General features: G+C 32.5%; 185 protein-coding genes, 4 tRNA genes and 1 pseudogene (2 of these 190 cut by a window edge). 91 read left to right on the top strand and 99 right to left on the bottom strand.

From position 1 onward, the window contains the following. The 5 genes from RSE15_RS10115 to RSE15_RS10095 form a co-directional block, all read right to left on the bottom strand. Window positions 1-64, bottom strand: the 5' end (the start) of a protein-coding gene (locus tag RSE15_RS10115) for a glycoside hydrolase family 20 protein (RefSeq protein ID WP_324068202.1). 2,201 nt of this gene lie to the left of the window's left edge; the window shows 64 of its 2,265 coding nt (coding positions 1-64); the start codon lies at window positions 62-64; its stop codon lies beyond the left edge, outside the window. 79 nt (window positions 65-143) lie between these two features. Beyond that, on the bottom strand, window positions 144-2,726 hold the full coding sequence (locus RSE15_RS10110) for a sodium-translocating pyrophosphatase (protein ID WP_324068200.1): 2,583 nt from the start codon (window positions 2,724-2,726) through the stop codon (window positions 144-146). Between the two features lie 110 nt (window positions 2,727-2,836). After that, complete coding sequence (locus RSE15_RS10105) at window positions 2,837-3,367, bottom strand: inorganic diphosphatase (protein WP_324068198.1); 531 nt, start codon at window positions 3,365-3,367, stop codon at window positions 2,837-2,839. A gap of 82 nt (window positions 3,368-3,449) precedes the next feature. Continuing rightward, window positions 3,450-5,933 carry a DUF5686 and carboxypeptidase-like regulatory domain-containing protein gene (locus tag RSE15_RS10100; protein WP_324068196.1) on the bottom strand — a complete coding sequence of 828 codons (2,484 nt, stop codon included), beginning with the start codon at window positions 5,931-5,933 and terminating at the stop codon, window positions 3,450-3,452. 60 nt (window positions 5,934-5,993) lie between these two features. Beyond that, window positions 5,994-6,980, bottom strand: coding sequence for a pyruvate dehydrogenase complex E1 component subunit beta (locus tag RSE15_RS10095; protein ID WP_324070451.1), 987 nt, complete (start codon window positions 6,978-6,980; stop codon window positions 5,994-5,996). Window positions 6,981-7,243: 263 nt separating this feature from the next. Here RSE15_RS10095 and RSE15_RS10090 point away from each other — a divergent pair, with 263 nt between their 5' ends. The 9 genes from RSE15_RS10090 to RSE15_RS10050 all read left to right on the top strand — a co-directional run bounded on the left by RSE15_RS10090 (window position 7,244) and on the right by RSE15_RS10050 (window position 15,083). Then, window positions 7,244-7,990, top strand: a complete 747-nt coding sequence (locus RSE15_RS10090; protein WP_324068194.1) for an electron transfer flavoprotein subunit beta/FixA family protein — start codon at window positions 7,244-7,246, stop codon at window positions 7,988-7,990. A gap of 25 nt (window positions 7,991-8,015) precedes the next feature. Further along, window positions 8,016-8,984 carry an electron transfer flavoprotein subunit alpha/FixB family protein gene (locus RSE15_RS10085; RefSeq protein WP_324068192.1) on the top strand — a complete coding sequence of 323 codons (969 nt, stop codon included), beginning with the start codon at window positions 8,016-8,018 and terminating at the stop codon, window positions 8,982-8,984. A 173-nt stretch (window positions 8,985-9,157) separates the two neighbouring features. Next, on the top strand, window positions 9,158-9,787 hold the full coding sequence (locus RSE15_RS10080; RefSeq protein WP_324068190.1) for a bifunctional nuclease family protein: 630 nt from the start codon (window positions 9,158-9,160) through the stop codon (window positions 9,785-9,787). An 18-nt stretch (window positions 9,788-9,805) separates the two neighbouring features. Continuing rightward, window positions 9,806-11,065 (top strand): nucleoside permease, encoded by a 1,260-nt coding sequence (locus RSE15_RS10075; RefSeq protein WP_324068188.1) that lies wholly within the window; start codon window positions 9,806-9,808, stop codon window positions 11,063-11,065. Between the two features lie 33 nt (window positions 11,066-11,098). After that, window positions 11,099-11,923, top strand: a complete 825-nt coding sequence (locus tag RSE15_RS10070; protein ID WP_324068186.1) for a thymidylate synthase — start codon at window positions 11,099-11,101, stop codon at window positions 11,921-11,923. A gap of 79 nt (window positions 11,924-12,002) precedes the next feature. After that, window positions 12,003-12,791 carry a T9SS type A sorting domain-containing protein gene (locus tag RSE15_RS10065; RefSeq protein ID WP_324068183.1) on the top strand — a complete coding sequence of 263 codons (789 nt, stop codon included), beginning with the start codon at window positions 12,003-12,005 and terminating at the stop codon, window positions 12,789-12,791. 144 nt (window positions 12,792-12,935) lie between these two features. Next, entirely contained in the window at window positions 12,936-13,421 is a 486-nt protein-coding gene (locus RSE15_RS10060; RefSeq protein ID WP_324068181.1) for a dihydrofolate reductase, read from the top strand. 236 nt (window positions 13,422-13,657) lie between these two features. Then, window positions 13,658-14,389 carry a bifunctional demethylmenaquinone methyltransferase/2-methoxy-6-polyprenyl-1,4-benzoquinol methylase UbiE gene (gene ubiE, locus RSE15_RS10055; RefSeq protein ID WP_324068179.1) on the top strand — a complete coding sequence of 244 codons (732 nt, stop codon included), beginning with the start codon at window positions 13,658-13,660 and terminating at the stop codon, window positions 14,387-14,389. Between the two features lies 1 nt (window position 14,390). Continuing rightward, window positions 14,391-15,083 carry a type IX secretion/gliding motility protein PorT/SprT gene (locus RSE15_RS10050; RefSeq protein ID WP_324068177.1) on the top strand — a complete coding sequence of 231 codons (693 nt, stop codon included), beginning with the start codon at window positions 14,391-14,393 and terminating at the stop codon, window positions 15,081-15,083. 5 nt (window positions 15,084-15,088) lie between these two features. Here RSE15_RS10050 and RSE15_RS10045 read toward each other — a convergent pair whose 3' ends face one another. Beyond that, window positions 15,089-15,814 (bottom strand): TrmH family RNA methyltransferase, encoded by a 726-nt coding sequence (locus tag RSE15_RS10045; protein WP_324068175.1) that lies wholly within the window; start codon window positions 15,812-15,814, stop codon window positions 15,089-15,091. Between the two features lie 36 nt (window positions 15,815-15,850). Here RSE15_RS10045 and RSE15_RS10040 point away from each other — a divergent pair, with 36 nt between their 5' ends. From RSE15_RS10040 to accD, 3 genes are all read left to right on the top strand, one after another. Further along, on the top strand, window positions 15,851-18,400 hold the full coding sequence (locus RSE15_RS10040; RefSeq protein WP_324068173.1) for a translocation and assembly module lipoprotein TamL: 2,550 nt from the start codon (window positions 15,851-15,853) through the stop codon (window positions 18,398-18,400). A 47-nt stretch (window positions 18,401-18,447) separates the two neighbouring features. Next, window positions 18,448-19,515: a class II fructose-bisphosphate aldolase gene (fbaA, locus tag RSE15_RS10035; RefSeq protein WP_324068171.1), complete on the top strand. Its 1,068-nt coding sequence runs from the start codon at window positions 18,448-18,450 to the stop codon at window positions 19,513-19,515. Window positions 19,516-19,624: 109 nt separating this feature from the next. Continuing rightward, complete coding sequence (gene accD, locus RSE15_RS10030; protein ID WP_324068170.1) at window positions 19,625-20,479, top strand: acetyl-CoA carboxylase, carboxyltransferase subunit beta; 855 nt, start codon at window positions 19,625-19,627, stop codon at window positions 20,477-20,479. A gap of 39 nt (window positions 20,480-20,518) precedes the next feature. On the opposite strand, the gene RSE15_RS10025 is transcribed toward accD, so the two are convergent. The 3 genes from RSE15_RS10025 to RSE15_RS10015 form a co-directional block, all read right to left on the bottom strand. After that, window positions 20,519-22,717: a TonB-dependent receptor plug domain-containing protein gene (locus tag RSE15_RS10025; protein ID WP_324068168.1), complete on the bottom strand. Its 2,199-nt coding sequence runs from the start codon at window positions 22,715-22,717 to the stop codon at window positions 20,519-20,521. A 73-nt stretch (window positions 22,718-22,790) separates the two neighbouring features. Continuing rightward, window positions 22,791-23,327: a hypothetical protein gene (locus tag RSE15_RS10020; protein WP_324068167.1), complete on the bottom strand. Its 537-nt coding sequence runs from the start codon at window positions 23,325-23,327 to the stop codon at window positions 22,791-22,793. A gap of 33 nt (window positions 23,328-23,360) precedes the next feature. After that, window positions 23,361-24,611, bottom strand: a complete 1,251-nt coding sequence (locus RSE15_RS10015) for an ABC transporter permease (protein ID WP_324068165.1) — start codon at window positions 24,609-24,611, stop codon at window positions 23,361-23,363. Between the two features lie 174 nt (window positions 24,612-24,785). Here RSE15_RS10015 and RSE15_RS10010 point away from each other — a divergent pair, with 174 nt between their 5' ends. From RSE15_RS10010 to rodA, 7 genes are all read left to right on the top strand, one after another. After that, the gene (locus RSE15_RS10010; protein WP_324068162.1) at window positions 24,786-25,802 is read left to right on the top strand and encodes a type I restriction enzyme HsdR N-terminal domain-containing protein; all 1,017 of its coding nucleotides are present in this window, start codon (window positions 24,786-24,788) and stop codon (window positions 25,800-25,802) included. Between the two features lie 145 nt (window positions 25,803-25,947). Continuing rightward, window positions 25,948-27,480: a bifunctional phosphoribosylaminoimidazolecarboxamide formyltransferase/IMP cyclohydrolase gene (gene purH / locus RSE15_RS10005; RefSeq protein ID WP_324068160.1), complete on the top strand. Its 1,533-nt coding sequence runs from the start codon at window positions 25,948-25,950 to the stop codon at window positions 27,478-27,480. Between the two features lie 143 nt (window positions 27,481-27,623). After that, window positions 27,624-28,652, top strand: coding sequence for a rod shape-determining protein (locus RSE15_RS10000; RefSeq protein ID WP_324068158.1), 1,029 nt, complete (start codon window positions 27,624-27,626; stop codon window positions 28,650-28,652). Between the two features lie 9 nt (window positions 28,653-28,661). Continuing rightward, complete coding sequence (gene mreC / locus RSE15_RS09995; RefSeq protein ID WP_324068157.1) at window positions 28,662-29,492, top strand: rod shape-determining protein MreC; 831 nt, start codon at window positions 28,662-28,664, stop codon at window positions 29,490-29,492. Window positions 29,493-29,650: 158 nt separating this feature from the next. Continuing rightward, the gene (locus tag RSE15_RS09990; protein WP_324068155.1) at window positions 29,651-29,998 is read left to right on the top strand and encodes a rod shape-determining protein MreD; all 348 of its coding nucleotides are present in this window, start codon (window positions 29,651-29,653) and stop codon (window positions 29,996-29,998) included. Next, a complete protein-coding gene (gene mrdA / locus RSE15_RS09985; protein ID WP_324068153.1) occupies window positions 29,995-31,923 on the top strand; it encodes a penicillin-binding protein 2 in 1,929 nt (642 codons plus the stop codon). The genes RSE15_RS09990 and mrdA overlap by 4 nt, the downstream gene beginning before the upstream one ends. Further along, the gene (gene rodA / locus RSE15_RS09980) at window positions 31,924-33,180 is read left to right on the top strand and encodes a rod shape-determining protein RodA (protein WP_324068151.1); all 1,257 of its coding nucleotides are present in this window, start codon (window positions 31,924-31,926) and stop codon (window positions 33,178-33,180) included. A gap of 254 nt (window positions 33,181-33,434) precedes the next feature. Here the strand turns inward: rodA and RSE15_RS09975 are convergent. Next, window positions 33,435-33,934 (bottom strand): annotated as a pseudogene (locus RSE15_RS09975) (DNA/RNA non-specific endonuclease). A gap of 83 nt (window positions 33,935-34,017) precedes the next feature. Continuing rightward, window positions 34,018-36,171 carry a carboxy terminal-processing peptidase gene (locus tag RSE15_RS09970; RefSeq protein ID WP_324068149.1) on the bottom strand — a complete coding sequence of 718 codons (2,154 nt, stop codon included), beginning with the start codon at window positions 36,169-36,171 and terminating at the stop codon, window positions 34,018-34,020. A 140-nt stretch (window positions 36,172-36,311) separates the two neighbouring features. Between RSE15_RS09970 and surE the strand changes: the two genes are divergently transcribed. From surE to RSE15_RS09955, 3 genes are read left to right on the top strand one after another with little or no spacing between them, the layout of a single operon-like run. Then, window positions 36,312-37,079, top strand: a complete 768-nt coding sequence (surE, locus tag RSE15_RS09965) for a 5'/3'-nucleotidase SurE (RefSeq protein WP_324068148.1) — start codon at window positions 36,312-36,314, stop codon at window positions 37,077-37,079. A gap of 9 nt (window positions 37,080-37,088) precedes the next feature. Beyond that, complete coding sequence (gene lpxB, locus RSE15_RS09960; protein WP_324068146.1) at window positions 37,089-38,204, top strand: lipid-A-disaccharide synthase; 1,116 nt, start codon at window positions 37,089-37,091, stop codon at window positions 38,202-38,204. A gap of 12 nt (window positions 38,205-38,216) precedes the next feature. Then, on the top strand, window positions 38,217-40,229 hold the full coding sequence (locus RSE15_RS09955) for a ComEC/Rec2 family competence protein (RefSeq protein ID WP_324068144.1): 2,013 nt from the start codon (window positions 38,217-38,219) through the stop codon (window positions 40,227-40,229). A gap of 5 nt (window positions 40,230-40,234) precedes the next feature. Here RSE15_RS09955 and RSE15_RS09950 read toward each other — a convergent pair whose 3' ends face one another. From RSE15_RS09950 to RSE15_RS09925, 6 genes are all read right to left on the bottom strand, one after another. Further along, window positions 40,235-40,702 carry a thioredoxin family protein gene (locus RSE15_RS09950; protein ID WP_324068142.1) on the bottom strand — a complete coding sequence of 156 codons (468 nt, stop codon included), beginning with the start codon at window positions 40,700-40,702 and terminating at the stop codon, window positions 40,235-40,237. Window positions 40,703-40,755: 53 nt separating this feature from the next. Further along, on the bottom strand, window positions 40,756-42,228 hold the full coding sequence (locus RSE15_RS09945) for a peptide MFS transporter (protein ID WP_324068140.1): 1,473 nt from the start codon (window positions 42,226-42,228) through the stop codon (window positions 40,756-40,758). Further along, on the bottom strand, window positions 42,228-43,211 hold the full coding sequence (locus RSE15_RS09940) for a PDDEXK nuclease domain-containing protein (RefSeq protein WP_324068138.1): 984 nt from the start codon (window positions 43,209-43,211) through the stop codon (window positions 42,228-42,230). The genes RSE15_RS09945 and RSE15_RS09940 overlap by 1 nt, the downstream gene beginning before the upstream one ends. After that, entirely contained in the window at window positions 43,212-44,870 is a 1,659-nt protein-coding gene (locus RSE15_RS09935; protein ID WP_324068135.1) for a peptide MFS transporter, read from the bottom strand. A 78-nt stretch (window positions 44,871-44,948) separates the two neighbouring features. Continuing rightward, window positions 44,949-46,667 (bottom strand): peptide MFS transporter, encoded by a 1,719-nt coding sequence (locus tag RSE15_RS09930; RefSeq protein WP_324068133.1) that lies wholly within the window; start codon window positions 46,665-46,667, stop codon window positions 44,949-44,951. A 26-nt stretch (window positions 46,668-46,693) separates the two neighbouring features. After that, window positions 46,694-48,865 (bottom strand): S9 family peptidase, encoded by a 2,172-nt coding sequence (locus RSE15_RS09925; protein WP_324068131.1) that lies wholly within the window; start codon window positions 48,863-48,865, stop codon window positions 46,694-46,696. Between the two features lie 123 nt (window positions 48,866-48,988). Here RSE15_RS09925 and RSE15_RS09920 point away from each other — a divergent pair, with 123 nt between their 5' ends. Both RSE15_RS09920 and RSE15_RS09915 read left to right on the top strand, forming a co-directional pair. Continuing rightward, a complete protein-coding gene (locus tag RSE15_RS09920) occupies window positions 48,989-50,305 on the top strand; it encodes a hydroxymethylglutaryl-CoA reductase, degradative (RefSeq protein WP_324068129.1) in 1,317 nt (438 codons plus the stop codon). Next, complete coding sequence (locus tag RSE15_RS09915; RefSeq protein ID WP_324068128.1) at window positions 50,305-51,219, top strand: GYDIA family GHMP kinase; 915 nt, start codon at window positions 50,305-50,307, stop codon at window positions 51,217-51,219. The genes RSE15_RS09920 and RSE15_RS09915 overlap by 1 nt, the downstream gene beginning before the upstream one ends. A 54-nt stretch (window positions 51,220-51,273) precedes the next feature. Here RSE15_RS09915 and RSE15_RS09910 read toward each other — a convergent pair. Continuing rightward, a tRNA-Phe gene (locus RSE15_RS09910) sits at window positions 51,274-51,346 on the bottom strand. A gap of 122 nt (window positions 51,347-51,468) precedes the next feature. Between RSE15_RS09910 and RSE15_RS09905 the strand changes: the two genes are divergently transcribed. From RSE15_RS09905 to RSE15_RS09875, 7 genes are all read left to right on the top strand, one after another. Then, window positions 51,469-52,200 carry a type III pantothenate kinase gene (locus RSE15_RS09905; protein ID WP_324068126.1) on the top strand — a complete coding sequence of 244 codons (732 nt, stop codon included), beginning with the start codon at window positions 51,469-51,471 and terminating at the stop codon, window positions 52,198-52,200. Next, window positions 52,197-53,453, top strand: a complete 1,257-nt coding sequence (locus RSE15_RS09900; protein WP_324068123.1) for a BamG family beta-barrel-assembly machinery protein — start codon at window positions 52,197-52,199, stop codon at window positions 53,451-53,453. The genes RSE15_RS09905 and RSE15_RS09900 overlap by 4 nt, the downstream gene beginning before the upstream one ends. Before the next feature lie 21 nt (window positions 53,454-53,474). Further along, window positions 53,475-54,836 carry a tetratricopeptide repeat protein gene (locus RSE15_RS09895; RefSeq protein WP_324068122.1) on the top strand — a complete coding sequence of 454 codons (1,362 nt, stop codon included), beginning with the start codon at window positions 53,475-53,477 and terminating at the stop codon, window positions 54,834-54,836. A 34-nt stretch (window positions 54,837-54,870) separates the two neighbouring features. Continuing rightward, window positions 54,871-55,398: an LPS export ABC transporter periplasmic protein LptC gene (gene lptC / locus RSE15_RS09890; RefSeq protein ID WP_324068120.1), complete on the top strand. Its 528-nt coding sequence runs from the start codon at window positions 54,871-54,873 to the stop codon at window positions 55,396-55,398. Window positions 55,399-55,445: 47 nt separating this feature from the next. Further along, window positions 55,446-55,634: a hypothetical protein gene (locus RSE15_RS09885; RefSeq protein ID WP_324068118.1), complete on the top strand. Its 189-nt coding sequence runs from the start codon at window positions 55,446-55,448 to the stop codon at window positions 55,632-55,634. A gap of 7 nt (window positions 55,635-55,641) precedes the next feature. Further along, on the top strand, window positions 55,642-56,907 hold the full coding sequence (locus tag RSE15_RS09880) for a hemolysin family protein (RefSeq protein WP_324068116.1): 1,266 nt from the start codon (window positions 55,642-55,644) through the stop codon (window positions 56,905-56,907). Window positions 56,908-56,996: 89 nt separating this feature from the next. Then, window positions 56,997-59,054: a peptidylprolyl isomerase gene (locus tag RSE15_RS09875; RefSeq protein ID WP_324068113.1), complete on the top strand. Its 2,058-nt coding sequence runs from the start codon at window positions 56,997-56,999 to the stop codon at window positions 59,052-59,054. Between the two features lie 55 nt (window positions 59,055-59,109). Here RSE15_RS09875 and RSE15_RS09870 read toward each other — a convergent pair whose 3' ends face one another. The 4 genes from RSE15_RS09870 to lepA form a co-directional block, all read right to left on the bottom strand. Further along, window positions 59,110-59,547: a LexA family protein gene (locus tag RSE15_RS09870; RefSeq protein WP_324068111.1), complete on the bottom strand. Its 438-nt coding sequence runs from the start codon at window positions 59,545-59,547 to the stop codon at window positions 59,110-59,112. After that, window positions 59,538-60,803 (bottom strand): Y-family DNA polymerase, encoded by a 1,266-nt coding sequence (locus RSE15_RS09865; RefSeq protein WP_324068109.1) that lies wholly within the window; start codon window positions 60,801-60,803, stop codon window positions 59,538-59,540. The genes RSE15_RS09870 and RSE15_RS09865 overlap by 10 nt, the downstream gene beginning before the upstream one ends. A 60-nt stretch (window positions 60,804-60,863) precedes the next feature. After that, on the bottom strand, window positions 60,864-65,078 hold the full coding sequence (locus tag RSE15_RS09860) for a T9SS type B sorting domain-containing protein (RefSeq protein ID WP_324068106.1): 4,215 nt from the start codon (window positions 65,076-65,078) through the stop codon (window positions 60,864-60,866). A 171-nt stretch (window positions 65,079-65,249) separates the two neighbouring features. Continuing rightward, the gene (gene lepA / locus RSE15_RS09855) at window positions 65,250-67,046 is read right to left on the bottom strand and encodes a translation elongation factor 4 (protein WP_324068104.1); all 1,797 of its coding nucleotides are present in this window, start codon (window positions 67,044-67,046) and stop codon (window positions 65,250-65,252) included. Between the two features lie 145 nt (window positions 67,047-67,191). Here lepA and dusB point away from each other — a divergent pair, with 145 nt between their 5' ends. Both dusB and RSE15_RS09845 read left to right on the top strand, forming a co-directional pair. Continuing rightward, window positions 67,192-68,187 carry a tRNA dihydrouridine synthase DusB gene (gene dusB / locus RSE15_RS09850; RefSeq protein ID WP_324068102.1) on the top strand — a complete coding sequence of 332 codons (996 nt, stop codon included), beginning with the start codon at window positions 67,192-67,194 and terminating at the stop codon, window positions 68,185-68,187. A 21-nt stretch (window positions 68,188-68,208) separates the two neighbouring features. Beyond that, window positions 68,209-68,523, top strand: coding sequence for a hypothetical protein (locus RSE15_RS09845; protein WP_324068100.1), 315 nt, complete (start codon window positions 68,209-68,211; stop codon window positions 68,521-68,523). 45 nt (window positions 68,524-68,568) lie between these two features. On the opposite strand, the gene RSE15_RS09840 is transcribed toward RSE15_RS09845, so the two are convergent. The 5 genes from RSE15_RS09840 to RSE15_RS09820 form a co-directional block, all read right to left on the bottom strand. Continuing rightward, entirely contained in the window at window positions 68,569-68,928 is a 360-nt protein-coding gene (locus tag RSE15_RS09840) for a nuclear transport factor 2 family protein (protein ID WP_026725323.1), read from the bottom strand. Between the two features lie 115 nt (window positions 68,929-69,043). Further along, window positions 69,044-69,937, bottom strand: coding sequence for a pseudouridine synthase (locus tag RSE15_RS09835; protein ID WP_416380759.1), 894 nt, complete (start codon window positions 69,935-69,937; stop codon window positions 69,044-69,046). A 100-nt stretch (window positions 69,938-70,037) separates the two neighbouring features. Further along, window positions 70,038-70,958 (bottom strand): geranylgeranylglycerol-phosphate geranylgeranyltransferase, encoded by a 921-nt coding sequence (locus RSE15_RS09830; protein ID WP_324068097.1) that lies wholly within the window; start codon window positions 70,956-70,958, stop codon window positions 70,038-70,040. 50 nt (window positions 70,959-71,008) lie between these two features. Continuing rightward, window positions 71,009-71,947, bottom strand: a complete 939-nt coding sequence (locus tag RSE15_RS09825; RefSeq protein WP_324068095.1) for a mevalonate kinase family protein — start codon at window positions 71,945-71,947, stop codon at window positions 71,009-71,011. Between the two features lie 46 nt (window positions 71,948-71,993). Continuing rightward, complete coding sequence (locus tag RSE15_RS09820; protein WP_324068093.1) at window positions 71,994-73,070, bottom strand: diphosphomevalonate decarboxylase; 1,077 nt, start codon at window positions 73,068-73,070, stop codon at window positions 71,994-71,996. Between the two features lie 82 nt (window positions 73,071-73,152). Here RSE15_RS09820 and RSE15_RS09815 point away from each other — a divergent pair, with 82 nt between their 5' ends. Continuing rightward, window positions 73,153-73,629, top strand: coding sequence for a TspO/MBR family protein (locus tag RSE15_RS09815; RefSeq protein ID WP_324068092.1), 477 nt, complete (start codon window positions 73,153-73,155; stop codon window positions 73,627-73,629). A gap of 49 nt (window positions 73,630-73,678) precedes the next feature. Here RSE15_RS09815 and RSE15_RS09810 read toward each other — a convergent pair whose 3' ends face one another. Beyond that, entirely contained in the window at window positions 73,679-74,263 is a 585-nt protein-coding gene (locus RSE15_RS09810) for a hypothetical protein (protein WP_324068090.1), read from the bottom strand. Between the two features lie 256 nt (window positions 74,264-74,519). Here RSE15_RS09810 and RSE15_RS09805 point away from each other — a divergent pair, with 256 nt between their 5' ends. Together RSE15_RS09805 and RSE15_RS09800 are read left to right on the top strand one after the other, a co-directional pair. Beyond that, window positions 74,520-76,055: a hypothetical protein gene (locus RSE15_RS09805; protein WP_324068089.1), complete on the top strand. Its 1,536-nt coding sequence runs from the start codon at window positions 74,520-74,522 to the stop codon at window positions 76,053-76,055. After that, window positions 76,055-77,413, top strand: a complete 1,359-nt coding sequence (locus tag RSE15_RS09800) for an LPP20 family lipoprotein (protein WP_324068087.1) — start codon at window positions 76,055-76,057, stop codon at window positions 77,411-77,413. The genes RSE15_RS09805 and RSE15_RS09800 overlap by 1 nt, the downstream gene beginning before the upstream one ends. On the opposite strand, the gene RSE15_RS09795 is transcribed toward RSE15_RS09800, so the two are convergent. The 9 genes from RSE15_RS09795 to RSE15_RS09755 form a co-directional block, all read right to left on the bottom strand. Then, window positions 77,391-78,614, bottom strand: coding sequence for a BaiN/RdsA family NAD(P)/FAD-dependent oxidoreductase (locus RSE15_RS09795; protein WP_324068085.1), 1,224 nt, complete (start codon window positions 78,612-78,614; stop codon window positions 77,391-77,393). The genes RSE15_RS09800 and RSE15_RS09795 overlap by 23 nt on opposite strands. A 96-nt stretch (window positions 78,615-78,710) precedes the next feature. Then, complete coding sequence (locus RSE15_RS09790) at window positions 78,711-80,144, bottom strand: alpha-amylase family glycosyl hydrolase (RefSeq protein ID WP_324068084.1); 1,434 nt, start codon at window positions 80,142-80,144, stop codon at window positions 78,711-78,713. A 3-nt stretch (window positions 80,145-80,147) separates the two neighbouring features. After that, entirely contained in the window at window positions 80,148-81,095 is a 948-nt protein-coding gene (locus tag RSE15_RS09785; protein WP_324068082.1) for an alpha/beta hydrolase, read from the bottom strand. Next, window positions 81,096-82,931 (bottom strand): glycoside hydrolase family 13 protein, encoded by a 1,836-nt coding sequence (locus RSE15_RS09780; protein WP_324068080.1) that lies wholly within the window; start codon window positions 82,929-82,931, stop codon window positions 81,096-81,098. It abuts the gene before it with no gap. 8 nt (window positions 82,932-82,939) lie between these two features. After that, entirely contained in the window at window positions 82,940-85,054 is a 2,115-nt protein-coding gene (locus tag RSE15_RS09775; protein WP_324068078.1) for a glycoside hydrolase family 97 protein, read from the bottom strand. 98 nt (window positions 85,055-85,152) lie between these two features. Next, window positions 85,153-87,438: a maltose phosphorylase MdxK gene (locus RSE15_RS09770; protein WP_324068076.1), complete on the bottom strand. Its 2,286-nt coding sequence runs from the start codon at window positions 87,436-87,438 to the stop codon at window positions 85,153-85,155. Between the two features lie 44 nt (window positions 87,439-87,482). Next, the gene (gene pgmB / locus RSE15_RS09765) at window positions 87,483-88,136 is read right to left on the bottom strand and encodes a beta-phosphoglucomutase (protein ID WP_324070447.1); all 654 of its coding nucleotides are present in this window, start codon (window positions 88,134-88,136) and stop codon (window positions 87,483-87,485) included. After that, a complete protein-coding gene (locus RSE15_RS09760; protein ID WP_324068073.1) occupies window positions 88,133-89,485 on the bottom strand; it encodes an MFS transporter in 1,353 nt (450 codons plus the stop codon). Before RSE15_RS09760 ends, pgmB begins: the two co-directional genes overlap by 4 nt. Before the next feature lie 198 nt (window positions 89,486-89,683). Then, entirely contained in the window at window positions 89,684-90,706 is a 1,023-nt protein-coding gene (locus RSE15_RS09755) for a LacI family DNA-binding transcriptional regulator (RefSeq protein ID WP_324068071.1), read from the bottom strand. Between the two features lie 224 nt (window positions 90,707-90,930). Here RSE15_RS09755 and RSE15_RS09750 point away from each other — a divergent pair, with 224 nt between their 5' ends. The 4 genes from RSE15_RS09750 to RSE15_RS09735 all read left to right on the top strand — a co-directional run bounded on the left by RSE15_RS09750 (window position 90,931) and on the right by RSE15_RS09735 (window position 99,493). Beyond that, window positions 90,931-93,855 (top strand): SusC/RagA family TonB-linked outer membrane protein, encoded by a 2,925-nt coding sequence (locus tag RSE15_RS09750; protein WP_324068069.1) that lies wholly within the window; start codon window positions 90,931-90,933, stop codon window positions 93,853-93,855. Window positions 93,856-93,866: 11 nt separating this feature from the next. Beyond that, window positions 93,867-95,459, top strand: coding sequence for a RagB/SusD family nutrient uptake outer membrane protein (locus RSE15_RS09745; protein WP_324068067.1), 1,593 nt, complete (start codon window positions 93,867-93,869; stop codon window positions 95,457-95,459). Between the two features lie 14 nt (window positions 95,460-95,473). After that, window positions 95,474-96,538, top strand: a complete 1,065-nt coding sequence (locus tag RSE15_RS09740) for a SusE domain-containing protein (RefSeq protein WP_324068064.1) — start codon at window positions 95,474-95,476, stop codon at window positions 96,536-96,538. Window positions 96,539-96,601: 63 nt separating this feature from the next. Further along, the gene (locus RSE15_RS09735) at window positions 96,602-99,493 is read left to right on the top strand and encodes an alpha-amylase family glycosyl hydrolase (protein ID WP_324068062.1); all 2,892 of its coding nucleotides are present in this window, start codon (window positions 96,602-96,604) and stop codon (window positions 99,491-99,493) included. A gap of 241 nt (window positions 99,494-99,734) precedes the next feature. Here RSE15_RS09735 and RSE15_RS09730 read toward each other — a convergent pair. The 3 genes from RSE15_RS09730 to RSE15_RS09720 form a co-directional block, all read right to left on the bottom strand. Then, a tRNA-Leu gene (locus tag RSE15_RS09730) sits at window positions 99,735-99,816 on the bottom strand. A gap of 64 nt (window positions 99,817-99,880) precedes the next feature. Beyond that, complete coding sequence (locus tag RSE15_RS09725; protein WP_324068060.1) at window positions 99,881-100,825, bottom strand: DUF3078 domain-containing protein; 945 nt, start codon at window positions 100,823-100,825, stop codon at window positions 99,881-99,883. 1 nt (window position 100,826) lies between these two features. After that, window positions 100,827-102,593 carry a 1-deoxy-D-xylulose-5-phosphate synthase gene (locus tag RSE15_RS09720; RefSeq protein WP_324068058.1) on the bottom strand — a complete coding sequence of 589 codons (1,767 nt, stop codon included), beginning with the start codon at window positions 102,591-102,593 and terminating at the stop codon, window positions 100,827-100,829. 42 nt (window positions 102,594-102,635) lie between these two features. Here RSE15_RS09720 and RSE15_RS09715 point away from each other — a divergent pair, with 42 nt between their 5' ends. From RSE15_RS09715 to RSE15_RS09705, 3 genes are all read left to right on the top strand, one after another. Next, entirely contained in the window at window positions 102,636-103,076 is a 441-nt protein-coding gene (locus RSE15_RS09715; protein WP_324068057.1) for a nucleoside deaminase, read from the top strand. A gap of 81 nt (window positions 103,077-103,157) precedes the next feature. Then, window positions 103,158-103,919 carry an SIMPL domain-containing protein gene (locus tag RSE15_RS09710; protein WP_324068055.1) on the top strand — a complete coding sequence of 254 codons (762 nt, stop codon included), beginning with the start codon at window positions 103,158-103,160 and terminating at the stop codon, window positions 103,917-103,919. A 22-nt stretch (window positions 103,920-103,941) separates the two neighbouring features. Then, entirely contained in the window at window positions 103,942-104,772 is an 831-nt protein-coding gene (locus tag RSE15_RS09705; RefSeq protein ID WP_324068053.1) for a hypothetical protein, read from the top strand. Window positions 104,773-104,830: 58 nt separating this feature from the next. Here the strand turns inward: RSE15_RS09705 and RSE15_RS09700 are convergent, their stop codons facing one another. Together RSE15_RS09700 and RSE15_RS09695 are read right to left on the bottom strand one after the other, a co-directional pair. Further along, window positions 104,831-106,381, bottom strand: coding sequence for an Rne/Rng family ribonuclease (locus tag RSE15_RS09700; RefSeq protein ID WP_324068051.1), 1,551 nt, complete (start codon window positions 106,379-106,381; stop codon window positions 104,831-104,833). Between the two features lie 325 nt (window positions 106,382-106,706). After that, window positions 106,707-107,000, bottom strand: coding sequence for an HU family DNA-binding protein (locus RSE15_RS09695; RefSeq protein WP_008254909.1), 294 nt, complete (start codon window positions 106,998-107,000; stop codon window positions 106,707-106,709). Between the two features lie 131 nt (window positions 107,001-107,131). On the opposite strand from RSE15_RS09695, the gene mutY reads away from it, so the two are divergent. From mutY to gldD, 4 genes are read left to right on the top strand one after another with little or no spacing between them, the layout of a single operon-like run. Then, a complete protein-coding gene (gene mutY / locus RSE15_RS09690; protein ID WP_324068046.1) occupies window positions 107,132-108,181 on the top strand; it encodes an A/G-specific adenine glycosylase in 1,050 nt (349 codons plus the stop codon). Between the two features lie 37 nt (window positions 108,182-108,218). After that, window positions 108,219-108,620 carry a single-stranded DNA-binding protein gene (locus tag RSE15_RS09685; protein ID WP_026725353.1) on the top strand — a complete coding sequence of 134 codons (402 nt, stop codon included), beginning with the start codon at window positions 108,219-108,221 and terminating at the stop codon, window positions 108,618-108,620. Between the two features lie 15 nt (window positions 108,621-108,635). Beyond that, complete coding sequence (locus tag RSE15_RS09680; protein ID WP_324068044.1) at window positions 108,636-109,925, top strand: gliding motility-associated protein GldE; 1,290 nt, start codon at window positions 108,636-108,638, stop codon at window positions 109,923-109,925. Window positions 109,926-109,929: 4 nt separating this feature from the next. After that, entirely contained in the window at window positions 109,930-110,487 is a 558-nt protein-coding gene (gene gldD / locus RSE15_RS09675; protein ID WP_324068042.1) for a gliding motility lipoprotein GldD, read from the top strand. 32 nt (window positions 110,488-110,519) lie between these two features. On the opposite strand, the gene RSE15_RS09670 is transcribed toward gldD, so the two are convergent. Next, window positions 110,520-110,888 (bottom strand): heavy-metal-associated domain-containing protein, encoded by a 369-nt coding sequence (locus RSE15_RS09670; protein WP_324068040.1) that lies wholly within the window; start codon window positions 110,886-110,888, stop codon window positions 110,520-110,522. Window positions 110,889-110,998: 110 nt separating this feature from the next. On the opposite strand from RSE15_RS09670, the gene RSE15_RS09665 reads away from it, so the two are divergent. Next, window positions 110,999-111,868 carry a DMT family transporter gene (locus RSE15_RS09665; RefSeq protein WP_324068038.1) on the top strand — a complete coding sequence of 290 codons (870 nt, stop codon included), beginning with the start codon at window positions 110,999-111,001 and terminating at the stop codon, window positions 111,866-111,868. A gap of 49 nt (window positions 111,869-111,917) precedes the next feature. On the opposite strand, the gene RSE15_RS09660 is transcribed toward RSE15_RS09665, so the two are convergent. Together RSE15_RS09660 and RSE15_RS09655 are read right to left on the bottom strand one after the other, a co-directional pair. Further along, complete coding sequence (locus RSE15_RS09660; protein WP_324068036.1) at window positions 111,918-113,969, bottom strand: M16 family metallopeptidase; 2,052 nt, start codon at window positions 113,967-113,969, stop codon at window positions 111,918-111,920. A 12-nt stretch (window positions 113,970-113,981) separates the two neighbouring features. After that, on the bottom strand, window positions 113,982-115,307 hold the full coding sequence (locus tag RSE15_RS09655; RefSeq protein WP_324068034.1) for a M16 family metallopeptidase: 1,326 nt from the start codon (window positions 115,305-115,307) through the stop codon (window positions 113,982-113,984). A gap of 187 nt (window positions 115,308-115,494) precedes the next feature. Here RSE15_RS09655 and rplU point away from each other — a divergent pair, with 187 nt between their 5' ends. From rplU to RSE15_RS09640, 3 genes are all read left to right on the top strand, one after another. Further along, complete coding sequence (gene rplU / locus RSE15_RS09650; RefSeq protein WP_324068032.1) at window positions 115,495-115,917, top strand: 50S ribosomal protein L21; 423 nt, start codon at window positions 115,495-115,497, stop codon at window positions 115,915-115,917. Window positions 115,918-115,935: 18 nt separating this feature from the next. Beyond that, window positions 115,936-116,196, top strand: coding sequence for a 50S ribosomal protein L27 (gene rpmA, locus RSE15_RS09645; protein WP_133610147.1), 261 nt, complete (start codon window positions 115,936-115,938; stop codon window positions 116,194-116,196). A gap of 650 nt (window positions 116,197-116,846) precedes the next feature. Beyond that, complete coding sequence (locus tag RSE15_RS09640; RefSeq protein ID WP_324068029.1) at window positions 116,847-117,878, top strand: serine hydrolase; 1,032 nt, start codon at window positions 116,847-116,849, stop codon at window positions 117,876-117,878. 303 nt (window positions 117,879-118,181) lie between these two features. Here the strand turns inward: RSE15_RS09640 and RSE15_RS09635 are convergent, their stop codons facing one another. The 6 genes from RSE15_RS09635 to RSE15_RS09610 all read right to left on the bottom strand — a co-directional run bounded on the left by RSE15_RS09635 (window position 118,182) and on the right by RSE15_RS09610 (window position 127,648). After that, a complete protein-coding gene (locus RSE15_RS09635; RefSeq protein ID WP_324068027.1) occupies window positions 118,182-121,475 on the bottom strand; it encodes a WD40/YVTN/BNR-like repeat-containing protein in 3,294 nt (1,097 codons plus the stop codon). An 84-nt stretch (window positions 121,476-121,559) separates the two neighbouring features. After that, window positions 121,560-122,903 carry a deoxyguanosinetriphosphate triphosphohydrolase gene (locus tag RSE15_RS09630; protein WP_324070446.1) on the bottom strand — a complete coding sequence of 448 codons (1,344 nt, stop codon included), beginning with the start codon at window positions 122,901-122,903 and terminating at the stop codon, window positions 121,560-121,562. Window positions 122,904-122,947: 44 nt separating this feature from the next. Further along, a complete protein-coding gene (locus RSE15_RS09625; RefSeq protein WP_262319130.1) occupies window positions 122,948-123,172 on the bottom strand; it encodes a hypothetical protein in 225 nt (74 codons plus the stop codon). Between the two features lie 113 nt (window positions 123,173-123,285). Then, window positions 123,286-125,721: a ribonucleoside-diphosphate reductase subunit alpha gene (locus tag RSE15_RS09620; protein ID WP_288983926.1), complete on the bottom strand. Its 2,436-nt coding sequence runs from the start codon at window positions 125,719-125,721 to the stop codon at window positions 123,286-123,288. 115 nt (window positions 125,722-125,836) lie between these two features. Further along, window positions 125,837-126,814, bottom strand: coding sequence for a ribonucleotide-diphosphate reductase subunit beta (locus RSE15_RS09615; RefSeq protein ID WP_324068023.1), 978 nt, complete (start codon window positions 126,812-126,814; stop codon window positions 125,837-125,839). 267 nt (window positions 126,815-127,081) lie between these two features. Beyond that, the gene (locus RSE15_RS09610) at window positions 127,082-127,648 is read right to left on the bottom strand and encodes a DUF3109 family protein (protein WP_324068021.1); all 567 of its coding nucleotides are present in this window, start codon (window positions 127,646-127,648) and stop codon (window positions 127,082-127,084) included. A gap of 308 nt (window positions 127,649-127,956) precedes the next feature. Here RSE15_RS09610 and RSE15_RS09605 point away from each other — a divergent pair, with 308 nt between their 5' ends. From RSE15_RS09605 to RSE15_RS09595, 3 genes are read left to right on the top strand one after another with little or no spacing between them, the layout of a single operon-like run. Further along, window positions 127,957-128,538, top strand: coding sequence for a MarC family protein (locus RSE15_RS09605; RefSeq protein WP_324068020.1), 582 nt, complete (start codon window positions 127,957-127,959; stop codon window positions 128,536-128,538). A gap of 12 nt (window positions 128,539-128,550) precedes the next feature. Beyond that, window positions 128,551-128,748, top strand: coding sequence for a hypothetical protein (locus tag RSE15_RS09600; protein ID WP_324068018.1), 198 nt, complete (start codon window positions 128,551-128,553; stop codon window positions 128,746-128,748). 2 nt (window positions 128,749-128,750) lie between these two features. Then, entirely contained in the window at window positions 128,751-129,359 is a 609-nt protein-coding gene (locus tag RSE15_RS09595) for an FAD-dependent oxidoreductase (RefSeq protein WP_324068015.1), read from the top strand. On the opposite strand, the gene RSE15_RS09590 is transcribed toward RSE15_RS09595, so the two are convergent. From RSE15_RS09590 to RSE15_RS09575, 4 genes are read right to left on the bottom strand one after another with little or no spacing between them, the layout of a single operon-like run. Further along, complete coding sequence (locus RSE15_RS09590; RefSeq protein WP_324068013.1) at window positions 129,360-130,013, bottom strand: hypothetical protein; 654 nt, start codon at window positions 130,011-130,013, stop codon at window positions 129,360-129,362. 3 nt (window positions 130,014-130,016) lie between these two features. Further along, window positions 130,017-131,585 (bottom strand): S41 family peptidase, encoded by a 1,569-nt coding sequence (locus RSE15_RS09585; protein WP_324068011.1) that lies wholly within the window; start codon window positions 131,583-131,585, stop codon window positions 130,017-130,019. Window positions 131,586-131,589: 4 nt separating this feature from the next. Continuing rightward, a complete protein-coding gene (locus tag RSE15_RS09580; RefSeq protein WP_324068009.1) occupies window positions 131,590-132,018 on the bottom strand; it encodes a deoxycytidylate deaminase in 429 nt (142 codons plus the stop codon). Continuing rightward, window positions 132,018-132,611, bottom strand: a complete 594-nt coding sequence (locus RSE15_RS09575; RefSeq protein ID WP_324068007.1) for a HupE/UreJ family protein — start codon at window positions 132,609-132,611, stop codon at window positions 132,018-132,020. Before RSE15_RS09575 ends, RSE15_RS09580 begins: the two co-directional genes overlap by 1 nt. Before the next feature lie 138 nt (window positions 132,612-132,749). Here RSE15_RS09575 and RSE15_RS09570 point away from each other — a divergent pair, with 138 nt between their 5' ends. Continuing rightward, window positions 132,750-133,181: a tellurite resistance TerB family protein gene (locus RSE15_RS09570; protein WP_324068005.1), complete on the top strand. Its 432-nt coding sequence runs from the start codon at window positions 132,750-132,752 to the stop codon at window positions 133,179-133,181. A gap of 76 nt (window positions 133,182-133,257) precedes the next feature. On the opposite strand, the gene fbp is transcribed toward RSE15_RS09570, so the two are convergent. Continuing rightward, window positions 133,258-134,265 (bottom strand): class 1 fructose-bisphosphatase, encoded by a 1,008-nt coding sequence (gene fbp / locus RSE15_RS09565; RefSeq protein WP_324068003.1) that lies wholly within the window; start codon window positions 134,263-134,265, stop codon window positions 133,258-133,260. 115 nt (window positions 134,266-134,380) lie between these two features. Between fbp and RSE15_RS09560 the strand changes: the two genes are divergently transcribed. Together RSE15_RS09560 and RSE15_RS09555 are read left to right on the top strand one after the other, a co-directional pair. Continuing rightward, a complete protein-coding gene (locus tag RSE15_RS09560; protein WP_324068001.1) occupies window positions 134,381-134,857 on the top strand; it encodes a GNAT family N-acetyltransferase in 477 nt (158 codons plus the stop codon). A gap of 25 nt (window positions 134,858-134,882) precedes the next feature. After that, window positions 134,883-136,136, top strand: coding sequence for an aspartate kinase (locus tag RSE15_RS09555; RefSeq protein WP_324067999.1), 1,254 nt, complete (start codon window positions 134,883-134,885; stop codon window positions 136,134-136,136). Window positions 136,137-136,418: 282 nt separating this feature from the next. Here the strand turns inward: RSE15_RS09555 and RSE15_RS09550 are convergent, their stop codons facing one another. Then, window positions 136,419-137,156 carry a hypothetical protein gene (locus tag RSE15_RS09550; RefSeq protein WP_324067997.1) on the bottom strand — a complete coding sequence of 246 codons (738 nt, stop codon included), beginning with the start codon at window positions 137,154-137,156 and terminating at the stop codon, window positions 136,419-136,421. 459 nt (window positions 137,157-137,615) lie between these two features. On the opposite strand from RSE15_RS09550, the gene RSE15_RS09545 reads away from it, so the two are divergent. The 5 genes from RSE15_RS09545 to RSE15_RS09525 are packed head-to-tail and all read left to right on the top strand — an operon-like array spanning window position 137,616 to window position 145,910. After that, window positions 137,616-141,020: a DUF8818 domain-containing protein gene (locus RSE15_RS09545; protein WP_324067995.1), complete on the top strand. Its 3,405-nt coding sequence runs from the start codon at window positions 137,616-137,618 to the stop codon at window positions 141,018-141,020. 58 nt (window positions 141,021-141,078) lie between these two features. Next, window positions 141,079-144,522: an FIDD domain-containing protein gene (locus RSE15_RS09540; RefSeq protein ID WP_324067993.1), complete on the top strand. Its 3,444-nt coding sequence runs from the start codon at window positions 141,079-141,081 to the stop codon at window positions 144,520-144,522. 6 nt (window positions 144,523-144,528) lie between these two features. After that, window positions 144,529-145,278 carry an enoyl-CoA hydratase/isomerase family protein gene (locus RSE15_RS09535; RefSeq protein ID WP_324067991.1) on the top strand — a complete coding sequence of 250 codons (750 nt, stop codon included), beginning with the start codon at window positions 144,529-144,531 and terminating at the stop codon, window positions 145,276-145,278. Further along, window positions 145,275-145,454: a hypothetical protein gene (locus RSE15_RS09530; protein WP_324067989.1), complete on the top strand. Its 180-nt coding sequence runs from the start codon at window positions 145,275-145,277 to the stop codon at window positions 145,452-145,454. The genes RSE15_RS09535 and RSE15_RS09530 overlap by 4 nt, the downstream gene beginning before the upstream one ends. 6 nt (window positions 145,455-145,460) lie before the next feature. Next, a complete protein-coding gene (locus RSE15_RS09525; RefSeq protein ID WP_324067987.1) occupies window positions 145,461-145,910 on the top strand; it encodes a 6-pyruvoyl trahydropterin synthase family protein in 450 nt (149 codons plus the stop codon). A 51-nt stretch (window positions 145,911-145,961) separates the two neighbouring features. On the opposite strand, the gene RSE15_RS09520 is transcribed toward RSE15_RS09525, so the two are convergent. From RSE15_RS09520 to RSE15_RS09510, 3 genes are read right to left on the bottom strand one after another with little or no spacing between them, the layout of a single operon-like run. After that, window positions 145,962-147,827, bottom strand: a complete 1,866-nt coding sequence (locus tag RSE15_RS09520; RefSeq protein ID WP_324067985.1) for an OmpA family protein — start codon at window positions 147,825-147,827, stop codon at window positions 145,962-145,964. Window positions 147,828-147,847: 20 nt separating this feature from the next. Continuing rightward, window positions 147,848-148,780, bottom strand: coding sequence for a PorP/SprF family type IX secretion system membrane protein (locus RSE15_RS09515; protein ID WP_324067983.1), 933 nt, complete (start codon window positions 148,778-148,780; stop codon window positions 147,848-147,850). A gap of 45 nt (window positions 148,781-148,825) precedes the next feature. Then, a complete protein-coding gene (locus RSE15_RS09510) occupies window positions 148,826-155,116 on the bottom strand; it encodes a T9SS type B sorting domain-containing protein (RefSeq protein WP_324067981.1) in 6,291 nt (2,096 codons plus the stop codon). 215 nt (window positions 155,117-155,331) lie between these two features. Between RSE15_RS09510 and RSE15_RS09505 the strand changes: the two genes are divergently transcribed. Then, window positions 155,332-156,021, top strand: coding sequence for a UDP-2,3-diacylglucosamine diphosphatase (locus RSE15_RS09505; RefSeq protein WP_324070445.1), 690 nt, complete (start codon window positions 155,332-155,334; stop codon window positions 156,019-156,021). On the opposite strand, the gene RSE15_RS09500 is transcribed toward RSE15_RS09505, so the two are convergent. From RSE15_RS09500 to RSE15_RS09475, 6 genes are all read right to left on the bottom strand, one after another. Beyond that, entirely contained in the window at window positions 156,018-157,214 is a 1,197-nt protein-coding gene (locus RSE15_RS09500) for an MFS transporter (protein ID WP_416380771.1), read from the bottom strand. The genes RSE15_RS09505 and RSE15_RS09500 overlap by 4 nt on opposite strands. Before the next feature lie 134 nt (window positions 157,215-157,348). Continuing rightward, entirely contained in the window at window positions 157,349-159,037 is a 1,689-nt protein-coding gene (gene recJ, locus RSE15_RS09495; protein WP_324067976.1) for a single-stranded-DNA-specific exonuclease RecJ, read from the bottom strand. A gap of 170 nt (window positions 159,038-159,207) precedes the next feature. Then, the gene (locus RSE15_RS09490) at window positions 159,208-159,633 is read right to left on the bottom strand and encodes an OsmC family protein (RefSeq protein WP_324067974.1); all 426 of its coding nucleotides are present in this window, start codon (window positions 159,631-159,633) and stop codon (window positions 159,208-159,210) included. Between the two features lie 27 nt (window positions 159,634-159,660). Then, window positions 159,661-160,545, bottom strand: a complete 885-nt coding sequence (locus RSE15_RS09485) for a restriction endonuclease (RefSeq protein ID WP_324067972.1) — start codon at window positions 160,543-160,545, stop codon at window positions 159,661-159,663. A gap of 51 nt (window positions 160,546-160,596) precedes the next feature. Further along, the gene (gene rsmI / locus RSE15_RS09480) at window positions 160,597-161,268 is read right to left on the bottom strand and encodes a 16S rRNA (cytidine(1402)-2'-O)-methyltransferase (protein WP_324067970.1); all 672 of its coding nucleotides are present in this window, start codon (window positions 161,266-161,268) and stop codon (window positions 160,597-160,599) included. A 242-nt stretch (window positions 161,269-161,510) separates the two neighbouring features. After that, complete coding sequence (locus RSE15_RS09475) at window positions 161,511-162,506, bottom strand: DUF8457 domain-containing protein (RefSeq protein ID WP_324067968.1); 996 nt, start codon at window positions 162,504-162,506, stop codon at window positions 161,511-161,513. Window positions 162,507-162,607: 101 nt separating this feature from the next. Between RSE15_RS09475 and RSE15_RS09470 the strand changes: the two genes are divergently transcribed. From RSE15_RS09470 to RSE15_RS09425, 10 genes are all read left to right on the top strand, one after another. After that, entirely contained in the window at window positions 162,608-163,204 is a 597-nt protein-coding gene (locus RSE15_RS09470) for a thymidine kinase (RefSeq protein WP_324067966.1), read from the top strand. Between the two features lies 1 nt (window position 163,205). After that, complete coding sequence (locus tag RSE15_RS09465; protein WP_324067964.1) at window positions 163,206-165,650, top strand: bifunctional UDP-N-acetylmuramoyl-tripeptide:D-alanyl-D-alanine ligase/alanine racemase; 2,445 nt, start codon at window positions 163,206-163,208, stop codon at window positions 165,648-165,650. Between the two features lie 67 nt (window positions 165,651-165,717). After that, window positions 165,718-166,095 (top strand): large conductance mechanosensitive channel protein MscL, encoded by a 378-nt coding sequence (gene mscL, locus RSE15_RS09460; protein WP_324067962.1) that lies wholly within the window; start codon window positions 165,718-165,720, stop codon window positions 166,093-166,095. A 136-nt stretch (window positions 166,096-166,231) separates the two neighbouring features. Next, complete coding sequence (locus RSE15_RS09455) at window positions 166,232-167,122, top strand: ATP-binding protein (RefSeq protein ID WP_324067960.1); 891 nt, start codon at window positions 166,232-166,234, stop codon at window positions 167,120-167,122. Window positions 167,123-167,194: 72 nt separating this feature from the next. Next, on the top strand, window positions 167,195-167,464 hold the full coding sequence (locus tag RSE15_RS09450; protein WP_324067959.1) for an STAS-like domain-containing protein: 270 nt from the start codon (window positions 167,195-167,197) through the stop codon (window positions 167,462-167,464). A gap of 219 nt (window positions 167,465-167,683) precedes the next feature. Continuing rightward, on the top strand, window positions 167,684-168,673 hold the full coding sequence (locus RSE15_RS09445; RefSeq protein ID WP_324067957.1) for an aspartate-semialdehyde dehydrogenase: 990 nt from the start codon (window positions 167,684-167,686) through the stop codon (window positions 168,671-168,673). A 203-nt stretch (window positions 168,674-168,876) separates the two neighbouring features. Continuing rightward, window positions 168,877-169,185 (top strand): hypothetical protein, encoded by a 309-nt coding sequence (locus RSE15_RS09440; RefSeq protein ID WP_324067955.1) that lies wholly within the window; start codon window positions 168,877-168,879, stop codon window positions 169,183-169,185. A 64-nt stretch (window positions 169,186-169,249) separates the two neighbouring features. Continuing rightward, on the top strand, window positions 169,250-171,631 hold the full coding sequence (locus RSE15_RS09435) for a TonB-dependent receptor domain-containing protein (protein ID WP_324067953.1): 2,382 nt from the start codon (window positions 169,250-169,252) through the stop codon (window positions 171,629-171,631). Between the two features lie 16 nt (window positions 171,632-171,647). After that, window positions 171,648-172,208: a type 1 periplasmic binding fold superfamily protein gene (locus RSE15_RS09430; protein WP_324067952.1), complete on the top strand. Its 561-nt coding sequence runs from the start codon at window positions 171,648-171,650 to the stop codon at window positions 172,206-172,208. A gap of 107 nt (window positions 172,209-172,315) precedes the next feature. Then, complete coding sequence (locus RSE15_RS09425; protein WP_324067950.1) at window positions 172,316-174,418, top strand: prolyl oligopeptidase family serine peptidase; 2,103 nt, start codon at window positions 172,316-172,318, stop codon at window positions 174,416-174,418. 68 nt (window positions 174,419-174,486) lie between these two features. Here the strand turns inward: RSE15_RS09425 and RSE15_RS09420 are convergent, their stop codons facing one another. The 4 genes from RSE15_RS09420 to RSE15_RS09405 are packed head-to-tail and all read right to left on the bottom strand — an operon-like array spanning window position 174,487 to window position 178,006. Further along, the gene (locus tag RSE15_RS09420) at window positions 174,487-175,290 is read right to left on the bottom strand and encodes a TIGR00266 family protein (RefSeq protein WP_324067948.1); all 804 of its coding nucleotides are present in this window, start codon (window positions 175,288-175,290) and stop codon (window positions 174,487-174,489) included. A 58-nt stretch (window positions 175,291-175,348) separates the two neighbouring features. Then, window positions 175,349-176,167, bottom strand: a complete 819-nt coding sequence (locus RSE15_RS09415; protein WP_324067946.1) for an SDR family NAD(P)-dependent oxidoreductase — start codon at window positions 176,165-176,167, stop codon at window positions 175,349-175,351. Beyond that, window positions 176,164-176,892 (bottom strand): monofunctional biosynthetic peptidoglycan transglycosylase, encoded by a 729-nt coding sequence (gene mtgA / locus RSE15_RS09410; RefSeq protein WP_324067944.1) that lies wholly within the window; start codon window positions 176,890-176,892, stop codon window positions 176,164-176,166. Before mtgA ends, RSE15_RS09415 begins: the two co-directional genes overlap by 4 nt. 1 nt (window position 176,893) lies before the next feature. After that, entirely contained in the window at window positions 176,894-178,006 is a 1,113-nt protein-coding gene (locus tag RSE15_RS09405; protein WP_324067942.1) for an NAD(P)/FAD-dependent oxidoreductase, read from the bottom strand. Window positions 178,007-178,097: 91 nt separating this feature from the next. Between RSE15_RS09405 and RSE15_RS09400 the strand changes: the two genes are divergently transcribed. After that, window positions 178,098-179,552, top strand: a complete 1,455-nt coding sequence (locus RSE15_RS09400) for a TlpA family protein disulfide reductase (protein ID WP_324067940.1) — start codon at window positions 178,098-178,100, stop codon at window positions 179,550-179,552. Here RSE15_RS09400 and RSE15_RS09395 read toward each other — a convergent pair whose 3' ends face one another. Both RSE15_RS09395 and RSE15_RS09390 read right to left on the bottom strand, forming a co-directional pair. After that, window positions 179,553-180,236 carry a DedA family protein gene (locus RSE15_RS09395; protein WP_324067938.1) on the bottom strand — a complete coding sequence of 228 codons (684 nt, stop codon included), beginning with the start codon at window positions 180,234-180,236 and terminating at the stop codon, window positions 179,553-179,555. Beyond that, complete coding sequence (locus tag RSE15_RS09390; RefSeq protein WP_324067936.1) at window positions 180,229-181,470, bottom strand: dicarboxylate/amino acid:cation symporter; 1,242 nt, start codon at window positions 181,468-181,470, stop codon at window positions 180,229-180,231. Before RSE15_RS09390 ends, RSE15_RS09395 begins: the two co-directional genes overlap by 8 nt. A gap of 83 nt (window positions 181,471-181,553) precedes the next feature. On the opposite strand from RSE15_RS09390, the gene RSE15_RS09385 reads away from it, so the two are divergent. After that, window positions 181,554-183,467: a S9 family peptidase gene (locus RSE15_RS09385; RefSeq protein ID WP_324067934.1), complete on the top strand. Its 1,914-nt coding sequence runs from the start codon at window positions 181,554-181,556 to the stop codon at window positions 183,465-183,467. A gap of 94 nt (window positions 183,468-183,561) precedes the next feature. Here the strand turns inward: RSE15_RS09385 and accC are convergent, their stop codons facing one another. The 6 genes from accC to pdxA form a co-directional block, all read right to left on the bottom strand. After that, window positions 183,562-184,911, bottom strand: a complete 1,350-nt coding sequence (accC, locus tag RSE15_RS09380; protein WP_324067932.1) for an acetyl-CoA carboxylase biotin carboxylase subunit — start codon at window positions 184,909-184,911, stop codon at window positions 183,562-183,564. Window positions 184,912-185,019: 108 nt separating this feature from the next. Next, window positions 185,020-185,505, bottom strand: coding sequence for an acetyl-CoA carboxylase biotin carboxyl carrier protein (gene accB, locus RSE15_RS09375; RefSeq protein WP_324067930.1), 486 nt, complete (start codon window positions 185,503-185,505; stop codon window positions 185,020-185,022). A gap of 26 nt (window positions 185,506-185,531) precedes the next feature. Next, window positions 185,532-186,527, bottom strand: coding sequence for a beta-ketoacyl-ACP synthase III (locus RSE15_RS09370; RefSeq protein ID WP_324067928.1), 996 nt, complete (start codon window positions 186,525-186,527; stop codon window positions 185,532-185,534). Between the two features lie 167 nt (window positions 186,528-186,694). After that, window positions 186,695-186,889, bottom strand: coding sequence for a 50S ribosomal protein L32 (gene rpmF / locus RSE15_RS09365; RefSeq protein ID WP_250582110.1), 195 nt, complete (start codon window positions 186,887-186,889; stop codon window positions 186,695-186,697). Window positions 186,890-186,898: 9 nt separating this feature from the next. Then, complete coding sequence (locus RSE15_RS09360) at window positions 186,899-187,432, bottom strand: YceD family protein (protein WP_324067926.1); 534 nt, start codon at window positions 187,430-187,432, stop codon at window positions 186,899-186,901. A gap of 81 nt (window positions 187,433-187,513) precedes the next feature. Next, entirely contained in the window at window positions 187,514-188,563 is a 1,050-nt protein-coding gene (gene pdxA, locus RSE15_RS09355; protein WP_324067924.1) for a 4-hydroxythreonine-4-phosphate dehydrogenase PdxA, read from the bottom strand. 58 nt (window positions 188,564-188,621) lie between these two features. On the opposite strand from pdxA, the gene RSE15_RS09350 reads away from it, so the two are divergent. Continuing rightward, window positions 188,622-189,212 (top strand): riboflavin synthase, encoded by a 591-nt coding sequence (locus RSE15_RS09350; protein ID WP_324067922.1) that lies wholly within the window; start codon window positions 188,622-188,624, stop codon window positions 189,210-189,212. 355 nt (window positions 189,213-189,567) lie between these two features. Here RSE15_RS09350 and RSE15_RS09345 read toward each other — a convergent pair. Both RSE15_RS09345 and mce read right to left on the bottom strand, forming a co-directional pair. Then, window positions 189,568-189,641 (bottom strand) — tRNA-Ile (locus RSE15_RS09345). 57 nt (window positions 189,642-189,698) lie between these two features. Beyond that, window positions 189,699-190,100, bottom strand: coding sequence for a methylmalonyl-CoA epimerase (gene mce, locus RSE15_RS09340; RefSeq protein ID WP_324067920.1), 402 nt, complete (start codon window positions 190,098-190,100; stop codon window positions 189,699-189,701). A gap of 120 nt (window positions 190,101-190,220) precedes the next feature. Here mce and rbfA point away from each other — a divergent pair, with 120 nt between their 5' ends. Together rbfA and RSE15_RS09330 are read left to right on the top strand one after the other, a co-directional pair. Further along, window positions 190,221-190,613, top strand: a complete 393-nt coding sequence (gene rbfA, locus RSE15_RS09335) for a 30S ribosome-binding factor RbfA (RefSeq protein WP_324067917.1) — start codon at window positions 190,221-190,223, stop codon at window positions 190,611-190,613. A gap of 1 nt (window position 190,614) precedes the next feature. Next, window positions 190,615-191,814: an ABC transporter permease gene (locus RSE15_RS09330; RefSeq protein ID WP_324067915.1), complete on the top strand. Its 1,200-nt coding sequence runs from the start codon at window positions 190,615-190,617 to the stop codon at window positions 191,812-191,814. Window positions 191,815-191,817: 3 nt separating this feature from the next. On the opposite strand, the gene RSE15_RS09325 is transcribed toward RSE15_RS09330, so the two are convergent. After that, window positions 191,818-192,315, bottom strand: coding sequence for a hypothetical protein (locus RSE15_RS09325; protein WP_324067913.1), 498 nt, complete (start codon window positions 192,313-192,315; stop codon window positions 191,818-191,820). A gap of 720 nt (window positions 192,316-193,035) precedes the next feature. On the opposite strand from RSE15_RS09325, the gene RSE15_RS09320 reads away from it, so the two are divergent. Continuing rightward, window positions 193,036-194,211, top strand: coding sequence for a helix-turn-helix domain-containing protein (locus RSE15_RS09320; RefSeq protein WP_324067911.1), 1,176 nt, complete (start codon window positions 193,036-193,038; stop codon window positions 194,209-194,211). Window positions 194,212-194,413: 202 nt separating this feature from the next. Here the strand turns inward: RSE15_RS09320 and RSE15_RS09315 are convergent. Beyond that, window positions 194,414-194,493: transfer RNA gene (locus RSE15_RS09315), tRNA-Leu, on the bottom strand. 167 nt (window positions 194,494-194,660) lie between these two features. Here RSE15_RS09315 and RSE15_RS09310 point away from each other — a divergent pair. The 5 genes from RSE15_RS09310 to RSE15_RS09290 all read left to right on the top strand — a co-directional run bounded on the left by RSE15_RS09310 (window position 194,661) and on the right by RSE15_RS09290 (window position 200,147). After that, window positions 194,661-195,602, top strand: a complete 942-nt coding sequence (locus tag RSE15_RS09310) for a ribose-phosphate pyrophosphokinase (protein WP_324067909.1) — start codon at window positions 194,661-194,663, stop codon at window positions 195,600-195,602. Between the two features lie 47 nt (window positions 195,603-195,649). Then, entirely contained in the window at window positions 195,650-196,252 is a 603-nt protein-coding gene (locus RSE15_RS09305) for a 50S ribosomal protein L25/general stress protein Ctc (protein WP_324067907.1), read from the top strand. A 91-nt stretch (window positions 196,253-196,343) separates the two neighbouring features. After that, window positions 196,344-196,964: an aminoacyl-tRNA hydrolase gene (gene pth, locus RSE15_RS09300; RefSeq protein WP_324067906.1), complete on the top strand. Its 621-nt coding sequence runs from the start codon at window positions 196,344-196,346 to the stop codon at window positions 196,962-196,964. Between the two features lie 91 nt (window positions 196,965-197,055). After that, window positions 197,056-199,137 carry a M43 family zinc metalloprotease gene (locus tag RSE15_RS09295; protein WP_324067904.1) on the top strand — a complete coding sequence of 694 codons (2,082 nt, stop codon included), beginning with the start codon at window positions 197,056-197,058 and terminating at the stop codon, window positions 199,135-199,137. 77 nt (window positions 199,138-199,214) lie between these two features. Further along, the gene (locus RSE15_RS09290) at window positions 199,215-200,147 is read left to right on the top strand and encodes a bifunctional riboflavin kinase/FAD synthetase (protein WP_324067902.1); all 933 of its coding nucleotides are present in this window, start codon (window positions 199,215-199,217) and stop codon (window positions 200,145-200,147) included. A 49-nt stretch (window positions 200,148-200,196) separates the two neighbouring features. Here the strand turns inward: RSE15_RS09290 and RSE15_RS09285 are convergent, their stop codons facing one another. Further along, a complete protein-coding gene (locus tag RSE15_RS09285; protein WP_324067901.1) occupies window positions 200,197-201,585 on the bottom strand; it encodes a dipeptidase in 1,389 nt (462 codons plus the stop codon). A gap of 107 nt (window positions 201,586-201,692) precedes the next feature. Between RSE15_RS09285 and RSE15_RS09280 the strand changes: the two genes are divergently transcribed. Further along, complete coding sequence (locus tag RSE15_RS09280; RefSeq protein WP_324067899.1) at window positions 201,693-202,184, top strand: regulatory protein RecX; 492 nt, start codon at window positions 201,693-201,695, stop codon at window positions 202,182-202,184. Between the two features lie 79 nt (window positions 202,185-202,263). Beyond that, on the top strand, window positions 202,264-203,310 hold the full coding sequence (thiL, locus tag RSE15_RS09275; RefSeq protein ID WP_324067897.1) for a thiamine-phosphate kinase: 1,047 nt from the start codon (window positions 202,264-202,266) through the stop codon (window positions 203,308-203,310). A gap of 389 nt (window positions 203,311-203,699) precedes the next feature. On the opposite strand, the gene RSE15_RS09270 is transcribed toward thiL, so the two are convergent. The 4 genes from RSE15_RS09270 to RSE15_RS09255 all read right to left on the bottom strand — a co-directional run bounded on the left by RSE15_RS09270 (window position 203,700) and on the right by RSE15_RS09255 (window position 207,027). After that, on the bottom strand, window positions 203,700-203,972 hold the full coding sequence (locus RSE15_RS09270; RefSeq protein ID WP_324067895.1) for a type II toxin-antitoxin system RelE/ParE family toxin: 273 nt from the start codon (window positions 203,970-203,972) through the stop codon (window positions 203,700-203,702). Continuing rightward, complete coding sequence (locus RSE15_RS09265; protein WP_324067893.1) at window positions 203,972-204,178, bottom strand: type II toxin-antitoxin system RelB/DinJ family antitoxin; 207 nt, start codon at window positions 204,176-204,178, stop codon at window positions 203,972-203,974. The genes RSE15_RS09270 and RSE15_RS09265 overlap by 1 nt, the downstream gene beginning before the upstream one ends. 506 nt (window positions 204,179-204,684) lie before the next feature. After that, window positions 204,685-206,226, bottom strand: a complete 1,542-nt coding sequence (locus RSE15_RS09260) for a glycine--tRNA ligase (protein WP_324067890.1) — start codon at window positions 206,224-206,226, stop codon at window positions 204,685-204,687. A gap of 63 nt (window positions 206,227-206,289) precedes the next feature. Further along, window positions 206,290-207,027 (bottom strand): DUF8428 domain-containing protein, encoded by a 738-nt coding sequence (locus tag RSE15_RS09255; protein WP_324067888.1) that lies wholly within the window; start codon window positions 207,025-207,027, stop codon window positions 206,290-206,292. 61 nt (window positions 207,028-207,088) lie between these two features. Between RSE15_RS09255 and RSE15_RS09250 the strand changes: the two genes are divergently transcribed. Beyond that, complete coding sequence (locus RSE15_RS09250) at window positions 207,089-207,772, top strand: ComF family protein (protein ID WP_324067886.1); 684 nt, start codon at window positions 207,089-207,091, stop codon at window positions 207,770-207,772. Between the two features lie 67 nt (window positions 207,773-207,839). Then, window positions 207,840-209,441, top strand: coding sequence for an Ig-like domain-containing domain (locus tag RSE15_RS09245; protein ID WP_324067884.1), 1,602 nt, complete (start codon window positions 207,840-207,842; stop codon window positions 209,439-209,441). Here the strand turns inward: RSE15_RS09245 and RSE15_RS09240 are convergent. The 8 genes from RSE15_RS09240 to RSE15_RS09205 all read right to left on the bottom strand — a co-directional run bounded on the left by RSE15_RS09240 (window position 209,438) and on the right by RSE15_RS09205 (window position 219,214). Further along, window positions 209,438-210,202, bottom strand: coding sequence for a nitrilase family protein (locus tag RSE15_RS09240; RefSeq protein ID WP_324067882.1), 765 nt, complete (start codon window positions 210,200-210,202; stop codon window positions 209,438-209,440). The two genes, RSE15_RS09245 and RSE15_RS09240, sit on opposite strands and share 4 nt — an antisense overlap. Further along, the gene (locus RSE15_RS09235) at window positions 210,203-210,655 is read right to left on the bottom strand and encodes a hypothetical protein (RefSeq protein ID WP_324067880.1); all 453 of its coding nucleotides are present in this window, start codon (window positions 210,653-210,655) and stop codon (window positions 210,203-210,205) included. A gap of 173 nt (window positions 210,656-210,828) precedes the next feature. Beyond that, window positions 210,829-211,590, bottom strand: a complete 762-nt coding sequence (locus RSE15_RS09230; RefSeq protein ID WP_324067878.1) for a succinate dehydrogenase/fumarate reductase iron-sulfur subunit — start codon at window positions 211,588-211,590, stop codon at window positions 210,829-210,831. A 6-nt stretch (window positions 211,591-211,596) separates the two neighbouring features. After that, entirely contained in the window at window positions 211,597-213,606 is a 2,010-nt protein-coding gene (locus RSE15_RS09225; protein WP_324067877.1) for a fumarate reductase/succinate dehydrogenase flavoprotein subunit, read from the bottom strand. 18 nt (window positions 213,607-213,624) lie between these two features. Continuing rightward, on the bottom strand, window positions 213,625-214,506 hold the full coding sequence (locus tag RSE15_RS09220) for a succinate dehydrogenase cytochrome b subunit (RefSeq protein WP_324067875.1): 882 nt from the start codon (window positions 214,504-214,506) through the stop codon (window positions 213,625-213,627). 175 nt (window positions 214,507-214,681) lie between these two features. After that, window positions 214,682-215,554, bottom strand: a complete 873-nt coding sequence (locus RSE15_RS09215; RefSeq protein WP_324067873.1) for a hypothetical protein — start codon at window positions 215,552-215,554, stop codon at window positions 214,682-214,684. 26 nt (window positions 215,555-215,580) lie between these two features. Next, entirely contained in the window at window positions 215,581-216,432 is an 852-nt protein-coding gene (locus RSE15_RS09210; RefSeq protein WP_324067871.1) for a ChaN family lipoprotein, read from the bottom strand. A gap of 4 nt (window positions 216,433-216,436) precedes the next feature. Then, window positions 216,437-219,214, bottom strand: a complete 2,778-nt coding sequence (locus RSE15_RS09205; protein ID WP_324067869.1) for a VPS10 domain-containing protein — start codon at window positions 219,212-219,214, stop codon at window positions 216,437-216,439. Window positions 219,215-219,328: 114 nt separating this feature from the next. Here RSE15_RS09205 and RSE15_RS09200 point away from each other — a divergent pair, with 114 nt between their 5' ends. After that, window positions 219,329-220,621: an aminopeptidase P family protein gene (locus tag RSE15_RS09200; protein WP_324067867.1), complete on the top strand. Its 1,293-nt coding sequence runs from the start codon at window positions 219,329-219,331 to the stop codon at window positions 220,619-220,621. A gap of 175 nt (window positions 220,622-220,796) precedes the next feature. After that, window positions 220,797-221,579, top strand: coding sequence for an alpha/beta fold hydrolase (locus RSE15_RS09195; RefSeq protein WP_324067865.1), 783 nt, complete (start codon window positions 220,797-220,799; stop codon window positions 221,577-221,579). A gap of 98 nt (window positions 221,580-221,677) precedes the next feature. Here RSE15_RS09195 and RSE15_RS09190 read toward each other — a convergent pair whose 3' ends face one another. The 4 genes from RSE15_RS09190 to RSE15_RS09175 form a co-directional block, all read right to left on the bottom strand. Continuing rightward, on the bottom strand, window positions 221,678-224,455 hold the full coding sequence (locus RSE15_RS09190) for a PD-(D/E)XK nuclease family protein (RefSeq protein ID WP_324067863.1): 2,778 nt from the start codon (window positions 224,453-224,455) through the stop codon (window positions 221,678-221,680). 63 nt (window positions 224,456-224,518) lie between these two features. Then, window positions 224,519-225,922: an OmpA family protein gene (locus RSE15_RS09185; RefSeq protein ID WP_324067861.1), complete on the bottom strand. Its 1,404-nt coding sequence runs from the start codon at window positions 225,920-225,922 to the stop codon at window positions 224,519-224,521. Window positions 225,923-226,023: 101 nt separating this feature from the next. After that, complete coding sequence (kbl, locus tag RSE15_RS09180; RefSeq protein WP_324067859.1) at window positions 226,024-227,220, bottom strand: glycine C-acetyltransferase; 1,197 nt, start codon at window positions 227,218-227,220, stop codon at window positions 226,024-226,026. 31 nt (window positions 227,221-227,251) lie between these two features. Next, window positions 227,252-230,440, bottom strand: a complete 3,189-nt coding sequence (locus RSE15_RS09175) for a UvrD-helicase domain-containing protein (protein ID WP_324067857.1) — start codon at window positions 230,438-230,440, stop codon at window positions 227,252-227,254. Window positions 230,441-230,639: 199 nt separating this feature from the next. Between RSE15_RS09175 and RSE15_RS09170 the strand changes: the two genes are divergently transcribed. Next, on the top strand, window positions 230,640-230,686 hold the 5' end (the start) of the coding sequence (locus RSE15_RS09170) for a superoxide dismutase (RefSeq protein ID WP_324067855.1). It continues 559 nt past the right edge of the window; only the first 47 of its 606 coding nucleotides appear in the window; it begins with the start codon at window positions 230,640-230,642; the stop codon falls past the right edge of the window.

The raw sequence follows: 230,686 nt of genomic DNA, 5'->3' as shown, positions 1-230,686 counted from the left end.
AGATTGTTTGTTGCCCAAAAGTCCAACCAAATGTAAAAAGAAGAAAATAAAATAAATTTTTCATTCGTTATGTTTGTTTGGCTAAAATTAAATAAAAAAACCGCACATTGCTGTGCGGTTTTCATTATTTCTATTGAAAAAGATTATTTTTCTAGTTCAGCAATTTTTGCATCTACTTCTAAATCGTCTCCTTCAAAAACTTTTTCTTCTTTAACTTCTTTACCATCTACTTTTTTGGTTAAAGTAACCGTTGCTTTCACTTTTCCATCAGCATCTTTTACTTTTTTAACTTCTATATTAATAATTTCTTGATGGTCATCGTGGTTGCAATTAGGTCCGTGAACGTGAGCTGCATCACCGATGTATTTTCCATTTTCATCGTATTGTGACATGCATTTTTCTTTACATTCGTCAGAACATCCGTTTGCTTCACACATTTTTGCACATTCATCTTTTGTCATAGTAGCACATTCAGATAAATCACATTTTCCTTCTGTACAAACCATTTCTTTTTTATCTCCAGAACAACATGCACCTTTTTCAGTTGTTGCACCGTGACCTCCTAAGATTGGAGCAATTACTAATCCAATTAAACAAGTTAATTTGATTAAGATATTCATTGATGGTCCAGAAGTATCTTTAAATGGATCCCCAACAGTATCTCCAGTTACAGCAGCTTTGTGTGCATCAGAACCTTTGAAAGTCATTTCTCCATTAATTTCAACACCTGCTTCGAAAGATTTTTTAGCATTATCCCAAGCACCACCAGCGTTGTTTTGGAACACAGCCCAAAGTACACCTGAAACAGTAACTCCAGCCATATAACCACCTAACATTTCAGCGATTAATTGATTATTATCTGCATAAACTAATTTACCTAATAATACAATTGCTATTGGGAAACCAATGGTTAAAATACCTGGTAACATCATTTCGCGTAAAGCTGCTTTTGTAGAAATTTCAACGCATTTACCATATTCTGGTTTACCTGTACCTTCCATAATTCCTGGAATCTCTTTGAACTGACGACGTACTTCGTACACCATATCCATTGCTGCTTTTCCTACTGAATTCATTGCTAATGCAGAGAACACTACAGGAATCATTCCTCCAACAAATAACATTGCTAATACTGGAGCTTTGAAAATATTAATACCATCAATTCCAGTGAAAGTTACATAAGCTGCGAATAATGCTAACGAAGTTAATGCAGCAGAAGCGATTGCAAAACCTTTTCCAGTTGCAGCGGTTGTGTTACCTACTGAATCTAAAATATCTGTTCTTGTACGAACTTCTTTTGGTAATTCGCTCATTTCAGCGATTCCACCAGCGTTATCAGAAATTGGTCCGAAAGCGTCAATTGCTAATTGCATAGCTGTTGTAGCCATCATTGCAGATGCAGCTAAAGCTACTCCATAAAAACCTGCTAAAGCATAAGTTGACCAAATTGCCGCAGCAAATAAAATCACTGTTGGGAAAGTAGAAATCATACCTGTTGCTAAACCAGCAATTACGTTAGTTCCAGCTCCAGTTGATGATTTTTGTACGATTGCCAAAACTGGTTTTGTACCTAATCCTGTATAATATTCAGTTACTGATGAAATTGCTCCACCAACAAATAACCCAATTAATGTTGCATAAAACACACGCATAGCTGAAATTTCTTGAAGTCCTTCGCCAAAGAATTCCATTGACATTACTTCAGGAAGCATGTATTTTACTAAGAAAAAACATGAAATAGCCGTTAATGCAATTGAAACCCAGTTTCCGATGTTTAATGCTTTTTGAACTTGTGCTTCTTTTGCATCATCGCTTGAAATTTTAACTAACATTGTTCCAATGATAGAAAATAAAATTCCAAAACCTGCGATTGCCATTGGTAATAAAATTGGTCCGATTCCACCGAAAGCATCTTCAATTTTACCACCCATATCTTTAATTACATAATTTCCTAATACCATTGCTGCTAAAACAGTTGCTACATAAGAACCGAATAAATCGGCACCCATACCTGCAACGTCTCCAACGTTATCACCTACGTTATCTGCAATTGTAGCAGGATTACGTGGATCGTCTTCTGGAATTCCAGCTTCTACTTTTCCTACTAAGTCAGCACCTACATCGGCTGCTTTTGTATAAATACCTCCCCCTACACGAGCAAATAATGCAATAGATTCAGCACCTAAAGAGAATCCCGCTAATGTTTCTAAAACGATAGTCATTTGGTCTGTTGAAGTCCAAACACCACCCATAAAATAATTATAAAAGAAAATAAAGAAACCTGTTAATCCTAGAACAGCTAATCCTGCAACGCCCAATCCCATTACGGTACCTCCACCAAAAGAAACTTTTAATGCTTGAGGTAAGCTAGTTCGAGCTGCTTGCGTAGTTCTTACATTTGTTTTTGTGGCGATTTTCATCCCCATATTACCTGCTAATGCAGAAAAAATAGCTCCAAAGATAAAAGCTACTACAATTAAAATACTTGTTGTTTCAACAACTTGAGAAACGGCGGCTAAGACAATACTTGCGCCAATTACAAAAAATGTTAATAATCTATATTCTGCTTTTAAGAAAGCTAAAGCACCTTCGTAGATGTAATCTGAAATTTCTTTCATTTTACCATCTCCGGCATCTTGTTTTAATACCCATGCTCGTTTAGCCCACATAAATAGTAAGCCAATAACTGCCATAACTATTGGCACATAAATCATCATTGATTCCATAAAAAGTTTATTTGGTTTTGTTTGTTAATTATATTCTAATTTTAACAAAAATAAACAAAAAAGGCAATATTCATAGAAAATATTGCCTTTTTTAATTGATAATTAGAAATTTATTTAATGCTAAATAATCCTTCTGGTTTGTTTTCTATTTCTTCAAAACGTTTTGTACATTTCATTAAAATTTCTTTTGCTTCATTTACATCTCCCCAACCTTCTACATCAACTTTTTTGTTTTCCAAATCTTTATAGACTTGAAAGAAGTGCTCGATTTCTTTAATTAAGTGAGGATTTACATCACTTAAATCGTTTAATTTATTCCAAATTGGATCAGAAACTGGTACGCAAATCACCTTTTCATCTGGTCCTTTATCATCTGCCATGTGGAAAACACCAATTGGTTTTACTTCCATAACGCAGCCGGGAAAAGTTGGCTCATTAATTAAGACTAAAACATCTAATGGATCCCCATCTAATGCTAAAGTTTCTGGAATAAATCCGTAATCTGCTGGATACATCATTGACGAAAATAACATTCTGTCAAAACGCATTCTTTTTAATTCAAAATCGTATTCGTATTTGTTTCTACTTCCTCTTGGAATCTCAATCAATACATCAAATGTAGTAATTTTATCTGCTGTCATTTACTTATGTTTTTTAAACGGGTGCAAATTTACCATTATAAAACATGAGAAACAAAAGAGTTTTGCAAAAAAAGTATAGGTTTTAGAAATAGAATCCAAAAGAAGCTCTAATAGCAAATTTTCGAGCATCTGGCATTTCCAAATAGCTTCCTCTCCAGGCAAAATCTACTCGTAACACTTTAAAGATATTTCCCACTCCTGCATGATACTCCCAATAAACATCTTCAGGTGCGGTATAGGTTAGACCAGAAGCATTTAATAATCTATTTTCATCAGAAACTCTACCATAAACACCTTTAATTCCAATGATTTCGCGTAAGTTTAATTTTCGCAAGAGTGGAACCCTTGAGAACAATCTTCCATTAAAATGATGTTCAAAATGCAATGACGCATATTCATCTGCCACAAAATCGTAGTAATTTAATAAATTATAAGTGTTTTCAATGACAAACCACGATTGATTTCCTGGAATTATCCCCATTAAACCTAACGGTACTTCGCCAAATATTTTTCCAGTTTCGAAAGTGGTAAACAAACGACCAAAACCACCAATTAATGCAGGCTGGCGGTAATACAATTGCAACTTTTGATAATTAAAATCGCTATTTAAAACCCCTTTTATTCCGTTGCTATAACTGACAAAAAATCGTGCATAATTAAAATCAACGTCCATACGATCTACACCATAACCCACCGTTTTTCGGTTTGGAGTATACTCGGCAACTAAATTAATTTCTGATTGTTTTACATCACTTTTTATTACTGTTTGAGTTAAATCGGTATAATAATCTAAACTAAATTCGCTTGATGCTGATTTTAAAGTTCTATATGTAAAATTCGTTTGAAAAGTAAAATTCTTTACCAGCTCAATTTCAAATCCTAAAGTAGTAAGATTCACAGAAGTTAATTGGTTATTTACCCCACTTGCAAAAAGTGCCGATGATGCAAAACTTCTGCCTAATACATCGTTAGACGTTGTTAAACTCACTCCCATTTGTTCAACATCACGACGATTTCCAACAGATAAAATTATTCTTTTATTTGGGTTGACCATCCATCGTCCTGAAATCCCATATTTGAATTGATTATCTTTAAATCCATATGCGGTGTAGCCTTGAATACGCCAAGTATCATTAGAACCAAAATATGTTCTACCTCCGGCTCTTATTCGTTGCCCTTCAACATCATTAAACCCAAAAGTTGAAAATATAGGTCCGTAATCCATTTTCCATTTAGGAATTTCAATATAACCACTTCCTAAAATTGAAGCTAAGTTATAAATACGTTTAAATCGAGGCACTTCTTTTAAAGTGTCTAACATTTTATAAATACCCGCTTCGTTTTTATTTAATGCTTCAAACCTGTTTTCTTCCCAATATTCATCTGGCTTATTGAATACGGCATTGTCGTAAAAATTGACTTCTTCTTTATAGAATTTATCGTCTTTTTTGACATCAAATTTATGGTTTTTTGCTAGTGTAGTTCTTTTTCCATATACTCCTTTTGATTCTTCCTTTTTAGAAAAACTAAAATCAGACATCATGTAATCTCGTTTTAGCAAGAACACAGAATCGTTCATTACTTCATACTCTTGTTCAATATAAATTTCTTTTACCCAGTTAATATTTGCGCTTTTACTGGCTTCAAGATTGATTTTTTTAATTGCAAAAGTGGTGTCATTTACCCAAAAATCTCCTTTAAATGTCAATTCGTTTTTACGTCTAGGATAATATACAATATTATAACACCATTTGTTATCAATAAACATACTATCATTTAACACATAATTATAGACATTAATTCCTGTTCTAGACAATGGACTCACGAAATCTTTATCAAAAAACTTTAGATAATTATCGTAAATATCAAATTCAGCATATAAATCTTTGATAAAGGTATTTACGCCATCTCCCGAGCCAAATCCGGAATTTTTATTGGCTTTAGTAATTTCTTTTGTCTTTTTAGCTTCATTATCACCATATACCTCGCTCAAGGTTTCATTTATAAAAATAGGTAAATAGGTTTTTCCTGAAATATTTGAAGTGTCAATTTGATTAAAAATAAATTCCATTCCTTTAAACACTTTACTATTCATGAAAGCAGAATCGATGGTATTTAAGTCAAATTCAACTTTTTCATACTTATCATATTCATATTGCTTGAACATTTTAAGACCATTCTTACGTCTACGTTCCCATATTTTACGTAAAATGTCTAGTGCTGGATTATTCTTCTTTGAAGTTTTTCCTGTATAAATTACTACTTCTTTAAGCTCTGTTCCTGACTTTAATTGTATTTTTAAACCCGTATTTAATCCTGGTTTTAGAGCAATTTCTTTCTTATCGAATCCTACATAGGAAACCACTAGTGTAGAATAATTTTCTTTAGACTCAAAATAGAAATTCCCATTTTCATCTGTAATAACTCCTTCTTTTGAGTTTTTAAAAATAACATTTGCGAAAGCAATGGGTTCGTTAAACTCATCCGTTACTTTACCACCCACTTTAGTTTGCCCCAAAAGGACTGAGCTTACAAATAAAAATAATAATACAATTTTTGTCTTCATAGGAAAAAAAAACTTCATCAGAAAAACACTGATGAAGTTTCAAATATAATAAGTTAATTGTTACTTATACAAAACTTTTTTTACAGCTTTAATAACATCTTGTGCATTTGGCAACCATTCTTTTAATAAAGTTGGCGAATACGGCGCCGGAGTATCTGCAGTTGTAATTCTTTGAACTGGAGCGTCTAAGTAATCAAATGCTTTTTCTTGCACCATATAAGTTATCTCAGAAGCAACTGAAGCAAATGGCCAAGCTTCTTCTAATACTACTAATCTGTTTGTTTTTTTAACTGAATTTAAAATCGTGTCGTAATCCATAGGACGAACCGTTCTTAAATCGATAATTTCACAAGAAATATTTTCTTTTGCTAATTCATCAGCAGCCAAGAAAGCTTCTTTAATAATTTTACCGAAAGAAACAATTGTTACATCAGTTCCTTCTCTTTTAATATCAGCAACACCTAATGGAATAGTATATTCTCCTTCAGGCACTTCACCTTTATCACCATACATTTGCTCTGATTCCATGAAAATAACTGGATCATTATCACGAATAGCTGATTTCAACAATCCTTTAGCATCATAAACAGTTGAAGGAACTACAACTTTTAACCCTGGTGTGTTTGCAAACCAGTTTTCAAAAGCCTGAGAGTGAGTTGCTCCTAATTGCCCTGCAGAAGCTGTTGGACCTCTAAATACCATAGGCATTGGAAATTGTCCAGCAGACATTTGACGCATTTTTGCTGCGTTATTGATAATTTGATCAATTCCTACTAATGAGAAGTTGAACGTCATGAATTCTACAATAGGACGATTCCCATTCATAGCCGAACCTACAGCAATTCCTGCAAATCCTAACTCTGCAATAGGTGTATCAATTACACGTTTAGGGCCAAATTCATCTAGCATCCCTTTTGAAGCCTTGTAAGCTCCATTATATTCTGCTACTTCTTCACCCATTAAATATATTGATTCATCGCGACGCATTTCTTCGCTCATCGCTTCACAAATAGCTTCTCTAAATTGTATCGTTCTCATGAAAGTAATTTCTTTGAATTATGATTGGCAAAAGTAAGAAAAATATAATTATTACTAATCGATTAAAAAAAAAATGGCACTTCTTTCTACTAAAACGTTTTAGCGTTAAATATATTCAACAAAACCACAAAACACGACTTTGCAATTAAACTATTCACAAAAAAAAGCTAATTTATCTAAGAAATACATATTTATTATGCGCGCATAGTTTTTATTTAGAAATTAATTTGTATTTTTGGAACTGAAAATATTCACTAACAAAATACATAAAAATGAAAATATTAGTTTGCATCAGTCACGTACCTGATACTACTTCAAAGATTAATTTTGTCAATGGTGACAGCGAGTTTGATACTAATGGTGTTCAATTTGTAATTAATCCTAATGACGAATTTGGTTTAACAAGAGCCGTATGGTTTAAGGAACAACAAGGAGCAACAATTACAGTTGTAAATGTTGGTGGCGCTGACGCTGAAGCTACATTAAGAAAAGCATTAGCAATTGGCGCTGACGAAGCAATTCGTATTAATGCAAATCCAACAGACGGTATGTTTGTTGCCAAACAATTAGCTGAAGTAGTTAAAAACGGAGGTTATGATTTAGTAATTGCTGGAAAAGAATCATTAGATTATAATGGCGGTATGGTACCAGGAATGGTAGCTGGATTATTAGGTTACAATTTCGTAAACGCTTGTGTAGGAATCGATGTAAACGGAAACGAAGCAAAAGTAACTAGAGAAATTGACGGTGGTAAAGAAACAGTTTCTGCAAGCTTACCATTAATCATTGGTGGTCAAAAAGGTTTAGTTGAAGAAAAAGATTTACGTATTCCAAACATGAGAGGTATCATGATGGCAAGAACTAAAGCCTTAACTTTAGTAGAACCAACAGGAGACGTATCAGCAACTAAAGCAGTTAAATTTGAAAAACCAGCTGCTAAATCAGCAGTTAAATTAGTAAGCGCTGATAATCTAGATGAATTAATCAGTTTGTTACACAACGAAGCGAAAGTTATCTAATTTCAAATCATTAAATTAAAGAATCATGTCGATATTAATATATGCTGAATCAGCAGAAGGAAAAATTAAAAAAGTAGCATTCGAATTAGCTTCTTACGCAAAAAAAGTGGCTGCTTCAATGGGAACCACAGTAACAGCTGTAACTATTAACAACTCTGATAATAGCGCTTTAGCTACTTATGGAGTTGACAAAGTATTAAACGTTTCAAACGATAAATTAGCTAATTTTAGTGCTAAAGCGTATGCAGATGTAATTGCGCAAGCAGCTAAAAAAGAAGGAACTCAAATCGTATTAGTTTCTTCATCTACAGATAGTTTATACATTGCTCCTCTTTTATCAGTAGCTTTAGAAGCAGGATATGTATCTAACGTAGTAGCTTTACCGGAAAGCACTTCGCCGTTCCAAGTAAAAAGAACTGTATTCTCTAACAAAGCTTTTAACGTTACTGAAATTTCAACACCTGTAAAAGTGTTAGGAATTGCTAAAAACTCGTTTGGTTTAGTAGAAAACGCTTCTTCATTAACGGAAGAAAACTTCGCGCCATCATTAAACGATGCGGATTTCGGAATTAAAGTAGAAAACGTAGAAAAAGTTTCAGGAAAAGTAACGATTGCAGATGCTGAAATCGTTGTTTCTGCTGGTCGTGGAATGAAAGGTCCAGAAAATTGGGGAATGATTGAAGAATTAGCTTCAGTTTTAGGTGCTGCAACGGCATGTTCTAAACCTGTTTCTGACATCGGATGGAGACCTCACAGTGAGCACGTAGGACAAACTGGAAAGCCAGTAGCTTCTAATTTATATATTGCGGTTGGAATTTCTGGAGCAATTCAACACATTGCAGGTATTAACTCATCAAAAGTAAAAGTGGTTATCAATACAGACCCAGAAGCACCTTTCTTTAAAGTTGCTGATTATGGTGTTGTAGGCGATGCTTTCACAGTAGTGCCGCAATTAATTGAAAAATTAAAAGCATTTAAAGCAAGTAACTCGTAAGAAATTAGTTGTTTAAAAAATATATTAAATTAAAATTAGAGTTATCTTTGTTTAGATAGCTCTTTTTTTTATTTTTGGAGCAAATGATTTTCAAACTTTTGCGCTTTGTTTTGTACAAATTTTACTTGGCAATGAAAAGTTTAAGAATGAAGAATGATAATTAACAATTCAAAATGAGTTTAGTAAAATTAACTATAAAAGGCATTTCCTACAGTCAAACCCAAAACGGAGCTTATGCCTTAATCTTAAATGAAGTAGAAGGTGATCGAAAACTACCTATTGTAATTGGTGCTTTTGAAGCTCAATCAATTGCTATTGCTTTAGAAAAAGAAATTAAACCCCCAAGACCATTAACTCACGACTTATTTAAAAGTTTTGCCGATCGTTTTGACATTGTGGTCAAACAAGTTATTATCCATAAGTTAGTGGATGGTGTTTTCTACTCTAGTATTATTTGCGAGAGAGATAAAATTGAAGAAATCATCGACGCAAGAACTTCTGATGCTATAGCACTCGCACTTCGCTTTAATGCTCCCATTTTTACTTACAAAAACATTTTAGATAAAGCAGGAATTTACCTAAGTATAAACCCATCAGAAAATGAAGGACAAAACGAAGATAACCAAGACATTCTATCTACACCAGAAACATTTGGCATAGAAGAAGATGTTTCCGTTTCTTCTGATAACTATTCTGGTTTTTCTTTAAAAGAATTGTACGACAAACTTGAACAAGCAGTTCAAAACGAAGATTACGAAAAAGCAGCAAAAATCAGAGATGAAATCTCAAAAAAAGAATCTTAAAACTTTAAAAATAATAATATGAATGTAAAATTCAGATTAACAATAATGAACCTTTTCCAGTTCTTCGTTTGGGGAGCTTGGCTTATCACAGTAGCTAATTATTGGTTTGGAACTAAAAATTGGGATGGTGCACAATTTGGTGCTATTTTCTCAACCATGGGAATTGCTTCGATTTTTATGCCCACTCTTTGTGGAATTGTTGCCGACCGCTGGATAAACGCAGAAAAATTATACGGTGTACTCCATATTTTAGGAGGATTAACCCTTCTTTATGTACCTCAAGTTAGTAACCCATCGGATTTCTTTTGGGTGATTTTAGTAGCCATGATTTTTTACATGCCAACGATTGCCCTTTCTAATTCCGTTGCTTACAACGCTTTGAAAAAAGGAGGTTTAGATGTGGTAAAAGATTTTCCACCTATTCGCGTTTGGGGAACCATTGGATTCATTGTAGCCATGTGGATTACCAACTTAACTGGAAACAAAGCTTCTGAAAATCAATTTTATATTGCTGCAATTGCTGCAATTTTCTTAGGATTATATTCCTTTACATTACCAAAATGCAAACCTGAAGGCAACACAACTGAAAACAAATCTTTTGTAGAACTTATTGGTTTAAGCTCTTTTAAATTATTTGCTGATTACAAATTAGCCTTGTTTTTTGTGTTCAGTATGTTTTTGGGAGCGGCTTTACAATTGACGAACGCTTATGGTGATGTGTTTTTAGATGATTTTAAACACAATCCTATTTATGCCAATTCATTGGTAGTAAAATATTCGACTTTAATTATGTCGATTTCTCAAATATCAGAAACCTTATTCATTTTAGCAATACCGTTTTTCTTAAGACGTTTTGGAATCAAACAAGTAATGTTATTTAGTATGATTGCCTGGGTATTGCGTTTTGGATTATTCGCTTATGGAAATCCGGGTGATGGTTTATGGATGATTATTTTATCTTGTATTGTTTATGGAATGGCGTTTGACTTTTTCAATATTTCAGGTTCGTTATTCGTAGAAACCTCAACTGATTCTAAGATTCGTTCATCGGCACAAGGTTTATTTATGATGATGACGAATGGATTTGGTGCGGTTTTAGGAAGTGTAGTCAGTGGACAAATCATCAGCCTGTATTTTACTGATGCTGCAACAGGAGAAAAAGATTGGCACAACATCTGGTTAACATTTGCTGCTTATGCTGCTGTTATCACAATCGCATTTGCGGTTTTATTCAAACACAAACATAATCCAAAGGAAGTAGAAGCTTTTAATCATTAAATTAGAAACCTATCAGGTTTGAACTAAAATAACATGCAACAATATCACGATTTAGTAAAACACGTATTAGACAACGGTAACCAAAAAGGCGACCGAACAGGAACTGGAACATTGAGTGTTTTTGGTTATCAAATGCGTTTTGATTTAAGCGAGGGTTTTCCTATGGTAACCACTAAAAAATTACACTTAAAATCGATTATTTACGAATTGTTGTGGTTTTTAAATGGCGATACCAATATCAAATATTTACAAGAAAACGGTGTAAAGATTTGGGACGAATGGGCAGATGAAAAGGGCGATTTAGGTCCGGTTTACGGACACCAATGGCGCAATTGGAACAGCGAAGAAATTGACCAAATTACCGAATTAATCGAAACGCTAAAAACCAATCCAAACAGCAGAAGAATGTTAGTTTCCGCTTGGAATCCTAGTGTTTTACCAGATACTTCGGTTTCGTTTGCAGAAAATGTTGCTAATGGAAAAGCCGCTTTGCCTCCATGTCATGCGTTTTTTCAATTTTATGTTGCCGATGGAAAATTAAGTTGCCAGTTGTACCAACGCAGTGCTGATATTTTCTTAGGCGTTCCGTTTAATATTGCTTCTTATGCTCTGTTTACGATGATGATTGCCCAAGTTTGTGATTTACAAGTAGGCGAATTCATCCACACTTTTGGTGATGCACATATTTACAACAACCACATGGAGCAATTAGAGTTACAACTATCTCGCGAATGCCGACCATTACCAACCATGAAATTAAACCCCGAAATTAAAAATATTTTCGATTTCAAGTTTGAAGATTTTACGTTAGAAGGTTATGACCCGCATCCTCACATTAAAGGTGCTGTGGCGGTGTAAGAAAAGATAACAATTTAGTATTAAAAGTAATCCGGCAGGTAATTAATCACGAAAGCATATAAATGAAAAAATAATGTTTTTGAATAAAAAAAGTTTCATACACTGCATATTAATATTGTTTTTTAATAATATTAGATTATACTCGCAAATTATATATACTGACATACCTGACACAACTCCAAATGCTACATATTCTTTGGATTTGAATAATGACACAGTAGTTGATTTCATAATTCAACATGTCGAAAGTGCAGGTATAGTTGGAATTGTTTGTTATCCTCAAAATAACAATGCTTATTCAGGAAATTTTGTTGACGGTACATATTTACCTTGGGCATTAGCAACATCAAATACTATTTGTGTGTCATTAGCAACATGGTATGATTCTAATACGCCTGGCATAATGGCTTTGGGGGCGAACCAAGGTTACTGGGCTGGAGAAACAGATAAATATTTAGCACTGAAATTAATTGAAGAAACAAACACTTACTTCGGCTGGGCGCGTATAGATTTACAAGCAACATCCTCATCTTTTACCATAAAAGATTATGCTTACGAAAGCACTCCAAATACTTGCATTCTGTCAGGACAAGGAAACTTAAATATTAATGAAAATTCAAATAAAAGTATTTTTTCAATATTTCCCAACCCTATGATTTACTCGACAACAATACAAACAAATGTCGATCTTAAAAATGCAACTTTGACGATTTATAACTCAATCGGACAAAAAGTAAAGCAAGTAAATAATATTTTTGGTCAGACTTTTACTATTTCAAAGGAGCATCTTCAAAGAGGACTTTATATCATTAGTCTAACTGAAGAAAACAAAATCATAGAAGTAGATAAGCTACTAATTTCAGACTAACAATAAAATTTACTGAGCATTAAATGCTATGACAAGCATTGAAGGTAACCCCTATAAATCAGCGCAATTAAATAATTAGATAACAAAAATATTTTAATTATTTTAAATTTAAATTTCTTATATTGGCTATAAAAATTTAGACATATGCTCACCATAATCGCAGCCGCATCCGAAAACAATGCTTTAGGAAAAGACAATCAATTGGTTTGGCATTTGCCAGATGATTTCAAGCGCTTTAAAAGTTTAACTTCAGGTCATTATATTGTGATGGGTAGAAAAACTTTTGAAAGCTTTCCGAAACCGTTACCTAATAGAACTCATATTGTCATTACTCGACAAAAAAACTATGATGTGCCAGAAGGTTGTTTGGTAGCGAGTAGTTTACAACAAGCAATTGCTTTTTGTCCAAAAGAGGAAGAAGTTTTCATCATTGGTGGAGGCGAAATCTACAATCAATCCATCGAAATTTCCGATAAAATCGACTTAACGCGTGTGCATACTACCATTGAAGCCGATACTTTTTTTCCAGTGATTGATACTGACAAATGGGAATTAGTTTTCGAGGAATACCATACTAAAGACGAAAAACACGATTACGATTTTACTTTTTTGACGTACGTTAGAAAATAGTTTTTTAGAGTACTGATAACACTGGTTTTACGGATTTCCACTGATTTTTTTATAATTTCTTTGTGAAACTTCGTGTAAAATTTTGAGATACTTTGTGTAACTAAAACAGATTTTTTTAAATTTCATAAATCTGTGTTCCTAAAAACATTTCTTCCATTTGATTTTTGAACTTGAAATTATATTTTGCAATTGTATTTGATTTTTTATCAGTACTTTTGTTATCCAAAAACAAGAAAATGTCCAAAATTATAAAACCATACAAAGATTCAGATTTAGGCAAAAAAGAACAAGTTGCTCAAATGTTTGATACCATTTCGGGTAATTACGACGGATTAAATCGCGTAATTTCTTTTGGAACCGATGCAAAATGGAAGCAAAAAATCTTAAAAATGGTAGCGACAAAACAACCTAAATCAATTTTAGATATTGCAACGGGTACGGGCGATTTGGCTATTTTATTTGCTAGCACTACAGCCGAAGAAATTATAGGTTTAGACATTTCGCAAGGCATGTTAGATGTTGGGAAGAAAAAAATTGAAGCACAAAAATTAACTTCAAAAATACAAATGGTTTTGGGCGATGGTGAAAACATTCCTTATCCAGATAATTATTTTGATGTAATTACGGTTGCTTATGGTGTGCGTAATTTTGAAAATCTTGAAAAAGGTTTGATGGAAATTTTAAGAACATTAAAGCCTGGCGGACAATTTATTATTTTAGAAACGTCTGTACCAACTCAGTTTCCATTTAAGCAAGGGTATGCTTTTCATTCAAAAGTAATTCTTCCTTTAGTAGGAAAATTGTTTTCAAAAGATCAATCCGCTTATACTTATTTATCAAATTCTGCAAATGAATTTCCTTTTGGAGAAGTATTAAACAATATTTTAAGAAAAATTGGGTTTATAGATGTAAAACATCTACCTCAAACATTTGGAGTAGCTACAATTTACCAAGCATCTAAAAAATAATATGAAGAAGTTTTTATTTTTATTACTTTTCACACCACTTCTTTTTGCTCAAGAAGGAATGTTTAGTAAAAACCCAATTATCAACAAAGAAAATTGGAACAAACAACGCGTGCATTGGGGATATTACCTGGGGTTCAATAATTTAGACTTTAAATTTGATTATAAAACGGTTACCGAGGATATTGAAGTTGGTACAACAACTGGTTTTAATGTAGGTTTAATTGGAAATCTAAGATTAGTAGAATATTTTGATTTACGGTTTGAGCCTGGATTATATGTAACCCAACGAAATTTTATTTATCCAAATATTATTGACTCTGGCGATCGTTTAAGAGAAGTGAAGTCTACCTATATTTTCTTTCCGGTCCTTTTAAAATATTCGGCTTTACGAACTGGAAATGTTAGACCTTACTTATTAGGAGGTGTTTCAACAGCCTTAAATTTAGGTAGTAATTCAGATTCACCTGATGACAATCTTAATAATCGTTTTAGAACAACCAAATGGACTAATTTTTATGAAGTAGGATTTGGTATCGATTTATATCTTGAATATTTTATTTTTTCACCTTCAATACGGGGTGTGTTTAGTATGAATGATGAATTAATTCGTGACAATGACCCTAATAGTCAATGGACAGGAAATATTCAGGAAATGAAAACAAGGGGATTTTTTATAAATTTTTCGTTTCACTAATATACTTAGTTTCGTTTAAATTCGCTCAAAATAATAGCGGTTGCAGTTGCAACATTTAAACTTTCTGTAATTTGTAAATCACCAAATCTAGGAATTGCTATTCGATCAGTTACTAACTTTTCAACTGCTTCAGAAATTCCATTTGCTTCATTTCCCATAACAATAATACCATCGTTTGGAAGTGATTCTTGGTAAATATTTTTTCCATCCATAAAAGTCCCAAATACAGTTAATTTGGTTTTTACTAGAAAGTTTTCTAAATCTCCATAAACAACATTAACTCTACTGATAGAACCCATAGTAGCCTGCACTACTTTCGGATTATAAATATCAACCGTTTCTTCTGAGCAAAATAACGTTTCAATCCCAAACCAATCACACAAACGTATAATGGTGCCTAAATTTCCAGGATCTCTAACATCATCTAAAGCCAAAATTAAGCCACTTTCTTTCATTTCTTTAGCCTTTGGAATTTTAAAAACAGCCAAACATGAATTTGAAGTAGCTAACGCACTAATTTTTTTTAATTCAGCCTCAGAAATGGCATGGAGTTTGTCTTTTGAAACCGACAAAAAATCTTGTTTAGTGGTAAACAATTCTTGCAATTCAAAGTTAGAATGTAACAATTCTTGAACTACCTTTATACCTTCGGCAAAGAAAAGTTGTTCTTGTTTTCTATATTTTTTTTGTTGTAAGCTTGTAATTAACTTAATTTGGTTTTTACTAAGCATAAAAATTGTATTTTTGACTAACTTTTAAAAAGTGCTTTGAGAAATAATTTATCAAAAATAACATTATTATTTGTAATTGGTACAATAATTTATTCGTGTTCGTTAGTTAAACGTGTGCCCGAAAGTAAAAAATTGTTAACCAAAAACGAGGTTTTTGTTAATGACGAACTAAATAAAGAAGACCGTGTAAATAATTTAGTAGTACAACAACCTAATACTAAGTTTTTAAATTATCCATTTGGACTTACATTATACAATACGGCTAGACCAAACCCAGATTCTTCCTATCAAGTTTGGTTAAACAAAAAACCTAACCGAATTAAAAGGCTAAACCGACTGCTATCGCCTAAACAAGTAGAACGATTAGGAAAATCATTTTTTGTAAGTGGAATACACCGTTTTATGAAAGAAACGGGCGAAGCTCCCGTGATAATAGATGAACGAAAAGCATTAAAATCTAAAGATCGCCTCAGTGGATATTATTATAACAATGGCTACATAAGAAACAAAGTATCCATGTCTATTGACTCTGTAGGAAATAAAAGAGGAAAAGTTGTCTACAAAGTAACAACTGGAAAGCCTTATTTTATAGATTCGATATTTAAATACATTGAGAGTCCTGTTGTAGATAGCCTATATTCTATTCAAGAAAGTAAAACTTTCATAAAAAAAGGAGATCAATATAATTTTAGTAATTTCGACAACGAACGCAAAAGAATAACACAATATTTAAGAAATAATGGTGTATATCATTTTCAAGAAAGCAACATTAAATACAATGCCATATTTGATGATTCCACTCAAAAAATGAATATTGACTTAAAAATTGAAGACCGATACGTTAAAAATGGGGACGAATTGGTAAAAAAACCATTTTCAATTTATAAAATTAGTCAGGTTAACATTTTTACAAACAATACTTCTAAAAAAGAAAGTAATCAATTTAATGATAGCGTAACCTATAGAAATTTTACTATTTATAGTGCTGGAAAATTAAAATACAAACCTAAAGCCATCACAAATGCTATTTTTATTGAAAAAGGCAAACTGTTTAGTGATAATGATAGAACGTTAACATCAAAATCTTTAAGTAATTTAAAAGTATTCAATTACCCAAATATTGAATATATTGAAGATCCAAATGACACCACAAAAACATCTTTAATTGCAAACATTTACTTAATGAGTAAGCCTAAGTATGTTTGGCAACCTTCATTTGATGTTACAACATCAGATGTTCAAGAATTAGGAATTAGTGGAAGGATGGCATTTACATGGCGAAATTTATTTAAAAGAGCCGAAACATTTGAATTAGCAGCAAAAGGAAACATCGGTTCATCAAAAGACTTAGCGAATCCGAACAATGTATTTTTCAATATTTCAGAATATGGAATTGAAGGAAAACTTAGCTTTCCAAGGATTGTTTTTCCAGCGAATACTCGTAAAATCATTAGAAAAGAAATGCTTCCAACAACTAATGCAAATATTAGTTTAACAAGTCAACGAAATATAGGATTAGATAAAGAAAATTTAACCGGTGTTTTTAACTACAGCTGGATTCCAAAACAAAAACACACTTTCCGATTTGATTTACTAAATATTCAATTTATTAAAAATCTAAATCCAGAAAATTACTTTAATGTATATACTTCTTCGTACAATACTTTAAATGATTTAGCTCAAACATATAATGTTGACCCTGCTAATTTAGAAAACGGGAATTTAACTACGCAAGGCGCTGTAAATTTTATTGATGATGTTCAAAATGGAGTAACTTCATTATCACCAAGTGACACAGAATACAAAACAATCAGAAGTATTGGTGAAAGAAGAATTCGTTTAATTGAAAACAACTTAATTGTTTCATCGAGCATTACTTTTTTTAGAAATACAAAAGCCAATTTATTAGATAATAATTTTTATTCCATACGAACTAAAATAGAGTCTGCAGGAAATGTACTTTCGCTATTAGCCGATTCAAAAAATGAAGACTTGAATCAAAATGGGAATAAAACTATGTTTGGTATTGAATATTCTCAGTATATAAAAGGAGAAATAGACTATATCAAACATTGGGATTTTGGCAAGAAAAACACATTGGCTATGCGAGCATTTGCTGGTATAGCTGTACCATTTGGCAATGCACAATCAATCCCATTTTCACGAAGTTATTTTTCGGGCGGTTCAAATGACAATAGAGGCTGGCAAGCTTATAGCTTAGGTCCGGGAAGAAGTGGAGGAATTAATGATTTCAATGAAGCCAACTTTAAATTAGCTTATAGTTTGGAATACCGTTTTAGAGTAGGTGGGAATTTTCACAGCGCTTTTTTTGCTGATATTGGAAATATTTGGAACATATTTGATAACATTACCGATGAAGATTATACCTTTAATGGATTTAGTTCGTTTGAAGACTTAGCACTAGGTTCTGGTATTGGTTTACGATACGATTTTGACTTCTTTGTCTTTCGCTTTGATTTAGGCTACAAAGCTTATGATCCTGGTAGAGAAGTGGGAGATAGATGGTTAAAAGGGATTAACTTTAGCAAAACAGTGCTAAATTTTGGTATTAATTATCCATTCTAATTTTTTAAATTATTATTTTTGCAAAACCATTATAAAAACAATCAACTATGAGTCACAATATTAAAGCTGGTGTTGCTACCGGAGATCAAGTACAAGAAATATTTAATTATGCAAAACAAAAAGGATTTGCATTGCCAGCAGTAAACGTTGTAGGATCTAGCACTATTAATGGTGTTTTAGAAACTGCTGCCAAATTAAATGCTCCAGTTATTATTCAATTTTCTAATGGTGGTGCACAATTTAATGCAGGAAAAGGCCTGTCAAACCAAAATGAACAATCAGCAATTTTAGGAGCTGTTGCAGGTGCAAAACACATCCATACTTTAGCTGAAGCTTATGGCGCTACTGTAATTTTACACACAGACCATTGCGCAAAAAAATTATTACCTTGGATTGATGGTTTATTAGACGCTTCGGAAAAACATTTTTCCGAAACTGGAAAACCATTATTCAGTTCTCACATGATTGATTTATCAGAAGAGCCAATTGAAGAAAACTTAGAAATTTCTAAAAAATATTTAGAAAGAATGAGTAAAATGGGAATGACGTTAGAAATTGAATTAGGAATTACTGGCGGTGAAGAAGACGGTGTTGATAATTCAGATGTAGATAGCTCAAAATTATACACACAACCTGATGAAGTAGCTTACGCTTATGAAGAATTAATGAAAGTAAGTCCAAGATTTACAATCGCGGCTTCTTTTGGAAATGTACATGGCGTTTACAAACCAGGAAATGTGAAATTAACTCCAAAAATTCTTAGAAATTCTCAAGAATACGTTCAAAATAAATTCAATACAGGAAATAATCCAGTTGATTTTGTTTTCCACGGTGGTTCTGGTTCTACTTTAGAAGAAATTAGAGAAGCTATTTCTTACGGAGTAATTAAAATGAATATTGACACCGATTTACAATTTGCTTTCACCGAAGGAATTCGTGATTATATGGTAAATAAAATCGATTACTTAAGAACTCAAATTGGAAGTCCAGACGGAGCAGATAGTCCAAACAAAAAACACTACGATCCAAGAAAATGGGTTCGTGAAGGAGAAGTAACGTTCAACACAAGATTAGAACAAGCTTTTGCCGATTTAAATAACGTGAATACTTTATAAGTACGAAGTACGAGGTACAAAGTACGAAGTTTAAAAATTATTATTAATTGAAATTAGATGAAGATAAGGTTAGCCTTCCAACTTCTAACTTCTAACTTCTAACTTAATTATGGCTTGGTTTAAAAGAAAAGAAAAAGGAATCACTACCGCAACTGAGGACAAAAAAGATGTTCCAAAGGGTTTATGGTATAAATCACCTACAGGAAAAATCATTGATCAAGATGAATTGGCAAGAAACCTATGGGTAAGCCCAGAAGACGATTATCATGTACGAATTGGTAGTAAAGAATATTTCGAAATTTTATTCGACAATAACGAGTTCACTGAACTTGATGCAAAACTAACATCAAAAGATCCATTAAAATTTGAAGACACTAAAAAATACAGTGATCGTTTAAAAGATGTAATGGACAAAACCAAATTAAAAGACGCTATTAGAACTGGTGTTGGAAAATCTAAAGGAAAAGACTTAGTCGTTTCTTGTATGGATTTTGCTTTTATTGGTGGTTCAATGGGAGCAGTTGTTGGAGAAAAAATTTCTAGAGCAATTGACTATTCTATAAAACACAGAATTCCGTTTGTTTTGATTTCAAAATCAGGAGGAGCTCGTATGATGGAAGCAGCTTATTCATTAATGCAATTAGCAAAAACCTCAGCAAAATTAGCGCAATTAGCCGAAGAACAAATTCCATACATTTCATTATGTACTGACCCTACAACGGGTGGAACTACCGCTTCATACGCAATGTTAGGAGATATCAATATTGGAGAACCTGGCGCTTTAATTGGCTTCGCTGGCCCTCGTATTGTAAGAGACACAACAGGTAAAGATTTACCAGAAGGTTTTCAAACTTCAGAATTTTTATTAGAACACGGATTTTTAGATTTCATTGCTCCAAGAAAAGAGTTGAAAGATAAAATTAACCTGTATTTAGATTTGATTCAAAATCAACCAATAAGATAAAAATAGAAATCCCGATATCACTATCGGGATTTTTTATGTTTAAAACTTAGCTCGCAAAGCCAGAATAAAATTCTTTCCGGGTGCTACAATTCCTGAACTATACGGTCGATAGCGTTGATCGGTTATGTTTTCTAATCCAGCCGTAAGCGTAAAATTTTCAGTTAGTTTATACATCGATTTTAAATTCAAGGTATACCAGCTTGGTGAATAAGGATTCCCATTACCATCAATTGCATAAATTTCTTTTTTTCCTTTTTCTTCCTCGGCTAAATCTTCGTAAGCCACTTCATCACTAAACTGTAGATTGACTTCAAAATCTAACTTAGAATTAGTAAAACCAACACGTGAAACTCCAAAAAAGGGTGCTGCGTGACGCGACGGACTTTTATCTCCATTATCCAATTCTTCTTCTCCCTTTTGGAAATTCAAATCAGTTGAAAATCGAAATCCAGTAGGTAATTTCACCTCAACACCCGCCTGAATTCCATATACATTAGCTTTCGCTGCATTTTGAATAGCTTGCACTTGGCTCAACTCGCCATCGTAAACAATTTCAGAAGCACCGTTCAAAGTAAAATCTCTACGAACTAAAGCATTATCTAATAAAGTATAATAAGTTGAAACATCCACTTTTACACTTTTTCCGAACATCTTCGCTACATTCAAATCTACATTATAGGCATATTCTGCCTCTAAATTAGGATTTGGTATAACAACCGAACCCGGTTCAGAATCAAACACTTTTCCCACATCATCCACATTGGGCGAACGAAAAGCCGTTGCTGCATTTGAACTAATAACCCATTTATCTGTTGGACGAAAAACAATTCCAGCACTTCCTGTTAAAGAACCATTATCAATATTGGCTTCTGTAAATGGAAAGGGATAAAATGTAGTATCAAAATCGGCTTTCAAAATAAACTGATTATATCGTAAGCCTGCTTGAAGCAATGTCTTTTCAGAGATTTTATATTGGTCGTTCATATAAATACCAATCGATTGCCAAGTAGCTTGTGGATATCTTGCCGGACCCACCGTGCTTGATCCTACTACAATGTCTTCATTAATTCCGGTTGAATTAACATCGTTTAAAACATATTCAAATCCGTAGAAAACTTTGTTACTGGCACCGGTAGCTTTCGTAAAATCGGTATTCAATGAATAAGCGTTTACTTTTTCAATTCTAATTTCTCTATTTGCATTATTAATGCCTCTACTCACACGACTTTCTTCAAAAAACTGATGTGCTAATCGCAATGACATTTCATCAAATAACTTAGATTTTGATTGATGCGTGATATTCAAATTATTCATAATCCATTTTTGCGGACCATAATAAAATTCTCCATAACGAGGCAAACCAGCACTATTATAACGAATATGTCTGTCGTAGCGCGAGTAACTTGAGGTTTCCGAAAAATGAAAACCGTATTGAAAATCCCAATTTTCATTAGGCTGAAAACGTACTTTTTGCATCAAATTAATTTGCGAATATGCAGTTGGTTTTTGAACCAATGGGTTGTCATTAGTAACCACTACGTCTACCCCATTTTGTCTTTGTACATAAAAGGGTCTTAAATATTCTTCAGGTCCGTGTGAACCCATTCGTAAATCACCAAAATCATTTGAACTGATGCTGGTAACCAAAGCCCATTTTTTCCAACCGACATTCACATCAAAATGTCCTGTTTTTTCATTATTCGCAGAAGAATATCGCGTTACTGCGCTACCAGAAACAACTGTTTTTTCTTCATTTGAAAATTGAGGTGTTAAAGTTTGAAAACTCATCACTCCACCAATAGCATCACTTCCATACATTACAGAACCCGGGCCAAATAACACTTCTGTCCGTTCCGTTGCAAACGGATCTAAAGAAATTACATTTTGAATATTTCCACCTCTAAAAATAGCGGTATTCATTCTTATTCCGTCTATCGCATACAATAATCTATTGGTGGCAAAACCACGAATCATTGGACTTCCGCCACCTTGCTGACTTTTTTGCATAAACACTTTACCAGAAACGGTTAGTAAATCAGCAGCAGTTTGCGGATTTTGCAAGACAACTTTATTTGCTGTAATCACCGAAATTTTCTGAGGAATTGATTTAGAATTTTGTTTCCATCGATTTGCTGAAACAACTATTTCTTCTAATTCAGTTGCAACTGTATCTTTTACTGTTTGTGAAAATCCTATAAAAGGCAATAGCACAACAGCATAAAAAATAATTTTTCTCATTTTTTAAGAATATATTTATTAATTCTAATTTATTTAATGGTTTCAATACTCTTACTAAATATTGAAAAAATCTTTAAGAAAAACTATTGGGAGGAGGGGTATCTAATTTTATGAATAAATAATGGTAAAAATTATTTATACAGCTATTATTATAAAAACTACGAATAGCTAAAAATGGTTGCCATGCAACAACTTGCTCAAAAAACAAAGATTTATAAAACTGAATTATTTGAGATTGTTTCTCCTTAGTAGGTATATCGTTTTGGTAAACATTAACTAATAATTTACTCAATTGCTGATTCAGTTTAGTTTCTTCAAAATCCCACCAACACCAATATTTAACAGAGTCTTTTGTAGTAATTTTATCTACGATATCATACATTTGATTGTTGAATTCAAACTCTTTGGAATGTTTCCACTTTAACTCCGTAGTAGTTTCAGTTTTTGAAAATTTTAAAAGTACCAATTCACATTTATCAATACCCGCAATCATTTTCCATTTTACTTCTTTTTTAACAACACGTTTTCTGTGTTGTATCCAAGTATAGGTTACAACTGCAGGTGCTATTAATAAAAATAACAGAAAAATACTGGCGATTTTTTTTCTCAATATTAAATAATAATCCCCAAATATACCAAAAAGTTACATGCCACTTCTAATAGCTTCCACTGGATCTAATTTAGAAGCCGAAATAGCTGGAATAATTCCAGAAATTAACCCAATAAAAGCTGCTAATCCTGAACCTAACAACATATTTGCTGCACTCAATACAAATTCAAAATCCAATGCCGAAGAAAGAATTAAAGCAATAATCCAAACTAAAAACATTCCTACCATTCCACCAATTAATGATAAAATAACGGCTTCAAACAAGAATTGAAACAAAATGAATTTATTTTTAGCACCAAGCGCTTTTTGTATTCCGATTAAGTTAGTACGTTCTTTTACTGATACAAACATGATGTTTGCAATACCAAATCCACCTACTAGTAAGGAAAAGGCACTGATAATCCATCCTATCATGTTCATTTGTCCAATGATATTATCAATAAAATCAGTAAAACCAGATAATACATTCATGAAAAAGTTATCAATTTCACCTGTTTTCACGCCTCTGTGTGTACGAAGTTTTTGAGCTAATTCGGCTTTAAATTCTTCCACATCAATACCCTTTACAGGTTTTATTAAAATAGCAGGCGTTAACGTTTTATTATTATCACCATAGAGTCTTCTTAAAAAATTAACTGGGAAAAACACAGCAACATCATTACTGTCACCAAAAGTACTTTGTCCTTGTTTTTTTAGTACACCAATAACCGTAAATTTCTGACCATACAAACGCACTTTTTTACCAATAGGGTCGCTATTTTCGAACAAACCTGTGGCTACTTCACTTCCAATAACAATTACTGGACTTCCAGAATTGGATTCCGATTCGTTAAACAAACGACCTTTGTCGATTTTAATAGGTTCTATATCAAAAAAATCTTCGGTTGACGGTTTAACACGAATAGAATTTACTGTTTTAGACTCGTATTTAATGTTTTCGTTTCGGGTAAATAAATTGAAAGAGATTTTATCGATTCCATTAACATTACGTTTGATGTGTTCAAATTCATCATAAGTAACATCTGGAAATTGCTCTCGTTTCCATTTAGGAATTTCAGAAGGACCGAATGAAAAACGCATTAAATACACTGTATTCATGTCCATATCACTCAAATCTTCCTTAATTTTTTTATCCATAGAATCTACCGCAGCCAACACCGCAATAATGGAAAAAATACCAATGGTAACGCCTAACAACGACAAAAGTGTACGCAATTTATTGTTGCGCAACGCGTTAATGGCAAAACTGAAACTCTCTGAAAGTAATCGTAAATATAAAAGCATAATACTGAGCTATTACTATAAGTAGAGTTATGTATGAAAATGTTACAATTGGAGGGAATTTATTATTTGATAAATTTGTTTAAATTTTAATTTTACGGAAATATATATTTTTTCTATTCAAAAAATAATTAACTTTGATTTCAAACAATAAGAAAATTACTAAAACTTTCTACTATGCCAATCAACAAACAATTTGTAACTGTTATCAAAAAATCAATAACAAAAATTGATTTTTCAAAACTTGAAGAGAAATGTACAAATGAAGCTCAAACTAGACAATATTTGATAGAACCTATAATCGAAACATTAGGCTACAGTAGATTTGATGATATGTTAACTGAAATCAATGCTGGTTGGGGGCAAAAAAATGACAAAGCTGACATTGGTTTAATTATAAAAGGGAAAAATCCTGAGATTTTAGTAGAGTGTAAAAAATACGGTAAAAATTTAACCGATAAAGAAGCTTCACAATTAAATGGTTATTTTATTAATACTCCAAGTTCTAAAATTGGAATTTTAACTAATGGAATTGAATGGCGATTTTATTGTCCAGATGAATCAAACAAAGAGACAAACTTAAATGTTACTCCTTTTTTATCATTAGACTTTTCAGAATTAAATGATTCTCTTTTCGAAAATCTTTCAAAATTTCACAAAAACAATATTGACATAAAAGAATTGATGGAAGAAGCATCTGAATTTTATTTTTTGCAAGGTTTTAATGATGCTTTTGCAACAGAATTATCAGACCCATCTGACGATTTTATTAAAGCAATTTTTAATAGAATGCAAGGTAAAAGAATGACCGACACAGTGAAGAGTAAATTGCGAACTTTAATAAACTCAAATTCAATTCAAAATGCACTTCCTAAAGTAATTGAAGAAGAATCCAAGAATGGAAATGTTATTATAACTACTGCTGAAGAGCTTAAAATATATCATGCAATAAAAACAATACTAATTCATAAAAAAGAAATTGATTCTGAAAGAATTTCATATAGAGACCAAAAGAATAGCTTCAATATTTTAGTTGATGACAACAACAAAAAAATTATTTGCAAAATAACTAGTTCAAAAAACAAACACTATATTGAACTTAATGGAGTAAAATATGAGGTTAACGGAATAGATAGTATTGTTGCTATAAAGAAACAACTGTTAGATTTTACAATGCAATATTTTCAAAAATAAACAACAAACCACTTTCTGAGTGGTTTTCTTTTTTTAAAAAATCCCTTCCAATAAAGTTTGACTATTTTAAGAAGTATAACTACTTTTGCACCACGAAAACAACAACATATATCTGAGACCTATTCAGATACAACAACACAACACCATGAACACAACAAAAAAAATTGCTTCGGCATTGATTTCTGTATTTGACAAAAACGGTTTAGAACCTATTGTTAAAGCGCTTCACCAAAACAATGTAACCATTTATTCTACCGGCGGAACTGAAACTTTTATAAAAGATTTAGGTATTCCAGTAGTCGCTGTAGAAGATATTACGGCTTTTCCAGAAATTTTAGGAGGAAGAGTAAAAACGTTGCATCCAAAAATCTTCGGTGGTATTTTAAACCGTCAAGACCATGCGGGTGATGTGGAGCAAATGAAAGAATTCAACATTCCGCAAATCGATTTAGTGATTGTGGATTTGTATCCGTTTGAAAAAACCGTTGCTTCTGGTGCTGGAGAACAAGATATTATCGAGAAAATTGATATCGGTGGAATTTCGTTAATTAGAGCAGCTGCTAAAAATTTCAAAGACACAGTAATTGTTCCTTCAGTTGAGCAATATGCGCCCTTTTTGAATTTCTATACTGAAAATAACGGTGCTACCACTTTAGAAAACAGAAAATTATTAGCTTCAAGAGCTTTTAATGTTTCTTCACATTATGATTCGGCTATTTTTAACTACTTCAATCAAGTTTTTGAAGAACCAGTTTTAAAAATCAGCGAGCAAAACGGAAACGTATTGCGTTATGGTGAAAATCCACATCAAAAAGGATTTTTCTATGGCGATTTCGATAAAATGTTTACCAAAGTTCACGGAAAAGAATTGTCGTACAACAATTTATTAGACGTTGATGCTGCCGTAAACTTAATGAACGAATTCAAAAATGACAATCCAACTTTTGCAATTTTAAAACACAATAACGCTTGTGGTTTAGCAACAAGAAATACGATGAAAGATGCGTATTTAGATGCTTTAGCAGGTGATCCAACTTCAGCTTTTGGCGGTGTTTTAATTGCGAATGGAAAAATTGATGTCGCTACAGCAAATGAAATCAACCAATTGTTCTGCGAAGTGGTAATTGCTCCGGCTTACGACCAAGAAGCAATTGATATTTTAGAAGAAAAGAAAAACAGAATTATCTTAATCCAAAACGAAGTGAAATTACCACAAAAAATCGTTCGTACTTGTTTAAACGGTGTTTTAGTGCAAGATAAAGACAATGTTACCGATTCAAAAGACCATTTAAAAACGGTTACAACGGCAGTTCCAACCGAAGAAGAAATTGAAGATTTATTATTTGCTTCGAAAATTTGTAAACACACTAAATCAAATACGATTGTATTTGCAAAAAACAAACAATTGTGTGCTTCTGGAACAGGACAAACTTCAAGAGTAGATGCTTTACGCCATGCAATTGAAAAAGCAACTTCATTTGAATTTGATTTAACCGGAGCTGTGATGTCAAGTGATGCATTTTTCCCTTTCCCAGATTGTGTAGAAATCGCAAATAAAGCAGGAATTACAGCGGTGATTCAACCAGGAGGTTCTATAAAAGATGAGTTAAGTATTTCTTATTGTAACGATAATAATATGGCAATGGTATTCACTGGAATCCGTCATTTCAAACACTAATATTTACTTAAATTAACATAATTTAAAAGCGTATTAAAAAATAATATTTTAATACGCTTTTATTTTGAATTATTCCAGATTATTTTTATAATTTTGCGAGTTGAATACTATCATTCATAAAACTCTAAATACTACTCAAACTTATGGGATTTTTTGATTTCATGACCGAGGACATCGCTATCGACCTTGGTACCGCAAACACCCTAATCATTCACAATGATAAAGTTGTGATTGATAGTCCATCTATTGTAGCCAGAGACCGTATTACAGGAAAAATTATTGCTGTAGGTAAGGAAGCAAATATGATGCAAGGTAAAACTCATGAAAACATAAAAACCATTCGCCCATTAAAAGATGGAGTTATCGCTGACTTTGATGCCTCAGAGCAGATGATTAAAATGTTTATTAAAAGTATTCCTGCATTAAAGAAGAAATTATTTACGCCAGCGCTTCGTATGGTGATTTGTATTCCTTCTGGAATTACAGAAGTGGAAATGCGTGCGGTAAAAGAATCGGCTGAACGTGTAAACGGAAAAGAAGTATACTTAATTCATGAACCTATGGCGGCTGCAATTGGTATCGGTTTAGATATTATGCAACCTAAAGGGAATATGATTGTAGATATAGGTGGAGGAACAACAGAAATTGCTGTTATAGCATTAGGCGGAATTGTTTGTGATAAATCGGTTAAAATTGCCGGAGACGTTTTTACAAATGACATCATTTATTACATGAGAACGCAACACAATTTATTTGTTGGAGAAACTACTGCTGAAAAAGTAAAAATTCAAATTGGTGCGGCTATGGAAGATTTAGACAGCCCACCAGAAGATATGGCAGTTGACGGTAGAGATTTATTAACAGGTAAACCAAAACGTGTTGATGTATCGTACCGAGAAATCGCAAAAGCACTAGATAAATCGATTCAACGTATTGAAGATGCGGTTATGGAAACCTTATCACAAACACCACCCGAATTATCTGCCGATATTTATAACACCGGTATTTACTTAGCAGGTGGAGGTTCAATGCTAAGAGGATTAGACAAACGAATATCTATGAAAACAGATTTACCTGTTTACATTGCAGAAGACCCTTTAAGAGCCGTTGTAAGAGGAACGGGAATGACCTTAAAGAACATCAACAAATACAAAGGAATCCTGATTAAATAAAAATAATCCATGCAGCAAATAATTAATTTTATCATAAAAAACAGCCATAGATTGCTGTTTTTGCTGCTTTTGGGCTTCTCATTTTCATTGGTAGTAAAATCGCATTCTTACCACCGTAGCGAATATGTTAATTCGGCTAACGCGGTAACGGGTGCCTATTACGAAAAGGTAAATGAAGTAAATGAATATTTTAGTTTAAAACAAAAAAACAAAGACTTAGCTTCAGAAAATGCTTTATTAAAAAAATTACTTTTTAATAAAAAAGATACCATTTTAACAACAAAAACTCTTTTTAGAAACGACCTTAATAATTACAATGTGGTGGTTTCAAAAGTTGTAAAAAACTCTTTTAACTCGCGTGAAAACTATATTACTATCAATACTGGAAAAAATGCTGGCATTGAAGTTGACATGGGTGTTGTAAATGATAAAGGAATTGTTGGCTTAATTGAAAAAACATCTCCTGACTTTGCTACAATTCAAAGTGTTTTAAATACTAAATCTAAAATCAATGCTAAAATTAAAAATTCAAATCACTTTGGATCTTTAATTTGGGACGGTAGAAATGTAGGTTTTGCGCAATTAATTGATGTACCAAGATTAGCTTCTCTAAAACACGGAGATTCAATTGTAACTGGTGGAAATTCTGATATTTTTCCAGAGAATATTCCTATTGGTAAAATTGATAAAATTTATATTGATAAAAAAACGAATTACTACACCATCAATATTCGTTTATTCAACGACATGACATCGCTTGGATATGTTTATGTGATTGAAAACAAAAGAAAAAAAGAAAAAAAACAATTAGAATTAGAAACCACAGCACCTAAAAAATAGTGAATAACAACATTTTAAATAGCATCCGATTTGTAGTTTTTTTACTGCTTCAGATTTTAATATTTAACAATATTAATCTGTTTGGGTATTTAAACCCATATCCGTATGTGTTATTTATTTTGCTTTTCCCAGTAAATAGCAACAAAAGTGTTTTGCTATTGAGTAGTTTTTGCATGGGAATTCTATTAGATATGTTTTGCAATTCGGGAGGCATTCACACCATAGCATCTTTAATTTTAGCTTACATAAGACCATCGCTTTTTAAATTTGCATTTGGATTGAGTTACGAATATCAAACCGTAAAAATTGCCGATAAAATTTCGCCAGAGCGTATTACATTGTTATTATTAGCTATTTTTATACATCATTTTATCTTATTCTTTTTTGAATATTTTAGATTCGATTTATTACTTACAATATTATCTAGAACCTTGGCTAGTACTTTATTTACGTTTATTATATGTTTGCTAACCATTTATTTAATTAAGCCAAGCAATAGACGATGAGAAAAGCCGTTTTACCAGCCGTAATCATTATTACTTCCATTCTTCTGATTGTACGAATTTTCTATCTTCAAGTAATTGATGAAAATTTAAAACTGCAATCAGAAAATAATGCAATTAAAAAAGTATTTGATTTTCCCGAAAGAGGTTATATCTATGACCGAAATGGTAAACTTTTAGTTGCCAATCAGCCGTCGTATGATATCATGGTAGTGCCCAGAGAAATCAAAGATATAGACACAACCGAATTTTGTAATTTACTTCACATAACAAAAGAGTTCTTTATTAAAAAAATTGAAAAAGCTAACGTTTATAGTCCAATATTACCCTCTGTTTTCTTATCACAGTTAAACAAAGCAGAATATGCGGCCTTTCAAGAAAAAGAAAGAAAATTTGAAGGTTTTTACACCCAAAAACGTTCGTTGCGAGATTATCAAGTAAAAGAAGGAGCTAATATTTTTGGTTTTATTACACAGGTTAACGAAGCTATTTTAAACAAAAAAAAATACTACAATAGTGGAGATTTAATAGGAAAACAAGGTGTTGAACAACAATACGAAGAAATATTAAGAGGCGTAAAAGGCGTAAAATACTTACTTCGCGACAAGCACAATAAAATTATTGGTCCTTACAAAAAAGGTCAATTTGACACCATTGCACAACAAGGAAAAGACTTAACTCTAACCATTGACCATACACTACAAAAATACGGTACCGAGTTAATGATTAATAAAAGAGGTGGAATTGTTGCCATTGAGCCTAAAACAGGGGAAATTTTGGCATTAGTTTCTGCACCAACTTTTGACCCATCCTTGTTAGTGGGGAGGCAACGTTCAAAAAACTATACCGCTTTATACAACGATTCTATTGCAAAACCATTGTATGATAGAGGCTTACAAGCTACCTATCCACCTGGGTCGCCATTTAAAATTGTAACAGGATTAATTGGATTACAAGAAGAAGTAATTGATGAACAAAGCACTTTTTACTGTAATCACGGTGCTAATTTTGGAAGATTTATGGGATGTCATTGTGGTTTACACACGCTTCAATTGAATAATGGCATTTATAAATCTTGTAATAGCTACTTTGGAAATACTTATAAAAGAACCATTGAAAAATATAAAAACTCATATTATAGTATTGATAATTGGGCAAATCATGTAAAAAGTTTTGGACTAGGTCAATTTTTAGGAACGGATATGCCGATTGGAAGTAAAGGATTAGTTCCTAATTCAAATCTATATAGAAAAATGTACAATGGTGCAAAGATTAGAAGTTCATATATTATTTCTAATGCTATTGGACAAGGCGAGATACTAACATCTCCAATACAACTTGCAAATATGATGGCTGCGGTTGCAAATCGGGGTTATTATTACACTCCTCATATTGTAAAAAGCATTAAAGATCAAAAGCTCGACAAAAAATTTACAACAAAACACTATACGACTATTGATAAACAATATTATGAACCTATTATTCAGGGCTTGGAAGATGTTTACAATTTCGGAACTGCTTCTGGCTTTAGGGTTGAAGGTTTGAAAATTTGCGGTAAAACTGGTACAGCAGAAAATAAAATAAGGATAGCTGGAAAAACCTTCCAATTAAAAGACCATTCTATTTTCGTTGCCTTTGCACCTAGAGAAAATCCAAAAATTGCTTTGGCTGTTTTTATCGAAAATTCAGGTTATGGTGCAACTTGGGCAGGACCAATTGCTACTTTAATGATAGAAAAATATATTAATGGAAAAATATCAAGAAAAGATTTAGAAACCAGAATGTTAACTGGTAGTCTTCAAGCGGAATACCAAAAAATTGAAAATATTATTTTTCAGAGAAAAGTGGATGCAACTAAAGTTCAAGATTCTTTAAACAAAGTAAAAGTTGAAATTAGCGAAGCCAAAAAAGAAGAGGAAGAAAACTAAATGAAAAATCAAAGCGTAGGAAATAGAATCGACTTTATCAGCATATTACTTTACGTTGTTTTAGTAATTATGGGCTGGATGACTATTTATTCTGCCTCTTTACCTTTAGAAGAAACTTCCATTTTTGATATTTCTCAAATATATGGAAGACAAATGCTGTTTATTGGCTTAACCATTCCCCTTATCTTTATAATATTATTTACTGATGCTAAAATATTTGAACGTCTCTCGTTTGTTTTTTACAGTTTAGGAATTATACTATTACTTGGATTATTTGTTTTTGGTGTTACCAAAAAAGGACAAACCAACTGGTATCAATTTGGAGGTTTTGGTTTTCAACCTTCAGAATTTGTTAAAACCGCAACAGCTCTTTTACTTGCTAAATATTTAAGTTATTCGCAAATTAATTTAAAATTAACCAAACATCAAATCATAGGATTAGCAATTGTTGGACTGCCAATTCTTCTAATATTAATGCAACCCGATGCTGGTAGTGCCATGATATTTGTTTCTTTGATATTTGTATTAAATAGAGAAGGATTGCCAAGCTGGTATTTCTTTGCTGGAATAATAGCAATTGCCTTATTCTTTTTATCCTTGGTAATACAGCCTATGTACTTAATTTCTGTTATATTGGTAATCATGATTATTCATTATATTTTTAACAGAAAAATATCTAGAAACCCAATTGTCTATGGATTACTTTACTTAGTAATGGCAGGATTTTCATATTCTGTAAGCTATGTTTATGATAGTGTTTTAGAACCTCATCAAAAAGATCGTATAAACGTTTTAATTGGTGATGATGTAGACATGAAACGCGAAGGTTACAACTTAAACCAATCTATGATAGCCATTGGGTCTGGAGGGTTACTAGGTAAAGGCTATTTAGAGGGAACGCAAACTAAAGGTGGTTTTGTTCCTGAACAACATACCGATTATATTTTTACTACAGTAGGTGAAGAATGGGGTTTTATTGGAAGTATAACGGTAATTCTATTGTTTGTTGCCTTATTTTTAAGAATCATCTATTTAGCCGAGAATCAGAAAACCAAATTTAGTAGGGTTTATGGTTATTGTGTAGCAACCTATTTGTTTACACATTTCTTTGTAAATATCGCCATGTTAATTAAGTTATTCCCAACTATTGGAGTTCCACTACCCTTTTTCTCATATGGTGGTTCGAGTTTGTGGGCGTTTACAATTTTGCTTTTTATCTTCATTAAATTAGATGCTAATAAAGTAAATGAGTGGTAATTAAAAACTCCATTTTTTATATCAGACTGAGATTCAAGTTGATTTTCAATTTCGTCAGACAAATTAGGATAAAAATCAATTCCAGTCATTTTTTCTATTTCATCAACAGAAAGCACAAATTCATACAAAGGTTTATTTGAATTTTCATGGGGCACTAAAAACCAATCATTTGAGTACCATCTTTTGATAAAAGTACTTTATAAAATAATTAGGAACTGAAACCTTCTCTTTTCCTATAGTTTTCAAATCATCTGTTAAAACACCTCCTGAAACAATATATAAACCTTCCTTTGTAGCAGCCCAATAGCGAATTTATCTTCCAATCGATTCCAAACCCCTAAATTAAATTCATGTTCTTGTGGACTAATATTTGACGTAAAAAAAAAGTTTCTTGAAATGACTTATAGGATTCTTTTCTATCACCAGCGGGACATAAATGTCCTTTATCATAATCCGAATTTTTGTAGTTTCTCCAATCAGCGGAATTGGATTTAACTAAAGGATCTTGTGTGAAAAATGGTCTATCAAAGTGGGTTGAATTTATATCATCAACATCTAAATAATAAGCAACCCACTCACTTTGCTCATGTGCTTCAGAATAAGAAAAAACATAAGCAGAGCGGTGATAAATAGCATTTGTAATAGAAGTTGGTAAAAAATCAAAATCAGTTGCAACATTAGCTTCATTTGAAGTAAAATCATCCGTTTCATTTACTAATTCATTACTCTCTTTACAAGAAGAAAAGATTAACACTAAAATAAACAAACTAAATTTAATAATACTACCTTGTTATAATTCAAAAACTAAAAAGTCCCTAATTAAAGGGACTTTATAAATTAATTCATGCTCAATTTTTGGGTAAAACTTTTACCTTTTGTGAGTAATTTTATATCTGAAATAACATTTAAAGTTTCCTCAATATAAATATCTTTTTGCATTTCTTCATGCCAACGCTCTCTTTTTTGCTTTAATAAAGTATCTTTTTCAAACAAAGCCACTTCATCTGGCAATGAAACAAATTGAAACTTATTATTGTAATCCGAAATTGCTTTAAACTTTTTAATTTTAGCATCGGTAGCATTAATTTCGTTATTAAAATCATTTAAATTTAAACTAAAAACATTCTCGTCTTTACGTTCAAAAATCCATTTTGCATTTTCGTCAATTAAATTAAATACTGGATTAGCAGCAATTCTTTTCTTGCTATTAGCAATAACATTATCATAATTAATTTGTAAAGGCTCATATTTTGCTGGTGCTATCTTATCCCAAGGTAAAGCACTTTCCTCATCACGTTCGCCCATATCTAAATAAGCAAATCGATCAGGAAAAACGATATCACTTTTTACTCCTTCTCTTTGGGTTGAACCACCATTTATTCTATAAAACTTTTGAATTGTAGTCTTTAAAGCTCCTAAATCACCAAAAGAATTACCTCTAATAAATTGATTTAAATCGATAACATTTTGAACTGTTCCTTTACCATAAGAATGACTACTTCCAACCACAATACCTCTTTTATAATCTTGAATAGCTGCAGCAAAAATCTCAGAAGCTGAAGCTGAAAAATTATTAATCATTACTACTAATGGTCCATCATATTGTACTTTTTTATCAGGGTCTGGTAAAATTTCAGGACTTCTGCCAGGTGCTTTAACTTGTACAACTGGTCCTTCTGGAATAAATAATCCAACCATTTTAACTACCGTTTCTAAAGAACCTCCTCCATTGTCTCTCAAGTCCATAATAAGACCATCAATATTTTGGGCTTTCAGTTTTTCGATTTCTAAAGCAACATCCTTAAAGGCATCTCGATTGAGTTTGTTTTCAAAACTAATATAAAATTTTGGCAAATAAATAATTCCGTATTTTTTACCATCTTTCATTACAATACTAGATTTTGCAAAAGTTTCTTCAGTTTCAACTTCGTCTCTAATAATTGAAATTACCTTAATAGTTCCATCAACTTTTTTAACTGTTAAGCGAACTTCCGTCCCTTTAGGTCCTTTAATCTTTTTAACTACGTCGTCTAAACGCATTCCAGCAATATCAAGAGGTTCCTCCTTTCCTTGAGCGACTTTTAAAATTAAATCACCCGCTTCTAACTCTTTCCCACGCCAAGCTGGACCACCAGAAATTAATTCAGAAATTTCAACTCCACTTTCTTTTTTTTGTAAACGAGCACCAATTCCTTGAAAGGTTCCACTCATACTTACATCAAATTTTTCTTTATCTTCAGGTGAAAAATAAAACGTATGTGGATCATATCGCTCTACAATAGAATTTAAGAAAATGGCATACCAATCATCTCTATTTAATTCCTTTTCAATAAAGTCAAAATATTCGTTTAAAGATTTTAAAGAATTTTCTCTAACTTCTTTTTCAATTACATCAAAACTTTTTACTTGGTATTTAGCATCGTCTTTCTTTTTATCTTCTTCAAGTTTTTGTTTATCTGAAATGGTAGAAAGAGCAGATAATTTTAATTGTTTTCTCCATCTGTCCATCAACTCTGTCTTATTTTTACTGTAAGGCAGTTTGTCATAATCAACATTGATGGTTTCTTGCAAGTTGAAATCGAATGGTTTACTTAATACTTCTTCATAAATAGCTCTTGACTCTTTCATTCTTTGTAACAAACGTTCATTTGTTAAATTAAAAAATGAAATATCTTTGTTCTTAATCATGTCATCGATAGAAGTTTCATATTTACTGAACTCATTCAAATCGCTTTGTAGAAAAAAGCGTCTTGTAGGATCAAGATTATCTAAATATTTTTTATATACTTTTTTAGAAAAATCATCATTTAACTCCACAGGACTATAATGCCCTTTTTCTAAAACAAAGGCCAACAACTCCAATAAAAGTTTATCTTTTTCAGGATCTTCTTTTTTCTCACTTGGGATAAAACTCCAAAGTATTGCAGATAAAGCAGTTACCAACAATATAACCTTATAATTTCTTTTCATAAATTCAACTATTCGTTTCATTGAAAAATTTTCAACTAAATTACACAAAAAATCATGCCACAAGTGTGCAAATTACTATAATTTTTTGTTAAACCAATAAAAAAAAGGATTCAAAAAAAAGGATTCGGCATAAATTATTTAATTTAGCAAAAAATGTAAAAATGGCAAGACCTCTAATACTAGTAACAAACGATGATGGCATTGTTGCTCCTGGAATTCGAACTTTAATTGAAGTAATGAAAGAACTTGGAGATGTAGTTGTAGTTGCTCCAGATAGCCCACAAAGCGCAATGGGTCATGCTATTACCATAAACAATACCCTAAAATTAGAAAAAGTAACACTAGATAAAGATCTTTCACAAGAATACAGTTGCAGTGGCACCCCAGTAGATTGTGTAAAAATTGCCGTTAATGAAATTTTAAATAGAAAACCCGATTTGTGTGTATCGGGTATTAATCATGGTTCAAATTCTTCCATTAATGTAATTTATTCAGGTACAATGAGCGCTGCAGTGGAAGCTGGAATCGAAGGGATTCCCGCTATCGGATTTTCGTTATTAGATTATAGTTGGGATGCTAATTTTGAACCTATAAAAAGTTATGTAAAACAAATTGCGCAAGGTGTTTTAGAAAAAGGATTACCTGAGGGCGTGATACTAAACGTAAATTTTCCGAAATTAAGTAAAGAAGATATCAAAGGCATTAAAATTTGTCGCCAAGCAAAAGCCATGTGGCAAGAAGAATTTGATAAAAGAACCAACCCACAAGGAAAAGAATATTATTGGTTAACCGGTAAATTTATCAATCAAGACAAAGGAACGGATACAGACGAATGGGCTTTAGAAAACGGTTATATTTCAATTGTTCCGGTTCAGTTTGATTTAACAGCACATCATGCCATTCAGCAATTGAATTCGTGGGAATTATAAAGAAAATATATGAAATATTATATCATAGCAGGAGAAGCTTCGGGCGATTTACACGGCTCTAACTTAATGAAAGCGTTGATTGAAAAAGATCCAACGGCTGAAATTCGTTTTTGGGGTGGCGATTTAATGCAAAATGTAGGTGGAACTTTAGTAAAACACTATCGTGAATTAGCATTTATGGGTTTTATTGAAGTTATTTTGAACCTAAAAACGATTTTGAATAACATCAAAATTTGTAAAAAAGATATTGAAGCGTTTCAACCTGATGCCATTATTTTTATAGATTATCCGGGTTTTAATATGCGCATTGCTACTTGGGCAAAAGAGCGAAATATCCCTACACATTATTACATTTCGCCTCAAATTTGGGCTTGGAAAGAAAATCGCATTAAGGCAATTAAGCGCGATGTAGATTATATGTACGTGATTCTTCCATTTGAGAAAGATTTTTACGGGAAAAAACATAATTTCCCTGTACATTTTGTTGGACATCCGTTAATTGATGCCATAGCGAACCGAACTGAAATTTCAGACGAAAAATTTAGAAAAGAAAATAATTTATCAGACAAGCCTATCATTGCATTGTTACCAGGAAGTAGAAAGCAAGAAATTTCTAAAATGCTTTCTATTATGTTATCGGTAGTAAAATATTTTCCTGATTATCAATTTGTTATTGCAGGCGCTCCAAGTCAGGAATATGAATTTTACAAAACATTTTTAACCAACGAAAATGTGAAATTTATTTCCAATAAAACCTATGATTTATTGAGTCATTCGTATGCTGCTTTAGTAACTTCTGGAACTGCAACTTTAGAAACTGCATTGTTTAATGTTCCTGAAGTGGTTTGTTATAAAGGAAGTTACATTTCGTATCAAATTGCTAAACGCATTATTACTTTAAAATACATATCATTAGTCAATTTGATTATGGATAAAGAAGTGGTAAAAGAGTTAATTCAGGAAGAATTGAATACGAAAAATTTAAAAATTGAATTGGTAAAAATTCTAGATTCTGAAAACCGCACCATTTTATTACAAAATTACGCCGAGTTGAAACAAAATTTAGGAGGACATGGTGCTAGTCAAAAAACGGCAGAATTGATTGTGAATAGTTTACGGAAATAATCAGATTAAGCGTTGAAAGTATTAAAGTTTCCTTTACTCACCATTACCATTAGTTTTGCAATTGGAATTATTGCAGAATATTATTTTGAATGGACATTTTCTAAGCTTATAACTTTACTTATTTTTTGCTTTGGTGCTTTTTGCTTTCTGTTTTGGAAAAGTAAAAAAGTGTTACTTCAAAATATAAGTTTTGGAATCACTACTTACCTACTTGCTTTTTCATTAGGAATGCTGAGCTTTTATGTGCATTCTGATACAAACAATGCGAATCATTACACAAAAAATACAATTGAAGAAACCAATTCTATTCGGGCAATTGTAACTAGTGTTTTAAAACCTAATGTAAAATATAATAAATATTTCATCTCTCTTTCGCATTTTAATGATTCTGTCACTTCAGGAAAAATGTTGCTTTATGTTCCGAAAATCAATACCATAAAATTAAGCACTGGTGATGAAATTTGGTTGAAAAATTCGGTTTATCCCATTCCAAAAGCCTTTAATCCGTACCAATTTGATTATGCAAACTATTTGGAAAAACAAAACGTTTTCCACCAAATTTATACCCAGGAAAACCAAATTAAAATTATACAAACGTACAGAATCTTTGACTTTTATATTGAAAAATTAAGAAATAGTCTGAGTAAAAGTTTTGATATTCATCATTTTGAACCCAAAACCAAAGCGATTATTGATGCATTAATTTTAGGGCAACGACTAGAACTAGATAAAGAAACCATTGCCGATTATTCCAATGCGGGTGTAATTCACATTTTAGCAATATCTGGACTTCATATTTCAATTATTTACTTCTTTATTGTTTTCTTATTAAAACCTTTAAAAAGAGTCCGATTTGGAGCCGAAATTCAATTACTTATTGTTTTAGCTATCTTATGGCTATTTGCATTTCTAACAGGCCTACCGGCTTCAGTTACAAGAGCAGTAACTTTATTTAGTTTTATTAGCATTGGAAACTATTTTAACCAACCCAAAGCTATTTATAATGCATTAGCCATTTCAGCTTTTCTTATTTTATTGATAAATCCCAACGCAATTTTTGATGTGGGTTTTCAATTGAGTTATGCAGCGGTTTTATCCATTGTTTTATTTCAACCGTTTTATAAAAAGTTTTATTTTACAGAAAACAAAATTGGCATCTACTTTATAGACACCATCTTAGTTTCATTAGCGGCACAAATAGGTGTTTTACCTTTGAGTTTATATTATTTTAATCAATTGCCTTTATTGTTTTTATTTGCCAATTTGATCATTATTCCACTATCTAGTTTAGTATTAATTGTCGGAATTGTGATTTTACCTTTAAACTATGTTTTTCCTTCGATAGCAGTATTCTTGGGGCATATTTTAGAATATAGCATTCAATTCATGAACAATTATATTCATTGGATTGCCCAATTTAAAAGTGGAATAATAACAAATATCTCTTTTTCAGGTTGGCTAACATTTTCAATGTATTTGATTATTATAGCTTTAATTTATGGTTTATATCATGCGAAAGCAAAAAACGTGAAATATATTTTACTATCCATTTTAATTTTTCAATGCAGTTATATTACAGTTAAATGGAATGAAAACCACAGAAGTGAATTGGTAATTTTTAACGAAAAAGCAACATTAATTGGTATTAAAAATCAAAAAAATGTGATTGCTTTTAGTGATGCCCCAGAACATCATTACGCCACTTTAAATCACTATAAAAGAGGAACCTTTTCAGATTCACTAGAGGTTTTTTCATTGAAAAACACCATATCGTTTAAAAATAAAAGAATTTTAGTAGTAGATAGTTTAGGAATTTATAAAACCTCGATTCGTCCTGACATTATAGTATTGACTCAAAATCCAAAAATAAATTTATTGCGATTAATCCAAGATGTTTCGCCCAAAGTAATTATAGCAGATAAAAGTAATTACAAAAACAGCATCAAGCGTTGGGAAACTACTTGCAGAAAAGAAAAAATCCCTTTCCATGCCATAGCCGAAAAGGGATTTTATAAACTAGAATAAAATATTTATTTTTTCTTAATGATTTGATTTGCACTACTTAGCCAAGCTTGTGGGCCACCAGCCACATAACCTGTACTTCCTAAGGCATTCAAATTCACTTTAGCATCAGCAGTTTTGGTAGCCTCTACAAACCAAACTGTTGGATAACCTCTAACTTGAAGTTGTTGTTGTAATTGTGCATTTTGAGTTTTAACAGCCTCCGTTTGATTATTTTTTCTTGGAAAATCTAACTCAACCAAAACAACACTTTCTTTAGCCCATTTAATAAATTCTGGGGTTTTGAATACTTCTTTCTGCAAACGAATACACCAACCACACCAATCTGAACCGGTAAAAAACAAAAACATTGGTTTGTTTTCTTTAATTGAAATATCCGTTGCTTTTGACATATCTGTATGCCATGTTAATTCTTCCTGCGCTTGCATTGACATACTTGTCAATGTTAAAAACGCTATTACTAAAATCTTCTTCATATATATAATTTAATAAAACAAAAATAATCAAATTGAATGCCAAAAAACATCCTTTACTTAACTTCTTGCATTAATTTTTTAACTAATGGTGAAATTACAATTAAAACAACACCAGCAATTAATGCATAAATAGCTAATTGTTGGTAGCCATCGGTATAAGTAATTAATTTTTCAGCCTTAGTAGCATTTTCGTTGGCACTTGACATACCAGCCCCCAAAATTCCAGCAACATATTGACCATAAGCACTTGCTAAAAACCACATCCCCATCATAACACCTTGTAACTTTAAAGGAGAAAGTTTAGTCATAATAGAAAGTCCAATTGGAGACAAACAAAGTTCACCAAATGTTATTATGAAGTAAGCCAATGTAAACATTTCTAATGAAGTCATGCCATTAAAATTTGCGAAAAAACGTGTAAAATAGAACGTATAAAAAGCTAATGCTAAAAACAAAAAACCCAAACCAAATTTAACAACAGTATTAGGTTCTGCTTTTCTTGAATTTAACCAAACCCAAACTAGACCTAAAAGTGGTGCAAATATGATAACAAATAAAGAATTTGCAGCATTATTTACGCCGTTTGGATCTAAATTAACGCCAAAAAAATCATTGTCTAAATTATTAGCTGCAAATAAACTCAATGAACCTCCACTTTGTTCGAAAAAAGCCCAAAAGAAAATTGAAAAAACAATGAAAACCATAGCAGCAATCAATTTTTTATTTTCTTGTAAAGAAAAATTTCGCATTTCATATAGTAAATATAACAAGGTAATAGGTCCAATGGTATACATAAAATAATCGGTATATTCTGGATTAGAAACCATTGTCATAATTAAAGGAATTGCCACTATTGTTCCAATATATGTAGCATATTCATATAATTTTCTTTTAGAATCTTTCAAATGTAATAAAGGAGAAAGACCTATAGTAGCTAGACTTTTTTGAGTAAATAGAAAAGTACCCAAACTAATTGTCATTACAATTCCGGCTAAACCGAAAGCTAAATTCCATGAATAATTTTTACCTAAATAAATACAAGCGTAACCTCCTAAAAGTGCGCCAATATTAATTCCTGAATAAAATAATGAAAATCCGGCGTCTCTTCTGGCATCATTTGCTTTGTATAATGTTCCAACCATAGTTGAAATGTTTGGTTTAAAAAATCCAGTTCCAATTACAGTAAAAGCAATACCAAGGAAAAAAAATTGTTTGGGATCGAAGGCTAAAATAGCACTTCCAATAATCATCATAATTCCGCCCCAAAAAAGCGATTTTCTATAGCCTAGAATTTTGTCGGCAAATAAACCTCCTACAAAAGTAAAAGCATAAACGAAGGCTTGTGTTGCTCCATATTGTAAATTAGCTACATCTTCTTTCATGAACAATTCATGAACCATGAAAAAAGTTAACATACCGCGCATTCCATAAAAACAGAAACGCTCCCACATTTCGCTAAAGAATAAATACCAAAGTTGTTTTGGATATTTTCCTTTAAAATCCTGAATTTGTTCTATTGTTTGCATTAATTATTTTTATTTAACTCGTATATAATTCTATCTTGATCTATTATTTGTTTTAAATCTTCTTCTTTAGGCATATAAAGCATGTATTGACTTGCAAAAAGCGTATTATTATCGCTTAGTACGGAATATTTTACAATAGTTTCGTCTTTTTCTGTGCAAAGCAAAATTCCAATTGTTGGATTATCGCCTTCGTTTCTTTTTAAATCATCATACATTCTCACATACATATCAATTTGACCAATATCTTGATGGGAAAGTTTATCCGTTTTTAAATCGATAATCACAAAACATTTTAAAATATAATTATAAAAAACCAAATCAATATAAAAATCGGAAGTATCTGTAATTATATGTTGTTGTCTTGCTACAAAAGCAAATCCTTTTCCAAATTCCAATAAAAATTTTTGAATATGATCTATGATAGCTGTTTCAATTTGAAACTCGGTATTTTTAGCATCATTTGAAAGTCCTAAAAATTCAAAAATATAAGGATCTTTTAATACTGAATGTATTGAAAGATTTTGCTCTTTTGAAATTGGATTTAAAGTTCTTTCAAAACTTAACGATTTAATTTGTCGTTCTAATTGTCTTGAATTCCATGAATTTTCTGCCGCTTCATTCAAATAGAACGTTCTTTTTTCTTCTGAATCTATTTTTGATAATATTCTATAATGTGTCCAACTCAATTCTTGACGCAATGCGTCAAGAATTGGAAATGAAAAATAGAATTTTCTCATATTAGTTAAATTGGTATAATCAAATCCCTTCCCAAATTCCAAAGTCAATTCTTTAGAAAGGTTTTTTAATAAATTAGAACCGTAAACAGCTCGACTTTCGCCCTGTTGTTCTTCTTCAACTATAAGTTTACCAATATTCCAATACGTTTCTAATAAAACGAAATTAACCGAACGATACACTTTTTGACGAGAAATTAAAATTACTTCTCGAATAGTATTAAAAAATATTTCGTTAGTCAAACTCATTTAGTGTATTCCTTTTTCTTGCATTACTTTGTTTAGTTGTTTCAATAAAATAAACATCAACATTGTAGCAAATAGTAATAATCCGAAGTTAATCCAAAAGAAATCTTGTTTGTTGTCATACGTATCCCAAAGACTTGCTAACACACCACTTAATTTATTTCCGATTGAAGTGGATAAAAACCAACCACCCATCATTAATGAAGTGATATTCGTTGGACTCAATTTTGAAACTACTGATAATCCCATCGGACTTAAGAATAACTCTCCGATAGTGATAACTCCGTAATTAGCCACTAACCACCAAACACTTACCTTTTCAGAACCGTTTGCTCCCATATTTACAGCAGCAATCATTACTAATACTGATAAAGCTGAAATCAATAATCCGAAAGCGATTTTTGTTGGAGTTGATGGTTCTTTCTTTCTACTTCTTAAAAACGTAAAGAAAGCCACTACTAAAGGCGTTAAAATAATTACCCAACCTGGATTGATAGACTGACTTAAATTGGTTGCCCAAAGCGAAACTGTTGCTCCTTCTTCAGGTAATTTTTCTTTCGCAACGTTTCTGAAATAAACGGGATAATCTACAGTTTTTTGAACTTCTCCATCTACTTTTTGAATACGGAAACTGGCATCGTATAATTCAACAGTATCTTTTTTATATTCTACTTCTTTGGCTAATTTTAATCCGTTGAAAACCGTTTGAGTAGTTCCAGTAATTTCTCTATCGGTATAACGATCTGCCCAAGTATTAAGTGCTGAACCGTTTAATTTGAATACTCCCCAAAATAAAATAACTACTGCGAAAATGGTTAATAAAGCACCAATTGGTCTTTTGTCTTCCACTTTGGCTTTGAAATACAAACTTCCATAGAAGAAAATTACTGGAATACACGCAAAAATAAAAGCATCAGTACTATCCGAACCAAAAATATAACCTCCAGGATTTGCTTCAGAAGTAATTCCTTTTAATAACCAACCAATTACTCCAAAAACTGCTGATGGTAGTAAAATGAAAAGTACAATTTTATAAAAAGGCATGTCGCCAGGCTGTACTCCTTTTTTCTCCGTTTGATTTCCATAGTGTTTGGTTCCTAATAAGAAAACTATCACTCCGATAAACATACCAATACCAGCCGCCATAAAAGCATATTGCCAGCCTAATAAAATTTGCAAGGCAGCTCCAAAGAAATTACAAATAAAAGCTCCCACATTAATTCCCATGTAGAAAATGTTGTAGCCTTCGTCTTTCTTGTCTTTAAATTTATCTTCTGAATAAAAATTACCCAAAAGTGTTGAAATATTTGGCTTGAAGAAACCATTACCAATAATCACTAATGTCATAGCAATGTAAAGCATGGTAATATCATGAATTCCCATCATGAAATAACCGGCTCCCATCATTAAACCACCAATTACGATGGATTTTTTATAGCCCCAATATCTATCAGCAACTAACCCTCCAATAAAAGGAGTTAGGAAGACCAAAGCGATAAAAGTTCCGTATAAATCAGATGCTTCTTTCTCGGTCATAGCGAATCCAGCTTCAACATCTTTAAGATATAAGGTAAAAATACCAATCATTAAATAATAACCGAAACGCTCCCACATTTCAGATAAAAACAAGTAAGGCAATGCTTTAGGATGACTTTTCCACATAATTTATTGTATTAAAAAAACAAACCTACAAGGGTTTCTTGTAGGTTTGAAAGATATAAAAAATATTTTTAAATGCAATTAGGTCATCCCGTTCATCATTTTTTTCAATTTTGGCGATAGTACAGCTAAAATAATTGCTGCAATTCCACATAAAATAACAAACACCATAAAGAATTCATACAAGTTGTGAATTTCAAATCCTGCAAATGAAGTATATTCAACTGGCAATTGTTCTTTTTCAAATAATGCTACTTGTTCTGCAGTCAATGTTACTTTTTTATCTAAAACATCTTGAAGATTAACACCCAATGCTTCAGCTTTTTGAAATTTATCTCCTGTTGCAGGTATAATTGCTCCTAATGAACCTGCTAAAGCATATCCAGCGGCGTTCGAAATAAAGAAAACCCCATATAATAATGAGGCAAAACGTTTTGGTGCTAATTTACCAACCAATGATAAACCGATTGGCGACAAACATAACTCTCCCATTGTTTGAATTAAGTACAACAACATTAACCATTTAATAGCTAATAAACCTGAATTACCAAGGTCTTTAACATTATGAGCTATGATAAAATAACTAATTGCTATTAAAGCTAATCCTATTGCTTGTTTTAATGGAGAAACAGGCTCTTTACCTTTAGCTCTTAACTTATCCCAAAGTAAACTGAAAGGTAACGCCAACATTACTACGAAAATTCCATTGAAAATTTGCACCATTGAAGGTGGCATATTCCATCCAAATATATTTCTATCAGTTTGATTGTCCGCAATAAAAGTTAACGAAGAACCTGCTTGTTCAAATGCAGCCCAGAAAAATATAATAAAAAACGAAACAATATAAATTACCCATATTCTTTGTCTTTCTATTTTATTTTCAGCAGAACTCATAATTAAGTATGCTAAAGCAATACCAGCAGAATAAATAAATGGATAAATAATTCCTTTGATTAATTGCCCCATAGCAACATCTGAAAATCCGAATTCACCCACTAATAAATATCTAAATACAAAGAATAATGTTGCGAAAATTGCAACCGCAGTACCTATTGCCGTTCCTGTAAACTTTGCAGTTTGTGTTTCTCCTTCTTCAAAGTCATCACTTACATTATTTTTAGGCAATCCTCCAATTGGTCTACCTTCAGGAGTCACTACATATTTATTTTTTAATATAAAAAAAGTAATGGTTCCAATTATCATTGCAATCGAGGCTGCTAAAAATCCCCATTTGAAAGCAAAAATATCTCTAACTCCTGTTTCTGCATCTTTAACATCTCCAACCCAAGGGCAAATAAATTGACCTAAGAAAGCTCCGATGTTAATCCCCATATAGAAAATTGTAAAAGCAGAATCTAATTTATTTTTTTCTTGTTTTGGGTACAAACTTCCAACCATTGAAGAAATGTTTGGTTTAAAAAATCCATTCCCAAAAATGATAATAAACAAAGCAACCCACATGAATATTTTTGCACTACTTATACTTGAATCAAAAGTTGAAGCACTTATAAATAATAAAAATTGTCCAATTGCCATAAGTGTACCACCCAACATAATACTATATCTATTTCCAATATATTTATCAGAAATAAACCCTCCTAAAAGTGGTGTTAAATAACATAATGCTAAAAATCCACCATATATAATGGCTGCATCTGCTTCTTTGATTAATAAAGAATTCACCATGAACAATGTCAAAATCGCTCGCATTCCGTAGAAATTGAAACGCTCCCACATTTCTGTTCCAAATAAAACCCAAAGTCCTTTTGGATGGCTTTGTTTTGCCGCTACTTCACTCATATAAATTAATTTTAGTTATTGGTTTATTATAATTTTTCTTTAATAAAATTCGTCATTTTTGTGTACAATTGCAGACGCGTTTTCCCGCCGTAAATTCCATGGTTTTTATCGGGATAAATAGCCCAATCGAATTGTTTATTAGCTTGAACTAATGCTTCCACCATTTTCATAGTATTTTGAACATGAACATTATCATCAGCCGTTCCATGAATTAATAAGAAATTCCCTTTTAATTTACTTACGTGATTGATTGGTGAGTTATTATCGTAACCACTAGCGTTTTCTTGTGGAGTTTGCATGTAACGTTCAGTATAAATACTATCGTAATATCTCCAAGAAGTAACCGGAGCTACAGCAATTGCCATTTTGAATACATCAGCACCTTGGAACAAACAGTTTGACGACATAAAACCACCATAACTCCAACCAAAAATTCCAATTCTAGTAGCATCCACATAATTGTATTTACCAATTACTTTAGCGGCATCAATTTGATCTTCTACTTCATATTTACCTAATTCTTTTTGCGTACATTTTTTGAAAGCCGCACCTTTAAAACCAGTTCCTCTTCCATCCACACAAGCCACAATGTAACCTTGTTGAGCTAATAGCATAAACCAATAATCATTCGCTCCATTCCAAGTATTTGCTACCTGTTGAGAACCCGGTCCTGAATATTGAAACATAAAAACTGGATATTTCTTAGTAGCATCAAAGTTTTTTGGTTTAATCATCCAAGCATTTAATTGTTGTCCTTTTTCAGTAGTTAATACAAAGAACTCTTTTGGAGTTACATCATATTTTGCTAATTTTTGCTCTACCGCTTCATTAGAAACAATAGTTTTAACAACCGCTCCCGCTTTTGAATCGTTTAAAGTATAAATTGGTGCCGAAGTTGCACTTGAATATATATTAATAAAGAATTGGAAATTTGGACTAAACGTTGCTGAATTAGTTCCTGTTTTTGAAGACAATCTTACTTTTGATTTTCCATCTACTTTAATAGCATAAACATCTCTATTAATGGAACCATTTTCAACAGACTGGTAATACACCATACCTGTTTTTTCATCAAAACCATAATAACTAGTTACTTCCCATTTTCCTGAAGTAATTTGTTTTTTTAACTTACCTGAACGATCATAATGATAAATATGATTATAACCATCTTTTTCCGATGTCCAAATAAAACTGTTATCTTTTAGAAACGTTAAATTATCGGTAACATCAACATAAGCGTTATCTTTTTCATTTAACACAATTTTTGCGATACCTGTATTAGCCTCAACAAAATGTAAGTCCAAATTATTTTGATGACGGTTCATAACTTGAACACTCAAAATAGCTGCATCATTGGTCCATTTGATTCTTGGGATATAAAAATCTTTATAATTCCCCAAGTTTATCTTTTTGGTTGTTCCTGATTTTAAATCGAAAATATGTAACGATACTAAAGCATTTTTCTCACCCGCTTTTGGATATTTGAAAACGGTTTGTGTAGGATATAATCCTTCATTGTACATATCCATTGAAAATTCAGGCACCTCGGTTTCATCAAATTTAATATATGCAATTTTATTTCCTGTAACATTCCAATCATACGCTTTTACAAAAGCAAATTCTTCCTCATATACCCAATCGGTAATACCATTAATAATTTTATTTTTTTGCCCATCATTTGTAATTTGAATTTTTACACCTGAACTTAAATCATGAACATGTAAATTATTTTCAAAAGCATATGCGATTTTTGTTCCATCAGCACTAAAAGTAGGCTCTTGAATAGCATTTGCAGTAAAACTATTTAAAGTTTTTGAAGGCATATCATAAACATAATATTGTGCGGTAAAAGAATGACGAAAAATTGGAGTTGAATTTGTAGCAATCAAAATCTTTTTTTCATTTTTGTCAAATGAATAACTATCAATTGCTTTAATTTCGGGATGATTTTTGGTATCAAAAAGAGTGCTAACTTTTTCTAAAGTTGCAAAATCATATAAATCAATTTGATAACTTTTTGTTGCTCTATCAAAATTTAACACCGTGTACTGATTGGTGTTCTTCATGGCACTCAAAGCATCCATTCCTTTGGTTCTAAAGGCGCCACCCCAAATTTCTTCTAAAGTGATTTTTTGTTGTGCAAGTATTGATACTGAGCTCAATACAAAAAACAATACGGCTAATCTTATTTTTTTCATTTTATATATTCTTAAAAGACCCCAATTTTAGTGAAAATATATGAATTAACCATAATTTTAACTGCATTTATTAAAAACGCAATAAAATCAAATTTGCTATCTTTGTTTATTATTGAATAAATTATGAGTCAAAATATAAAAGGATTTTCAAAACTTTCTAAAGAAGAAAAAATAGATTGGATAGCAAATGCTTATTTTTTAAATCCTACCGAAGCAAAGGAAAGTCTAATTAAATATTGGAATGCAGATGATAATTTGCAAAAATTGCACGACGAATTCATTGAAAACACTTTAACAAATTTCTACTTACCTTACGGAGTAGCTCCTAATTTTATTATCAACGGAAAAGGTTATACTATTCCCATGGCGATTGAGGAAAGCTCAGTAGTTGCTGCAGCATCAAAAGCCGCTAAATTTTGGGGCGAACGTGGTGGTTTTAAAACTACAATTATCAACACAGAAAAAATTGGTCAGGTACATTTTCTCTTTAATGGATCGGTCGAAAAATTAACTGCTTTTTTCAACCAAACAAAGCCACATTTTTTTTCAGACACTCATGAAATTACCAAAAACATGCAAAAGCGTGGTGGCGGTATATTAGATATAGAATTAAGAGACAAAACTTCGGAAATTGCAAATTACTTTCAATTACATGCTACTTTTAACACTAAAGATAGTATGGGTGCCAATTTCATCAACACCTGTTTAGAACAATTTGCCAAAACATTGGAAGCAAAAGCCAATGACTATGACGGATTTACTCCTGAAGAAAAAAATGTACAAATTATTATGAGTATTTTGAGTAATTATGTACCAAATTGTGTGGTTAGAGCTGAAGTTTCATGTCCAGTGGAACAACTTTCAGAATCGGCAACCATTGATGCTAATGAATTTGCTCAAAAATTTGCAACAGCTGTTAAAATAGCAGAAGTTGAACCTTACCGTGCGGTTACTCACAACAAAGGCATCATGAACGGCATTGATGCTGTGGTTTTAGCTACTGGAAACGATTTTAGAGCTGTCGAAGCAGGAATACATGCTTACGCAAGTAAATCTGGACACTATTCAAGTTTATCGCATGTTAAAATAGAAAACGGCATTTTTACTTTTTGGATGGACGTTCCTTTAGCACTAGGAACAGTCGGAGGATTAACCTCATTACATCCGTTAGTAAAATTTTCTATGGAATTATTAGGAAAACCTTCTGCTGAAGAACTTATGCAAATTGTTGCTGCCGCTGGTTTAGCACAAAATTTCGCTGCTTTGCGTTCGTTAACTACAACTGGAATTCAGCAAGGCCACATGAAAATGCATTTGATGAATATTTTAAACCAACATCAGGCAACTAAGGATGAAAAACAAAAAGTAGTAGCCTATTTTAAAGACACTACCGTAACACATAGTTTAGTAATTGATTATTTAGAGAAATTAAGAAATTAATGGAAACTCAAACGTTTTACAGCAACGGAAAACTATTACTGACGGGCGAATATGTTGTACTAGACGGTGCAAAAGCATTAGCCGTTCCTACTCGTTTTGGACAAAATTTAATTGTAAAAAAAGGAAATAATCAACAAATAAAATGGACAAGTTTTGATGTTGATAAAAGTATTTGGTTTGAAGAAATTATTACTTTCGAAGCTATAACAAGCAAATTATTGAGTAAAAATAGCGAGGGTATAAAAAACACATTAATTGAAATTTTACATCAATCCTATATTCAAAATCCTGATTTTTTAAACAAAGAAGGCTATGAAATTGAAACGCATTTAACATTTCCTCGCATTTGGGGGTTAGGAACTTCTTCCACTTTGATTAATAATATTGGACAATGGCTACAAATTGACGCCTTTGAATTATTAACCAAAAGTTTTGGCGGCAGCGGTTATGATGTAGCATGTGCACAAACAAATATGCCCATCATCTATCAATTAGAAAACGAAATTCCTCATTTTAAAGGCGTTCATTTTAATCCGCAATTTAAAGAAAACATACATTTTGTTTATTTGAATCAAAAACAAAGTAGCAAATCAGCAATTTCAAACTACATGACGCAACGTCATAAAACAGGGAAAATAATTCCAAAAATAAATACAATTACTTTTCAAGCCATTGATTGCAAAGACGGAAAAGATTTTGCTAAATTAATGGAACTTCACGAAATTATGATGAGCGATGTTTTGGAAACAAAAACCGTTAAAGAAAAATTATTTCCCGATTTTAAAGGTGTAATAAAAAGTTTAGGTGCTTGGGGAGGCGATTTTGTAATGGTACTTTCTAAAGATAATCCAAAAGCATATTTTACAGAAAAAGGCTATCCTACTGTTTTAGCCTACGAAGAAATGGTACTATAACCCTTTTTAAAACGTATTAAAAACAAAAAATCCCAACAATTGTTGGGATTTAAGTGGTACCTCCAGGGATCGAACCAGGGACACATGGATTTTCAGTCCATTGCTCTACCATCTGAGCTAAGGTACCTTTACAATTTCAAGCTGTACTGCTTGCTTATTGCGGGTGCAAATATATAACGATTTTTATATTTTCCAAAACAATTAATAAAAAAAATCAATTTGTATATTTGCAACCTCAAAAAACAAATCATGCTTTTAACAATAGATGTTGGGAATTTAAGAATTAAAGTTGCTGTATTTGAACACAATAAGCAACTCGACTTTTATGTTTTTGAAATTGAAAAGGCATTAAAAAATTTTCAAAATATTTTTGAAAAACATTCAAATCTTGAAAAAATCATACTTTCTTCGGTAGGAAAACTTGATATGGAAGTATTAAATTTCATCAAAAAAAGTTTCAACACGGAGATTATTAATCATGACTCGAAATTTCCATTTACTAATTTGTATACCACTCCTAAAACTCTAGGAATAGATCGAATGGTTTTAGCAGCTGGAGCTTCACTCCTATATCCCAATAAAAACAAATTAGTAATTGACGCAGGAACTTGTATTACTTACGATTTTGTAGATGATAAAAACAATTATTTAGGTGGAGCAATTTCTCCAGGAATAAAAATACGCTATCTTAGTTTAAACAATTATACTGCAAATTTACCGTTGTTAGACAAAAAAGAGGTCGCCTTTTTTATTGGCGACTCAACAGAAAATGCTATTCATAGCGGAATAATTAATGGGGTTTGTCATGAAATTGACGGGTTTATTTCCCAATATTCTCTTAAAAATCAAGATTTAACAATAATTTTAACAGGAGGCGATGCAGATTTTTTGGCTAAAAGATTAAAAAGCACCATATTTGCCAATTCAAATTTCTTATTAGAAAGTTTGAACTTATTATCACTATACATACATCAAAAATGATTAAAAAACTTATAGTATTTGCTAGTATTTTTGTTTCCATAACTACTTGGGGTCAAGACAACACCGCGTCACCTTATTCTTATTATGGATTAGGGGAAGTAAAATTCAAAGGAACACAAGATACTAGATCGATGGGAGGATTAGCAATAACTGGAGATAGTATTCAGTTAAGTTTAATGAATCCAGCTTCTTATTCTAAATTAAAACTTACAACTTTTGCGGTTGGAGCAACAAATTCATCAGCAAAATTTAGCACTGACACAGAAAAAGAAAAAGCACAAAGAACTAGTTTTGATTATTTAGCAATTGGACTACCTTTAGGAAAATTTGGAGTAGCATTTGGCTTAATGCCTTATTCTGCTGTTGGATATAAAAACGAAAGTACTATTGTAGATACAGACGACACAAGATATTTTAAATCCCAAGGAAATGGCTACATCAATAAAGTTTTCTTTGGAACTTCTTATGCTTTTAATGAAAAATTTAGTTTTGGAATTGATATAAATTATCACTTTGGAGACATTACTAATGAATTTACAGAAAGAATCCTAGAACCTAATTTTTCTCAATATTTAACTAGAGAAAGAAATATTACTCAACTAAATGGTATTTCATACAATTTAGGAATACTATACAATACTAAAATCAATAGCAAACTAACTTTTCACTCAAGCTTAACCTATAGCCCAGAAAGCAAATTAAGCACTGACAACTCAAGAAACATCGCCACTGTTATATACACTACATCTGGAACAGAATTATCTAGTGATGATGTAGACATAACCGTTCCAAACAAAGATTTAATTATTCCAAGTAAACTAAGTTTAGGCTTAGGTTTAGGCGAAAACAAAAAATGGTTAATTGGTTCTGAAATTACTTTTACTCAAAATAAAAATTTAGTAAATAGATTTTCTGACAACACAAATGTTTCATTTGAAAACGCTACTAGGTTTGCACTAGGCGGATACTATATTCCAAAGTATGATTCATTTTCAAGTTACCTTGAAAGAATTGTTTACAGAGCTGGCTTTAAATACGAAAATACAGGTTTAATATTAAATAATGAGAGCATTAAAGACTATGGCATGAATTTTGGTCTAGGAATACCACTAGGCTTTTCAAAAGTTGACTTAGGCTTTGAATTTGGAAAAAGAGGAACAACAACGAACAACCTAATTGAAGAAAACTATTTTAACATAAGCATTGGGTTAAACCTAAGCGCAAAATGGTTTGAAAGAAGAAAAATTGATTAATAATTATTTATAAGCAGAAAAATGAAAACAAAATTAACTTTGCTATTTATAGCCGCGGCTAGTTTTTTTGTTCAAGCTCAAAACACAGAGGCTTGTACTGAAACATTAAGTTTAATGGCAACTTCAGTTAAATCCAAAGATGCGTCAGCTTACGACCATTTAACAACTTTAAGAAAAGACTGCCCTTCTTTTCACAAAAGCATCTACTCGCAAGGTGAATTTGCGATTAAATTGAAAATTGAAAAAGCGGCTAATCCTGCGGAAAAAGAAAAATACGTTCGTGATTTATTAAAATTATACGATGAACATGACCAGTATTTCCCTAACAATGGAGCTGGAAACAAAATGAAAAAAGGACTGGCTTTATTTGAAAATAAAGTTGGAACATCGGATGAAGTTTTTCAATTATTAGATGTTGCTTTTAAAACAGATTATGCAAACTTTAAATATGCAAAGGCAATCTATGTGTATTTTGAAATCTTAGTAAACAACCATAAAGCAAACAAAGGAATTGAATTACAACAAGTATTTGATAAATATGATGATTTGACTAAGAAATTAGATGAAGAGGAAGAAGAATTGTCTAATGAAAAAGATGTTTTATTAAATAAAGAAGAAACTGGTCAAGCATTAACTGATAAGGAAAACGCTAGAAAAGCTAGACTTGAAAACAACTTAGATATTTTTGAAAACGTAAGAAACGATATGGATAACGTTATTTTAGAATTATCTACTTGCACAAAATTAATTCCTTTCTATCAAAAAGGTTTTGAACAAAACAAAACTAACGAAGAATGGTTAAAAAGAGCAACTAATCGTTTAGAAGCTAAGGAGTGTGATTCTGACCCATTGTTCTCTAAAATGTCTGAAGCGCTTTATAAACTAAACCCAAGTGCTGAAGCTGCAGAAAAATTAGGCGTTGTTGAGTATCAAAGAAAGAACATGACAAAAGCTATGGAATATTTTAACCAAGCTGCTAATTTACACACAGATAATACTAAAAAAGCTAATATTTATTATAAGATAGCAAGTTTATATAGCAAATCTAACAAGGTACAATCTCGTAACTACGCAAGAAAAGCGCTTCAAGTAAAACCATCATATGGTAAAGCTTACTTATTAATTGCTTCATTATATGGAAGTAGCATAAACGAATGTGGAAACGATCAATTTGAAAAAAGAGCAATGTATTGGTTAGCTGCTCAATATTGTAATAAAGCGGCGGCTGTTGATTCAACTATTAAAGCCAAAGCAAACAATGATGCTGCAAAATATAGAGCTGCTGCACCTTCAAAAACAGAAATTTTTCAATCTGGAAAAGCAGGACAAAGAATTGCATTTAACTGTTGGGTTGGAGAAAGTATTGTAGTTCCTAACTTATAAGATGAAATTCTTTAGTAAAAATACAATTTTAAACATGGTCACGATTTTCATCGTGACTATGTTTTTTTCATGCGAAAGCGACATCAAAAAAGTTCAACAACTTAATGAAACAAACTTTTTGCCAACGGGTGAAGCAGACACTATCAATCTAAAATATACTGATTCAGGACAAATTAAATCTATTTTAAAGAGTCCGAAAATGCTTGATTATAGCAGCATACTTAATCCTTTTACAGAATTCCCAAAAGGAATACACGTTACCCTTTTTGACAACAAAGGAAACACCACAACTATTGTTTCAGATTATGCCATTTCTTATAAAAAAACAAGTATTATTGACCTACAAGGCAATGTTACGATAAGCTCTCAAAACGGCAAAAAACTAGAAACCTCACAATTGTATTTTGACCAAAAAAACGAATGGTTTTTTACCGAAAAACAATTTAAATATACCGACGAAAATGGCGGTTATTTAGAAGGCCCTGGAGTTGATTTTAGCAAAGACTTCAAAATCTTCAACATGCAACAAAGTAGTGGAGAAGTAAACACATCCGACAAATAATTGTTTTGCATTTTCCTTTTTATTACATTTGAAAAAATTAATACATCATGTCTTATTTAAAATTTATTCAATATATCTATTTAATTTTTTCAGGTTTCTTTTTATATGATGCTTTTAAAAAATACCAAGAAGGCAAAGAACTTAATGACATACTCTTAAGTATTGTAATTGCTGCTGTTGCCCTTGGAATGTTTTTCTTTAGAAGACATTTTCACAACAAATACCAAAAAAAGTAAATCATAAATGGAATTGACCATTATTGTAATTTGTTTGTTGCTTTCGGCTTTCTTTTCAGGAATGGAAATTGCTTATGTTTCTTCTAATAAAGTATACTTATCTATAGAAAAAAGGCAGCAAAACTTTAATGCTTCAATTCTTAACAAACTTACCGAAAAACCTTCTCAATTTATTACCGCAATGCTTGTGGGTAATAACGCTGTTTTAGTAGTTTATGGTATTTACTCTGGAGATCTAATCATAAATTGGCTTGAAGGCTATTTTAATCTTACAGCATTTTTAGGCTTGTTGCTACAAACCTTAATTTCTACAGCAATTATATTAGTAACCGCTGAATTTCTTCCAAAAGTATTTTTCCAAATTTATGCAAATTCATTCATTAAATTTTTTGCAGTTCCAACCTATTTTTTTTACCAATTGTTTTTCTGGCCAACCAAATTTATTATTTGGATTTCAGATATTATTCTAAGAAAATTCTTTAAAACATCAGGAGATCAAATACAAGATTACTTCAGCAAAGTAGAATTAGGCAACTACATCACTGAACAAATGAACAATGTTTCTCAAGAGAATGAAATTGATTCTGAAATTCAAATTTTTCAAAATGCGCTTGAGTTTTCAAATTTAAAAGCGAGAGACATTATGACTCCCCGAACTGAAATAAGTGGCGTAGAAATTTTAGACTCAATAGCAGAGCTTAAAAACACTTTTATAAAAACAGGCTATTCAAAATTACTTATTTATCAGAACTCTATTGATGATATTTTGGGATATATTCATTCATTTGAATTATTTAATAAACCCAAAACAATTAAAAATATAATGATTCCTGTTGAATATATCCCAGAAACAATTTTTATTAAAGATGCGCTTGATTTACTTACAAAAAAAAGAAAAAGCATTGCTGTAGTTTTAGATGAATATGGCGGAACATCTGGCATTATCACTATAGAAGATATTATTGAACAACTTTTTGGAGAAATTGAAGACGAGCATGATTTGGAGGAAACTTTAATTGACGAAAAACTAGAAGAAAACACTTATTTATTTTCTGCTAGATTAGATGTAGAATTTCTTAATGAAAAATACAATTTACAAATTCCAGAATCTGATTCTTATTCAACATTAGGAGGGTTTGTCGTAAATTACACGAAAGAAATACCTTCAAATGAGGAAAAAATTAGGATTGAAAATTTTGAAATCATCATACATTCCGCAAGCAATAAAAAAATTGAATTGGTTCGTTTTTCTGTAAAAGAAGAAAAAAAATAAAAAAATAAAGCAAAATATGAGTTTACTATTTTATTATTAAATAGATAATTGTATTTTCGCCTTCTGAAAAAAATTAAACACAAATAAAAATGGCAGTTTTATCTAAAATTAGACAGCGTTCATTCTTCCTAATTATCATCATTGCATTAGCTTTGTTTTCATTTGTTTTGGCAGATGTTATTCAAAGTGGTACGTTTAGCGCAGGTGCTAACGATGTAGGATCTGTTAACGGAACCGATATTGAAGCACAACAATTTATGCAAAGTGTTGCAAATATTGAAAAACAAGGTCAAGGAACCAGCTCTACACAAGCCATGAATAGTGCTTGGGAACAAGAAGTTAGACGAATTATCCTTACAGAAGAATTTGATAAATTAGGATTAAAAGTTGGTAACGAACAATTAATCAACGTAATTAAACAAAATCCAAGTTTATCTCAAAATCCTCAATTTTTGAATGCTGTAGGTCAGTTTGACGAAAATAAATTTAAAGAATCTTTAAAAGGAATCAAAAACGCTCCTGACCAAACACAATGGTTACAATGGAAAGAATTTGAAAAAAATATTGAAATTTATGCTGTTGAACAAATGTATAACACGATGATTAAATCGGGTGTTTACACTACTAAAGCAGAAGGTAAATTTCAATACAAATTAGAAAATGATAAAGCAGATTTTGAGTATGTAACGGTACCTTTTTCAACTATCAATGACGACCAAGTGAAAGTTTCTGATGCCGAAATTATCGATTTCATGAAAAAATCACCAAAAAAATACAAATCAGACAATACAACTAACGTTGATTTTGTTTTAGTAGAAAACAAACCATCTAAAGAAGACGAACAAGCTATGTTGACTTCTATTGGTGATGTAAAAGTTAAATTTGATTCTGTTGCAAATGTTGGAGAATTTGTAAACGCAAATTCAGACATTAAATTTGACTCTACGTATGTTGCTAAAAAAGATTTACCAATTGAGCATCAAGAAGCATTGTTCAACTTACCTGTTGGTGCAGTTTATGGACCATATGTTGCTAACGGAAGCCAATGCATTTCTAGAATGATTGCTAGAAAAGGAAATTCAAGTGCAAAAGCTAGTCATATTTTATTAGCGTATAAAGGCGCTCCTCAATCAGCAGCAACTAGAACTAAAGAAGAAGCTCAAGCTTTAGCAAACAGCTTATTAGCACAAGCAAAAGCTAATCCAGGAAACTTTGCTATGTTAGCAATGACCAACTCTGATGATCCAGGATCAAAAAATAACGGTGGTGTATATGACAATATTACTCCTGGACAAATGGTACCAAAATTTAATGATTTTGTTTTTAACAACACGGTTGGAACAATGGGAGTTGTTGAAACTGATTATGGATTCCATGTAATTCAAGTATTAGATAAATATGAGGCTGTTTTAATGGGAACTGTAGCTCAAAAAATTCAACCTTCTGAAGCAACTATTGATGCTATTTACACAAAAGCAAGTAAGTTAGAAGCAGATGCTAATGAAAATTCTGATTTTGCTGCTTTGGCTAAAAAAGCAGGTTTAGAAGTAATTCCAGCAACTAACTTGAAAGGATTTGACGAATATGTTCAAGGTGTAGGTTCTCAAAGAGAAATTGTTAGATGGTCATTTAACGAAGATACAGAAATAGGTGATGTAAGACGTTTTGAAGTTCCTCAAGGATTTGTAATTGCAAAATTAAAAGATAAAAACACTAGTGGTTTATTACCAATTGATGTGGCAAAACAAACTGTTGAACCAATCTTAAAAAACCAGAAAAGAGCAGAAATTATCAAGAAAAAAATGAGTGGTGCTTCTTTAGAAGCAGTTGCTCAAAAGTCTGGCGCTACTGTTCAACCTGCTATTGGCGTTTCAATGAAATCACCAGTACTTCCAAATATTGGTAATGAACCAAAAGTTGTAGGTAAAGCATTTGGTTTAGCAGCTGGTAAAACTTCTGAAATTATTGAAGGTAATTCTGGAATGTTTATGGTAAGAGCTAAAGCAGTAACTAAAGCTCCAGAAGTTCCAAGTTATGCAACTTACATTACACAAGATAGAACACAAAATCAATCTTATGCAACTTCTAAAGCATACACTGCTTTAAAAGACAAAGCAGAAATTAAAGATAATAGAGCAAATTTCTAATATATCAATGTTCACACTAAAAAAAGAGACTGATTTCGCAATCAGTCTCTTTTTTTTATTTCATTTGTTTTATGGCGTAGGTTACAATTCCCCAAATAACCAATTCGTTTTCAGGTTCCATTTTTATGGGTTTATAGTTTGGATTTTCAGGCATTAAAAACACTTCCCCGTTTTCTTTTTTTATCCTTTTCACTGTAAATTCACCATCTATAAAACAAATTGCGACAGCATTATTTCGAGGTTCTAAACTTCTATCGATAACTAAAATATCGCCATCGTCAATACCCGCTCCTATCATAGAAGTTCCACTGGCCTTGGCATAAAATGTTGCTTCTTTATTTTTAATTAGCAAATGATCTAAACTTAGTTTCAACTCTTCAAAATCGGCAGCTGGCGATGGAAAACCTGCTTTAATTCCTTCTGAAATAAAAGAAATAGGAATTGGAGTATCTAAATTAGGAATGAAAAATGTTATTTTAGGTTTTACTTGCATCGCACTTCTAGTAATTCATTAAAGTTAGTAGTATATCGTTTTGATAAATAATTCTGTTTCATCTTCCAAGTACGTTTTAAATCTTGAGAGGCAAGCTTAATTTTACGTTCACCTACTTTCTCGTGATAAGCATCCATCACTTCCATTAGTTTTTGAAACTTTGGATTTTCATCATCAAATAAATGAAACTGTTTTTGATTGGCTGGGATGATTTCGGTAACAATTACACCTGCCTTTTTATAAATAGCTCCGTGCTCATATACTTCTTTCAGCATTTTTACCGCTAAATCACTAATCGAAAATACCGAATTACTTGGGAAAGCCAATGTTTGTAAACGATAAAAGCTATATTTTGCGCCATTTGCACGAAATCTATCTTTACTCAAATATAAAATTACACCATAACAGCAAGAATTTTGTTTTCGCAATTTTTCAGAACAAACACTTGCAAAAGTTACTACACGTTCCTTGAGCGCATCAAAGTCGGTGATGTCTTTTTCAAAACTACGCGTCACTGCAATATTTTTTTTGCTCTTTGGCTCCTCCATCTCCAAGACAGACTTGCCTTCTAATTCGTATTTTAAACGCATTCCTACCACTCCCATTTCTTTTCTAACAAACCATTCGTTGTGAGGTAAAATAAAGTCGTATGCGGTTAGAATTCCTTTCGCCTGCATTTTCTTCGTTAAACGAAAACCAATCCCCCAAACATCCTCAATTTTAGTCCATTTCAGAGCCTTAATTCGTTTCTCATCGGAATCGATTACATAAACACCTTGTGTGCGTTCATGAAATTTTTTAGCAATACGATTTGCTATTTTAGACAATGCTTTGGTAGGTGCCACTCCAATCCCTGTTGGAATACTTAACCATTTCATAATTCGCTTACGGATTTGCAAACCATACGCATGATAATCAGGAATATCTTGACCCGAAAAATTCAAAAAAGCTTCATCAATGCTATATACCTCAACATTAGGAGCAAAGTGTTCGAGCGTTTTCATAACGCGATGACTCAAATCACCATACAGTGCATAATTAGAAGAAAAGACATATATATTATGCTGTTTAATTAAGTCGCGAACTTTAAATTCAGGCGCACCCATGGGAATTCCTGCCATTTTAGCTTCATTACTGCGTGATATTATACAACCATCATTATTAGACAACACCACAACAGGTTTATCGTTTAAATGAGGCTGAAAAACACGTTCACACGAAACGTAAAAGTTATTACAATCGACTAAAGCATACATCTTGTAAAAATACTTTAACTTATACAAAAAGTGAATTGGTCAATTGTTAATGTTAATAAGTTATCGGATTAAAGAAAAATGAGCTTTAAAAATTTGTTTGTTAGTACTATTTTGAGGTAAATATTCCACGGTAAACCAATAATCAGTAGCTGGCAATTTTTCGCCATTATACATTCCATTCCAACCAGAACTTGCAGGAGACATTTGTTTTAAAAACTTACCATAGCGATCAAAAATAGAAATAACAGCATCTGGTTGATGGTTTAAATCCCAAATATTCCAATTTTCATTTACCCCATCATCATTTGGCGTGAAGTAATTTGGATAATTGATAATATAAATTGGTCCAATTCGTGTTGGGCTACATCCTCCTAAAATATCGTAAATATTTATATAATATTCAGCAGTAGGTAAATTTGAAAACACATTACTCGATTGATATTCCGTTACATTTCCATTAGGATAAACTAATTGATAAAGATAATCACCATATCCGCCCGTTAAATCAACTGTAATAAAAGTATTGTTTTCAAACGGAGTACTAACTGTAAAATCTGCAACAGCAGGTCCTGATTGCACTATAGTTACGGTTGTAGTATTGTAATTACAATTAGTACCAACATCTGGAGTCAATTTAATAAATTCAACGGTATAGACACCTGCTTGCGAAGCTGTATAATTGGGGCCGCTGCCCATTAAAGCTCCATTTAAATACCAATTCACAGTAAAAAAGATTGGATTTAGACCTGAACGCATTGTAAATGTTCTTAATACATCACCTGTTTGTGAATCTACACAAATAATTCCGCCAGCAATAGTAATATCTAGCAAAGGATGAACGGTAAAAGTAAATGAAATTTCATCATTACAATTTGGGTTTCCAACAGCTGAAGCATGTACATAATACGTATAAGTGCCTGGAGTGGTTATATTTAAATTTGTAATCAAATCGGCTGGATTTCCACCAGATTGAGAATAATAACCAATATTGAAAGCGGTTGTTGGTAACGTTGGCAAAACATAAGCCCCACATTCCTCGTTATCAAACACCAAACTCAGAGCAGACAAATTAGGTGTTTCAGAAACTATAACATCAAAACTATCTTCTTGCATACAGATAATTCTATCTCCATTTACTGCATACACATAAATAGTTGTAGTTGTATTTGGCGTATTGAAAACCGTTCCCGGCGGCACTGGATTTAACCCATTTGGGTCGTAAAAATAACCTATCGTATAGTTAAATGGTGTAGGAGCTACATGCGTTAATGCAGGTAACTGATAATTTTCAAATTCACAAACATTCACATTTGGATAATCTGGCAAATTAATTCCATTATAAGTAATTGTAAATGGAAGATTGATTTCGCAACCAGTAGAAGAATTAATATTATATAAATAGAACGTTTCCGTGTAATCAAATACATCCGAAGCAGAAACCAAGACTCCAGTACCCGAAGGGCCTCCTGTTTCAGTATAAACAGCTCCATTAACTGGTGCCGGAATTGAATATGGCAAACATTTAGTTTCACTTAGAACTCCATCAACAAGAGGGAACGGATTTAAAGTTATAGTAAAACTAGACTCATTAAAGCAACCATTTACATCCAAACCATTATAAATATAATAGGTTCCAGGTACTAAACGGACTCCTGTTAAATCAATAATATCTCCTGGATTCAATTGAGTTTGTCCTATAACTGTTGGTCCGCCAGATAATGTATAATACGTTCCATTCGTAAGAACTGGTAAAACAAACTCGCCACAATAAACATCACTTGTTATTGAATCTACAAGTGGTAACGAATGAATTGTGATATTGTAATTCAAATTAGAAGTACAATTGGGCTGCGTAGTAGTATTTGCATAATAATAAACTACTTGTGAAGATGTAATATTCAAAGCTGTAATTGGAGTACCTCCACCATTTGGCGCAGTAAAATAATCCCCAAACGGAACCGCTGGTAGCGAATAAACACCACAATCTGAAACCGATGTAAACACTGTTGTATCAACTAAGTCTACTTGAAATGGATTTTCTAAAGAACAATTACCTGGTATTCCCGCACTGGTAGTATGAGCTAACTGGTTATAAACATAGTAAGTTCCTGGGAAATTAGGGCCATTGACACTTATAACATCTCCCGCAAATAATGGAACTCCTGTACCACCCGATTGTGAGAAATAATTTCCATTTACCAAAGCAGGTAAAACATAACTATCACAAGTAACAACATCTGCAGGATCATCAATTAATGGTAATGGATGTATAAAAAATATAAATTGTTCATCTCTACAAAAAAGACCGTCAACTTCAGCGTAATAGTACAAGGTTTCTGTAAAACTAACTGCAGAAGTATTTACATATTCAGTTCCTGCAGGCACAACAACTCCAGTACCCATAGGACCACCCGGTTGTGTATAAAAATTCCCTATATTAAATGGTGATGAAGGCACTCTAAACGTTCCACAATGATCTAAATTAGGCTCATATTCATCTATAAAATAAGCATTAAAGGAACTTTCGTTTGTACATCCATTTACATCTGGACCTGCAAAAATATAGTACGTTCCGCTTGAATCGATAATATCTCCGGCGGTTAATTGCACTTGTCCAGGAGTTGTTGGTCCTCCCGGTAAAACATAATATGTTCCATTAACAATAGCCGGCAAAGTAAATTGACTACACTCTAAAGGATCTGGAATATCATCAACTATTGGCAACGGATTAACTGTAATTGTTACAGAAGTAACAGCAAAACAATTAGGATTTGAAACATCTTGCATGCGGATACCCACTGTTATTGTTGTGGTTCCATTAGGTATGGAAACTGAAGTTATTGGATTAGCTCCACTAGTAGCTTCAGCGATTGAATTATAATATGTGATACTATAATTACTTGCAGATTGTCCGTTTAAAACTTCACTATTTGTTGAAGCTACAAATGCATAGTTTGTAGTTAATTGACCCTCACAAACTGAAATTGGATTAGGCTGTGTTACTATCACAGGACTCGTTACTACTAAATCAAATGGATACACTGCATCACAAAAATTATTAGTAATAGTGTTAAATATTTTAACGTAGATAGTTTGACTTCCAGGACTTGGAAAAGTAGTTAAAGTTCCATTTGGAATTGGATTATTCGCTGTAATATCAGCAGGAGATTCATAATAAAACACATCATAAATCGTTGAATCTATCCCTAAAGCAACTTCATCGTTAGTAGTCAAATTGAAATTATAAGAAGCTGTACCAGTATTACAAGTCAGTAAATCCTGAGGATTATTCACTAATAAGTCTGTAAAAACAATAGTATCTGTAATCAAACAAGTTCCCTTAACAGCTTCAACTGAATACGTACCTGCATGAGTTACCGTATAAGCAGAATTTGTTTCACCAGGGATTGGACTGCCATTTTCGAACCAAGTATATGTAAATGTATTGTCTAAACTTGTATTTAATTGAACCGTATCCCCAGTACAAATAATCTGATCTGAGCCCAAATCCAATGTAGTTGTAAAACTTCCTGCTGCAATAAAAACAGCGGAATCAAAACCTGAATTTGCATAATCACCAATTGCTAATCGAATTCTATAAGGTGTATTTGGTACAACTGCAGAAGAGGCATTTATAACCACCGTTTGTCCTCGCATATTTAACGCCGAAGCAGGATTACCAACATTATATGTACCAAAAAAACTAGGATTTATAGAAGCACAATTATTATTTGGACTTAAAGGATCGTTATTACTACTATTCCTAATTGTAGTAACAGAAACAGGAGTACTTGACCCCGGAATAACAGCTAAATTATTTGAAACACCCGAAGACAAATCAGTTAATACAAAAGCGAAAACATCACTAAATTCACATTGATAAAAACCATATTCGTTTGAAGCAAATAAGAAATTAAAACTAAAACTATTTGAAAGTGGAATAAAGTCAAACTCTAAAAACTCTGCATTAACAATTGGGCTTGAACCACCGTTATTATTACTCAAATTTTGCAAAAAAGCATCGCCTGAATTGGTTACAGAACTACTCAAATTAAGACCAGTATAAGGACCTTGTGTAAAAGTAGCCACTCCATTTCTAATAATTATTCCTTCTGAAATAGGAAAAGATGAACCGTTCTGATTGAAATAGGCCACTGCTTGCGTAGATGAAACTAAAATATTAGAGACTTCAACACATGAATTTCCCAACAACAAATCAACTAATTGAGCAGGTGAATTTGTGGTGTTATCAACTGTTATAGCTTGTGAAAACAAACAATTTGAATATATAAAGGCGAATATTATTAGTAGGTATTTCAAGATTCGATTGGATTATAAATCATTGATATAAATGTAATAAAAAAAGATAAAAGCAGAATATTTTTAATTAAAAAAGTTTGAACATAATAAAATATTCAAACTTTTTTACAATATATTAACTATTTCTTAATCGTTCAGTTTCAAAACCGCCATAAATGCTTCTTGAGGAATTTCTACGTTTCCAACCTGACGCATACGTTTTTTACCTTTTTTCTGTTTTTCCAATAATTTACGTTTACGCGAAATATCTCCACCATAACATTTTGCAGTTACGTCTTTACGTAATGCTTTAATAGTTTCACGAGCAATTACTTTTGCACCAATAGCTGCTTGAATTGGAATATCAAACTGTTGTCTTGGGATTAATTCTTTTAATTTCTCACACATTTTTTTACCAATATGATAAGCATTACTTTCGTGAATTAACGCCGAAAGAGCATCAACAGGTTGTGCATTTAGCAAGACATCTAAACGAACTAATTTTGATTCACGCATTCCTATTGGGTGATAATCAAAAGAAGCATATCCTTTAGAAACTGTTTTTAAACGATCATAAAAATCAAACACAATTTCCGCTAACGGCATATCGAAATTTAATTCTACACGTTCTGTTGTTAAATACGTTTGATTGGTAATTAAACCACGTTTTTCAATACACAAACTCATAACATTACCAACAAAATCAGATTTTGTGATGATAGTTGCTTTGATATATGGTTCTTCTATTCTATCTAACTTTGATGGCTCAGGTAAATCAGAAGGATTATTTACAATTAAAATAGTATCCGGTTCTTTTTTAGTGTAGGCATGATACGAAACGTTAGGAACAGTAGTAATAACGGTCATATCAAACTCACGTTCTAAACGCTCTTGGATAATTTCCATGTGTAACATTCCTAAGAATCCACAACGGAAACCAAATCCTAATGCCGCCGAACTCTCCGCAGCAAACACTAAAGAAGCATCATTTAGCTGAAGTTTTTCCATTGAAGCGCGTAAATCTTCATAATCTTCTGTATCAACAGGGTAGATTCCGGCAAATACCATTGGTTTTACATCTTCAAAACCAGTAATCATATTGGTAGTTGGCGTTTTTGCATCTGTAATAGTATCCCCTACTTTTACCTCTTTTGCTTCTTTTATTCCAGAAACTAAATACCCAACATCCCCTGTAGAAATAACACTTTTCGGCACTTGATTTAATTTCAACGTACCTACTTCATCCGCAAAATACTCATTGCCAGTAGCCATGAATTTAATCTTTTGCCCTTTTCTAATTTCTCCATTAATAACACGGAAAATAACTTCTATTCCTCTAAACGGATTATAATGTGAATCAAAAATCAAAGCTTGTAATGGCTCATCTTTATCACCTTTAGGAGCAGGAATTTTTTCGATAATAGCTGCTAAAATATTTTCAACACCAAAACCTGTTTTACCAGAAGCGTGAATAATATCTTCTAATTTACAACCAAGCAAATCAATAATGTCATCACTAACTTCTTCTGGATTTGCACTAGGTAAATCAACTTTATTTAAAACAGGAATAATTTCCAAATCATTTTCTAAAGCCAAATACAAATTAGAAATTGTTTGTGCCTGAATACTCTGAGCCGCATCAACAATTAATAATGCCCCTTCACAAGCTGCAATTGAACGCGAAACTTCGTAAGAAAAATCCACGTGACCTGGAGTGTCAATTAAATTTAAAATATAATCTTCCCCTTTATAAGTGTACTCCATTTGGATTGCGTGACTTTTAATGGTAATACCACGTTCACGTTCCAAATCCATATTATCTAGTAATTGTGCTTTTTCTTCACGAGCTGTAACCGTTTGCGTAGCACCTAATAAACGATCCGCCAAAGTACTCTTACCATGGTCAATGTGCGCAATAATGCAAAAATTTCTTATTTTCTTCATCTTCTAATGCTATCAATTTCTGTGAAATACCAACGTATTTAATCTGCAAATATAATTGAAAGTTTTGACTTAAAAAGAACTAAAACATAAAGCGGAAAGCGGAAATCAAAAAAAGTAGTATTTTTGCAAAAAATTTTATAAAATCATGCCCAAAATAGGCAACATCATTTTACCCGACTTCCCTCTATTATTAGCTCCCATGGAAGACGTGAGTGATCCACCATTTCGTCGTTTATGCAAATTACATGGTGCTGATTTAATGTATTCTGAATTTATTTCTTCGGAAGGATTAATTCGTGATGCTATGAAAAGCAAACAAAAACTAGATATTTTTGATTACGAGCGCCCCGTAGGAATTCAAATTTTTGGCGGTGACGAAGAAGCTATGGAAATGTCGTCAAGAATTGTGGATGCTGTTCAACCTGATTTGGTAGACATCAATTTTGGTTGTCCTGTAAAAAAAGTGGTTTGTAAAGGTGCTGGAGCAGGCGTTTTAAAAGATGTAGATTTAATGGTGCGATTAACAAAAGCGGTTATTAAAGGCACTAGTTTGCCTGTTACCGTGAAAACGCGCTTAGGCTGGGATGAAAACTCTATAAATATTGATGAAGTTGCCGAACGTTTGCAAGACATTGGCGTGCAAGCCTTAACGGTTCACGCTAGAACACGTGCTCAAATGTACAAAGGACATTCGGATTGGAGTCATATTCAAAGAATTAAAGAAAACCCTAGAATTACGATGCCGATTTTTGGAAATGGCGATATTGATTCACCTGAAAAAGCATTGGAATACAAAAATAAATACGGTTTAGACGGGATGATGATTGGTCGTGCAGCGATTGGCTATCCTTGGATTTTTAACGAAATTAAACATTATTTCGCCACAGGAGAAAAATTAGCACCACCAAGCATGAATGACCGAATTGAAGCGGCAAGAAATCACCTAATTTGGAGTATCGAATGGAAAGGAGAACGTTTAGGCATCAACGAAATGCGTCGTCATTATACCAATTATTTCAAAGGCATTCACGGTTTTAAAGAATACAAACAAAAATTGGTAACCACAGATGGGATTAATCAATTATTAGATGTATTTACTGAGATTGAGCAAGTGTATGCGGATTATGTTTTTGAGGGGTAGTTTAAATGTAAGTAAACAAAAATGAAAAACATCATTGATTATCTTACTATTAAATCTACAATTAACGAGTTGTCAAAAACTAAAAATGATGCTTTAGTAGATAAGCTTCTCGACATCTTAAACAACAACAAAATTCCTAAACCTGAAAAACACAATAGAAAGGAAGAAACAGAAAACAATCATTACAAAATAGATTTATCAAAAAAACAATTAAACGATATAATTGATTTACTAATAGATTTTGAAGCTGAAAGTCTGACAATAGATGGAGAATCTACGCCATTAACAAGTCATTTCGCGTCTTTAGTTGATAAATGGTTATCTGTAAAAGTTTAATATTATGTGATTTCTCCTTATGTCAAAATGACAAAAAAAATATCATTACCCATGATAAACCCTAGAAAACACAATCTTCCCTTCTTTAATTTCCAAAACCTCAGCCACTAACATATCAGCTTCACCTGCTACTTGACGTGTGTATTCCATAAAAACTCTGTCGGTGTTGGCGGTTAATGAAGTTACTTTGTAATGTAAGGTTGGTAATCTATCAAAAGCATCTTGCCACCAAACGCGCATCGCTTCTTTTCCAATGATTAAACCATTAGTTTCAGGCTGACGAATTTTTAATTTCGGACTGAAATGTTGGGCTTCGTCGTCGTATAATTCTAGTAACTTCTCTAAGTTTTTCGTATTAAAAGCATCAAACCATTTAATGGCGATTTGTTGTAGTTGATTTGGCATAAAGTTTTAGTTAAACGCAAAGAGCGCAAAGTTTTTCGCAAAGTTCGCAAAAGGTTATTAAATAAAAAAAGACACAAAGAATAATCTATGTGTCTATATGTTTTAAAAAATACAATTAAGCATTTTTAAGGTTGATGATTTCTTGTTCCGTTAAGAATCTCCAATCACCTCTTGGTAAGTTTTTCTTAGTTAAACCAGCAAAAGTTACGCGGTCTACTTTTAAAACATCGTATTTTAAGTGTTCGAAAATTTTACGAACTACTTTTACGTTAGATGTTTTCATTTTGATTCCGATTTCACTTTTCGGTTGATCTTCGATATAAGTAATTTCTTCTACAAATACTTTGTGATCGTCAATCATTAATCCTTTTTGGATTTTTTCTAAATCTTCAAATTTTAAATTTTTATCTAACGAAACTTGATAAACTTTAGACGAACGCTGATTAGGAACTGTAAATTTTTGAACGATTTCAGTATCATTGGTAAACAACAACAAACCGGTCGTAGTCTTATCCATTCTTCCTACAGGCATTAAATTAGCTTTAGTTGCGTTTCGGACTAAATCCAACACATTTGCAGAACCTTGAGAGTCATCGCCAGCAGTTGAGAAATTTTTAGGTTTGTTTAATAAGATATATTCTTTCTTTTCTGGTGTAATATTTACTCCATCAAACTGAACCACATCGGTTAATTTAACACGGTGACCCATTTCGGTAATAACCTCACCATTTACTTTTACATTACCACTTTGAATGTAAATATCCGCATCTCTACGACTACACATTCCCGAATTAGAAATATAACGATTTAGACGAATTTCATCTGGATTAGAAGGTCTTTTTGGTGATTTTGGAGCTTTAGGAGCTTCTGGTTTGGCCGCTTCTGGTTTGGTTGCAAATTTAGAAGGTGCTTTACGAATTGGAGCATTTCCTCTTGAATTGCTATCTTTCTTGTAGCCTCCTTGTCTTGCTGAACCCGGACGGCTTTTATCATTCCCTTGACGTGACATAATTATAAACAAATTTTTGCAAAGATATAACTAATATGTTGAAACGCCTACTTTAGTTTTTTAATTACAAAAGCTGCACGAACCACTAACAAACAGACAATTAAGGCGTTAAAATTAATTTTTTTCCATGAATCAAAACCGAAGGCTCAATTAAAACAATACAAAATACACCCGCAACTATGATAAATTTCAATAAAAAATGAAGTTTTAAATATGCTGATTTTGAAGATACATTCCATAATTGGATAACAAAAAACAATAATGTTATTAAACTTAAATAAAAATATATATCCATGTAACCTACGTCGTAGATTTCAACAAGAAAATAAATAGGAATTAAAGTTGAAATTGCTAAAATTGAGATGATTGATTTTGCCATTTTATCACCAAAAACAACAGGAATTGTTTTATAATCTGTAATTAAATCGCCTTCAATATTTTCTAAATCTTTAATCAATTCTCGAATTAAAATCAATAAAAACAAAAACGTTGCATGCGCAAAAATGACTTCGTAAAAGTTTTTGTAATACATTAAAATTCCAAAGAATGGCAAAACTGCTAATACTGAAGCAGTAAAGTTTCCAATCAAAAACATTTTTTTCAACTTATGTGAATAAAACCAAATGAGAAAAATATAAGCCGAGAAAAATAAAACTGCCCTCCATGAAATGAAAAACATCAACAGAGCAACTATGAAATTAATTCCGAAATAGACTTTCAACTTGGTTTCTTGACTCACCAATCGTTCAATCATAGCTTTTTTAGGGCGATTAATTAAATCCTTTTTAGCATCGTAAAAATTATTGATGATATAACCCGAGGCAATTGTTAAAGTTGACGCAAGCACTATCAAAAATAAACGCCAATCAAGAATGATATCCAAAGCTCTCTTTTCAGGAGCCAAAATAAAAATAGCAGAAAGATATTGCGCTAGTGCAATCACCCAAATATTGTATCCTCTAATCACAGAAAAGAAGCTGAAAATTTTAGAAAGGACTAATTTGGATTTACGGGTAAGCATGAATTTTTGTTCAAAGTTTATAGTTCAAAGTTTCCTTCTAACTAAAAACATTAAAAATTATAAACTACTTCTAATTTATAGTCTTTTAAAGATTCCTTTGCTTTGTCTAAATCTTGGGTAAAACCTAGAATATATCCACCACCGCCTGAACCACATAATTTTAAATAATAGTCGTTCGTATCGATTCCTTTTTGCCACACTTGGTGAAATTCTTCTGGAATCATTGGTTTAAAGTTATTCAACACTACTTTTGACAATTGTTTGGTGTTTTCTAACAACAATTTTACATCGCCATGTAAGAAGTTTTCCACACAAGCATCGGTGTATTTTATGAATTGTGATTTTAACATCGTACGGAAACCGTTATCTTTTAAGTTTTCCATGAAAATAGAAACCATTGGAGCAGTTTCGCCCACTATTCCTGAATCAATTAAGAAAACCGCCCCTTTTCCTTGCGTGCTTTGTGTTGGTATTCCAGTTGCTTCAATATTATCTTTCGAATTGATTAGAATTGGAATACTCAAATAACTATTCAACGGATCTAAGCCTGAACTTTTTCCGTGGAAAAATGATTCCATTTGAGAAAAAATCGTTTTTAATTGCAATAATTTTTCACGCGTTAAATTTTCTAACACTGTAATTTTATCATTTGCATATTTATCGTAAATAGCCGCTACTAAAGCACCGCTACTTCCTACTCCATATCCTTGAGGAATACTTGAATCAAAATACATTCCACTGTTTACATCTTGTTGTAATACTTCCAAATTGAAAGTCACTAATTCAGGTTGTTCGGCTTGCAGCTGTTCTAAATAAACAACAAACTTTTTTAAACTTTCATTAGATTTAATAGCGCTTTCCGAAGGATTTTCATCTTTCTTTAATGCACCATTATAGAAATTATATGGAATTGAAAGTCCTTTCGAATCTTGGATAATTCCGTATTCTCCGAAAAGTAATATTTTTGAGTAAAAAAGTGGTCCTTTCATAAATTTCAGTTTTCTTTTTCAGTAAACAATGAGTAAATATACAAAATTAATTTGATTTAGCACCAATTCCAATTTGATCGCAAATATACTGACCATTTTGACAATAGCCAACTAATTCATCTTTAATAAATTGTAATGCTTTTTCGCTAACGTTTTCGGGGTACAAAACATGTACATTCGCACCAGCATCTAATGTAAAACATACCGGAATTTGAGTCTCATTTCTGAATTTCCAAATTTTATTAATGATTTCCAAAGTGTTTGGTTTCATTAAAATAAAATAAGGCATTGAAGTCATCATCATAGCATGTAAAGTCAAGGCTTCGCTTTCTACAATTTTAATAAATTCTGCTATATTTCCTGTAGATAAAATTGTTTTTATACTTGATAAATTTTCGTGCGCTTGAGCAAAACGTCTTTCGGCATAAGGATGGTGGTGCATTAAATCGTGCCCAAGCGTACTCGAAACTTGCTTTTCACCTTTATCGACTAACAAAATTGTGTCTTGATAGTTTTTAAAGTTGAAATGGATTTCTGAAAATTCCACGCCAAACAAATCTGAACTACCATTAATTTCTGCATGATTTCCCCAAACCACTACTCCTCCCTGTACACTTCTACAAGCACTTCCACTTCCTAATCTTGCCAAAAATGAAGCTTTTGAATAAAAATAGTCATCAGTAATAGTTGGATTAATAGCTTTTTCCAAACTCATAATGTTCATTGCTAAAGCTGCCATTCCAGATGCCGAAGACGCAATTCCTGAACTATGAGGAAACGTATTTTGAGTATCAATTTTAAAATGATATTCTTTCAAGAAAGGACAATATTTTTCAATTCTTTCAAAGAATTTTTGAATTTTTGGTTTAAAATCTTCTTTCGGCTTTCCTTCAAAAAGCAAATCGAAGGAAAAAGAATTATTTTCCAATTGTTTAACTACATCTAGCTTCGTAATTGTTTTACAATTGTTTAACGTAAAACTAATTGATGGATTCGCTGGAATTTGATTTTCTTTTTTGCCCCAATATTTCACTAAGGCAATATTACTAGGCGCGCTCCATTCGAAATTAGCGGACTCGATGGAACTATATGAGGTTGCAATAAAATCTTTTTCAGTAAGCATAGCTTAAAATTTTGACAAAAATACCGATTTTGATTGATTTGTTGTCTTGATATTTCGTTAATTTGCGTATAAATTTGAAAACATGAATAAATATCTTAAAATAATATATTGCGTTGCCATTTGTTTAGCGGTTGGTTATTTATCGAGCAACGTAACGCAGTCAAGCATTACCACTTGGTATCCCGAAATTAAAAAACCGAGTTTTAATCCGCCTAACTGGGTTTTTGCGCCAGTTTGGACAATGCTTTTCATTCTAATGGGAATCTCCGCTGGAATGGTTTGGAACAAATTAGAAACCAATAAAGAATTGGTTAAAAAAGGTTTATTATTCTTCACAGTTCAATTGCTTTTAAATGCTTTGTGGTCGTATTTATTTTTTGGATTGAACAATATTTTATTAGCTTTAATCGAAATTATTTTGCTTTGGTTAATTATTTATGAAACCTATCATGTTTTCAAACAAATTGACAAAAGAGCTTCATATTTATTGATTCCTTATTTAGCTTGGGTTGGATTTGCTACGATTTTAACGGGTAGTATTTTTTGGCTGAATAGATAAAAAAAGGCGACTTCAAAATTGAAATCGCCTTTTTCATAAGGTGAAAGGTTTATTTATTTCCCATTTCTTGCATTTCTTTATAAAACGTTTCTTTAAATTTTTCGTAGTTATAATCTACTTTTAAACGATCATCATTAGAAATTCTATTGTTTAATGTGTTTAACAATGCTGAATTATTTAATTCAATTGCAATATAAGTTTTGTATTTTCCTGTTGCAGTTTTTGTTAACTCTTCACAAATTGTTTTTGTTCCTGAAATAGACTGATTGATTACCTCACGACTTAATCCTTCATACTTAGCAATGTATTCTTGTTTCCCGCCTGAATTTACATCGTTAAAATAGTTATCAATGACCGCTTTTAATGTTACTTCAATTTGCCCCGCTAATTCTAAACGTGCATTACTCAATGCCATTCTTTTGGAGTTTGCTTGATCTGGACTTTCACCAACACTATTTGCTCTGAAAAAATCTTTATCAGTGAAGTATTTTGGTCCACTACATAAAACTTCTACTTTAACTTCTCCTTTTGGAGCATCTACTGGTTTTTCTTCTTTTTTACTTTTACAAGAAGCCGCACCAAGCATTAATAAACCTACTAAAATTGTATTTCTCATGTTTGTAATTTTTCTCATTATTGCATAATTATAGTTAAACACTTATTTTTGGTATCAAATTTGAAAGATTTGTCAATATTAACAAAAAAAACGACTCAAAAAAAACGTTTGTTTGTTATTTTTGTTTTAAAATTGTAATGAAACAATATTTTTTTTACAAAATACGTGCCAATTTATGAAATTTAACTTTACAACAAACCATTTAATACCCATATTGTTTTTATTCCTGTTTTCCTGCAGTGTAAAAAACTCGACTTTAAAAAAGGGAGCAGAAATGGAAAAATTAGGCAACTTCAAACAAGCCTCAGAACTTTATTTAGGGGTTTTGTATAGAAAAACGAATCTCCCTGAAATTGAAAATGCTTTAAGAAGAAGTGCACAATTGCATATTTCTGAAACTGCTTTTGCTATTGCTACAAAAAATGAAAAAGAAGACAAAGAGGGCGTTGTAAATGAATATTATAATCTAAATACTTTTGTTAACCAAGTAAACACTTTTACAAAAAATTTGGATATCGACCAGCAAACTAAAGCCATTTATAATAAAAATTTAGATCAATATTTAATTGATCAGTATGAAATAGGAATAAAATATCTATCAGAACAAAAATTCATGGAAGCGGAAAGTATTTTTAATGATATTTCCCGTTTTAATCCTAATTACAAAGACACTCCTAAACAACTTAGCATAGCAGTAAACGAGCCTGTTTATTTAAGTGGTGTTCAACTTTTTGGAGAGAAAAAATATATGCCAGCTTACGAAAAATGGAATCAAATTTACTTACGTGAAACTAATTATAAAGACGTAAAAAACAAATTACAACTAGCTTTAAATGAACGCTACAAAGAAGGAAGTTATTATTTAATGCAAGAAAACTTTAAAGAAGCTGAATTGGCTTTTGAGCAAGTAAAAAACATTAATAATAACTATTTAGATGTAAAAAACCTATATAGAGAAGCTGCGAGCGAACCTTTTTATCGCAAAGCAGTTAAAGATTTGAAAAAAGGAAAATGCAGAACGGCTTGTATAGGCTTGGATGAAATTATTCAAAGATTTGATGGTTACAAAAATACTGACGAATTAAAATCTGATGCTTTAGTATGTGCTGAATATCCAATTATTGTGGAATCGTATAGAGTAAGAAATTCAAATGGGTTTGAAAGTAATATTCAAAATGCAGTTATTGAAGATATTTTAGCAAGTAAAAATCCGTTTGTAAAAATCATCAAAGGTAGTAATGATGTTTCTTCTCCTTACTATAATATTTCAGAAACCAGTAAAAACAATTCTCAATTAAAGCTTTACATAGAAAATTCGTATACAAGAACAAATGCTAAAGCCATTTTAACCATTCATATTAATCAATATCAATTACAAGATGAACCTGTAAGAAGTTATGATGTTAATGGGTTAGAAGTAACAAAACTAAAAACACGTAATGGTGCTGATTCGCTTGTTGAAAAATCAGTAGTGTATAAAGAATATGAAAAAAGAACCTCACTACAATCAAATATTACCTATCGATTAGTTGAAATTGCAACCGGCAAAATTTTGATGCAAAAAACCATCCAAAAAAGAGATGAAAAACAAATTAGATATGCTAGAAACAATAATTCGAATTATAAATTAATCTACCCTACTCGCACAATTGCCAACCAAATTATAATAGACGAATCAAACTATAATAACTTACAAGCACTTTTTCAAACTAGCGATCAAATTAATAGTCAATCATTAGCTGACAATATTTTAACCGATTTTAGAAAACGAATTGTTTCTGAAATTTTGCTTTTTAATCCAGAAGAATAATGCTTAAATATATCGTTTTACTTACTAGTTTTATTATTTTTTTCTCATGCGGAAGTTCTAAAAACAACGCCGTAATTCCTGAAAATGCTCCAGAATGGGTATCTAAAACACCTCTAAGCAATTTCAATTATATAGGAATTGGAATGGCTCCAAAATCGTCAACTGATTACCGAGAAAAAGCACAAAAAATGGCGCTAACTGAAATTTCAAACAGTATTTCAGTTACCGTTACTAGTAATAATTCATTGAACGTTTTTCAATACGATGATACTTTTAATGAATTTTATCGAATGAATAGCATGGTTTCAAGTGCTACTTACTTGGAAGGCTATGATATTGTTGATGTTTTTGAAACCGAAAACTATTTCTATACCTATTTGACCTTATCAAAACAAAAACACCAACAATTAAGAAAAGCTAGAATAAACAAAGCATTAGAGACTTCTATTTTTAAGTTTGATTATGCAAAAAAATTGAACAATGAAAAAGATTTTTCTGAAGCAATTAAACAACAAATTTTAGCATTAGAAGATATCAGCGAGTTTTTAAATGAAGATTTACGTTACAACGATAATCAGATGGAAAAACCATACGTTAGCTTTTTAATGAATACTATTTTTACTAATTTGAACCAAATCGAAATATCGTTCCCCATAAAACAACTGAACATCAAACATGCCTCAGATGCAAAAGAAATTCGGATTCAACCTATTATGATTCAATCACATAATAAAACTTTGAGCAACATCCCAGTTTCTGTTTTATATTCATGGCTACCAGGACAAAGTTTGAATTTAGTTTCAGAAAGCAATGGCACTATTTCTTTAGTAATTCCTAGAAATTGCAGCAAAAACAATTCAGAGAAAATTACTGCTGTTTTAGACACCTATTCATTAGTAAAAAACTTAAGCCAAAATCGTGTAGTCCAAAAAATATTTGAAAATTATCAATCCAAAAAATTCGAAATAGCCATTTCAAAACAATTACCTACAATTGAATTTGATATTTATTTGATGGAGGACACTAAGAAAAATTTAAATGCGTTAGAAGATGAATTATTTCAGATTTTTTCTGCCGACTATTTCTCTTTAGCTTCAAAAAAAGCAAAAAAAGATTACACTATTACTATTGAAAGTAAAAAGATTGAGAACTTACAAGTAAATGGTAAAATTTCTACGAAACTTGAAAGTCGAATTAAAATTACCAACACCAATAATCATATTGTTTATCAAGAAACACTTCACAACATCATTGGAATTGGTTCAAGCACTGAACTTGCTGAACAAGATGCTTTACAATCGTTAGTAGATAAAATCAAGATAGTAACTTACAGCGCTATGATTCAAGCAATGTTATAGAATTAGCCACAATAAATCCGCCTGTCCATGCATTTTGGAAGTTGAATCCACCTGTAATAGCATCGATATTTAAAATTTCTCCTGCAAAATAAACATTTGGTAAAATTTTGCTTTCCATAGTTTTGAAATTCACTTCTTTTAAGTCGATTCCACCTGCGGTTACAAATTCTTCTTTGAAAGTGCTTTTTCCATTTACGTGAAATTCGCCATTTGTAAGTTGTTCAATGAACGAATGGAGATGTTTTTTATTTAGATCGGCCCATTTTAGTTCTTCCGAAATTCCAGCTGCTTTTACCAAATTTTCCCAAAGGCGTTTTGGCAATTCAAAATATGCATATTTAGCAACTAATTTTTTGGCGTTTTCTTCTTTGATGTCTTTCAACAAATCTAGCGCTTCTTCAAAAGTGGTTTCGTTTAACCAATTGACTTGAATGGCGAACTGGTATTTTTTTTCAGCTAATTCTCTTGCTCCCCAGGCCGAAAGTCTTAAAATTCCGGGTCCACTCATGCCCCAATGCGTAATTAACAAAGGTCCAGACGCTTCTAGTTTGGATTTCTTAACCTTTACTGAAGCTACTGCAGAAAGCCCCATTAAATCTTTAATTCTTGGGTCTTTAATGTTAAAAGTAAACAACGAAGGAACTGGTTCAATAATCGAGTGACCCAAATTTTGTAGTAATTCCCACATTTTCGGATTACTTCCTGAAGCCATTACAATTTTATCACAGGTAAAAACTTCTTGTGTTGTGGTTACTTTCCAATGCGAATCCGTTTTGTCCAATTCCTGAACACTATGATTAGTTAAAACATCAATTTTCAGCTTTTTTACCGCTTCTTGAAAACAATCAATTATCGTTTGTGACGAATTTGAAATAGGAAACATTCGTCCGTCTTCTTCAATTTTAAGTTCTACACCATGTTTTTCAAACCAATCTATAGTATCGCCAGAACAAAATTGATTAAATGGCCCTTTTAACTCGCGCTCGCCACGCGGATAAAATTTTACTAAATCATTTGGCACAAAACACGCATGTGTAACATTGCATCGCCCACCACCAGAAATTCGAACTTTTTCTAAAACACTTTTTCCTCTTTCAAGTATAGCTACTTTTAGGTTTGAATTCTTCTCTACAATGTTAATTGCAGTAAAAAACCCGGCAGCGCCTCCGCCAATAATAATGATGTCGTATTTTGAGTTCAATGGATTTGTTTTTGCAAATATCGGAGTTAATTTTCAATTCAAACAAAAAGTCCCGTTATTTAAAACAACAGGACTTCTCAAAAAAATAAATCAACTTTAATTTAAAATGTAATATTGCCAAGGTTGCAATTGTGTATTTAACTTGGCATCAAATATAATTTTCTTACCTGTTATAAAATCCACAAATTCTCCATTAATTGGCAAACTTGTACTTATTGTTTTATCTGATAAATTAGCTATATAAATAATTTTCTCGCCGTTTTTTTTACGCTCAAATGCTAAAATTTCTGTATCATTAGATGTTTTAATTTTTTTATAGGAGGCTGATTTTTTTCCACCATTTAAAGCGCTATTTTCGGTCTTTAATTTTCCTAATTTTCTTCTGAGTTCCCATGCTGCGCCTTTAGTTTTAGGTATTGAATCTTTTTCGAAGAATTTCAAACTATGATTCAAACTATATTCGTTTCCACTATATATTAAAGGCATTCCAGGCATCACATAGGACAATGCAGTCATTGCCTCTTCTGCTTTTGCAAGTCTACTTTTTGTAGTGCCATTCCAAGAATTTTCATCGTGATTATCAACAAAATTCATTAAAATATCATTAGTGTTATATTTTTTTTGATTGTCTAAAATAAGTTTATCCCAATCTTTCACCGAATTTTTTCCTTGAGCAATTCTATTCATTGTATGATGCGCTTCCCAACCATACGCCATATCAAACAAACCATCTTTTAATAATTCTGGCTCCCAAGCTTCCGCTAACATAAAGATATTTTTCTCTTTTCTTAATTGCGGAATTGCTTGCTGCCAATAATCTAAAGGCACATTACTTGCCACATCACAACGAAAACCATCAATATTTTCATTTTTAATCCAATGCAACATATCGGCTGTCATTTCTTTTCGCAAACCTTGATTGTCGTAATTTAAGTCGGCAACATCTGACCAACCCCAAGATTTTCCAGTTTCAGGATTGATCGGGTCTATGATTTCTCCTTTAGCATTTTTAGTGTAATATTCTGGATGATTTTTAATCCAAACATGATCCCAACCAGTGTGATTTGGCACCCAATCTAAAATTACATAAATACCATTATCGTGAGCTGTTTTTACTAAATTTCTGAAATCTTCAATTGTTCCAAACTCCGGATTTACTTTTTTGAAATCAGAAACGGCATAATAACTTCCTAAATATTTGTGTTGCTCCGCTGCCGGCATTTCTGAAGCAAATTTACTATCATCGCCTCCAGTTGCTTTTCTTTTCGTTTGTGAGATTGGAAAAATAGGCATTACCCAAATAATTTTTACACCTAATTCTTTCAATTGCGGAATGTCTTTTGTAAATGCATTAAAAGTTCCTTCAGGGGAATACTGACGGATGTTTACTTCATAAATAACTGCATTTTCCTCTACATCTGGAGAAAAATTTGCAATTTCAGTTTTTGAATTTTCTGCTGATTTTTCAGTTTCATTTTTACAACTGAATAAAGTTAAAACTGCTAATGCAGTAATGATAGTCTTTTTCATTATTTATTTTATTAATTTTCCAAACATAAATTCTAATGGAATATTGATTCTTTTTTGCCAAGAAGCTTCCGAATGATTTTCGTCTTCAAATTTTAAATTTCGAGAATCCGCAGTTGAATAACCTTTTGATTTTAAAATTTCATCCACTCGATATTCATATTTTAAATAGTACGCATCTAATGTTTGGGTTCCGTAATCAAAATATATTTTGTGGTTCTTAGCTTCGGGTAAATTCTTTTCCATGTAAGCAAAAAAGGATTCAGGTATTGGATTGTTTTCAAATTCTCTAAATCCAATCCAATGCGTTGATAAACAAGCCGCTTTTCCAAAAATAGTTGGATATTCACACAAAGCATATATTGAAATTAATCCGCCCATACTTGAACCCATAATGGCTGTGTGATTTGCCGTTGTAAAAACAGAATACTTTTTATCAATGTAAGGTTTCAATTCTTCTACAATGAACTTCAAATAGTTGTCGGAATTGATTTTACTGTCATCAAATGGAAATTGTGATTTTTTAGCTTCGATTTGAATTTTCTCTTTAAACTCTTTTGAAAGTGATTCGTAAGGTTTTTTTGGATACAAATCCATGTGGCGTAAGTTGGGAATATTCCAAATAGCAACCACAATAAATTCCTTCACCTTATTTTCTCTCATTAATTGCGAGGTAACTTCATCAACTTTCCATTCTTGTTTATTCCAAGTTTTAGTTGAATCAAACAGCATTTGGCCATCGTGCATATACAAAACATTGTATTTTTTTGATTTGGAATATTCCTTTGGCAACCAAACATCAACTGTTCGTGGTACAATATATTTAGAAGGAAAGCTATCCACTCTTTCAATATTCCCCTCAAAATTTCCTGAATTTTCAAGAGCATAGGATTTTATCTTGCTTTGAGAAAAAGCAAAACAAGAGAATAATATAAAGAATAATACTTGTTTCATTTATTTCAATTCTAAAATCATGGAAGTTTTTCCTTCAATTGATAATTCACTTTTCAAATCGATTGTTTTTCCTGAAAGAATATCATTTGCTGAAGTAAACAATTTGATATTTTCTTGAAAACGTTCTAGACTAAATTTTTGTACATCGGGAGCGTTATTAATTACTACCATAACCGTTTCCTTATCATTATGTCGGAAATACACATATACGTTATTTTCAGGAATATAGTGCGTTAATTTTCCGGTGTGAATTACGGCTTTATCTTTTCTCCAATTTAATACTTTTTTTGAAAAATCGAAAAATTTGGCTTGTTCAGCAGTTCTTCGACTGGTTAAAAAAGCATTATTTGTATCGCCTTTCCAACCACCCGGAAAATCTTGACGAATATCAGCATCTCCTTTTCCTTTGTCACCCGCCATTCCAATTTCAGAACCGTAATATAATTGAGGAATTCCTCTCATGGTTGCCATTATGGTCATTCCCAATTGGTATTTTTTGAAATCATTTTGATAAATTTGATTGAAACGACCTGTATCGTGATTCTCTAAGAAAATCAATAGATTATTTGGGTCAGCATACAAGAAATCATTTACAAAATTCTCGTAAAATTTAATCATACCATTGCTCCAATCGGCTCTGTCTTCATAAAAAACGTTTCCAAAAACATCGTGCAACGTAAAATCCATTACACTTGGTAAAGACGAATTATAACTTTGAATTTTCGCAATTGGACTATCCTTTTGCCAATACGAAATTTGTGCTTGATCGTGCATCCAAACTTCTCCTACGATATTGAAATAAGGGTATTCATCAGTAATCGCTTTTGTCCATTTTGCGATGCCTTCTTTATCGTTGTACGAATAAGTATCGACACGGAAACCATCTAAATCAGCATACTCAATCCACCAAATCGCATTCTGAATTAAATAATTCAAAACTAAAGGATTTGATTGATTTAAATCGGGCATACTTGGCACAAACCATCCATCCATACAGTATTTGGCGTCGCGTTTTGAACCATTTGTGTCATACTGCGTCGTCATGCGGTAGTTACTTTGTTTGTAACCTGGAAATTGATGAAACCAATCGTATGTTGGCATGTCTTTAAACATCCAATGTTCGGCACCCCAATGATTGGTAACATAATCTTTGATTAATTTCATATCACGTTTGTGCATTTCATCGGCTAACTTTTTGTATTCTTCATTGGTTCCGTAACGTGAATCAATTTTATACACATCAGATTGTCCGTAAGTATGATACGAATAGCCTTTGTCATTATCTTCACACATTGGCGTACTCCAAATTGCCGTTGCACCTAATTCTTTGATATAATCTAAATTATTGATGATTCCTTGAATATCGCCACCATGTCTTCCGCCTGGTAAACTTCTGTTGGCTTTTTCTTGTAATTCTGAGTATGAATCGTTGTTTGGATTTCCATTTGCAAAACGATCTGGCATTAACAAATACATTACATCGGAAGCATCAAAACTTTTACGAAGCGCCGAATTCGGTCTTCTCTTTTTAATTTCGAAATTTCTTTTGAATGATTTTTTACCATTGGTAAACGTAAATTGTAGTTCTTGTGCTTTTACATTTTTAGTATCAATTGTAACGAAAAAGTAATTTGGATTTTCGGTTTTAGTTACATTCGTAATTACAACATTGTTTGAAACAGTTACCGAATTCTGAGCAATATTCTTTCCGTAAAACAATACTTGAACTTCGGATTTATTCATGCCTTCGTACCAAAAAGGTGGTTCTATTCGGTCAATTTGTGCCGCTAGCGAAAGTGTGAATAGAGCGACAAATGAGAAAATTATTTTTTTCATAGCTTTTATTATTTAACCTCAACAATACTAATAGCATAGCCACCACCTGCTGCCGTTCTCAATTGCAATTTAGTTTTATTGGTTACCTTTTGTTTTGAAATTTTGTATGCTTGTGGATTAGTTTTATAATCCGCATCGGCAGCATCCGCATATATAGTGGCTTCGTATTTTTTTCCTTTTTCTAAGAAATCTAAAGTAATAGTGGACGTTCTAGCATTGTATCCGTTTGAATTTCCAACAAACCAATTGCTAGAATTTTTATCTTTTCGAGCGATTGTAATGAAATAACCAGGTTCTGCTTCTACATATTTTGAATTAGCCCATTCTACGGGAACATCCTTGATAAATTGGAACGCATCTAAGAAACGGTTGTAGTTTTCTGGTAAATCGGCAGCCATTTGAAGCGGCGAATACATTACCACATACAATCCTAATTGATTCGCTAATGTTGTATTGACCTGTGAATTGTTGTTTGGATTCAATTTTGCGATATCCATTTCAAAAACACCTGGAGTGTAATCCATTGGACCACCTAATAAACGTGTGAAAGGCAACAAAGTAGTATGATTCGCTTTTGAACCACCAAACGCTTGAAACTCTGTTCCACGAGCTGATTCGTTTCCAATCATGTTTGGATAAGTTCTACAAATTCCTGTAGGACGAACGGCTTCATGCGCATTAATCATGATTTTGTAATCGACTGCTTTTTCAATAACATATTGATAATGATTTAAAATCGATTGGCTGTAATGATGTTCGCCTAAAGGTAAAATATTTCCAACATAACCTGTTTTAGCCGCCTCATAACCATTGTCATTCATAAATTGAAATGCTTTATCTAAATGACGCTCATAATTTCTTGTTGAACCAGAAGTTTCGTGATGCATAATCATTTTTACGCCTTTTGATTTCGCATATTCGTGAATTCCTTTCACATTAAAATCAGGATAAGGTGATACGAAATCAAATACATAATCTTTTTCGTGACCGAACCAATCTTCCCAACCTTCGTTCCAACCTTCTACTAAAACCGCATCGAAACCATGTTTAGCAGCAAAATCGATATATTCTTTTACGTGTTTGGTATTGGCTGCGTGTTTACCGTTTGGTTTAGCTTTAGTAAAATCGGTGATTCCTAATTGTACGGATGGAATTTCATCTGTGTACGCCCAAGAGCTTTTTCCAGTAATCATTTCCCACCAAACACCGATATATTTTACAGGTTTTATCCAAGAAGTATCTTCGATTTTACATGGTTCATTTAAGTTCAATGTCATTCGAGATGCTAAAATATCACGTGCATCAGCACTTGCAATTATCGTTCTCCAAGGCGAAACACATGGTGCTTGTAAATGTCCTTTATTCCCTTTAGCATCGGGTGTTAAATGCGATTGAAAAATCAAATTTTTATCATCTAAATCCAAATGCATGCAAGAATAATTAATTAATGCAGCTTCGTGTACGTTGATATAAATTCCGTCTGCGGTTTTTAACATCAAAGACGTTTGAACTCCGGTATCTGAAAATTGTTTTTGAGAAGCATTTTCGGATACAGCACCACGGAATAACTTTCTAATTTCGGTTAATTTACTTTCCGTAAAATCATATTCTTGCGTATCGTAGTCACCCGGAATCCAGAATGCGGTGTGATCACCTGTCATAGCGAACTCGGTACGTTCTTCTTTAACTACAAAATACGTTAGGTTTTTTTGTTCTGGAAATTCGTAACGGAAACCTAAACCATCGTTGAATAATCGAAAACGAATAATAACTTGTCTTTCGGTTTCATTTTGTTTCAGTGTTAGTGCTAATTCGTTGTAATGGTTACGAATTTCGGTTTCTTCTCCCCAAACGGTTTTCCATGTTTCATCAAAGGTATTTCGAACTTCATTAATCAATTTAAAGTCATTCAATAACGACTTTTTATCTTTTTGAAGTTCTAAACCTAACTTACTTTTTTTAATGATTTCTTTGTTTTTCATTAAAAGTTGATACGTTGGTGTACCATCATTTTCTATGGCGAAAACCATTTTGAAATTTCCATTGGGTGATTTTAATTCTTGAGCATTCATCCCAAAAATTGAAAAAACCATCACAAATACTGAAACAAAATATTTTTTCATATGTTTAAATTTTATTTTTTAGCGGTAACATATGGTATCGCCTTTTTTATCATAGGTGTTTGCTTATGCAAACTTTTTGTTAATGGCGATTTCATGTTTTAATTTTTAATTAGTTGCGATTCTCCGTTTACAAACACTTCAACGTCTGAATTTCCTTCAATGCAAACGTTTGTACCTTGTTGATTCACTTCTACTTTAACAATAGCATTTCTGAAATTCACTTTAAAAGAATAGCCGTTCCATTGAGTTGGAATTTTTGGTTCAAAATGCAATTGGTTATTTCTAACGCGCATTCCACCAAATCCTTCCACAATGCTCATCCAAGTTCCCGCCATAGAAGTAATGTGTAAACCTTCTTCCACTTCTTTGTTGTAATCGTCTAAATCTAAACGTGAAGTTCTTAAATAAAATGTATATGCTTGTTCCATTCTACCCAAAACAGCTGCTTGAATGGAATGCACACAAGGTGAAAGTGAACTTTCATGCACCGTAAATGGTTCGTAAAAATCAAAATGTTTTTCTAATTGGTCTTTGGTAAAATGATCTTCGAAGAAATAGAATCCTTGTAAGGTATCGGCTTGTTTGATGTAAGGCGAACGTAAAATTCTGTCCCAAGACCATTTTTGATTAATTGGTCGTTGCGATTTATCTAAATTAGCTACCGTGATTAATTCTTTATCTAAGAAACCATCTTGTTGTAAATACACACCATGTTCTTCTGAATAAGGGAAATACATATTATCTGCGACTTTTTTCATTTCTGAAATTTCGGCTTGTGATAATTTCACTTTATTCATGATTCGCGTGTAATCCGATGTATATTCTACTTCTATTCTTTGAATTTGCTCTATCGCATAATCAATACACCATTTCGCAATATAATTAGTGTAGAAATTATTATTTACGTTGTTTTCATATTCATTTGGACCTGTAACTCCTAAAATCACATATTGATTTCTGTGGGTTGAAAAGGTCGCTCTTTGATGCCAAAAACGGGCAATTCCAATTAAAACTTCTAAGCCTTTTTCTGGAATATACGAATAATCACCTGTGAATCTGTAGTAGTTATAAATAGCAAAAGCGATGGCCCCATTTCTATGAATTTCCTCGAAAGTAATTTCCCATTCATTGTGACATTCTTCTCCGTTCATGGTTACCATTGGATACAAAGCAGCTCCATTTTTGAAACCTAATTTTTCAGCATTTTCGATGGCTTTGTCCAATTGGTTGTATCGATAGGCTAATAAATTTCGGGCAACTTGTTGGTCTTTTGTTGCCATATAAAATGGAATACAATAGGCTTCTGTGTCCCAATAAGTAGAACCTCCGTATTTTTCTCCAGTAAATCCTTTTGGACCAATATTTAATCTTGAATCTTTTCCTAAATAAGTTTGATTTAATTGGAAAATATTGAAACGAATTCCTTGTTGTGCTTTTACATCGCCATCAATGGTAATATCGCTCATTTCCCAAATTTTTCCCCAAGCTTGTTTTTGGTTTTCGGTTAATTGTGAAACACCTATTTCTAGTGCTTTGACGATGCTGTTTTTGGCACCTATAATTGTGTTTTCATGATTCATAGAAACGGTGTAACCACCCATTTTTTGAATCATAGTAGTTTGCCCTTTAGTAACGGCAACTTCATAAGAAAACTGAATTTTTTCCTTAGTTTCTTGAACGCTCACTGGCGCCACACTCAAATTTGAACCTTCCAACAAAATACTATTTTGCATAAAAGTGGTTGCTGTGAAATGCGTTTTGAAAGTTCTTGCAGTTACAAAAGCTTCATTAACCGAATGCTTTACGCTAATTGGTTCCCAAAATTTTTCTTCCCAATTGGCATCTTCGTTATGAACTCCCGCATCAACATAAGGTTTGAAAACAATTTTTGCATCTGAGTTTAAAGTCGTGATTTCGTAATTGATAACCCCTACTTCGTCCAATTCTAGCGATAAGAAACGCTGTACTTTTACAGCGATTTCGGTTCCGTTTGCTAAAGTTGCATTGAAAGAACGGTAATAAATTCCTTCTTTCATATTCAACTCACGACGGAAATTAGAAACCGATTGACATTTGGCTAAATCTAAATTTTCGCTATTGATTTCAATATCAATTCCAATCCAGTTGGGTGCGTTTAGTACTTTTGCGAAATATTCGGGATAACCGTTTTTCCACCAGCCTACTTTTGTTTTATCGGGATAGTAAATTCCAGCAATGTAGCTTCCTTGAAACGTTTTACCAGAATAGTATTCTTCAAAATTAGCGCGTTGCCCCATAGCACCGTTTCCGATACTAAATAAACTCTCAGAAGATTTAACTCGCTCTGCATCAAATCCTTCTTCAATAATCGACCAATTGTCGGGTTGTATATAATCTTGATTCATTTTTGTAATATGTCAATTAGTTAATGTGTCAATTAGTCAATTTTTCAACTAATTAATTGAGATAAAAAGGCTTCATCTATAAAGGTGAAATCTATAAAATTGTACTTTGCTTCATGTAAAACGGATGCATCTCCGATTCCTACACTTATCATGTTAGCAATATTAGCTGCCTGAATTCCGGCTACCGAATCTTCAAAAACGATAGCATTTTCATTAGTTACACCTACCAATTGCGCTGCTCTTAAAAACACTTCTGGGTCTGGTTTTGCGTTTGAAACGTCATTTCCGTCCACAATAGCATCAAAAAAGTGCATGATATTGGTTTTTTCTAAAATGGGACGCGCATTTTTACTTGCTGAACCCAAAGCAATGTATTGGTTTTTACTTTTCAGATATTCCAATACTTTTAGTACACCTGGAAGAATTTCACTTTCGTCCATGTCTACTAAATAGGAAAGGTATTCTTCATTTTTTTGAACCAACCATTGGTTTTTGTCCTCTTGAGTAGCTTGGATGTTTCCCAATTCTAAAATAATGTCTAGAGAACAAACACGGCTTACGCCTTTTAATCCTTCGTTGTGTTCGTGCGTAAATTCGATTCCTAATTGATTGGCCAATTTTTGCCACGCTAAAAAATGATATTTAGCAGTGTCAACGATTACACCATCTAGGTCGAATATGAATGCTTTTTTCATTATTTACTGTCTTTTTGATCTTTTACTTTTAACACTAATACAGCAGCCACAATAAAACTAATTCCGCTCATTACAATCGCAAAAATTGCATGGTCGTTATAGACATATTTAACTAATAGTCCACCGATTAAAGCATTAATAATTTGTGGAATTACAATAAAGAAATTAAAAATCCCCATGTAAACCCCCATTTTTTTAGGCTGAATAGAACCTGCTAGAATAGCGTAAGGCATGGCTAAAATACTTGCCCAAGCAAATCCAACCAAGACCATTGAAAAAATCAAAGATTCTTTGTTTGGCATAAAATACATTGAAATTAAACCGATTCCTCCAAGCACTAATGATAAAGCATGTGTTTTTCTACGTCCAATTTGTTTAGCAATGTAAGGCAATGCAAAAGCAACAACGGCAGAAACTGCATTATACGCCCCAAAAATAATTCCTACCCAATCTCCTGCAGACTGAAATTCTGGACTTTTAGTATCTCCAACAGATAAACCATAAATATGTTGTGCAATAGCTGGTGTTGTAAAAACCCACATTCCAAATAATCCAAACCAAGAAAAAAATTGCACCCAACTTAATTGACGCATTGTTTCGGGCATTTTAGCAAAATCCGAAAAAATATCCGATAATTTGGCTTCCTTTTCTTCTTGATTTACAGCGGCTAAATGCTCTTTTTCATCCCTAAATTGAGACAATTCATTTGGAGAATATTCTTTAGTCGTAAAAATAGTTACTAAAATAGATGCTACTAAAATTAGTGCTCCAATAACAAAAGAATAAATTAAATTTAAGGGAATAGCAGATGCTTCTGTAGGTAAATTACTTATTCCAAACCATTTATTTAAAACATAAGGCAACCATGATCCTACTACGGCACCTATACCAATTAAAGCAGTTTGAATACTGAATCCTAATGTGTGTTGGTCTGCTCTAAGATTGTCTCCTACTAAAGCACGGAAAGGTTCCATAGCTATATTAAAAGAGGCATCCATTATCATCAACATTCCTGCTCCAACCCATAAAGCGGGCATAAATGCAATGAAAATTTCGGCTTGTGGCATTAAAATCAAACCAATAGAAGCCAGAAGTGCTCCTACTAAAAAGTAAGGTTTTCTTCTTCCAAATCTAGACCAAGTGTTATCACTATAATGTCCAATTATTGGCTGTACAATTAAACCCATTAAGGGTGCAATTATCCAAAACCAAGACAGTTCATGTACATCTGCACCAAAAAGCTGAAGAATTCTACTAGCGTTAGCATTTTGTAGGGCAAAACCCATCTGTATCCCTAAGAAACCGAAACTCATGTTCCAAATTTCCCAGAAACCTAATTTACGCTTTTCCATTATCGTAATTTAAATTAAAATACGATAAGCACTTTGCTTATCAAAACTTATGTGTTTAGAAGTGAAATTATAAGCTTTGATATCACAAATATAAAAGTAAATTTTGAATAAATAATCCTATTTATTTAAAATAAAATTATCAAAAGTTTAAAAAATAAATTTATAAATTATTGATTTATAATTACTTAAATACAACTATTACGATTTCGTAGATTCTCTAATAATCAAATTAGTTTCAATAATTTCTGTTTTGTATTGTTCGTCTTCTTCATCTTCTAATTCCAAACGATCAATTAGCATTTGTGCTGCTTTTCTTCCCATTTTTATACCATTTTGACTCACGGTTGATATACTAGGTGTAGAAAATTGAGAAATAATTCCGTCTGTAAAACCAATTATTGAAATATCATCAGGAACTTTTAAATTATTTTTTGCCGCAATTTTGATAGCTGTAACTGCAAATAATTCGTTCACTGCAAAAATAGCATCACATTTTATATTTTTTATAAGGTTTTCTATTTTGACAGAACAATTATCAATATCCTCAATTTTAACAATTAAATCCTCGTTTATTTGAATGTTATTTGCAAGTAATGCTTTTTTGTATCCGTCAGTTCTTAATTTTCCTACACTAACATAATCTACTGTCGTGATTAATCCTATTTTATTAAAACCACTATTAATTAAAAACTGTACCGCATTAGAAGCGGCTTCTTGATCATCAATAATAACTTTATCACAAAAAACATCATTGGTAATTCTATCAAACATAACCACAGGCATCCCTTGGCTAATTATTTCTTGTATATGATGAAAATCCTTTTTTTGTTGGGTTTCTTTAGACAATGACATGATGAAACCATCCGTGCTTCCATTTGCTAACAACTCCATATTTATCACCTCTTTATCAAATGACTCATCTGACAAACAAACAATAACATTATAGCCATTTTCATTAGCTACTTGCTCAATTCCGCTAATTACAGTTGCAAAAAAATGATGTACAATTTCAGGAATAATAATTCCTATTGTTTTCGTTTTTTTATTTTTTAAACTTAAAGCAATGTTGTTCGGCTTGTAATTGTAAAGTTTAGCAAATGCCTGAACTTTTAATCGGGTGTCTTCACTGATTTCATGACTATCTCTTAACGATTTAGAAACTGTTGAAATAGAGACATCTAATTCTTTTGCAATCTGCTTTAGTGTAACTTTTTTTCTCATTTTGAAAAATACGAAATATTAATATGTTTTAAAAGTAGGTATTTTTTTTTAAGTATCGTAATTTTTAGATGAAATCACTAGTAAAACAATAAAGTTTTCAACACGAAAACGTTTTCGAAAGGTTTTTCACAAGTCCAAATTTTTTTTATTACAATTTTTACATAAATTTAACATTAGAAGTGAATTTATAAGCTATTAAAAACAATCTAATCTAAACAATTTGTATGAAAACACTGCAAAAAAAGCTGTTATTTTTCTTATTAATATTGCCTTTAGGTATTCTTGCACAAAGTACATTAAAAGGTACAGTGTTAGATGGGGCTAATTCTGGTCCGCTACCTGGCGCAAATATTATTGTAGAAGGATCAAAAAACGGCACTACTACTGATTTTGATGGAAAATTTACAATTTCAAACATCAAAACAGGAGATGTAATCACAATCTCTTACATTGGTTATAAAGACCAAAAAATTACTTTCAACAACCAAAACAACATTACAATTACTTTACAAGAAGATTCTAAAGAATTAAAAGATGTTTTAGTTATTGGTTATGGAACTGTTAAAAAGAAAGATGCTACTGGGTCGGTTAGCACTTTAAGTTCTAAAGATTTTAACAAAGGAACAGTTGTAACTGCTGAAAATTTATTAAATGGTAAAGTTGCTGGGGTTAGCATTAACACTGGCGGCGGGGCTCCAGGTTCTGGTGCTGAAATAAGAATTCGTGGAGGATCTTCTTTGTTAGCCTCTAATGACCCATTAATTGTAATAGATGGCTTACCTATTTCAAATTCAGGTGCTGCAGGATCAACTTCTGTGTTATCCTCAATTAACCCAAATGATATAGAAAGTTTTACCGTTTTAAAAGATGCGTCTGCAACTGCAATTTACGGTTCAAGAGCTTCTAATGGTGTCATCTTAATTACTACAAAAAAAGGTAGTAAAGAATTAAGTGTAGACTATAACTTTCAATATGGAAGTGGTAAAAAGTTCAACGATATTGATGTGTTCTCAGCACAAGATTATCGCAACTTAATTAACAACATTGGGACACCACAACAAATTGCAATGCTAGGTGATGAAAATACCGATTGGCAAGATGCAATATACAGAAGAACTGATTTTGTGGATAATAATTTATCAATTAAAGGTAATTTATTCAAAAAAATTCCAACAAGACTTTCTATTGGAAACACATATCAAGAAGGTTTGCGTTTAACAAATAACTTTAATAGAAACACAGTTTCTGTAAGTTTAAATCCAAGTTTTTTTGACAATCACTTAAAATTTAATGTGAATGCTAATTACACAAATCAAAAAAACAGATTTGCTGACGGAGTTGAAGGTGCGGCTATAAGATTTGACCCAACTCAACCTATATATGACGCTTCAAATCCAAGCGGTTTCTTTGAATATATTACTGGATACAATAATGGTAATGCAGTCTATGCAAATCCATCTATAGCAAATCCAGTAGCTCAATTATTACAAACAATGGATCGTGGAATTAATAATCGTTTTTATGGTAATTTCCAATTAGATTATAAATTTCATTTCTTACCAGAATTAAGAGCTGTTGTAAATTTAGGTTATGATAACAATGATGGATCTAGAACCGTAAGTCGTTCAAGATTTGCTAGATCAGGATTTTTAAATAACAATATTTCCGCAGGTACAAATTACAACGAATCTAATACTAGAATTAACAAATCATTAGATTCTTATTTTGTTTATAATAAAACTATTGGAGATTTTAATATTGAAGCAACTACTGGTTATGCGTACCAAAAATTTGAAAACAGCGGTTTAACTGGATTTAACTCTACAGATGCAACAGCTCAACAAAGATCTTATGTAGACAATGATGTTGTTTTAATTGGTTTCTTCGGAAGAGGTAATATTAACTTTAAAGACAAGTATTTATTTACATTTACTTACAGAAGAGACGGAACATCTCGTTTTGGATCTGAAAACAGATGGGGTAACTTCCCTGCAGCAGCTTTTGCTTGGAAAGTTAAAGAAGATTTTTTCAAAAACTCAACGCTTGTATCTGATTTAAAACTTCGCTTAGGCTGGGGTGTAACAGGTCAACAAGAAATTGGAGAATCTTTATTCTACAGACAATTATATAATATTGGAAATGGAAATTCTCAATATACATTTGGAAACACTTCTGTTAATGTTGCTGTACCAAGTGCATATGGGCCTATAAAATGGGAAGAAACAACCACTTATAATGCTGGATTTGATTTTGGAATTAAAGACAATAGATTGTCAGGAAGTTTAGACTTTTTCTATAAAAAATCTAATGACTTATTCCAAATTGGTCCTTTTGCAGACGGAGGTAATTATACAAACCAAGGCCCACAAAATGTGGGAGATATGAGCACAAAAGGTATCGAGTTTAGTATAAACTACAGTGTTATCAAAAACGAAAACACAAACTGGGATATTAACTTTAATGCTACAAAATTTGAAAGAAGAATTGACAAAATAGCTTCAGGCATTCCAATTTACACGGGTACTTCAGGCGCAGGTACTGGGGGAACATCTCAAATTTTAGCTGAAGGATTTACCCCTAATTCTTTTTATGTTTACAAACAATTATACAGTGCAGATGGATCTCCAATTGAAGGCGCGTTTGCTGACTTAAATGGAGATGGAATAACAACTGGTGAAGACCGTTATATATACAAAAACCCAGATCCAGACGTATTACTAGGATTTTCTTCAACTTTCCGATATAAAAACCTTGATTTTGGTTTTAATTTAAGAGCAAGTATTGGAAATCGTATTTTAAATACTATTAAATCAACCGGTTCTTATTATTCACAATTACAAAACGGACAATTACAAAACGTTTCAACAAATGTTTTGAATACTAATTTTGAATTCCAAAATGGTGAAAATGTATTGTCTGACATGTATGTTGAAAATGGATCATTCCTAAGAATGGATTACGCAACAATTGGATATACTTTCCCTAAATGGTTAGACGGAAAAGCTTCGTTGCGCCTATTTACAGGATTACAAAATCCATTTATAATTACTAAATATTCAGGTCTTGACCCAGAAATTAATGGGGGTATAGATGCTACAATTTATCCAAGACAAAAACAAGTTTTGTTTGGAGCTAATGTTAAATTCTAAAAAAAATAGATATGAAAAAAATTAAATCAACCTTATTAGCGGTTGTTGGCTTGAGCTTATTTCTTCAGTCATGTGTTAACGATTTGGATGTAGTTCCAGAAGGCGAAACACAATTATCTGTTGAGGAATTTTACGCACAGCCTGGATCGTATAAACAAGCCTTAGGAGGGGTTTATGGAAACCTATCTCTAACAGGTACTAATGGAGCAGAATCATCAAATATTGGTGGTATTGATGCAGGTACAAGCCAATATGGACGTGTATTGTGGTATTTACAAAACCTATCTACAGATGAAGTTATTTGGAGTTATGAAAATGACCCTGGAACAAGAGAAATCCAAAGAAACATTTGGAGCGCTTCCAATCCAATTATAAGAGGTATGTTTAGCCGTGCTACTTATCAAGTTGCATTAGTTAATGAATACTTAAGACAAACTGAGCCATCTGTATTAAGCGGAAGAGGTGTAACAGATCCTCAAACATTAAATGACATTGAATTATATAGAAAAGAAGCACGAGTTTTAAGAGCTCTAGCATACTATCATTTAATGGATTTATTTGGAAAAGCACCATTTGTAACAGAAAATGATGCAATTGGAACTGCAGGTCCTGAGTACAATAGACAGCAGTTATTTACCTATATTGAAAATGAGTTAAATGATGTTTTACCTGACTTAAAAGCAGCAAGAACTAATGAATACGGACGATTAGACAAAACTTTTGCTAATATGATTTTAGCAAAAATGTATCTTAATGCTGAAGTATATATTGGACAAGCAAAAAATCAGGAATGTATGGATAAATGTGCTGAAATTATAGCTTCCGGTTACACATTAAATACAAATTACTTGAATAATTTCAAAGCGGATAACCATACTTCTCCAGAAATGATTTTTTCACTTCAATCAAATGGTGAAGTTACTCAAAACTATGGACCAACAACTGTAATTATTAACGGACAAGTTGGTTCTATTGAAGGAAACGGAGCTCAATTTGGAGTTGGTGGATGGGGTGGTGCCCTAAGACTAAGAAAACAATTTGTTCAAAAATTTAATGGTTCAGAATTCAATAACGATTCAAGAAAAACTATTATTTCTGGAACAAGAGATATTGAAATTACAGATGTTGCTAATCGTGACCAAGGTTATATCTTAGGTAAATTCTCAAATATATCATCTACAGGTATTGCAGGAATTAGCACAACATTTGTAGAAACCGACTTCCCATTATTCCGTTATGCTGATGTATTATTAATGTATGCAGAAGCGCAAATTAAAAAAGATGGAAGCGCAAATAATACTTCATTAGGATATATCAACAATCTTAGAACTAGAGCAAACAATGGCTCAATAGCAAGTAATATTTCTTTATCATCTTTAACCTTAGATTTTATCTTAGATGAAAGGTCAAGAGAACTGCATTGGGAAGGGCACAGAAGACAAGACTTAATTCGTTTTAATAAATATACAGGAGGAAGTTATAATTGGGCTTGGAAAGGAAATGGAACAAACGGTATTGCTTTAAGCAATCATTTAAAACTTTACCCAATTCCTGAAGCGGCTCTTGCTTCAAATCGTAATTTAACACAAAATATTGGTTATTAATAAAAATTAAAATTATGAAAAATATACTTAGAAACTTTTTAGCAATATCGGCTTTATCATTTGCTTTTATTTCATGTGAAGATGAACAAGATTTAATGTTCTTAACTCCAGAGGGATCATTTGAAATTCTTACACCAACATCAGGAGATGAAGTAACATTAAATGCTACAACTCCTTTAAACCCTGGACTAACAATGTCTTGGGAAGATGCTAATTATGGGACAACTCCAACAGAAATTACTTATGAAGTTGAAATCGATAAAACAGGAGATGAATTTGATTCTCCATTAGTAGTAACTAGCACTACAAACACTTACATAACAATCACGTCAGACGTATTAAATAGTTCAGTGGTTGCTGTTGGTTTAACGCCATTCACACAAGGTTCAATTGACATTAGAGTTAAATCTACTGTTGGTTCACAAAGTAGTGAAGTTCAATATTCAAACGTTATTAATTATTTAGTAACTCCATATTCTACAGAATTACCTAAACTTGCTGTTCCAGGAAACCACCAAGGTTGGAACCCTCCAACAGCACCAAGAATTGCTTCTTCAGCATTTGGAGAAACAGATTATGAAGGGTATGTTTGGTTAAATGGTGGCTTTAAATTTGTTGCACCAGATGCAAGTGGAAATTTCAATTGGGGTAATACTGACTATGGTGATGATGGATCGTTTTCTGGTGTATTAGTTGCAACAGGAGAGACTGACTGTACTGCATCAGCAGGATATTACAGAGTAAAAGCAGACCCAACAGCTGGAACTTGGTCTGCTGCTCCAGTAAGTTGGGGAATCATTGGAGCTGCTACACCAACTGGATGGGGTTCTGATACTGATTTAATATACAACCCAACTACTAAAAAATTAGAAATTGCAAGTATCGCTTTAGTACCTGGAGCATTCAAGTTTAGAGGAAACAATGCTTGGAGCAATGGATTTGATTTAGGAACAGTAAATGCAGATGGCTACTTGATAGATGGTGGCGATTTAACTTTTTCTGGAGCAGCTGGAAATTACAAAGTAATATTAGACCTTTCTAATCCAAGAAGATATACTTACGAGTTAATTGCTCTTTAAAATAAATTAAATTATTAAAAAGGCTGTCCTAATTGACAGCCTTTTTTTTAAAAATAACAAGCTATGAAAAACCAAATTTTAGTCCTATTAACACTATTCACTGGATTATTTATAAATGCACAAGTTACCATTACACCAAGTAGTTTTAATGTAACTGACCAAATAACAATAACTGTTTCAACAGCTCCGCAATCCTGTAATCAAATGGGAGTTACTCCAGCTAAAGTATATATGCATGCAGGAATTGGAAACGACACAAATGCTTTTGGTTTCTCTGTAATAGGAAACTGGGGACAAGACGACTCTATCGGATTAATGACCAATAATGGTAATGGTACTTGGAGTATAACTCTAACACCAAGCACCTATTTTGGTTTAAATGGAACTCAACAAGCGAATGCCACTAAATTAGGTATGGTTTTCAGAAATGCTAATGGTAGCGAAACTTTAAAACTAGCTCCATCATGTGGTGACTTCATTTTCAATGTAGGTACTTTTCAAGTTAACTTAACTGCACCGGTAAATAACAGCAGTACAATTATCAATTCAGGAGGTAACCTAACAATTTCAGCTAACAATACAGGAGGTAATGCAAGCTATAATTTAAAAGCAAATGGAACTAGTATTAATACAAGTTCAACATCTAATTATGCTTTTAATCACACAAATATTACATCAAATACTAGTTACGAATTAGAGGTTACTATTGGTGCTTCAACAATAACCAGAAGATTTTCGGTAATTGTAAATCCAGGGAGTACAACTCAAGCAATACCAAGCGGTTTAGTAAATGGAATTAATTACAACATAACTGACAATACTAAAGCAACACTTGTTCTAGAAGCTCCTGGAAAAGATTTTGTTTATGTAGCCGGTAGCTTTAACAACTATACCCCTGACACCACTTTCGCAATGAAGAAAGATCCAAGTTCTAGTAAATTTTGGTTAGAACTTACCGGATTAACTCCTGGGGCAAACAACACTTATCAATATTGGGTAGTTGATCAAACTCCTATTGCTAACTCACCTTCGTTAGTAAAAGCTGCCGATCCTTGCTCTACAATGATTTTGTCTCCTTATGACGACCAATGGATTCCTAATACTACATTCCCTAATAGACCTGCATATCCTGCTGGACAAGAACGCGAGGTAACTTGGTTTAAGACAGGCACAACTCCATACAATTGGCAAGTAACCAATTTTACAAAACCAAACAAAGATAAATTGATTATTTATGAGTTATTAATTCGCGATTTTGATTCAAATAGAAACTATCAAGATGTAATTAATAGAATTCAATATTTTAAAGATTTAGGAATAAACGCCATTCAATTAATGCCTATAATGGAATTTGAAGGAAATGAAAGTTGGGGATACAATACCGCTTTTCATATGGCTTTAGATAAGTTTTATGGAACACCAGAAAAGTTAAAAGAATTAGTCGATTTATGTCACCAAAATGGCATTGCAGTAATACTTGACATTGCCTTTAATCATGCTTTCGGAAGAAATCCAATGATTAGAATGTGGATGAATGATCCAGATGGTGATGGTTGGGGTGGTCCTGCAAGTGACAATCCTTATTTTAATACAACAGCAAGACATAGTTATAGCGTGGGTGACGATTTTAACCACTCCTCTACTTTAACCAAAAATTATGTAAAGCAAACCGTAAAACACTGGATTGAAGAATACAAAATAGATGGTTTTAGATGGGATTTAACAAAAGGGTTTACACAAAACTGTAGTGGTGGAGACGATGCGTGTACGAATGCTTATCAGCAAGACCGTGTAGATGTGTTAAAAGAATACGCCGATTATTGTTGGTCATTAGATAATAACCATTATGTGATTTTTGAACATTTAGGAACAGATGGAGAAGAACAACAATGGGCTAACTATAGATTTGGTGAAGGTAAGGGAATTATGATGTGGGGAGAAATGTATACTCAATACAAAGAACTAGCAATGGGTTATGCAACACAAAACATTTCTAGAATGTCACACACAAGTCGTGGTTTTACAGGAAAAAGACTTATTGGTTACCCAGAAAGTCATGATAAAGATAGAATGATGTATGAAGCTATAACCTATGGAAATGGTGGTGGAGCTTTTCCTGTTAATGGAAATTTAACCAACGCATTAAATAGAATGGGGGCAATTGGCGCAACAAGTATTTTAGTGCCGGGTCCAAAAATGATATGGCACTTTGGAGAACTTGGCAACAATCAATCTATTTACACTTGTGCTAATGGAACTGTTAATGATGAAGGTACATTTTATCCTGGCGATTGTAAGCTTGATACAAAAGAACAAGTCCAATGGACAGGAAATTGGTTGGCTGACGCAAGAAGAACTTCAATTTTAAGGGATTGGTCTAAACTTATTAAACTCAAAACATCGGAACCTGTTTTCATGGGTGATCATGCAATTAGTCCAGATGTAAATAACGTGAAACAACGTATTTATATTTATGACAATACAATTGCAACAACGCAATTAAGAAATGTGGTGGTATTAGCAAACTTTTCGGTGGCAAATTTAACTATCAATCCAAGTTTCCCAACAGATGTTTATACTTACCCTATGACATGGTATGATTTGATGAATAATAATGCTCCTGTTGTTATTAATAATCCAACAGATGTTATAAGTGTTAATTCTGGAAGATTTAGAGTGTTTGGAAACAAGCCAGCGACTTTATCATCGGATGATTTTGAAACAATTCAAAATAACATTACTATTTATCCTAACCCTACCAAAAATAGTTTCGCTTTAACGCAAGATGCTTCTAAATTAGAAATTTATAACATTGCAGGACAATTAGTAAAAACATTTAACAATGTAATTTCAAATCAACAATTAGATAGTACAAACCTAGAAACAGGTCTCTATTTAATCAAGATAACAGATACAAATGGTATAAGCCAAACAAAAAAAATGTTAAAAGAGTAAATTTACAGTTAGTTAAAGAAAAAGCCACTTCAATTGAAGTGGCTTTTTTAATGAAATCATGTCCTACTGGGCAAAGTCTACCGACTTTGAGCTAAAATATAAATAAACCATTTAATGTTTAGTGCTGATTTTACTGTGGGAATGTGCAAGATGCATGCGATAGCGGGAAAATCCAACTCTAGCAGAGAATTATAAAAAATTTAACCATAAAAAAAGCTCCAACCTTCGTTAAAGCTTTTTGTGCGGGTAAAAGGACTCGAACCTTCACACCTTGCGGCACCAGATCCTAAGTCTGGCGTGTCTACCAATTTCACCATACCCGCGATAATTGGAGTGCAAATATAGATATTCGTATATATATATCAAACAAAAAACAAAATAATTTTACTAAAATTGATAAACAACCCCTAAGCCTAGTAATTGTTTCAATTGAATCTTTGGTCCTTTTACAACCTGAACTCCACCCTCCTCTTGTTTCGATTTTATATCATCATCATAAACAAGATGCGTTCCTATGTTTGCTTTTACATATTGGTTTACCGTTAAATCTAACTGAATTTGCCAATCTATATCAATATTCCCAAAATTATTAATATAATCTGTATATAAAGCAATTCTATTTTCAAAATTAATGTTCTCAAAAATCTCTCTCTTCCATTGATTTGTAACTAAAATACCCGTTTCATTTCTAATATTTTTACCTTCTCGTATCAAAGTCCCAAATTCATCATAAACCGCTTTTTCTACACCAAAAGCTCCTTGATTGGCTAATCTTTGATCAAAAACCATGGTTGTTTTTTGTGTTAGTGGTGATAAGTAGAAATTTAAGTTTAAATCTTTTCTAGAATATTCAGCCCCAATACCTAAAAAGGTATAAGCAGGAGCAAAAGGTCTTGAAATAGCTAAATCAACATTTGGATAAGCATAACCATTGGCAAACTGGGTGTTAAAATTAAATTTTCCCGCATAATACCAATTAGTTATGGTATCTCTTTTATAACCAAATGTTGAGTTAAAAGAAAATTGATCATCTGTCTTTCTAACCTCTTGACTTTCTTGTTTGTTAATTCCGTAACGCATAATCAATTCGTTTTTCCAATTGATATTTTCTTTTGTATACGTACGAATAAACTGGCCTTTTATTAAGCCCGAAATGGAATTATTACCACCTGCATTCCAATTCACAAAAGTAATTTGAGAAATATCTAAACCCACTTTATTTTCTTTAGACCAATACGAAATAGTATCTGGCAATTCCGTGTTAATTAATTGACCAAAATTAGATTGATAAACAAAAAATAATAATCCGAATAAAGAGATTTTTTTAAGCATACTAAAATGTATTTAATAATTGTATGAGGTTAATAACGTCTATTTTGCAAAGTTGTTGTAACTCAAAAACCGTTCCATGTTCTACAAAAGAATCGGGAACTCCGAGATGGATGATGGATTTATTTAAATTATTTGTTGCAAGAATGGCACTAATTTGTTCGCCAAAACCACCTTTAATCACGCCATCTTCAATTGTAACAATGTGGTCGTGTTCATTTATAATTGATTTAACAGCTTCTAAATCCAATGGTTTTATAAATGGAAAATGAAAATGCGAAAAGAAACTTGGATTTTCAACCTCATTTAAAGCTTTCGTTACATTATTTCCAATGGTTCCAGTAGACAAAACAGCTACTTTAATTCCTTTTTTAAGCTCTTTTATCTTTCCAATTTGAATCTTCTCAAAAGGTTGTTCCCAATTTACGTTTTCGCCTCTTCCTCTAGGATAGCGTATTGCAATCGGATGATTTAATCCTTCAGAAGCAGTAAACATAATATTTCGCAACTCAATTTCGTCTTTTGGAGCAGCTATTATCATATTTGGAATACAATTCAAATAAGCCATGTCAAAAACGCCATGATGGGTGGCGCCATCTTCACCTACCAAACCTGCTCTATCCAAACAAAAAATAACTGGTAAATTCTGCAAAGCCACATCATGAATTACTTGGTCATAGGCACGTTGTAAAAAAGTGGAATAAATATTACAAAAAACTATCATTCCTCGTGTTGCCATTCCGGCAGCTAGAGTAACAGCGTGTTGTTCAGCAATTCCAACGTCGATTGCGCGTTTTGGAAAAGTTTCCATCATATATTTCATAGAACTTCCTGATGGCATTGCTGGAGTTATTCCAATGATTTTTTCGTTTTGCTTCGCTAATTCGACTAATGTATGTCCGAAAACATCTTGAAATTTTGGAGGTAAATGCGATTCATCTTTTGGATGAATTTTTCCGGTTTCAGCATCAAATTTTCCTGGCGCATGGTATTTTACTTGGTCTTCTTCGGCCAATTGTAATCCTTTGCCTTTGGTGGTAATTACATGCAAGAATTTTGGACCTTTAACCGATTTTAATCGTTCTAATTCTGAAATCAGTTTTGGTAAATCATGTCCATCTATTGGTCCCGAATAATCAAAATTCAAGGATTTGATGATGTTATTTTGTTTTGGATTTTTTCCTTCTTTAACAGCTGTCAAATAATTTTTCAAAGCACCAATACTTGGATCAATTCCAATGGCGTTATCGTTCAAAATTACCAATAAATTTGCATCGGTAACACCCGCGTGATTTAATCCTTCAAAAGCCATTCCACTTGCAATGGAAGCGTCGCCAATTACTGCAATGTGATGTTTTTCAATTTCTCCGTTTAATTGAGAAGCCAAAGCCATTCCTAAAGCTGCCGAAATTGATGTTGAAGAATGCCCAACGCCAAACGTATCATAAACACTCTCACTTCGCTTTGGAAAACCTGAAATTCCGTTTAGTTCTCTATTGGTATGAAAAATGTCGCGTCTTTCTGTTAGAATTTTATGTCCGTAAGCTTGATGACCTACATCCCAAACCAATAAATCTTCTGGTGTATTGAAAACATAATGCAGTGCAATCGTTAATTCTACAACACCTAAACTTGCTCCCAAATGCCCTTCTTTTTTGGAAACAATATCAATGATAAAGTCTCTCAATTCTTTGGCTAATTGAAGCAATTGATTTTCAGGAAGTTTCCTTAAATCGATAGGATTGTTAATTTTTGAAAGCAAATTTTCCATTTCAGGACAAAAGTAAGAATTGGTTATCGTATTTTTGTACTTATGGAGAATATTTTTACCGACGAATATTTTATGAAGAAAGCCTTACTGGAAGCCGAAGTAGCTTTTGAAAAAGGCGAAATTCCTGTTGGAGCTGTTATTGTTATAGATAATAAAGTCATTGCTCGTACACATAATTTAACCGAATTGTTGCACGATGTTACCGCTCATGCCGAAATGCAAGCCATAACTAGCGCAGCCAATTTTATAGGTGGAAAATATTTGAAAGATTGTACTTTATATGTAACCTTAGAACCTTGTCAAATGTGTGCAGGCGCTTTGTACTGGTCACAAATTTCTAAAATTGTTTTTGGTGCTTCCGATGAAAATCGTGGATTTAAAAAAATGGGAACGCAATTACATCCAAAAACTCAAGTCATTTCAGGAGTTTTAGAAAAAGAATGCAGCGATTTGATGAAGGCTTTTTTTAAAAATAAAAGATAGTTTTCAAAGTGACTTAAAATTTCGTAACTTGGTATACCTTTTGATGTTGCATTAGAAAACAAACTAATTTCTAAAAAAGTTATGGAAAACAGATTAAAATCAACGTTAATTATTGGAATTTCAATAATTATCTCCGCATTTATTTTAGGTTCAGCATTTAAAAATCGTAATGAAAATTTGGATACTATTTCCGTAATTGGATTAGGAACCAAAGATTTTGTTTCAGATGAAATTTTATGGTCGGGAAGTTTTACAACTAAAAGTTTTGATATCAAAGAAGCATACAATAAAATGATTTCTGATCAAAAAATTGTTTCTGATTTCTTTTTGAATAAAGGTTTTAAGAAAGAAGAATTTACTTTTGGAGCGGTACAATTCAACAAACGTTTTAGAGAAGTTAGAACTGAAAATTCAGAAGTAGCTTACCAAACAAAATACGAACAAGTTTTTGACGGGTATGAAGCTACCCAAACGATTTCATTTTCGGCTAAAAAGAATCCAGAATTAATGAAACGAATTGAAGAAGTATCTAGTAAAACTTCTGAATTAATTAATTCAGGAATTGAATTATCTTCTAATTCTATTCAATATACGTATTCCGATTTACCAAGTTTAAAACATAGTTTGATTCAAAACGCTTCAAAAGATGCTAGTGAACGTGCTCAAAAAATTGTAAGCACTGCAGATGGAAGTTTAGGGAAATTAAAATCGGCAAGTATGGGTGTTTTTCAAATTACAGGGCAAGGTTCTACCGAAGAAGATAGCTACGGTGGTAACAATGATACCTATAGCAAAAACAAAACGGCAAGAATTACTGTTCGATTAGAGTATGAATTGGATTAAGAAATCAATAAAGAATAAATTTATGAAAAGCATAATTCTTCTAATTGGAATTGTGCTTTTTTATAATTGTTCAGCTAGAAAAAAAGATAGTAAAGGAGATAATCCAAGTGAATCTATTGAAGGAATTATTCTTGAACCAAATTTATTTCATGAAAAGCTAAACGTTGACAGTCTGTTAAATTCATACAATGATGAAATTTTACAATTAAAAGAAAATGAATTTATCTATCCATTAGATTCAATAATAGATTCTGATTCTTCAAGAGTTATAGTTATTGGGAAATTTATAAATAAAAGTGATGTATTCGCTCTTGATATTTATGGAAATTGGCAAACACAAAATATTTATTTTTATAAATATGATGATAAATGGAAAAGAATAGAATCAGACGATTACAACTGGGATGTTTTGAGTTTTAATTTTCAAAATTTCAACTTTGATGAGGATAATGAGATTTTAATTAAAGGACATTATAACATGAATGGTAACCAGCAAAATACAATTTACAAATTTGATACAAAGACAAACAAATTTATAAAATCTTGTAGTTTATTTGCGACTGAATTATCCTATGATAATAATAAAAATTTGGTTTATTATCAGTACTTTGGTAGTTGGTATATGGAAAATATTCAGACCATTTATAAATGGAAAAACAACAAGTTAATACCTGAAAAAAGTGTTGTGAAACAATACAAAAACACTTCAGAATTGAATAATGGAAAAGAATGGATTCAATATTACGAAAATCCAACTCAAGATAAAGATACTTTAGTCTTAAAATTCAAAAAAACTTACAAAGAGAAAAACAAAAAATTGTATGATTTGTGGGAGAATTTTTTTGAGCAATAAACACAAAAAACCGCTATTCTTTCGAGTAGCGGTTTTTTTTACAGGATACATCCCGGTATTATTTTACTATAATTTCGTTTCCTTCTTTGTCGAAGAAATGAAACTCTAGATACGTGTAAGCGTCACGAGGTATAATTTTCACCCATTTTTTATATTCGAAAAACCATTTCGAACGTAATGATGGAAAACCTTTAGTAAGGTATGCTGCCACAAACGGATGCACGTTAAGTACAACTTTTTTATGGTCTTTTATAATGCGTTCAAGGTCAGTTGCAATTTTGTCAACAATTAAAATAGGAGCTTCAATTTCCCCATGTTCATTATTGGGGTCTTCTTCTCTTGTCTTAATATTAACTTCTGGTCTGACTCTTTGTCTAGTTATTTGAATTAATCCAAATTTGCTAGGAGGCAAGATTTTGTGCTTGGCCTTATCGTCACTCATTTCTTCTCTTAAGAAATCATATAAAACTTTGCGGTTTTCTGGATTTTGCATATCAATGAAATCCACCACAATAATTCCGCCCATGTCTCTAAGTCTCAATTGACGAGCTATTTCAGCTGCGGCAATCATGTTAACTTCAAGTGCAGTATCTTCTTGGCTGGTTGCTTTGCTTGAACGATTTCCACTGTTAACGTCTATAACGTGTAACGCTTCAGTGTGTTCAATAATTAAATAAGCACCTTTGCTCATGGAAACTGTTTTTCCAAAAGACGTTTTTATTTGTCGTTCAATATGATATTTCTCAAAAAGAGGTGTGTCTTTAGACTGATAGTGTTTTACGATAGACACTTTATCCGGAGCTATTTCTTGCAAATACTCCTTCGTTTCTAAATACAAATCTTCGTCATCTACATGAATACAAGTAAATGTATCATTAAATACATCTCTTAATATAGATGAAGCTTTGTTTAACTCTCCTAAAACTTTGGATGGATGATGTGCAGTCTGTAAACGACGACTCATCGACATCCATCTTTCTAGAAGCGTTTGTAGATCTTTATCAAGTTCGGCTACTTTTTTGCCTTCGGCTACTGTTCGCACAATAACGCCGAATCCTTTTGGTTTAATGGATTGAACCAGTCTTTTTAGTCGATCTTTTTCTTCTCTAGATTCTATTTTTTGAGAAACAGAAACTCGGTCTGAAAAAGGAACTAAAACCACGTATCTTCCTGCTAAAGAAATCTCAGAACTAATTCTGGGACCTTTTGTAGAAATAGGTTCTTTTACCACTTGAACTAAAATCGACTGATTTGGACTTAAAATATCCATTATAGATCCGTCTTTGTTGATTTCAGCTTCAAAAGGAAAATTTTTGAGTGAATAATCTTTTAATTTACCTGCGCTTACAAGTTTAATAAATTTCATCAATGAAGGAAGGTTTGGACCTAAATCATGATAATGCAAAAAAGCATCTTTCTCATAACCTAGATTCACAAAAGCGGCATTTAAGCCAGCAACGGGTTTGCGTATTTTGGCAATAAAAATATCACCAACCGCAAAATCGCTTTGCTTTTCTTCTTCTTTGTGTAATTCAATTAGTTTTCCATCTTTTAATAAGGCAAAATCTACAGCGTCTGAACCTGATCGAATAATTAATTCTTTGTTCATGCGGTACATTTTTATCTGTTTGTGCTAGGTGTTTGATGTTTTGATGCTGGGTGATTTGTTTCATCCCTAATCTAACATCCCTAATCTAACATTTTCACAGATGGATTAAATAATAATTTTACAGGATTTTTCCCGATAATCAATGTTGAATTGATTAATTTCAATGAACTTTTTTCTAAAAAAGAAAAAGTAGTTTTAAACTACTTTTTCTTTTTATGACGGTTTGCTCTCGCTCTTTTCTTACGTTTGTGAGTTGCTACCTTATGTCTTTTTCTTTTTTTACCACTTGGCATAACATGTTGGTGTTTAGATTAATAATTTATTTTTATACTGTAACTTCTGTTTTTTCTTTAACGCTTTCTACAAACACTTTAGCAGGTTTAAATGCTGGGATGTTGTGTGCAGGGATTTTAATTGTAGTATTTTTAGAAATGTTTCTTCCTGTTTTTTCAGCTCTTGTTTTGATAATAAAACTACCAAAACCTCTTAAATAAACATTGTCACCAGTTTCTAATGAATTTTTTACTTCTTCCATAAAAGTCTCAACAGTTGCCTGAACATCTCCTTTTTCAAGCCCTAATTTTTCTGAAATTTTCGCTACGATATCTGCTTTCGTCATTTTCTTTCGTATTTAATATATTGTGTATTTTTTTGAGTTTGCAAATATAAGAATTAAAAAAACAATAAATCAATCATAATTGATTAAATTTTAATTACTAAAGATTTATTTTTGTTGCTCAATAAAAAAACATGGAATTTTCTAACTCTTTAATTCATTGGTATTTACAAAATAAGCGCGAATTACCTTGGCGAAACACCACAAATCCGTACTTAATTTGGCTATCAGAAATTATGCTTCAACAAACAAGAGTGGCACAAGGTTTACCCTATTTTTTAGCATTTACAGAAACATTTCCAACTGTTTTTGACCTAGCAAAAGCCGAAGAAGAAAAAGTTTTAAAACTTTGGCAAGGATTAGGCTATTATTCTAGAGCTCGAAATTTACACGCTACGGCAAAGTTTATTGCCAACGAATTAAATGGCGAATTTCCTGACAACTACAATGACCTTATCAAATTAAAAGGAGTTGGCGAATACACCGCTGCCGCAATTGCTTCTTTTTCATTTAACGAACCTGTAGCTGTTGTTGACGGGAATGTTTTTAGAGTTTTGAGTCGTTATTTTAATATTGATAGCGATATTTCGGATGGAAAAACTAAAAAGGAATTTCAAAATTTAGCACAAGAAGTTTTACCTAATAACAACCCTGCGCTTTTTAATCAGGCAATCATGGAGTTTGGTGCTTTACAATGTGTGCCTCAAAATCCAAATTGTAATTCTTGCATTTTTTCATCTTCTTGTGCCGCTTTACAATATAACAAGGTAACGCAATTACCTGTAAAAAGTAAAAAAACCAAGGTGACCAATAAGTTTTTTAATTATTTAGTTTTAAAAGATGTTGATGGGAATTTTATAGTTCAAAAACGAGAAGGAAAAGGAATTTGGGAAAATTTATATGAATTTCCGTTAATTGAAACCAACGAGCTAGTTTCAGAACTTGATATTATGAATCAATGTGCCGAAATGAAATTTTACAATCAAAAACCGGAAGAGATTATTATATTAAATCCACAAATTATTCAACATAAATTATCCCATCAAAATTTACATATTCGTTTTTTTCAACTAAATTTTAATGTAAAATTACCTGATTCAAAACCACTTTCCGAAATTAATAAACTTCCATTTCCTATTGTAATTCATAATTTTATGACCTCAAATTATTTTAATTCGTTATAAATTATTACTTTTGATTAACTCTTATAAATTATAAGCCATGAACGGAACATTAAATAAAGTTATACTAATAGGTCATTTAGGTGACGAAGTAAAAATGCACTACTTCGAAGGAGGTAATTGTATTGGACGTTTCCCATTAGCCACCAACGAAGTGTATATTAACAAAACCACAGGAGAGAAAATTACTTCTACTGAATGGCACAACATTGTTGTTCGAAATAAAGCAGCTGAAATCTGTGAAAAATATCTTTCTAAAGGCGATAAAATATATATCGAAGGGCGTATAAAATCACGTCAGTGGCAAGCTGAAGATGGCGCAACTAAATATACTACAGAAATTCAAGTTACTGAATTTACGTTTTTAACCACTAAGAAAGATACTGATTTAAGTAAATCATCTCTTCCAACAGGAAGTGCTCCAGATGATTTTAATGTTTAACTAAATTTATAAAATTTGGATCCTGATCCTGCCAGTTTACTTCATACGATAGATTTTGATTTCATTTTTGGAATAATTGCAACAATTATACTACTTGCTTGTTCTGCTTTTATTTCAGGCTCAGAAGTGGCGCTTTTTTCTCTGTCACAAAAAGATGTTGACGAAGTTCAAAATAAAGACTTTAACAAGGGTTTGCTTATTTCAAGATTATTAGAAAAACCAAAAAAATTACTTGCAACAATTTTGGTGGCCAATAATTTTGTTAACATTGCTATTGTTATCATTTTTTCTTCTTTTAGCGGTAGATTTTTTAACGAAATTGAATCTTCTGCTTTACGATTTACGTTTGAAGTAGTTTTAGTTACTTTCTTTATATTACTTTTTGGAGAAGTTTTACCAAAAATCTACGCCAATAGAAACAATATAGATTTTGCAATGAAAGTTGCTGTTCCCATATCTATTTTAAACAATTTATTATCGCCTATAAGTGTTCCTATGCGAAATGGAATTCACTATATTGAGAAAAAACTGAGTGTTCAAAAAGGGAATTTTTCGGTCGACCAACTTTCACAAGCTTTAGAATTAACTTCGCAATCTGACACAACGGATGGAGAACAAAAAATATTAGAAGGTATTGTAACTTTTGGAAATACAGAAGTTCGCCAAGTAATGAGTCCCAGAATTGACGTATTTGCTTTGAATATTGAGCAAGAATTTAAAGAAATAATGCCCAAAATTATTGAGAAAGGGTATTCAAGAATTCCGGTTTACAACGAAAATATTGATCAAATTGAAGGGATTTTATTTATCAAAGATTTAATTCCTTACATAGACAACAACGATTTTAATTGGGTAGAATTATTGCGCGAACCTTTCTTTGTTCCAGAAAATAAAAAACTAGATGATTTATTAAAAGATTTTCAAAGCATGAAAAGTCATTTAGCAATTGTTGTTGATGAATATGGAGGGACTTCGGGAATTATTTCTTTAGAAGATGTTTTAGAAGAAATTGTGGGTGATATTAGTGATGAATTTGACGACGAAGATTTAATTTATTCTCAAATTGACGACAACAACTATTTATTTGAAGGAAAAATTAGCTTGAAAGATTTTTATCGAATATTAGACGTAGACGAAGATGAGTTTGAAAAACAAAAAGGGGAAGCAGAAACATTAGCTGGATTCTTACTCGAAATTTCAGGAAATTTTCCAAAGAAAAGACAAAAAATAACGTTTCATAACCTTATTTTTACCATCGAAAATGTTGACAAGCGAAGAATAAAACAAATAAAAGTTACGTTATAGTATCATGATACAAAATATATTGAAATTAAGCTGTTTAGGTTTGTTTTTAGGGATGATTTCTTGTGGAGATGAAACAATACCAAAACCTAAAGGACATTTGAGTTTAGAATATCCAAAAGCAAAATATTCTAAATTGAATTCTGATTGTAAGTTTACTTTTGAAAAAAATGATTTGGCTTTAATAAAAGATAAATCATGTGCTTTCGAGATAAATTATCCAAAAATGAAAGCCACAATTTATCTAACTCATAAATCGGTTAATAATGACATTGATAAATTATTACGTGACGCTCAAACACTAACCTATAATCATGTTGTAAAAGCCGACGACATTATAGAGCAGCCTTTTATTAACGAAAAGAAAAAAGTATATGGAATGTTCTATGAAGTAGGCGGAAATGCAGCAACAAATGCTCAGTTTTACGCCACCGATAGTACAAAAAACTTTATTGTAGGAAGCGTTTATTTTTACGCAAAACCAAATTTTGATTCTATTTTACCAGCAGCACAATATCTAAAAGCAGATATGCGAAGAATTATGGAAACGCTAAAGTGGAAATAAAAAACGCCCTGATTATCTCAGGGCGTTTTTTATTACATTTTTTTCGATTCAGTTACTTTATAAGAATCACCGCCGGCAACACCTTCAATAGTTTTAGTCAACGATTCTAAAGATTGCTTTTCAGCGTCGAATTTAACAGTTGCTATTTTTGTTTCAAAATCTACAACAGCTTGTCCAACACCAGCTTGTTCTGCTAATTTATTTTCGATTGTTTTAGCACAACCCATTGCACAAGTCATTCCATCTACAGTAAAACTTGCTGTTTGCATTTTGGCTAAATCAGCCTCGGTAAAAGCTTCTTTTTTAATTTCTTCTTTAGCCACTTCTTTGTTTTCTTGTTTACAACTTGCAAAAGAAAGCATCATTAAAAGTGCTAATCCAATATTTTTTAAATGTTTCATAGTAGTAAAAGTTAAATTATTTACCTCTAAATAAAGGCATTGCAAAATTACAAAATTTCATAGTGCTATTTTAAAAATAAAGCCTGAATTTTGAAAGATAAAATTATGCTATGGAAAACAATTCAACAAAATGGTATTTATTAGTTTTTTTAGGGTGTGTTTGGGGAAGCTCGTTCATCTTAATGCAGTTAGGTTTAAAAGGCGTAAATTCAATTCAATTGGGAAGCTTACGTATTTTATTTGCTGCAATATTCTTAATTATTGTTGGATTTAAACAAATACCACAAATTCCATTATACAAATGGAAGTATATTGCCTTAACTGCTATATGCGGTACATTTATTCCCGCCTTTTTGTTTGCTTTTGCGCTTTCAAAAATTGATGGTTCTATTAGCTCAATATTAAACTCATTAACTCCTTTAAATACATTGTTAGTTGGACTCTTATTTTTTGGAATGAATGTTCATAGAACCCAAGTATTTGGAGTAATTATAGGATTTATTGGCTGCGCTCTGTTAGTATTATTTGGAAATGGAGAAAACACCACTGAAAATTATTATTACGCTATTTTAATTGTAATTGCTTCTATTTTTTATGGCGTCAATGTGAATTTGATTAAAAAATATTTGTCCGACTTAAAACCTTTAACAATAAGTACTGGGAATTTTTTAATCATGTTTTTTCCTGCTTTAATAGTCTTATATTTTACAGGATTTTTTGACATCATTCATGAACCCAAAGTTCAAACCTCATTAGGCTTTATTGCAATTTTAGGAATCATTGGTACTGGATTTTCAAATATTTTATTTTTCAAACTCATTCAATTGTCTTCACCTGTTTTTGCTTCTTCAGTAACTTATATTATCCCTGTTGTAGCATTTACTTTAGGTTCTTTATTTATGAATGAATCGCTATCATTAATTCAATTATTAGGCGCAATGATTGTCTTGGTAGGTGTATACTTTTCTAGCAAAAAATAAAAAAAGCGCTCAATTTCTTGAGCGCTCTCTATAAATTTAATCTAATTTCTTATTTGAAATCTGCATCAGTTACCCCTTCGTTAATTTTAACTTCAGTAGTAATTAATTCAATTTCAATACCAACATTCATGATTGTTTTGTAAGGGAATTTTAATCCTTTAACATCTTTATAATCTTGGTAGTAGGTAGTTTGCGTCATTTTTTGACCACCTTGCTCTAATTCTTTGGCTTCAGCTACTTTAAATCCAGTTTTTACATCATAAAAATAAGTAGATTTTCCGCTTTTAACAGCATATGCATCAACTCCATTTACGTTTTCAATACCAGCTAAAGTTACCCCTTTGTCTGTTAATAAAGCTAATTCTTTAAAAGTAGTAGCTTCAGCTTGCATATCTTTTAACTCTTGGTCTTTGAAATCTTTTCTTTGACCTTGTTGCACCATGTAAGCTTCTTTATCATTAACTACTTGTTTCATCATTGTCATTCCCATTGCTTTCATTTCAACACCTAATTTTTTAGGAGCTGTTTTTACAACTAACTCTAAAGGCGTTCCTTGAACAGTTCCAGCCGACATTACAGCTAATGTTTTTACGTTTTTAACCGCTTTATCACCACCAATAGCTTTGATATAATCATTCAATACTGTTTGAGCTGTTACTCCTGCAGGAACAGCTTTTTTAACTGCTGGTTTTTCCGTTGGATTTCCAAATTTATCAAAGTAGAAAATTGGTAATTTTTCTCTTTTGCTCATTGTTTCTAAACCTGGTAAAACATCACCAGCTTTACCAACAATAACTACTCTAGTTTTGTCAGCTAAGAAATACTTATTAGCTGCATTTTTAATATCTTCAGCTGTAACAGCATTGATGTTTTTAATATAGTTTTCATAAAAATCTTCTGGTAAACCTTGAGTTTCTTTGTTTAATGCATAACCCGCAATAGTAGAAGGTTTTTCAATTTGCATTACAAAGTTTCCAATATATTTAGCTTTTGCATTTTTTAAATCTTCTTCAGAAACTAATTCTGTTCTGATTTTTTTCAATTCGTTAAAAACTTCTACAATAGCACTATCAGTTACAACATTTCTTACAGAAGAACCTGAACGGAATTTGTTAATGTATTTTCCTGAACCTATTGAAGAGTATGCTCCGTATGTCCAGCCATGTTTTTCACGTAAGTTTAAGAATAATCTTCCTTCTCCACCGCCACCTAAAATTTGGTTCGCTAAAAGAGCTGCAAAGTATTCTTTATCTGTCATTTTTAAGTTAGATAAATTAACTAATGCGATTTCAGATTGAACAGCATTTGGTACATCAATAAAGTTAATTTGACTGTATTGAACGTCTTTAGGATCAGAATAAGTTAATTGAGGAGCAGTTGCTTTTTTCCATTTTCCAAAAAGTCTTTCAACTTCTTTTTTAACTTCTTTAAAGTTAACATCTCCTACAATTACTAAATAAGCATTTCCTGGAGCAAAATATGTGTTATAGTTTAAAACAACATCATTTAATGTAACATTATTTAATGTTTCTTCACTAGTATATTCACCTTTGTAGTGCTCTTTACCATAAGTTAAAACATTTTCAACTCTACCTGCAATAGCTGTTACACTTTTTTCTTCAGATTTTAATCCTTCAATTAATTTTTCTTTTTCTTTTTCAAATTCTTCTTGAACAAACAATGGATTTAAAGCACCATCTGCCATTAATTCTAGAATTCTTTTTGAATATCTTGACAATCCATTTGCAGAAGCACCTGAATCCCAAAAATTAATATTTGCTCCTAAAAAGTCAATTTCTTCATTGAAAGCATTTTTAGAAACCGATTGTGTTCCGTTACCAATCATTGAACTTAATAAATCAGAAACTCCTTTTTTAGTTCCTTCAGCATAAGGCGGATTATCTAACGTTAAATTGAAAGAAACTCTAGGTAATTTATGATTTTCTACCACTAAAACTTTTAAACCATTTTTAAGTACAAAACTTTGTGGCTTATTAATGTTTATTGATGGAGCTGGACCTGCTTTAGGTTGTGGTCTGTCTTGTGCTTGCATAGTCATTGTCAAAAATAAACTGGCTGCGATGTATATAAATTTTTTCATATTCTTCAAATCTTAGTTTTGAGCTTTGTCTTTAGCAGGAACATAGTCTAAAATCATTCTTTGGTTTGAGTTTAGATATTTTTTTGCTGTTTCTCTAATTTCTTCTCTTGTGATAGAACGATAAATATCAATTTCAGTGTTAATTAAGTTGATATCACCATACAACATATAATAAGTTGCTAAATTATCTGCAATTCCTTCAACAGAAGCGTTATTGCTTACATAATTACTTTCAAATTTGTTTTGAAGTTTTTGAAAATCGTTTACAGAAATTAATTCTGTTTGCATTTTTACTATTTCTTCATCAATTTCTTTTAAAATAGATTCAGTTGTATTCGTACCCATTGGTAAACCATAAATTAAATACATACCATAATCTTCTTGACTGTAATTGAATGCTCCGATTTGTAACGCCATTTTCTTGTCGTCAACAATTTTTTTGTATAATTTAGAACTTTTACCGTCTGATAAATAAGTTGAAATCATATCTAAGATTCTAGCATCACGAGATTTCATTGAAGGTGTTCTGTAAGAAGCAACCAACATTGGAATTTGAATGTTTGGATCTTCCCATGAAGCTTTGAACTCTTGAGTAATAGGTGCTTCTTCTACTTTTTGACGTGTAACTGGAGCTCCTTTAGGAATTGCACTAAAATATTTAGTAATCCATTCTTTAGCTTGCGCTTTATCAAATTGACCAGCAACAACTAAAACAGCATTATTAGGCACATAGAATTTTTTATTAAAAGCTTGGAATTCTTCTAAAGTAGCAGCATCTAAATGCTCCATTTCTCCAATAGTTGTCCATTTGTATGGATGCACTTTAAACATATTTTGTTTAACCGCTTTAATCAAGTTTCCATAAGGCTGATTATCAACACGAAGTCTTTTTTCTTCTTTAACAACTTCATTTTGTGTATCTACACCAATCTGGTTGATTACTGGATGCATCAATCGTTCAGATTCCATCCATATAGCCAATTCTAAATTATTAGAAGGGAAAACTTCATAATAATAAGTTCTGTCATCGGTAGTATTTGCATTATTGTTTCCTCCGTTTGCGGTAACTAATTTAAACCAGTCGCCACGACCAATATTTTTTGTTCCTTCAAATAAAAGGTGTTCAAAAAAGTGAGCAAAACCTGTTCGGTTAGGCTGTTCGTCTTTTGCTCCTACGTGGTACATAACCGAAGTGATTACTACTGGAGCTGAATTGTCTTGATGAAGTACAACGTGAAGACCGTTGTCTAAATCAAACTCTTCGAATGTTACTTTTTGAGCTGAAGCAGTTCCGCCAAGCATAAGTGCAGTTCCTAAAGCCATTAAAGATTTTTTCATACGTTATTAATTTGTTGATATAATTTTAATAAGACGCAATTTCGAGATAATGTTACAATAAAACGTAATTTAAATTAAAAAAAATGCTGAAATTATTTTTTCAATATTATTATTTACCATAATAGTTGTTTGATTTATAAATTATTGTATATTTGCAACCTTAAAATTTTTAACTAAAATCATTGTTATGTACGCAATCGTAGAGATAGCAGGGCAACAATTCAAAGTAAGCAAAGACCAAAAGGTTTATGTTCACCGTTTAGCTTCAGAAGAAGGAACTAAAGTTTCTTTTGACAAAGTTCTTTTATTAGATGAAAACGGAACAGTAACTTTAGGCGCCCCAGCTGTAGAAGGAGCTTCTGTAGAAGCCAAAGTGTTACAACACTTAAAAGGTGATAAAGTAATTGTCTTCAAAAAGAAAAGAAGAAAAGGTTACAAAAAGAAAAATGGTCACAGACAATCATTCACTCAAATTTTAATTGAAGGAATTGTTGCTACTGGAGCTAAGAAAAAAGCTGCTAAAAAAGAAGTTGAAGTTGAAGTAACTGAAGCTACTGAAGAAGTTAAGCCAAAAGCTAAAGCGACTAAAAAACCAAAAACTGAAGAATAACATTTAAAATATAACATCATGGCTCACAAGAAAGGTGTCGGTAGTTCGAAGAATGGTAGAGAATCAGAATCGAAACGTTTAGGCGTTAAGATTTATGGTGGTCAAGCTGCTATTGCTGGAAACATCATTGTTAGACAAAGAGGTTCTAAGCACAACCCAGGTGAAAATGTTTACATGGGTAAAGATCATACTTTACATGCTAAAGTTGATGGAGTTGTAAAATTCCAAAAGAAAGCGGAAAACAAATCATATGTATCTGTAATCCCTTTCGAAGCTTAATAATCTTTATTAGCAACATAAAAAAACCTCTCCAATTGGAGAGGTTTTTTTATGTTGTCGTGTCATAGAGAAATTGAACTCTAATTTAATTTTTGAGTTTAGCACTATTGTTGTAAAATGATAGAATTTGAGAATTTAACTATCTATAATAACGCTTAATTTAGCTAAAAGAATTATGAAAAAAGAGTTAAATACTCGACATTATCATTGTATTTTTGAATTCATACTTTTTTAGTTTATTTTCATATTAATAAATAAAAAAATTAATTGAAATTTAAATATTTAAGCTTAATTAACATCAAACAACTATTTAAAAATCCAAATTTATTTACCACATAAACTAATAAAGAATAATTAAATTCCAAAAGGTTAAGTATTGTAAATGCTCAATATGTATATTCTTTTACACAAACATGAATTAAAAGAACAATAGATCTAAAGGCTAGTATAGTAAAACCTTTTTAAAAAAGGTGTTAATTTTTTTTTAAAAATATAAAATTGAGATTATTAAAACAAAATTTCTACAAAATGTTAACTCTATTGATAAATAAAAAATAAAAATATCAAATGTTAATTAGATTTTAAGCAAAGCGTGAGTATACTTAATTTACTTAGTATTATCTTTGAATGTTATTTTAAACTCCCTATAAATGAAATCTATATTTTCTAAAAAAATTTCAATTTCTTATATTTCTGCTATTGCAACAATTGTTATTACTTGTTTTTCAACTTTTTTAGTTTCTAGTTTTTTTTTTAAAGAAACAAACATTAAAGATTTAGACGTATCAGATGGAACCAATTTATGTAATTATAAAGTAAAACGATTAGATGGCTACAGTTTCATCAAGCCATTAATGTTTGTTGATGAGGAATGTGAAGGAGATAATTTAGCACAAATTAAACATGAAATAAATACTATTATTCAGAAACATAAATCAATGAGTAATGTTATTTCTACTTCTGTTTATTTGAGAGACTACAATAATGGTGATTGGATGACTATTAATGATGATTTACAATATGAACCTGGTTCATTGTTTAAAGTGCCTATTTTAATAGCTTACCTTAAAATGAGTGAGGATATTCCAGGGCTTTTGGATCAAGAATTATTATTTCATACCCCTTTTGATATTGGAAAAAATGTTGCATTTCAATCTAAAAACATTCAGTTAGGGCATAAATACAAAATAAGAGAATTATTAAAATACATGATAGCATATTCTGACAATAATGCAACTGCAATATTGAATAATAATTTAAAACCCGAAATTTTAACTAAATTATTTTTAGATTTAAATTTAGAAGTCCCAAATCCCAAAGCAAAGCATTATTATTTTACACCAAAGAATTATTCTTTATTTATGAGAGCTATTTATAATGCTTCATATTTATCAGATGAAAATTCTGAATTTGCAGCGGAATTATTAGGAAAATGTAATTTTAAAGAAGGCATTTTGAGTGGCCTACCAAAAGATATAAAAATAGCTCATAAATTTGGTGAATCTGGAACCGATCAAGAACGTCAATTGCATGAATCAGCAATTGTATATCTTAGAAACAAGCCCTATTTATTAACTATTATGACAAAGGGGAAAGATAACACCTCTTTAACTAATATTATTAGTGAAATATCCACGGCAGTGTATAATAATATGCTCAATCAAGCCGAAGAAGTTTTTTAGCATTAGCTAATCCTCATTAAACATAGAAACTTACTTTCAAATTAAATACAGTTTTAATTTAATTGTATTATTTGAATAAATTCTAATTATTTATAATTTCTTTAGAATACTAAATCTGAATTGTTTTAATTGTAAAAATTTAAATTAAATAGAATAATTAAAAATCGAAATTATTTATAGTATTAACTTTAGTATAAAATCAAATTCAAAGAAATAAGTCCGATAAAATATCGGACTTATTATTGTCAAAATTAATTATAAATTAGTCCAAATTTCTAGAATATTAAAAAGTTTTAATTAAAACTAATTAAGGACTATCTTCTCTGAATAATTTAAATTGGCACCTGTTAATTTAACAATATACACACCTGAATTCAAACTATTCAACTCCATTGAATAATTACCAGAAAAATCTACCGTTTTAACATTTACTAATCTACCGTTTATATCAAACAGTTCTACTTTTAAATCCCCAACATAATTTGAAACTGAAATATTTATTAAATCAGTTGCAGGATTTGGATAGATTTTAACGTTACTAGACAGAGAAAAATCAGTAGATGAAAGTGTTGTATTGGTAAACAAACCCGAGAACAAACCTCTTCCGTATGTAGCTGCATAAACCGTGTAGTCATTTCTCATATCTAAATCTGTAACTTTAACGTTACTCATACCATTATAAGCTTGAATCCAAGTTGGAGAGGCTGTATCAAAATTATTACAATACCAAATTCCTAAATCTGTTCCAATAATAACCTCAGTAGCAAAACCTCCAACATTTTTTAGTGGATTTGGCAAAATTGCTTTAACAGGAATATCTGGAAAATTACCTTCTTTATTTAACCAAGTAACTCCACCATCTTTTGTATACCAAATACTAACTACATTATAGTTATGCATCGTTACAAAAATTTCGTTATTTGATGCTCCATACTCAATATCCGAAATACTTCCCACAAAAGAAGGCCCAGTAATCTCAGTCCATGCAGCAGTTGCATTTGCCGTAGTAACTCTTAATAATTTTCCTAAACGAGTTCCTACTAATAAAGTTGTAGAAGCGGTAGTGTAAGGAGAAACCGCAAAAGCAGTTGGCGAAGCAGTTAATAATGCGTTTGTTAATTCAATTCTAGAAACCAAACCTGGCCCTTTTATATTTGAATATCTTCTTATTTGATAAACACCCGCAGATGTTGTATAATCAGAATATAAAATATCTAGGTTTGAATCTAACACCATTGGCGCAATAAAAGCTCCATTATTTAAATCCGTATCATTATCAATAGCCCTAGAAGAAACGGACGAACCTGGCAATGCTCTAAGATTTATACTTTCATTATATACATAATTTGATATATAATATTTATCATTTCCTTGATCAAATAGTGTATAAGCGCCATCTCCTCCTTGTGATTGTGTACTTGAATTTACTCCAGCCGTTGGCGCTGCAAAATATTGTGTCCCATTATCCTGAGCACCTGCAGCAAAATATTCAGCAGCTAAGCCGCTTATAGCCTGATTTGGAGCGACACCAACACTGTAAAACTGTGTAATATTTAATCCATTTACTCTCGTAGCAATTGCATTTGTTGAGCTCGATGCTGTTGATAAACTTGACGCAAAACTAACTCCTCCATCATGTCCAAAAATAGCTTGATTACTATTTCCTGGTCTAAACGCAATTGCGTGTTGATCTGCATGTACTAAAGAAACATCAGTTAAATAATTAGAGGACCATTTTGAAATCGTTTGCCAAGTTGAACCACTATTTATGGAGCGGTGAATATCAATACCCCCAATGTACACTATGGCGTCATTTGTAGGATCGACAGCAATTGTCAAATCATAAAATGCTTGTCCACGACAAAAATCAGTTGCGCTAGTTCCATGAATAGCTGCAGGTTCTGATAATGTTATTACACTAGTAAAACCATTAGTTGTTAAATAAATATTTGCTTCACCATTAGTAGAATCTTCTGATAAAACATAAACTTTATTAGCATTTGTAGACGATACTGCTATTTGAGTTCTTTTTCCAGAAGGAACTGTATGACGCGTAGTAAAAGTTGTACCATTTGTAGATGATAAAATTCTTCCTCCCCCATCACCATAAACCAAACTATTAGTAGTTGCGACCCATATAGTATTATCTGGACTAATTTCAATATCATTTGGACAAGTTTTATTTCTATCAACTGTTAAAGGTAATGTCAATAAATTCCAATTGGCTCCTCCGTCAACAGATTTATACAATCCGAATGCTGGTCCTCCTAAATATGTTGCTTGATTAGCTGCACTGTAGAAAGTATCTCCTACCGCAACATAAATTTCAGACACGCCACCATTATTTCTTACTTTAATATCATTAATATGTTGTTGACCCGGAACTAAATTACCCGTAAAAGCACCAGCAACAACAGGATTAATAGTACCTGAAACAGTTCCTGCTAAAACAGCAGCTTCTAATAAATCTCCATCTTGCATAGATATCATTATTGAAGGAATTGTAATGGTTGGGTCATCACCACCCATTGCAACCGGTGTTCCTGCAACATTATTCATCATAATTACACCTACAGCACCTGCATTTTGAGCCGCTTTAACTTTTAAAACAAACGGACACGAACCTCTTCTGATTAAAGCAATCTTGCCATTTAAAGCTGCGGCATTTGTTAAAGTTGCACCTACTGTTGAAGATTGACATGCATCATAAATTGGAGATGTAGCATCTGTTGCTAAAACCACATTTGCAGTAATAGGCGTAACAGGATTTAAACCAAAAGCAGTAGTTGGATAACAAGCGTAATTTCCAGCTACATTTGAAGGACTATTAATAGTTAAATCTGCAGCAGACTGAAAAGTTGTAGGACCAGTTATACCACCAAACACCTTATTCCATGTGGTTCCTCCATTTGTTGATTTCCAAACACCATCTCCATTTACATCACCACCAACATAAGACTCACCAGTTCCTAAATAAAAAATATTCGTGTTATTTGGATCATAAGTTATAGCTGAAACAGATAAATTTTCAGGAACATTTACTCTTGTCCAAGCTGTATTTGTTGTGATATCGTTATTTACCCACAAACCACCACTTACTCCACCAGCAAAAACTCGCTTGTAAGTTGCATCATTAGGGTCAAACATAATAGCTCTAACTCTACCTCCAACATTATTTGGGCCTCTTTCAATCCAATTGTTATTAGAAGCATCCCCAGGAACTCTAACAACCGCTAAAGCTTGCTGCCTTTCTCTTTGTAATTGTTCTCTAACTTGAATTAATTTTTCAGGTGTAGGTTTACCTGTAAGTGGATCCATAGTTAATTCCCACTCCATTTCGTAATATTTCTTAGGAGGAATTCCAAGCGCCTTTCTTTCTTTCTTAGACAAGGTCAAAGACTTTTTGTAAGGCGAGTTTGCTAAATTTTTAGCATGTTTTTTTCGAGCCGACTTTGCCTGCTTTTTAGTCAAAGGCTTATTTACAGCTACAGTAGTAGATTTATTTGTTTTAGATTCTTTTTTTGGAGCATTTGACTGACCAAAATTTAATGTAAAAACAAACAAAGCACTAATTAAAAAAAGTAATTTTTTTTTCATGTTTTGGGGTTAATTTTATCTTAATTATAACAAAATTAGCATTTTACACTAATTTTCAAAATAATTAACAATTTATTTACACATTTAACTTTTGTTTGCTTGAATTGTTTTGTATAATTCCAACGCTTTACCATCCGTTAGAAGTGATACAAAATGGCAAATATGTAACAATCTATCGTAAAGATTTTTCTTTTGAAACTGAAAACGCTCTGGCAATAATTTTAGCAACAATTCATCATAATTAGATGCCGTGCCGTTCTCTTTTTTATTGTAAGCCGTGCAAAATCCATCCAATAAATTATTAATAATCTTATACCCCATCACTTCTTTTTGAATAACTTCTCTGCTTTGGTATACGTTTTTAACACTAATCTGGATAATGTCGTTCATTTGTGCCTTGTACTGGCTTTTATCCATCAATGCGAATGGAAATTCTCCTGCTAAAATAGCTTTTTCATTTTCCATAAAAACAGCAACTGCATCATTGATTAAACTTCCAATAGCTAAAGCACGTAAATAACTAATTCTATCTTCTTTCGTTAATAGTTCGTTGTATTTTTTGGTATCGATTCCGTTTTTAACTAATTTGATTAGGTATTCTAAGGCATATTCTTCTGAAATTAAACATAAGTTAATTCCATCTTCAAAATCAATTATTGTGTAGCAAATATCATCTGCTGCTTCAACTAAATACGCTAAAGGATGACGCTCAAAACCAATATCATTTCCATGTTTATTTGGAATCAAACCTAATTCATTGGCAACCTCAACAAAAAAAGCCTTATCGGATTGAAAAAAACCGTATTTCTTGTCACAAATTTTTTGGGTAGGTTTTTTGGGTAAACTCTCTTTTGGGTATTTCATAAAAGCACCTAAAGTAGCATACGAAATTCGTAAACCGCCATCAATTCCTTCACGAGAAGCAGCTAAAACTGAAAAACCATTCGCATTTCCTTCAAAATCGATTAAATCTTGCCATTGCTTTTCGGTTAATTGGTCTTTGTATTGTAATCCGTTGCCTGTTTTGAAATATTCGCCAATGGCTTTTTCTCCCGAATGTCCGAAAGGTGGGTTTCCAATATCGTGTGATAATGCTGCTGCTGCTACAATCGCTCCAAAATCATTAGGTTGATAGCCGTGTACTTCTTGTAAATGCGGATAGTTAGCTATAATTTGCTTTCCTACCAAACGCCCCAATGAACGCCCCACCACCGAAACCTCTAAACTATGCGTCAATCGGTTGTGTACGAAATCGGTTTTTGAAAGTGGTATAACTTGCGTTTTATCTTGCAGACTTCTAAAAGCGGCAGAAAAAATAATTCGGTCATAATCTACTTCAAAGCCTAAACGAGTGTCGTCTTGCTCTTTACGTAACCGTTTACTAGTGTCGCCTTGTCTTTTTAAAGACAATAATTGTTCCCACTGCATCATGTGAATTCAGATTAAAGATTGCGGATTTATGATTTTAAGGATTATTCTTTTTCGTTAGCCAAAAAGAAATTTCTTGATTTTTTTGGATACTGATTGTAACTTTTATCGCTCGGATTCACGATTACCGACTTGATATTGATTTCGTCTCCTAACTTGAAGTTTTTTTCTGTGTATTGGTAATCCAATAAATATTCGCCACAGAAATAATTTCCGTCTGCGTCTTTTTCAATGATTCCTGTATGAACGCCTTTTTTATCTTTTGACATAATTTTCTATTTTTTTCAAATGTACGAATTGAATTGGTAATTATAAAAACAAAAACAGCCATCAAATGACAGCTGTTTTCTATATTCTATTTTCTTTCTTCAATTTTCTATAATTAAGAACCACACATTTCACAATCTTCTGGACCAGCGTTTCTCGCCATTTCGATCATTGCTCTGTATTCTTCAGCTGTCATTTCTGCTGGTTCTTCTAAAACTGCAATAGCTTCTACCTTTTTAACTTCAACTTGTGGCTCTTTTACTTCGATTGGAGCTGCTGCTTTATCGTTATTTAAAGTAAACTTAATAGCATCCACCGCAGATTTTGTTCTTAAATAGTACATTCCCGTTTTTAAACCTGATTTCCAAGCGTAAAAATGCATTGACGTTAATTTGGCATAATTTGCATCTTGCATAAACAAGTTCAACGATTGCGATTGGTCAATAAAATAGCCTCTTTGACGGCTCATATCGATGATGTCTTTCATTGACATTTCCCAAACGGTTTTGTATAATTCTTTTAAATCTTGCGGAATTCTTTCAATGTTTTGAACAGAACCATTGTGACGCATAATTTCTTGCTTCAATGTTTCGTTCCACAAACCTCTTTCTACTAAATCATTCAATAAATGTTTGTTTACTACGATGAATTCTCCAGACAATACACGACGTGTATAAATATTTGAAGTATACGGTTCAAAAGCTTCGTTGTTTCCTAAAATTTGAGATGTTGAAGCAGTTGGCATTGGCGCTACTAACAATGAGTTTCTCACTCCATTTGCTGTTACTTCTTTTCTTAAACTTGCCCAATCCCAACGACCAGAAAGTTCTTCGTCTTTGATGTTCCAAAGATTGTGTTGGAATTCTCCTTTTGAAATTGGCGAACCTTCAAAAGTTGAATAAGCTCCTTCTTCTTTAGCCATTTCCATAGAAGCGGTTACGGCTGCAAAATATAAGGTTTCAAAAATTTCTTGATTCAGTTTTTTAGCTTCATCACTCGTAAAAGGCATTCTCAACAAGATAAAAGCATCTGCTAAACCTTGTACTCCTAATCCAATTGGACGGTGACGCATATTTGAATTTTCTGCTTCAACCACTGGATAGTAATTTCTATCGATTACCTTATTTAAATTACGTGTAACACGTTTTGTAACATTATATAACAATTCGTGATTAAACGCTCCATTTTCAACAAACATTGGTAACGAAATAGAAGCTAAGTTACATACTGCAATTTCATCTGGAGAAGTATACTCCATGATTTCAGTACATAAATTAGACGAACGAATAGTTCCTAAATTCTTTTGGTTCGATTTTCTGTTCGCTGCATCTTTGTACAACATGTAAGGTGTTCCTGTCTCAATTTGAGATTCAAGTATTTTTTCCCAAAGCTCTCTTGCTCTGATTGTTTTTCTTCCTTTTCCTTGTGCTTCGTATGATAAATATAAAGCTTCAAATTCATCGCCATAAACTTCGTCTAAACCAGGACATTCGTTTGGACACATTAATGTCCAAGTTGTATCTTCTTCTACGCGTTTCATGAATAAGTCAGAAGTCCACATGGCGAAGAATAAATCTCTAGCACGCATTTCTTCTTTTCCTGTATTCTTTTTCAAATCTAAGAATTCGAAAATATCCGCATGCCACGTTTCTAAATAAATAGCGAAACTTCCTTTACGTTTTCCTCCACCTTGATCTACGTAACGAGCTGTATCGTTGAAAACACGTAACATTGGAACAATTCCGTTTGATGTTCCGTTAGTACCACGAATGTATGAACCTGTTGCACGAACATTGTGAATTGCTAAACCAATTCCTCCCGCTGATTGCGAAATTTTTGCAGTTTGTTTTAAGGTATCATAAATTCCATCAATACTATCATCTTTCATTGTTAACAAGAAACAAGATGACATTTGAGGTTTTGGAGTTCCTGCGTTGAATAATGTTGGAGTAGCATGTGTAAAGAACTTTTTCGACATTAATTCGTACGTTTCAATTACAGATTCAAGGTCGTTCAAATGTATTCCAACTGCCACACGCATTAACATTTGTTGTGGACGTTCTACAATTTTTCCGTTAATTCTTAATAAATACGAGCGTTCTAAGGTTTTGAAACCAAAATAATCGTAGTTAAAATCACGGTTATATATAATATGCGAATTTAAAAATTCTGCATTTTCTTTTATTACTTCATACACCTCATCAGAAAGCAAAGGAGCTGCCTGATTGGTTCTTGGATTTACATAATGATACATTTCACTCATCGTTTCCGAGAATGATTTGTTGGTGTTTTTATGTAGGTTAGAAATTGCAATTCGAGCCGCTAGTTGGGCATAATCTGGGTGTGTAACCGTCATGGAAGCTGCGGTTTCTGCTGCTAAATTATCTAATTCTGAAGTGGTAACACCGTCATATAATCCTTCAATTACACGCATTGCCACTTTAACAGCGTCTACCATGTCATTTAATCCATAACATAGTTTTTTAATTCTGTCCGTGATTTTGTCAAACATTACTGGCTCCTTATGGCCATCTCTTTTTACTACATACATAAGCTTTTTAAAATTTTGAAAACAGACAATCCCTTCCCTGCCTTCGGTTAGTATTAAATAAATTCAAGTGCGAGTCTCCCGACATTTTATAGCACTCAACAAATTTTTTATTTTTTTAGAAATCAGCGTCGAAGCTAATTTTGCTTGCTTCTGAATCTGAATTCATTACTCCTGCTTTTTGGTATTCTCCAACACGCTTTTCAAAGAAATTTGTTTTTCCTTGTAAAGATATCATATCCATAAAATCAAATGGGTTTGACGAATTATACACTCTGTCACAACCTAATTCCACCAATAATCTATCGGTTACAAACTCTAAATATTGAGTCATTAAAGTGGCATTCATTCCAATCAAACTAACTGGCAATGATTCTGTAATGAATTTTCTTTCAATATCTAAAGCGTTGGTTAAAATTTCTGTAATTCTTGCTTTTGGCACTTTGTTTACGATATGATGTGTGTGTAAATGCACAGCGAAATCACAATGCATTCCTTCATCACGTGAAATTAATTCGTTAGAAAACGTTAGCCCTGGCATTAACCCACGTTTTTTCAACCAATAAATCGAACAAAACGAACCTGAGAAGAAAATCCCTTCCACAGCTGCAAAAGCAATTAAACGCTCTGCAAAACTTGGTGATTCAATCCATTTCAATGCCCATTCTGCTTTTTCTTTAATTGCTGGGAAAGTTTCAATCGCATGAAACAACTGATGTTTTTCTGCTTCATCTTTCACATACGTATCAATTAATAACGAATACGTTTCACTGTGAATATTTTCCATCATTAATTGGAATCCGTAGAAAAATTTAGCTTCAGGATATTGCACTTCACTTACGAAGTTTTCAGCTAAATTCTCGTTTACAATCCCGTCAGACGCCGCAAAAAAGGCTAAAATGTGTTTAATGAAATATTTTTCATCAGCACTTAATTTATTATTCCAATCATTTAAATCGGTATGTAAATCTATTTCTTCTGCTGTCCAAATACATGCTTCTTGTTTTTTGTACCATTCCCAGATATCTTGATGTTTGATAGGAAAGATTACAAATCGATCTTTATTTTCTTGCAAAATAGGTTCCACTACAGCCATAGCTATTTGATTTTAAAAATGTTAATGATTGGTTAATTTTACTCATTTGGGGATTACAAAGTTTGTCATTTGAAACGAGAAAAGAAAGGCAAACTTATTCACAATTGAAGCAAGTTTTTAACAAACAGGATTTTTGTCAGTAAATTAATATAGGTTTTTAAAGTACTGATTGTCAATGTTTTAAAAACAAATAAAACAAGTGTTAAAACCTTGTAAGCAATTGAAAAACCAACTGCTCACAACGATTTTTATACAATAAAAAAAGGATTATTTTTTTAACTCTTTTGCTACTTTATCTAATTCGTCAAACCATTGTTGTCCGAATTTTCTAACCAGTGCTTCTTTCACAAATTGATAGACCGGAACTCCTAATTCTTCCCCTAAAGCACAGGCGTCTGAACAAATATGCCATTTATGATAATTGACTGCTGAAAAATCAGAATATTCTTTTATTCGGATAGGATATAAATGACAAGAAACTGGTTTTTTCCAATCTACAATCCCTTGGTTATAAGCCTGCTCAATTCCACAAAGCGCTGTTTTTCCGTCAAAAATTACATAAGCACAATCTTTTCCATCGATAAGTGGCGTTTCTAATTCCCCAAAATCAGACACTACGTGTGTTCCTTGTTCTTCAATAGCTTTTACACCTTCCGAACGAAGAAAAGGCTTGACTTTTGGGAAAATTTCAGCTAAAATTTTGGTTTCTTCCTCGTCTAAAGGAGCACCCGCATCACCATCTACACAACATGCCCCTTTACAAGCTGACAAATTGCAAACGAATTCTTTTTCTAAAATTTCTTCTGAGACGATGGTTTTATTTAACTGAAACATGATGTATTTATTTAAGATGCAAAGATACTATTTTGAAATCAGAAATTAGAAGTTAGAAATTAGAAGTTTTGGAGCACAGATTTGATAAATTTGAGAAATTCTTTACGCAGAGCCACACGGAGATTTCTTGATTTTGATTGTTTTGAATAGAGCTACACCGAGACGTTTTACTTTTTTCTTTATGAAAACACTTTCCGACTTTGCGTTTGAATTTGAACTTTATTTGAATTTGAACTTGATAATCTATCGTTAAATTAGAAACGTTCTTTATTCAATATGCTTATATTTGCACAAATATTGAGCGTTTTATGGAATTTGGAATTAATTGGAAAGACATTTTTACCATCAGCATGATTTTATTTGCTGTGATTGATATTGTAGGAAGTATTCCGATTATTGTTGATTTACGCAGTAAAATGGGGCATATTCAATCTGAAAAAGCTAGTATTGTTGCTAGTGTTATAATGATTGCCTTCTTATTTATAGGAGAAGAAATTCTAAAATTAATTGGAATAGATGCCAATTCGTTTGCGGTTGCAGGTTCGTTTGTTTTATTTTTCCTTGCTTTAGAAATGATTTTGGGCATTCGACTATACAAAGAAGACAATCCGAGTACCGCTTCGATTGTGCCAATTGCTTTTCCACTTATAGCAGGTGCAGGAACGATGACCACGATTTTATCATTACGAGCAGCTTACGATAAAATAAATATTATAATTGCAATTGTTATCAACGTAATTGTAGTATATGGCGTATTAAAATCGTCTGGAAAAATTGAACGATTGTTAGGAAATAATGGTTTAGGCGTAATTCGCAAAATATTTGGCGTAATTTTATTGGCAATTGCCGTAAAGTTATTTGCTGCTAACGTTAAAGGATTGTTTATTTAGAAATATATAGAAATGAAAATATTTACTTATGTGGCGGTTGCCATAGCTTTAGCTTTAATTGTATTTAATCTTTTTCAAATAGATTACAGCAATCCGTTTGAAGGTAATAGCACTATTGCTATTATTGGTGTTGTAGCAGGCGTTTGTGCTATTTTATTACTACTATTATTGAAATTCTCAAAAATGATTGTTGAAAAAACCAAAGAATAATCATGCTTGATGTTTTAATTATTGGCGCGGGAGTTTCGGGTGTTTCATGCGCTTTGATTTTGGGTTCTGCTCAAAACAAACCGTTTGCAATGGATAAAAAGATTGCCATTGTTGCCCACCAAAAAGCATCTTCGTTACAAAACGCCATTTTTAATAACGCTTATGGAATTTCTGCTGGGAAATTAGGAAGTGAATTATTAGATGAAAGTTTGGAACATTTGACAAACTCGTATCCACACATTCAACAAATTCATGGTGAAAAAGTACTTGCGATTTCTGGTGATGCTGGGAATTTTACAGTAACAACAAATAAGTCTTCGCTGCAAGTCAAAACAATTGTTATCGCTATTGGAGCAGGAAATCCATTTTCGATTGAAGGCTTGGAGCATTTCATTGAACCGCATCAGAAAATTCCAGCGATAAAAAATAGAATCCAATTGAAAAATACCGACCATTTGGTTACTGAAGGTATTTACGTTGCAGGTGTTTTAGCCGGACACCGAAGTCAGTTGAGTATAGCTGCTGGTAGTGGCGCTGCAGTTGCTACCGATATTTTAACGTTGTGGAATGATGGCAATCATACAATGGTGCATGATGCTTTGGGGAAATAATTAATCTACTTTAGTGAAAAAATCATTTTTCACATTTCTTGTCTTTTTGATTAAATCGCTGTGGATTTTATTTCCTTTGAAAATCATTACTTCATTTTCAAAATATTGATAATGTGTTTCTTTTTGAATCATCATTAAGGTTACATTTCCTTTTAAATCTTCTTTTTTGATTTCAAACTCATGAAATCCTAAAAATATAAATCTCAATTTTTGAAAATCTTCAGCTTTTGAAAGTTGTAATTCCCCGTCAAAATTAGCATCCACACTTTTAATTTTATCAGAATCATTTAATAACAAACAAATAACTTTAGGAAGAATATCTTTATTTTCATCTAAAAACTTAAAGCTGTAAAAATCTGAATTATTATCAGAATTATCTAAAATTTTAAATTTAATAACATCCGATTTCTTTCGTTCACTATTTAGAATAATCTTTTTACCCGAAACAGACCAAGTTCCTTCAGTTGTTCCATTTATTAAACCTGTTACCCAAGTATAAGTAAACGTTTTATCTTTCTTAAATTCAACTGTTGAACCTATTCCATAGCCTGCCGCTTTATAAGAATATTTTCCAACTACTGTAGAATAATTAAGCTGCTCAGAAGAAGAGCAACCTAAAATTAGAAATAAAAAGAAAAGATAATAAACCTTCATGTTTTACTTACTCAACACCTTATTTACCATATCGTCTTTTTTCGAAATCAATTGGTAATACGATTTTTCATTGAACAACTGACGCACAAACTCGGCATGAAGATAGAATAATACTTTTTCTTTTTGATTGTCTAAATTGAAAAGCAAGCCGCCTTTTGCCATATAAGTCTTGAAATTGTTGAAATAATTTCCTGAACGAATTTCTTTTTCTAAGCCTTCCATTGAAATTTTTTCAAATTTTTTGCGATTTTGATCCAATTGTTCAAACACAAAGTAATTCACCAATCCCGATTGCATCAACATGGTTAGTCCTTCTGCTCCATGTGAATCTTCTAATGGAACAAAAACATCAGGCATAATGCCGCCGCCGCCGTAAACAACACGGCCTTTCTTTGTTTTAAATTTTAAACTATCTGCAATCTTAGCTTTGTCTTTCTCGTATAATTCACCGCTTTCGAAACGTTTATCAAATTCGTTAAAGTAAATTTCACCTTTGTCTTCATAAGGCTTTTGAATTGAACGACCTGATGGTGTGTAATATCTTGCCACGGTTAATCGTACCGCAGAACCGTCGCCTAAAGGCATTTCGCGCTGTACTAATCCTTTTCCAAAAGAACGTCTTCCGTAAATTAAACCTCTATCGTTATCTTGAATGGCTCCTGCCAAAATTTCACTTGCAGAAGCACTATTTTCATTAATTAAAACACTGACTTTCCCAGTTTCAAAAAGACCTTTCTTCGTTGCTAACGTACTTTCTATTTTATCTTTTTTGTTTTTGGTTTTAACGATTAGTTCTTTGTTTTTCAAGAATTCATCAGCAATTGAAACGGCTGATTCCAAATAACCGCCACCATTATCACGTAAATCTATAATAATATGAGTTGCGCCCTCTTTTTTCAATTGGGTTAAACCCGATAAAAATTCGTCATAGGTTTTTTCTGCAAAACGATTGATTTTGATGTAACCTGTTGTTTTATCAACCATTTGAGCCACATCGACACTCTTGATTGGAATAACATCTCGGGTAACATTTACGGCAAATTTTTTCTTTTCAGATTTGCGATAAACCGTCAATTTTACATTAGAACCTTGTTCGCCTTTTAAGATGGAAAACAGCGTATCGGTTTCTAATTTCTTGTTATAAAGTTGCAATTTGTCAGCGAAAAGAATTCGATCGCCAGCTTTTAATCCTGCTTTTTCGGAAGGCCCGTTTGGAATAGGTTTAATAATCGTAACGGAATCGTTATACATGTAGAAATTTACACCAATGCCCACAAAATCGCCACGCATTTCTTGTTCTACAGCTTCTAATTGGCTTTTAGGAATGTAAACCGAATGGGGATCTAATTTTTCAAGAATTCCGTTGACAGTTAAATCAACAATAGAATCGGTATTTAAACTATCTACATATTCATTTTCAATAAAATCGATAAGTTTATTGAGTTTGTTTTTATTGGCGTTCTTGGTTAAAAACGCATTCTCAGTAGATGGATTGAGTTTACTTCCTAGTAGTAAACCCACCGCAACAGCTACTGCGATTACTATTGGAAAATATACTTTGTTCATCTTCATTTTTTTATCCTAAATCTTCAATTAATTCTACTTCAACTCCGGCTTTCCTTAAAAAATCAACTCCCGAAGTATCTTTATATTCTTGATGATACACCACTCTTTTAATACCCGATTGATGAATTAATTTACTGCAATCTTTACAAGGTGAAAGTGTAATATACAACGTTGCATCTTCACACGATTGTGTAGAACGTGCCACTTTTAAAATAGCATTAGCTTCGGCATGAAGCACATACCATTTAGTTACATTGTCATCATCTTCGCAACAATTTTCAAATCCCGATGGAGTTCCATTGTAACCATCTGAAATAATCATCTTGTTTTTAACAATAATTGCCCCAACTTTTTTTCGCTGGCAATAGGATAAATTACCCCATTCTTTCGCAATTCGCAAATACGCTTTATCGTATTTTTCTTTTTTTTCTTTCTTCATTATCGGTTCCAAATTTCACTTTGAATAATCATTGGCAAAACTACGCCAATTATAAATGCTGACATCACTAAAGCCCAATCTCTTTTTGAAAAACGGAAAAATGTTTGTACCACATAAGATATAATTAATACGATAAGCACAACAATTATCTGAGCTGCTTCAATTCCTAATGCAAATTCTAACAACGGTAATAATTTATCAGAGGCATTTCCAGGTAAGATGGTTTTAAAGTAATTAGAAAACCCAAGTCCGTGGATAATTCCAAAGAATAAAGTTACAATCGCTACGAAGGTGATGCTTTCATTCTTAGACGATTTTCCAGCCGTGAAAAGATGAAATACAGCAGTTATCAAAATAGTAATTGGAATTAAAAATTCAACCAAACTTACTTTAATTTGCACTACTCCGTATACCGATAAAAGCAAAGCCAAAGTATGCCCTAGCGTAAAAAGAGACACCAAAACAAAAACGTTTTTCCAATCTTTAAAAGCGTACGGAACCATTAACGCAATTAAAAACAAAACATGATCATAGGCGTTGATATCTAACACGTGCTTGAGACCAATATTAAAATACATCCAGAATTCTGACATAATGATATTTTTTTGGGAATTTCAAACTTACGATTTATTTTTTAAATGTTACCAAATTCTCTATCACAAAAGCATGTGAAATTATTTCAAAAAATGGATTTTTTATGTAATTTTGCTATAATATAAAAAATAAACAACATGTCAATTTCAGATTTATTCGATAGCGGTTTTAGAAATAGAAACAAAGGTCATTTTTCAGCCATTGTAAGAGTAGCTTTGTCAGACGGAACTATTACTCCTCACGAAAAGCAATTCTTAGATAAATTAGCTATCAAATTAGAAATTTCTCAAGCAGAATATGAAGAAATTTTAGAAAACCCATTAAAATATCCTGTTAATCCACCTTTAATGCATACGCACCGTTTAGAGCGTTTGTATGATTTGGCAAGAATGGTATATGCTGATGATGTTTTAGGTGAAAAACAACAAGAATTATTAACCCGTTTTGCTTTAGCTTTAGGATTTACGGCTGGAAACGTTGGTTACATCGTAGATAAAGCCTTAAAATTAGTAGATATGAACGTAGATTTAGACACGTTCACTTACGAAATGCAACACATGAACAGATAATTCAAACTGTTTTAAAATACAAAAGCACAAATTCTAATGAGTTTGTGCTTTTTATATTTTATCTATTTCTAAAAATCTACTTCGCTTTCGCCATAAACTCTTCTGCTTTTTCTACCATGTTTTTACTGCCGCAGAAGAACGGAACACGTTGGTGCAATTCAGTAGGTTGAATTTCCATGATTCTTCCAAAACCATCAGATGCTTTTCCACCCGCTTGTTCAGCAATAAAGGCCATTGGATTACATTCGTACAACAAACGTAATTTTCCATTAGGCGCTTTTGAGCTGGTTGGGTATAAGTAAATACCTCCTTTAATCATGTTTCTATGAAAATCAGAAACTAAACTTCCGATGTATCTTGACGTATAAGGTCTGTCGCCTTCTTCTAACTGGCAATATTTGATGTAATCTTTCACACCTTGTGGAAAATGAACGTAATTTCCTTCGTTAATCGAGTAAATTTTTCCGTCTTCTGAATATTTCATATTTGGGTGTGACAAATAAAATGTTCCGATAGCTGGATTTAATGTAAATCCGTTAACTCCATGTCCTGTCGTGTAAACTAACATTGTTGAAGTTCCGTAAATTACATAACCTGCCGCTACTTGATTTACGCCTGGCTGCAAGAAATCCTCTATAGTCACTGGAGTTCCAACAGGCGTAACTCTTCTAAAAACCGAAAAAATGGTACCTACGGAAACATTTACATCAATGTTAGAAGAACCATCTAATGGATCCATTAATACAACATATTTATTATTGTGGCTATTGTCTGAACCGGCTACAGTGATAAAATCGTCGTTTTCTTCTGAAGCAATTCCACAAACAATTTCACGATTAATTAAAGTTTGAATAAAAACTTCATTAGCGTAAACATCTAATTTTTGTTGGTCTTCTCCTTGAATATTTTGTTCGCCAGCAGCGCCCACAATATCTACTAAACCAGCTTTATTCACTTTATAATTAACTACTTTAGCAGCCAATCGAATTGAATTAATAATACGAGATAATTCTCCTGTTGAGTACTGAAACGAATTTTGATGTTCAATGATAAACTCGCCCAATGTTCTGTTTCTTTCTTCCATTACGAAAACGTTGTAGTTGTATTTTTGGCACAAATATCGTGATTTTTGTTAAAAGAATATATTAATTTGAAAAAGATGTTTAAGTTAATTTTACTTTTGTAAAAAAATTAAAAAAATGATTATCCGAAAAGCCTTAAAAAAAGATATGCCTTGTGTGTTAGAATTGATACAAGAATTAGCTGTTTTTGAAAAAGAACCTGATGCCGTTGTAGTAACAGTTGATGATTTGGTTCGTGATGGCTTTTCAGAACAGCCACTTTTTCAATGTTTTGTTGCCGAAGTGGAAAACGAGATTATCGGAATGGCATTGTTTTATTATCGCTATTCTACCTGGAAAGGTAAAACTATCCATTTAGAAGATTTAATTGTAAAAGAAAGTAAACGCGGAACCGGTGCCGGATTTGCGCTTTACAAAGAAATTATCCAACAAGGAAAAGCTGAAAACGTACGCAGAATTGAATGGAATGTTTTAGACTGGAACACACCTGCCATAGATTTCTATGAAAAATCAGGCGCGAAAGTTTTAGGCGATTGGCGAGTAGTTCATATGGATGAAAACGGAATTAAAAATTTTATTAGTCTTAATACTTAATACTAGAATCTTAATACTTTTAAGAATGAAAATATTCAAATTTGGAGGTGCATCAGTTAAAGATGCCGAAGGAATAAAAAACGTATTGCATGTTTTAAACACGGTAGGACACGAAGATGTTTTATTGGTAATTTCCGCCATGGGAAAAACCACGAATGCGTTAGAAGTGGTAATCAAAAATTACTTTGATAAATCGAAGGAATTGCATGCATCGCTTCAAGAAGTTCGAAAATACCACAACCAAATTTTATTAGACTTATTTGAAGACGAAGAGCACGATGTGTTTTTTGATGTAAACGCACATTTTGACGATTTAGAATATTTCATTCGCAGCAACAAATCGCCAAATTATAGTTTTGTTTACGATCAAGTGGTGAGCATTGGAGAATTAGTTTCTACCACGATTGTAAGCCATTATTTCAATTATAGCGGCTTAAAAAACAATTGGATTGATGTGCGTCCATTAATCAAAACTGACAACAATTACCGTGATGCGCAAGTAGATTGGGAAACCACTCAAAAATTAATTTCAAAAGGCGTTAAAAAGAAAACCTTAAACATTACTCAAGGATTTTTAGGTTCGGATGAGAATAATTTTACCACTACTTTAGGTCGCGAAGGTTCTGATTATACCGCTGCTATTTTTGCTTATTGTTTAGGTGCGGAAAGTGTTACCATTTGGAAAGACGTTCCTGGCGTCTTAAATGCTGATCCAAGATATTTTGAAAATGCCGTTTTGTTGAACCAAATATCATACAGAGAAGCAATTGAATTAGCGTTTTATGGCGCTTCGGTAATTCATCCAAAAACATTACAACCTTTACAGAAAAAGGAAATTCCGTTGTATGTGAAATCGTTTGTAAATCCAACCTTACCAGGAACCAGCGTTTCCAAAGGTGCTGATTTAGAACCTAAAACCTCTTGTTTCATCGTAAAGAAAAACCAATTGTTATTGTCGTTGTCGTCTATTGATTTCGATTTCATCATGGAAAATCACATCAGTGAAATCTTTGCTTTGTTTTCGAAATACAAAATCAAAGTGAATTTAATTCAAAACACCGCAATTAGTTTTTCCGTTTGTATTGAAGACAAGTACAACAATTTTGAAGAGTTGCGAAAAGTATTGGCTAAAAAATTCAAAGTTTCATATAACGAAAACGTATCGCTTTACACCATCAGACATTTTGACGAAAACGCAGCAAAAGTCGTAGAAACGAACAAAACGATATTGCTTCGTCAGATTTCTAGAGAAACGATGCAGGTAATAACTAAAGAATAAGAATTAAAAACTAAAAACATAAAAAGAGTTTTGCTTTATGCAAAACTCTTTTTGTATAAAACTTAATGAGGAGTTATTTTTTCAAAACAAACTTCATTATTACATAAACAGACAATGAAACTATATACAGAATCGTAGATATAATTAATAAAATTTGTTTAACCTCATATTTTTCCTCATTTGCAATATCATACGCTTTTAATATCAAGAGAACACAAGAAAAAACAAAGAAGAATAGTCCAGTGAATAGAAAATATTTTGATTTTTTCATATATAATTAATTTAAATAATTTTTGTACAATCTCCTGGGTTAAAACCGCCTGCAGTTGCAATATAACCGTCTACATAAGCAAGTGCGCAAAATGAATACGCCATTGTCGCGCATGGAAGCCATTCACATAAAACTTCATCGGTTGGGCTTTGAACTAAACCTGCTTTGGTATTATTATAACATGATTTAAAAGATTTATAACAAATATGTCTTAACCCTAATCCTCCAACAGATTCATTAAGTTTACTTTGATAAAGGATGTAGTCGTCCTCTGAACAATTATATAAATAATAATCCATCACCTCACCATTATTAATATCTAAAAATTGAACAATTTGTGTGTTGTTTTTAATAATATCTCTCTGTAAATATATAAACTTTTTACCATTTGACAATTCATGAAAAACCACATAATTTTTAATTCTATATCCCTCTATATAACAATTCAGAATATCTATATCAAGACCAACATATGATTTATTATCTAATTTTGAAGTAACCTTATACAACTCATTACAATTAAAATTCATTTTAAAAAAACTATTTTTTTGCAACCATTCATTCGATTTTAAAAACTCTTCACTATCAAAGGTTAATTTTTCATAGTTAACATCTTGCAACTCTCTTTGATAAATTTCAATGTCATTTTTACGATATTCAATCAAATTTTCAGGTTGTTCCTCAGAACAAGATAAATTCAAAAATGTTAATAAACTAGTAAATGCACCTAATAAAATTATTTTTTTCATTTTTAATAAACTTTTTTAAAACCTACTATCTTTTTCGGGTATCTGTTCGGCTTATTTTCCCCATCACAAACAAACTCAAAATATTAAAAAATAACCATCTCTTCAAATTCTTACTTTAAATCAAAGTTCAGTAAGCAATGTTCTGATAACGTATTGAGTTTTACTTGTAATCATACACAAATTAAACATTTAATCATCTTATGATTTTACGGTTTTTTATATAAAATTTTACGGTTTCAAAAAAATAATTCTTACTTGTGAATATTTAAATAATTTTTAAATCTAAGATATTTTTCGAGGCGAAATTTGAAACCCTTTTTCAAAAACATTGCTTTAGTTTTTCAGTACATTTTGTTAAAATTTCAACTTTTCTATTTTATTTTTCAAACAACAAAATCTATCTTAATAAAACTTTCCAACAATAAATACTACTTTTGAAGATTCGGAGTTATAGTATTTATGCAAAAAATTGTTTTTTTAGCGGGATTTCTGTTGTGTTTTTTGGGAGGTTATGCTCAAGAGACGTTACAATCGTACCCAACTAAAAAAATTGCGTTTTCAAAAGATATTATTTCAATTGAAAAATTTAGTTTGAACAATTCCTTTTTTGAAATTAAAGACAAAAATGGAAAAGTCATTGACACTAGCTTTTACAAAGTAAATTTTCAAAAAGGAACTTTAGTTTTTACCAAAGACATCAATACTTCTGATTCGTTAGTGATTCGCTATTCAAAATTTCCGGATTTTATAACCAAAACGTATTCCATTTACGATGACGACAAAGTGGTTTCTAACGAAGCAGGAAAATTAGTTGTTTTCAAAAAAGAAAAGAACACTAAATTCAAACCTTTCGACGGATTAAATACTTCGGGGAGTATTACGCGTGGTGTTACGGTTGGAAATAATCAAAACACGGTGGTGAATTCGAATTTAGATTTGCAAATCACAGGAAAAATTTCAGACAAAGTCAGTTTGCGTGCTTCGATTCAAGACAGTAATATACCGTTGCAAGAAGGTGGTTATTCGCAAAAATTAGACGAATTTGACCAAATCTTCATCGAATTATTTTCGGATAAATGGAACATTCGTGCCGGCGATTTATTTCTGGAAAATAGAAAATCTGCTTTCCTTAATTTCAACAAAAAAGTACAAGGTTTATCCACACGTTTTACCTTTGGAACACCCGATAAAAAAACCGAAGTAGTTGCTACTGGAGCTTTGGTTCGTGGACAATATGCAAGAAGCACATTTGTTGGTCAGGAAGGAAATCAGGGTCCGTATAAATTACGCGGCAATAATAACGAGTTGTATGTTTTGGTAATTTCAGGTTCGGAACGCGTTTATGTGAACGGAATTTTGAAAACTCGTGGCGAAAACAACGATTATATCATCGATTACAACGCTGGAGAAATCATTTTTACTTCTTTATTTCCGATTACTTCCGAAATGCGAATCAACGTAGAATATCAATACACCGATAGAAATTTTAACCGATTTATAACATATGGTGGAATTTCGCACGAGCGAGAAAATTGGCAAATTGGCGGATATGTTTACTCAGAAAGTGATGTTAAAAACCAGCCGTTGCAACAGAATTTATCTTCGGAACAAATTGATATTTTACAAAATGCGGGTGATGATATTTTGCAAATGAATGGACCCTCAGCTTATTTAGATTCCTATTCCGAAAATAAAATTCTGTACAAAAAAGTGATTGTTGGTGCTGTGGAAGTATTTGAATATTCGAATAATCCAACAGACGAATTGTATAATGTGCGATTTTCGTTAGTGGGAAACAATCAAGGAAATTACGTTTTAGTCAACAATCAAGCGGTTGGAAAAATTTATGAATATGTTGCACCAATAGCTGGAATTCCGCAAGGAAATTATGAACCCATTGTCCGTTTGATTTCGCCTACAAAAATTCAAATGGCAACGATTTTAGGAAAATACAATCCCAGCGAAAAAACGCTTTTGGATTTTGAAGTAGCATTAAGCAACAGCGACCAAAATTTGTATTCGACTTTAGATGACAATAATAACAAAGGATTTGCTGGAAAATTCAATGGAAAGCAACGCCTTTTTGATGGAAAAACTAAGATTGATGCATTTGCAAATTATCAGTTGGTGCAAGAAAATTTCAAAACCATTGAACGTTTGTACAACATCGAATTTAATCGAGATTGGAACATTACTTCGACTTTATTAGGCAATCAAAGTTTTTTGACTTCGGGATTAGATTTTAATTTCAACAACAAAGGAAAAGCGCTTTATCAGTTTGAAAACTTAGCTTTTGGCGATGCTTTTTCAGGAAATAAACATACTTTTTCAGGAAGATATGCCACAAAAAATTGGATATTTTGGAGTAATTCGAGTGTAATGAAAAGCGATTACGAACTTTCTAATTCGTCTTTCGCTAGAAGTCAAAATCGCTCGTCGTATAAATTGGGTAAAAATTGGGTCGGCGCTACCGTAAATTTGGAAGATAATTCCGAAAAACTAAAAGCAACCAATACATTTTCGGCCTTGAGTCAACGTTTTTTTGAATATGGTGCATTTGTGGGAAGAGGCGATTCGACAAAGGTTTTTGTGGAATTAGGTTTTTTACAACGCCAAAATGATAGTTTACAAAACAATCGGATTGAACGTGTAAATCATTCGAATTCGTATTACTTAAAATCACAATTAATTAAAACCGAAAAAAGCAATTTGAGTGTGTTTTTGAATTATCGCACCTTAAAATATGAAGATACTAGTTTAAAAGACGAACCATCGTTTAACTCCAGAATTTTGTACTCGGATCGGTTTTTTGGACAAATACTACAAACTACAACCGCTTATCAAACTAGTTCTGGAACCATTGCCCAACAAGAATTTACTTACTTACAAGTAGAACCCGGGCAAGGTGTTTATATGTGGAACGATTATAACAGTAATGGAATTCAGGAATTACAAGAATTTGAAATTGCGCCTTATCCAGATTTAGCAATTTATGTTCGGGTTTTTTTACCGAATCAAGTTTTCATTAGAACCCATCAAAATAAATTTTCGCAAGCGTTGAATTTCAATTTTAACCAATGGCAAAATGAAAACGGTTTTAAAAAATTTGCCTCGCACTTTTATAATCAAACTTCGTTTTTAATCGATCGAAAAATAAAAAGAAATGGCGCTAATTTCGATTTGAATCCGTTTTCAAAAGAGGAAGAAGAATTAATTGGTTTGAATACGAATTTTAGAAATAGTTTATTTTTTAATCGTGGTAAACAACGTCATTCAACCACTTATTCGTTCTTGTTAAACAAAAGTCAAAATTTGCTTTCTGTAGGAAGTATTTCGGCTAAAAATCAGTCACATCAATTACAATATCAACATTTGGTAAAAAAAAGTTGGTTGTTTACTTTTTCAGGAAATACCACAACAAGCAAATCCGATTCAGAAAATTATCCAAGTAGAAATTTTGAAATTGAAAGTTATCAAGTAGAACCAAAAATTGGCTATTTGTTTTCAAAAAATGCGAGTTGGGATGTTTTCTTTGAATTTCAACAAAAAGAAAATCAAATTGGCGCATTAGAAACCTTAACACAAAATAGATTGGGAACTTCTTTTACCTTCAATAGTGAAAAAGGATTTAGCATGAATGGTGAGTTTTCAATGTATAACAATTCGTATGATGGAAATGTATTGTCAGCCGTTGGTTTTCAGATGTTAGAAGGTTTACAACCTGGTAAAAATCAAACTTGGCGCTTACTTTTGCAGAAAAACTTGACTCAATATTTAGACATTAATATTAACTATCAAGGCCGAAATAGCGAAACTAGTAAAACGATTCATACAGGCAATGTACAATTGAGAGCATTTTTTTAGTTAAAAAATATTAATTTATCTCTATTTCTAATTAAATTTACCAATTAAAACCCATGATATGTTAAGGATTTTTTTTGTAATTATATTTTTTAATTTTACTCAATTAGGATTTACCCAATTAAGTAATAAACATTGGATTCCGCCTTTACATTCTAGAGATGCTAATGTTGTAAATGACCATTATATATATTTATCAACACCTTCACCTACACCATTTCAAGTAACTATTACTTCAGGAAATGGCATTCCATTAAACGGATCTCCTTTTACTATTTCACAAGGAAATCCGCAACAAATATTTATTGGAAATGGACAAAATTCACTTATGTTTCGCCCACTTGACGATGTGAATATTATAAGAAATAATTTCGGTTTGATACTAGAAGGGAATAAAGATTTTTATGTGAGTTTTAGAGTAAGATCTACAAATCATGCTGAAATGTTAGTTTCTAAAGGTAAATCTGGAACTGGAACAAATTTTAGAGTTGGAAGTTTGCCTCAAAATTCAGAAGGAGCGGCTAGAAATTTTGTTGCAAGTATAATGGCTACAGAAGACAATACAATTGTTGCTGTTTCTGATTACGATACAGATGTAGTATTTGCGTCAAGTACAGGGAATATAACATCTGACACTCAAAATTTTGTATTAAATAGTGGTGAAAGCGTTATTTTATCAGGCTATACTGATACACCTGCTAATTTAACTGGTTTTATTGGAGCTAACATCACATCTGACAAGCCTATTGCTGTAAATACAGGTAATGCATTAGCTGGTATGATGTCGGCTTTTGATGGTCAAGATTTTAATTTAGACCAAATTGTTCCTGTAGAAAAAGTTGGTAATGAATATGTTGTTGTAAAAGGAAATGGTAGTGATAATACAGAGCGTCCCTTAGTTATAGCAACAGAAGATAATACAAACATTTATATAAATGATTCAACAACACCTATAACAAATTTAAATGCAGGCGATTATTATTTGGCTCCTACCTCGTTTTATCAGGGCACAAATAATCAAAATATGTATATTAAAAGTGACAAACCTGTTTACCTATATCAAATTATCGCTGGTGACATAAGTGATGCTACTTCTGGATTAAATTTTATTCCGCCTCTAAGCTGTTATTGGCAAAAGAGTGTTGATTTAATACCAAGTATTAACTCTATTGGATTTACCCAATACACGGGTGAAATTATTGCCGTAACACATTCGGGTTCAATTGTTTTGGTAAATAACGTTCCAACATCAGCTTTACCACAAGCGGTTTTAGGAAATAATGAATGGGTGACTTATAGAATTTCCAATACTGTAGGTGATGTAAAAATAGAATCCGATGGCCCATTAGCAGTTGGTGTTTTTGGAGCAAGTGGTTTTGCAGGATATGGTGGCTATTATTCAGGGTTTGGAAGTATTCCTGAAGATACTAATGTTTCTATTTGTTCAAACGAGAGTATTGATTTATTTGATGCAATCATTGGAAATCCATTACCTAATGGGACTTGGACTCCTTCACTAAGTAGTGGAAACGGCATTTTTAATGGAGCCATTGACCCACCTGGAAATTATGACTATTCATTTAATATTACTTGTGGAGGAATTAATATTCCTGTTACTGTAACAGTTACAGTAGCAGTTTTTCAAGCTGTTTCTGCAGGAGATAATGCAAGTGTGACCAAATGTATTAACGATACACCTTTTCATTTATTCCCTTTATTAGGTTCTTCCGCACAAACTGGAGGAAGTTGGAGTCCTAATTTGAATTCAGGAACAGATGAGTTTAATCCAGCTATAGATTTACCTGGAATTTATAAATATACACTCCCTGCCATTGGGGTATGCCCTCCTGTAACTTCAGAAATAAGCGTCACTATTAACCCGATTCCTAATGTTTTTCCCATATCAGCATTAGAAGAATGTGACAATACAATTGATGGAAATGACGCAAATGGTTTTACTACTTTTAATTTATCTTCAAAAGATGCAGAGATTATAGGTTCACAGACTGGAATTGCTGTAAGTTATCATTTAGATCCTATCGAAGCTTCCTTTGGACAAAATAGTATAACTACAATTTACACTAATGATAGAATTATCTATGTTAGATTAACAAATATTACAACCGGATGTTTTATCATAACCTCATTTAATTTAAATGTAAGACCCGTTCCAATTATTAATAACAACATTTTATTAAAACAATGTGATATAGATACGGATGCAAGAACTACATTTAATTTAACACAAGCTAACTTGTTAATTTCAACAGACACAAGCTTAACGTATACCTACCATAATAGTTTAGCTGGAGCAGACAATAATACAGATTTAGTTTTTGATGCTGTTTCATTTAATGCTTATAACGGAGATGAAGTATGGGTAAGAATAACAAACTCAAATGGTTGTTTCAAAACATCAAAAGTAATTTTAATCGTTTCAGCTACAATAATTCCTCAAACGTATAGGTATACTATTAACGATGTTTGTGATGATTACATAAACGCAACTGATCCAGATGGAGATGGAATAGGATATTTTAATTTAACTGAAATTGAACCCGCATTAACCAATCTATTTCCTTCAGGACAATCGTATACATTTACCTACTATCTTAATCAAGCTGATGCAGAAACGGAACAAAATGTTATAACAAACATAACTAATTTCAGAAATACGGTTGCCAACAATCAACTCATTTGGGTTCGAATTGAAAGTAACCTTTATGATTGTGCAGGATTAGGTCCATTTTTAGAATTAATTGTTAATCAATTACCAGACACTAATTTAGGGGATGATTTTGTCATCTGTATTGATCCGGAGTCAGGATTGGGCTCACGAAGAATTAATGCTACTCCTACAACAACTGGTAATTACAGTTATGCTTGGATACCTACAAATCCTAGTGGTAATGTACCTTCTTTTAATGTAACTGCTGCAGGAACTTATGAAGTAACAGTTACAAATTTAGACACTTCATGTACGTTTACAGATTCAGTAAACATAACATTATCATCAGAACCAGCAAGCATAATTGCAGAATTAATAACCCCTGCTTTCTCATCTGATTTAGCATCAATACAAGCCACAGCAATTGGAGGATTTGGAATCTATGAATATAGTTTAAACGGATTAGATTGGCAATCTAGTCCAATATTCAATAATTTATCCAATGGAAGTTACAACATTTATGTAAGAGATAATAAGGGATGTGGTTTGCTTTTGTCTAATACGATTCAAACCATAACATATATCAATTATTTCACACCAAATGGTGATGGTTACAATGATAGTTGGAATATCTATCTACCTATTGAATATGAAGCTGTAATAACAATTTATGATCGATACGGTAAATTATTGAAGCAGATTAGTCCAGAAACTTCAGGTTGGGACGGTATCTTTAATGGTGAACTAATGCCTTCAACAGACTATTGGTTTAAAGTAGAATATACTGAAGATAACACCAGAAAAGAATTCAAATCGCATTTTAGTTTAAAAAGATAATTGGCAATGGGAACAATAGAAACCATAATCAGCGAAAAAATAGCTACTTTACAGTTTTTTCATCCATCAAGTAATTCATTTCCTAGTACATTATTACAAAAATTAACCCATGAAATTAATTCTTTAAGCAAGAATGATAATGTATCAATAATTGTTTTAAAGAGTCAGGGAACTGGAGCCTTTTGTGCTGGAGCTTCTTTTGATGAATTACTTTCGGTAAGTAATTATGAAGAAGGAAGCCTCTTTTTTTGTGGATTTGCAAATGTTATTAATGCAATGCGAAAGTGTCCAAAATTAATTATTGGAAGAGTTCATGGCAAAGCAGTAGGTGGAGGTGTTGGTTTAGCTGCGGCTTGCGATTATACATTTGCAAGCATGAAAAGTGAAATTAAACTTTCAGAAATAGCTATTGGTATTGGACCCTTTGTTATAGAACCAGCAGTATCAAGAAAAATTGGAAAAACGGCTATGTCCGAAATGACTTTAAACCCAACTACTTGGAAAACTTCAAAATGGGCACATGAAAAGGGACTTTTTTCAGAAATATTTGAATCTATTGACGAATTAGATGTAAGAGTTGAAGAATACACTAAAGAGCTTTCATCATACAATGAAGAAGCCTTATATGAAATGAAAAAAGTACTATGGGAAGGAACCGATAATTGGGACACTTTACTTTACGAAAGAGCCTCCATTTCAGGCAAATTAGTATTATCTGACTTCACAAAAAAAGCATTAGAAAAATTTAAAAAATGAGAAGTTTAATCCTCTTACTTCAACAAGTAAACGTTGAACAAAAAATAAAGTCAGCACCAAATGGTCAATATCAAATAGGTGTTTTAATAGGTTCATTTATACCCTTTATAGTCTTAGTGGGTATTGCTTATGCCTTATATTACAGAGCTAAAAAAAAAGATCAAAAATCTAAATAAGAAATTATGTCAAACATAAGAATTACAAAGCAATTTAACTTTGAAACAGGTCATGCGTTATACGGATATGATGGAAAATGCAAAAATGTTCATGGCCATAGTTACAAACTTTCAGTAACAGTAATTGGAAAACCAATAACTGACAAAACGAATGTTAAGTACGGGATGGTAATTGATTTTGGTGACTTAAAGAAAATTGTAAAAGAACAAATTGTAGATGTATTCGATCATGCCACAGTTTTTAATAAAAATACTCCTCATATTGAACTAGCACATGAATTAAAATCAAGAGGGCATGATGTTATATTGGTTGACTACCAACCAACAAGTGAAAATATGGTTATAGATTTTTCAAATAAAATTAAAAACCTTTTACCAGAAAATATTAATTTACATTCCCTTCGATTACAAGAGACCGAAACATCCTTTGCAGAATGGTATGCTTCAGACAATTAAACATAAAAAAAGTCCTCAAATTGAGGACTTTTTCTTTTAAATATCTATTAGTTACTTCTTAACAATTAAGAATTCACTTCTTCTGTTTTGTGCGTGTTCTTCTTCTGTACATGATTTACAAGCTACTTTTGGTTCACTTTCTCCAAATCCTTGTCCTGAGATTCTTTCTTTTGCAATGCCTTTACTAATTAAGTATTGTACTGTTGCTTTCGCTCTTCGCTCTGATAAATTCATATTGTACTTATCACTTCCTCGGCTGTCGGTGTGCGATTTGGCAAAGATGACCATATTTGGATATTCATTCATTACCATTACCAACTTATTCAACTCTGCTGCTCCATCTGCTGTTATATTGCTTTTGTTGTACTCAAAGTATATTGGCTGTAATATCACTTCTTTCTCTGTAATGATTGGCATAATTGGAGTCAATAAGGCTTCTACAACAACTTGATTATTCTCTGCTTTTGCTACTTCAAATACTCCACTCTCATATCCTTGCTTTGAAACTTGTGCACTGTAAGCTGTATTACATAATACACCACTTAATGTTTCTCCATTAGAAGTTGTTGTTTGATTTGTAATTGTTGTTTGTTTTTCATCCACTAACATAACTGTAGCGCCTTCAATAACATTACCTGTTTTAGCATCTTTTACTCTAACTAATGCTTGTACATTACAAACTGGATCTGCCTTAAAGATATCGTCGTTACCGTCTCTATTACTCGAAAAGAAACCTACTTTCTTTGTCGTATTATAGGTGAATGCAAAGTCGTCTTTTGATGTGTTTACTGGTTCTCCTACATTGATTGCTTCTGTACCTTTGTTTAAATCCATCTTAAAGACGTCCAATCCACCAAAACCTGTTTTTCCGTTGGAAGAGAAAAACAAAATATTGTCTTCGGTTATAAATGGAAAACTCTCATTGGCTTCCGTATTTATTTTTGCACCTAAGTTTTCTGGTGTGCCATATTCGTCTCCGTTTACAGATACTTTCCAGATGTCCTCACCTCCAAAACCGCCAGTCATATTTGATGAAAAGTATAAGGTTTTTCCATCTTTGCTAATGCTTGGATTTCTTACATCATACGCTTTATTGTTAAATGGTAATGGTTTACCGTTTGTCCAATTGTCTCCTTGTTTTGTTGCTTTATATAGATATATCTTACCAAACTTAGCATTCTTTGGTTTGTCTTTTGTAAACTCCTTTTCATTAAAGCTCTCGCTGCCATAATACATTGTTGCACCATCGTTTGTGATACTCACTGGTCCATCGTGCCATTTGGTATTGATGTTATCTACCGCTACTGCATCGCTTATAGTACCATTTGCATTATACGTAGCTCTGTAGATATCCAAATAAGGCTCTTCGTTCCATCCGCTAGTTTTTCTCGAAGTATTTCGTGAACTTGAAAAATATACATTGTTATCATTGGTAAGTACAGCTCCAAAGTCTGTTTTATCACTACTTACATCTGATTTGGCAATATCATATAATTTGGTTTGTCCTTGTAGTTCTGGCAGATAATTTGGCTTACTTACAAATGCTTTAGCTCTTTGGTCATTAGGTGCCAATTGTGCAAACTGTTGCATTTGTTGATCAGCTTCCTTGAAGTTTCCTTCGGCTTTTAGCATTTGAGCGTATTTGTAATAAGTTTCCGCATCTTGCTTCTGTTCTACTACTTTAGCATACCATTTTACTGCTTCTTTGGTATTGAATACATTGTAATAACTCTCTGCTAATTGTTTGTAAACATAGTTATCGGCTTTACTGCCTTCTGCTAGTTTTAAATATTCTTTTGCAGCATCAACATATTCATATCTATTGAATAACTTATCTGCTGTTTTGGTATATTGGTTTTGTGCACTAAGCATTCCACTTACCATCACAAAACTTAATGTTACATATAATTTTCTCATTGTACTTTGGTCGCTTTAGGTTAGAAGAATCTTGGTGAACTTGATACTTTCTTTGGAAAATTCAAATCAAACAACAATATTAACTCGTGAGAAGATGGCGTTGTTACTTTCAAATCCGAAACGATATGATCATATGCGTAACCTATCTTAATTGATGGCGTTACTGCATAATTTATCATCGCTCCAAAACTATCTTCTAAACGATACGTTCCTCCTACCTCAAATTTCTGATTGAATAAAAAATTAGCCGATAAATCTAAAGATGTTGGTGCTCCAAAAGCCGATTTCATCATAAAAAATGGCTTGAACTTAACCGTATCATTAATATCAAAAACATACCCTCCTGTTAAAAAGTAATGCGATGTCTCTGAACCAAATTCTAACTCCTCACCTGTTCGTTGGATATCCAAATGTTTTGACTTTAACATATTAGGAACTGATAATCCTAAATAATACTTGTTCGTATAATAGAAAAATCCTGAACCTAAATTAAAATAGGTGTTGCTTATATCTTCACTAAAAGCTGGATCACTAGGCTGTGGTAACGTATGATTTATATCACTATACAACCCTACATTATGAAACGTTAATCCCACTTTTAATCCAAAGGCTAACTTGTGATCGCCTCCTAAATTTAATGTGTACGAAAAATCTCCATAGACATTGTTCTCCTCAACGGGTCCAATCTTGTCTGATATAAAACTAAGACCCATACCAACATTCTTTCCAACTGGAGCATGACCGAAAAATGTCCCCGTAGTAGGTGCATCCTCTATCTCAATCCACTGCTTTCGGTATAATAACCCCATCGATAAATTATCCTTACTTCCCGCATAAGCCGGATTCATAACACTCATATTATACATGTATTGTGTATAATGTGGGTCTTGTTGTGCTTGTAAGTCTACTATAGTAGAAAATACAACTAAAGCTACTAAATATAGTTTCTTCATTATTCTTATTTTTTATGGCTGCTACCAAAGTAACAGCCTTTTTTATTATTGCTGTCTATTAATATATACCCAACCTGTTTTAGCAGGTAAACCATTAAATTCAATTACATAATAGTATGTACCATCTGGTAATTCATTTCCGCTATCAGACTGTCCATACCATTCATTAGAATAATTTGATTTACTATAAACTTTAGTACCATATCTGTTAAATATCTCAACTTTGCTAACATCATAACCAGATAAATCCCATATATCATTATCTCCATCGTTATTAGGAGAAATACCATTTGGAATTAAACAAAATATATTGTTAATTGTTACAAAATCGCTTGTCATACAACCATTTAAAGTAACTTGAATTTCGTAAGTATCAGAACTTGTAACAACTATAGTAGAAGTTGAGCCTAATAAATCACCATTACTATTAAACCATTGATATGTCGCATTTAAAGTTTCTGATACATTTAATTCATAATTCACTCCATTACATCCATGAGTGATTGATATAGAAGGCGATAATAATTGTGCACCATTGCTAAAACTTGCTGATGTTAATGAAGTACATCCACCATTAGTTGCTGTTACTGTATAACTTGTTCCAACTGTCATGCCAGATATTACGCCTGCCGCTCCTACTGTTGGACCTACCGGTATAAATATGTATGTATTTGATGCACTATAATTTGTTATAGTTGAACTTCCATCTGATGAACAACTAGCTGCAACCGATACAATATTTGGTATTGCAGGTGTTGGTAATTGTGCAGCATTGCTAAAACTTGCTGATGCAATTGAAGTACAACTACCATTTGTTGCTGTTACCGTGTAACTTGTTCCAACTGTCATACCTGATATTACGCCTGACGCCCCTACATTTGGTCCAGCTGGTATAAATGTATAGGTATTAGAAGCGCTATAATTTGATATAGCTGAACTTCCTGCAGCAGAACAACTAGCTGCAACCGATGTGATAGATGGTACTGCTGGTGTTGGTAATTGTGCAGCATTACTAAAACTTGCTGATGCTACTGAAGTACATCCGCCATTTGTTGCTGTTACTGTATAACTTGTACCAACTGTCATGCCTGATATTAAACCTGTTGCTCCTACTGTTGGGCCTACTGGTAAAAATGTATAGGTGCTAGATGCGTTATAATTTGATATAGTTGAACTTCCATCTGAAGAACAATCTGCAGTAATTGATGCGATTGTTGGTGTTGATGGTGGTGGTAATTGTGCAGCATTACTAAAACTCGCTGATGCTAATGAAGTACATCCACTATTAGTTGCTGTTACCGTATAACTTGTTCCAACTGTCATGCCAGATATTATCCCTGCAACTCCTACTGTCGGACCTGCTGGTGTAAATGCATAGGTATTAGATGCACTATAATTTGATATAATTGAACTTCCATCTGATAAACAATCTGCAGCAATTGATGTGATTGTTGGCGTTTCAGTTGGCAGCGGTATATTAATTGTGAATGTCAATGGACTAGAAGAACAACCTGTCATTAAATCTAATGCAACTAAGGAGTATGTTCCTGGAGCCACATTACTAAAATTAACACTAGATTGAGTTGAAGATGTAACACCATTACTTAATGTATACTCATAATTTGAAACATATAGAGTATAAATTCCAACATTAGAATAATCAGGTAAATTAGGTGCAGTATTTGTCCAATCGATTACTTGCCAATCAGCAGGATTCCAAGTCATAGTTGGTAGTACTGCATTAGTATTTCTTCTATAATTGTATCCAACTCCACCTGCTGGGGTAAAAACAACACCATTTACTCCCCAAATATCAACTTCAACATCAGTACTAGTTGTTAAAACAATACTATCATTGTTATTAACCCCAGCACAAGTAGTAAAAGTTAAGTCAGGAACAATACCCCCTTGATTAGGGCTATTACTTAATTTAACAACAACTACATCATTGTTAGCCAAAATACCACTTAATAATAAATTACAAGCAGGGGCTCCAGTTGTAGAAGTATAAATTTTCAATCTATAGTTTGCTAAATCTATTGGAGCACCTGTTCCGTTATAAATTTCAACATAAGTTAAAGAACCTGATTGAGCATCAGTTATCTCAGAAATGAATAAATTCGTTGGAATATTCAACTGATTATTAACAGGAGAAGTAACTGTGAATGCAGCTGTTTGATTTGAACAAACAGGGTTCTGAGTTATGTTTATAACTGGAACCGGAATAGAAGTTACAACAACTGTTCCTGTTTGACCATTGATAACATTACTACAAATCCCTAAATTTACACCCGTTAATGTTACTGTAACATTTGAAGTTGGTAAGTTCATCGATAATGTAACAGTTCCTAATGCACCAATAGTAATTGTTTCTGGTACACCACCATTTACATTGTAAGAAACTAAAGCATTAGGTGTCCCTGTAATAATGAACTCAGCATTACCTACTCCAAGACAAATATTAGTATCTACTACTGATAAAGTAGCCGTTGGTAAAGCATTTACTAAAACAGATGATGAATTACTAACAGGTATTGAACATGAAGTATTAAAAATATTAATTAATTGCATCACAACGTTTCCTGCAGCTGGTGTATTAATAGTGACTGTTGCCAATCCACTTGTATTTAATGTAGTTGTTTGAGGAACTCCTCCATTTATTGTATAAGTTACATTAAAATTTGGAGAACCTTCAATTGTAAATACAGCATTCGCTCCAACACAAATTTCAGTATTTGAAGTAACTTGAGTAATTGAAGGAGAGAAATTTGTAATGACAACTGGAGTTGGAACTAAAATAGTACAACCATTAATTAGGAAGCTGAAATTAGCATACGTTCCCGTATTTAAACCTGATAAAATGATTTGACCATTTGAATTAGCAATATAATTTATTGGGCCAACAACAACTGAATTATCAGTATATGTAACTGAATAAGTTGTTCCAGGAACAAATCCAGAGACTGTTATTGTTGCATTAGAGCTACCACATTGTTCATTTGTAGACGTAAAAATTGGCGATGCTTGAATTGTAAAATTCGCAATATAATTTACACCACCATTATTGACTAAAATTGTATCATCACAATCTGTAGTACTATTATTATCTCCAGTTAAATCAAAATATAATTCAACTACATAATTTCCTGGAGCTAATAAAGTTAAATCTAATGGCGATTCTGAATCACCTAATACTTCTTGCCATTTCTGATCTCCTGCATTACAAGTTCCTCCTGATGCAAAATTTCCTGCAACACAATTATCAAAAAATGGTAAATTTAAAATTGTAAAAGGACCTGGAGCAGTACTTGCTTGATAAATTCTATAATTTAATCTCGCACTACAAACATTTGAAGTAGGTGTTTTAAAAGATTTTAATTCAGCACCTCTAAGGATAAGATTCCCTGAGTTTTGAACATATGTTCCTAAATTACTATTTGGGAATATATTTCCACTAGCACCTATTAAATCTGTACCTACACCCGTTACATTATAGAAAGCTCCATCGGTAGCAGTGTTTGTACAGTTTTCAACCCATACTGCTGTTGCAAATGAATTAAAAGTACATGTCGCTATTATTTCAACATTCATTTCGAAAGTTGGTGAACATGGGAAAGTAGCAACTGTAGGAGTAAACACATATAAAAATGTTCCTGCAGTAGCGGTACTAATTTGCGTAACTGGATTTCCAGCTAAAGCCCATTGTCCTGTAACTCCGTTTAATGATGTAGTACTCAATGGAATATTTGCAGCACCTAAACAGATTGCACCAGGAGTAGAAAAAGTTGGTACAATTGTATCATTAAGTGTAACAACAATTTCATCATCTATAGTATTAATTCCACATGTAATTCTACATTTATATGTTCCTGATTGATATACCGTCAAAGTGCTTAGTGTTTCTCCAGGAATTAAAACACCATTAAAGAACCATTGATAAGCATCAGCAGTTGTATTAGTAGAAACTATTTGATAAGAATCAGCACAAAGTACTTGATTTGTACCTATGTTATTAGTACAAACAATATCACAATTCGTAGAACCAGCTCCAGTTCCGTTTAAATTTGTTTGCGTAAATGTAACTGTACCTGGTTGATTACTAAAGTTTGTAATTAACACAATATAAATATCATTAAGTTGAGCGTTATTGATAGTGAAATTTTCAACAGAAACAAAAGAATAACTACAAGACGCTATATTATTTGGTATAGTAGTATTTCCGTCAGGAAAATCATGCAAATCATTACATGATGCAGCAAATTCAGCTGGAGTAAAAGGTCCCCAAATAATATAATCTACATCTATGCCATTACCTGTTGCATTATTAGTTTGTGAAATTTGGAAATTTAAATTTCCAGTCTGACTTACTTGCATGAAATACCATGATGGATTTGGAGAAGTACTTAAACAACCTATTGAACCATAACTTGGAACACCTACTGAATTCGTGTAAACTAAACCAGTTTCTCCACAAAATGCAGATGCGTCAGAACAATCTACTGGAGTACCAACACACATAGTGAAAGTAGTATTTTGACCAGCAGTTCCTGTAAAAGTATATACTCTAATATAATAGGTTTGACCTGGAGTTAAATTTGTAGCTATACTACTATTATTATCACTACAGTACAATTGCGTTAACGCCCCACATGAACCAGAATATACAACATGATACAAATCTGTTGTGCTTCCTGCAACGTTTACAAGCGTAATATTATGTGTTCCTTCCGTAGCCGTAAATTGAAACCAAACATCATCATCGTCATTTCCAGCACATCCATTAGGATTAGGAGAAGGTGTTGCTCCTAAAACAGTACCTGTAACAGAATTAATACAAGCCGTTCCAATATTCACGGGAACATTTATTGCTGCTGCACATTCGTCATTTGAAATTAAAGTTGCAAAATTTTTAGGGCCTGCCCAAATACTTGAATCTGTTAGACTACATATAGCTCTAACATATACTTCAAAAGAAGTTGCAGATGGATATCCTGAAAAACTATATGATGGAGTACCTACTGTTGCAGTTGGTGTTGCTCCAATTGGCGGATATCCAGTTCCGGCAGGCTGAATAATAACTTCCCATTGTGTAGCACCTGCATTATCTGTCCATGTAACAGTTCCTGAATCAATTGTTATACCACTTACAACAATATTAGTAGGGGCTGGACAAGTTGGTGGTGTACATGAAGCTGGACCAGTATATAAAACCGTACCTTGAGTACCTGAATTAAAAGGCTTATTATAAATTTGAACCCCCAAAGGATCAACTATAGAAACACCAACTTCTCCAGGAAAAGTTCCTCCAGTATTCCAAAACAATTCAAAAGGTTGGTTACTACATAATGCTACCGTTACATTTACAGGGCCTGCACCTGCAGTAAAAGTTCCTCCTATAGTTGCTATTGTTTGACCAAACTGTCTAATTGTCATAGTATTTCCATTCCATCCATCACCCCATGAATCTGTCATTCTAAAAATAAAATCACATCGTTGAGAGGCTGCACACAATCCTGTTGTAAAAGTTCCTGATTCAGATAAAGGACTTATATTGTCTTGACCACAAATAGCTCTTACATAAAAATCATAAGATGTAGCAGCAGTAAGACCAGTTAAGGTATAAGAATTATTTGTAGTAATCCCTGTAACAATTGTACCAGCACCTGTTCCAGGAGTAAAACCAACTGCCCCATATTCAACTTCCCATTGAGAGGCACCTGTTGGGTTGCTCCAACTTAAATTAACAGAAGTATCACCTATAGCTGAAACTAATAAATTAGCTGGCTGTAGACATTGTCTATCAACTTTAACCTTATCTAATATCCAACGATCTCCTAACCCCCCTGTAACTTCATGAACAAAAGCAATATGCACATTTTGATTGGCATAGGCATCTAACAAAACGAAAAATTGTTGAAATCCTGTTTCGTTAATTTGTAACTCTGTGTACGTTGCTAAAGTAGTTGTAAATGAAGCGATATTCTGATCAGTAGTTGACAATAATACTTTATAAACACTACCTTGTTCTCCACCAGAAACTGATCGAGCAAAAAATCGCACTTGTCCATTTGCCGGCACTGTAACTTGCGGTGTAATCAACCAATCTTGTGCAAGACCAGGGATACTCCCTTCACGTGTTGACATAGCTGAGGCTACGCCAATAGTCCATTGATTAGGAAGTATTGTATTTCTACCCCATGATTGAACAGTTCCAATGCCGTTATCTGTTACCACCCAACCAGTAGGGGGGAAAGTCGCACTTTCAAATTCTTCGGACAATTGTCCAAAGGCAAAAAAAGTAAAAAACGACATGAAAAAAAGTAATAATTTTTTCATTGTTATTTTATAGTTATGGTTTGATTAATTATCCAAAGTTACATAATAAATTAACCTAAAAACTTAATATCGATAAAATGCATTTTTTATCGATAAAATGCATTTTTTACCATTATATAATTTATGTATATTTGTAAAATAAACAAATAACTTTGAAAATAAACTCAAAAATCTATTTTGCATCCGATCAACATTTTGGAGCTCCAACGCCAAAAATGAGTTTCCCTAGGGAACAAAAATTTATTAATTGGCTAGATGAAATAAAAAAAGATGCCGATGCAATTTTTCTTTTAGGTGATTTATTCGACTTTTGGTTTGAGTACAAAACTGTTGTCCCAAAGGGATTCATAAGGGTTTTGGGAAAATTGGCAGAAATTAAAGATTCTGGCATTCCAATCTATTTTTTTGTAGGAAATCATGACTTATGGATGAGCGATTATTTCCAAAAAGAACTAAACATTCCTGTTTATCATGATAATCAAGAATTCACATTTAATGGAAAAACATTTTTGATTGGTCACGGCGATGGAAAAGGCCCAGGCGATATGGGTTACAAACGCATGAAAAAAGTGTTTACCAATCCGTTTTCAAAATGGTTATTTCGTTGGTTGCATCCCGATATTGGTGTAAAATTGGCTCAATATTTATCCGTAAAAAACAAATTGATTTCTGGAGCCGAAGATGTAAAATATTTAGGCGAAGACAATGAATGGTTAGTACAATATTGCAAACGAAAGTTAGAAACAAAACTATACAATTTCTTTGTTTTTGGTCACCGTCATTTGCCTTTAGAAATTGAATTAACACCAGATTCAAAATACATTAATTTAGGCGATTGGATTGGCTACTTCACTTATGGAGTTTTTGATGGAGAAAAAATGGAATTGAAAGAATTCAAAAACTAAATTGTTTCTAAATCTTTTTCGATATCTAATTCTCTGAATTTTGGCGAGGCTACGGCGGTAACTCCCACAATTCCTAAAGTCATCATACCACCAAAAACAACTGCTGGAACTACTCCCATAATTTTGGATGCTAAACCGCTTTCAAAAGCACCTAATTCATTAGACGAACCCACAAAAATCGAATTCACAGAAGACACACGTCCGCGCATATGGTCAGGAGTGTAAATTTGAAGAATAGTTTGTCGAATTACGACAGAAATTCCATCGGTAACGCCACTCAAAAATAAAGCTACAACGGATAACCAAAAGTTGGTCGATAATCCGAAAATGATAATACAAACCCCAAATCCGAAAACGGCTAACAACAAATTTTTACCTGCTTTTTGATGTAACGGAATAGAGGTAGCCACTAACATCGTAATCAACCCACCAATAGCTGGTGCTGCTCTCAAAATTCCGAAACCTTCTGAACCCACTTTTAAAATATCTTGCGCAAAAATAGGCAATAAGGCTACCGCTCCTCCAAATAAAACAGCAAACATATCAAGCGAAATCGCATTCAAAATAGGTTTTGAATGAAATACAAACGACAATCCTTCTTTCAAACTTTTGAAAATCGGTTCGCCTATTTTTGGATTTAAAATAGGTTTTCTTTCAATTTGTGTCAGTACGATTAGAGCTATTACAACACAAAAAACCACAAAAACCAACGACCAAAACACGCCAACCCAACCAATTGCAAATCCTGCTAATGCCGGTCCGATTACTGCCGCAACTTGCCAAGTAGAACTGCTCCATGTCGCTGCGTTTGGTTGTTCTTTTTTAGGAATAATTAATCCCAATAAACTAAAAACAGACGGAATTAAAAAAGCACGAATGATGCCGCCCACAAAAACTAAAGCATAAATGCCGTAAAAAATTGTGTTTTGTGAATAAGAAGCTATAAAATTGGGATGCACCAACAAACATAGCAAAGCACTAATTGCTGCTAATCCTGAAAAACATTTAATCAACAAACCTCTCTTTTCGTTTTGATCTACAATGTGTCCAGCAAACAAAGCCATACTTATCGCCGGAATAATCTCCATTAACCCAATTAAACCTAGTGATAATGGATCTTTTGTCATGCGATACACTTCCCATTCAATCAACACAAATTGCATCGACCAAGCCAATACAATAAACAATCGCATGGCTAAAAACCAGCGAAATTCGGGAATTCGTAAGGAAGAAAAAGGGTCTTTTTTAGATTTTGATGCCACGAATGCACTCTAATTAATTTTTCAAAAAATATAAACTGAACACTCGATACTGAACACTAAACACTTTATCTAATATCGCGTAATTGCAGTTGCAAAGTTACAGTATCTTTCCATTCATTTTCTTCCAATGAAAAAATAGCATCAAATTTATTTTTATGAGAAACTACATCTAATTTATTTCCCAATCCAAAACCAATTGCTCCAAAATTTTCTGAATTACCTTGTTTTACAAATGCTTTTAAATGTTCGTTATCTGCACCTAACGTTTTAGCATAACCGGAATCCGTAAGTTCTTTTGCAAGAAATAGCGGTGTCATATTTTGAGGTCCGAAAGGTTCAAATTGCCTCAAAAGACGCATTAACTTTGGATTAAGTTCTGACAATTCGATTTCGGCATCGTATGAAATTTCAGGAATTAATAAATCGGGATGAATGGTTTCTTGGACTATTTTTTCGAAGGCATTTTTGAAATTTTCGTAGTTTTCTTCCAAAAGTGTCATTCCAGCCGCATACATGTGGCCACCGAATTGTTCCAAATGTTCCGCACAAGCTTCCAAGGCATTATATACGTCGAAATCTTTCACTGAACGGGCTGAAGCCGCTAATTTTTCTCCACTTTTTGTAAAAACAATGGTTGGACGATAATAATTTTCAACCAATCGTGAAGCCACAATTCCGATAACCCCTTTGTGCCAATTTTCTTGATATACAACCGTTGAAAATCGGTTTTGCTCGTTATTTTCTTCAATTTGGAGTAAAGCTTCTTTGGTAATTTGTTTGTCTAATTCTTTTCTATCGGAATTATGTTGCTCGATTTCGGAGGCAAATTGCTCCGCTTGTTCTAAATCATATTCGGTTAATAAAGCAACGGCTTCGTTTCCGTGTTTGATTCTTCCTGCCGCATTGATTCTTGGTGCAATGATGAAAACAACATCAGTAATTGTCAAGACTTTCTTCTTTACATTTTGAATCAAAGCCTTAATTCCTGGTCGCGGATTGGAATTAATGACTTCCAATCCAAATTTTGCCAATACCCGATTTTCACCCGTAATCGGAACAATATCTGCTGCAATTGCTGTTGCTACTAAATCTAAATACAATACTAAATCATCAATGGTTTGGTTTCTGTTTTCGGCTAAAGCCTGAATCAATTTGAACCCAACACCGCAACCGCATAATTCATCATACGGATACGAACAATCGTCTCGTTTTGGATCTAAAACTGCAACCGCATCGGGTAAAATATCGCCTGGTCGGTGATGGTCGCAAATAATAAAATCGATGTTTTTTGCTTTGGCATAATTGACATGATCAATCGATTTGATACCACAATCCAATGCGATAATTAAGGAAATATCGTTGTCTTCGGCATAGTCAATTCCCATATAAGAAATGCCGTAACCTTCTGCATATCTATCGGGAATATAGGTCGCAACATTGGGATAAAAACTACGTAAATAACTCGAAACTAAAGAAACAGCAGTTGTTCCATCGACATCATAGTCACCAAAAATTAAGATATTTTCATTTTTAGCAATCGCTTTTTCAATTCGCCCAACAGCTTTGTCCATATCTTTCATCAGATACGGATTATGCAAATCGGCTAAAGTGGGACGAAAAAAGGTTTTGGCTTGTTCGAAGGTTTCAATGCCTCGCTGAACTAATAATTTTGCGATGATTGCATCGACTTGAAGAGCACTTTGAATGGCTTGTACTTTTTCTAGATTTGGCTTAGATTTTGGATTCCAACGCATAGTTTTAAAAATTAGAATTTAGAAATTAGAATTCAGAATGTTAGTTTGAACTCTGTTATTTTGGCTTATATAATTGAATGACAAAGGTATAAATATTTTTTATTTTAGCCACAGATTGCACAGATTATAAGGATTAAATCCGTAGTAATCCTGTAATCCTTGGCAAAAATTTATTGTTTATGATAAAAAATCGCCACCTCAACTTTTGCAAATTGACGGAACATTTCCATCACACCACAATATTTTTCTACCGATAAATTCACGGCTTTTTCTAGCTTTTTCTCGTCTAAATTGTTGCCATAAAAATGGTAATCTACTTTTACTTTGTGATACGTTTTTGGATGTTCTTCGGTTAGTTCACCTGATGTTTCAATTTTGAAATCGGCGACGTCTAACTTCATTTTTTCTAGTAAAGAAGCGACGTCTAAACCAGTGCAACCAGCCAAAGCTGATAACATCAACGCTTTTGGACGCAAGCCTTTTCCTTCGCCTCCATTTTCAGGACCAGCATCAATTGAAATGACATCGCCACTTGGATTTGTGGACTCAAATTGCATATTACCTTTCCAGGTAGTGGTTATGTTGTGTGTTTCCATGTTTTTTTGTTTCAAAAATAAACTTTCTTATTTTTTCATATAAGTTTCAAAGAAATTATAGTCTACTTCATAAACAATTTTAGGTTTAACACCTAATTCAGCTTTTTCAAAAAGTTTAACTAATTTCTTTCCATCTATCAGCTCAATCGGTGGCGCTCCGTCTCTTGAAGCTTCTCTTTTTGCGTCTTCAGAAAATGTCCCCGTAGTCAATATAATTCCTTTATCTGCTCTACCAATCATAGCATTTCTAAAATCTCCAATCTGAGCTCTCGAAACAGTTCCTTTATATCTTTTGCATTGAAATAAAACTTTCATACTTACAAAAGGATTTAACTCTAATGTCCCATATCCATCAATTCCACCATCGTGTGAAGCTTGAGTCACGTGAACATTCTCAAAACCATGTTCTCTTAAAAGTCTTTTACAAACATGTTCAAATCCGATTGGAGAAACACTTTGCAACACTTCCAATAAAGTCGGTGTTATTTCATTATCTAACTCTTCTGGTTCTTCTTGCTCTTGAGTTTGTACAATTTTATCTTTAGACGATTTATGTTTTTTTGCTTTCTGATGGATTTCAACCCATTTTAAAAAAATTGTTCTTGCATCATCTTGGGTTAAAAAAGTCTCTTGTCCTTTTGAAGATAATGTCCAAACACCTTTTTGTGAATTATCAAGTAAACCTTCCCAAACCAAATATTGTCGCGCCCAAGCAACTTGATTATCAAATCTTAAAATACCAGATTTCACAACCTCTTCTCTTTGAGAATCTTTAATTTTTTCAGCTTTTGCAATTTCTTCAACAACTTCTTTTGGTCTACCTGAACCTCCAAGTTCTCTCAAAGCATTCAAAAGTGGACCGAACCATTTAGTAAATTCTGCTTGAGTTGATTTTTTTCTTTTATCTGTCATTTGTTATTTTATGAAATTTATAACTGCTCACTAAAATCTGAACACTGAACACTATTTCTTCCCACCCACAACCACAACAATTTCACCTTTAGCGGGTTTTGCTTCAAAGTGTTTTAAGACTTCTTCTGCTGTTCCTCTTACGGTTTCTTCGTGTAATTTGGATAATTCTCGAGAAACAGAAACAGGTCTGTCGGCTCCGAAATATTGGACAAATTCGGCTAAGGTTTTGTTTAATTTGTGTGGCGATACATAGAAAATCATCGTACGATATTCTTCTTGTAAGGCTAAAAATCGGGTTTGTCTTCCTTTTTTATCGGGTAAAAATCCTTCGAATACGAATTTATCATTGGGTAAACCGCTATTTACCAATGCCGGCACAAAAGCAGTTGCGCCTGGTAAACATTCCACATCAATTCCGTTTTCCACACAAGCGCGTGTAAGCAAAAATCCTGGGTCGGAAATGGCTGGAGTTCCTGCATCACTGATTAAAGCAATGGTTTCGCCTGCTTGTAAACGCTTCACCAAATTTTCAACGGTTTTGTGTTCGTTGTGCATGTGGTGGCTGTGCATGTGCGTTGCAATTTCGAAGTGCTTTAGCAATTTTCCGCTGGTACGCGTGTCTTCTGCTAAAATTAAATCGACTTCTTTTAGTACTTTAATAGCACGAAAAGTCATGTCTTCTAAATTGCCAATTGGCGTTGGAACGATATATAATTTACTCATTTAAAATTATTTATAAACACGAATTAATTCGAATTTTTTAAACATATAAGTTTTTCAAAGTGAATTACTTAAAATGAAAAAGCTCATAAAAGTTTGTACAAACGAAATCGCTCTGTGTATCTCTCTTAAAAGAATCTACTTCAAAAAAACTCGGTGCATCTCTGTGTAAAAACAGAAATTTCACGAATTAGAACGAATCACCAAAAAGAGTCTGAGACTGAAAACTGTGACTGCGACTAAAATTAACTAAACTTTTTCTCCACAATTTCCATGAAACGTGTTTCGAATTCTTCGCAGCCTTCCCAATTGTTATAATCTGGTTTTACGAAATCTAAAACAAACGATTTTGCTTCTTCAAAACTATCAAACGTATTCAATTGCGAAATTACACGGTTGAAATCATCTGAACTTCCTCCAAATAATTTTTTCTCAAATCCAATTCTATCATTCAAACCAAAAGAAATTGTTTTATTCAATCGATCGTTTAATGAACTTATTTTTGGTTCATGTACTACTTTTTCAATCGTAGCTTTTACTTCTTCTTCTAGTACTTTTGGTTCCGAAGTTTCAGAATCAGCAACTACAGGTTCTGGCTGAACCTCTTCTTTTACGTCTTTCACTGGTGGAGTTACTTCCGAAGTTTCGGAATCAAAAATAGTTTCGTTTGCTTTTTCAACCTCAACAGGAACGTCTTCTACTTTTACAAAATCCAATTCTTGGTAATCGTGTACCAATAAATCTTCAAAAGAAATTTGTTTTGCTACAGGTTCTTCTGCTTTTGGTTCCGAAGCTTCGGAATCAGCAATTGGCTCTTCTTCAATTATTTCTTCCTCAATTGGTTCTTCTTCCATTGGAATCATCAAAACTTCTTCCTCCTCCTCATCATCTTCTACAACTAATTCTGCAATTACAACTTTTTCTTCCACAATAGATTCAGCAACAACTTCTTCTACTGCTGGAGCAACATCTACGTGAACTGCCTCTGAAGTTTCAACAACTTTATCCTGAATTGGCGCATCAAAAACTTCGGTTGGCTTCCCTTCTAATTTTTCAACCAAAACTTCTTCCGAAATTTCATTTTTAACCATTTCGAAATTCTCTTCATAAAAGCGTAAAATCGTCAATTGATCGTACAAATTTTTAGCTTCTTGCTGTAATTTAAGCGTTTCTGAATGGTTTTTTAACTTTAAAATTCGGTGGGCAATACTGATTAATTCAGCGGTTACTCTTTTCTTCATAACTTTATTAGATGGAATTGAATATATCGATAGTTTTTTAATAATTTTGTTTTGCTTACAAAGGTAGCAGAAAATAATTTTTAACGTACGAAAGATACAAAATGTTTCTCGAAAATACCGTAAATCAACAAGAACAATTTGGCTGGATTGAAGTAATTTGTGGCTCCATGTTTTCGGGTAAAACCGAAGAATTGATTCGCCGCTTAAAACGCGCTCAGTTTGCTAAACAAAAAGTAGAAATCTTTAAACCGGCTGTCGACACAAGATATGACGACGAAATGGTGGTTTCGCACAATAAAAATGAAATTCGTTCTACACCCGTTCCTGTTGCTGAAAACATTCGAATTTTAGCACAAGGTTGCGATGTCGTTGGTATTGACGAAGCCCAATTTTTCGATGAAGAAATTGTTGCCGTTTGTAATGATTTAGCCAACTCTGGAATTCGAGTGATTGTTGCCGGATTGGATATGGATTTTAAAGGAAACCCTTTTGGACCAATGCCTGCGCTTATGGCTACAGCCGAATATGTAACCAAAGTACACGCTATTTGTACGCGCACGGGAAATTTGGCCCATTATAGTTTTAGAAAATCGAATGATGAAAAACTAGTCATGCTAGGCGAAACCGAAGAATATGAACCTTTGAGCCGTGCCGCATACTACAGAGCCTTTCGCGAACATAAAGAAGAAAAAGAGTAATTTGAATCTCAATATCACCCATATTATTTCGTTTTGTAAAGGCGTTTTTCACGGAAATTCGACTGAGTTTACTGCAAGTCATATTTCCATAGACAGCCGTTCGTTGCAAAACGGAAGTAACACTTTGTTTTTCGCTATCAAAGGACAAAATCACGATGCACATTTGTATTTGGAAGAGTTGATTGCAAAAGGCGTTCGCTATTTTGTTGTCGAATATATTCCGGAACATTTATACGAAAAAGCGAATTTCATTATCGTTGAAAATTCGTTAAACGCATTACAACAAACTGCGATTGGCTATCGAAAACAATTCGATTTTCCATTTGTGGGAATTACCGGAAGCAACGGAAAAACCATCGTAAAAGAATGGTTGAATTTTTTGTTGAGTCCAAATCATTTGATTGTTCGAAATCCAAAAAGTTATAATTCGCAAGTTGGAGTTCCGCTATCTATCTTAGCCATTGAAGGCAATTACGATTTAGGAATTTTTGAAGCGGGAATTTCGTTACCCAATGAAATGTCGAATCTAGAGCACATCATTCAACCGAAATATGGCATTTTAACGAATATTGGTTCGGTTCACGATGAAGGTTTTGCGAATCGCGAAGCCAAAATCAAAGAGAAAATCCAACTTTTTGAAAATTGTTCTGATATTTTCTTGGAAAAGAATAGCGAAATTGAAGCTTTACTTCCAGAAAATAGTCAAAAACATACTTGGAGTTTTTCTGATGAAAGTGTCAATCTTTTCGTTTCGAAGAAAAATGAAAATGGAAAAACCGAATTAACTTTCAAAAATACAACCAATACTTTTAGTGTAATTATTCCGTTTTCGGATGAAAATTCGATTGAAAATGTAATTACTTGCGTGAATTTCATGTTGTTTTTAGGCGAAGAAATTACGTTTATACAACATCGAGTTGCGGAATTATATCCTGTAGAATTAAGACTTCAAGCCATAAAAGGCATCAATAATTGTTTGGTAATCGATGACAGTTATTCTGTGGATTATCAATCCTTGAAAATTGCGTTAGATTTCTTAGAACAACAAAAATTACACGATAAAAAAACAATTATTTTATCCGATATTTTTACGAGTGGTGGTGCTATTGAAACGCTTTACAATCAGGTAAAACAATTACTTTCGAAAAATAAAATCGAGCGCATTATAACCATTGGCGAAACCATTGGAAAACAATTGAACGATTTACCCAATGTGATTTCGTTTGCCACTACGCAAGAATTTTTACAACAATTCAATACGCAATCGTTTCAAAACGAAACCATCTTAGTGAAAGGCGCACGTGGTTTCAACTTTCATGAAATTGTGGTTTTGTTGGAAGAAAAAAATCACGAAACCATATTAGAAATTAATCTTGATGCGATTAGTTACAATCTGAATTTCTACAAATCCAAACTGAAGCACGACACCAAAATTATGGTGATGGTAAAAGCGTTTGGCTACGGAAATGGTGGTTATGAAATTGCGAAATTGCTCGAGCATCATAAAGTCGATTATTTAGGTGTTGCGTTTGCCGATGAAGGCATCGAATTACGAAAAGCCGGAATTACGACTCCAATTATGGTTTTAAATCCTGAAAACAATAGTTTTAGAGCCATGATTGCTTATAATTTAGAGCCTGAAATTTATTCGATTACGGGTTTACAAGCTTTTGTGAAAATTGCCCAACACCAAAATATTTCCCACTACCCGATTCATATTAAATTGGATACAGGAATGCATCGCTTAGGATTTGAACCGCATTTGATAGACGAATTGTGTTCGTTATTAAAAAATAACAATTTTATTAAAGTAAAAAGTGTGTTTTCGCATTTAGCCGCAAGTGATGATTTACAATTCGACGATTTTACAAAATTGCAATTTCAACGCTTTGATGCGATGTATTCGGAATTAGAGAACGTATTGCCTTCAAAACCGATTCGCCATATTTTAAACACTTCTGGAATTTTCAATTATTCGGAAAAACAGATGGAAATGGTGCGATTAGGCATTGGTTTGTATGGGATTGGAAATTCGGAACAAGAATTGAAAGTGTTGGAAAATGTGAGCACTTTAAAAACAATCATTTCTCAAATAAGAGAAGTTTCAGCCGAAGAAAGCATTGGTTACAGCCGAAGATTTCGAGTGACTCAAAAAATGAAAGTTGCTACGATTCCAATTGGCTATGCCGATGGCATTCGAAGAGCTTGGGGCAATGAAAAAGGATTTGTCATCATCAATAATCAAAAAGCGACCATCTTAGGTTCGATTTGTATGGACATGATGATGGTAGATGTTACGAATATTTCTTGCAAAACTGGAGATGAAGTGATTGTGTTTGGAAAAAACCCAAAAGTAACCGAAATAGCAAGTGTTATTGGCACGATTCCCTATGAAATTCTGACTGGGATTTCGCAACGTGTAAAGCGAATTTTCTATAAAAATTAACAAACTATTTTAAATTTTGTATTTTCGTTATACTAAAATTAAAACTAACTCTTAAAAAATAAAAAGTATGGGAATGATTTCAGAATTTAAAGATTTTATTGCTAAAGGTAATGCAATGGACTTAGCTGTAGGAGTAATTGTTGGTGCTTCGTTTGGAGCGATTGTAAACTCTTTGGTTTCGGATGTAATAACACCTGCCTTATTAAACCCTGCCTTAAAAGCAGCTCAAGTTGAAGATTTAGCCGGATTAAAAACCGATGGTGGTATTTTATATGGTAAATTTTTAGCAGCTGTTATTAGTTTCTTAGTTATTGCCTTTGTTATCTTTTTATTGGTAAAAGCAATGAACAGCATGAAGAAAAAACAGGAACCAGCTCCAGCGGCTCCAGCAGGACCAACACAAGAGCAATTGTTAGCTGAAATTAGAGATTTATTGAAAAAATAGTCAATACCGCTACATTATATATTCTAATTAAACCCCGATTCGTCGGGGTATTTTTTTGGCGGAAACAATTCACAAAAATTCATATTCATAATAAAATATTCTATAAATTTGAAAAATGAATGAGTATAATTTAAAAATGGAATATTTAGCAATCTCCCATGAAAACACATTGGAAGCTTGTAATAATTTTGTTAATTTTTATCTTGAAAAACCAAATACTAATTTAATCATAGATTTTAGTAATTGTGTTTTTTTATATCCTGATTATGCTCTACTTTTACTTTGCTCCATTAAGTATATTGAGAGCAAAGGACATGAAGTACATGGCAAAATCAAATTAGACAAATCAAAATCAATTTATCAATATTTACTGAAAATGGATTTTTTCAGAAATCTAAAAATTGATTTACCAAAAATTGAAGCAAATGAAAAAGATTATAGTTTTGTAGAGATTCAAACTTATAATTCTGAAAACCAAATAGACGTTCAAAACAGAATAATGAAAGTACTTCGAGAAAAAAGTGTAATTGATGATGATGTTTTTACTTGTCTTGATTATTGTTTAAATGAAGTGCTTGATAATATTCTAAACCATTCAAAAGAAAAGCAAGGTTGGGTTGTTGCTCAATATTTTGGAAATCTTAATCAAATCAGATTAATGGTTGCTGATCACGGCATAGGAATTTGTAAAGCACTTAATGAAAAATACAATTTCACAGAAGAAGAAGCATTACAAAATTGTATTGTAAGTGGTATCACTAACGGAAGAGGTCAAGGGCATGGTTTGTATGCGACTTCCTTATTTGCTTCTGAAAACAAAGGATGGCTAAGTATTATATCTGGAAATAAAAAACTTGATGTTAATGAATATGAATCTAAAGTAATAGATATTAAACATTGGCAAGGTACTTGTGTATATCTTAGAATAAACACTAATGTAGTTGTTGATTATAAATTATTTACTGATCGACATTATGACCAAAAAGAACATTTATTTGATATGCTATTTGGAGATAATGAATCTTAATTAGTTTAATAACATATTATTAAGTATATTTTATATAAATTTATATATCTTTGCACCATAAAAGAGCAAAAAATGTCACAAACAATTCAATTTAAAAAAATAGGCACTAGCTTAGGCACTCGCGATTTGGGAGCTAGAATTCGCGTATCTATACAAGAAGAGGTTGAAAAAAACGACAAAGTTTTTTTAGATTTTCAAGATGTAGATGTAATAACAAACTCTTTTGCTAACGAATGTTTTGGCAAATTAAGAGAAGCCATCTCAACTGAAACTTTTAGACAAAAAATCGCTTTTATAAACACGAATGATTTTATCCAAAGAGTAATTATTTCAGCTCTTTAGAATTTAAATAATAAATGAAAAGCAATCTTAACAGATTGCTTTTTTTATTCCTAAGAATCCTAATCGTTGTGCTATCTCTGCAAATGACACAAAAACTCCAAATAACTTCAATTTGATAAAATCCCGTTACAAATCAAAACTTTTGTTATATTTTCATCAATATTTGCTAAGTCGTTTGAATATTCTATATTTTTGCATCATTAAATAACACACATCAAAATGAAAGTAGCCATAGTTGGCGCTACCGGAATGGTAGGCGAAATAATGCTTCAAGTATTAGCAGAACGTAATTTTCCTGTAACCGAGTTAATTCCAGTTGCTTCTGAAAAATCAGTTGGGAAAGAAATCGAATGGAAAGGTAACACCTATAAAGTAGTAGGTTTACAAACCGCTGTAGATATGAAACCTGAGATTGCTTTGTTTTCGGCAGGTGGAGAAACTTCTTTAGAATGGGCTCCAAAATTTGCTGCTGCAGGAACAACCGTAATCGATAATTCTTCTGCTTGGCGAATGGATGCTACTAAGAAATTAGTCGTTCCTGAAATCAATGCTTCGATTTTAACTAAAGAAGACAAAATTATTGCGAATCCAAACTGTTCTACGATTCAAATGGTAATGGCTCTAGCGCCTTTACATGCTAAATATGACATCAAACGTATTGTAGTTTCTACTTACCAATCCATTACGGGAACAGGAGTAAAAGCCGTGCGTCAGTTAGAAAACGAATATGCAGGCATTCAAGATGAAATGGCGTATAAATACCCTATTCACCGAAATGCGATTCCACAATGTGATAGTTTTGAAGAAAACGGTTACACCAAAGAAGAAATGAAATTGGTGCGCGAAACTCAAAAAATCTTAAACGACAACACCATTGCCGTAACAGCAACTGCCATTCGTATTCCAGTCGTTGGCGGACATAGTGAAGCGGTAAACATTCAGTTTGAAAACGATTTTGATGTGAACGAAGTGCGTCAAATTTTACAAAATACACCTGGTGTTACGGTTCAAGACAATTTAGATACTTACACCTATCCAATGCCCATTTATGCACAAGGAAAAGATGATATTTTTGTAGGTAGAATCAGAAGAGATGAAAGCCAAGCTAACACCTTAAATATGTGGATTGTGGCTGATAACTTGAGAAAAGGTGCTGCAACCAATACCGTTCAAATTGCGGAATATTTGGTTGCAAATCATTTAGTATAATTTTAGCCACAGATTACACAGATTTACACAAATTAAATCCTTTTGAATCCTTTAATCCGTCGAAAAACAAATAACCACGAACTAGCGAATAAGTCATCAAAACTTAAAAATTCGTTAATTCGTGGTTTGTTTTTTTGCTTTACTTTAAAAGCAGTATCTTTGTGGTTGTGAAAAAGAAAATACTTTATACAAACATTGGCTTGATGCTCGCAGTACTATTTGCTGTGTGCTACCAATCGGTGCATACTTTTTCGCACGAACACCATCTGAAAACAGAATGTTGTGATGATTCGCATCATTTGACTTTAAAAACTTCTGAAAAAACAGTTAGCGAAAGTGAAGATTGTCCTGTTTGTGACTTCAAATTCGTGGCTTTTCTTTCACCAGAAGTTTTACATTTTAATTTTATTCCTTCGTTTTACGAAATTCCCTATCAATTTAATAGTAATGAAACTAGCATTACGTTTGAAGGAAATTCGTTCTACCTTCGTGGTCCACCAGCTTTAGTTTAAAAATATATTACGACATCATTATCAAAAATAATGATACGTTGTTGTTTCATTTAAACTAAAAGAAATGCGATTCATATCGATATTATTTTTCTTTTTGGTTGGCTTTTTCGGATACGCTCAAGTTACAATTACGGGTGTTATTTCGGATGAAAATGGCTTACCACTAAGAGATGCTCACGTACACATTGCTAATAAAACTACTTCTACGGATGTTAATGGAAGTTATGTTTTATCAGACATTCCAAAAGGAAAACAGAAACTCTATATTTCGTTTATAGGTTATCATGCTATTGCTGAAACTATCGAAATTTCAACCGATTTAACTATCAATCGTCAATTGAAATTAGATGTTACCAAATTAGAGGATATTACTATTCAACAACTTTCAAATTCAAAAAGCGAAAGTAGTAACGAACAAGTTTTGAAAAGCGCTACCATTGAAAAATTTAGCAATCAAACCTTGGGTGAAGCTTTGAAAGAAGTTTCTGGTGTTTCCATTTTAAAAACCGGAAGTACTATTGTTAAACCTGTAATTAATGGTTTACATAGTAGTCGTGTGCCTATCATTAACAATAATGTTCGATTAGAAGACCAACAGTGGGGAACGGAACACGCACCTAATTTTGATATCAATACAGCTGGAAAAATCACGGTGATTAAAGGCGCTTCTGCTTTGCAATATGGTGGTGATGCGATTGGCGGAATTGTTGTCATCGAACCTGAAGTGATTAAAAAAGATACTTTAGTTGGAAAAACAATTCTCAACTTAGCCACAAACGGAATGGGCGGAAGCTTGAGTTCAAGTCTTCAAAAAGGCAATCGCTATGGTTGGAGTTGGAATGCTTTAGGAACTTTCAAATATTTAGGAGATAGAGAAACGCCTGATTATGTGTTGTCAAATTCGGGAAATCGCGAACAAAATTTTTCAGGAGGCATTCGTTTTGCCAAAGAAAAGTATAATTTCAATGCGATGTATAGTTTTTACAATGCACAAATTGGCATCATTAAAGCTTCGCATATTGGAAATGTAAACGATTTATACAATTCCATCAACAACCAACAACCAAGTGTTATTGAACCTTTTAGTTATTCGATTGATGCACCAAAACAAGAAGTACAACACCATTTAGCTAAAATAAATTTCCAAAGATGGCTTAGTGAAAACACTTCAATAGATTTGCAATATGCTTTTCAATTCAACAATCGTTTAGAATTTGATGTTCGAAGAACGAGTACTACAACTAAAAAAGCTGCTTTAGATTTACAATTAGCAACCCACACTTTTTTAGCCGATTATAAAACGGTTATTGGAAATTGGCGATTGAAATCGGGATTGAATTTGGGCTATCAAAATAATTTTGCCAATCCAGAAACAGGTGTTCGTCCACTAATTCCAAGTTATGAAAAATTGGATGCTGGCTTGTACGGAATTGCCGTTTATAAATTCGACAATGCGACTTCGTTAGAATCGGGAATTCGTTATGATTTTTCGACTATCGAAGCAACAAAATATTATTTGAAATCAAGATGGATTGAACGTGGCTATGATGCTGAATTTTCTCATTTTATTGTGGGTGACGAAGGCAATCAATGGCTTACAAAACCTACTTTTGATTATCATAATTTTACGGCAAATATTGGATTTAAAAAGCAATTGCATCATGAAATGGAATGGCTGGTGAATGTAAGTCTGGCTTCGCGAAATCCAAATCCGTCTGAATTATTTAGCGATGGATTACATCATTCAACTGGTCAAATTGAATTAGGTGATTTACGATTAGAAAAAGAGCAAGCGTATAAATTCAATACCACTTTTAAGAAAGATTGGAAATTATTTCAAGTGCAACTTAATCCGTTTATTAATCGAATTTCAAACTTTATTTATTTGCAACCTATTGGTTTTGAAACTACCATTCGTGGCGCTTTTCCAGTTTGGGAATTCAAACAAACAGAAGCTTTGTTGACAGGTTTCGATGTTAATACCAAATGGACTATCTCTAATCATTTTTCGCACGAATTAGGATTAGCTTATGTAAATGGACAAAATCTAAGTACTGATAAGTATTTAATAGACATGCCACCATTTGTAATCAATAACAAAATTCAATATAAAAATGAATCTTGGTTCAATTTAGTTGCCGAATTAAAAAGCGAACTAGTTTTCAGACAAAACCATTTCCCAAATTATAACTTTGAAACGAATATAATTGTGAATAATGCATTAACCCCTGTTTTGGTTGATATTAGTTCCCCTCCAAAAGGTTACCATTTATTACATTTTTACAGCGAAATGACTTTTAAAATCAATAAAAAAAATAGTTTAACCACATCTTTTAGTGTTCAAAACATTGGAAACACAACGTATCCAGATTACCTAAATCGTCAACGTTTTTTTGTAGACGAAATGGGTAGAAATATTCAAATTCAATTAAAATTTAATTATTAAAACACAATTTAAAATTATGAAAAACTTAAAACTTATAGCATTATTAGTAATTCTTACATTATTTTCAACTTCTTGCTCAAACGATGACTCGGCAGTAAACGAAGAAGAAGTTATTACAACCGTAACCACAACTTTAACAGGTGGTGGACAAGTGATTACATTAACTTCAAGAGATTTAGATGGCGATGGACCAAATGTTCCAGTAGTAACTGCTTCTGGAAATTTAGTAGCTGGAACAACTTATGTTGGGTCAACAACTTTTTCTAACGAATTGGTAGATCCTGCTGAAGATATTACAATAGAAGTACAAGAAGAAGGTGTTGACCACCAAGTCTTTTATTTTTTAGGATCCTCAATAGGAACTATAACATATGATGCAGAAGACATTGACTCCAACGGAAACCCTATTGGATTGAACTTTACACTAGTTGCTGGAACTTCTGGCACAATAGGAACATTAACTGTTACATTAAGACATTTGCCAAACAAAACGGCTCCTGGTGTTAGTGAAGGAAGTATTACAAATGCAGATGGAAACACAGATGCAGAAGTTTACTTTCCAATTACAGTAAACTAAACAAATTACTATAAGATAAAAAAACGACTGAAATTTCAGTCGTTTTTGTTTTTTAACAAATCTTTAAATTCAATTTGAATATCTTTGTTCTCATCAATAAATAATTTATGAAAAAAACAATAACAATATCGGCTATTGTTTGTACACTTTTTATGAACGCACAAACAAAAATCAATTATCCTGAAACAAAAAAAAGCGAACAAGTTGACTCGTATTTTGACGTAAAAATTAACGATCCATATCGTTGGTTAGAAGACGACCGAAGCGCTGAAACCGAAGCATGGGTAAAAGCTCAAAATGTAGTTACTTATGGATATTTAGAGCAAATTCCATACAGAAATAAGCTAAAAACCAGAATGGAACAATTATGGAATTATGAAAAAATTTCAGCTCCATTTAAAGAAGGTGATTTTACGTATTACTACAAAAATAATGGTCTTCAAAATCAATCGGTTTTATACCGAAAAGATAAAGCAGGAAAAGAAGAAATCTTTTTAGATCCAAACACGTTCTCAAAAGATGGAACCACTTCATTAGGTGGGTTAAATTTCAGTAAAGACGGAAGTTTAGTTGCTTATGCCATTTCAGAAGGCGGAAGTGATTGGAGAAAAGTAATTGTAATGGAAGCTAAAACCAAAAAAATCATTGGCGACACCATTGTGGATGTCAAGTTTAGTGGGGTTTCTTGGTACAAAAACGAAGGTTTCTATTATTCAAGCTACGACAAACCGGTTGGAAGCGAATTATCAGCAAAAACGGACCAACATAAATTATACTATCACAAATTAAACACATCGCAAAAAACGGATAAATTGGTTTTTGGTGGTGATATTAAAAGAAGATATGTAGGTGGTGGCGTTTCTGAAGATGAAAAATACTTATTTATTACTGCTGCAAATTCAACTTCAGGAAACGAGTTGTACTATTTAGATTTATCGAAACCAAATAGTAAAATTGTAACTTTAATTGATACTTACGAAAACGACAATGATGTTTTAGATAATAAAGGTTCTAAAATTTATTTAGTTACCAATTACAAAGCGCCAAACAAACGTGTGGTAACTTTTGATTTATCTAATCCAGCTAAAGAAAATTGGAAAGATTGCATCGCTGAAACCGAAAATGTATTGTCGCCAAACACGGGTAATGGTTTCATTTTTGCAAGTTACATGAAAGATGCTGTTTCGTTTATTAAACAATATGATTACAACGGAAAATTAGTACGTGATATTCAATTGCCAGGTATTGGAACTGCTAACGGTTTTGGCGGAAAAGAAAAAGAAACCACCTTATATTTTTCGTTCACCAATTATGTAACCCCAGGAACTACCTATACATTCGATCCTAAAACAGGAAAATCAGCAATTTATCAAAAACCAAAAGTTGATTTTAATTCGGCAGATTACGAGTCAAAACAAGTGTTTTATACTTCAAAAGACGGTACAAAAGTTCCGATGATTATCACCTATAAAAAAGGAACAAAATTAAACGGACAAAATCCAACAATTTTATATGGTTATGGCGGATTTAATGTGAGTTTAACACCTGCTTTTAGTATTTCCAATGCCGTTTGGTTAGAAAATGGAGGAGTTTACGCTGTTGCGAATTTACGCGGTGGTGGTGAATATGGTAAAAAATGGCACGATGCAGGAACGCAATTAAAAAAACAAAACGTTTTTGATGATTTCATTGCTGCTGCTGAATATTTGATTACTGAAAAATACACCTCATCTGATTATTTAGCGATAAAAGGAGGTTCAAATGGAGGTTTGTTAGTAGGAGCAGTTATGACACAGAGTCCAGATTTAGTAAAAGTGGCGTTACCAGCAGTTGGTGTTTTAGATATGTTACGTTACCACACATTTACAGCAGGAGCTGGTTGGGCATACGATTACGGAACTTCTGAACAAAGCAAAGAAATGTTTGAGTACATCAAAGGATATTCACCAGTTCACAACGTAAAAGCTGGTACAAAATATCCAGCTACCATGGTAACAACTGGAGATCATGATGACCGAGTAGTTCCTGCACACAGTTTCAAATTTGCAGCAGAATTGCAAGCAAAACAAGCGGGTGACAATCCAGTTTTAATTCGAATTGATGTAAATGCGGGTCACGGAGCTGGAAAATCTGTAGCCGCTACCATTCAAGAAAATGTGGACATGCAAGTTTTCACCCTTTACAATATGGGTGTTAAAGAGTTGAAATAATTTAAATATATATTCAAAAAATCCCGCAAGCTTTTAAAGTTTGCGGGATTTTACATTTTTGTTATCGTTTAAAATCTATTATCACCATCTAACATTCTACCTAATCCACCTAAAAGGCTTCCTTCTTCTCTTCCACTTCCACCTGCTTTTGGTGCCGATGCTATAATTCTATCTGCTAAACGGGTAAATGGCAACGATTGAATGTAAACTGTTCCTGGGCCTCGAAGTGTTGCAAAAAAAACACCTTCACCTCCAAAAAACGTATTTTTGATACCTCCCACGAATTCAATATCATAATCTACATCTTTAGTAAAACCAACTAAACAACCTGTATCTACACGAAGTAATTCTCCAGATTGTAATTCTTTTTTAGCTAAAGTTCCACCTGAATGTACGAAAGCCATTCCATCTCCTTCTATTTTTTGCATAATGAAACCTTCGCCACCAAACAAGCCTGTTCCCAATTTTTTAGTAAATTCGATTCCAACGGAAACGCCTTTTGCAGCGCACAAAAAAGAGTCTTTTTGACAAATAAATTTTCCGCCAAATTGCTGTAAATCAATTGGAACAATTTTTCCAGGATAAGGTGATGCAAAAGAAACTTTCCTTTTTCCAAAATCTTGATTTTGATAAGCGGTCATAAACAAACTTTCGCCCGTTAAAACTCTTTTTCCAGCAGAAAGTAATTTCCCAAAAATGCCTTGTTGTTGGTCTTGACTACCATCACCAAAAATAGTTTCCATTTTGATGCCATTTTCCATCATCATAAAACTACCTGCTTCGGCCACTACAACCTCTTGCGGATCTAATTCAATTTCTACATATTGCATCTCTTCACCATAAATATGGTAATCTATTTCGTGTGCTTTCATAATTTTAGTTTTATAAATATGTCGCTCACAAAAAACAAAAGTTACTGAAAATTGAAAATTATTTCAGGGTATATTTTCTAATTAGACAATTGAACAGTTTGTAACCTAATCCTCTTCGAAGAAATTTCATCAAATTCGCGTCAAAACCAATCGTATATCTTCTAAATTCTTTATTGGGATTTTCTGCGATTTTGTATAATTTATTAATAATTAACGGCGTTAGGGTTGTGTTTTTATTTGATTTTTTTTGAAGTAAATCAGTTACTTTATTCATCAAATCATTATATGACTTTACAGAAGTAGTAGAGCATTTAGTGACATTTTTTTGAAAAGAAGTGGGTGCATTTCCAAATTGAACAGTACAAACTTTTATATTTAAATCATACAATTCGTATGCCATGCATTCTGAAAAACTTTCAACCGCTTGCTTTGTGGAATGATAAAAACTTCCTAAAGGTAGATTAACCAACCCCGCAATAGAAGATATATTAATAAAAAGTCCGCTTTTTTGTACTCTAAAAACAGGAATAAAAGCTCTACAAACCTTAACAACTCCCAACCAATTTATATTTATAATAGCATCTATTTTTTTATCTTCTGAGAGTTCTACAAAACTTCTATAACCAACACCCGCATTATTAATAATTACATCGATTTTTGGATTTTCAAGAATAATTTTTTGCTTAGCAGATTCTATACTTTCAGAACAAGCTACATCTAATTCATAGCATTTAATATTGGAATGAAATTTTAAACTTTCTGCTTCATCAAGAGATAACATCGTAGCAATTACATTCCAACCTTTATCTGCAAAAAAAAGTGCTGTTTGCTTTCCAATTCCACCAGCTGCTCCAGTGATTAATACTGTTTTTTTCAATATTTTAATTTTACATAACTAATTTCTCTACTAATTTTCGCCTTTCTTCTATTGATGTAGGAAGAAGAATTGGATGCTTTATACCTTCTTGGACTCGGTAATATGGCTGCTATTCCTGCTGCTTCATAACGAGTTAAACTAGAAGCATCTTTTCTGTACCAATGTTTTGCTGCTGCTTCTGCTCCATAAACGCCATCACCCATTTCAATACTATTCAAATAAACTTCCATGATGCGTTTTTTACCCCAAATTAGTTCAATTAAAACAGTATAATAAGCTTCTAAACCTTTTCGAACATAACTTCTGCCTTGCCAAAGAAAAACATTTTTTGCCGTTTGTTGTGAAATGGTACTTCCGCCTTTTAAACGTTTCCCTTTTTGATTATTCTGGAAAGCTTTTTGCATAGCTTCAAAATCGAAACCAGAATGTTCTAAAAAACGACCATCTTCGCTAGCAATAACTGCTTTTTGAAGATTCAATGAAATTTCTTCTATTGGCACCCAGTCGTGACTGCAAACCATGTCTTTTCCTTCTTCATTGTGTTCTAAAGCTCTCATTCCCATAAGTGGTGTAAATGGAACTGGAACAAATTTCAATAGCAAAACAACGAAAAAACTAATAATATTAAACCATAAAAAAAGCAACCAAAAGAAACGTACTATCTTTTGACCTGTAGTTCTTTTTTTTGTAGGTGACTTTTTACTTGAAGTGATTTTTTTTGCCATTCTATATTAAATCTGCTAATTCTTGTCCGACTAAACTGCCTATGGCAACACCCATTCCTCCCATACGTACTCCACAATAGACATTATTTGAAAGTTGTTCTACGATTGGTTTTTTATGTGTTCCCACACCCATTGTACCGCTCCATCGGTGTTCAATTTCAAACTTTTGATGGGGTAAAATTACTGTTTTTAACAACTCTTCCAAACGATTTTGAATCAATTCTGTTGTATCGTGCGAAGTTGTGGTTTCGCCTGCAAAATCTAAGTTTCTTCCACCACCAAAAAGAATTCTATCATTGATATTTCTAAAATAAAAATAACCTTTATCTAAGTGAAAAGTGCCTCTAATATCTAAATTCGGAATTGGTTTTGTAATTAACACTTGGGCTCTTGCGGGTTGCACTTGATTGTTAGTTAATTGCGAAGCAAAACCATTTGTCGTGAACAATAATTTATTTGTTTTAAAGGTGATTCCGTTGGTTACAACCTCAACTGCATCATTTACTTCTTCAAAATTTGTTACGGTTTGACTGTTCAAAATCAGAATATCGTTTTGATGTGCTTTTTTTAGTAAAGCCTGCATCATATTTCCTGTATCGATTTGTGCTTCAAACGGATTGAAAATCAAGTTTTCAAAAATGCCTCCAAAATTAAATCGGTCTACTTCTTTTGAGAAAACATCCGTTTTAAAAAGTGGTTTTATGATGTCGTTGATAAAAGAAATCTTTTGAATACATTCGTTATAATACGATTCATCTTCTTTTAAAAATAGCTCGTAACCACCGTAAGGTTTTAGATCAATTATAGAATCTCCGAGATTTTTTCGAAGCAATTGCAAACCTGCATATCGTTTTTGAATGAGTTGAATTACTTCTTCTTCAGTATGGGTTTTTAAATCGTCTATGATTTCGGAAATACTTCCAAAACAAGCAAAACCAGCATTTTTTGTACTAGCGCCTTGTGGTAAAATTCCTTTTTCAAGAATTAAAATTTTAGCAACGGGAAATCGTTCGCGCAGCGCTAATGCAGTATTTAAACCAACAATTCCACTACCTACGATAGTAAAATCAACATTTGAAAACCAATTTTTTAATTCCCAATAACTAAGTTGCATGAATACCTGATTAAAAAAGTAAATGTAATAATTTGTTTTTAGTTATACACTAAATCTCGTTATTTGCGTTATGATATTTAAAATCGAAAAAATGAGAATTTATTTACTTTTAACAACATTGTTTTTTACACAACTTTTTTCAGCACAAAATGTGACTAAAAAAATTACGCTTATTTTTAAAAAAAGTAATTATCATTTTGAAGAAACCTCCGGATTTAAAAGAATGAATGCATTAGTTAATTATTCAGAATTTAACTCGTACAAGGAAACTTATCTGTCGCCAAATAACAGAGAGAAAAATGACACAATAGAATTGAATATTGAATCGGACAAGATTTTTTTAATCCACAATTGGAAAGAATTGAACAAAAGTTCACGAGTTATTTTGTACACCAATGACCTGGTTGAAATTGATTATGAGAATGGTTATCCTAATTTCAAAATAGTAAACCGCGAAGTAAAACCGTTTGATTTGAATTTAGAACAGCAATTAAATCTTAGTTTTCCGATTGATAATTATGTCTTTTTTCAAAACAATAAAAGAAGTAGAAACTCAAAAGAAGAAAAGGAATATAAAACGGAATTAGCAAACTTTATCCAGAATTCTATAATAGCATTGGATGAACTTTTAAATTCGGAGAAAATTTCAAAAGAAACGTATGATTCTCAATTGAATTATATCACATTTTACTCCTTAAACACAGATACAAAAACAAATTTCTCTGATTATCAAAATAACCTTAAAAATGAAGCACTAATTTGGATAAAATCGTATCGCTTTTTCTTAGAATTATATGTGAAAAATGAATTTAAAATCAAGAAATACGAAAAAGAAATTAAAGATTTTGAACTAAAAACTGCTAACAACAAAACAAAAACCAAAGATATTAGCATGCAATATGAAGATAACGAAAATAGTTTCCTTCAAATTGAAAAATCGGACTTGCTTTCTGCTAAAGCGAAAGAATATTTATTGTATGTCTACTTAAATAGAATTGCAAAAACAGATTCGCAAAAGCTATCTGCTTATATTGCAATCTTTAAAAAATATTCGAACGATGACAAATTGATAGAAGGTTTTGAAAGTGCTTTTTTAGTCAATGTAGAAGCGTTAAAACAAAATACTTCTGAAGTCATTTTGTATGATGAGAACAAAAAAGCAACCAGCTTATCGGCGATTATTGAAGCTAATAAAGGAAAAGTAATCTATATTGATTTTTGGGCTAGTTGGTGTGCGCCATGTAGAGCTGCGCTTCCAGCTTCAAGAAAATTACATGATGAATATAAAAATGTTGTTTTTTTATATTTGTCTACCGATTCTAATTTTGAAGCATGGAAAAAAGCAAATCAATTTGAAATATTAACAGAGAACAGTTATTGCATCATCAATCCAAAAACTTCTGAATACTTAAAAAAACTGGCTATTGATTTTATTCCAAGATATGTATTATTAGATACGAAGGGAGAAATATCAAATCCAAAAGCACCTTCACCTGATTCTGATAAAATTAAGCAAGAGTTGAACTCCTTGTTACAAATTAAATAATTAATTCGTAGGCTTTTTTCTTGCTTTAATCGCTTTCATTATCAATGGAAACGAGGTTACAGCAATTAAAATTAAAATAATGGTTTCTATATGTTTCTTTAAATCAATTCCTAATTCTTCATTAAACAATCCATATAAATAATGTCCCGCAAAAACCAATAGGAACGACCATAATAGCGAACTTAACACGTTATAGAACATAAATTTGCTTTTTGGCATGTGCACAATTCCGGCAATAATGGGCACAAATGTTCTAACGATAGGTAAAAAACGAGCAAATATGATAGCTTTTCCGCCGTGTTTTTCAAAAAATGCTTGTGACTCATATAAATATTTCTTTTTGAAAAAGAAACTATCTTCTTTATTGTATAAAAATTGACCGCTTTTTGCACCAAACCAATAGCCGAAAACATTTCCTAAAGTTGCCGCAGTAGCAATTAATAAAGCTAAAATAGTAACATTCGATAAATCACTTGGAATCATGAAAAAGGTTTCTACTAACTCACGGCTGTAAATTCCTGAAAGAAATAACAAACTATCACCTGGTAAAAAGAATCCAGCAAACAAACCAGTTTCTGCAAAAACAATAAACAAAACCATATAAATTCCAACAGGAATTCCACCGATTTCCATTGTAATATAGAATTCAGGATTAAAAAGTTTGGTCCAATGAAAATTATCCATGTTGCTCTTCTGATTTAGCTTCCCATTTATCAATTGCGGCAGTTGACAATGCGTTTCCTAAAACATTCGTCATACTTCTTGCCATATCACAAAAATGGTCAATTGGTAAAATTAATGCAATTCCTTCAGGCGGAATACCAAACATCGCACAGGTTGCCACAACTACAATTAATGAAGCTCTTGGCACACCTGCCACACCTTTACTCGTTAACATTAACACCAATAGCATCGTTAATTGTTCACCCAAAGACATATCGATTCCGTATACTTGTGCAATGAAAATACTGGCAAAAGTCATGTACATCATACTACCGTCTAAATTAAAAGAATAACCAAGCGGCAAAGTGAAAGAAACTATTTTAGGCTGACAACCAAAACGTTCTAATTCTTCTACCATTTTTGGGAATACAGCTTCGCTACTCGTGGTAGAAAAAGCGATTAATAATGGACTCTTAATTCGTTCCAACAATACAAATAAACGTTTTCCTAATATCAAATAACCCACCGTAAGTAATATTACCCAAAGCACTAAAATCCCTACAAAAAAAGCTCCTAAGTATTTAGCATATAAGGTAAAAACTTCAAATCCGTGTTTGGCAATAGCACTTGCTACCGCACCTAAAACACCTAATGGCGCTGTCCACATTATGTAGGTCACCATTTTTAAAATCACATGCGACACAGTATCTAATAATTTTAAAACTGGTTTTGCTTCTTTTTTTGAAAAAGCGGCTAAAGCCACACCAAATAAAATGGAAAAAATTACAATTTGTAAAATTTCATTCGTAGCTAAGGCTTCAAATAAACTCTTTGGAATAACGTGTTTTACAAACTCTTCTAACGAAAATCCTTTTGAGTTTTCTAACAATTCGGAAGCACTTGTGGTATCATCTAATTTAATTGTTGTGCCTTTCCCTGGTGCAAAAAAGTTAACCAGGACCATTCCTAACAACAATGAAATTAAAGATGCCGAAATAAACCAAGCCATTGCTTTTCCACCTACTCTTCCTACCATTTTCATGTCGCCCATTTTTGCAATCCCAACCACTAAAGTGGAAAAAACTAACGGAGCAATAATCATTTGCACTAATCGGATAAATATGGTTCCCAATAGCTTGATATTTTTAGAAAAAACGTCTATTGAATCAGGCAACTGATAATGTACAATTCCACCCAGTATAATCCCTATAACAAGCGAAATAATTATTAATAAAAACAGTTTGTTGTTCTTCACGGTACTTTATATTTTAGTTTGTGAAAATACTTATATTTTTTTAAAAAAGTACTACATTTATCATCGTTTTAAATTTATTCAGTATGAAAAAATACATTTTTCTCATTTTCAGCATGATAACTATGAGTACATTAGCACAACAAAACCTAACTCCCGAAACCTTATGGCGATTAGGTAGAGTAACTCCATTAGGAATTTCAAAAGATGGAAAACTATTGATTTACAAAGTAGGTACACCTTCTATCGAAGAAAATAAAATCAATTCAAAATATTACTCTGTGCCGGTTGGTGGAGGGAATGCAACTTTATTAGAAAAAATTGACGGCTTAATTACTGATAAAAGTGTTTCGCCAAATGGTCAAGAATACATCAGTGTTGAACAAGTAAAAGTTGAGAAAGTATTGGGTTCAGATTTATATCCTAAATTATCAAAAACTACTGCACAAATCTACACAGGTTTAGATTATCGTCATTGGGACACCTGGAATGATGGCACACACAACCATTTATTTGTAGGATTGCTTGCTAAAGAAAATGAAAAAGTTTTAGCTCCGATTGATATTATGCCAAACGAACCTTATGATTCCCCTCAAAAACCTTTTGGTGGTGATGAAGATTATGTTTGGTCACCTGATGGAACAAAAATCATCTACGTTTGTAAAAAGAAAACCGGAACAGCTTATGCGACTAGTACCAACACCGATTTATACGAATACGACTTAGCTACAAAAACTACAAAAAACCTTACCGAAGGTAATTTAGGTTACGATACACATCCGATTTTTTCTCCAAAAGGCGATTTGTCTTGGCTACAAATGAAACGAGATGGCTTTGAAGCGGACAAAAACGACATTATTGTTCGTCATAGAGGATTAGATATTAATCTAACTGCTGGTTGGGATGGAACAGTAGATAGTTTTACTTGGAGTAACGATGGGAAAAAAGTATACTTCATTGCGCCAATCAAAGGGACAAAACAACTTTTTGAAGTCAATTTTCCTGGTTTAACAAAAATTGCGGTCCGTGTAACACAATTAACAGATGGTGATTTTGATGTGAATGCCGTTGTTGGTTTTTCAGGAACTTCAGTTTTAGTAACTAGAAACGATATGAATCGTGCTCCAGAAGTTTATTCGTATGATTTAGTTAAGAAAACTTGGAAACAAATTACCAAAGTTAATGATGAAGCTTATGCTAAAATCAGTTCTTGTAAAACTGAAAAACGTTGGGTTACGACTACCGATGGCAAAAAAATGTTGGTTTGGGTAATTTTACCACCAAACTTTGATAAAACTAAAAAATATCCAGCACTTTTATACTGCCAAGGTGGACCACAAAGTGCGTTGACACAATCGTATTCATTCCGTTGGAATTTCCAATTAATGGCTTCGCAAGGTTATATTATTGTAGCACCCAACCGAAGAGGAATGCCAGGACACGGAACGGCTTGGAACGAACAAATTTCAGGTGATTGGGGTGGACAAGTTATGGATGATTACTTATCAGCAATTGATGATGTGGCAAAAGAATCGTACGTAGACAAAACACGTTTAGGCGCTGTGGGTGCGAGTTACGGAGGTTATTCCGTGTTTCAATTAGCTGGAATTCACAAAAATCGTTTCAAAACATTTATTTCTCATTGTGGAATTTTCAATACAGAAAGTATGTACGGAACTACGGAAGAAGTTTTCTTTACGAATTGGGATTCTGGTGGTGCGTATTGGGAAAAAGACAATGCTACCGCTCAAAAAACCTATAACGAATTCAATCCAATTAAGTCAATCAACAACTGGAATACTCCGATTTTAATTATTCAAGGCGGAAAAGATTACCGCGTGCCAATTGGTCAAGGACAAGAAGCCTTTCAAGCAGCACAATTAAAAGGAATTAAAAGTAAATTCTTGTTGTTCCCAGATGAAAACCATTGGGTATTAAAACCACAAAATGCATTGGTTTGGCAAAAAGAATTTTTTGGTTGGTTGAAAGAAACGCTGTAAAAAGTTCAAGGACAAGTTCAAAAAACAAATTAAAGCTGAAATAAAAAATTGAGTATAAAAAAAGCGATTTCAATTGAAATCGCTTTTTTAGTTTTTATTCTTGAGGGTCTTTCATTACAAAAGATTCCATAAATTTTGTAGTGTAATTTCCAGCCACATAATCTGGTTCGTCCATTAATTGTCTGTGGAATGGAATGGTAGTTTTGATTCCTTCGATTACGAACTCATCTAAAGCACGCTTCATTTTATTGATAGCCTCTTCTCTTGATTGTGCTGTTGTAATCAACTTAGCAATCATCGAGTCATAATTTGGCGGAATTGTATATCCTGCATAAACGTGAGTATCTAAACGTACTCCGTGTCCTCCTGGCGCATGTAAAACCGTAATTTTACCTGGTGAGGGGCGGAAATCGTTATATGGATCTTCTGCATTTATACGACATTCTATTGAGTGTAATTGTGGGTAGTAGTTTTTACCTGAAATAGGCACGCCGGCTGCCACCATTATTTGCTCACGAATTAAGTCATAATCAACCACTTGCTCTGTAATTGGATGTTCTACTTGGATACGCGTATTCATTTCCATGAAGTAGAAGTTTCTGTGTTTGTCAACCAAGAATTCAACCGTTCCAGCTCCTTCGTATTTAATATATTCTGCTGCTTTAACTGCTGCAGTACCCATTGCTTCACGTAATTCATCAGTCATAAAAGGTGACGGAGTTTCCTCAGTTAACTTTTGGTGACGACGTTGTACCGAGCAATCTCTTTCTGAAAGGTGACATGCTTTTCCATAAGAATCTCCAACTACTTGAATTTCGATATGACGTGGTTCTTCGATTAATTTTTCTAAGTACATGCCATCATTACCAAAAGCCGCAGCCGACTCTTGACGAGCACCTTCCCAAGCTTTTAATAAATCTTCTTTTTTCCAAACAGCACGCATTCCTTTTCCACCACCACCAGCAGTTGCTTTAAGCATAACTGGATAACCAAATTCATCGGCTAATTTTTCGGCTTCTTCATACGAATCTAAAATACCAACTGAACCTGGCACACATGGAACACCTGCTTCAATCATAGTTGATTTTGCTGATGCTTTGTCTCCCATACGATCAATCATTTCTGGAGAAGCTCCAATGAATTTAATACCGTGTTCTTGACAAATTTTAGAAAACTTAGCGTTTTCAGATAAGAATCCATATCCTGGGTGAATAGCATCTGCGTTTGTAATTTCTGCAGCCGCTATAATATTTGACATTTTTAAGTAGGATAAATTACTTGGAGGTGGTCCAATACAAACCGCTTCGTCAGCAAATTTTACGTGCAAACTATCTGCGTCTGCTGTAGAATATACTGCAACTGTTTTGATGCCCATTTCTCTACAAGTTCTAATTACACGAAGTGCAATTTCCCCTCTATTGGCAATTAATATTTTTTTAAACATGTTTTTTTAATTAGATAATTAGACAATGGGTCAATTAGACAATTATAAAGATAGACGTTCTACCTTCTTGTCATCCTGAGCTACGTCGAAGGGCTAACTTCTAACTTATTATGATGGATCAACTAAGAATAATGGTTGATCAAATTCAACTGGAGAAGAATCATCTACTAAAATTTTCACGATTTTTCCTGAAACTTCTGATTCGATTTCGTTGAATAATTTCATTGCTTCAATTACACAAAGAACATCTCCTTTTCCAATAGTTGTACCTACTTCTACAAACATTGGTTTGTCTGGTGCTGGTTTTCTATAGAAAGTTCCAATAATAGGCGATTTAACAGTAATGTATTTAGCATTATCATCAGAAGCTGGTGCAGCAATTACATCAGAAACTACTTGCGGAGCTACTACTTGCGGAGCTGCCATTTGTGGCGCAGCTTGCATTGGCATTTGTTGCACATAAGTTGTAGTGCTCTCTGTACCTTCTGTTGTAGTTTTTATGGTGATTTTAAAATCGTCCATTTCTAATTTTACTTCTGTAGCGCCCGATTTGGCTACAAATTTGATTAGGTTTTGAATCTCTCTAATATCCATAATATTTGATTTAGTTTAGTTTGTTTTTATTTTGTGTAAGCCCATTTTAAATAAATAGCACCCCATGTAAATCCGCCACCAAAAGCAGCAAAGATAAGGTTATCCCCTTTTTTTAACTGGTTTTCAAAATCGGATAATAATAATGGAAGGGTTGCCGAAGTGGTATTTCCGTATTTTTGAATGTTAATCAAGACTTTAGATTCGTCTAATTCCATTCGGTTTGCAGTAGCATCGATAATTCTTCTATTTGCCTGATGTGCTACTAACCAGTTCACATCATCATGAGATAAGTTATTACGTTGCATAATTTTCTCACTCACATCAGCCATACCAGAAACGGCGTATTTGAATACTGTTTTTCCGTCTTGAAAAACAAAATGTTGCTTATTTTTTAAAGTTTCTTCTGAAGGAGGTAAAATAGAACCACCTGCTTCAATTTTTAAGAATTCTCTTCCGATTCCATCACTTTTTAGAATTTCATCTTGAAGACCTAATCCATCTGTATTTGGTTCAAACAATACAGCTCCTGCTCCATCACCAAAAATGATACAAGTAGCTCTGTCCGTGTAATCAATAATAGATGACATTTTATCGGCACCAATTAATAAAACCTTTTTATATTTTCCAGAGGCGATATAAGCTGAGGCTGTCGACATTCCGAAAAGAAAGCTTGAACATGCCGCTTGTAAATCATATGCAAAAGCATTTGTTGCGCCAATTTCTGTTGCCACATAAACTCCTGTAGAGGCTACAGGCATATCTGGTGTTGCGGTTGCCATAATCACTAAATCAATTTCTTTAGGATCTAAATTGGCTTTTTCTAATAAGTTTTGAGCGGCTTTAATTGCCATATAAGAAGTACCTTGCCCTTCTTCTTTCAACAATCTTCTTTCTTTAATTCCGGTACGACTGGTAATCCATTCGTCATTAGTATCTACTAATGTTTCCAATACTTGATTCGACAGAACAAAGTCGGGAACATAAGAACCTACTGCCGTAATTGCTGCTGTTATTTTATTCATCTTCGATTAATTTTTCTTTCTGAAATTTTAAGGTTCAAAAAGTGGTGGAAATTACAAAAAAAATTTCAAACGAATCCTATTCACTTTTATAAATTATAGCGTGAATGGGTACTTAACAAAAAAACTCTCACAATGTGAGAGTTTTCTCTATTTTTTTCTTGATGCAATTAAGCTACTGCTTCATTTTTATCAATTACAACTTGACCTCTGTAATACATTTTCCCTTCATGCCAGTAAGCTCTGTGGTATAAATGTGCTTCACCAGTTACTGGACATGTAGCGATTTGAGCTACTGTCGCTTTGTAATGTGTTCTTCTTTTATCTCTTCTTGTAGACGACTGTCTTCTCTTAGGATGTGCCATTGTTCTATTTTATTTATCCGTTAATAGTTTTTTTAAATTCTCCCATCTAGGGTCAATATCATTATTTTGTTCTTCTCTTTGTTCTTTAGGAGAAAGCGATTCCAATTTATCAATTACATCTGTTAAAGAACCATCTTTAATTCCAGGATGTACTCTTCGTAAAGGAACTGACAATACAATTGATTCATAAATGTATTGCGCCACATTTACTTGAAATTCGCCATGTGGTAATATGAGCAACTCCTCATTATCATTATTAAAGACATCTCCAAACTTTACTAAAAGTTTCCATTTTCCTTTAATTGGCAAATCAAACTCTTCTCCAGACACATCGCAAGGTACATTTACAGTTCCTTTGTGCTTAAAGTCGAGTTCAAGCATAGTGCTTTTCTTCTCTAAAACAATATTTACTTTGACTGAAACGGCATTAAATTCGTCATAATCAAAGTTCTTAAAGAACGTATTATCTATTTGATAATCAAACTGATGCTTCCCTATTTTTAATCCCACAAAAGGAATCAAATATTCTTTTAAATTGTTCATAACAACAGTTTTACCTTTTTAAAAGGTGTGCAAAGATATAAAATATTTATAAATTCAAACTAGTTGTAAACATTTTTTTGTTTATAACTGCTTTTGTTTTGTTTTTAAAGGGTTTTTAATAAGCTCTTGATAGTCATTTCTTTTGTTATAAATATCAATTGCTAAATAAACCGCCTCCTTAAAGGACTCGTGATTAGCCACTCCTTTTCCTGCAATTTCATAGGCTGTGCCATGATCAGGCGAAGTTCTAATTTTATTTAAACCTGCCGTGTAATTTACTCCATTACCAAATGATAAGGTTTTAAAAGGGATTAATCCTTGGTCATGATACGTTGCAATTACTGCATCGTATTTCTCATATTGCGCCGAACCGAAAAATCCATCCGCTGGAAAAGGTCCGAAAACCATATTTCCTGCTTCAAATAATTTTTTCAAAGCAGGCTTGATTATTTTTTCTTCTTCTTGACCTATAACACCATTATCTCCTGAATGTGGATTCAATCCTAAAACAGCTACTTTAGGTTTTTCAATTTCAAAATCTTCTTTTAACGTTTGAATAATCGTTTTGATTTTACTTGAAATTAATTTTTCATTCAAATGTTTTGCTACTTCATTTACTGGGACGTGGTCTGTTAACAAACCGACACGTAAATCATCATGCACCATTAACATTAAAGCATCGCCTTCCAATTCTTTATCCAAATAATCGGTATGACCAGGAAATTTAAATTCTTCTGATTGAATATTATACTTATTAATAGGTGCTGTTACCAAAACATCTACAAAACCTTCTTTTAATGCTTTAGTAGCTGCAAAAAAAGATTTTATAGCGTAACTTCCCACCACATCATCATTTTTACCGAATTCCAAATTAACCCCTTCGCGCCAAACATTTAAAACATTAATTTTACCTACAACAAGCTGTTCTAATTTATCTATGCCGTGAATAGCTGCATCTAATTTTAATTCTTTCTTTAAAAAAGATACAATTTTTACATTCGCAAAAATTACAGGCGTACATAATTCTAACATTCGAGTATCTTCAAATGTTTTTAAAATAACCTCGCTTCCAATACCATTTAAATCTCCAATTGAAATTCCAACAATTATATTTTCTGCTTTTTTAACCATGACAAATGTGATTTATTGCTTACTTTTGATGTGCAAATTTAGTAAAATTAAATCAGTTATGTTTACCGGAATTATAGAAACGCTCGGAATTATAAAAGAAATCGAAAAAGATCAGGAAAACCTGCACTTAACGATAGAATCTGAAATTACTCACGAATTAAAAATTGACCAAAGTGTAGCACATAATGGAATTTGTTTAACCGTTATAAAAATTGAAAACAAAAACTACACAGTTACAGCTATTAAAGAAACTATTGATAAAACTTCTATTGGATCATGGAAAGTTAACGATGTTCTAAATTTAGAACGCGCTATGAAACTTGGCGACAGACTTGACGGACACATTGTTCAAGGACACGTAGATCAAACTGGAACGTGCACTAATATTAAAGAAGCAAACGGAAGTTGGGTTTTTACATTTGAATACGATGCCTCATTAAACAATATTACCATTGAAAAAGGTTCAATTACAGTAAACGGAACAAGCTTAACAGTAGTAAACTCTGGATTAAACACTTTTAGTGTAGCCATTATTCCTTACACATTTGACCACACTAATTTTAACACCTTTAAAGTTGGCACAAAAGTAAATTTAGAATTTGATGTAATTGGAAAATACGTAAGTCGATTGAATGAATTGAGAAAATAAGAAAACACTCTTATAAAGAGCCTTTTCTTATAAATATATATTTTTTAGATAGATAATACCCAGAAACTAATGCCAAAACAAATAGTATAAATAAGTCTCCATCAATTGACATTCCTGGTGGAGGTGGAGGTCCAGACGGTGGGGGTGGCTCTATTGGATCTGCAGCTAAGAGACTATTACAACTTAAAAGAAATACTAAAACATTTATAACTTTATTCATTATTATCATTATTAGGTCAAACTAAGGAAAATATGTATAATAACTATTATATAAAATGTAAGAAATTACAACTACGCAAAAAGTATAATTTGTATTAACTTAATTTTAGCAGGCAGTATTCTTCTTTAAAAAATGTGGTCCCACCTGGGCTCGAACCAGGGACCACCTGATTATGAGTCAGGTGCTCTAACCAACTGAGCTATAGGACCAGTATTGTGTTGCAATATTAAGACTATTTTTTATTGCAAGCAAATCTTTTTTTAACTTTATCTCATTTCTTGGCAAAGCTCAATCAACACACCATTTGTACTCTTTGGATGAAGAAATGCAACTAACTTATTATCAGCGCCTTTTTTAGGAGTTTCATTCAAAACCACAAAACCTTCATTCTTTAACCGATCAATTTCTGCTAAAATATCTTGCACATCAAATGCAATATGATGAATTCCTTCTCCTTTTTTTTCTAAAAATTTAGCAATTGAGCTATTCGAATTGGTAGCTTCTAACAATTCTATTTTATTTGGCCCATTCATGAAAAAAGAAGTTTTAACCCCTTCGCTTTCTACTTCTTCTTGTTTATAAGGAGGTGTTCCAAACAACTTTTCAAACAAAACATTAGACAATTCCAAACTATTCACAGCAATTCCAATATGTTCAATCTTTCTCATGTATTTTTATTAATTTAAAGACGAACAAAGTTAACAAAAATCAAACAACGTTTAAGCAATCAAACTTACATATACTTATAAAAGAATACGCCTTGATGAAATTTTATGTATTTTTGCATCATGGAAACAAATAGACAAAAAAAAATAGGAGCACTTTTACAAAATGACTTAGTTTCAATTTTGCAGGGCGAAATTCGAAAAAACAATATTAATAACTTACTAATTTCAGTTTCAAAAGTAAATGTAACTTCTGATTTATCTATTGCTAAAGTGCATTTAAGCATATTTCCTACTGAAAAGGCTCCTGAAATTTTAGAGGCCGTTAAAAGTAACGCTCCTCTTATAAAACACGATTTGGCGCAACGTGTAAAAAATCAATTACGCAAAGTTCCAAATCTAATTTTCTATATTGACGACAGTTTAGATTATATCGAAAAAATTGATAAAGCCCTAACCGGCGAAGAAAATCCTATTGAAAATCCAGATTTATTAGAGAAAAGAAAGAAATCGTAATTTGAACCTTTCCTATTACATAGCAAAACGTTACGCTGTAAGTTTCAGCAAAAACAAAGCAATCAATATAATTACAGGTATTGCTTCTGTTGGAATTATAGCAAGTACTATGGCTCTTTTTGTTTTCTTATCTGTATTTAGCGGATTGAAAGAATTTAGTCTAAATTTCGCAAATGCTTCTGATCCAGACTTACGAGTTGAAACTTCCGCTGGAAAAACTTTTTTTTTAAATCCTATCGAAGAAGAACAACTTAAAAAAAGCCATTACATAAATTCTTACAGCAAAATTATTGAAGAACGCGTATACTTTATGTATGACAGCAAAGAACTCTTTGCTTATATTAAAGGAATTGACAATCGATTCATCCAAGTCACTAATTTTAATAAAAACTTATATGCCGGAGAATGGCTTGAAGCCAATTCAGAAAATGTAGTTGTTGGAGCAGATATTAGTAGAAAATTAGGTTTGGGTTTATTTGATTACAACAATGGCTTAGAGGCATTTGCTCCAAAACCCGGAATAGGTGATATTGAAAATCCGAACGAAGCTTTTAACAAAGCATTATTGTTTCCATCTGGGATATATTCAATTAACGAAGAATTAGACAGCAAATATGTGTTTTGTTCTATTGAAGTTGCGCAACATTTTTTAGGCCTAAAAGACAACGAAATAACTAATCTTGAAATCAAATTAAAGCCAAACGCAGACGAAACTAAAGCTCGAGCTGAACTTGCTCAAATTTTAGGAAAATCAATTAAAATAAAAAACAGAGCCCAACTTAATGATTCGCTGTATAAAATGCTCCAATCTGAAAATTTATTCATTTATTTATTCAGCACATTAGTTGTTATCCTAACATTATTTTGTCTTGCAGGAGCTATTGTAATGATCATCATTGATAAAAGAGATAATTTAAAAACATTATACAATATTGGCGTAACACAAACTTCTATTCGGACCATATTCTTTACCCAAGGAATTATAATAACCTCATTTGGATTAGTACTTGGATTAGTACTTGCCATCGGTATTATTTTACTACAACAACATTTTTCTTTTATTATGATTACTCCAACAATGCCTTATCCAGTTCTTTTTGAATGGAAAAACATAGCAATTGTTGTAACAACCATTATAATACTCGGCTTTATCTCATCTTGGATTGCTTCGGGTACAGTGAATAAAAAATTGTTTAAATAAACATTATTCTTTAGGCAAAGGAGCTCCTACTGCAACATCACAACGATGACCTTCTTGTCCGTGCGGTGGATTCATTCCTGGAAGAGTAGTTGTTCCTACTATAGTTGCAGTCCCATTTTTTGAATTCACATTCATTACAGGTTTATCTTCTGATTTTTTATTAACCACATTGGTTGTTGTTTGCGGTTTTTTGTTGGCAATTGGTTTTGAGTTCAATGGCGCTCCAACAGGAATTTCGCATTTGTGACCTGGTTGCCCGTGCGGAGGATTCATTCCTGGGCTAGTTTGTGCTGGACTTGGCGTTGATGGCTGGGCGGTTTGCTGCATAGTTTGCTGTTGTGCTTGAACTTGATTTCCAACACGCTGCTTCAACCACGCTTCACCAGAAAAAGGTTGTGTTTTCTGCTGTGATGCTTCTACTGGTTTTACTTCTTCGTCTTTTTTACAAGATATAAACAAAATCGAAACTAAAATAGTTGCCAAAAGTAATTGCTTTTTCATCTTATTATTTTTTTATAGTTCTCAAAGATAAAACTTTATATTTTGTTTTTGAAATGTTGTATTTAAATTTCTAGAAATTCAAAAAATAAAGTCACCATTATCACCTTGAAAGCTAGTAAAAAACGAATTAAATAATACTAACTCAAATTTATTTTATTTTTTCGTTGGTTAGTTCTATTGATGTAAAAAAATAGTTGCAATCTTTAGGGTAGTTATTAAAATTGTTATTCCAAATGTGAGCTCATGAAATTTCTAATGTAAAACACTTCTCTTTTAATACTCTCTTTATCATTTTTTAAGAAAAAGAACGAATATATTTTTCTATCTTTTGTTAAAATATTTAAATAATAAATCTTAACAATAAGAAAATTAATGAATTTGATATTGATTTTATCTATATCATTTAGATTAAAAATACTCAATTTGCGAAATCTAACTATCTCAATTGTTTTATTCTCTTTAAAAATAATTTTCATTTTATATAATAGATTCTAGATTAAACTTAATTTACAACTTAATTGTATTAATAAATATTTAGTATCTATTTCAAAAGTAAACCTAAAAAAAAGGAAAATAAAATTTAGCATTAAAATTTAGAAAAAACGATATATATTTTAAAAAAATAGTAACCTTTTTAATATTGTATTACATAGTAAAAAATTGACGAATTAATTTTTTATAGTACATTCGCAATTATAAACTTACATAAAGAAATGGTTCATGTTTACACAAATTCTAATCTTTTTCTCATTATTCGTAGGTATTCTAGGATTTTTTGTCGTTTTTTTATTATTTTTTTCCTACAAATCAAATAAAATTGTCAATGGTTATCTTGCTGTTATTTTTTTTATGGCATCATTACGTTCGATTTTTAGTGTCATAGAAAATTATATCTTATTACCATTTTTAACCCTAAATTTATCTGCTTTATATTCTCTCTCATTAATAGCTGCCCCTTGTGTATATCTATACTTGATATCTTTAATAAAAGACATTAAAGTTTTTCAACCTAAAAATTTGCTCCATTTCATTTTTCCAATTGTATTGTTTTCTTATTTTGTATTTCTACATCATAGAATAGTCTTATATCATAACATATTTGAAATTGGATTGGAGTTGTGTGTAATATTATATATTGCTATTTATTTCTTTAAAATTTTAAAGATATATTTTAAAATCTTAAAGAAAAATAATAAAGAATTAATTAGCCCTAAGCACTATCAAATAATAAAAAATTGGTTAAACTTTATTTTTATAATTATTATTCTAATGTTTATTAGACTTTTAATTGTGCTATGCTTTGAAGTTTGTGCTGGGAAAAAATTTTCAGGACAAACAATTTCAATAACTCAAAGTTTTTTATTATTGTTGGTTTTTTTGAAAATTCTAATGAGTCCTGAAATTCTTTTTGGATATCCAAAATTAATTAAACAAATAGCTGGTTTAAATAATGAAATTAAAATAAATGATTTTATTTGGGAACCAACTATTGTAAATATATCAAGCAAGCAAGAGTTTAAATTACAAACTAAACTAGTTAATAAAACAAATTCATATATAATTGCAATTGAAAATTTTGTTGCAAAAGAAACTCCTTTTAGAGATTCAAATTATTCAATTAATGATTTATCTAATAGTTTAAATATCCCTTCAAGTCATTTAGCGTATATTTTTAAATACCACTGTAAGTTGTCGTTCGTTGAGTACAAAAATTACTGCAAAATTAATGATTCTTTACATCTAATAAGCAATAATTTTTTAGCGTCAAAAACATTTGATGCATTGGCATACAAAGTGGGGTTTAAGTCCTATAATTCTTTTTTTATCTATTTTAAAAAGCAGACTAACTATTCCCCTAAAGATTACTTATCAAACCAATACAAAAATTTAAACTAAACTGGTATAAATAAAACCTAAATCAAAGTATATGTATTCAATACCTATGCCGTGATATGAATTATGATACTAATCAGAAAAATAGATTTTAAATCTATTCTATATTTCGTTTGCCTGATTAATCTAGATTCAAAAATTGTATTGGAAATTAAAAATAAAAATCCTTAATTAACTTGTTTAAAGCTGATTAAGGATTTTAAAGTACCCGGAGTGGGAATCGAACCCACACACCTAAGTACACGAGTTTGAGTCGTGCGCGTCTACCAATTCCGCCATCCGGGCAATGGAAAAATGATGGTTAAATCATTAAGTGGGTGCAAATGTAAAAAATATTTCTGCAATTCATAAAAAAATAGTTAAAAATATCCTTTCAGAGTTCGATTTTATTTCTAAATTTGCACCTCGTTAACACGACACAACACTAACTAACTACTAAACAATAAATTAACATGCTGTATCAAGAACCGGAAGCAAAAATTTTTGCATGTTCTCAGAGTGTGTATCTAGCTGAACAAATTGCTGAAAAGTATGGTGTTCAGATGGGTAAAATTACGTTCTCTAAATATAGTGACGGCGAATTTCAGCCTTCTTTTGAAGAATCAATAAGAGGATTGCGTGTATTCCTAGTTTGTTCTACCTTTCCAAGTGCAGACAATTTAATGGAATTATTATTGATGATAGATGCAGCAAAAAGAGCATCTGCCAGACATATTACCGCAGTGATCCCTTACTTTGGTTGGGCAAGACAAGATAGAAAAGACAAGCCAAGAGTGCCAATTGGAGCTAAATTAGTTGCAAAACTATTGGAAACTGCTGGAGCTACTCGAATTATGACGATGGATTTACATGCTGATCAAATTCAAGGTTTCTTTGAAAAACCAGTAGATCATTTGTTTGCTTCAACCATCTTTTTGCCTTATGTGAGAAGTTTAAATCTAGAAAATTTAACCATCGCATCTCCAGATATGGGAGGTTCAAAAAGAGCGTATGCTTATTCTAAATTTTTAGAATCTGATGTAGTAGTTTGTTACAAGCAAAGAAAAAAAGCAAATGTAATTGATACCATGGAGTTAATTGGAGATGTAAAAGGCAGAAATGTTATCTTAGTTGACGATATGATTGACACTGGAGGAACATTAGCTAAAGCAGCTGATGTAATGATGGAAAAAGGCGCATTAAGTGTTAGAGCAATATGTACACATCCTATATTATCGGGTGAAGCGTATGAAAAAATTGAAAACTCTCAATTATTAGAGTTAATTGTTACCGATTCTATTCCGTTACGAAAAGAATCAAAGAAAATCAGAGTGGTAAGTTGTGCTCCATTATTTGCTGAAGTAATGCACATGGTACAAAACAACAACTCTATTAGTGGAAAATTTTTGATGTAATCAAGAAACCACTTTAATAAGTATTTATTAATTATATATATTTTACAATGAAATCAATTACGATTAAAGGATCAGAAAGAGAAAACGTAGGTAAAAAGGCAACTAAAGCCGTACGTGATGCTGGAATGGTTCCTTGCGTTATCTACGGAGGAAATCAGCCAGTTCATTTTGTTGCAGACGAAAGAGCATTTAAAGATTTAGTTTACACTCCAAACGCACACACAGTTGTAATTGAGTTAAACGGAGCGTCTTATAATGTAATTATGCAAGACATTCAGTTTCACCCAGTTTCTGATAAAATTTTACACATTGACTTTTTCCAATTAAGTGATGACAAAGAAATCATCATGGAAGTACCAGTTAAAATCACTGGAACTTCTCCAGGGGTATTATTAGGAGGTGTTTTGCGTTTAAACCAACGTCGTTTAAAAGTGAAAGCTTTACCTAAAAACTTACCTGACTTTGTTGAAGCAAGTATTTCTGAATTAGAAATGGGTAATAAATTGTATGTGACTAAATTAGAAACAAACAATTTCAAATTAATGCACCCAGACAACACTGTTGTTTGTCAAGTAAGAATTTCTCGTGCTGCAATGAAAGCTGCTCAAGAAGCTGCAAAAGCAGAAAAAGGTGGAAAAAAGAAAAAATAATTTCTTTACAAACTATACAAAAGAAGCATCAGTTTTTACTGGTGCTTTTTTTATGCTTTCAACTTTCTAAACTTTGTACTACTTTTACCTCATGAACTGGTTTTTAACTCTATTTAAGAAAAACAAACAAGAAGACACTATTCGAATGAAGAAATTTCTAATCGTTGGGCTTGGAAACATAGGCTCAGAATATGCAAACACAAGACACAATATTGGTTTTAAAGTTTTAGATTACATAGCCATCCAAGAAGGCATTTCATTTCAAACAGTAAAATTGGGTGAAATTGCCGAGCTAAAAATAAAAGGGAGAACTTTATTGTTATTGAAGCCAAATACCTTCATGAATTTGAGTGGTAAAGCGGTTAAATATTGGTTAGAAAAAGAAAACATTGAAAAAGAAAATATGTTGGTCATAACAGATGATTTAAATTTAGCTTTTGGAACCATCCGAATAAAAACCAAAGGAAGCGATGGCGGTCATAACGGGCTTAAGAACATTCAATTACTATTAAACTCATCAGAATATCCACGCTTTAGATTTGGAATTAGTGATGCCTTTAAAAAAGGACAACAAGTCAACTATGTTTTGGGCGAATGGGATGCTGAAGAAAAAGAAAAACTAAAAGAAAGACTTGAAATCAGTTCAGAAATAGTAAAATCGTTTGCCTTAGCTGGTTTAAACAATACCATGAATACTTTTAATGGAAAATAATGCATAATACAAATTTATTTAATAAAAAAATAGTTTTTTTATTTTAATTTAATAAATTTGTCAACAAACTATAATCAAACTATAATTGAACATGAAAAAAATTACATTATTCTTATTTTATTTAACTTTCTTATTTTCTATCAACATAGTAGGTCAAGTAAAAAAGAAAGCTGTGCGTTTTGGAAATGAATTTACTTCTGAAAAAAGAAGTCCTGATGGTCATATTCGATGCGCTACAGATGAATACGAAGCGTTTTTACAGGCAAATCATCCCGAAAGGATGAATAGAGAACAATTTGAGACTTTTCTTGCTTCCCGCAATAAATCAAATAATAAAGACTATTTAAACGAAATTAATTCTGAAGCTGGCGGAATAATTTACATTCCAGTTGTTGTGCATGTAATTCACAATGGTGATGCTTATGGTGTTAATGAAAACATAACAGACGAGCAGGTGCAATCACAAATAACTGTAATGAATCAAGATTACAGAAGAATGGCAGGAACCCCTGGATTTAATAATAATGCTGTTGGTGCCGACGTACAAATTGAATTTGTATTAGCAAAAGTTGACCCTAACGGAAATCCAACGAATGGAATTAACAGAGTTAACTTGTGCCAAGCCTACTGGGAAATGGGTACTATAGACTCTACTGTAAAACCAACAACAATTTGGAACCCTACTCAATACATGAATATGTGGTCTGTTAATTTTGGCGGAACATCTGCAGACCTTTTAGGATATGCACAATTCCCAAGCACCGGAACGACAACCGCAAATACAGATGGAGTTGTCGCTGGTTACAGTTATTTTGGAAGTCAGAGTATTTATCCTGCAGGAAATTTTTCAGCTCCTTACAACCAAGGAAGAACTATGACTCATGAAGTAGGTCATTTCTTAGGGCTTTACCACACGTTCCAAGGAGGTTGTTCAGGAGAGAATGCAACAGCAGGGGATTTATGTGCAGACACACCTGCAGTAGCTACTGCTAATTATGGTTGTACAGCGACTAATTCGTGTCCAACAGGTGCTAGCGATATGATTGCAAACTATATGGATTATACTGATGACTCTTGTATGAATATTTTTACTGTTAATCAAAAAGCAAGAATAACAGCTGTTATGAGTACTCTTACTGGATTCCCAAGAAGAAAAGACTTAAGAACATCTAATAAAGACCAAGCAATACCATTATTTGCAACAGATGCTGAAGTAAAAATTGAAAACTTATGTGGTGGTTCTGTGCAACCTACTTGTACAACTCCTAATCCTACTTCTCCTGCAAAATCTGTTTTATTGTATAACAGAGGAACTTCAAATTTAACTGCTGCTACATTAAGCTACAACATGAATGGTGGAACCAACTATACACAAAACTGGACTGGAAATCTTGCGCCGAATAAATATGCTTTAGTTACTTTAACAAACTCAACAGCTAATGGATTATTAACTGTATCAATAGCATCCGCAAACGGAACAACTGACCAAAGAACTACTAACAATACTGCAACTAAAACATTTGGAACTAGCGGTTCATTAGCTTATGCTAATTCAACTTCGTTCACTTTCAATTTAACAGGAGATGCCTATGGTAGTGAAACAACTTGGACTTTAAAAAATCAAGCTGGAACTACTTTATATAGTGGGGGTCCATATACCGACCAAACAACAGGAGGAACATTTCCTTTAGTTACAAATCAAGTATGGAATTTACCAGCAAATGGTTGTTATTATTTAACAGTTAGTGATTCTTGGGGTGATGGATTATTTGATGGCACAGGACAAGGTTTCTACACTGTAACTGCTGGAAGCACAACAGTTGTAAATGTAACTGATTTTGTTGCTAGCGGCAACCCTAATAATACTTTAATTTCTAGAGTAAGTTATTTTACAAATAATGCTTCGCTTTCAACAGACACCTTTAGTTTGTTAGAAGATGTGAGTTTATATCCAAACCCTTCTAATTCATTTTTCACAATTAATGTTCCTGATGGAATTGAGAGAACTGGAAAAATCGAAATATACAATAATCTTGGACAAAGAATAGATGGAAAATCAATTCAATCTGAATCTGATTTAAATGTCAATGTTTCTAGTTATGCTGATGGTGTTTATTTTTTAAACTTAACTATTGGAGGTGGATCTAAAACTTTAAAATTTATAAAAAATTAATTTTATAAAATATTTATAAAGTAAAAAAAGGATTGAATGCGTTCAATCCTTTTTTTACTTTGCATTAAATTATCATTTTGAAAATATACAATTCACTTACATCTTTTACCAGTTCAAGAAAAACAATTGTAACAATTGGTACTTTTGACGGAGTTCATCTAGGACATAAATCTATACTAGATAAATTGACTCAAGCAACAAATAAAGGAGCATATGAAACAGTTGTCCTTACCTTTTTTCCTCACCCAAGAATGGTACTACAACAAGACGTTGCTATTAAATTATTAAACACCATTGATGAAAAAGCAACACTACTTGAAAATTACGGAATTGACGCCTTAATTATTCATCCATTTGATACCGCTTTTTCTAATTTATCTGCTGAAGAATTTGTAAAAAACATTTTAGTAGACCAATTAAACATCCATAAAATTATTATTGGTTATGATCATCGTTTTGGAAAAAACAGAACCGCTGATATTAATGATTTGATTTCATTTGGCGAAAAATATGATTTTGAAGTAGCACAAATTGGTGCTGAAGAAATTGATGAAATTGCAATTAGTTCCACTAAAATTAGAAAAGCTTTATTAGAAGGCGATGTTAAATTAGCCAATCAATATTTAGGCTATTCCTATTTTATTTCGGGAAAAGTGATTGAAGGTAAAAAAATAGGAAGAACTATAGGTTTTCCTACAGCGAATATCGAGATAAATGAAAACTACAAATTACTGCCTAAAAATGGCGTTTATGTTGTTTCTAGTGCTATAAATAATATTGTTTATTTTGGGATGATGAACATTGGAAACAACCCAACTATTGGTGATAACGAACAAACCATTGAAGTTCATTTTTTTGAACTAAATCAGGATATTTATGGAGAAAATATACAAATCTCTATACTGAAACACATTCGAGAAGAACAAAAATTCAGCAACATTGATGAATTAAAAATCCAACTTGAACACGACAAAGCTTTTTCTCAAAACTATCTTAAGAATTTGATTTAGCTATTTTACTAAAAAATTCCCGATGTAGATGAACATCGGGAATTTTTTTTTATTTTGTCATTTCAGTGAAATACTTGTAGAATAATGGAATGGTTTCGATTCCTTTTAGGTAATTGAAAACTCCAAAATGTTCATTGGGTGAGTGAATTGCATCACTATCTAATCCAAATCCCATTAAAATCGTTTTAGACTTTAATTCTTTTTCAAATAAAGCAACAATAGGAATACTACCCCCAGAACGAACTGGAATAGCAGGAACTCCAAAAGTCTCTGTATAAGCTTTATTTGCCGCTCTATATCCAACGCTGTCAATTGGTGTAACATAGCCTTGTCCTCCATGATGAGGCGTTACTTTTACTTTAACCGATTTTGGCGCGATACTTTCAAAATGATTTTTGAATAACAGAGTAATTTCTTCCCAATCTTGGTTTGGCACTAAACGCATTGATATTTTAGCAAATGCTTTACTTGCAATAACTGTTTTAGCTCCTTCACCAGTATATCCACCCCAAATTCCGTTTACATCTAAAGTAGGACGAATAGAATTTCTTTCATTAGTTACATATCCTGCTTCTCCATAAACTTCGTCAATAGCTAAAGCATTTTTATATTTTTCTAATGAAAAAGGGGCTTTTGCCATTTCAGCTCTTTCAGCAGCCGATAATTCTTCTACTTTGTCATAAAAACCAGGAATAGTAATGTGATTATTTTCATCGTGTAACGAAGCTATCATTTTGGTCAACACATTGATTGGATTTGCAACTGCGCCACCATATAAACCAGAGTGTAAATCTCTATTAGGTCCTGTAACTTCTACCTCAACATAACTCAAACCTCTCAAACCTGTTGTAATAGAAGGCTGTTGATTTGAAATCATTCCAGTATCCGAAATTAAGATTACATCGTTAGCCAATTTTTCTTGATTTCTTTCTACAAACCAACCCAAGCTTTTTGAACCTACTTCTTCCTCACCTTCAATCATAAATTTTACATTACATGGCAAGCAATTATTTTGAATCATGTATTCAAAAGCTTTCACATGCATATACATTTGACCTTTATCATCACATGCACCACGCGCAAAAATAGCGCCTTCTGGATGAATTTCTGTAGTCTTAATAACAGGCTCAAAGGGTGGTGATGTCCATAATTCCATTGGATCTGGTGGTTGCACATCGTAATGACCATACACTAAAACTGTTGGCAAATTCTTATTTATTATTTTTTCTCCGTAAACTATCGGATAACCTGGTGTTTCGCAAAGTTCTACAAAATCACATCCTGCTTTTACTAAACTTTCTTTTACAGCCTCGGCAGTTACTACCACATCATGAGCATAAGCACTATCCGCACTTACAGAAGGAATCTTTAAAAGCTCAATTAATTCATTTAAGAAACGCTCTTTATTTTCTTGAACGTATTGTTTTATATTGTCCATTTTTTTGAATTGATAAAGTTCAAAAATACGAAAAAATAAATAACAAAACTCAATGTAATAATCTATAAAGTAGCGGTAAATTACTTATTTTTGAAAAAATACAGCATATGAAAAGGGATTTTAAACCAATAAATATAGATGAAATTCGAGCTAAGATGGAATATTACTGCGCTTACCAAGAGCGTTGTTACAAAGAAGTAGAAGAAAAACTGTATTCGTTTAGTCGTAATCAATCGGAAAAAGATGAAATTTTAACCTATCTTATCGAAAATAATTTCATCAATGAAGAACGATTTGCCCAGAGTTTTGTTCGCGGCAAACACAATTATAAATTTTGGGGTAAAAACCGCATTGTAAACGAATTAAAATTTCGAAACATCTCTTCTCGAAATATTCAAACTGCTTTAAAAGAGATTCCTGAGACTGTTTATATAGAAAATTTCCACAAATTAGCGGAGAAAAATTGGGAAAGTATTACCGCGCCAAAAGGCCCAAAAAAGAATAAAAAATTTGTAGATTTCTTACTTCGTAAAGGCTATGAAACGAATTTGATTTATGAGAAGTTGAATGAATTAGACAATGAGACAATGTGCCAATGAGGCAATGTGTCGAATAATTGACTCATTGGCATATCGTCAAATTGACACATTAACCCTATCTTTGCAAAAAAAATAATCCATGTTAGAAAATAAAGACCAATCAAGAACCAGTTTGTCGCAATTAGGTGAATTTGGCTTAATTGAACATTTAACTAAAAACTTTGCCATTACACACGAGTCAACACTTACAAGCATTGGAGACGATGCAGCTGTATTAGATTTTGGCGATAAAAAAGCGGTAATTTCTACTGATTTATTAGTAGAAGGTGTTCATTTTGATTTGGCGTATATGCCTTTAAAACACTTAGGATACAAAGCCGTTGTAGCCAATGTTTCTGATATTTGCGCCATGAATGCGACTCCAAAACAGATTACGGTTTCGATAGCAGTATCGAATCGTTTTCCATTGGAAGCTTTGGAAGAATTATTTGAAGGTATTGCATTGGCCTCAAAAATATACAATGTGGATGTAATTGGTGGTGATACGACTTCTTCTCAAAAAGGATTAATTATTAGTATTACAGCTATTGGTGAAGCTAATTTAGAAGATATTGTGTATCGAAATGGCGCAAAAGTAACCGACTTATTAGTCGTTTCTGGCGATATTGGTGCGGCTTACATGGGATTACAAGTTTTAGAACGCGAAAAACAAGTATTCCAAGTAAATCCAAACAACCAACCCGTTTTAGATGATTACACATATTTAATCGAACGTCAGTTAAAACCAGAAGCACGTAACGATGTTAAAGAATTATTAGAAAAATTAGAAATTAAACCAACTGCTATGATTGATATTTCGGATGGTTTATCGTCTGAAATTTTACATTTATGCAAACAAAGTAATGTAGGTTGTAATTTATACGAAGAGAAAATTCCTGTGGATCCGCAGTTGATTAATGTGTGTGAAGAATTCAATTTAGACATTACCACAATAGCCTTAAGCGGTGGCGAAGATTACGAATTGTTATTCACCATTGCCATGGAAGATTTTGACAAAATTAAAGGGAATCCAAATTTCACCATCATCGGACACATGGTTGATGCTCAAGAAGGGAATCATTTAATTACCAGAGCGAATACGAAGATTGAATTGAAAGCTAGAGGATGGAATGCTTTAAGTGAGTAATTTTCAGTAAAAAACAATAGAAACGAATTAATCAAACGTCACTTGGAGTGATTTTATGAAGGAAAAATGCTAATTTTTGCTTTGTAAAATTGTATCGAGAACTATAGTAACGATTTGTTTTCAGTTGTTCTCGATACATTTTTTACAAAATAGCTAAGGCAATTTTATGAAAAACACTCGAAGGGACGAAAGTGGAAAACTGATTTAGTAGAACTATAGGAACGATATAAAACCACCATCAATTTGAGTGATTTTATGAAGGAAAAATGCTAATTTTTGCTTTGTAAATTGTATCGAGAACTAATAAGGTGATTTTTGGCTCGTCCTAAAACAGATATTTACAAGTAATTTTTATTGATTTTCTACAATACAGTTCGGCAAATAAGCAACTAAAATAAATCGCTGTGAGTTCCAGTATTTGTAAGGATTAGTGTTAGTTTGTTATCATCTTGCAACCAAACTAATAACCAATCGGGTTTTATATGACATTCCCATAATCCAGTATAATTTCCCGATAATTTGTGAGGTTTATATTGTGCTGGCAACTTTCCAGTTTCTTTTAATAATGTAATTACTGTTTGTAATTTTTCAATATCATAACCACGCTTTACACAAAGTTTGTAGTCTTTTTTGAACTTATTAGTAAATGAAATAGAATACACTATGCGCTTAATTTCTTAAACAACTCATCTACACTTTTTACTTCGGTTACACCAATTCCCTTTTTGGCGTCTTGAATAGCTTTTTCAGTTGCAGCATTATAACGAGGTTCATGGGTTTCAACCTTTATGTATGGTAAACTTTTAAGATACTCAAGCAGTGCTTTAGTCTCTTTTTTACGTTGGTCAAATTTTATAATTACTTCCATAATAGTAGTCTTTAACAAACAAATATACAAAATTTATTCCAAAAATAATACCCCTAAAAATGTTTAACTTTTGGAGGCATATTCAAATGACAACTGTGAATTTCTTTTTTAGAACTATAGCAACGATTTGTTTTCAGTTGTTCTCGATACATATTGTATTTGTAAATCTATGGCTTTCCAAATACAAAACACTCGAAATGACGCTATTGGAAAACTGATTTTTCAGAACTATAGTAACGATATAAAACCACCGTCGATTCGAGTGATTTTATGAAGTAAAAATGCTAATTTTTGGTTTATAAAATTGTATCGAAAACTATAGCAACGATTTATTTTCAGTTGTTCTCGATACATTTTGTATTTGAAAATCTAAGGCTTTCCAAATACAAAATACTCGAAATGAAGCTATTGGAAAACCGAATACATTAGAAAATACAAAACCCAAAATTTCAAATGAAATTTTGGGTTTTGTATTAATTCTTAGTACTTAAATCTTAATACTTTGATTACATTTTCATCAACCAGTTTCGCATAGAAACTTCATTATTGATGATATTGCGTAATTCTGAAATCTTCACTCTATCTTGTTGCATAGAATCTCTGTGACGGATTGTTACTGTTTCATCTTCTAAGGTTTGATGATCAACCGTAATACAGAATGGCGTTCCTAAAGCGTCTTGTCTTCTGTAACGTCTTCCTACCGCATCTTTTTCATCGTAAGCGACATTGAAATCCCATTTTAAATCTTCGATGATTTTATTGGCAACTTCTGGCAAACCATCTTTTTTAACCAATGGCAAAACTGCTGCTTTTGTAGGTGCTAAAACTGAAGGCAAACGTAAAACTGTTCTAGTTGAACCATCTTCTAACGTTTCTTCTTGTAACGCTTTAGAGAAAACCGCTAAGAACATTCTATCTAAACCAACTGAAGTTTCTACGACATACGGTGTATAGTTTGAATTCGTGTCGTTATCAAAATATTGTAATTTTTTACCTGAAAATTGTTCGTGTGCTTTTAAATCGAAATCGGTTCTCGAGTGAATTCCTTCCAATTCTTTAAATCCGAATGGGAAATTGAATTCGATATCAGCCGCAGCGTTAGCATAGTGAGCTAATTTTTCATGGTCGTGGAAACGATAATTTTCCTTTCCTAAACCAAGCGATAAATGCCAATTTAAACGTGTTGTTTTCCAGTATTCGTACCATTTCATTTCTTCTCCTGGTTTCACGAAAAACTGCATTTCCATTTGTTCAAACTCACGCATACGGAAAATAAATTGTCTTGCAACAATTTCGTTTCTAAACGCTTTACCTGTTTGAGCAATCCCGAACGGAATTTTCATACGACCGGTTTTTTGAACGTTTAAAAAGTTTACGAAAATACCTTGAGCTGTTTCTGGACGCAAGTATAAATCCATTGCGTTTTCAGCAGAAGCTCCTAATTTTGTTCCGAACATTAAGTTGAATTGCTTCACATCGGTCCAATTTTTTGAACCACTATCTGGACAAGCAATCTCTAATTCTTCGATTAAAGCTTTTACATCAGCAAGGTTTTCGGTCTCTAAAGAACGCGCCATTCTTTCAAGAATTTCTTTCTTTTTAGACAAGTATTCCATCACACGTGGATTCGTAGTTTTGTATTGCTCTTCATCAAAGGAAGCGCCAAAACGTTCGCGTGCTTTGTCAATTTCTTTTTGTGCTTTTTGATTTAATTTTTCGGCGTAATCCTCAATTAAAACATCGGCACGGTATCTTTTTTTAGAATCTTTATTATCAATTAATGGATCGTTAAAAGCATCTACGTGACCTGAAGCTTTCCATGTAGTTGGATGCATCAAAATTGCAGCGTCTAAACCTACAATATTTTCGTGCATTTGCACCATTGCTTTCCACCAATATTCGCGGATGTTCTTTTTTAACTCCACACCATTTTGGGCGTAGTCATATACCGCGCTTAAACCATCGTAAATTTCGCTTGACGGAAAAATAAATCCGTACTCTTTTGCATGCGAAACTACATTCTTAAATATATCGTCTTGTTTTGCCATAGTGCAAAAGTAAAAATAGGAATGGAATAAAGAAAAGAAATTAGGGAATAAAAATAAGAAATGTTAATATTCAAAAAAAGAAGTGCCAATTTTAGCAAAATCGTGATAAATATTAATTGTGTATTTTCCTTTTATAGTTTTCTTTTGTTCTAAATTAACATAAGTACATACATCCGTATCGTATTTTTTATAATTGGCATTAACAGATGCACTGTATTGTAGTTTAACATTTTTAACGGACTCAACAGAAGTGTTTCCTGAAGAAATAATCTGGTTTTTTGGATTAACCACTTGAATGTAGATGATTTTTTCTCCAGATGCTATCAAATTATTTTCTTCTAATGTAAAACAAACTCTTAATTGCTGAATTTTAGAATCATTTGAGTTGTAATTATCAGAATAAATTTTAACACCTTTGGCATTAATATTTAATGCAATAAGCTTATCATTTTTTATGGTGGTTTTTTCATCAGATTTAACTAAACCTTTTTTAATATCAAATGATTGCTTTTGTTTAACATAACGTTCTATTGAATCTTCAAATGATCTAAACTTTGAATTAGCTAACTTAATTTCCTCGTTATATCGAATACTATCAACTCTGTTTTTCAAACTGATAGAATCATATTTATGTAAAATTTCTGTGAGCTGGCTGTCTAAAATTTTATTTTCTAACTCAGATGTAACTATATAATTATCAAATTCATCGGAAACTTTGTAGTATTTAATGCTTAAAAACAAGGATAGAAGCATTAAAATTAATGCGCTTATTTTTATTATTTTACTTTTTCGATGAGTCATTTTATAAATTTTTTATAAATTTATTTAAAATATTTTAATGCCCTTATAAATAACCGATAAAATGCTAAAATACCTGATAAACTTGTTTTTTCCTAAACTTTGCTTAGGTTGTAATTCACTTTTATTATCCAATGAACAAACGATTTGTAGTGCTTGCAATCACAGCTTGCCTCATACGAATCATCATTTATTAAAAAACAATGAAACAACAACAAAATTTTACGGTATAATTCCGCTCGAATTTAGTGCTGCCATGCTGTATTTTCATAAAAAAGGAATCGTTCAAAATTTGATACACAATTTAAAATACAAAAATCATCAAGAAATTGGCACTTTACTAGGAAGATGGTACGCTAAAGATTTAGAAGCTATATCAAAAGTAAAAATGTTTTCTGAAATAATTCCTGTACCGCTTCACAAAAAAAGACTAGAAGAAAGAGGTTATAATCAAGTGACTACTTTTTGCGAAGCACTATCAAATGAACTACAAATTCCTTACAATACTACTTTATTGTTAAAAAACCGCTATTCAAAAACACAAACCAAAAAAGACAAAGAAAACAGAAAAGAAATTTCAAACGCTTTATTTGATGTAACTTATACCGAAGCAGATCACAACAAACATTTTTTACTTGTTGATGACGTAATGACAACCGGCGCTACTTTAGAAGCTTGTGCAAAAGCCTTATTAAAAATTCCAAACAGCAAAGTTAGCATTGTTACTATTGCTTATACACAATCATAAAAATTATTAAAATTTGTATGTTTACACTAATTATAGTTGTTATTTTGTAACTTCATTATTTGATACGATGACAAAGTTAAAAAACATAACCTTTTTATTAGCAAGCCTTTTATTATTAACAAATTGCGCCAAACGAGGCACAATAACTGGTGGCGATAAGGATACAATTGCACCGAAAATAATTAATAGCGCACCTGAAAATTTTTCTACTAATTTTAAAGGAACCGAAATAAAAATAAATTTTGATGAACTAATCAAGGTTAAGAACATTAACAAACAGTTGATTATTTCACCTCCCATGAAAAAACAACCTGTAGTTATTCCTCAAGGAAGTGCTAGTAAATTTATTTCCATTAAAATTATCGATACTTTACAGGAAAACACAACGTATAGTTTCAATTTTGGACAAAGCATTACCGACAATAATGAAGGGAATCCATATTCTCAATTTAAATACGTTTTTTCTACAGGAAGTTATATAGATTCTTTAACGGTTGTAGGCAAAATAAAAGATGCATTTGAGCAAAAACCAGATAATTTTGTTTCAATCATGTTGTATGATGCCAAAACCTTTACTGATTCTACCGTATATAAAGAAACACCGCTGTATGTTACTAACACCTTAGATAGTTTAAAAGTGTTTTCTTTAGAAAACCTTAAAGAAGGAAGCTACAAAATTGTCGCAATGAAAGACGTATCTAGTAATAATATTTATAATCCTACAGTTGATAAAATAGGGTTTTTGGATTATGCTGTTACAATTCCTACCTCAGATATGTTTGAATTAGAATTGTTCAAAGAAAAGAAAAAATTTAAAGCTGAAAAACCAACACAAGAAAGCAACAATAAACTTTTCTTAGGCTACGAAGGAGATTTTAAAAACACTAAAATTACCGCTTCCTACAACAACAAAGAAGTGCCCATTAAAGTGGTAAAATTTCCTGAAAAAAATAAAGATTCCGTTCAAATTTTTTACCCAAATATGAAAATGGATTCTATCCAAATTTCGGTAACAAATGGTCAATTTTCCAAATCATTTAGCACTAAACTTAAAGACCTAAAAGAATCTGACTCATTAAAAATTGAAAAGAAAACAGGAGGAATTTTAGCTTTTAGGGATTCTTTTGTTATTAAGTCTAAAACACCTATTTCTGCTTTAGACAATTCTAAAATAACATTCCGAAATAAAGATTCTGTTGTGTTAAATTTCACTTCTAAAATCTTAGATTTTGAACAAGAAGTTGCCTTCGATTTCAAAAAAGAAGAAGATGAGAAATACACTGTAGAGTTTTTGCCTGGTGCCATAAAAGATTTTTATAACAAAGAAAATGATACTCTAAAATATACTGTAACTACCAAACAAATTGCAGATTATGGCAATTTAAAAATAAATTTAACCAATGTAAAACGCTTTCCTTTTATTGTGGAGCTATTGGACAAGGATGTGTTGCTTTATTCGGCTATAGCAACCAAGGAAACCAGCATCTATTTTGAAACCATTGAACCCCGACTTTATACGCTAAGAATCATTTTTGATGATAATGCAAATAACGAATGGGATACAGGCGACTACTTAGCCAAAAAACAAGCAGAAGAAATTATTTACTTCCCAAAACTGATTGATGTTAGAGCCAATTGGGATGTAGAACAAGATTTTATATTAGATTAGTGAATGTCAAAATAATCCCTATCATATAGAAAATTAAACTTTTCACGTGCCTCGTTTTGCGTGTTTTTATCCAATTCAAAGATAAAAACACCTAATTCATTTTCGCAGTCTATCAACGTATTCCCTAAAAAATCAATCGCTTTAGAATGTCCAGGATATTCTAATTGATTGGCATCTTCCCCTATTCTGTTAACCCCAATAGTGTAACACATGTTTTCTATAGCTCGGGCTTTTAAAAGAGCGTCCCAGGCGTTAATTCTCGGCTTTGGCCAATTAGCAACATATAGTAATAAATCATAATTTTCAACATTTCTAGCAAAAACCGGGAATCGTAAATCGTAGCAAATTTGCAAACAAATGTTCCAATTGTTATAATTTACAATTGCTTTTTCAGAGCCTTTAGTATAGATTTTATCTTCTCCTGCCAAAGTAAAAAGGTGTCGTTTGTTGTAATATTGAACTTCTCCCGACGGAAAAACAAACACCATTCGGTTGTAGAATTTTTCGTGTTCTTTGATTACTAAACTACCCGTAATAGCGCATGTTTTCTTTTTAGCTAAATCCTTTAACCACGTTATCGTTGTGCCTTCCATTGTTTCGGCTACAGCGGTTGGATTCATGGTAAAACCAGAAGTAAACATTTCGGGCAAAACGAATAAATCAAACGATTCGTCTTCATTTAAAAAATATTCTTCAATGAATTTTCGATTTACTGTTGGGTTTTCCCAAGCTAATTTGGTTTGAAAAACAGCTACTTTCATTTATCTTATTTTTATTGAATACTCCCAATCTTGTATGGAATGTTTATTTGAAATTGACGGTATTAAAACCAATGGCATTCCTCCAATAATGAAGCTTCCTCCAATAATTGCACCCCAACCTCCAGTACCAACTGTAACCACGCCAGCAATTATCATGAAAGAACCATAAACAATAAAAACAGGATTTGCTATGGTTCCAAAAAGTGATTTTTTCTTCATTTTTATGATGTCTTCTAGTAGCAACACTTTTTCTTCAATTATAATACTTGTGGAATCTTTTATTGTAAATCTTCCATACAATTTTTGCCCATCTTTTGTCCATACTTTAATGCGCTTGTGTTCCTTAATCTCTATAGTAAATTTTGTGTTTAAATTTTGTAGCACTAAAACACTACTTTGCGAAAAAACAACAATTGAAAAAAGAAAGAAAAACAAAAGAAATAGCTTTTTCATATATACTAATTTATAAGGTTAAAAATACCATTTTATTCTTTCATTTAAGAATGTTTAAGAAATAATTAAAACAAAAAAACGCATCCAAATGAATGAATGCGTTTTAGATTCTTTACTTCGTCAGACTCGAGAGTTTTTAACTCAAACAGAACGAAGTTAATTACAAAATGGTATTATTTTAAAGAAGCTTTTAAAAATTCTCTATTCATACGAGCAATATTTTCTAACGAAATACCTTTTGGACATTCGATTTCACATGCTCCAGTATTTGTACAGTTTCCGAAACCTTCTTCGTCCATTTGACGAACCATATTCATTACACGTTGTGTAGCTTCTACTTTACCTTGTGGTAATAATGCATATTGTGACACTTTAGCTCCTACGAATAACATCGCAGAACCATTTTTACAAGTCGCCACACAAGCACCACAACCAATACATGCAGCTGCTTCAAACGCTTTGTCTGCATCAACTTTAGGAACTGGAATGGAGTTAGCATCAATCGTATTTCCCGAAGTATTTACCGATACGAAACCTCCAGCTTGCTGAATTCTATCGAAAGCGGTTCTATCTACCACTAAATCTTTGATTACAGGGAATGCTTTACTTCTCCATGGTTCAATGTAAATCGTATCACCATCGTTGAACATTCTCATGTGTAACTGACACGTGGTAATTCCAGTATCAGGTCCGTGAGCACGTCCGTTGATGTATAAAGAACACATTCCACAAATACCTTCACGACAATCATGATCAAAGGCAACTGGTTCTTTTCTTTCGTTAATTAATTGCTCGTTTAATTGGTCTAGCATTTCCAAAAACGAACTTGCAGTAGAAACATTATCTAATTTATAAGTTTCCATGCTCCCTTTAGAACTAGCGTTCTTTTGACGCCAAATTTTAAGGTTTATATTGATATTTTTTGCTGCACTCATAATATTTTATTTGTAATTTCTAGCTGCAATTTTAATAAACTCGTATTTCAATTCTTCTTTATGAAGTTCTTCTTTTGTAATATCGGCTCCTTTATATTCCCATGCTCCTACAAATGAGAAATTCTCATCATCACGTAGTGTTTCGCCTTCAGCATCTTGGTATTCTTCACGGAAATGACCTCCACAAGATTCTTTACGTTGTAAAGCATCCATTGCCATTAATTGACCTAAATCAATTAAATCTGCAACTCTTAAAGCTTTTTCAAGTTGAGGGTTCAACTCGTCATTGCTTCCTGGAACATTCACTTCTTTATAAAAATCTTCTTTCAATTCCGCTATTTCAGCGATTGCTTCCGTTAATCCTTTTTCATTACGTCCCATTCCTACTTTATTCCACATAATCAAACCTAATTTTTTGTGGAAATAATCTACCGATTTAGAACCTTTATTGTTTAAGAATTTGCTGATTGAATCTTTTACTCTAGCTTCTGCCTCAGCAAATTCTGGAGCATCAGTAGTAATTTTACCCGTTCTGATTTCATCAGCTAAATAATTAGAAATAGTGTATGGTAAAACGAAATAACCATCGGCTAATCCTTGCATTAGAGCAGAGGCTCCTAAACGATTTGCTCCGTGGTCAGAGAAATTAGCTTCTCCAGCTACGAAACAACCAGGAATTGTAGATTGTAAGTTATAATCAACCCAAACACCACCCATAGTGTAATGCACTGCTGGATAAATTTTCATCGGGGTTTCATAAGGATTTTCATCCGTAATTTTTTGATACATGGTAAACAAGTTCCCATATTTTTCTTTTAACCATTGTTTCCCTAATGAAATAATTTCTTCAGGAGTTGGATTATGATTTCCTTTAGCAAAAGCTGCTTGTTTTCCTTTTGTTTGTATTTCGGTTGAAAAATCTAAAAATACGCCTTCATTAGTATCATTAGACTCAATTCCTCTACCTTCATCACAAACTTCTTTTGCTGCTCTAGAAGAGATATCTCGTGGTGCTAAATTTCCAAAAGATGGATATTTTCTTTCTAAGTAATAATCTCTTGCATCTTCAGGTATATCCGATGGTTTTAATTTACCTTCTCTTACCGCAGCTGCATCTTCTTTTGTTTTTGGCACCCAAATTCGTCCTGAATTTCGCAACGACTCAGACATCAAAGTCAATTTTGCTTGATTAGTTCCATGAACTGGAATACAGGTTGGATGAATTTGAACATAACATGGGTTTGCAAATAAAGCACCTTGTTTGTGAACTTTCCATGCTGCAGTTACATTACTTCCCATCGCATTAGTAGAAAGGAAATACACGTTTCCATAACCTCCAGAAGCTATAACAACAGCATGAGCCGAATGTCTTTCTATAGCTCCAGTAACTAAATTACGGGCAATGATTCCACGAGCTTTTCCATCAACTTTAACTAAATCTAACATTTCGTGACGGTTGTACATTTTTACACGTCCTAACCCGATTTGTCTTGATAAAGCAGAATATGCGCCTAATAATAATTGTTGTCCTGTTTGTCCAGCAGCGTAGAAAGTACGTTGTACTTGCGTCCCACCAAACGAACGGTTATCTAACATTCCACCATATTCGCGAGCAAAAGGAACTCCTTGTGCCACACATTGGTCGATAATATTTCCAGAAACTTCAGCTAAACGGTGAACATTTGCTTCACGCGCACGGTAGTCACCACCTTTAATAGTATCATAGAACAGACGGTAAATACTATCACCATCATTTTGATAATTTTTTGCTGCATTGATACCTCCTTGCGCTGCAATAGAGTGTGCACGACGAGGAGAATCTTGAAAACAGAATGCTTTTACATTGTAACCCATTTCTCCAAGAGAAGCAGCAGCAGAAGCACCTGCTAAACCAGTTCCAACCACAATAATATCGATTTTTGGTCTATTATTTGGAGCAACTAATTTTAAGTGATTTTTATGATCGGTCCATTTGTCTTTTAATGGACCTGCTGGTATTTTAGAATCTAACTTCATAATATATACTGATGTTGATTATTTTTTAAAGTGTAAGATAACTGGAATAATTGCAAACAATAGTGGTACTACAATTGCAAATGCTCTACCGAAAAACTTGATTGTAGGCGTAAATTTATTGTTTACTCCTAAAGATTGGAAAGCACTTTGGAATCCATGCCATAAATGAAAAGCTAAAGCCAACATAGCTAACACATAACCAATGGTAAAAAACAAACCGTATTTAGCATCTTTAAAGAAATCTACTGTAAGTTTATACAAATCTTTGTAGCCTTCAAAAATCACTTCACCTGTTTTTTTGTTAACAATTTTAGTAATGTCTTGCACTTCTAAATCGTACTGCCCTTGTGTTTGTGCTTTAATCGTTTCGAAAAATTCTTTAGATAATTTTCCGTTTTGATCTAATTGCATAAATGGCATTTGAGAATCTTTTGTTCCCACTAATTGCACTTGCTTTTGACCCATTCCATTGTCCATCTCTTTGGTAACTAAAGGCATATTTTTATCAAAATGCATTTTTGCCCAAAAGTTTACCATGTGTGTAGCAATGAACACCAAAATCACAGTTCCTAAAACCGCCATGTTTCTAGAAGCTAGACTACTAGAAGAACCGTCTGTTTTAGCATAACCAATTGGTCTTGCTTTTTTGTTTTGGATAGTTAACATAATTCCATCAATTGCATGGAATAAAATTGAAATGTAAGTAAGGTAAGAAAGTAACTTAACTGCCGGATTGGTGGTCATGAATAATGCATATTCATTAAACTGCTTACTTGTCCCAAAAATCAACTGAAGATTTCCTGCCAAGTGCCCCGCCAAAAACAAGCATAAAAATAAACCTGTAAGAGCCATCCAGTATTTTTTAACTATAGATGACTTTAATAGTGCTGATTTTGCCATAATTTTATTTGATTGTACTAGTTTTAAAAAAATCAAAACAAAAATACAGCTATTTGAAATTAACCACAACCTTTTGTAGCTAATTTATAATGAATTTAAAATAATTTAACTTCTGTTGAATATCAGCACATTATAGAATTAAAAAAGTAAAATGTATAGTATTTTAGCGAAATAATTATTTAGTATAGGTTGGAATTAATCCTCGTAAACCCATATCTACCACATTTTCACCAATTGATGGCTCGTATTTTCCATCAGCTGTCACTTCACGCCATTCAAAACTTTTATTTATGGAAAGCGATAAAGTGATTACAACATCTCTAGTTTCATTGCCATTAATAATAAGATTTTCGTTAAATTTTCCAGTTACTACACATGACCCTGCAGGAATTGGAGAAGTAGATGCAATTGGATTTGGAACTGTAGTTGCTCCAGCAGGCGCTTGCCCAGATGTTGCATAAGGAAAATTATTCAATGCAAAAGCCCAATATCCTTGCAAACGATTACCGTTTACAGGAAATGAATTACTTCCAATTGTATGTGTATTAATAAAGGTGTTATATCCCACAAAACTTGTTAGCCTTCCATCGTAATCGGTGCTATTATTTCTGATTGAAATGTTATAATCTTGATAAGCCAATGAAATACGAACATATTCATAGTTTCCTTGTGCTACTTCGCTTAATGGAATTTTTAAGAAAGCCTCGCCTTCTCCCACAATAATTGCTTGATCAAAATCTATTGCAACAGCGCCACCTTCTGTAGTTTCTGGCGCATGATATAAAATTGTTCCGTCTCCTAATTGGGTAAAAGCAGTAGGAGCTAATTCAAAATAATGTGCTGATATTTCATTAAAATTGGGTGATTGTGCTGCATTTCCAGGAGCCACACTTGAAGGTTGTCCCAAATTATTCAAACGAATTTGATTAGGATCAAACTGAAATTTCACAATTAAATAAGGATCTTCTACTTTATCATCTGAATCCTCACAAGAGAAAAAAGAAAATCCAGCAAAAATTACAGCGATTAAAAAAACTATTTTTTTCATATTGATTCTTTTTACTAAAGACGCTTTTAATACGTTTTTGTAACATCCTCATCTATAACGAGAATAAAGTCGGCTTTATTGTAATGTTCTGTTTCTAATTTTAACAAATCTTTTTGTTCTACAGTTGCAATTGTTACAATTTTTATGCCAGAGTCATATTTTTTCAAATACCAATTAATTCCTTCATAATTATCAGAATGATACGTTCCGTTATAGTGAACAAAAACGCTATTTTCGGTTCGGTTTTTATGAATAAAATAAGCCATTGTAGCGTCTTTTATGGCTTGCGCTTTTGGCATTTTTTCACCCGCATGACCGCCTTGCATACCCATCATACTTTTATAACCTGGTAAATTAATATCAAATTCAATTGGTAAAGGCGCAATCCATGACTTTTCTTGAACAGAAAGCGAATCCAAAGCCACTAAATCTTTTTTAAACACTAACGAAGCATATCTTCGAGGTACATTTGTTGCAATAAAACGGAATTTCTTTTCCTTTGCAAAATCAACTAAAGGTTTATAATCGGTCTTATAATTTTTCCAAAGACGTGCGGTTGAATCCAATTGTTTTTGATTGATTTCTCCATTCAAATATTGATTCACTTGCGTTTGATTATCAGCTTCTAGCATTTCGGCACCTAAAACTAATGCTTTCTTTTCTGCTAAATCTTTAGTAAATTCTAGTTGCAACCAATGCACAACAGAATTGTCATGATATTCGCCAAACAAAACAACATCCGATTTTTCTCCAGCTTTTAAGAGTTTTTCATACGACGTTTTTTTACCGTTTTTATCAAAAATTTGATACGCTTTTTTGTCTTGTGCAAAAGTTATAATTGTTGCGCAAAGAAAAACACTCAATACTATTTTTTTCATTTGTTTATTTTTTTGGAGCTATAACTTCAAATGATTTGATTTCTGTTACTTTATCTTTTGAAACTGTTATTTTATATTTCCCAACAGGCAAATAAAACTTCTTATTTTCAGCTTCTTTTATTTTGATGTTTTTATCTTTTTTATTCCACTTTTCAGCAACTTCTTCTGATAGCGAATAATCATACGCAAATGAATTCAATCCTTTTTTTGCTGCTACTTTTTGAGTATGCACAACCATTCCTGTTTCATTTGTAATAGCAACATTCACAACTCCATCAACATTTGAGTAAAACCAAATCGTTTGTGAAGGCTCACTGGTTTTTCCCCACGCGTAATTTTGAGTTCCCCAACGCTCAGATTTTGTTCTATCATTCACTTTAAAAACGTGAAGATTTTTAGCCAGAACTTCCTTAGTTAATTCTTGCACTTTAGAAATATCCATTTTATAAATAGAACGACCGTGAGTTCCAACGATTAATTCTTTTGCTTTCGTTTGAATAACTGCATCATGAACCGCCACATTTGGCATTCCGTTAGAAAAATCTTGCCAAGTTATGCCTTTGTCTAATGAAATAAATAAGCCATTATCAGTTCCAACGTATAAAATATTTTCGTTTGCTGAATCTTCAACAATTACATTAACCGATTGCGTTAATCCGTTTGAAATTGGAGTCCAATTCGAACCAAAATCTTCCGAAACAAAAACATAACTTTCAAAAATATCATTTCTATAACCGTTTAATGTGGCATAAACTCGTTCTTTTTTGTGAGACGAAGCTACAACTCTTGAAACCCATAAGTTTTGAGGTAAATTACCAGAAATCAATTGCCAAGAAACACCGCCATCTTTCGAAACATATATTTTTCCATCATCCGAACCTACGTAAAGCAATCCGAATTGAAATTTACTTTCCGAAATGGTAGTTATCGTTCCAAAAGCCACGTTTCCTTCTTTAGCACCATTGGTTAAATCACCCGAAATCTTTTCCCAAGTTTCCCCTTGATTCATAGAACGGTGTAAAAATTCCGATCCCATGTACAAAATATCTTGATTGTGCGATGACAACAAAATTGGGGTTTGCCAATTGAAACGATAAGGTTTTTCTCCCTTGGGAGCGGCTGGAGAGATAAAATCAAACTTACCCTCTTTTTGATTGATTTTGTAATAATTCCCAAATTGATAACCTGTAAAAACCACATTTGGATTGCGACTATCAATTTGAATTTGCATCCCGTCACCACCCATTAATTCCTGATATGGATATTTTCCTTCTTGATGCCAAGCAACATTGTGCGAATAATTATTAGGTCCAAACCAAACGCCGTTGTCTTGCATCCCACCATATACATTATAATTTTCTTGGTAATCTACATTCACTGCATATAACTGACTTACCGCTTCGTTGTTGCATTTAATCCAATGTGCTCCGTTGTCGTACGAAATATTTACCCCACCATCATTTCCATTAATAATGTGGTTTGGATTTTCGGGATTGATCCAAGTTACGTGATGATCGGCATGTACATTTTCTTTTGAAATTGCAGCAAATGTTTTTCCACCATCTTCGGAAAACAATAACGGAACGCCACCTATATAAACACGATTTTGATTGTTCTCATCTACCGAAATGTTTGCAAAATAATATCCGTAGGTATAAAACATATCATCAATAAAATTCTGATTCGTTCTTTTCCAAGATTTCCCGCCATCTTCGGACTTGTAAACTTCGCAACCAATTACTTCCGTTTCAAACAATGCTTTATTCGCATCAGAAAGAATTGCTAAAACTTCATATGGTTCCATATTGTTATTGGCAACCCAATTTTTAATGTTTTCCGCACGGTATTTATCTCTAAAACCACTTTCTTTCAAAGCACGATTTAATTCTTTGTTAGAAATTTCCATGAAATCAGCTCCTGGCGAAGCTAACATTGTAGTTAATTTATTTTTTGAAGCTGTTTTTGGCCGTTTGTTCTGATTATCAACAACGGCATAAATTACCTTTTCACTGAATAATGCTAAACCAATTCTTCCCACACATTCATTGGCAGGAAATCCACTTTCTTTTGTGGTAACTAAATTCCAAGAAGTTCCGCCATCTTCACTTTTATAAATACCTGATTTTTCTCCATCACCATCAAAATGCCACGCTTTTCTATCTTTTTGCCAAGACGCCGCAAACATGATTTTTGGATTATTTTTCGAAACCGCTAAGTCAATAATTCCAGTATCTTCCGCTACAAACAAAGTTTGTTTCCACGATTTTCCGCCATCAGTTGATTTGTAAATACCGCGTTCTTTATTCGTTGTATACAAATGTCCAACAGCCGCTACTACAATTTCATTCAAATTAGTTGGGTTGACCCAAATTCGGCTAATATGATGCGAATCGTTCAATCCTAAATTTTCCCAAGTTTTACCTTTATCTGAAGATTTTAAAACGCCTATTCCTGCATAAGAAGAGCGTGAAGCATTCACCTCACCTGTTCCTACCCAAATGGTTCCTGATTTCCAATCTACAGTAACCGAACCACAATTTACCGATGCAGCCGAATCCATCACAGGAGTGAAAGAAGTACCGTTGTTGTTTGTATACCAAAGTCCGCCAGAAGCATAAGCAACATAAAACTCGGTTGGATTTTTTGGATTTACTGCCAAATCTACCACACGACCACTCATAATCGTTGGACCGATATTCTTAGCTTCCACTTGATTAAATAAAGTGTTTTGAGCAATTGTTGATTGCACAATCAATAAAAACAGTAGTGTAATTTGCTTCATCTTGAAAAATTTTGTTGAAAATTAGCCAAAATATTACGCTTCTACAAAATTTCTAAAGTATTTAACAACTTTTCATTTTTATCTTATTAATTTTGAAGAACAAAATATTACATTATGAAATACCATCAAATAGACCGCGATTTGTTCGTTAAAAACAGAGCTAAATTTACGGCTCAAATGAAACCAAATAGCGTTGCAGTTTTTAATTCAAACGACATATATCCTGTAAGTGCTGATAGTACATTGCCTTTTGCACAACATAGAGATATTTTATATTTATCTGGTGTGGATCAAGAAGAAAGTGTTTTATTGCTTTTTCCTGATGCTCCCTACGAACATTTGAGAGAAATTTTATTCTTAAAAGAAACCAACGAGCATATTGCAATTTGGGAAGGTGAAAAACTGACTAAAGAACGAGCTTTTGAAGTTTCAGGAATTAAAACGGTGATTTGGTTACAAGATTTCCACAAAACGTTGAAAGAAGTTATGGCGTATGCTGAAACAATCTACATCAACACCAACGAACATTACAGAGCTGTTATTGAAACAGAAACTCGTGAAGCGCGTTTTGTGAAATGGTGGAAAGAAAATTATCCAGCGCACAAAGTAGAAAAATCAAATCCTATTTTACAGAGATTGCGTTCGGTAAAAGAAAGTGAAGAATTGGATTTAATCCAAAAAGCATGTGACATTACAGAAAAAGGATTCAGAAGAGTTTTAAATTTCGTAAAACCAAACGTAATGGAATATGAAATTGAAGCCGAATTTGCACATGAATTTTTAAGAAATCGTTCGAGAGGTTTTGCTTACACGCCAATTATCGCTTCTGGAAATAACGCAAATGTGTTACATTATATTGAAAACAATCAACAATGTAAAGCTGGTGATTTGATTTTATTAGACGTTGGTGCAGAATACGCCAATTATTCAAGTGATATGACACGTATGGTTCCAGTTTCGGGTCGTTTTACAGATAGACAAAAAGCAGTTTATCAAGCAGTTTTAAATGTGAAAAACGAAGCTACAAAAATGTTGGTTCCAGGCACATTATGGAAACAATATCATGTAGAAGTGGGCAAAATCATGACTTCTGAATTACTTGGTTTAGGGTTAATCGATAAAGCCGATGTGCAAAACGAAAATCCAGATTGGCCAGCGTATAAAAAATATTTTATGCACGGAACGTCACACCACATGGGATTAGACACACACGATTACGGATTATTACACGAACCAATGCAAGCCAACATGGTGTTCACAGTTGAGCCTGGAATTTATATCCCAGAAGAAGGTTTTGGTATTCGTTTAGAAGACGATATGGTAATTCAATCAACAGGAGCTGCATTTAATTTAATGCATAATATTCCAATTGAAATTGAGGAAATTGAATCGATAATGAATGCTTAATTGAGAACATAGAGATTAGAATATAGACGGTTTACGAAAGTGAGCCGTTTTTTTTGGAACACAGATTGGAGAAATTTTTAAAATTTATATAATTTCTTAAATCTGTGTTCCTGTTTTTTTAATAAAGTTTAAAATTAATTCGAGAAATCGTAGCTAAAAACATATTTTTGCCATCATGAAAACCACGCACTTCAAAAACACCAAAATTGCTTACACCGACCAAGGAAAAGGAAAGGCTGTGGTGCTATTGCATGGTTTTTTGGAAAATCAATCGATGTGGAAGGCTTTTATTCCTGAATTGGCAAAGAAACACCGCGTGATTACTATCGATTTATTAGGCCATGGTGCTACCGAATGTTTGGGTTATGTCCACACGATGGAAGACCAAGCCGATATGGTACATCATGTATTGCACGAATTAAAAATCAGAAAAACGGTTTTGATTGGACATTCGATGGGCGGTTATGTGGCGTTGGCTTTCGCCGAATTGTATGCCGATAACGTCAAAGGAATTGTGTTGCAAAACTCCACTTCAAGAGCCGATAGTGACGAACGAAAAGCAAATCGTGATAGAGCTATTGTGGCCGTGAAACAAAATTATTCAGCTTTTATCCGAATGAGTATTGCTAACTTGTTCAGCGAAAACAATCGTGACCTTTTAGCAGACATTATTGAAGAAGTGAAATTAGAAGCATTAAAAACCCCGCTTCAAGGCATTGTTGCAGCGTTAGAAGGCATGAAAATTAGAAAAGACCGTGAAGTCATTTTACATTTAGCTCCATTTCCCATTCAACTTATTTTAGGTAAAAAAGACCCAGTTCTAAATTACGATGAGAATTTAGAACAAATCGAAGGTACACAAGTACAACTTACCACTTTTGAAGACGGCCACATGAGTCATTTTGAAAATCAAGCCGAATTGTTGACGGTTTTGAGTGGTTTTTTGAAAAAGGTTTAACCACTAAAGTCACAAAGAAGGCACAATGAACACAAAGTAAATTGATTTCACAGTTTATAAGGATTTTAAATCTGTGGAAATCCTTTAATCTGTGGCAACTAAATTTTTTCTTTAAACGGAATTTCTGGATTGAAAATTTCTACAATCAACGTTTCTAATTCTGCTTTAAAATCTTCTAAAATTTGATTTGAAATAGCTAATTCGGTGTCTTTTCCTTTTCCTAATCCGAAAGGTAAAAAGCCATTTTTCATATTTTTAAACGAAATAATTCCCGCTGAAACTTCTCGGTTTTGTTTCAATTCGTGATTTTCAAACATCAAGGCATAACACAACAACTGAATAATTTTTTCATTTTTTATATCAGTAGTTAAATCAGTAAAATCATTAATTTTTAAACTATTACCCAATACTTTTCCTGTTTTATAATCGATGATTCGGATGGCACCGTTTCGTTCTTCGATTCGGTCGACTTTACCTGCAATTTTTATTGGAAATGGCAACGATTTCACTTCAATTTCACATGATAAACTCGCTTCCAACAATACTACTTTTATGGCTTGACCTTCTTCGATATCTTTCTTTTCTAATTGTAAAAAATTGAAGACATTTCGTTTCGCTACTTCAAAAGCTAACAGATTTTTTCCTTTTGTGATTTCGCCTTCTTTGTAAATTTCTTTAAAATGTTTTAGAATTACCTCGTCAATTTTAGTTTCCATCGTTTCAATATGATGCAAAGCTAAATACTGATTCAAATAAGGCGTATACAACTCCTCCAAAGCATTATGAATAATAGTTCCCAACGTATTTACTGCAATGTTTTCTTCCACTTCATCGGCTTCATTAATACGTAAAATGCGTTGCATATAAAACTGTAACGGATTACGAATATAATTCGTTAAAGACGATGGCGAAAATCCTTTATCGGTTGCGATTTCATGCAAACGTGTTAGAATTTTATCCGTTTTTGGAATGGTTATAGGTTCGTAAGCTTTCTCGGGTAAAACAGCGTTGTAAATAGTGCTTGTAATGTTGTGTTTTGGTTGTTTTTCGATTTCTAATTGGGTTATGAAACGACTTTTTTCGCCGGCATCAATTCCTTCGTTATCGGTATTGTAAAGCAGCCAAACGTTTTTCGCTCGCAACAACAAATGATAAAAGTGATAGCAATAAATCGCATCTTTTTCTTTGTACGTTGGTAAGCCTAATTCTTTCTTTACATCATATGGAATGAATGAATTTTGCGATTTTCCAGCTGGAAATTTACCTTCGTTTACCGAAGTGATAATCACATTTTCAAAATCCAACACACGGCTTTCTAAAACACCCATTACTTGAAGACCTGACAAAGGCTCGCCTTCGAAAGAAACTTTCGCTAAATCGATAATTTGCTTGTAAATCGCCTGAAGTGATGGCAAACTTTCGATTTGATTATAGGTTTCGTGGTAATTAGTTAATTTATTTATCGTTTTAAACACTGAATACACAAAAGCTTTCGTCACTTTTTCTTCGGCATCGTCATTGCTTAAATAGGATTTTATGGTGAGTAAAATCGAATGTAAGTTTGTTAAAATATCAGAAATCGAATCATCCCAACGAGTAAACAACAATTGAAATAATTTACTTTCTGAATTCGGGTATTTTTCTTCGTATAAACTAAACAATTTTTGGTTGGAAAAGAACGTGAAATTGTTGTTGTTAATCACATTTACCACTTCATCAACTTTACAATAGGGTTCCACCAAAGGATGATTTAGAATATCTAAAACTTCTTTGTAGTAAAATGTGTAGGTTTTTTCATTACGTTGTTTGGCATTGGTATGCAACTTAAACAACTTGCTTATTAAAAGTTGTGCAGGATTATTTTTACTTGGATAACCCATTGTAATATTCAACGCATCTACCGATTCGGGCAAACCATATAAAACTGGGAGCAACAAGTTTTCATCACCTAAAACAACCGCAGTTTTTTCTAAATTTGGGTTTTCAGATTGAATTTTTTCAATAATGGTTCCCGCAATTTTGGCTTGACCAATGCTTTTAGGAGTGCCTATAATTTCAATATTTTTTTCTTCACTAAAGTGATTGACAACCCATTCGAAATCTTGATTAACAAATGGTTTCCATTCTTTTTTAAACTTTCTAATAAACAAACCAGCATCATGATAAGAGTCGTTGAGAAAAATCTCATCGATATCCCAATAAATTTTGGCTTTGTTTTCGTTTGCTAAATGCTTGAATATTTTTTCTTCAGCTTGATTTAGCGCATTGAAACCTGCAAAATAGATTTGATTGGTAATAGTTGCCGTAAACGGAATTAAGTTCTTTACTGCTTCTCTGTACAATAATCCTTGATAACCGATTCCTTTTTTAAACAAATGATTATAAAAAGATTCGTAGTATAAAGGTAATTTAGCCCAAAATTCTAGATGTGTATCTATTAATTTGGTAGTATTTGATGGTTCTAAATTCCATCTTTTCAAAGCTTCAATATCTTTTAAATAAGAAAAAACATGATTTGGATCTAATAAATATCTATCTATTTCATTAAAATCTTGAATTGCGGTTTTTGCCCAAGTAGCAAATTCTTCGAAGGTTTGTTGTTTGGCTTTTTCGGTAACGGAAAGATAGGCTTCGTAGAATTCGAATAATAATTCAATTGAGTCAATCGTACGCAAACCTGAAATTTCTTGAATGAAATCTTCAATACTAATGATAGTGGGTGCAAACGAGGTTGTTTCTAATTGATTTTTTAAACTTTCTAAAAGAAACACTTTGGCTCTTTTATTTGGCAAAACAATAAGACAATTGGCTAATTCAATAGCTGAATTTGACAAAATAGTTTGGCTTAGTTTATCTAAAAAAGTAGTCTGTTTCATTTTATAAAAATAAAAAAACGCCCCGACAAATCGGGGCGTTTCTTAATATATTTTTGAAAGAAATTATTTCACTAATTTCACTTCAACTCTTCTGTTATTCGCTTTACCTTTAGCAGTTTTGTTTGAATCTACTGGCATAGACTCACCAAAACCTTTAGAAGATAATCTTGAAGCATCAATACCATTTTCAATTAAGAAACTTTTAACTGCTGCTGCTCTTTCTTCAGATAATTTTTGATTTAAAGCATCTGAACCTGAATTATCAGTATGGCCTTCTAAAGAGAATTTAGCTGTTGGGTACTCTTTTAAAATAGCTGTCATAGCTTGTAAAACTGGGATTGTTTGTTTTTGGAAAGAAGCTTTACCAGAGTTAAACAAGATAGTTTTACCGTAATCATTTAATTTTTTCATTGTATCGTCAGATACTTCTGGACAACCGTTGTTAGCAACAGTACCAGCTACAGTAGGACATTTGTCATCTTTATCAGCAACACCATCACCGTCAGTATCAGGCCATGGACAACCAGCGTTATCTTTAGCACCCGCTACAGTAGGGCATTTGTCATCTTTATCAGCAACACCGTCACCGTCAGCATCTGGACAACCATTCATCATTTTTGTTCCTTTATCTTCTGGACAAGCATCTTCTGAATTAATGATTCCATCACCATCTGTATCAGGACATCCATTTAATTCTTTAGTTCCTACTTCTTCTGGACAAGCATCTTCTGAATCTTGAATTCCGTCTTTATCTGTATCAGGACATCCTTTGAATTCTGGTAACCCAGCTACTTCTGGACATGCATCATCTTTGTCGTAAATTCCGTCACCATCTGTATCTTTACCTCCAAACTTGAAAGTTAAACCAGCAAAATGTTGCATGTGACTTGGTACATCAATATTACCAACTCTGTTGTCATCAAATGAATGTTTGTAAGTAGATTGTAATTGTAAACCAACTTGTTCAGAAAACCAAAAAGTTAATCCTAATCCACCATTTACTGTTCCTGCAGATGCATCTCCGAAGAAAGTATAACCTCCACCTAAATTAAGAGATGGGTCAAACCATTTAGTACCAATCATTTCCATAAAGCTGTACTTGATTGTTGCGTCAGCCGCATAATATGATAAATCCCCAGGATTTACAACTACATCAGTTGAACCTGTACCTGGCACTCTGTAAGCCATTTTGTCAATTTTGTTAACAGATCCTGTTAATCCAAAAGAAAAACCATCTCCAACATATCTAGAAAGGTTTAAATAAGACACTGAAGGAATAAAATTCCAGTTTTCTCTAGCGTTTCCTAGCTGAATCCACTTTGGACTATCGTTTCCAACAGAACTCACTTTTGTGTCTACTCCGTTAGCTCCAAAAGAGATTGCCCACGGATTGTTACTATCTTGTGCTTGAGATGTTATACCTGCAAACATTAAACCAGCAACTAATAATTTTTTTAAATGTTTCATACTTGATTTATTTAATTACAATGCGTTATAATTGCAACAAAAGTAATATTTTTTTTTAACTATAAAAAGTTTTGTTAAAAAAAATACTTAATTGTCTTATTTTACTTGATTATTCCTAATTTTTTAGCAACTTCTGTGAAAGCTTCTATAGCTTTATCCAAATGTGCTTGGGTATGTGCAGCCGATAACTGTACTCGAATACGTGCTTTATCCTTTGGCACAACTGGAAAGAAAAATCCTATAACATAAATTCCTTTTTTTAACAATTCTTCTGCCATTATTTGCGATAATTTTGCATCATATAGCATAACTGGGACAATTGCAGAGTCTCCGTCAATGAAATCAATACCCGATTTTCTTAATCCAGCTTTGAAATAATTAGTATTCCATTCTAATTTATCTCTTAAAGTCGTGTCTTTTTCTAATAGTTCAAAAACTTTTAATGAAGCCCCTACAATAGATGGAGCTAACGAATTTGAAAATAAATAAGGGCGTGAACGTTGGCGTAAGATTTCAATCACTTCTTTTTTGGCTGTTGTATAACCTCCCATTGCTCCACCTAAAGCTTTTCCTAATGTTCCTGTGATGATATCTACTTTTCCCATTACACCTTTAGCTTCCAATGTTCCTTTTCCTGTAGCGCCTATAAAACCAGCAGCGTGACACTCATCTACCATAACCATAGCATCATACTTATCTGCCAAGTCGCAAATTTTATCTAATGGCGCTACCAATCCGTCCATTGAGAAAACTCCGTCAGTTACGATTAATTTAAAACGATGACCTGCTTCAGTTGCTTTGATTAATTGTTGCTCTAAATCTTCCATGTTGTTATTTTCATAACGGTAACGCGCTGCTTTACACAAACGAACCCCATCAATAATAGAAGCATGATTTAAACTATCAGAAATAATACAATCTTCTTCACCTAATAAAGGTTCAAAAACTCCTCCGTTAGCATCAAAAGCTGCTGCGTATAAAATAGTATCTTCTGTTCCGTAGAAATTTGCGATTTTTTGTTCTAATTTTTTGTGAATATCTTGTGTTCCACAAATAAAGCGTACTGACGACATTCCGAATCCATGAGAATCTAAAGCGTCTTTTGCTGCTTGAACCACTTCTGGATGCGAGGAAAGTCCTAAATAATTATTTGCACAAAAATTTAAAACTGTTTCACCGGTCGAAATCGTAATTTCTGCTCCTTGAGGTGAAGTAATAATGCGTTCTTTTTTAAATAATCCGTTTTCTTGAATCGTATTTAATTCGTTTTGTAGGTGGTGTTGGATTTTTCCGTACATGTTATTTTTGTTTGTTGTTATTAGTTTATGGTTACAAAGTTACTATTTCTATACTTTCACCTATGTATATTAATACTTTTTTTGCAACCGTGTTCTTCATTTCTTGTAAAGCCAATTCATATTCTTCTAATTGCGCTTTGTGTTTATGGTGTTTTTCTCCTGTTTTATAATCTAACAAATAAGCCATATTATCTTTAATTACAACTCTATCTGGCTTGCTGTTTTTTGTGGCTTTTTTTATGATGTTTTGCTCGTTAAATACTTTTGTATCTGCATCAAAAAATGGAATCAATTGTTCATGATGCACAATTTTAGCTATCGTTTCTTTGAAAATTTTTTGCTGAGAAAACGTAATCAATCCCAATTCGGTTGCTTTTTGAATCGCCAAATTCACCTCATCTTTAGTATGAATAAATGCCATGATTTCGTGGAGGATATTCCCAAAATTAATCGCATCTTGCTGAATGGTCCCCCACATTAAAGCTTCACGTTGTGCAATTTTGATGTTTTTTGGATTTAATTTATGGGTTACAATACCTATTTGATTGTTTTTCCCTTTGTGTGCTTTGTTCGTTGAAATTCGAGTTGGACTTCCAAATTCGTATTCCAATTTTGCATCTTCATATTTCTCAGAATTCTGTAAGAATTCAACAAAATAGTACGACAAATTATTGGTAAATAAATCGCCTTTTTTAGTGGTAAGCTTATTAGAAATCACATACAATTGTTCTTCGGCACGCGTTAAAGCTACGTACAAAACGTTAATCGTATCTAAAACTTCTTCTTGGTTTTTAGTTTGAAAAATGGTTTTAGCTTCGTTTCCATAACTTTCGACTTCTTTTTTGTTATTGATTAATGCTTTTGGCAAATCAATATTCGAATCTTCTAACGGAATCCAAAGTTTATCTTTAATTTTTCTCGAAAAATCTTCTTCGGCAAACGGGAAAATGACCACAGGAAACTCCAATCCTTTTGATTTATGAATCGTCATGATGCGAACTGCGTTTGTTCCTTCTGGAGATGGAATGCTTTTTTGATAGCCAATTTTGTCCCAATACTCCAAGAAATCAGCAATACTCGATTGCACTTTTACATCTTTCTCTAAAACTAAATCCAAGAAATACTGCAAATAAGAAGTATTCACTTTATCATTTAAAAACGTCGCTATTAAAATTTCGACAGCTTCATACAAGGATTTTTTCTTGCAATTTTTGAACGAAATTTCAATTCCGATAGTTTTCAAAAAGGATTCTAATTCTTCCGCATTTTTATCTTTTGCAGCTACAATAAAATCATGAATTGCTACTTCCGATTGCAAATATTTAGCAATAAAATACAAGAAATACACTTTCGATTCGTCGTCTTTTGGATTTTTCAAATAACGAAGCAACGCAATCAATAACTTCACTTCGGTCGCATTTTGAATCAATAACGTTTCCGAAGATAAAATCGGAATGCTGTTTTCGGTTAAGAAATTCGCTAATTTAATTCCGGGTGCTTTCGTTCGCGTAAGCAAGACGATATCTTTGTATTCAAATCCGTTAGCGATACATTTTTCAATCGTTCTTAAGGTTTGATTCAAATAAAATTTATCTTTTATTGTAATAGAATCGTTGTCCGAATCAAAACCCTCCACTTCCGTTTCATCTTCTGGTACTTCGATGAACGATAAATTCACATAACCTCCGTTTTTGGAATTGATTTCTTGATGCGAAAGGTTTTCGTATAAATTTTTATAATCCTCGTTCTGAAATTTATCAGCTAATTGCTTGAAAAAAGCATTATTAAACTGAATAACTTCAGAATAACTGCGATAATTCGTTCCTAAACGAAGCGTTTCTTTGTCTTTATTTGAAAACGGATTGTGTTTTTTATCATCTTTCGCTAAATCTATAAATTGTTCGGCTTTTCCACCACGCCATCGATATATGGCTTGCTTTGGGTCACCCACCAACATCAAAGTTCCTTTCTGACCAAAATCGTCTTGACCTGATAAAGCGTTATCAATTAACGGAATTAAATTTTGCCATTGCATCACCGAAGTATCCTGAAATTCATCGATGAAATAATGACGGTATTTTTCACCCAAACGCTCATAAATAAAAGGCGCTGGTTGGTTTTGAATTTCGTTATGAATGATTTTATTGAAATCGGAAATCGAAACTAAATTTTGTTCTTCCTGAATTTGTTTGAATTCCTGATAAATTGTGTTTAGTAACGAAAGCGGATTTAGGTTTTGCAGAAAAGCTTCATACATTGAAATTTTTCCTGTTTTTTCATTGATTACAACAACCGAAGCTAAAATTTCGGAAGCCATTTCATCAATAAAATCTTTATCGGATTGCGGAACCGTCTTTGAATAAGGCGATTTTGTTCCGTCTAAATAATTAATTATCGTTTCGTTTATAGCGATTTTATCCGCTGCAACTTTTTCTAAATGATTGGGGACATAACTGGAATAAAACGATTTTCGAGAAACACCATTCGAATCCATTTCATCTAAAACATTTTGAGCAATTGCCTTACATTCCGATTTTAATTCTTTGATTTCTTCTTGTAATTTCTTTTTAATTACCCCAAAATCATCCAAACTCTTGTCGGACATTTCTTTGATTTCTTCCGAATTGTTTTCGTTCGTAATCAATTGGGCTATCTTTAATAATTCGGCAGAAATATCCCAATTTTTATCGTCGTCGGTTTTTTCTTTTGAAAATTCTATTAATAATTTAGTCAAATTTACATCGTCTCCTGCTTTGGATATTACGAAATCAATCGCTTCTTGTAATAAAGAATCGGTTTCCAACGAGACTTCAAAATTTGGAGGTAAATTCAAATCTTGAGCAAAGGTTCGTATGACTTTATGCGTAAATTTATCAATTGTAGAAATATCAAACGCCGCATAATTATGAATTATATTTTTGATAATGGCTTTCGATTTTTCTTTTAAAGTAGCGATACTCAATTTGGTTTCCGAAGCAACATCTTTTAACAATTCCATCGCTTTATCAGAAGTAGAATCAATAGAAAACTCGTACAAACTCGAAACAATTCTACTTTTCATTTCTTCTACCGCTTTGTTGGTAAAAGTTATAGCCAAAATTTTTCGATAGGCATCATCATTCGTAGCCAAGAAAAGAATTTTTAAATATTCTTTAGTTAGCGTATAAGTTTTTCCTGAGCCGGCCGAAGCGTCGTATATCGTAAAAGCGGTTGTTTTCATATATGTAAATGCCGTTTTTTAGTTGTCAAATATGCAATCACCTATTTATTCATAGGTTTTTGCTTCGCAAACTTTTTTAAAAGTGATTTCAAATGTTATATTTATCTTAATAATAGCGGTATAGAAACTATCTATTTTTGATTCCGAAGTTTAATTTGTAAATTTGGTGAAAATATTACTAATCTAAAAATAAAATATTATGGCTTTTGAATTACCACAATTACCTTATGCATACGATGCATTAGA

It is taken from the genome of Flavobacterium sp., from assembly GCF_035195345.1.
GTDB lineage: Bacteria > Bacteroidota > Bacteroidia > Flavobacteriales > Flavobacteriaceae > Flavobacterium.
Note: the sequence above shows the minus strand (reverse complement) of the source record. Positions and strands in the feature narration are given on the sequence as shown.

What these genes read in the sequence shown, in the direction of transcription:
- RSE15_RS09735 (WP_324068062.1), top strand. Translation starts at nt 96,602, where the DNA reads ATGAAAAACCAAATTTTAGTCCTATTAACACTATTCACTGGATTATTT.
- RSE15_RS10045 (WP_324068175.1), bottom strand. Translation starts at nt 15,814, where the DNA reads ATGCTTAGTAAAAACCAAATTAAGTTAATTACAAGCTTACAACAAAAA.
- RSE15_RS09770 (WP_324068076.1), bottom strand. Translation starts at nt 87,438, where the DNA reads ATGAATCAAGATTATATACAACCCGACAATTGGTCGATTATTGAAGAA.
- RSE15_RS09520 (WP_324067985.1), bottom strand. Translation starts at nt 147,827, where the DNA reads ATGAGAAAATTATATGTAACATTAAGTTTTGTGATGGTAAGTGGAATG.
- RSE15_RS09805 (WP_324068089.1), top strand. Translation starts at nt 74,520, where the DNA reads ATGGAAAAATTAGGCAACTTCAAACAAGCCTCAGAACTTTATTTAGGG.
- RSE15_RS10000 (WP_324068158.1), top strand. Translation starts at nt 27,624, where the DNA reads ATGGGATTTTTTGATTTCATGACCGAGGACATCGCTATCGACCTTGGT.
- RSE15_RS09640 (WP_324068029.1), top strand. Translation starts at nt 116,847, where the DNA reads ATGAAATCTATATTTTCTAAAAAAATTTCAATTTCTTATATTTCTGCT.
- RSE15_RS09935 (WP_324068135.1), bottom strand. Translation starts at nt 44,870, where the DNA reads ATGTGGAAAAGTCATCCTAAAGCATTGCCTTACTTGTTTTTATCTGAA.
- RSE15_RS09700 (WP_324068051.1), bottom strand. Translation starts at nt 106,381, where the DNA reads ATGAACAAAGAATTAATTATTCGATCAGGTTCAGACGCTGTAGATTTT.
- RSE15_RS09595 (WP_324068015.1), top strand. Translation starts at nt 128,751, where the DNA reads ATGCTTGATGTTTTAATTATTGGCGCGGGAGTTTCGGGTGTTTCATGC.
- rbfA (WP_324067917.1), top strand. Translation starts at nt 190,221, where the DNA reads ATGGAAACAAATAGACAAAAAAAAATAGGAGCACTTTTACAAAATGAC.
- fbaA (WP_324068171.1), top strand. Translation starts at nt 18,448, where the DNA reads ATGAGTCACAATATTAAAGCTGGTGTTGCTACCGGAGATCAAGTACAA.
- RSE15_RS09240 (WP_324067882.1), bottom strand. Translation starts at nt 210,202, where the DNA reads ATGAAAGTAGCTGTTTTTCAAACCAAATTAGCTTGGGAAAACCCAACA.
- RSE15_RS09280 (WP_324067899.1), top strand. Translation starts at nt 201,693, where the DNA reads ATGAAAAGGGATTTTAAACCAATAAATATAGATGAAATTCGAGCTAAG.
- RSE15_RS09285 (WP_324067901.1), bottom strand. Translation starts at nt 201,585, where the DNA reads ATGGACAATATAAAACAATACGTTCAAGAAAATAAAGAGCGTTTCTTA.
- RSE15_RS09360 (WP_324067926.1), bottom strand. Translation starts at nt 187,432, where the DNA reads ATGAACAATTTAAAAGAATATTTGATTCCTTTTGTGGGATTAAAAATA.
- RSE15_RS09790 (WP_324068084.1), bottom strand. Translation starts at nt 80,144, where the DNA reads ATGAAAAAGACTATCATTACTGCATTAGCAGTTTTAACTTTATTCAGT.
- RSE15_RS10080 (WP_324068190.1), top strand. Translation starts at nt 9,158, where the DNA reads ATGAGTTTAGTAAAATTAACTATAAAAGGCATTTCCTACAGTCAAACC.
- RSE15_RS09500 (WP_416380771.1), bottom strand. Translation starts at nt 157,214, where the DNA reads ATGCGATTGTTTATTGTATTGGCTTGGTCGATGCAATTTGTGTTGATT.
- RSE15_RS10060 (WP_324068181.1), top strand. Translation starts at nt 12,936, where the DNA reads ATGCTCACCATAATCGCAGCCGCATCCGAAAACAATGCTTTAGGAAAA.
- RSE15_RS09970 (WP_324068149.1), bottom strand. Translation starts at nt 36,171, where the DNA reads ATGAAACGAATAGTTGAATTTATGAAAAGAAATTATAAGGTTATATTG.
- rodA (WP_324068151.1), top strand. Translation starts at nt 31,924, where the DNA reads ATGAAAAATCAAAGCGTAGGAAATAGAATCGACTTTATCAGCATATTA.
- RSE15_RS09695 (WP_008254909.1), bottom strand. Translation starts at nt 107,000, where the DNA reads ATGACGAAAGCAGATATCGTAGCGAAAATTTCAGAAAAATTAGGGCTT.
- RSE15_RS09425 (WP_324067950.1), top strand. Translation starts at nt 172,316, where the DNA reads ATGAAAAAAACAATAACAATATCGGCTATTGTTTGTACACTTTTTATG.
- RSE15_RS09865 (WP_324068109.1), bottom strand. Translation starts at nt 60,803, where the DNA reads ATGTATGCTTTAGTCGATTGTAATAACTTTTACGTTTCGTGTGAACGT.
- RSE15_RS09185 (WP_324067861.1), bottom strand. Translation starts at nt 225,922, where the DNA reads ATGAAACATTTAAAAAAATTATTAGTTGCTGGTTTAATGTTTGCAGGT.
- RSE15_RS09435 (WP_324067953.1), top strand. Translation starts at nt 169,250, where the DNA reads ATGCGATTCATATCGATATTATTTTTCTTTTTGGTTGGCTTTTTCGGA.
- RSE15_RS09655 (WP_324068034.1), bottom strand. Translation starts at nt 115,307, where the DNA reads ATGAAAAAATCTTTAATGGCTTTAGGAACTGCACTTATGCTTGGCGGA.
- RSE15_RS09405 (WP_324067942.1), bottom strand. Translation starts at nt 178,006, where the DNA reads ATGCAACTTAGTTATTGGGAATTAAAAAATTGGTTTTCAAATGTTGAT.
- RSE15_RS09575 (WP_324068007.1), bottom strand. Translation starts at nt 132,611, where the DNA reads ATGTCAGAATTCTGGATGTATTTTAATATTGGTCTCAAGCACGTGTTA.
- RSE15_RS09245 (WP_324067884.1), top strand. Translation starts at nt 207,840, where the DNA reads ATGACAAAGTTAAAAAACATAACCTTTTTATTAGCAAGCCTTTTATTA.
- RSE15_RS09570 (WP_324068005.1), top strand. Translation starts at nt 132,750, where the DNA reads ATGTCAATTTCAGATTTATTCGATAGCGGTTTTAGAAATAGAAACAAA.
- RSE15_RS09950 (WP_324068142.1), bottom strand. Translation starts at nt 40,702, where the DNA reads ATGAAGAAGATTTTAGTAATAGCGTTTTTAACATTGACAAGTATGTCA.
- RSE15_RS09820 (WP_324068093.1), bottom strand. Translation starts at nt 73,070, where the DNA reads ATGCTTACTGAAAAAGATTTTATTGCAACCTCATATAGTTCCATCGAG.
- RSE15_RS09725 (WP_324068060.1), bottom strand. Translation starts at nt 100,825, where the DNA reads ATGCTTAAAAAAATCTCTTTATTCGGATTATTATTTTTTGTTTATCAA.
- RSE15_RS09710 (WP_324068055.1), top strand. Translation starts at nt 103,158, where the DNA reads ATGGAAAACAGATTAAAATCAACGTTAATTATTGGAATTTCAATAATT.
- gldD (WP_324068042.1), top strand. Translation starts at nt 109,930, where the DNA reads ATGATACAAAATATATTGAAATTAAGCTGTTTAGGTTTGTTTTTAGGG.
- RSE15_RS09265 (WP_324067893.1), bottom strand. Translation starts at nt 204,178, where the DNA reads ATGGAAGTAATTATAAAATTTGACCAACGTAAAAAAGAGACTAAAGCA.
- RSE15_RS09420 (WP_324067948.1), bottom strand. Translation starts at nt 175,290, where the DNA reads ATGAAAGCACACGAAATAGATTACCATATTTATGGTGAAGAGATGCAA.
- RSE15_RS09685 (WP_026725353.1), top strand. Translation starts at nt 108,219, where the DNA reads ATGAACGGAACATTAAATAAAGTTATACTAATAGGTCATTTAGGTGAC.
- RSE15_RS09475 (WP_324067968.1), bottom strand. Translation starts at nt 162,506, where the DNA reads ATGAAGAAAAGAGTAACCGCTGAATTAATCAGTATTGCCCACCGAATT.
- RSE15_RS09370 (WP_324067928.1), bottom strand. Translation starts at nt 186,527, where the DNA reads ATGAATAAAATAACAGCAGCAATTACGGCAGTAGGTTCTTATGTTCCC.
- RSE15_RS09430 (WP_324067952.1), top strand. Translation starts at nt 171,648, where the DNA reads ATGAAAAACTTAAAACTTATAGCATTATTAGTAATTCTTACATTATTT.
- RSE15_RS09400 (WP_324067940.1), top strand. Translation starts at nt 178,098, where the DNA reads ATGAGAATTTATTTACTTTTAACAACATTGTTTTTTACACAACTTTTT.
- mutY (WP_324068046.1), top strand. Translation starts at nt 107,132, where the DNA reads ATGGAATTTTCTAACTCTTTAATTCATTGGTATTTACAAAATAAGCGC.
- RSE15_RS09325 (WP_324067913.1), bottom strand. Translation starts at nt 192,315, where the DNA reads ATGAAAAAGCAATTACTTTTGGCAACTATTTTAGTTTCGATTTTGTTT.
- RSE15_RS09885 (WP_324068118.1), top strand. Translation starts at nt 55,446, where the DNA reads ATGTCTTATTTAAAATTTATTCAATATATCTATTTAATTTTTTCAGGT.
- RSE15_RS09760 (WP_324068073.1), bottom strand. Translation starts at nt 89,485, where the DNA reads ATGGAAAAGCGTAAATTAGGTTTCTGGGAAATTTGGAACATGAGTTTC.
- RSE15_RS09590 (WP_324068013.1), bottom strand. Translation starts at nt 130,013, where the DNA reads ATGAAGGTTTATTATCTTTTCTTTTTATTTCTAATTTTAGGTTGCTCT.
- RSE15_RS09440 (WP_324067955.1), top strand. Translation starts at nt 168,877, where the DNA reads ATGCTCGCAGTACTATTTGCTGTGTGCTACCAATCGGTGCATACTTTT.
- surE (WP_324068148.1), top strand. Translation starts at nt 36,312, where the DNA reads ATGGCAAGACCTCTAATACTAGTAACAAACGATGATGGCATTGTTGCT.
- RSE15_RS10075 (WP_324068188.1), top strand. Translation starts at nt 9,806, where the DNA reads ATGAATGTAAAATTCAGATTAACAATAATGAACCTTTTCCAGTTCTTC.
- RSE15_RS09190 (WP_324067863.1), bottom strand. Translation starts at nt 224,455, where the DNA reads ATGAAACAGACTACTTTTTTAGATAAACTAAGCCAAACTATTTTGTCA.
- lepA (WP_324068104.1), bottom strand. Translation starts at nt 67,046, where the DNA reads ATGAAGAAAATAAGAAATTTTTGCATTATTGCGCACATTGACCATGGT.
- RSE15_RS09705 (WP_324068053.1), top strand. Translation starts at nt 103,942, where the DNA reads ATGAAAAGCATAATTCTTCTAATTGGAATTGTGCTTTTTTATAATTGT.
- RSE15_RS09785 (WP_324068082.1), bottom strand. Translation starts at nt 81,095, where the DNA reads ATGAAACAAGTATTATTCTTTATATTATTCTCTTGTTTTGCTTTTTCT.
- RSE15_RS09740 (WP_324068064.1), top strand. Translation starts at nt 95,474, where the DNA reads ATGAAAAATATACTTAGAAACTTTTTAGCAATATCGGCTTTATCATTT.
- RSE15_RS09715 (WP_324068057.1), top strand. Translation starts at nt 102,636, where the DNA reads ATGGAGAATATTTTTACCGACGAATATTTTATGAAGAAAGCCTTACTG.
- RSE15_RS09260 (WP_324067890.1), bottom strand. Translation starts at nt 206,226, where the DNA reads ATGGCAAAACAAGACGATATATTTAAGAATGTAGTTTCGCATGCAAAA.
- rpmA (WP_133610147.1), top strand. Translation starts at nt 115,936, where the DNA reads ATGGCTCACAAGAAAGGTGTCGGTAGTTCGAAGAATGGTAGAGAATCA.
- RSE15_RS09930 (WP_324068133.1), bottom strand. Translation starts at nt 46,667, where the DNA reads ATGAGTGAAGTAGCGGCAAAACAAAGCCATCCAAAAGGACTTTGGGTT.
- RSE15_RS09815 (WP_324068092.1), top strand. Translation starts at nt 73,153, where the DNA reads ATGAATAAATATCTTAAAATAATATATTGCGTTGCCATTTGTTTAGCG.
- RSE15_RS09225 (WP_324067877.1), bottom strand. Translation starts at nt 213,606, where the DNA reads ATGAAGTTAGATTCTAAAATACCAGCAGGTCCATTAAAAGACAAATGG.
- RSE15_RS09195 (WP_324067865.1), top strand. Translation starts at nt 220,797, where the DNA reads ATGAAAACCACGCACTTCAAAAACACCAAAATTGCTTACACCGACCAA.
- fbp (WP_324068003.1), bottom strand. Translation starts at nt 134,265, where the DNA reads ATGGAAGAAAGAAACAGAACATTGGGCGAGTTTATCATTGAACATCAA.
- RSE15_RS09620 (WP_288983926.1), bottom strand. Translation starts at nt 125,721, where the DNA reads ATGTATGTAGTAAAAAGAGATGGCCATAAGGAGCCAGTAATGTTTGAC.
- rplU (WP_324068032.1), top strand. Translation starts at nt 115,495, where the DNA reads ATGTACGCAATCGTAGAGATAGCAGGGCAACAATTCAAAGTAAGCAAA.
- RSE15_RS09780 (WP_324068080.1), bottom strand. Translation starts at nt 82,931, where the DNA reads ATGAAAAAAATAATTTTCTCATTTGTCGCTCTATTCACACTTTCGCTA.
- RSE15_RS09535 (WP_324067991.1), top strand. Translation starts at nt 144,529, where the DNA reads ATGGGAACAATAGAAACCATAATCAGCGAAAAAATAGCTACTTTACAG.
- RSE15_RS09920 (WP_324068129.1), top strand. Translation starts at nt 48,989, where the DNA reads ATGAGTCAAAATATAAAAGGATTTTCAAAACTTTCTAAAGAAGAAAAA.
- RSE15_RS09915 (WP_324068128.1), top strand. Translation starts at nt 50,305, where the DNA reads ATGGAAACTCAAACGTTTTACAGCAACGGAAAACTATTACTGACGGGC.
- RSE15_RS09550 (WP_324067997.1), bottom strand. Translation starts at nt 137,156, where the DNA reads ATGAAAAAAATAATTTTATTAGGTGCATTTACTAGTTTATTAACATTT.
- RSE15_RS09255 (WP_324067888.1), bottom strand. Translation starts at nt 207,027, where the DNA reads ATGACTCATCGAAAAAGTAAAATAATAAAAATAAGCGCATTAATTTTA.
- ubiE (WP_324068179.1), top strand. Translation starts at nt 13,658, where the DNA reads ATGTCCAAAATTATAAAACCATACAAAGATTCAGATTTAGGCAAAAAA.
- pdxA (WP_324067924.1), bottom strand. Translation starts at nt 188,563, where the DNA reads ATGGTTAAAAAAGCAGAAAATATAATTGTTGGAATTTCAATTGGAGAT.
- RSE15_RS09610 (WP_324068021.1), bottom strand. Translation starts at nt 127,648, where the DNA reads ATGTTTCAGTTAAATAAAACCATCGTCTCAGAAGAAATTTTAGAAAAA.
- RSE15_RS09945 (WP_324068140.1), bottom strand. Translation starts at nt 42,228, where the DNA reads ATGCAAACAATAGAACAAATTCAGGATTTTAAAGGAAAATATCCAAAA.
- RSE15_RS09585 (WP_324068011.1), bottom strand. Translation starts at nt 131,585, where the DNA reads ATGAAGATGAACAAAGTATATTTTCCAATAGTAATCGCAGTAGCTGTT.
- RSE15_RS10010 (WP_324068162.1), top strand. Translation starts at nt 24,786, where the DNA reads ATGCCAATCAACAAACAATTTGTAACTGTTATCAAAAAATCAATAACA.
- RSE15_RS09665 (WP_324068038.1), top strand. Translation starts at nt 110,999, where the DNA reads ATGGAAAACAATTCAACAAAATGGTATTTATTAGTTTTTTTAGGGTGT.
- rsmI (WP_324067970.1), bottom strand. Translation starts at nt 161,268, where the DNA reads ATGAGTAAATTATATATCGTTCCAACGCCAATTGGCAATTTAGAAGAC.
- RSE15_RS09605 (WP_324068020.1), top strand. Translation starts at nt 127,957, where the DNA reads ATGGAATTTGGAATTAATTGGAAAGACATTTTTACCATCAGCATGATT.
- kbl (WP_324067859.1), bottom strand. Translation starts at nt 227,220, where the DNA reads ATGTACGGAAAAATCCAACACCACCTACAAAACGAATTAAATACGATT.
- RSE15_RS09625 (WP_262319130.1), bottom strand. Translation starts at nt 123,172, where the DNA reads ATGTCAAAAGATAAAAAAGGCGTTCATACAGGAATCATTGAAAAAGAC.
- recJ (WP_324067976.1), bottom strand. Translation starts at nt 159,037, where the DNA reads ATGCGTTGGAATCCAAAATCTAAGCCAAATCTAGAAAAAGTACAAGCC.
- RSE15_RS09515 (WP_324067983.1), bottom strand. Translation starts at nt 148,780, where the DNA reads ATGAAGAAACTATATTTAGTAGCTTTAGTTGTATTTTCTACTATAGTA.
- RSE15_RS10090 (WP_324068194.1), top strand. Translation starts at nt 7,244, where the DNA reads ATGAAAATATTAGTTTGCATCAGTCACGTACCTGATACTACTTCAAAG.
- RSE15_RS10015 (WP_324068165.1), bottom strand. Translation starts at nt 24,611, where the DNA reads ATGCTTTTATATTTACGATTACTTTCAGAGAGTTTCAGTTTTGCCATT.
- RSE15_RS09305 (WP_324067907.1), top strand. Translation starts at nt 195,650, where the DNA reads ATGAAATCAATTACGATTAAAGGATCAGAAAGAGAAAACGTAGGTAAA.
- RSE15_RS10050 (WP_324068177.1), top strand. Translation starts at nt 14,391, where the DNA reads ATGAAGAAGTTTTTATTTTTATTACTTTTCACACCACTTCTTTTTGCT.
- RSE15_RS09800 (WP_324068087.1), top strand. Translation starts at nt 76,055, where the DNA reads ATGCTTAAATATATCGTTTTACTTACTAGTTTTATTATTTTTTTCTCA.
- RSE15_RS09895 (WP_324068122.1), top strand. Translation starts at nt 53,475, where the DNA reads ATGAAAACAAAATTAACTTTGCTATTTATAGCCGCGGCTAGTTTTTTT.
- RSE15_RS09545 (WP_324067995.1), top strand. Translation starts at nt 137,616, where the DNA reads ATGCAAAAAATTGTTTTTTTAGCGGGATTTCTGTTGTGTTTTTTGGGA.
- RSE15_RS09485 (WP_324067972.1), bottom strand. Translation starts at nt 160,545, where the DNA reads ATGACAGATAAAAGAAAAAAATCAACTCAAGCAGAATTTACTAAATGG.
- RSE15_RS09875 (WP_324068113.1), top strand. Translation starts at nt 56,997, where the DNA reads ATGGCAGTTTTATCTAAAATTAGACAGCGTTCATTCTTCCTAATTATC.
- mrdA (WP_324068153.1), top strand. Translation starts at nt 29,995, where the DNA reads ATGAGAAAAGCCGTTTTACCAGCCGTAATCATTATTACTTCCATTCTT.
- RSE15_RS09825 (WP_324068095.1), bottom strand. Translation starts at nt 71,947, where the DNA reads ATGAAAGGACCACTTTTTTACTCAAAAATATTACTTTTCGGAGAATAC.
- thiL (WP_324067897.1), top strand. Translation starts at nt 202,264, where the DNA reads ATGTTAGAAAATAAAGACCAATCAAGAACCAGTTTGTCGCAATTAGGT.
- pth (WP_324067906.1), top strand. Translation starts at nt 196,344, where the DNA reads ATGAACTGGTTTTTAACTCTATTTAAGAAAAACAAACAAGAAGACACT.
- RSE15_RS09635 (WP_324068027.1), bottom strand. Translation starts at nt 121,475, where the DNA reads ATGAAAAAAAAATTACTTTTTTTAATTAGTGCTTTGTTTGTTTTTACA.
- RSE15_RS09230 (WP_324067878.1), bottom strand. Translation starts at nt 211,590, where the DNA reads ATGAGTGCAGCAAAAAATATCAATATAAACCTTAAAATTTGGCGTCAA.
- RSE15_RS10105 (WP_324068198.1), bottom strand. Translation starts at nt 3,367, where the DNA reads ATGACAGCAGATAAAATTACTACATTTGATGTATTGATTGAGATTCCA.
- RSE15_RS09560 (WP_324068001.1), top strand. Translation starts at nt 134,381, where the DNA reads ATGATTATCCGAAAAGCCTTAAAAAAAGATATGCCTTGTGTGTTAGAA.
- RSE15_RS09215 (WP_324067873.1), bottom strand. Translation starts at nt 215,554, where the DNA reads ATGAAAAAAATAGTTTTTTTAATCGCTGTAATTTTTGCTGGATTTTCT.
- RSE15_RS09510 (WP_324067981.1), bottom strand. Translation starts at nt 155,116, where the DNA reads ATGAAAAAATTATTACTTTTTTTCATGTCGTTTTTTACTTTTTTTGCC.
- RSE15_RS09250 (WP_324067886.1), top strand. Translation starts at nt 207,089, where the DNA reads ATGCTAAAATACCTGATAAACTTGTTTTTTCCTAAACTTTGCTTAGGT.
- RSE15_RS09450 (WP_324067959.1), top strand. Translation starts at nt 167,195, where the DNA reads ATGTCACAAACAATTCAATTTAAAAAAATAGGCACTAGCTTAGGCACT.
- rpmF (WP_250582110.1), bottom strand. Translation starts at nt 186,889, where the DNA reads ATGGCACATCCTAAGAGAAGACAGTCGTCTACAAGAAGAGATAAAAGA.
- dusB (WP_324068102.1), top strand. Translation starts at nt 67,192, where the DNA reads ATGCCCAAAATAGGCAACATCATTTTACCCGACTTCCCTCTATTATTA.
- RSE15_RS09845 (WP_324068100.1), top strand. Translation starts at nt 68,209, where the DNA reads ATGAAAAACATCATTGATTATCTTACTATTAAATCTACAATTAACGAG.
- RSE15_RS09615 (WP_324068023.1), bottom strand. Translation starts at nt 126,814, where the DNA reads ATGGCTGTAGTGGAACCTATTTTGCAAGAAAATAAAGATCGATTTGTA.
- RSE15_RS09810 (WP_324068090.1), bottom strand. Translation starts at nt 74,263, where the DNA reads ATGAGAAAAATTACAAACATGAGAAATACAATTTTAGTAGGTTTATTA.
- accC (WP_324067932.1), bottom strand. Translation starts at nt 184,911, where the DNA reads ATGTTTAAAAAAATATTAATTGCCAATAGAGGGGAAATTGCACTTCGT.
- RSE15_RS09540 (WP_324067993.1), top strand. Translation starts at nt 141,079, where the DNA reads ATGTTAAGGATTTTTTTTGTAATTATATTTTTTAATTTTACTCAATTA.
- RSE15_RS09205 (WP_324067869.1), bottom strand. Translation starts at nt 219,214, where the DNA reads ATGAAGCAAATTACACTACTGTTTTTATTGATTGTGCAATCAACAATT.
- accD (WP_324068170.1), top strand. Translation starts at nt 19,625, where the DNA reads ATGGCTTGGTTTAAAAGAAAAGAAAAAGGAATCACTACCGCAACTGAG.
- mscL (WP_324067962.1), top strand. Translation starts at nt 165,718, where the DNA reads ATGGGAATGATTTCAGAATTTAAAGATTTTATTGCTAAAGGTAATGCA.
- RSE15_RS10070 (WP_324068186.1), top strand. Translation starts at nt 11,099, where the DNA reads ATGCAACAATATCACGATTTAGTAAAACACGTATTAGACAACGGTAAC.
- purH (WP_324068160.1), top strand. Translation starts at nt 25,948, where the DNA reads ATGAACACAACAAAAAAAATTGCTTCGGCATTGATTTCTGTATTTGAC.
- RSE15_RS09745 (WP_324068067.1), top strand. Translation starts at nt 93,867, where the DNA reads ATGAAAAAAATTAAATCAACCTTATTAGCGGTTGTTGGCTTGAGCTTA.
- RSE15_RS09580 (WP_324068009.1), bottom strand. Translation starts at nt 132,018, where the DNA reads ATGAAGAAAGAAAAAAAAGAAAAATACGATAAAGCGTATTTGCGAATT.
- RSE15_RS09490 (WP_324067974.1), bottom strand. Translation starts at nt 159,633, where the DNA reads ATGGAAACACACAACATAACCACTACCTGGAAAGGTAATATGCAATTT.
- RSE15_RS09750 (WP_324068069.1), top strand. Translation starts at nt 90,931, where the DNA reads ATGAAAACACTGCAAAAAAAGCTGTTATTTTTCTTATTAATATTGCCT.
- RSE15_RS09200 (WP_324067867.1), top strand. Translation starts at nt 219,329, where the DNA reads ATGAAATACCATCAAATAGACCGCGATTTGTTCGTTAAAAACAGAGCT.
- RSE15_RS10100 (WP_324068196.1), bottom strand. Translation starts at nt 5,933, where the DNA reads ATGAAGACAAAAATTGTATTATTATTTTTATTTGTAAGCTCAGTCCTT.
- accB (WP_324067930.1), bottom strand. Translation starts at nt 185,505, where the DNA reads ATGGATATTAGAGAGATTCAAAACCTAATCAAATTTGTAGCCAAATCG.
- RSE15_RS09870 (WP_324068111.1), bottom strand. Translation starts at nt 59,547, where the DNA reads ATGCAAGTAAAACCTAAAATAACATTTTTCATTCCTAATTTAGATACT.
- mce (WP_324067920.1), bottom strand. Translation starts at nt 190,100, where the DNA reads ATGAGAAAGATTGAACATATTGGAATTGCTGTGAATAGTTTGGAATTG.
- mtgA (WP_324067944.1), bottom strand. Translation starts at nt 176,892, where the DNA reads ATGGCAAAAAAAATCACTTCAAGTAAAAAGTCACCTACAAAAAAAAGA.
- RSE15_RS09900 (WP_324068123.1), top strand. Translation starts at nt 52,197, where the DNA reads ATGATTAAAAAACTTATAGTATTTGCTAGTATTTTTGTTTCCATAACT.
- RSE15_RS10085 (WP_324068192.1), top strand. Translation starts at nt 8,016, where the DNA reads ATGTCGATATTAATATATGCTGAATCAGCAGAAGGAAAAATTAAAAAA.
- RSE15_RS09395 (WP_324067938.1), bottom strand. Translation starts at nt 180,236, where the DNA reads ATGGATAATTTTCATTGGACCAAACTTTTTAATCCTGAATTCTATATT.
- RSE15_RS09310 (WP_324067909.1), top strand. Translation starts at nt 194,661, where the DNA reads ATGCTGTATCAAGAACCGGAAGCAAAAATTTTTGCATGTTCTCAGAGT.
- RSE15_RS09445 (WP_324067957.1), top strand. Translation starts at nt 167,684, where the DNA reads ATGAAAGTAGCCATAGTTGGCGCTACCGGAATGGTAGGCGAAATAATG.
- RSE15_RS09175 (WP_324067857.1), bottom strand. Translation starts at nt 230,440, where the DNA reads ATGAAAACAACCGCTTTTACGATATACGACGCTTCGGCCGGCTCAGGA.
- RSE15_RS09880 (WP_324068116.1), top strand. Translation starts at nt 55,642, where the DNA reads ATGGAATTGACCATTATTGTAATTTGTTTGTTGCTTTCGGCTTTCTTT.
- RSE15_RS09835 (WP_416380759.1), bottom strand. Translation starts at nt 69,937, where the DNA reads ATGTCACGTCAAGGGAATGATAAAAGCCGTCCGGGTTCAGCAAGACAA.
- RSE15_RS09775 (WP_324068078.1), bottom strand. Translation starts at nt 85,054, where the DNA reads ATGAAAAAATATTTTGTTTCAGTATTTGTGATGGTTTTTTCAATTTTT.
- mreC (WP_324068157.1), top strand. Translation starts at nt 28,662, where the DNA reads ATGCAGCAAATAATTAATTTTATCATAAAAAACAGCCATAGATTGCTG.
- RSE15_RS09555 (WP_324067999.1), top strand. Translation starts at nt 134,883, where the DNA reads ATGAAAATATTCAAATTTGGAGGTGCATCAGTTAAAGATGCCGAAGGA.
- RSE15_RS09720 (WP_324068058.1), bottom strand. Translation starts at nt 102,593, where the DNA reads ATGGAAAATTTGCTTTCAAAAATTAACAATCCTATCGATTTAAGGAAA.
- RSE15_RS09840 (WP_026725323.1), bottom strand. Translation starts at nt 68,928, where the DNA reads ATGCCAAATCAACTACAACAAATCGCCATTAAATGGTTTGATGCTTTT.
- RSE15_RS09925 (WP_324068131.1), bottom strand. Translation starts at nt 48,865, where the DNA reads ATGAAAAAAATAAGATTAGCCGTATTGTTTTTTGTATTGAGCTCAGTA.
- lpxB (WP_324068146.1), top strand. Translation starts at nt 37,089, where the DNA reads ATGAAATATTATATCATAGCAGGAGAAGCTTCGGGCGATTTACACGGC.
- RSE15_RS09525 (WP_324067987.1), top strand. Translation starts at nt 145,461, where the DNA reads ATGTCAAACATAAGAATTACAAAGCAATTTAACTTTGAAACAGGTCAT.
- RSE15_RS09755 (WP_324068071.1), bottom strand. Translation starts at nt 90,706, where the DNA reads ATGAGAAAAAAAGTTACACTAAAGCAGATTGCAAAAGAATTAGATGTC.
- RSE15_RS09600 (WP_324068018.1), top strand. Translation starts at nt 128,551, where the DNA reads ATGAAAATATTTACTTATGTGGCGGTTGCCATAGCTTTAGCTTTAATT.
- RSE15_RS09630 (WP_324070446.1), bottom strand. Translation starts at nt 122,903, where the DNA reads ATGCAGTGGGAACAATTATTGTCTTTAAAAAGACAAGGCGACACTAGT.
- lptC (WP_324068120.1), top strand. Translation starts at nt 54,871, where the DNA reads ATGGTCACGATTTTCATCGTGACTATGTTTTTTTCATGCGAAAGCGAC.
- RSE15_RS09905 (WP_324068126.1), top strand. Translation starts at nt 51,469, where the DNA reads ATGCTTTTAACAATAGATGTTGGGAATTTAAGAATTAAAGTTGCTGTA.
- RSE15_RS09530 (WP_324067989.1), top strand. Translation starts at nt 145,275, where the DNA reads ATGAGAAGTTTAATCCTCTTACTTCAACAAGTAAACGTTGAACAAAAA.
- RSE15_RS09350 (WP_324067922.1), top strand. Translation starts at nt 188,622, where the DNA reads ATGTTTACCGGAATTATAGAAACGCTCGGAATTATAAAAGAAATCGAA.
- RSE15_RS09660 (WP_324068036.1), bottom strand. Translation starts at nt 113,969, where the DNA reads ATGAAAAAATTTATATACATCGCAGCCAGTTTATTTTTGACAATGACT.
- RSE15_RS09235 (WP_324067880.1), bottom strand. Translation starts at nt 210,655, where the DNA reads ATGAAAAAGCTATTTCTTTTGTTTTTCTTTCTTTTTTCAATTGTTGTT.
- RSE15_RS09385 (WP_324067934.1), top strand. Translation starts at nt 181,554, where the DNA reads ATGAAAAAATACATTTTTCTCATTTTCAGCATGATAACTATGAGTACA.
- RSE15_RS10025 (WP_324068168.1), bottom strand. Translation starts at nt 22,717, where the DNA reads ATGAGAAAAATTATTTTTTATGCTGTTGTGCTATTGCCTTTTATAGGA.
- RSE15_RS09470 (WP_324067966.1), top strand. Translation starts at nt 162,608, where the DNA reads ATGTTTCTCGAAAATACCGTAAATCAACAAGAACAATTTGGCTGGATT.
- RSE15_RS09830 (WP_324068097.1), bottom strand. Translation starts at nt 70,958, where the DNA reads ATGCTTACCCGTAAATCCAAATTAGTCCTTTCTAAAATTTTCAGCTTC.
- RSE15_RS09455 (WP_324067960.1), top strand. Translation starts at nt 166,232, where the DNA reads ATGGAATATTTAGCAATCTCCCATGAAAACACATTGGAAGCTTGTAAT.
- RSE15_RS09210 (WP_324067871.1), bottom strand. Translation starts at nt 216,432, where the DNA reads ATGAAAAAAATAGTATTGAGTGTTTTTCTTTGCGCAACAATTATAACT.
- RSE15_RS09670 (WP_324068040.1), bottom strand. Translation starts at nt 110,888, where the DNA reads ATGAAACATTTAAAAAATATTGGATTAGCACTTTTAATGATGCTTTCT.
- RSE15_RS10110 (WP_324068200.1), bottom strand. Translation starts at nt 2,726, where the DNA reads ATGGAATCAATGATGATTTATGTGCCAATAGTTATGGCAGTTATTGGC.
- RSE15_RS09320 (WP_324067911.1), top strand. Translation starts at nt 193,036, where the DNA reads ATGTTTACACAAATTCTAATCTTTTTCTCATTATTCGTAGGTATTCTA.
- RSE15_RS09505 (WP_324070445.1), top strand. Translation starts at nt 155,332, where the DNA reads ATGAGTTTCCCTAGGGAACAAAAATTTATTAATTGGCTAGATGAAATA.
- RSE15_RS09295 (WP_324067904.1), top strand. Translation starts at nt 197,056, where the DNA reads ATGAAAAAAATTACATTATTCTTATTTTATTTAACTTTCTTATTTTCT.
- RSE15_RS09220 (WP_324067875.1), bottom strand. Translation starts at nt 214,506, where the DNA reads ATGGCAAAATCAGCACTATTAAAGTCATCTATAGTTAAAAAATACTGG.
- RSE15_RS09940 (WP_324068138.1), bottom strand. Translation starts at nt 43,211, where the DNA reads ATGAGTTTGACTAACGAAATATTTTTTAATACTATTCGAGAAGTAATT.